Source organism: Pedobacter rhizosphaerae (assembly GCF_900111155.1).
GTDB lineage: Bacteria > Bacteroidota > Bacteroidia > Sphingobacteriales > Sphingobacteriaceae > Pedobacter > Pedobacter rhizosphaerae.
Genome location: NZ_FOGG01000005.1, coordinates 1 through 230,686, shown reverse-complemented (window position 1 = coordinate 230,686; position 230,686 = coordinate 1). Strand labels below are relative to the sequence as shown.

Below are 230,686 nucleotides of genomic sequence, written 5' to 3'. Positions count from 1 at the left end.
TTATCTTCCTTAGGTTGAACTACACCATTCAAGAAAAACCTATCCATTTTAACATGGCTAATTCTTAATGCGGTTCCATAGTTAATGGGAAAATTAGTCCCGAATAATTTAAGGTTATTTTTCTTCTTGGAACTGTAATTTACCTGAATAAATGCTTTTCTGTAATCTACTTCCTGTACTTCATTACTAATCAGGATATCATCTTTATAATCGCGAAAAGTAATATCACTCCAACCCTTTCCAACACCACCATAAATCTCAATAATCCGGTTATTGTCTGGGCCAAATGTATCAAAGTAACCACCACCAATCTCAATAAGTTTGTGACCAAAATCCTTTGATTTCCTTTCACTATTCATAGTAGAACCGCTAAAGAGGAATCCCACATGGTCAGAAACAGCGTAAGCACCATTAATACTGGCATTTCCCTTAAGCGAGATGTGTCCTCCACCACTAAATTCACCCTGCTTACTTAACATGGGAGTATTGGGAACATTGGGCATATATACAGATGAACAACTGCTGGCAAAAAGCGCTAAAACTGGAAAGGCTAAACGTAAGTATTTATTCATAGATGTTTTATAAACAGATTTTCTGGTCAAAAATTGTGCTAGAGTTTTATTTAACATGGTAATTGATCGCAAATCAACCGAAGGTCAATCCCTTAATATTTCATTGACATCAATTCCATTACTCTTTTAAACTCGTCGTGCAAGCCTGCTTTAAGATGTAATTTCTCGGTGGTAACCGGGTGTGTGAAGCTTAGTTGTGAAGCATGCAATAACATGGTGGTCATATTCCATTTCTCTAAGAACAACTTATTTTGCTTGTTACAACCATGAGTACGATCGCCGATGATTGGATGCAAGATATGGCTAAAGTGCTTTCTTAGCTGATGCATGCGACCTGTTTTGGGGGTAGCTTCTACCAAAGAATACCTGGAGGTGGGATGCTTACCAAAAGGAACTTCAATCTCTGCTCTTTGCAATGTTCTAAATGAAGTAAAGGCATCTTGAATGGTTCCGTTTTCTTTAGCCAAAGGGTAATCAATATCCATCTCATCTGGTGCAAACCCTCGTAAAATAGCTAAGTACTTTTTATCTGTTTCACCATTCATAAATTGCTGATGCATAGCAATTTCAGAAGGCTTATCAAAAGCAAATAATAAGATCCCACTGGTTTTGCGATCTAAACGATGAACAGGACTTACATGCTTCCCAACCTGATCTCTAAGCATTTGTAAAGCAAACTCCGTAGCATCCCTGGCAATGGATGATTGATGCACCAATAAGCCATGCGGTTTATTAATTGCAATTAAATATTCGTCCTGATAAATGATCTCCAACATCGCTGCGAAGATAAGCTTTCTGTCGGATTAGCTAAACAAATCAAAGGCTAATCGATAAGTATTACAATGTGCATCTACAATATCTTTAATATCAGTAGAATAACCGCCACCCATGCTAACCTGAACTGGCAGATTTCTTTCTTTACAAGCCGATAAAACCATTCGATCGCGTTCCTTACATGCCAATTTACTTAAAGAAAGCTTACCCAATTTGTCTGTAGCCAGTACATCCACACCAGATAAATAGAAAACAAAATCGGGTTGAGCATTTTCAAAGGCTATCTTTAGGTTAGTAGATAAGATATCCAGGTAGGCATCGTCGGCGAGGCCATCATGTAGCGGAACATCCAGATCTGAAATCTCTTTTCTAAAGGGAAAGTTCTTATCGCCATGCATAGAAAAAGTGAATACACGTGGTTCCTGAGTAAAAATTTCTGCTGTCCCATTCCCCTGGTGCACATCTAAATCAATGATTAATATAGATTTAGCTATCTTACTATTAATTAAATAATTAGCAGCAACAGCCTGATCGTTCAGCAAGCAAAAACCTTCACCCCAATTACTCCCTGAATGATGTGTACCTCCAGCTACATTGAAGGCTATTCCGTTCTGGATAGCGAATTTAGCACCGTCAATAGTGCCTTGTGTTATCCTCAATTCACGTTCCACCAGCTGTTGTGTTAAGGGAAATCCTATCCTCCGCTGTTCCCGGGCGGGAAGAGTTAAATCTCTCAATTGCAACCAATACTCTTTTTGATGAGTAAGCAAAATAATTTCTTCCTCAACCATTTCTGGTTCAAATAAATTATGCTGTTCAATAGTACCTTCATGTAGGAGTTGTTCAGGAATCAACTCATACTTCAACATAGGAAACCGATGTCCTTCCGGTAGCGGATGTGCAAATAGCGGATGCCAGGCAATCTTAATCATCAACTTAAAATCTCCTCTACGTGCTTTTCAATATTATTACAAATCTGATCAACCGGTAAGTCATTTGCATCTTCTCCAAAAGGATTCTCTATCTCTTCAGCAATCAGCTCTAAACTGGCCAACACATAGAGAATAAAAGGTACGATCAGCACCAGGTAATAACCTAAACTAAACACCCATCCAATAGGGATGGTTAATACGTAGACGAAGACAAATTTCTTGATAAAGGCACTATATGAAAAAGGAATGGGTGTATTCTTAATTCGTTCACAGCCACCACAAATGTCTGTAAACTGGTTCACATCATTGGTTAAAACGATAAGCTGTTCTTGCGAAATCAATCCCTGCTTCAGCAAGTCGTATAAACGCGAAATCATACTACTGGCAATTTGATTCGGGATATGCTTACCTGCCTCCACTTCTATTAAAAAACTGTTCTTGCCAAAATATTGCCTTTCACGCAGGTGCTCTTTCATCGCAAAAGCATACTTGGGAATCCCGTATTCAAAGAAACGAACATCGCTTTCAGGTAATCTTAACGCCTTAATCTTCATGGCAAAATTACGGCTCACGTTAGTTAACGAGCCTAGAAGCTTCCTGCCATCCCACCAACGATCGTATGAGGTGTTTGTTCTGAAAACCAACAGCATAGATATAACGAACCCTAAAAGGCTGTGCATCATCCCTATATTACTAACGTAATCGCTCTTAGAAAGCTTAAATACATTCAATTCCAAATAGGCCACCAAGGCAGAAAATACCGCCACGCACAGCATTAAAGGCCACAACTTTCTAAAGGTATCTGCTTTATGGATATGGAAAATAAAATTAAACCAATCTTTAGGATTATAATTTATCATAATTGAAATGATTTTTAAAGTAAAAAACCGCTTAAACAAGCGTATTGGCATTTTAACTCATTTAATATAACCGCCAGATAGCCTTCTTAATTCAGTATCCAATTATACAAAAAAAGCAGGCATTGTTTCCAATCCTGCTTTCAAAGAAATTCTTTAAACTAAAACTTCATTGTATCGTGCTTCCCAAGGTCAGGTGTGTCGCCTGTAACCAAAGCCTTCAAGGTACTAAACAATACCACAATTTTTGAGGCAGAAGCATCCCAATATTCAGCCGATTCTGGAACTACTTTAATTAAAATCAACCGGGGATCATCTATCCCATCGGGGAACCAGGCTTTAATGAAAGGAGAAAAATAAGCCTCCTTCCTAACTCGGTCATCCACTAACTCAGCAACACCTTTAACAGTTAAATAGGTATTGTTACCAGGATCGCTATACGCTAACAACACATTATTCTCTTTTGAGACTTCTTTAGACTTTAAAGAATACTCATTGGTAAAAAACCACAAACTCCCGTCTTCTTCAATTTTTGCCGTTCCCATCGGCCTGCTACCGAACTCGTCATCTTTGGAAAAGGTGGTAAACATACATATGCGTACGCTCTCTGCCATTTCCTTTAAAATTGATATATTTTTTTCGTTTTTCATAATCAAGGTATTTTGTATGAAAAACAGTAGCTAAAACAGAATGTTTTAAGTTATCTAGCACCCACAGGTTTAAACGTGATTTGGCTTGCTTACATATTTGTTTCCCTTTACAAAAAACCGCCAGGGCAAAAGTGCATGTTCTTTGGCATAAGCAATACCTACACGTGGACTGGCTATAATTTCATCATCAGCATATTTAAGACCCTGATCCTCAATCCAGATCTCATCACCAGTTAAATTTTTGGCATTAAAAGAACGGTCAATACCCAAAGCCTTAGCTGCAGAGCCTGGCCCTGATGAAATAGCGGCTTTAGTAACCACCATATTTCTTCTCTGCTCCATAATCTCCTTACCTACTAACGGTTCTATTGCCCTGATTAAAACTGCATGAGGTTCATCTTTTACCGAACTGACAACATTAAAGAGGTGGTGCATGCCATAACATAAATACACATAAGCAATACCGCCCTCGCTATACATCGTTTCTGTCCTGGCAGTGCGGCGGCCGCCATAAGCATGCGAAGCCTTGTCATTAACGCCAAAATATGCCTCAGTCTCTACAATTATGCCCGCAGTAACTTCTCCGGCTATCTGGGTAAACAGCACCTTGCCTAACAGATCCTGAGCTAAAAAGATCACATCTTCATTAAGGTAATAGGCCGGCTGTAATTTCAAAATATCCTAAATAATTACTTTAATAAAATATCAATAACTTTCTGTAAATTAATTTGATCTGTAACATCAAAATGATTTAAGAACTCGCTATCCACATCAAGTACTCCAACTACAGCTCCATTTTTTACCAATGGCAAAACAATCTCTGATCTGGAAGCCGAGGCGCAGGCAATATGCCCTGGAAACTGATCTACATCAGGCACGATTAGCACTTCATTTTGTAGCCAGGATGCGCCACAAACGCCTTTTCCCTTTTTAATCCTGGTACAGGCTACAGGCCCCTGGAAAGGCCCCAACACCAATTCTTCTCCCTTAACTAAATAAAAACCTACCCAAAACCAATTAAACTGCTCCTTTAAGGCCGCAGCGACATTCGCCATATTGGCAACAAAATCATCCTCTCCTGTTAAAAGGGCTTCAATTTGAGGAATTAATGATACATATTGCTCCTCTTTATTTATATTTCTATTGATAATCAGATCTTCAGCCATGGCTATAATTATTAAGTGATCACAACAAAGTTAGTTAGGTTTTGTGTAATTTGATGCCTGGGCTAATTTAATGACCAAATTCTTGCTAACAATGGCAATAGCTTTCCACAACAAACAATCGAACTATTAAAAATGATTAGTTTTGCGGGGAAAACACATTATGATTGTTGCTTTAACCATTACCAAATACCGGGGACTTACCATTCCATTTGCCTTTTTGGGGATGGCAATATTAAGATTACCCTTAATATTAAATCGAAAATGTAAATTTTGGAAATTAATGGGCAGCGGAAAGAATGCTCAGGTAGATCTTGCTCCTGATTTTAAACACTGGGCCATACTCACTACCTGGGAAAACAAAACTGATGCAGACACTTTTTACAAAAAATCTTTTGTTGTAAAATGGTTTCGGTTTTTCGGAAAAGAAGAATTCACCATCTTACTTAATCCTTTATCTAGTCATGGCTTATGGTCAGGTAAAGAGCCATTTAAAACCAGCACCGGTTCTACTAACCCACAACACCAGGTGGCCGTTATTACCAGGGCCGCCATCCGCCTGAGCAGATTAACTGAATTTAGAAGAAACATTAAGAGAGCAGCAGAATCCATGCGCAAAGCGGAGGGTTTCATCCTATCTGCCGGCATCGGCGAAAATCCACTATTTGATCAGGCCACGTTTTCGGTCTGGGAAAATTTGGAGAGCATGAAAAACTATGCCTACCGAAACTTTGATCATTCTGACGTAATTAAGCTCACCAGAGCACGCAAATGGTATTCTGAAGAGTTATTTGCACGCTTTGAAATACTAGAGAGCTGGGGGAGCTTAAATGGCCTTTCTCTTTCCAGCAATAATCATTCAAATCATCATAATTAAAAATAACATGAGAGTTATAGCAGAACTTCCACATCCGGAATGTAAGATCACGATTTTTTCAATGAACCAAAAGTACATCGTAAAATTTGAACAGGGTACTTTCGAGCAAAGCTACAAATTGGCGGAACTGGATTTAAGTGGAGGCGGGGTTAATGATGTATTCGAAATCCTGGATGAAGAATTTATTGGCACCGTAATCGAACGCTTTAAGCAGATGAGGACCGATTTCACCGCAGCCTATAAAAGACATCAATTTTAACATATTAAGACACTGATATACAGTAATATAAATACTAAATCAGAATTTTATTTGGCAAAATACTTACCTATATCCGCTGTTTTATCAACCTTAAGAGAGTAAATACTTTATAAAAACAAAACCAAACACCTGATTTACTGATGTTTATAATTAATCACCAAACAATATTTTGGCCTCCATTTTTGCCAAATAAATGGTAAATACTGCTTTTTAGCTAAGCGAGATTATTTTTATTTAATTACAAAGGGCACAAAGTTTTTCACAAAGAACACAAAGCTAAGTTTACACCTTTCTTGAATGGCTTATATAGCGCAAGGCGCACAAAGTAGGGAAATCACTTGTTATGGTTTAACGGATTAGGCGCTCGGCCCCCGTAACCACCTGTAACACCTATAAACCACCTAAGGCATCTAAGCTTTGTTGAGCTAATTTTCATTTCTCACTCCCTATTCCGTGCCCTCTGTGTTTCCGTGGCAAAGATTATGTATTATGCTGTACAACTATAACATCTTAACCACAAAGGGCACAAAGCTAAGCTTACACTTTTCTTCAATGGCTTATATGGTTCATAATAAGTACCTGGTTCTGCCTCTTTCTTGTTTTCATAACTCAATGGTTGTTTTTATTTAACCACAAAGGGCACAAAATGAAAGCGCATAGCGCACAAAGTAAAGAATTCACTGTAATGTTTGAACGGATTAAGCACTCAGACCCGTAACCCACAACACGCAACCTGTAACACCTATAAACCACCTAAGGCATCTAAGCTTTGTTCAGCTTATTTTCATTTTCCACCCCCTATTCCGTGTCATCTGTGTTTCCGTGGCAAAGATTATGTATTATGCTGTACAACTATAATACCTTAACCACAAAGGGCACAAAGCTTTTCACAAAGAACACAAAGCTAAGTTTACACCTTTCTTGAATGTCTTATATAGCGCAAGGCGAACCAAGTAGGGAAATCACTTGTTATGGTTGAACGCATTAGGCGCTCGGCTCCCGTAACCCACAACACGCAACCTGTAACACCTCTAAACCACCTTAAGCATCTAAGCTTTGTTGAGCTAATTTTCATTTCCCACTCCCTATTCCGTGCCCTCTGTGTTTCCATGGCAAAGATTATGTATTATGCCGTACAGCCATAACATTTTAACCACAAAGGGCACAAAGCTTTTCACCAAGAACACAAAGCTAAGCTTACACGTTTCTTCAATGGCTTATATGGTTCAGAATAAAGCAACTGGTTCTGCCTCTTCTTTTGTGTTTTCATGACTCAATGGTTGTTTCTATTTAACCACGAAGGTCACTAAGTGAAGGCTCAAAGCGCACAAAGTAAAAAAATCACTTGTTATGGTTTAACGGATTAAGCACTCTGCCCCGTAACCCACAACACGCAACTCATAACCTATTTAACCACAAAGGGCACAAAGTGAAGGCGCAGAGCGCACAAAGTAAGAAAATCACTGTAATGGTTGAACGGATTATGTACTCTGCCCCGTAACCCACAACACGCAACCCATAACAAATATTATCCAAGTACCGTATCATGTACCACTACCCTATACCAATTACCAGAAAACTTCTCTACAGCATCCAGATGCGTCTTATCTTCCTGGTAAGCGTTATGGTCTTCAATAGTGGCAAAAGTAATGGTTAAGGAATACGTAAACGAGTTATCCGTTACCGGACGAACAGGCGTGTTAGCAGCTAAACCATAACTTAATGTCTTAATATACTTAATAGGCTTTAAACTTTCGAAAAAGCCGGCAAAATCTGCTATTTCAGCTTTGCTGAGTTGGGGTTTTAACCAGAACATTACAAAATGCTGTATTTGCCCCTTTAAAGGTTGATTTTCTTCGGTCATAGGTGATTATTTTGCTAAATATAAAAATCATTTCAGCAGCCACAAAAAAAGCGGCTATGTTTCCATACCCGCTCTTCAAATATTTGAGAACCTATAACTAGTTCTTAGGCTGCACTCGACCAGATTTTCTGTCTTCACCTCTACCGATTAAATAACCGCCACCAGCTCCAACTAATCCGCCAATAATAGCACCTCTTCCTTTTTTCTTATCAATTAACGCACCACCAACAGCACCTGCTGCACCACCAATAACGGCACCTTTAGCAGCATCACTCCATCCTTTTTTCTTAGCTGTAGGTTGAGTTCCTCCGTATGAACTAGATGAACCACCCGAACCGGAATATGCCGCCGAACGTTGTCCTGCTCTTCTAGCCGCTGCCAATTCTGCTTCATGCTTAGCCTGCACTTCAGCTTCCTTTTTAGCTACTTCGGCTCTTTTGAAACTATCTAAACGTAAACTATCTTTAACAGCTTTAATCGCCAACTGCTTTTGTGCTTCTTGCTGTCTTAATGCTTCTTCTTGTTTTGCTTTATTGTTACAAGCAAACATAACTGAACTTAATGCGATTACTACCAATATCTTTTTCATAACATCTTTTTTATTAAACGCTTGCTTAAGCTTCCTAACCAGCTAAGCAGGTTTTATTTGTACGTGTTTTAGTTAATTACAGATACTAAAGAAAAAATGATGCCAAAATGTTTTAGCGGATAAAAATTAATCCAGTAAATCCATATACCAAAAGCCTAAATCGCTTGTTACTGAACATACTCCATCAGTTGATGAATCGGTACTTTTAGGTGCTGCGTAAGTTCTATACACCTTTTCACCCAGCACAAAATGAACATTTTTTCGAAAAACCGGGCCTTCATAAGCAAAAGTATGGAATTCGCCATTTTCACCACAGGGATCTATGCCTGGAGGTAGCTGATCAATAAGCGCAGTGGTAATCACCTTACCGCAAAAATCTGCTAAATTCTTTTGAGCACATACAATTATAGTTTGATAGCCCAGTGCTAAAAACTCATCAATTAGGGCTTTAGTGTCCTTTTTCCAAATCGGAAATAATGCTTTTAGTCCAACTTCGGCTAGCTTATTTTCCCGGTAGTCTCTTAAATCTTGCAGGTAAATATCTCCAAAAATAGAATGAGTAATTCCCTCGGCCTTAAACTGAGTAAGATGAATTCGCATTGTATCATCATAAGTTTGCATATCAGGCATTTCCGGCAATCTGATTTCGTACAATGGAATGCCAATGCTTTCTGCCTGCTTAAGCAATAAAGTATCTCTAACCCCATGCATAGATACCCTACTATACTTTTCACTTATGGTGGTTACCAGATAACAAATTTCTAAAGCTGGGTCCTGAAGCGCATAATGCAAGGCCAAAGTACTGTCCTTCCCTCCGCTCCAGTTAAAAATACACTTCTTCTTAAGCATTGTTAAGCAGAATATCTTTTAACTTTTGCATCCCCACACCAGCTTTTTCAGCAATAGCAGTTACATTTTTATACCTTCCCACTTCAGGGATATTCGGATCCACCACGTACTTAGTAACCACATGAGGAACATAGCTGATTAAGCCAGCAGCAGGATAAACGGCCAGCGAAGTACCAACCAGTAAAAAAACATCAGCTTGTTTACAAATTCTTGCGGCTACTTCAATCATGGGCACCGATTCTCCAAACCAAACCACATGTGGACGTAGTTGAGTACCCAATTCGCATAATTCGCCCATCCGGATTTCATCTCCTACAATGGGATAAGTTAATGATGCCCGCCTATCGGATTGAGATCGGGTAATAATACCATGGAGGTGAATTACCTTGGAAGATCCCGCTCTCTCATGCAAATCGTCGATGTTCTGAGTGATGATCTCCACATCGTAATGTTCCTCCAAATCTGCTAAAATCTGATGTGCAGCATTAGGCTGAGCCGCTAACACCTGTTTACGTCGCTCGTTATAAAAATCCTGGACCAGTACAGGATTTCGTTCCCAGGCTTCTGGTGTAGCTACATCATAAACATTATATCCTTCCCATAGCCCATCACTATCTCGAAAGGTTTTTAACCCACTTTCGGCACTGATCCCTGCACCGGTTAAAACCACTAGTTTCTTCATATCTTAGTTAAAAGTTTTGATTCCTGCAGATTGAAACAAAGATTTAATCAAATCATATTTTCCAAGGCAAGTATCGCCAAAGCTGGCCTCGTATTTCTTACTTACACCGTTTGCACGCCAAACGTTGAATGCAGTTCCTTTAAAATCAATGTTTAATGCCGTAAATACGCTGCCATCCTGATCTAAAAACACCACAGCGTTAGCTGGATGCTGACAATCAAACACCAGCTTTTTTAAAGGATAGCCCGCGAAGCGATTGGCGTAAAGGGTAAACATTAAAGAATCAATTTGGCCACTGTTCAGTTCCTTTTGCGCTATAATCTCTTTTGAATTGAGTCTTCCCCCACTTAAAAAGGAAAACGTATTTTGATTATTTCTATCGATAAAGGAAATGTATAAGATTTTTTTAGCCTTTCTAAACTCAGGATGATGGTATCTGATTGTGTTAATGGTTCTGAGCCAATAGGCGTTATCATGGCCATTACCCTGCAACCTAACCACACATTTACAGGCATCAATATATGCGCTAACTGCTGAATCGGTATATTTCTTTTCTTGCCCCTTAACAAATGATGCAGCAAAAACCAGAAATACAATAAAGCTTAGCCTCGCATTCATTAATCAGCAACTATCAGATGATTAAAATTTACAAATTTCCTGGCAATCACTTCATCTGCCTTAAATATCTCGGGATGAAACATGCAGGACAATGCTTCGATGCCCTCTACCAATGTTCCTATGCTGGGTTGCGTAAACATATCAAAATCTGCAATATAAACCTGGTTTGATTTTACGGCGGCTAATTCATCCCAGCCCGGCTTAGCCATTAAGATCGACATTTCTTCGGTACTCCGCTTTACATCAAAACCACAAGGCGCAATCACCAACACCTCTGGATTGTACTTCAGTATTTTTTCCCAGGGGGTAACAATAGAATCGCCGGCAGGATTAGAAAGCATATCTACACCACCTGCCGCAGCAACCTGAAATGGAATCCAGTGACCGCAATTGTAAACAGGTTCTATCCATTCCATGATCATCACCCGCTTTAAAGGTGCTCTGTTTGCCCTAAGTGTATCTAAAATATCATCCGTTTTACGTTGTAGCTTAGCCAGATAATGTAGCGCTACCTCTTCTTTTCCCATAGCCCTCGCAATGGTTAATGCACATTCAAAAACATCTTGCAGATTATTTGGCGACAATGGAACAAGCCGGGGTTGCTTGCTTAACTTCATCACCGCTGTTTCTGTGCATACGGTATCGATGTTACAAACCTCACAAACGTCTTGCGTGAACACAATATCCGGAGATATACTTTCCAAAAGTGCATCATCTACCCAGTACAAACTCTTCCCTTGTGCTTTGGAAGCAGAAAAAATCCGATCGATTTCTATACTGGAGTAGTTTTTACCTTCTAAAATACACCTGACTATTTTAGGTAAATCAGCGGCCTCTTTTGGACATTCGAAGGTTACACCATAAAGGTATTCTTGCAAACCCATGTCATAGATCATTTTGGTTGCAGCAGGAAGAAAAGAAACAACTTTCATCGAAAATAATTTAAACGCGTAAGGAATTTACATCTCTGCAAACCCTTTTAACGCGAAATACTAAGATAAAAAAAATCCTCTTTTGAATAGCTCAAAAGAGGATTTAATTAAAAAACCTTAAAAATTATAGGGTTTGTGTCTTTAATTTAAGCACTGGGTATTTTACTTTTAACAATTCAAAACCTCCAAAAAGGATGGCTCCATAAATCAAGGTTCCTTCTAAAAATCTGATTTCAAATGGAATTGCCTTTACCAAACAGTTCCAATAACCTGCTAAATCTTGCGTAAACAGTGGGTTTTTATACCATGATCCAAAATCGCTAACGATCCAGTGGATAAATACGATAGCAAGTGTAGAAAGTAATAGGTTTGCAACAGTTACTTTTTTCAATAACAATCTGCCCACCAACACCATTAATACGATGGCTAAATAAGTGTAAGTCTCCTGAATCAATAAGATATCTACATATTGCTTATAAATGGTAGTATACAATACCACATCACTAATAAGTAAACTTAGAATTGGGAAAGCGAAAGCTTTTAAATTGTCTTTAAAATAGGCTCCTCCAAATAATGCTACTGCTCCAAGTGATGAAAAATTAGCAAACTGAAGCGCTTCAGAATTGAATGTAACCACTAAACGAAATACTGTAATGACCAAAATCATTAATAGTAAGGTTAGGTTACGCGGATTGAATCTTAAATTAGACATTTTATCGTTGATTTAATGTAATGCAAAGTTAAGTTTTTTATCTGATATTAAAACTTAGCCCTGCGTTAAAATTGAATCCCATGGTGCTGTAACCAATAAATTCATTGTATTTCTCGTTCAGGATATTCTTTGCATCAAAGAAAACTTTAACTCTTTTATTGAAAAGCGCATACTCTGCATAAGCACTCAACAATTTATAAGACGGTAGTTCTTCGACAGCATATGTGCTGAAATTTGTATCGAAACGCTTTCCGAAATAACGATAATTCGCACTTACATATAGGTTTTCTGTAGCCTGAACGCCTGCATTTAGGCCAAAGGTATGCTTAGGTCTGCGGATTAGATAGTTAATGGTTCCATTTGTTCCTTCTACATAAGCATAATAACCATTAAAATTAAAAATGTTTAATTTAACAGATGGCTCAATTTCGAAACCCTTATCTTTTTGACTGGCCACGTTATCATATCCTGTTGCACCATAAAGTATTGCGTCCTTCAGGTCGCGTTTAAATGCTACTAACCTTAAATTAAACTTCTCGTCAGCAAAGCTAAAGCTTGCACCTGCTTCATAATTTTGAGACTTTTCTGGTTTAAGATTCAAGTTAGCACCAAACTGGCCAAATAACATGCTCAATGTTGGCACCTTAAATGCCGTTGAAACCGTTCCGAAAAGCTTAACCTCTTTAATGATGTTGATACTTGGAGTAACGGTATAAGTATAGTTTTCGCCATATTGATCGTGTTTGTTGTATCTTCCGCCTACTTCTAAATTGAAGATGCTTAAATCGTGTAAAAACAATGAGCCATAAGCTGCGAAGATGTTAGTTTTTGGTGAATTTGTTCCACTAATGAGTTTTAGATCTCTGTTATCTAATCCCAATAATAAATCGAGCTTATTGTTAATTTTCTGATTATAGAATAAATCTACGATGTTAATGCTTCCCTCGCTGGAGTAATTAGAAGGAAACCCCATAAAGCTTGACTGGCTATCGTTAGATGTTTTCTCATAGCTGTAGTTTAGCGTTATTTTGCCGGTATTGAACTTATAAATGGAATTAAAACCTCCGCTAAATTGTTTCAAAATTGAATGATTATCCAGAGAACCGTCTACAAATGCATCTTCATCAATTTTATAATTACCATAGAAGTAGCGTAAAAATGGATTAACCGAAAAGTTCTTATCCAGCTGGATGCCAAAATTAGCATTTACACCATCGGCCTTAAAGCCATCCTTATCCATGGCAGCTGTACTTCCAGCTGGTGCTGCAGCTTCAGAAATACCATCAGTTTTAGTATGGGTATAGTTTACATTGTAAGAAAAGCCCTCTACAGCGCCATTTAAACCAATGGTTCCTTTGTAGCTTTCGTAACTTCCTGCAGATGCTACGCCATAAATGGTATTGCCTCTTGGTCCGCCTTTTTTAGTAATGATATTAATTACTCCTGCAACTGCATCAGAGCCATAAATGGTAGACTGGCCACCTCTTAAAATCTCGATATGATCAATCTGATCTATTGAAAACTGACGTAAATCGAAAGCCCCGCCATTGCCTGAGGGATCATTCTGTACAATACCGTCAATCAATACCACCGTATAACCACTGGCTGCACCTCTAAAAAATACGGATTTGTTTTGTCCGGGGTTACCTGTAGCACCCGACACTACAATTCCTGCCTGCTCATTTAATAATTCTGGCAAAGATTTACCATGGCTACGGTCTAAAATTTCTTTACCAATAATGGTAACTACCTTGCCTGTTTGCGATTGCTTCTGATCGTTCTTGGTAGCAGAAATCACCACGTCTTTAAGTTGTAGACTGTCTTGTGCACTAGCCGATTGACTAATGATTAATTGCGTAAGTCCCAGACTTGCCGCAACTAAAATACTTTTTTTGTTCATTTGATTGTGAGTTTTGCCCACAGCCAACAGATTAGAAAAGGAAATGAAAATACGAAAATGGTAGTATCTCAATCCTAGCTTCAATCCCCGAAAGCTATGAAATTATACGCTATTGGCAGGTATTCTGACTTGTTTCCGATTTTTTCAACCTTCCCATCTCCCTTAGGATACAGTGGCCCTTAGAATAAAAAAATCGTTATAGAAACTTACAGCTGCGGGACAGTTACAGATTTTCACTGTATTCCCTTTTAATTCCGGTTATAAAGCCGAAAACCAAAAGCGCTGCAAAGGTAATAAAAAAAGGCTTGCTTGTATATAAAGCAAAACCGCCTTGTTCATCATTGCATATGCGAGAGGGATAAATTTACTGGTCCGTGGGCCACGGAATCTCCAACTCCCCTCCTTTTTTCAAGGAGGGGGTGTGAAGCCATGTGTAATGGAGGGGTGGTTGAAATACAAAAAACCTCCTTGTTCATCATTGCATTTGCGAGAGGGATAAATTTACTGGTCCGTGGGCCACGGACCAGGGGGGCAATTAAAACCTTATTGATGAAACACCGTTATTGCAGGAAAATGATAACCTTCATAAGGAACTGTATTTTTCAATGCTCCAGCGGTATCATAGAAATATAAATTATTGATGGCATAATTAGCGCCATATCCCGATTGTACGGTTTGAATAACCACCTGATTTAATTTGGGATCATAACCAATACCTTTTCCATAAAAAATCTGTTTATCTGGATTAGTGGCAAAAGGTGCATTTAGAGAGACTGCTGTTCCGTCATATTTATACACTTCGCTTCCACCACCGAAACTTCCTGTTTTTAATAAATAAACAATGTTGTCTTTGGTTGAGGCTGTAATTGATCCAGCATGCCAGGCTCCCCAGGAAGCGTACGTGGTAAAACTTAAACTCACGCTATCTTTAGCTAAAGTTTGTGGGTCTGTTTGATAAAGGTATTTTGCACCTGCATACCAAACTTTACCATTTGGTGTTTTGGCGAAACCTACCGTCATTCCTTTAATTTTTCTATTTAGCGTATAATCTGATGCGTTGTAAATTAACAGTCCATCAGTTGCACTATGCATGAAAATATAATTACCAGATTTAATCATATCTCCAACCTGCCCATCTGCACCAACTAATTTCGCATAAGCGGTCATGTTTTTTAGGTTAACCAAATAAACACCACTCGAACTACTTAATAGGCCTGTGTTTTCGTCAATTCCTAAAAATGCTCTCCAATCGTTACCGCCTTTAGCTGCAATTCGGGCTTTTTCTTTTAGGGTATAAGCATCTACAACTACTACTGGCCCGCCTACTTTGCTTACCAGGTATAAATTATCCTTAAAAATAGTACCGTACTGAAGCGTAGAACTTTCAGGTTTTAAGTCTTTACCAGCATTCTCTCTTTTGAAAATACTATCGGTTAACTTTCCTGTGCTATAATTAAAAAAGCTTACTTCGCCCGTTCCACGTCCAAACCAACCTTCGTTGACAATAAAAAAACCATTCTCAAATTTTCCTTTTGCTACAGGTTCAACTTCGGGCTCTACCAGGGCATCTTTTTTACAAGAAGCTGCAAAAAGGGCAATAAAAAGGGCTATTAAAAGGTGTTTTGTGTTTACTGATCTCATTTTTTATTATTTCTGTATTTATTTAATTCCTAAATCTTGTGCGCCTTTAATTTCCGTAGAGATTTCGCCCATGATCAAATTTCCTTTCTCTCTTTGTCCGGTATATACCTTCACGAAATCGATGGTTTTCAATTCGACTTTTTTACCTGTTTTATCTACTGCCCAGGAAATATCGAAGCTGTTATATTTCTTTGTTGCGTAATCATCTCCTATAGACCAGCTATCGGTATAACCCCAATCAAATGCCGTATTAACGAAAATGCTTCCTACTTTTCCGAAGGTAGAAGGCAACAAAGTTCCCTTAAGGGTAAGTTTTTCCTGATCTGGAGCAAATTCAGGATAGAAATTGTGTTTGTGGTAAATATTGATGTCATAGGTACCGCTACCGCCCTGGTTATCTGTCCAGGCTACATTGGCATAGCCCTTAGGGTTAACATAAGTAATTTCGTAGTTTTTAACTGTTAAGGGATTGCTGTACTCACTGCCAGCTAACTCATACCATTCATCATCGGGCTTACCGTTTCCGTTAACATCCTGACTTACCATTACAATGCCTGGCTCTGCCCATTGTGTGTTTCCACCGATGGGATTGCCATAAATAGCTAAATCATTACCCGTATTATTCACTACAGAGTGGTCGAACCCAAAAACAACATATCCGCCAAAACCACCCAGGGTTAGCAAACTGGTTTTACTTACATCACCAATAATCTTCTGTGCTCCCGCAGGCGAACCTATGCCTTCATTAATGAACTGTCCAGGTGCCGGGAGATATTCGAATATCGTAGTGATGTACTTGCTACTGTTCGGAGATGTTTCAATTACAGGAACAGGGACCGTAACGGTATATTTATGTGTAAAACTGCCTGCGGTATTAGAAGCGGTATATTCTATAATGTATGTGCCCGACTTTAAGGGTGTAAATTCATAGTTATAGGCTTCGCTTACTACAGTTCCATCAAGTTTCCATAAGTGTTTGAAGGGTAATCCGTTATTGGTACCTGCGCTAAATGTAGTTTTTACATTTACTTTCGCCTCAACAGCATCGGCTTTAATGGCCAAATTTACATCAGGAGCAATCTCCTTTTCATCCTTTTTACAACTGTATAGCAGGGTAAAAATGCTTAATACTATCAATAGGTAGCTTTTCTTCATGTGTTTTATTATTTATATGTTGATTATTTATTTAAGAATACAAGGTGCGCAGGGATATCGCCGGTAGTGACCGAGAACTTCTTTTTTCCTGCTTTATCGAAACAATAAAGTGTTCCGGGACTTACATAGTCTTTCGCGTCGGTAACATAAACATCACTGTTTACAGGATTTACCGCTATTCCATATGGGATTACAATTGACTGATCTGTACCATCAGTAATAAAGCTCTTGCTGATAATGGTTTCGTCCTTTACATTAATTTTTGCGTAGCTGATGGCATTAGAACCTGTGTTATTGTTCCATTCTACACTGTAGAGATAGGCTTCGTCTTTATCGATGGCAATATTACTTGCAGCCAGGTTAAAGGTCTTTTTAACCTGATCGGTCTTCGTATCAATCACAAAGAGATTAGATGGAATATTGTAATAATCCCCTCTTGAAGTAACATACAAATCGCCATATTGATCTGCCTTCAGGCGATGTAAATTGATGGCCACATCTATCCTCTTCGTTTCGGAAAGCGTGTTTAAATCAATTACTGAAACAGTACGTTCATAGTTTGGATAATTATAGCCTCCAGAGTTAGCTACATACAACTTTGTACCTACTATAGCCATTTCCTCGGGTTGTTTACCAACAGCAATCTGCTTTTCCTCTTTTAAGGATGCGGTATCCACTACCGATACGTAACCATCGTAAGCGGTTATGTAGGCTTTGCTTTTGTAAAAAGTAATGTAACGGCAATTGGGAATATTAATCTGCCCGATACGTTTGGCGGTTTTAGCTGCTAATACTTCCACCTTATCAGACATATTTACCACAACATACAGTCTCGAACCATAAATTTTAATGTCGTTTCCTACATCGCCCAGACCCAGGGTTGCATTCGGGTTAGCCTGACTGTAAATATTCTTGCGATAATTACCCGAATTGAAGTCGTAATAATCCAATGATGACTTATTAGAGCCCATATTGGCCTCATTTAAAAGGTAAAAACCTGCTAATTCCACGCTTGGTTCTGCGGGTAACTGTTCCTGGTCTTCAGGAATGAAGCTGTCGTCTTTCCTGCAAGAAGCCATGCTTAATACGACACAACTTAGGCATAAGATAAATTTGGTATTTTTCATATCTGGTAGTTAAATTTTTGTGCTAATGGTAAACCTGAAATTTCGTCCAGGCATGGGATAGTTAAGTACCACATCGTAGTACTGATTAAAAAGATTATTGATTTCTGCGGTGACTTTATAATTTTTGAGCTTGCCGAAATTTGCATTGATCGAAACATCATGCGTGTAATAAGGCTTAACGTAGTTTACTGGAATATTCGCTTTTTGACTGTAGCGCTCGCCAGTATAAATAAAGCTGTAGTTTAAGCTATAATGTGTATAAGCAAGGCTACTGGTAAAAGAACCACTGTGAACAGGAATGTATGGAATTTGATTGCGGTACGTGAAACCGGTTTTGGTCACGTCAAGCGCCTTTTCAAAAGTGTAGTTTAAGTTCGTAATGAGCTCGAACCTATCTATTAACCACAATGCTTTGATATTGGTTTCCAAGCCTTTTATGGATACCGCATCCAGATTAAGCATCGTCCACCGGAACAAATTCAGCGTAGGTACAGCTACAATCTTATCTTTTACCTGGTTGTAATAAACATCGGTTTGAATGGAGAAATTCTTGAGCGTTCCGGCTAATACATGCGTATTATAATTAAAGCCCAGATCATATTGCTTGGTGTACTCTGGTCTTAAGTTCGTATTTCCGATAAAGGTGTAGTACAAATCATTAAAAGTGGGCATTCTAAATATCGATTTATAAAATCCCTTTAGCCTAAAATTAGGTGTTTGAAAAGGTTGCCAGGAAAACATCGTAGTTGGCGTATATTCTACCCTATTGCCCGCCGCTGAAAATGTTTTAACCTTTTCTGTTATTAACGTAGCCAGGACATTGGCTTGAAATTCGAATCTTTTTTGAACATATTTACCGGCTAGCACAAACAAACCTGTATTTCGGCTGGGATAAGCAAAATATTCAAGGTTGGCATCTAAGGTTTGAAAGCTATAATCAGAAGAAAAAGAAAAATATAGCGGATCCGCAACACGATAAACATTTGCAAAAGAAAAATACATTTCCTGCTGTTTATAGATGTTATTTAAGGCTCCTTTGTCAGATTTTATTGTTGGATCATTGTAACGGGTATAATCATTGGCATATTTGGCATAGAGCGAGAGGCTGTATCGGTTGCTTAATTTGTGTTCATAGTGTGTTTGTACAAAAATATTGTCATCCCATTGACGCTGACTGAAATCAAATTTATTCGAAACAATGGCCCCTGGAATACCTCTTTCTGATTGATACTGGTAAACCTTAACGTACCATTGCCCCTCTTGCCCGGCCCTTCCGTGTACCCCCCCTTCTAAGCGATAAGAATAAATATCGGCATTGGTTCTCACTACTGTAGTATCGTAATATCCGTTTGTATAACGGTACTTATACTTACCATTGGCATTAAGGAAAGCGGCATTAACGAATAAGGCTAAGTTTTTTCTTAATTTTTGTTCATAAAGAGCTGATACATTCGCCAGTCCAAACGAGCCACCCTTTACGTCAGCACTAAAGTTTTGGAGCTTATTATTAAACGAAGGCACTTTTGTTTTAATAAATAATGAGCTTGCCGAAGCGAAAGCCTTTGCCGGTTGCAGGAGCTCTGCCCTTTGCCCGCTGGTTAGAGAGAGTTCGTCAATATTATCTAAGGTATATTTCCCTAAATCCACCTGTCCGTTTTGAGCATTTCCCAACTGCACACCATCGTAAAAAACAGCGGTATGATTACTGCCCATACTCCGCACGTTAATGGTTTTTAAACCTGCAATACCACCATAATCTTTAACCTGCACGCCAGAAAAATATCGCACCGCATCGGCTATGGATAAAGAATTTAAACGCTGCAGTTCCAGGCCGGATAAAACCTGTAATGGCGTTGGAGAAAGGTGTTGTTTGCTTAACCGCAATTGATTGATTTGAACATCCTTAAGCTGATTAATCTTTGTGGTATCGGTTTGCGCCCAGGAAAAATTAGGCAAAAGTGTAGCTGTCCAAAATATGGATGTACCAATAAAAAAGTGCATAATGCCGCATTTGGCAAGATGTTTAATAATCATTTTTGTTGCGAGTTAATTACCCACAGCAAACAGATTTGAAGGAAATGAAAATACGAAAACCTTTAGTACCTCAATCCTAGCTCCAATCCCCGAAAGCTATGAAATTATATGCTAAAGGCAGGTCTTCTGACTTACTCCCGATTTTTTTGCCTTCCCGTTTCAGGTATTAAAACAGTGGCGAATAGATTAAAAAATCGTTACAGAGCTTACAGCTGCGGGACAGTTACAGAATTACACTGTATTCCCTTTTAATTCCGAGTGTAAAGCCGGAAACCAAAAGCGCCGCAAAAGTAATAAAATAAAGCCAAATGTAAAATGGATGTTAGCCGATAGCTTTCTTCAGCCAAAAGATTAACTTTAAAAATCAATCCTGAACCATGAAAAAAACAGTTTTCCTCTTTCTTTCATTAATAAGTCTATCTGCCATGGCACAAAAAACAGATACCACCATGCTCGAACAACTAATGAAATCAAAGCCTGAATTGTTTGGTGGCATATTGAATCATCCGGAGCACAATCAGGTTCAGATATTATATACACAGATTGACCGGGATGCACAAAACAACCCACACTTTAAAAGTTTTAGTTACAACCTTAATCCGAATCACTACTTCTACCCTGCCAGCACGGTAAAACTTGCAGCTGTAATTTTTGCGCTAGAGAAAGTAAATACACTCAATAAGACCGGACTCACTGCAAGAAGCACCATGATTACCGATAGCGCCTTTAAGGGACAAACCAAGGTAATCAAAGATGAAACCGCAGAAAATAAGCTTCCGTCTATAGCACATTACATCAAAAAGATATTGCTTACCAGCGATAATGATGCATTTAACAGGTTATTTGAATTTATAGGGCGGGCAGAAATTAATGATAAGTTAAAGAGAAACGGACTTCACCATAGTCGCATATTAAACAGGCTTGCAATTGGCGATGCCGGCGAATCGGCCAAACACACCAACCCCATTAAATTTTACAATGGCGATAAACTGGTTTATAGTCAGCAACCACAATATGACCCGAAGGAGTATAAATTAAAGCTTAGCAACCTAATTATGGGTAAGGGCTATTTGGATAGTGCAGACCAACTGGTGAATAAACCCTTTAGCTTGGCCAACAAAAATGCTTTTGCCATCTCAGATCAGCAAAAGTTAATGCAGAAGCTCTTATTCCCTCAATCATTTCCAATTAATGAACGTTTTAACTTAACTCCTGAAGATTATAAGCTGATTTATACCTTTATGAGCATGTACCCAACAGAGGCTAAATATCCGAAGTACGATGAAAAGGAGTTTTGGCCAACTTATGCCAAAATGCTCTATTATGGCAGAGAAAAAGGCATTGCATTAGATAAAAACATCAGAATTTTCAATAAATATGGCGATAGTTATGGTTTTATCATCGATAACTCTTACTTCGTCGATTTTAAAAATGGAGTTGAATACCTGTTAACTGCAGTAGTCCAGAGCAATGAAGATGGCATCTATAACGACAATAAATACGAATATGAAACCGTATGTTTTCCATTTATGAAAAATCTTGGGCAAGTCATTTATCAGTTAGAACTTCAACGAATCAAGAAATTTAAACCTAATTTAAGTAGTTTTGCACTCGATTATTAATAGCACCTCGATATTGAGCTATTAAAGATTAGAATGGACTACCAATGATTAAAAAAAGAATAAAGAGGAGTTTAAGGGTTTCAAAATACATTTTATACAAAGAAACCCTTGTGGATAGCAGAGAACATTTTTGGTCGTTTATGGGTGCCTTTATCGGCATTGGCCTGATAGCACTCTTTCAAAGTAACATCCTTTCCAATACAGAAAATATCTTCCTGATCGGATCCTTTGGAGCTTCCAGTGTGCTCATTTATGGAAATATACAGAGTCCGCTGGCACAGCCCAGAAACCTGATTGGGGGGCATGTAATTTCAGCAATTATTGGTGTTACTGTGTTTAAGCTCTTGCCCGATGTGATCTGGCTTACTGCGCCCACCGCCGTAGGTCTATCTATAGTATGTATGCAATTCACCAAAACCATACACCCTCCAGGTGGTGCTACTGCGCTTATTGCCGTAAGTGGCGCACCAAAAATTGTGGGTTTAGGCTATTTTTACGTGTTATCGCCTGTTTTAACGGGGTGTACTATCTTGTTATTAGTTGCATTAATATTTAATAATATCACCCCTCGAAGAAGATACCCTACCAATCCAAGGTTTACACGTTTCGTAAAAAGAACATTTTTCCGCACCAAAGTTATCCGGTAGTTTGGGTTGTGGGTTGCCTGTTCCGTGTTACGGGGCATGATGCCTAATCCCCCAAAATACTAAGAGATTTCCTAACATTGTGTCCTCTGCGCCTACTCTCTGTGAACTTTGTGGTTAAATGAGTTGTGGGTTCCTTGTTTGCGGTCATCATACCTATGTAGTTAGGCCGTAGCGAGACGCTACAACCAGAGATTGTTAATTAGGTTGCGGGTTGCCTGTTCCGTGTTACGGGTCATGATGCCTAATCCCCCAAAATACCAAGCGATTTCCTACTTTGTGTCCTCTGCGCCTTCTCTCTGTGGCCTTTGTGGTTAAATGGGTTGTGGGTTGCCTGTTCCGTGTTACGGGGCATGATGCCTAATACGCCCAAATACTAAGCAATGTCCTAACTTTGTGTCCTCTGCGCCTTCTCTTTGTGGACTTTGCGGTTAAATGGCTTGTAGGTTACATGTTGCCGGTCATCATACCTATGTGGCTAGGCCGTAGCGAGACGCTACAACCAGTGATTGTTAATTAGGTTGTGGGTTGCATGTTCCGTGTTACGGGGCATGATGCCTAATTCGCCCAAATACTAAGCAATTTCCTAACTTTGTGTCCTCTGCGCCTGCTCTCTGTGGGCTTTGTGGTTAAATATTTTGGGTTCTTATTTCTTGTAACCAAACAGGTTTATTATTTTGATTATATCCCTTAATGTTTGCCTTGGTATTATACTTTCATTTGTATAAAGTGATCTTTTTACCCATTTCCAAATCAACCAAATAACTGGGCAGATCAAGCACACCTGTTGACCAAATAAATATGAGAAAAAAATCTTATCTGTTACTGTTTTTTACAGTAATGTCTCTTTCCCCTCTTTTCGCACAAAAGAGCATTGGAAATGAAAGCCCTGAAGCTAAAGTAAAGCGAATGCAATGGTGGACTAATGACTGCTTTGGTATGTTTATTCACTGGGGGCTATACGCCATGCCTGCGCGTCATGAATGGGTTAAGAGCAGAGAAAGAATCACCACTGAAGATTATCAAAAATATTTTGATCACTTCAATCCTGACCTTTTTGAACCTAAAATTTGGGCTAAAAAAGCCAAAGCTGCAGGCATGAAATATGCCGTATTAACTACTAAACATCATGAAGGCTTCACCTTGTTCGATAGCAAGCTGACGGACTATAAAGCAACTAATACGCCTGCAAAAAGAGATTTAGTTAAAGAATTCGTGGATGCTTTCAGAGCTGAAGGAATCAAAGTGGGTTTTTATTATTCATTAATCGATTGGCACCACCCGCAGTATACCGTAGACAGAATTCACCCACAGCGTCCGATAAAAGAAAGTGATTCTGCTTATGCGAGTTTAAATAAGAGTCGCGATATGGCCACGTACAGAAAATACCTGTATGACCAAGTAACAGAAATTCTGACCAAATATGGCAAAATTGATTTACTATGGCTAGACTACTCATTTACAGGAAAATATGGAAAAGGAAAAGATGATTGGGGCTCCATTGAATTGCTCAAGCAGATCAGAAAACTTCAGCCCAACATCATTGTCAATAACCGATTGGATTTAAAAGAATATGCAGATGGAGCTGATTTTGAGACACCTGAACAAGTTAAACCCGCAGAACTAGAAAAGTTCAAAGGCAAAGTCTGGGAAACCTGCCAAACCTTTTCAGGCTCATGGGGCTATCACCGTGACGAAAATACCTGGAAAAGCAACAGAACACTTTTAGATTTACTCATCACTTCAGTTGGCAATGGAGGGAATCTACTATTAAATGTTGGGCCAACCGCACGTGGAGAGTTTGATATCAGGGCCAATACAGCATTAGACTCTTTAGGCATTTGGATGCATGCCAACAGCAAATCTATTTATAACTGCACTTACGCGCCACAGGAATACCCGAGAGTTGATGGCGCTAAAACCACCTATAACAAAGCGGCAAAAAAACTATATGTTCATTTATTTGAATATCCTAAAGATGGAAGCTTAAGTCTTAAAGGGTACAACAAATTAGTTAAATACGCTCAGTTCCTGCATGATGGTTCGGAACTTCAAACAGACAAAGAAAAATCAAATGCCGATGATCTTGTGCTGAAGCTACCAGCCAGAAAACCAAACTTTGAAATTCCTGTAGTAGAACTTTCCTTGAAATAACCTTTTCTAAAAATAGCACTTGCCCTCACTTAAGCGCAAGTGCTATTGGAATAAATTAATCCTCCCCTAAAAGAGTTAGCTTACTTTCATTCAGTTTGCCCTGCTCTTCATCATCCAGCACAGGAAATTTCAGGTTGAGGCTTTTCATCTTATCTGCAATAATTTCGCTTATCGCCAACCGGGCAAACCATTTCTTATCTGCCGGAATAATATGCCATGGTGCATGTTTGGTACTGGTTTCATTAATCGCATCCTCATAAGCCTGCATGTAATCATCCCACAGTGCCCGTTCCTTAATATCACCCGAAGAGAACTTCCAGTTTTTTGTTGGGTCATCAATGCGCTCTATAAAGCGTTTCTTTTGTTCATCCCTGCTTACGTTCAGGAAGAACTTTAAAATTACAGTTCCATTAGCGGTTAAATGTTCTTCGAAATTGCGAATGCTCTCATAGCGTTGCTTCCAAAACTGTTTATTTATGTTTTTAACATCTTCATATCCAGGCAAATTCTCACTGAGTATATACTCAGGGTGCACTTTACAAACCAATACATTTTCATAGTGAGAGCGATTATGTATCCCAATCCGACCCCTCTCTGGTAAAGCCTTTGTATGGCGCCATAGAAAATCATGATCATACTCTTCAGATGTAGGTACTTTAAAACTAAAAACCTGGCAACCCTGGGGATTTAACCCACTCATTACATGCGCAATGGCACTGTCTTTTCCGGCCGCATCCATGGCTTGAAAAAGAATGAGTACCGAATATTTGTTCGCGGCATAAAGCTTTTCCTGCAAGTGACTAATTTCTATTTTGGCATTTACCAGGGCATCCTTAGCCTTTTCCTTATTATACCCACCTGTAAAATCAGTTTTGGTATTTTTAATAGAGAATTTTTTATCTCCTTGTACAATTAAGCCTTTAAATTCGTTTTTCATACTTGCAAAGCATTTAGATATTCGTTCAACAACAGTATTTAAAGATATAACTAAAAAATAAGTAAATTAAATACTGTAATTTGCATACAGAGTTTTTTATATTTAGCGCCACAGCTTTTTACCCCTCATTAGCACATACAATATGTTTAAAGAAATAAAAAACAAGTACTTACGCTATTCTGCAATTGTTGTTTTTTTTATCATTATTTTCTTTTCCGCTCTCCAATTAAACTTTTTATGGTTATTTGGTTACTCTCCTAGTTACCGCGACATTAAAATTCCAACCTTAAGAGTAGGCTCAGAACTATATACTTCCGACGGAAAACTAATAGGCAGATACTTTAAAGAAAACCGAACACCCGTTAATTATGGAGACATTGCACCGAGTGTAATTCATGCTTTGGTAGCCACAGAAGATGTTCGTTTCTACAAGCATTGGGGAATAGACGTTCAGGCGCTTGGTCGTGCTGTAATTGGCTTAGGTAAAGATGGTGGTGCGAGTACCATCACCCAGCAGTTGGCTAAAAACTTATACCGTACACGTTATAATAAATCATCTGGCTTATTATCCAAGATTCCTCTAGTCAGAAAAATCATCCCAAAATTAAAGGAATGGATGACCGCAGTAAAATTAGAATCTAATTATACTAAGAATGATATCCTCACCATGTACCTCAATACGGTATCATTTGGTCAGAATGCTTATGGCATCAAAACAGCCAGTCGGGTTTACTTTGATAAAGAAGTAAAGAATTTATCGACTGCTGATGCGGCTTTATTAGTGGGCATGTTAAAAGGAACAACACTATATAATCCTGTTAAAAATCCTAAAAATGCACTCGATCGCAGGAATGTGGTACTTACCCAGATGAATAAGTATAAATATCTAAGTAAGGATAGTTTAACCGAACTGACTAAAGAACCCATTAAACTTAAAGAAGGAAAATCTGAAGACGGTAGTGACGACGATTCCTATCTCAGATCTGCAGTTGCCAAATACTTAGAGAAATGGTGCACTGAAAATGGCTTTGATCTCTACGAAGACGGACTGAAGATTTACACCACAATCGATTCTAAGCTGCAAAAATATGCGGAAGAAGCTGTACAGGAGCAAATGAAAACGCTTCAGCGCAGGTTCTACAGTGTTTGGGGTAATGAAGATCCATGGTATGATTCTGAAAAGCAAAAAGTAGATTATCCGGATCGTGCAATGAAAAACCTATCCATCTATACGCTTTTACAAAAGAAATTCCCTAATAACCCCGATTCTGTTACTGCTTATTTTAACAAAAAGAAACGCATGCAGATCTTCACTTATAAAGGTGATAGAGATACTTTATTTTCTACCCTCGATTCTATCCGTTATTATGGAAAAATACTAAATACCGGCATGATGACTATGGAGCCGGTTACTGGTAAAATTAAAGTGTGGGTTGGCGGAATCGACCATAAATTCTTTAAATATGATCACGTTAACCAGTCTAAAAGACAAGCAGGATCTACATTTAAACCCTTCGCTTACCTTACGGCACTTGAACAAGGTGCAAATCCTTGCGATAAATATACCGATAAGCCTGTAAAAATTGAGTATCAGGATAAAGGCGAAACCAAGTACTGGGAACCTAAAAATGCCGATTACAGCATAAGCTACAGAGAGATGAGCTTACGTTGGGCCATGGCTAAATCAGTGAATACCATTACTGCCCAGGTAACCGAAAAAGTGGGCTGGGATAACGTAGTTAAATATGCTCATGAGTGTGGTATAGATAGTCATCTGGAGTCCGTTCCGTCGGTGAGTTTAGGCTCTAACGATGTTACTGTTTATGAAATGGTTAAAGCATACAGCACTTTCTTAAATAAAGGGGTAAAAACTGATCCGATTTTAGTAGAAAAGATCACCGATCAGGATAATAATGTGATTGAAGATTTTAAACCTAAAACCAAACGGGTACTGTCGGAAGAGATTGCCTGGTTAATGCTCTATATGTTTAGAGGCGGTATGGAAGAACCGGGAGGGACTTCACAAGCACTGTGGGAATGGGATTTATGGAAAAAGAATAACCAGATTGGTGGTAAAACAGGTACTTCATCAGATTATGTTGATGCCTGGTACATGGGCATTACCAAAGATTTAGTAACTGGCGTTTGGGTAGGTTGTGATGAGCGTACTGCTCATTTCAAAAATGGCGAGCAGGGAGAAGGTTCGCGCACTGCCCTGCCTATCTTTGCCAAGTTTATGGAAAAAGTTTATCACGATCCTTCTTCAGGATATACTTATGGCCCTTTCCCTAAAGCTACCGTTCCTATTACCAGAACCATAAACTGCCCAAGTCCACGGATTGTGGAAGACACGACATCTACCGATAGTGTGGTGGTGGATTCTACCGACTTCAATACCCCGGAGCCGACAGAGCCTGTTCCTGCGGTTACTGTAGAGCCTGAAGTAAAAAAGGAAGAAAAGAAAACAGAACCCGTTCAAAATCAACCTGCCACAACTGTTCCACTAACCAAAAAAGAAGAACGTGAGTTGAGAAGAAAGCAACGCCAGGAAGAGCGGGAGAAGAAAAAAAATGAGAAGAACAATAATGAAAATTAAAATATAAGGTAAAATCGCCCTGAATTAAACTTCACGGCGATTTTTTCTTTGTAAAAAGTGTTAAATTTTGAATAGTATTTTAAACAATTACTATTTTTAGCCTTAAATCTTTATCGGTTTAATTTCCGTAAATTACTTACTATTATTTAAAAGCACCTATATGAAAATAAGCTCTACTTTAACTAGGCGTTGTATAACCATTCTAATCTTCATGATAACAGCCTTATCTGTTCAGGCACAATATTTCGGACAGAACAAGGTGCGCTATAAGAAATTGGATTTCAAGGTTTTACAAACTCCTCACTTTGAGATATATTACTATATCAAAAATGAGAACCTGTTAAAGAAGTTTTCTCAGGATGCCGAAACCTGGTATAAAATGCATCAGGAAGTTTTTAGAGATACTTTCTTTAAGAAAAACCCAATTATCCTTTACAACAACCATCCCGACTTTCAACAAACTACAGCACTTCAGGGTGAAATAGGTATCGGTACAGGTGGTGTTACTGAGGCGCTAAAAAACCGGGTAATTATGCCTGTAATGGAGCTTAACAGTCAAACCAGACACGTATTGGGCCACGAGCTTGTGCATGCTTTTCAATACCACATCTTGTTAGAAAAAGACTCTATCAGTTTAGAAAACGTTGGGCAAACACCGTTATGGATGGTAGAGGGTATGGCAGAATACCTTTCGATAGGAAAAAAAGATGCTTTTACATCCATGTGGATGAGAGACGCGATGCTTAACCGTGACATCCCTTCATTGAAGGATTTAACGAACTCCAATAAATACTTCCCGTATCGTTATGGCCAGGCTTTCTGGACCTATATTGGTTCTCAATATGGAGATACGACTATTGTTCCATTATTTAAAAATACTGCTAAGTACGGGTACGAAAATGCCATCCGATATACTTTTGGTTATGACGATAAAACCCTTTCTGGTTTATGGAAAAATGCCATCGATGCCCATTATAAGCCGATGCTGAAAGCAGATAGCTCACAGATTAAAATTACCGGAACTAAGATTATAGACAATAAAAATGCAGGTAACATGAACGTTGCTCCTGCGCTTAGTCCGGATGGAAAATATGTAGCTTTTATGTCTGAAAAGGATTTATTCGGGATAGATCTTTTCTTAGCTGATGCAAAAACCGGCAGAATCATCAGAAAATTAACCAGCCAGATTTCTAATGGTCATATAGATGATTTTAACTTTATAGAATCTGCTGGTGCATGGTCTCCGCATAGCAAGCAATTTGCCTTTAGTATTTTTAGTCATGGTAAAAACCAGATGATGATTATCAATGTAGACGATGGTACCACGGTGTCGCAAACAGCAATGGATCATGTTCAACAATTTGGCAACTTAACCTGGTCGCCAAATGGGAAAGATATTGCCTTTTCGGGAATGGTAGAAGGCCAAAGCGATATATTTTCTTACAACCTGGACACCAAAAAGATAAGTCAAATCACCAACGATATCTTTTCCGATTATGCGCCAAGTTACTCTCCTGATGGCAAGAAACTAGTTTTTTCATCAGATAGGGCTGCGATACAAGGCAATAACACCAATGCAGTTAACCCAATTAACTTAGCGGTTTATGATATTGAAGCCAAAACAGTCACTAATCTGGATGTTTTTCCGGGAGCCAATAATTTAAATGCTCAATTTTCGTCCAATAGTCAGAGCATCTATTTCTTATCTAACCGAGATGGCTTCAGAAATCTTTACAAGTACAATTTTGCCGATAATTCTGTCGACCAGTTAACTGATTATTTTACGGGAATCAGCGGTATCACAGAGTTCTCTCCTGCTATTTCTGTATCCAATACCGATGATATCGTTTATAGCTATTATCGCTATCAACGCTATACTTTGTACAATGCCAAATTAAGCAGTTTCAAGGCTAAGCGAATTGGTAACCAGGAGGAGAATTTCGATGCAGCTATCCTCCCTCCTATGGAAAATATTGGCGTAAATATTATCAATTCAAACCTGAACAATTTCGAACGCTTTGAGAAAATCGTAGCTGATTCGATGAAAACAGTACCCTATCGTCCAAAATTCAAATTAGATTATTTAGCGAACAGTGGCGTAGGTGTATCAACAAGTCGTTTTGGAACCGGAGTTGCCGGAGGAATTGTTGGGATGTTTAGCGACATCCTGGGTACGAATCAGATTATTGCAAACCTTTCGGTTAACGGAGAAATTTATGATTTCGGGGGATTAGTGGGCTATATTAATCAAAAAAGCAGAATCAATTGGGGGGCAGCTGTATCCCATATCCCTTACGTTTCCGGATTAAGTTCTTATGGCGTTGAAAATGTTCCATTGAATGATGGAACCACTACCCAGTTAATTAATTATAGAACTGACATCATCCGTACATTTGAAGATCAGTTCCAATTGTTTGCAGCCTACCCGTTTAGTAAAATCCACCGTTTTGAATTGGGAGGAGCATTTTCGCACTACAGTTACCGAATTGATCGTTATAGCAACTATTATACGCCTGAAGGTTTTTATCAGGGTTCTGATAGAAACAGAATATCAAATGACCAGGCCAGTACAGAGCTGGGCATACCTTTTAACTCCTTTACACTATACCAATTAAATGCAGGTTTCGTAGGAGATAATTCGATATTTGGCTTAACAGCTCCTCTGGACGGTTTTAGATATAGGGTTAGTGGAGAGAAATATTTCGGAACGTATAATTTCGCAGGTGTAACAGCAGATTTAAGAAAATACTGGAGATTAAAACCAATCACTTTGGCCGCCAGATCTTACAATACTTTAAGGATTGGTAATGATGCCGATCGCTTATATCCAATGTACCTGGGTTATCCTTATTTGATTAGAGGTTATGAGGCTAATTCTATTTATGGTACAAATTCAAGCACCACCAATAATTCTTTCAATATTGATCAGTTAACAGGTAGCAAAATCGCTGTATTTAATTTTGAAGTTCGTTTGCCTTTCACAGGCCCTAAAAAGCTGACAGCGATACCTTCTAAATTTTTATTTACCGATTTAAACTTATTTTTTGATGCAGGTGTAGCCTGGACAAATGATACTAAGGTCAAATTCAAATCACAACCAACCTATACCTCAGCACAAGCTACAGATGCAAATGGAAATCCTGCTTTTGATAGTGATGGAAACCCAATAACCTACCAAACCACAAACGAGCGGGTTCCTTCGCTAAGTGTAGGTATTTCTTTGCGTGTTAATGTATTTGGTTATTTTGTACTGGAGCCTTACTATGCAATCCCTTTTCAACGTAAAGATGTAAAAGGTGGTGTGTTTGGGTTAACCTTTGCACCGGGGTGGTAAGAAATGATTGAATGAGTGAAGGATAGAATGAATGAATTACCAGGCGAGTTCCAAAACCATTCAATCATTCTCTCATTCAAAACTCAATAATTAATGATCGAATGAGTGTATGAAGGAATGACTGAATGACCAGGCGAGTTCCCAAACTATTCTCTAATTCAAAACTCAATAATTAAGTAATGATAGAATGAGTGTATGAAGGAATGAGTGAATTACCGCGCGAGTTCCAAAACCATTCAATCATTCTCTCATTCAAAACTCAATAATTATCTACGAAAGGCTGGTGAAGGCCAATTTAACCTGATTGGTAATATTACTACGGTGTAATAGTATATTTTCGAAATCCAGTCCTATCGTTAAATCAATCCAATCAGGATTGCAGGATCTTACTAATCTTTCCTTTTGCATCCTGGTAAAACGGCTGATCTGCTTAAAGCGAACCAAAGCCTGAGCCTCTGTTTTAAACTCTTCAAAGTAAACCAAACGCGTAAGTTGTTGTCCATTATCAAAAAACAAGTTTGGCATCTGCTTATAAAAATCCAATGTTTTAATCAAATCAGAACTCATGCCCACATGCATGCTTGTGCGATTTCTGTCGGTAACGATATAAACAAACTTCTTCATAATAATGGATTAAATATTTAAACTAAACTAATTAGTATATCTTCTTGCAATTCAAAATAATATTACTAACTTTATTGGCATAAAATTACTAACTATTTTAGTATTTCCAAATTTATTTTAAAATTTATTTTTATGTCAAATATTTCGAACAACTTAAAATACCTCAGAAAGAAAAAAGGCCATACACAACAGCAATTTGCTGATATCATGGAAATTAAGCGATCTCTTATCGGCGCTTATGAGGAAGACCGTGCAGAACCGAAATACGATTTACTAAAAAAAATAGCAGAGTACTTTGATTTAACTATTGATGAGTTTATCAATGAAAAAATATCAGACTCCTGGAAACCTAAACCGAAAAGCCAGGGTTCTAACCTACGCGTACTGAGTATTTCTGTAGATCAGAATGACAGAGAGAATATTGAATTGGTACCCGTAAAGGCCAGTGCAGGCTATCTTAACGGCTTCTCAGATCCGCAATACATTAGCGACCTGCCTAAATTCCAACTTCCACTAGCAGCACTTCGTCAGGGAACGTTCAGGGCCTTCGAAATCATGGGCGACAGCATGCTTCCTGTACAGCCTGGAAGTGTAATCATTGGAGAATACCTGGATAACTGGAATGAAGTAAAAACCGGCGAGACTTATATCATCATTAGCAAAAATGAAGGTGTAGTGTATAAAAGAGCTGGTAACCGTTTTAGAGAAAACAAAGACTTAAAACTGATCTCAGATAATAAAGTATATGATGCATACACTATCGCCGCAGAGGATATCCTTGAAATTTGGAGAGCTAAGGCATACATCTCCACTTCTTTACCTGAACCTGCACCAGATCCTACCATGGAAACCTTAACGCAGATGATGGCCCAAATGCAGAAGTCGATTTCACAACTCAACAAAAATTAACATCTTTTAACAGCTCTTAGATTAAACCGTTCATGTTTTTCTCTATCTATTAGAAAACAAGACACATAAAAACAAAAACATGAAAAGAGCAATTTTAACAATAGCAATTGTAGCGATGGGCTTAACCGCTGCTTTTGCTCAAGACACAACCAGACGGGCAAGAATGAACAGGCCTAAATTAACTGCAGAACAAAGAGCTGAAAAATCTACTGCAGTGATGGAAAAGAAATTGGCTTTAACCGCCGATCAAAAAACAAAGGTTTATGCCATTGAATTAGATAGAGCCAAAAAAGCTGAGGCTATGTGGGCTACAGAAGCCAAAGACAGAAAAGCCAAAAGAGAGGAGTTGAAAGCTGCAATGGAAAAATCAAAAGCTGATTTGGAAGGTGTTTTAACTGCAGATCAAAAAACAAAGCTTGAAGCCTTCCGTGCAGAAGGCAGAGAAAAAGCAGGGAAAATGAGAGAAGGATTTCGGAAGGGAAAAGGAGATAAAAAACCTGTCGTTTCTAATCCACCATCACAGAGTTAGTATTAAGATTATAAATAAATTAGAGAAAGCGTCCGTTTTAACGAGGCGCTTTCTTTATTTTTGACCATGCGTAAAATCGAGCAATTTCTACAAGAGAAGCTTCGAAAGAGAATAGACGATCTTTCGATTAGAAATCTTAGCGCTATGCCTCCCCCTATCGATTTTTGCTCCAATGATTATCTCGGCTTTGCCCGATCTGAATCATTAGCCAGTTTAAGCACCCAAAACCTCAAAAGCTTAACCAATATCAAAAATGGCTCTGGAGGGTCAAGATTATTAAGTGGCAATACCGCCTATACCGAGCAAACAGAACAATTTATTGCCCACTTTCATAGCTTTGATGCGGGACTAATTTTCAATTCGGGTTATGACGCTAACCTGGGATTGCTCTCGGCAGTTCCGCAGCGTGGCGATACCATTATAACAGATGAACTTATTCATGCCAGTATAATAGATGGTTGCCGCTTAAGCCATGCTACCAGATATAAGTTTGCGCACAACAATCTTAATGACTTAGCCGCGAAATTAAAACTCAGCAACGGAAATATTTTTGTTGTAGTAGAAAGCGTTTATTCTATGGATGGAGACTTTGCACCTCTAACAGAAATATCAGCTTTATGCGAACAATATGCAGCCAATTTAATTGTAGACGAAGCACATGCTATAGGAATTTTCGGCACACAAGGAAAGGGACTTGTTCATCAAGGTAACCTCCAAACTAAAGTTTTTGCAACAGTAGTTACCTTTGGTAAGGCACTTGGCGGGCACGGCGCCATAGTTTTGGGAAGCAAAGATTTGCGTCATTACCTGATCAACTTTTCCAGACCTTTCATTTATACCACAGCAACCCCTATCCACAATATTACTGCGATTAAAGCGGCATATCAGCTACTGGCTGAGGTAGATATCAATATAATTCAGGAAAAAATAGCGTTATTTAGAAAATTGGCCAGGGATCAAAACCTTAACATTTTGGAGAGCAGTAGTGCCATTCAAGGAATTATATACCCATCAAATGTGAGGGCTAAAAACGCTGCTCAAATTTTACAAAACAAAGGATTCGACGTGCGGGCCATATTAAGTCCGACAGTGCCCAGCGGAAAGGAAAGGTTAAGAATTTGCATTCATACTTATAATACTACTGAGGAAATAGTATCCTTGGTTAAGGAAATAAAAGAAATTAATGGCTAAGTATTTTATAACAGGAATTGGGACAGGTATTGGCAAAACTTTGATAAGTGCCATTTTAACAGAAAAACTTCATGCCGATTATTGGAAACCCATCCAATCAGGAGATTTGGATCAAAGCGACAGCAAAACAATTTCAGGACTAATCAGCAACCATAAAACCTTCATTCACCCAGAAACCTACCGTTTAAGTCAACCCCTTTCGCCTCATTTATCTGCTCAAATAGATGGGATAGAGATAGACATTACCCAAATCAATCCCCCACATACTGAAAATAACCTGATTATCGAAGGTGCCGGTGGTTTAATGGTGCCCTTAAATGACAGCACCTTAATTGTTGATTTGATTAAACAACTGGATGTAGAAGTGATTCTGATTTCTCAGCATTACTTAGGCAGTATTAACCATACCTTGCTATCGATCAATTTATTGAATCAATACCAAATTAAACTAAAGGGTATCATTTTCAATGGAGATGAGAACATGGAAACAGAAAGATATATCCTTCAATACAGCAAAGCAAAAAAGCTAGGACACATTCCTAGCTTAATGCAGATTGATCAAAATTTGATTAGTGAATTAGGTGACCGGATATTACTTTAAATAACCCGCTTCCTGAAGAAATTTTGCCCAAACCTCATACCCTGCCGGAATCAGGTGAAGGCCATCTTTAGTCAAATTGGCTTTTAAATGTTTATTTTCATCTGTAAAGATGGGATACAGATCAACAATGGTTACATTTTTAGCGGCCAATTGCCTGATTTCATCATTTAACCATAGAATGTGCTCATCTTTACCGTAATGGTTCTTAAACTTATCGAAAGCACTATTTACGGGTAATAGGGTATTGAAGTAAATCTGTGTTTTCTTAGATCCCTTTCTAATTCTCGAAATAATGGTTTTATAGTTCCTTAGGATTACACTATCCGGGATATTCCTTGAGATGTCATTGATCCCGATAAGAATGAAAATTTTAGCAGGTTTTCCATCAATCACGTCTTGCAAACGCTCTAACACGCCAAAAGAAATATCGCCTGAGATCCCCCTGTTCCTTGCCTGGGGAAGGTTTAACAATTTAGCCCAATCGGTTCCTGCGGTAATGCTATTGCCTAAAAACACAATGTCTTTTTTTGATTTTGGCTCTTCTTTAAATTTAGCTACCAGTTCCTTATACTTACCTGGTCGATGGGTACTATCCCACTTAACAATTTGCGCGAAGGTTGAAGAAGTATACCCTGTTAGGATAAAAGCAACTACAAGCATTGCCTTATGAAAAATCTTTTGCATAGAGATTATTGATTAGAATGATTATTATAAACCTAAGTTAAGCTTTTCTCGCTTCCAAGTAAAGGCTGTAAAAAATATTGCCAGTAAACAGGCGGTTGCAATGGTGATAAAACACGCATCCCAACCATAGTGGTCTACCAAGCTACCTACCGCTGCATTGGCGAGCAGATCGCCGATAAAGTAACCAAATAATCCTGTTAAGCCAGCTGCAGTACCTGCAGCCTTTTTAGGCACTAAATCTAAAGCCTGGACCCCAATGAGCATAACAGGTCCATAAATGAGGAAACCAATTGACCACAAGGATAGATTTTGAAGCCACATATTTCCTACAGGATTTTTCCAGTATAGGAGAACAAATATCATGGTTAAAGCCATATAAATTATAGTTACAGGTGCCCTTCGACCTTTAAAAATATAATCACTTAACCAACCACATAATAAGGTACCCGGTATAGCAGCAAGTTCATAAAATGAAGAAGACCAGGCGGCCTGGCTTGCGCTGTAGCCTTTGGCTTCACCCAGGAAGGTTGGTGCCCAGTTCACAATTCCATTTCGCACTAAGTAAACGAATGCATTGGCGATAGCGATGTACCAGAGCAAGCGGTTATTGAATACGTATTTGAAAAATATCTCCTTTGCAGTAAACTCCTTTTCTTGCGATTGATCGTAGGTTTTGGCATAATCGTTATTGTAAACTTCTATTGGAGGTAAACCACATGACTGAGGCGTATCTCTGATTAATAAGTAAGCGATTAATGCAAAAACAATAGCTACCATGCCCGGGAAGTAGAGCTTACTCTCCCAGCCGGCAAAGATTTCAATGGCCCAAATGGTTAGTGGCCCAACTAGAAAACCACCTACATTATGCGCCAGATTCCAGATAGACATGGCCCTGCCACGCTCTTTAATGGAATACCAATGCACCACAACCCTCCCGCAAGGCGGCCAACCCATCCCCTGAAACCAGCCATTAATAAATAATAAAACAAACATGATTGTTACCGATGAGGTTGCAAAAGGAAAAATCCCCATCAATACCATGGTTAATGCTGATAAGGTCAAACCTACAGGCAAAAAGATTCTTGCGTTGCTTCGGTCTGAAACATTTCCCATTAAAAACTTACTAAAGCCATAAGCTATGGATAAGGCCGAAAGTGCCACCCCAAGTTGGGCTTTGGTAAATCCTTGTTTAATCAAATCCGGAATTGCGAAAGAGAAGTTTTTCCTTACAAAATAGTAGGCTGTATAACCTAAAAAAATACCTGCAAATACTTGTAAGCGAAGCTTCCAGTAACTGGAGTTTACGCGATCTTCGGGCAATAGCGGTTTGTGCGCTGCTGGAGCGGGGAATAAAGTTAATTTCATATTTGGTTAGTGGTAAAAGTAATTAAGGCTGTATCATTAATTAATTTCCTGAATGCGATCACGTTGAGTATTCCGATGAAAAATCGGTTCAGGTAATCGAAACGTCCAAAATGCAGTTTCCATCAATCCTTCCGCAACTTGCTCCAATTTTACATCGGGAAGCTCAGGACCTCAGAACAACCATAATTGATGATACAGCCTTGTTAAGGTTATTTCGCCTGTGATAAGATGTCAGGATAATCAGAGATAATACCATCCACCTTTAGCGCTTTGAGTTTTTGAATATCAGTTAGCGTATTCGCTGTCCAGGGAATAATTTTTACACCATCGGCATGTGCTTTAGCAATCAGCTCTTCATTAACCATTTGCCAAACCGGGCTTAAAATGAATGGTTTATAACCGAGATCAGCAATGTTTTCATCATACGTTTTCTTATTGGCTACCAGAAAAGATGTTTTAACATCAGGATATTTCTTATTGATGATTTGAATGGTTCGTTTATCAAAAGATTGAATCACAACATAGGGCGTGATTTTCTTTTTAATAATGACATCCATCAGGAGTTTAACAAAGATTTCTGGTTCCGGATTGGTAACCCCATCTCCCTTAACATCGCATTTGGTTTCAATATTATAAAAAAACTGTTTGTTTCCTGTTTTCTTAATATCCTTCTGTACGGCATCTATCAAATCGGCCAAAAGCGGGATATGCGTTTTGATTTTCTTTTGTTGAGGAAACAACTCGAAATATTTACTCCCTAAATCAAACGACTTAACTTCTTTGTAGGTCATTCCGAAAATAGGATACTTTTTAGCATCCGTTTTAGGTATTTCCTTGCCATCTGGCGTAAGCATAAATGCCGGGCTTAAATAATCATCGTGTGTAACCACTACCTTATTATCGCTGGTAATGTGTGTATCCATCTCTAAGGTTGTGATCCCTTTGATGGTCATGGCATGTAACATGGCCTCAATGGTATTTTCAGGCATTAAACCTCTTCCTCCCCGGTGGGCTTCTGCACTAAATGCGGGGAATTTAACCTGGGCATTGGCATGAAAACTTATCATCGAACAAAATAAAATCGGTGCCGCTATTAAATATTTTTTCATCTTGAATAACTATCTGTATATGATTTGATTACACTGCTTTTAAGAATTAATTTTAGCTTCATACTTTTTTCCAAAACGATCTGTAGCCACTACCCTTACATCCTTAACCTCAGGACCAAAATGTGCCATAAATAAGTGATCAGTAGAACGTGGTTCAACAAAAGCTCTCGGTTGGGGCAGCTTATCTCCCTTATAAAGTTTCACAGCCAAAGGATCAAATCCTTCTTGCTGAGCGAGTGTACCCATCGCTTTACCGTCTAAAAAGTATTCTACCTTCCAGTCCGGATCATAGTTCCAAACATTCGCAATTAACCGCTTTTGATTGGTCAAGGTATCCACATATATATCCAGCTGCTCATTTTTGTCTCTTCCTGTAGATTTATAATACCATTTTAAATTCGTACCATCTACCTCGTAAACCCCATAACCTCTTGGTGTTCCATCTTCACAAATGGGGCCGGTCCACCAACCACCGCATACCGTACCGTGGTTATGCTCAAAAATGCCATGTTGGATCACATTTTTATTGTAGTGTGTATGGCCAGACATAATGTGAACGTTTTTAAAATCTTTCAATACCGCATAAAAATCTTCTCTATTCTTTACCTGATTGTGAACCGGAATATGCAAACTGATAATCAATAAGGCATCCTTTGGTACATACTGAAGATCTTTAGCCAGCCATTCTAATTGTGTTGGGGTGATATAACCATCATAAGTACGCTCTACACCCAGGTACCTTACATCATCTAAAACTACATAATGTGCTTTACCCCGGTTAAATGAATAGTAGGTAGGTCCGTAATGCGCCTGAAAAGTACGATCGGAAGTTTCATCTCCCCCTTGCCTGTAATCCTGATCATGGTTACCCAATGCCTGAAAAAATGGAATACCGATTTTAGCTATCGCTTCATCATAAGCTGGAAAAAGATCAAAGTTATCCCAAACCAGGTCGCCAACACCGATTCCATGCACCGGAGTATTGCCCATGCTTTGTACCACCCTGCGGGTATCAGGAACAGAAGTCTCCATCATCTGCTGCACATCCTTTTTATTCTTTACCTGTGGATCTGCCCAAATGATAAAATTGTGTTTATTGTCGTTTTGTTTTAAGGGCTTAATGTCGAAGTTTAACTGACCATTGGTGTCAGGCTTATAATAGTGACGGGCAATACTGCTTTCTGTTTTAAATTCATAACCGGCAGGCGTACTAATCCAAACGAAACGGGCCAATTCATGCAATTGAATTTGATAGCTACCATTTTTATCCGTTTGTACTACACTATATCCATCAGATATGACCACATTCGCAATACCTTTTCCTTTACTGGTTACCCTCCCGCTTACTAATCCGTCTACAGCTATTAGAGAAGAAAAGGATTTCAGGCTTACAAATAAGGTAGTGGTTAACAGACTTGTTTTTTGGATAAAGGATCTTCTATTCATATGATATTTGTTTTACAGGGAACAAAAAAACCTAATTTGAATTACTTAATTATTAATATAAGATTACAATAAAGGTCAATTCTGCAATTGACCTTTAAATATTTAGTTATCACTTAGGGTGGTTCCGCCTTCAATTTGAGAAATGGTTGAAGTAGCTGTTAGTGAAATATTTAGCATGGCTCTTTTGGTTAACCATCTGCCTTTCATATTATAAACACCTCCCAACTGAACAAAACTGATTGCATTTGGGAAAGCTAAACGGGTTGTATTTTTTCCTGCACCCATAAATTCCTGCCTTATTTTACCATTAGATGCAGGATCTATGGTATTATAAAAATCGGTGTTCGTGATTCTAAACCCTACAGCTGGCGGACCTGCGCTGTAGAAATTACCTCCTAAGCCACCATAGAAAATCACATCCATTGGAACTGAATTTAAGTCAATTGCAGTACCTTCAAAGATGGCAATACCTGCAATGTTACCACTATTGGCCAGGAGATTTCCCGTTGGAGTACCCACACCATCGGCACCGGCCACTGTTGTATAATCTACACTAGCCATCCATTTAGAGGAGCTTATATCAGTACTACCACTTCCATTTATGCGCTTTGGAGAACCACCAACATAGAAATACTCGCCCTTGGATACTTTTCCTGTATTGAGTTTAAATTTATAGGTTCTCGCTCCACCTGTTACCCAGCCTTGAAGCGGGAAAGTGGATGCTCCGGCATTATTATTGGTGATGACTGAATACGGTGTTTTAGAAAAATCTATATCTGCTGTTGCGAGAAACTGGATATACTCATAATTTCCGTCTGTACTATTCGGATCTACCAAATATCCGCTAATAATAGCTGGAGAGAACTTAGGTAAAATGGCAAAGCTGAAATCATGGATAGAACGCATCCAAATTTGCATTCTGTTGGTGCCGCTGAGCTGAAGAAATGGAATCCCGCTAAAGTTACCACTAATCAGCAATTGCTCGCCAGCAAATGCTGCACCCGTTTCGGTATGCACAACTGCTTTTCCTGTTGCATCGTCTATTATTTTGTCCCCTACAAAGGTTTCGTTTGCCTTTGGTTCCGGTTCTACCACTGCACTTCCAATAGTAACCAATGTGCTTTCATAACGCTGTGGTGAAGCCAGAAATGCGCCAATCGTAATCAGTTGTGTATTAACTGTTCGTCCACTGGCAACCTTATTTACCGCTCCGTTTGGCAAGTTCGTAATTTGTAAAATCCCGTTGGTTCTTTTCAATACTGCACCATCTACTTTAATGTGCACTGAATCTCCTGTAACATATTTGGAGGCATCAGAACCGATATTAAAGGCCATTCCCCTTAAAGAATCTATCCCACTCCCGGTAATTCTGCTATTCTGTAAAATCAATAATCCCGCTGGTGAATTTCCCGATCTAAAATCAGAAATAACAACCCCCTTAATGAAGGTTGCCCCCGACAGTAAATCCGCGTTTAACGTTAAGTCAGTTTCTTTATAGATCTTTTTTAAATCAAAATTTGATATAAAGGCACTGGCACTCACTTTAATGTAATCACTATCACGTTTACATCCAGTCCAAATGCCAGCAACTGCTGCTAGTAAAAGGATATATTTTAAAGTTATTTTCATAATCAAAAATTAATTAAGGTTTTTGCCACCACACAAGGGTGTTAATATCATCAGCACCCTGCGATGCAACAGCATTTTTGTAGCTTGTTGGGTTTGTAGACTGGGTTACCAATGGGTAGTTCAATCTGGAAGGCATTTTACCGCCATTAGCCAAACCAGTACCTTTTGGTAAAATTGGATGCTGAGTTCTGCGGTATTCCAACCATTGCTGAAAGTCGACCAAAAACAGTGCATAATATTTTTGAAGGTGGATCATTTCCATCTTACTCTGTGAGCCTGGTGCTACATTGTCGACTGGTAAATTATTATTCCAATCGATATCAGCCGCAATTACATAGCTAAGCAAGGCGGGATCAGTTACGCTTTTAAATCTATCTGGCAACCAATAGTTAACCGCATCGGCAATTCCTTTTAAATAATAAGCCTCACCAGTTCCAGAAATCCAACCTTTTGCAGCTGCTTCTGCAAGGATAAAATCAACCTCAGCCACATTCATGATGATGCCCGTGTAAGGATCTGTTTGTAAAGTAGTGGGATTATTAGTTGTGGCATCCGAATAAAAGTAAGATTGCTTTACATAAGAAGTTCCTGCGTCGTAACCGCTTGGAACCCCTACAAATCCATTCGGGCCAGAGGCTATCCCCCATCTGTTGATCCCATTTTTCCCATAATCCTTATTCAGTCTTGGATCATTCCAGGTAGTTAAATTATTCATAAAAAACTCTGTGATAGCAGGGGTTCTAAAATCAACGGCCCTAACACTAATCATAAAGGGAGAGGAAAACACAGCTGTACTGCTATTGGTGCCATTCCAGAGAATTTTTGCGGTGTGCGTATTGTTTTCCATAATTGGATAGTTAGCCTTATTGGTTTCGGCAATCTCCTTGATTTTAGCAATAACCTGGGCACTTACCTCAGCCTTGCCTGATAAACGTAACAACAACCTTAGATACAAAGAATTACCAAGCCTGCGCCATTTAGACACATCTCCTTGATATACAGGATCGCCAGTGGCTACAATCGCTTTATTTTCAGTTAAAAGTTTATTGGCTTCTTCTAACTTGGTAAACAGATCCAGGTAAATATCCTTTTGTTTATCAAATGCCGGCTCGAATACGCCATCTTTACCTTTGTTGGCATCGAAATAAGGAACATCGCCATACACATCTGTTAGCAATTGAAAAACCCAGGCCTGCGTAATTAATGATATTGCTTTGTAAGAGGCATTTAATGTTTCTGGCCTGTTCGCTATCGTATACATATCACGAAAGTTGGTGAGTTCCGGATAGCAGGAATTCCAGGTGTAATCTGCCCAGGTACGTCTAACATCGTACCTGAATACCTTGCCTTCTGCATCACTGATGTCAACCGTAACCTGCATCAGTTCATTATTGAAATTACGGTTACGCACCATGTTTGATGACAATACATTTACCAGTGCCGGTGAAAGTAATTGATTGGCAGAAACCGAAGATTTACCTATTGGATCGGTATTTACTTCATTGAAATCTTTCTTGCAAGAAAAAATCAATGTACTTACCGCTGTTATTAATATATAGCTCGTTATTTTATTCACTGTTCTCATAATTCTAATTTTATAAACCCACAACTAAACGGAAACCATAACTACGGGTGGATGGAAGCTGACCGGTTTCAAACCCCTGAACAATATCAGTACCCGATAATGTTCCGAATTCAGGATCAAATGCTGGCCAAGGTGACCAAATAAATAAGTTACGGCCATATACGCCAAGGGTAAGCTTGTTAAAACCTATGCGTTTTAAAAACGGTGTACTAAAGGCATAAGTTAAGTTAGCCTCTCTGAATTTCAAATAATCTGTTCTGAAAATACTGCCCTCTGCCTGATCAGAACCGTATAGCGAAGTATAAAAGCTTTCTAAATTTGTGGCCACTACATCGTTCTGGCGGAATGAACCATCGGCATTCTGAACTACTCCATCACCCACTACACCATTATATCTGCCCGGTAAAGTCAAATTCAGCTTACCTAGCGCTGCCATTCTCGAAAAGGTTAGCGAATGTGCCACAGCACCCAATTGTGCATCGAATAAACCGCTCAGGCTAAAGCGATCATAAGTAATGGTTGTACCGAAGCTAAATCTGAATTTTGGCATGGTATTACCCAGAAACACCAAATCATTTCCGGTTTTAGCATTTCCAGTAGCCGCATCGTAAATGATCTGTCCGCTTGGAGACCGCAAATATCCTCTACCCCATAAATCGCCCATACTACCACCAACATTGGCTACAATTTGTCCACCACCAAGGGCACCAGTTCTTAGTACAACTGAGCTATCAGCCAATTCTTTAATCAGATTTCTGTTTGCAGTAAATGTTCCGTTTAACTGCCATTTAAATTTTTTAGTCTGTAATACCGTTCCGTTTACCGCTAATTCTATCCCCTTATTCTCAACATTCCCCACGTTAAAAACAGCCACACTATAACCTGTTGCACGGTCTACAATTCGATTTAAAATTTGATTTTTGGTGTTGCCATAATACGCTGCAAAATCAAAACTCAAGCGGTTTTTGAACATGCGCAACTCTGTTCCTACCTCTATTGTGGTTGTTTTTAAGGGTTTCAAATTGGGGTTGGGTAACACCGAAGGATTGGTCATCGCACTATCCGGGTAGATACCGTTAGATGCTAAATTGTAATTATATGCCGTACGGTAAGGGGTTGTGCCCCCACTACCTACTTGCGACACCGATGCTCTTAATTTAAGAAAGTTAATGGCTGCAGGCATTTTCCAAAGATCTGACGGTACAAAAGAAGCACTTGCCGAAGGATAGAAAAACCCTACATTATCTGTTCTAAACGGAGTTGCTAAAGTACTGCTCCAATCTTGTCTGCCAGTTAAATCTAAAAACAGATAATTTTTAAAACTAAACGAAACAGCGGCATATAAACTGTTGATTCTATATCTGGCTGTATCCGGAACCGATATCAAAGGACTGGCATTATTATCCAGTTTATATACTCCCGGAATAACCAAACCATCAGCACGAAGCTCTGATTTCTTGTATTCATTTCTCATCTGACTCCCCCCTATATTGGCATTCATCTTTAAAGAATTGCTGATCTTTTTATCATACTTTAAGAGGAAATCAGCATTTGCTTCATAAGAATCTATGTCTTGAACACGGTAAGAACCTTGGGCAAATTTGTTTCCGGCGGCATCCCATGGACGTTGCGTTTCGCGGATATCATGGTTATAATCTATTGATCCGCGCACCATTAAACTTAATTCATCAGTGAATTTATAATTTAACTGCAAATTGCTTAAAACACCATTTCTACGCTGCTTATTCAGATACTGCTCTGATATGGCATAAGGGCTCTCGGGGTTGGTAGTGGTAATATTCACAAACTGAACATTTTCCTTACCCGGTGCCCAATAATCTCTATACCAATCTGTATTAACATTGGGTTGTGCAAACATAAACCAGTACATTAACGACTGGTTTCCATAACCAGTTGCAGGCAAATTATCGCTATGGCGGTTGTTGTAAGCTACTTTAACATTGAGGTTGAGCTTTTTAGTCAAGTTTGTTGTAGCGTTAAAAGTTGCAGTGGTTCTTTCGAGACCGGTATTTGGGACTATCCAGGAATTATTTCCATGACTGGCAGAAAAACGCATACCCACCTTTTTATAGGTTCCATCTAAGCTTACTGAATTGGAAGATTCGAAGCCTGTTTTGAAAAATGCATCTACAGGATTCTCATAAGCCACCCAGGGTGTCCTGGTTAATCCCCTTGTTTTGGTAGCCGGATCATATTGAAAAAAGCTCGATCCTGTACCAAACGGTGCACCCCAGCTGGCACTTGTGGCATTGGTGCTTGGCCCATCAACAGATGCCCCATAAGAAAAATATGGAACACCAAACTGTCCCTGACCGAATTGATTTTGAACATCAGGTTTGGTGTTAACCTGCTCCCATGTGCTATTAGAGGTAAAAGTGATATTCAGTTTTTTATTGGTTTTAGCCGATTTCGTGGTAATAATAATGGCACCATTCGCGCCGCGCTGACCATATAATGCAGATGCACCGGGGCCTTTTAAAACGGTAACACTTTCAATATCATCCGGATTCAAGTCATTTAATGCTGATCCGAAATCGGGAGGCATGATATCTCCCGAAGTGCCATATACGCCACCCGAAGATGCAGCAGTACGCCTGGTAGAGCTACTAGCCACAACACCGTCTATTACAATAAGCGCTTCATTGTCTCCCGTTAAATTGTTTTCACCCCTTAAAATAATCTTATTGGATGCTGCCGGGCCGCTATTGCGAACTAAATTTAAGCCCGCCACCTTTCCAGATAACGCATCGGTCCAGTTACTGGCCACCGCATTGGTAAATTCAGTGCTATCTACTTTAGTGATGGCATAACCTAAAGCCTTTTCTTCCCTTTTTATACCTAAAGCGGTAACTACTACTTCATTTAACTGGCTTGTAGAGGAAGTCATTTTGATAACTATGCCTGTTTGCGAGACATTAAAGTTCCTTTTTATCACCGTGTAACCCACCATATTAAAAGAAACATCATCTGCAGCAACCAAGGAGATACTGAAATCTCCGTTTTCATTGGTTGTACCTAATACTTTTCTGGCAGAGCTTGATATGGTAATCCCCACCAAAGGCTGGTTATCTGCGGCATCAATTACCCTTCCTTTAATGATAATTGGTTTATTTTGTTGGGCCTGAACGGTCAGCACTGAGCCAAACATCAGTATACCGATTGTTAGGTTGAAAACAAACGACATGAAGTGAAAGGCTTTGGTGTTTCTTCGCTCAACGTCTTCAATATCGATAGGAATCGAATTCGATCCACAGCGTGGCCAAGAAATTTTCTGGGTAAAAATTTTTATCATAATGAGTATATCCGGTTAGTTACTTACAATTTCGTTTTTGAGTTTTATATTTCTCCGGAATGCCGGCAAAATAACCCTGTCTATGTTAATTCAATATTAACCACAAGTTAAAATATCAAAAAGCGAAGCGAAAAACTTGCGATTTGTTTAATTTCAACTTGCTTTATATTTCGTTAAATAGAAATAAAAAACAACTCGAAACTAATTATTATTATGATAACACCCAACTAATGTTAGAAAATTTAACAAAAATCGATCACAACAAGTAAAATATCGGGATAGCCTTCGGTAAGAAAAAACCGGTAAAATGGTATATTATGGCTCCACTAAAAGGTAAAACCAGCCAAAAATCGCTAGAAAAAATAAAGAAGACAGGGATTGTAATAATTTTGTTACAATAGCATAATGACACTTATTAATACAAAAACAAAACGAAACCAATAATTCGTAACATTTTAGCAACAATCAGAAAAATGAAAGCTAAAGAAATAATCTATCGCCTGCTGGCGTAACTGTAAACGTACTGAAGATACTTTCTTTTTAGTGAGAATATTCTCTCTAATAAGATTAAACCCAGTACCGCAAACACAAGCAATCCGAAGATATTAAGTACATAAAAGACATATCCAAACACACAGATCAACCTGAAGCATTCGAGGTAATAAATCCATTTCCTTTGTTCTAATAATGCCCCGATATTAACGAGTGTAATTAATACAAAAACAAGCAGCGACCATCGATCTAACACACTCAGGTAACTGAGAAACATGGTCATCCCGGTAAGCAGAACGACCACAAAAATAAGCTGAATATTGAGGTAAAATTTAAACTTAGGTTTGGCTCTGGGTTGTTCTTTATCCTGGAAATAACGCGCTTCAAGCGCCGGACGTATTTCCTGATCCATTAAGGCAGGACTTCCCATTACCGCGTTCCATTTGGCTTTGAAGCCATTAGCCCGCTTATAAGCCTCAACAATTTCCAGATAATAGTGAAAATGCTGCCATAAAAAGCTGTAACTTTTAATCGGGTGCGTTAAGCCATATTTTGGTGCCTCCTCCTCCGCCTGAAAGGTGCCGAAAATTTTATCCCAGAAAACAAATACATCACCATAATTTTTGTCCAGATACTTCTCATCGGAAGCGTGATGAACGCCATGAAGTGAGGGGGTGATGAAGATATTTTCGAGCCAGCCCAATTTACCAACCAATTGGGTATGGGTGAAGAATGAATATGCACCATGTACTAATAATATGGTGATGATCATATTCGGATGAAACCCTATTAATGGAAGCGTACACCAGAATACATTCCTGAAAATAGCCTGAATGGTCGTAATTCTTGCAGCAGCAGATAAATTAAACTCCTCACTTTGATGATGAACAATATGCGCCGCCCATAAAATATTAATCTCATGCCCCAACCTATGATACCAGTACCAAACGAAATCTGTGGCAAGCAATAGCACAACCCACATGTACCAACGGGTAGAGATGTGCATGAATGCATAATGGTCGTAAATCCAGCAATACAGTTGATAGAAACTACCCGCAATAAAAAGATTCAACAAACGCTCTGCAATACCCACACTAAAATTGGCAACAGAGCTTTCATACTTAAAAACCTTTAATCTCTTTTGTCGCTGTGCAATCTTAAATTCGATAAATACAAATAAGAAAAAAGCAGGAATAGCAAATGCAAGGTAGTTGATGGTCATTTCTTGTAATTTGATAGAGTTTTTATTGCTTAACGCTACAAACTTAAAAATATTCTACTAAATACATAGAAATACTAGTTTATTTATTTACAATGATATTACCTCCTATTTGATTTATTGTTTGTTGTTTTAATTTATTTACAGAACTTCGGAATTAGAAAAGCACAATTTATGGCAACTAAAAAAAAGGTTGAAAACAACAATATCCTGTCGATCGATATCGGCGGTACAAGTATTAAAACTGTTCTTTTAGACGAGGATGGAAATATGTTATCTGAGTATCTTAAAAGCAAAACTCCTGATGGTGCAACACCAAAGGATATTGTAACCGGTATTGAAGAATTAATTAAACCTATCCCGGAAACCTACAACAGGGTTTCAATTGGCTTTCCTGGCTATGTTAAAAATGGTATTGTAAAAACAGCCCCTAATCTTGCCAAAAACAAATGGGCAGATATTGATTTAGCTCAGCGAGTTGCGAACGCATTAAAAAAACCGGTTAGAATTGTAAATGATGCAGACCAACAAGGCCTTGGGGTAGTTGAAGGTAAGGGTTTTGAAATTGTTTTTACGGTTGGCACAGGCTTCGGTACAGCGCTGCTTTTTGATGGAGAATTATTACCCCATTTAGAACTGGCGCACTTTCCCATCAGTAAAGAGGAAGATTATGACGATTATGTTGGCAATAAAGCTTTTGAAAAGATTGGTACCGAACGTTGGAACAAACGCTTAAAAAAGGTAATCGAAATCTACAAGACTGTTTTTAATTATGACAAGCTTTATATTGGTGGAGGTAACGCTAAACATATAGACTTTAAGCTGGAAGACAACATTAAATTAGTAACCAACAGAGACGGCATAAAAGGTGGTGCTAAACTTTGGAAACTGGCCGATAAATACAACATTTTTACGGTCAATCCGGCATAAAGCCTATAATTAAACGGCAGTATATTGCTAAGCGCAGAATATTACAAACAATTAACAACACATACTAAAATATTAATTTGTAAACCCTAATTTTGGGATCAACCAAAAAAATTAAAAATGGCAAATAACGATTCAAAACAATATAAATTGGGAATGATCGGTTTAGGCACGATGGGCCGTAACCTATTATTAAACATGGCAGATAAAGGCTTTTCAGTTACTGGTTACGATAAGGATCAGAAAATGATTGCCAAGCTAGAAGAAGAAGGAAAAAAACATCAGTTAGAGGGCTTTGATAATATTGAAAATTTCATCAATAGCTTACAAACGCCACGTACCTTAATCTTATTAGTACCTGCAGGACCAATTGTTGATAGCGTTATTGCTGAATTAAAGCCACTTTTAAGCAAAGGTGATATTATTATTGATAGTGGTAACTCTCACTTTACAGATACCAACCGCAGAGTTGACGAATTGGAAAAGGAAGGTTTGCATTTCTTTGGAATGGGAATTTCTGGTGGTGAAGAGGGAGCCCGTTTCGGTCCTAGTATGATGCCTGGAGGCGACAAACAAGCCTACAACGTAGTTAAAGACGTTTTTGATGCCATCGCTGCTAAAGTAAATAACGATCCATGCGTTACCTATATTGGTCCTGGTGCATCAGGTCACTTTGTGAAAATGGTACATAACGGTATAGAATATGCCATTATGGAACTTATTGCCGAGGTATATGGCGTACTCAAAAATGGCTTAGGATACTCAAACGACGAAATTTATAAAGTATTCAAAAAATGGAACGAAGGTCGTTTACAGTCTTTCCTTTTAGAAATTACTGCTGAAATATTTGTTTACAAAGATACCGAAACCCAAAAAGATTTGCTTGATCAGATTAAAGATGAAGCACGTTCTAAAGGCACTGGTAAATGGACTTCGGAGGTTTCTATGGAATTGCAATTACCGGTTCCAACGATTAATGAAGCTGTTTCAAACCGAGATCTATCCAAATTCAAAGCCTTAAGAGTTTCATTAGAGGAAGCTTTTGGTAAAAAGGATGGAAAAATCGATGTAACTGTTGAAGAGTTGGAAGATGCGTTTTATTTTTCGATGATCAGCGCTTACGCTCAAGGTATGCACCTGTTGGTACAAGCTTCTAAAGAATATCAATACAACCTGCAATTGCAGGAAATTGCAAAAATCTGGCGTGGTGGATGTATCATCAGAGCTAAATTCTTGGAAGACATTTACCAGGCTTACGATAAAAATAATGCACTGGAACATTTGTTTGGTGATGCAGGAATTCAAAACATCATTAAAAATGTATTACCAGGAACACGTAAAACAGTTGCTGCCTGTATTAACGCAGGAGTAGGTATACCAGCCTTCGCTTCTACACTTACTTATTTCGATACGATTACCACAGCCAGAATGCCATCTAACTTAATCCAGGCACAAAGAGATTTCTTTGGTGCTCACACTTTTGAACGCATTGACAAGGATGGAGTTTTCCACGCAGACTGGAATAAATTATCATAACCAAGTACACTTACGAACAAAGACAAAAAATGAAAACCAAAACCGCATTAAACCCGACCATATTTGTAATATTTGGCGGAACAGGTGATTTAAACAAAAGAAAACTAGCACCTGCCCTATACAATTTATTTATGGAGGGTTACATGCCAGAGAAGTTTGCCATTATTGGTACTGGTAGAACCGAATTTACGGATGAAAGCTACAAAACAGCCTTAGAAGAGGCTGTTAATGAGTTTTCACGAAGCGGAAAAGTTAAAAAAGATAAATGGGACGATTTTGGAAATACCATCCACTACTGCCCTACCGATTTTGCTCAACCTAAAACTTTCGAAAACCTTAAAGCTGCCGTAGAAAAATATCAAAAAGAATATGGTGCCGGCACACAGGTAATTTTCTACCTGGCAGTTGCCCCTAACTTTTTCCCGATTATTGCCGAGTGTTTACAGAAATATAAACTTACGCAGGATGAGGATAATAGCCGTATCGTTATTGAAAAGCCTTTTGGTCACGATTTAGAATCTGCAAAAGAACTGAATACATTATTAAGCACCATTTTTACCGAAAAACAGATTTATCGTATCGATCATTATCTGGGTAAAGAAACGGTACAAAACATGATGGCTTTCCGTTTTGCCAATTCATTGTTCGAGCCCTTATGGAACAGGTCTTACATCGATCACGTTCAAATTTCAGTAACCGAACAGTTAGGCGTAGGCGATCGTGGAGGTTACTATGAAGGCTCTGGTGCTTTGAGAGATATGATTCAAAATCACCTTCTGCAATTATTGTGTTTGGTGGGTATGGAAGCACCGATTAATTTCGATGCAGACGAAATCAGAAACCGTAAAGTAGAAGTTTTAAAGGCTATGCGTCCATTCTCTTCTGAAGATATTCGCTTCAGTACAGTTCGTGGTCAATACAGTAAAGGATGGGTTGAAGGTAAAGAAGTACCTGGTTATCGTCAGGAAAAAGGTGTTGATGCACATTCAAATACCGAAACTTTTGCGGCTGTGAAATTCCATATAGACAACTGGAGATGGCAAGGAATTCCTTTTTACTTACGTACAGGAAAACGCTTAAACCAAACCTCATCTTTAATTACTATTCAATTTAGAGATGTGCCTCACCAGATCTTTTCTGCAGGTGTTACTGAAAACTGGCAACAAAACCGTTTGGTAATTAGTATCCAGCCAGAAATGAGTATTCGTATGCAGGTACAGGCCAAACGCCCTGGATTAGATATGGTATTAAATCCGGTGGATATGGTTTTTGATTATAAAGGCACTTACGAAGGCGATACCCCTGAAGCTTACGAAACCTTACTTCTTGATGCCATGATGGGTGATCAAACCTTGTTTATGCGCGGAGATCAGGTTGAAGCTGCCTGGGAATTGGTGATGCCAATTTTAAATACCTGGGAAAGTAAAAAATCAATCAACTTCCCTAACTACCCTGCAGATAGCTGGGGACCAGAAGAAGCAGAGGCATTAATTGCCAGAGATGGCTTCCATTGGTTTAATTTACCATTGAAGAATAAAGACTAATCATTATTATCGGGCAGAATTGATCGCTTTACTCAATCAGTTTTGCCCGACGATTAAAAAAATAAAAAATGAATTTACTGATATATAAAACGCTTGAGGAGTTAAACGAGGATTTAGCGGATTACGTGATCAAAATTGCAGAAATGTCTATTGAAGAAAATGACAGATTCAATTTTGTATTAACGGGTGGTAATTCTCCTAAAGCGCTTTATCAATTCTTAGCTAAAGAATGTAAAGACCGCATCGATTGGGAAAAGGTTTATTTCTTTTTTGGCGATGAACGCAATGTGCCTGCCACTGACGAAAATTACAATGGCTTAATGGCAAAGAGAAATCTTTTTGATGAATTAGGAACAGCGGAAGATCATATCTTCTATGTTGACACGACTTTGGCTCCTGAAAAAGCAGCAATCGAGTACAAAAAAGCATTAGATAAGCATTTTAACGGCAATGATATTGTTTTTGACCTGATTCTGCTGGGTATGGGAGATGACGCGCATACGGCCTCTATTTTCCCACATACCACTTTGGTTAAAGATGAGGAAGCTACTGTAGCTGCTGTTTTTGTAGAGAAATTAAACACTTATCGCATCAGCTTAACCGCACCTCTGATAAATAAGGCAGATAATGTTGCCTTTCTGGTTTTTGGCGAAAACAAGGCAGAAGCATTGAAACACGTCATTAACGATACTGAAAAAAATGTAGACACCTACCCTTCTCAATTGATCAATCCTTACGATGGAAAATTGACCTGGTTTGTAGATGAAGCAGCAACAAAGTTACTGGATTAAAACATCAACGAAGTCTTACCCTGGCCCCTGCCACGGGAGAGCTCCGGGATATGGCTGAAAATAATCTTTCATTAGTAATGAAAGATTATTTTCATTACTAATGAATAATATCTTATATTCGTGACAAAATCACGACATCATGCTATTAGAGAGTCAATTAGTAAAAATACTTGAGTCACAGAAAGAAAATTTCACCAAGAAAACTACTGGCCTTCAAAGAATCAAGCTTGATTCTTTGAAAATCACTAATCATTTCGCTTTAATCATAACAGGTATCAGAAGATGCGGAAAGAGTACTTTATTATATCAATTAGGGCAACAACAATCTGAAGAAATACTGTTTCTCAACTTCGAGGATACCCGATTGGCTGGATTCGAAACAGATGACTTTACAAGGCTAATAGCAGTAATTGAACAAAAGAACATAAATATTTTATTTTTCGATGAAATACAATTCCTGCCCCAGTGGGAATTATTTGTGAGGCAAATGCTTGATCTCGATTATCAAGTAGTGATCACTGGCTCTAATGCAACACTACTAAGCACCGAATTAGGCACGAAACTTACAGGAAGACATTTATCAACCGAGTTATTTCCTTTTTCATACGCAGAATTTTTAGCCTTTAAAGACCTTAAAAATACTGCAGAATCCTTATTTCAATATTTGAGTAAAGGAGGATTTCCCGAATATTTAAAAACCGATAATGGGAATGTACTCAATCAGCTTCTGGAAGATATTTTAAATCGAGATATTGCAGTAAGGTACGCCGTTCGGGACGTAAATACTTTGAAAAAGCTAGCAGTTTATTTGATTTCCAATATTGGTAAGGCGGTATCAGGCAATAATTTAAAAGAACTATTCAATATTAAATCGGCAACAACAATTTTAGAATTTTTCTCCTATCTTGAAAGTGCATACGTTGTCCAATTCCTTTCGAAGTTTAGTTATTCGTTAAAAACACAAATTCGAAATCCAAAAAAGGTATATGCCATAGATTTAGGTTTATTTTCCGAAAACTCGATCGTTTTTACGGAAGAAAATGGAAGAAGGCTGGAAAATGCAGTATACCTTTATCTGAGACAGAATTATAAAGAAATATATTATTTCAGTGAAAAAAAGGAATGTGATTTTGTTATTATGGAGAAAGGAAAAGCAAAGTTTTTGCTTCAGGTATGCTATGAACTTAATGATGAGAACCTAAACAGAGAAATAAACGGCCTGATAGAAGCAATTGATTTTTTTGGACTTGATGAAGGAAAAATCATCAGTTTCAACCAATCTGAAGTCTTTCATAGGGAGGGAAAAAGAATAACTGTGATTCCTGCAAATGTTTTCATGGCAGGATAGCTCCACGAAGTCTAACCTTGGATAAATCCACGAAGTTTAACCGGCCGGTGCCACGGCAAGACTTCGTGGATTTAAGTTAGCCTTTAGGCTAACTTCTCCTCGATCAGCATTTTAATTATGCCATCAGCCATACCTACTTTAGGCACAAAAATCTGTTTAATTCCTGTCCATTTCATTAAAGTGAGGTAAATCTCTGCCGCAGGGATAATAACGTCTGCACGGTCGGGATTCAGGCCAAGAACATTAATCCGCTCTTTTAAAGAGTAGCTATTAAGCTTATTATACATGGAATTCAATTTCTGCACTGACAAGGGTGCATTTTCCTTTTCATCAGACATCCGGAAAAGCTTATTGATATTTCCTCCGGTACCAATTCCGGCGATATGCTTATAATTTTTAGTATTTTCCTTTACCCATTCCTTCATTTCCTCCCAGGTTTCTTCCTTATCCTGGTTATCCAGCATTCTAATTGTACCGATATTAAATGACCTGGAAGCTTCAGGCGTACCTTTTACAAAAACAGAAAGTTCTGTACTACCACCACCTACATCGATATAAAGATAGGTTTTGTTCTCGTCCAGTTCCTCCTCAATGTGATTGGCATAAATGATGTTGGCTTCACGCTGTCCTTCAATAATCTCCAGGTCTACATCTGCCTCTGCCTTAATTAATTTCACAATATCCAAACCATTAGAGGCTTCACGCATGGCTGATGTAGCACAAGCAAGGTATTCTGAAACATGATAAACATCCATCAGGTTTTTAAAAGCGACCATGGTTTTAACCAGGTCGGAACATTTTCTGGCAGATATCTTCTGATCCAGGAAAGCATCATCACCTAAGCGTAACGGCACCCGAATCAAAGTATTTTTCTTGTATTTATATTTCCCTTCCTGCTTACTAATATCTGCAATAAGTAGTCTTACTGCGTTCGAACCGATGTCTATGGCTGCGTATCTTAACATGATTTATTGGTGCTTCGTCTTTAGATAATTGTATATATCAACCTGCGCTCTTATCTTTTTGCTTAATCTATTTTTGTGATATTTATTGTTGTTCGCCGCGTTAATCTGACGGGCTTTAGTATTGTCTTGCAATTGGAGATCGATAATATCCTGAATTTCCTGCTTCACATCTGGATCCAATACCGGAAAACCTACTTCTACCCTATGTTCGAAATTTCTGCTCATTAAATCGGCAGAAGACAGATACATGTCGTTTTTACCATTATTGCTGAAGATATAAACCCTGGCATGCTCCAAAAATTTGTCGATGATACTGATTGCGGTAATATTTTCACTAAATCCCTTAACTCCGGGAACTAAACAGCATATCCCCCTGATAATCAATTGAATTTTAACGCCAGCGTTACTGGCTTCGTAAAGTTTCGAGATAATCCCTTCGTCTGCCAGGCTATTTACCTTCAATAAAATGTAGGCTATTTTACCTTGCTTTGCGTTGCGAATTTCTCTATTAATGAAATTAACCAGCTTAGAGCGGCTTTCTAATGGAGAAACGATTAAATGCTTAAAGCCTTTGGTTACCGTGCGTTTATTTAAGGCATCAAAAAGCTTGGCTAAATCGTTGGTAATTTCCTTTCTTGCCGTGAAAATACTGTGGTCGCAATATAGGCCCGCAGTTTTTTCGTTAAAATTACCTGTAGCCAGATTCGCATAATAAACCGGTTTATCTTTCTCTATACGCTTTACCAAACAAATTTTCGAGTGTACTTTATAATCGGTTAAGCCGTAATTAACCTTTACCCCCTCTTCCATTAATCGGGTGGTCCAATAGATATTAGCCTGTTCATCAAACCTGGCTTTTAACTCTAGCAATACCGATACAGCCTTTCCGTTTTTAGCCGCATTAATCAAAGCGTTTATTACCTTGGAGTTTTCTGCCAATCGGTACAGTGTGATCTGAATCTCTGTAACTTTCGGATCAATAGCTGCTTCCCTCAGAAAGAGGATAATATAATCGTATGATTGATAAGGCAAATTCACTAAATAATCGCGGTGTGCAACCTTTGCAAAAACGCTTTCGGTTCTATGGAGGGCATGTACCTTTAAAGGCACGTTAGGCGTATATTCCAGCTCTTTCTTCCCCACGTTTGGAAAAGCAATAAAATCTCCAAATTTATGATACCGGTTTCCCGGGATTAAACTCTCGGCTTCGAGCTTCAATTTATTAACCAATACCGTCAACATATTTAAAGGCATAGCCGAATCATACAACAAGCGCATGGGTTTACCCTTTTTACGCTTTTCGAGACTACTTTTCAGGTCATCAATAAACTTATCAGAAATATTTTTGTCTATGTCTAACTCTGCATCCCGTGTAAGCTGAATGGAGTAAGCCTCCAGCTGATGGTAACTGAAAATATAAAAAATATCGTTTAGGCAGTAGCGTATAATATCTTCTGCGAGAATAATAAACTTTAAGTCGTTGGTTTCTGGAAGCACTAAAAACCTTGGTAAACTGGGTGGCATCTCTATTAAGGCATACTTTTCTTTGAGTTTGCTATCCTTTTTAGAGAGCTTTACAAAAAAATACAAAAACCTGTCCTTCAGTTCGGGAAATGGCTTATCCATATCCAACATTACCGGAACGAGATTAGATAAGATCTTATCTCTAAAATGATTTTTTACAAAACTGCCCCTGCTTACGTTTAATTGAGTATCGTTTAAGATGAATATACGGTTCTGTGCCAGCTCATTAATTAGCGTGGCCTGGAATAACTGATCGAACTTCCGCTCTTGCTTAACAACAATATTCTTGATTTCATTCAGTATTTTTTTGGGGTTAAAACCAAGTAACGCTTTAGCCTTTTCGTTTAAATTGGTAAGCCTGGTCATTGTGGCTACCCTAACCCGGTAAAATTCTTCAAGATTTGATGAATAAATGGATAAGAATTTGATTCGCTCAATCAAAGGCACTGTTTCGTCTGCAGCTTCCTGCAATACGCGTTCATTAAAATATAACCAGCTTATTTCGCGATTTAAAAATGGAATTTTCTTTTTACTCATCTAAAAAAATAAAAATCCCTGCCAAAACAGGGATGTCCAAAACTGCACATTAATTTGTTAAATCGATGTTAATTCATCTGTGTATTAATGTTAACAAATCTATTTCTTTGTTAAGGGTTTGGTTACTTTTTTCGCTGCTGGTGCAGGGGATTTACTCTTAACCGGGGCCGCTTTGGCTGCAGCTACCTTAGTGGTAGTAACCTTTTTAACGGGAGTAGCTACTTTTTTAACTTCCTGCGTGGCAGCATCCAATTTAGGGGCAACTTTTGCCACGGTCTTTTTTACTTCTTCCACCGGCTTTGTCAAAACTTTTTCTGCCTTTTCTTCGGTTGCTATGGCAGCAACTTTAACACTCTGTACAACAGGCTTCGCTTTAGAAACCGCCTTTTTCACCACTTTTTGAGCATTTTTCTCAGCCTTGCTTACGGTTTTAGTTACCGCTTTCTTCGCCTCCTTTTCCTTGGTCTTTGAAGAAGAAACCAAATCATCTATTTTGTGCCCCACATCGGCTTTAATTATAGTAAACTTTTTGGTCAGCTTTTTAGCTACCCGTTTACTGGCCTTGGCAATCTCGGTGCTGATTTCTGATACATCATGACCTAAACTTTTTACCACATCTAAAAACTGACTGGCTAGCGATTGCTCTAATTGTTTCTTTACATCTTTTTTTGTGATCTTTTTTTGAGACTTGCCTTTAGTGGTTTTCATATTATTTTTCGTTTTTTTGTGAGGTTGATAATTTTCAATTAAATCTACTTATTTTTTTACTTTAAAGCTATAACCATGCCCTCTTTTGATATTGTAAGTAAAGTTGACGCTCAAACGCTTGACAACGCCATTAATAACGCCAAAAAAGAAATTTTAAATCGTTATGATTTTAATGGTTCTAAAAGCACCGTCGATCTGGATAAGAAAACAAACGTAATTAAGATCGTAACCGAAGATGATATGCGCTTAAAGGCCATTACAGACTCTATTATTTCTAGGATGATGAAACAAAGTCTCGACCCAAAAAGTTTGGATTTCGGCAAAGAATTTCAGTCGTCTGGTAATATGATTACTAAAGAAATCACTGTTAAAGAGGGCTTAGATAAAGAAGCTGCTAAAAAAGTGGTCGCCAAAATCAAAGCCAGTGGCTTAAAGGTTCAACCTTCCATCATGGATGATCAGGTGAGGGTAACGGCAAAAAAGATTGACGATTTACAGGCCGTGATTAGCTTGTGCAGAGGGGAAGATTTTGGGCAACCTTTGCAGTTTATTAATATGAGGAATTAAGGGGCTTGGTGAAGTGGGGAGAATTGTTTAATTGTTTAATTGCTTAACTGTAGACTGGTGAGGTGCTGAGGTGTTGATTTGTTGAGAAGTTGAATTGTTTAACTGTTGAATTGCTTAATTGCCAACTGCAAACTGTAAACTGGTGAGGTGATGAGTTGGTGAGTTGGTGAGAAGTTGAATTGCTTAATTGTTGAATTGCCAACTGAAAACTACAAACTCTAAACTGGTGAGGTGCTGAGGTGGTGAGTTGGTGAGACGTTGAATTGTTTAACTGGTACAACTGAAAAAGGTTTAATTGTTTAACTGTTTAATTGCTTAATTGCCAACTGGAAACTACAAACTCTAAACTGGTGAGGTGCTGAGGTGGTGAGTTGGTGAGACGTTGAATTGTTTAACTGGTACAACTGAAAAAGGTTTAATTGTTTAACTGTTGAATTGCTTAATTGCGAACTGCAAACTGCAAACTGGTAAGGTGCTGAGGCGTTGAGTTGGTGAGAAGTTGAATTGTTTAACTGTTGAATTGCTTAATTGCCAACTACAAACTGCCAACTGCAAACTGGTGAGGTGCTGAGGCGTTGAGTTGGTGAGAAGTTGAATTGCCAACTGAAAACTGCAAACTGAGAACTATCAACTGAAAACTTTCACCTACGCTCATGTCTTACTACTTTATACTTGCTACTTTATACTTGATACTTGCTACTAAATACTTGCTACTAAATACTAAATACTAAAATGCAAATAAGCGAAAATGGCTTCATCTTTTCTGATCAAAAGGAACTGCTTCAGGTTAATTCTATTCACCGTTATTTGAGTGAAGAGTCGTATTGGGCGAAAAACATTCCTTTGGAGGTTGTACAAAAATCGATAGAACATTCACTTTGCTTTGGTATTTACAAGGATCAGGAGCAGGTTGGCTTTTCTCGTTGGGTTACTGATAGCGCTACTTTTGCTTATTTGTGTGATGTGTATGTGGAGGAGCGATTTAGAGGGTTGGGCCTATCTAAAAAATTAATGTCTTTTATGATTTTTCATCCCGATTTACAGGGCTTACGCCGTTATCAATTGGCTACCTTGGATGCTCATGGTTTGTACAGTCAGTTTGGATTTAAGCCCCTAGAAAACCCAGACCGACAAATGGCTATTGTGATTGAAAATGCGTATTTGCAACAGGAGTAACAATTCTATTATTCACTCATCCACTCATTCACTCATTCATTAATTATTTCAGTCAGTCATTCCATCATTCACTCATCCACTCATTCACTCATTCAATAATTCACATCCACTCATTCAATAATTCAAATCATCAACTACCAAACCATTTGCATCTCTCTGTGTTTTCAATAAACATCAAAACATTGAAAACATGAACAGTAATAAAACATTCTTTATCGGGGCAGCACTGGCTTTAGCAGTGAGTATCCAGGCTTGCCAAACTGCAGATAAGAAATCATCAACTACAAAAGACAGTGTGGCCGGAGATACCAATATGGTTAATGGCAATCATGCAACAGGTGCTGAAAGTACAGAAAGCGGATTGGATGAGGCTGGAGCAACTTTTTTAAGAAAGGCAGCCGTTGGTGGTTTAATGGAAGTGGAAGCCGCCAAAATTGCAGAAAAAAATGCGGGTAGTGCTAAAGTTAAAGACTTTGCCGCCCAAATGCTTACCGACCATACCAAGGCCAATACCGAATTGAAAGCTTTGGCCCAGGAGAAGAAGGTTATTACGCCTGATGCCTTACCTGCCGAAGATCAAATTCACATTGATGCGATGAAAAAGATGACTGGAGCCGCCTTTGATAAACATTATATGGAGATGATGGTTACAGATCACGAAAAAACAATCGCATTATTTAAACAAGGTTCAGAAAATCGTGATGCATCGTTAAAAAACTGGGCAACAAAGACTTTAACAGTTATAGAAGCCCACGATGCCTTGGCCAGAAAAATAAGTTCTGAAATGAAATAGAATTCTTCTTTTGAATATAAAATCCCAGAATCGAAAAATTTTGGTTTTTTTTTTGCCTAGTTGATAAGCGAAAATCATCATTTTTAAGACAAATTACGAATATGATAAAAATTAAAATTATATTTCGGCGTTAAAATGAAAATTACATAAATGGATAAGAGCAGAATTTTTAAATCGCTATTTGGTGTAGCATTATTAAGCTCAGTTTCTTTTTTAGCCTCAGCGCAAAAACCAAACTGGCAAAACCTTGACCTAAAAACAGATACCACTTTCGGCATCAGTACAGAAAAAGCGTATAAAGAACTTTTAAAAGGCAAAAAGCCAACTAAAGTTATTGTTGCCGTGAATGATGGTGGTGTGGAAGCTACACATGAGGACTTAAAAAGCATCATGTGGGTAAATAAAAAAGAAGTAGCCGGAAACGGTAAGGATGATGACAAGAACGGTTATATTGACGACATTAACGGTTGGAATTTCATTGGTGGACCAAAAGAATCGATCAATTATGAAACTTTGGAGTTAACCCGTTTGGTTCGTCGTGATCAGGATCGCTTTGCCAATACTACTGATGCAAATGTTGCCGAAAAAGACAAAGCTGATTTTGAAGCATTCAAAAAAGCGAGAACAGATTTAGAAAAACAATTGGGTGAAGCAAAAGCTAATTTAGCGGGATACGCAGGCTTTAAAAATGCCCTGGATGGCGTTGTAAAAAAAATCGGTAAGGATAACCCAACTTTAGAGGATTTTCAAAATTTTAAACCCGCTACTGATGTTGAAGGCAGAATCCAAAATGCTTTAAGTGGTGCATTAAAGGAGATGAGCTTTAAAGATTTCTATAACGATGAAATTATGGAAGGCTATGACCACTTTAAACAACAGGTAGATTACAACCTAAATGTTGATTATAATCCTCGTTCTATTGTTGGTGATGATCCAAATAACAGTAAAGAGAAATTTTATGGTAATAATGATGTAGCTGGTCCGGATGCGATGCACGGAACGCACGTTGCTGGTATTATTGCGGCCGACAGAACCAATAAATTAGGTATTTCCGGAGTAGCCAACAGTGTGGTTATTATGGGCGTTCGTTGCACACCTAATGGAGATGAGCGCGATAAGGACGTTGCAAATGGTATTCGCTATGCCGTTGATAATGGGGCAAAAGTAATTAATATGAGCTTCGGAAAAGCTTACAGCTGGGATAAGGCTGTGGTAAACGAAGCCATGAAATATGCTGCTGCCAAGGATGTATTGATTGTACAGGCTGCAGGAAACGAAAATAAAGATATCGATGTAGAAACCAATTATCCAAATCACAAAGATTTAGATGAGAAAACAATCGCTTCATGGATCACGGTAGGTGCTTCTGGCCCTAAAGATGATGAAAGCTTAAAAGCAAGTTTCTCTAACTTTGGTAAAACACAGGTAGATGTTTTTGCACCTGGTGTTCGCATCTACTCTACTGTTCCTGGCTCTAAGTACAAAAATTTAGATGGAACAAGTATGGCTTCTCCGGTTGTTGCTGGTTTAGCTGGCTTAATCCGCTCTTACTATCCGAAATTGAGCGCTGCGCAGGTTAAGGAAATTATCGTAAAATCGGTAACCAAGGTTAACCACAATGTAACTTATGCCAAAGGTGAAGGTCCTGCTGCCGAGAAAGTATCGGTACCTTTCTCAGATTTGTGTATCAGTGGTGGTATTGTTAATGCTTACGAAGCATTAAAACTTGCCGCAACTTATAAATAAGCATAAAACAACTATAAAAAAGGCGAATCCAATTTGGATTCGCCTTTTTTATAGTATCTAATTTAGCTTTCTTACAAAGTAGCCATATCAATTACAAAGCGATATTTCACATCACTTGCCAATACGCGCTCGTAAGCTTCATTTACATAATCGATATTAATTACCTCAACTTCCGAAACAATATGATGTTCGGCACAGAAATCAAGCATTTCCTGCGTTTCAGGAATACCACCGATACTTGAAGCAGTTAAAGCCCTGTTTCCATGCATTAAAGCGGATCCTGGGAACTTAAGCGGCTCTGGTGGCAAACCAACACAGATGTGAACACCATTGATATTCAGCAGTTTGAAATACATTTCGTAGTTATGTGGCGCTGAAACCGAGTCGATAATGAAATCGAAGTGCTTTGCGTATTTTTTTAACTCTTCAGGGTCTTTGGTAATCACAAAATGATGGGCACCCAGTTTCTTTGCGTCTTCCTCTTTTGAAGGGGAAGTACTTAAAACAGTAACATCAGCGCCAAACGCTACAGCAAATTTGACCGCCATATGTCCTAAGCCCCCTAAACCTAAAACTGCAACTTTATGTCCCTTACCTATTCCCCATCTTTTGATAGGCGAATAAGTCGTAATTCCGGCACATAATAACGGAGCCACTCCGCTTAGTGGTAGCTTATCTGAAACTTTTACCACAAACTCTTCCGTACAAACAATTTTATTGGAATACCCGCCATATGTAGGCGTTACTTTATCACGTTCTAAGCTATTGTAAGTCCAAACGGTTTCGCCTTTCTCGCAAAACTGTTCTTGTCCGCCCTGACAAGTAGGACATTCCTTGCAGCTATCTACCATGCAGCCAATACCCGCCAAATCACCAACTTTAAATTTGGTTACCGAACTACCAACCTCGGTAATCCTTCCCACAATTTCATGTCCGGGAACCATTGGATATTTTGCTGGCCCCCACTCGCTTCTCACCTGATGAATATCAGAGTGACAAATTCCACTAAATAAAATTTCAATTAAAACGTCTTTAGGCCCTACATTTCTTCTTTCGAAGTTCCATGGAGCCAATCTATCGGTTTGGCTGTGAACAGCGTATCCTTTTGCAGCTATCATATTATTAAATTTTAGGCAAAACTAGGACATTACATTATACGTTTGGTCATATCGAATTCATTTCAAAACAATACACTAGGCCAAAACCTTATCAGGTGTAATTGGAAGCGTCCTGATGCGCTTACCTGTAGCATTAAAAACCGCATTGGCCACTGCTGCCGAGAAGCCTATCAAGGCAATCTCTCCCATCCCCTTCGCGCCCATCGGATTAATAACAGGATCGGGTTTATTGATAAAATGAACTTCAATCTCAGGAACATCTGCATTTACAGGAACATGGTAATCAGCAAAATTATTATTGATGTATCGCCCATATCGATGATCTATAATGGATTCTTCTGTTAAAGCCATCCCAATTCCACCTACCGCACCACCTACCATCTGGCTTCTGGCCGTTTTCGGACTTACAATGGTTCCTGAATCTCCCACAGAAACAATTTTGCTCACCTTAACTACACCCGTAAGCTCATGAACTTTTACCTGCACAAAGTGAATAGAAAAAGAATAAAGCGAATAATTATCTCTTTCCTTTCCCCCCTGGCTTTCTTTGTTAACTTCTATGGAGGGCAGGTTGTTTTTCTTTAAAACGGAGATAAAATCTGAGGTTGCCGACATATTTGAATTGGCTGCCAGCTCTGCAATAGTCGATTTTAAGGATACGCAAACATCATTTACTGCCGATCCAACGGTAGAAAGGGTTGCCGAACCACCCTGGCTTGGCGCAGTAGGTAATGAGGAATCGCCTAATTCAAATGTGATTTTCTCTACAGGGATACCCAAAAGCTTATGTGCGATAAGGGTCATTCCCGTTCCAGTACCTGGACCAATATCGCTGGTAGCACTTTGCAACAGCAAGCTACCGTCTGCTTTCAAAACACCTTTCACGCTAGCTTTTCCCCTGTTGGCATTAAAAACCCCTATACTTACTCCGTAACCGGTTTGCCACGGGCCTTCCTTAATACTTCCTGGCTTATTTTTCCGCTGCGACCAGCCAATTTTCTCCGCTCCAATCTTATAAGCTTCTTTAATATTTTTACTGGAGAAGGGTTTATTTCTTTGCTGATCCATTTCGGGATCGTTTTTGATTCGAAACTCCAATGGATCCATATCTAATGCATGGGCTATTTCATCAATCGCACTTTCTAAAGCAAACGCACCTGTAGCCTCTCCTGGTCCGCGCATCCAGATGGGAACGCCTAAATCAACCGGAACAATAGTATAAGCCGTATTCACATTGTCGCATTGGTACATGAATTTTGCCATATTCACCACACCTTCGGTAAAGTTTTCGTAAGTTGAACTTTCCCCAAAAGCAGTATGTGTAATGCCGGTTAACTTACCGTCTTTTGTAGCGCCTAACCCTACCTTCTGAGTAGCTGCAGGGCGATTTCCAACCATGGTAAACATCTGCATCCGGGTAATAACCAATTTAACGGGTTTACCAATGTGTTTAGATGCCATTACAGTTGCGATTTCCAGCGGCCAGGTTCTTAAGCCCATCCCAAATCCTCCGCCCACAAATTCAGAATTAACCTGAACATTGGTTAAAGGAATTTTGAAAACATTGGCAATGGTATTCTGAGTAGCTTTTACCCCTTGTGTTTTAGCATAAACGGTAACTTGATTGTTAGGCTTCCAATCGGCAATAATACCATGAAGCTCCATTGGATTGTGCGTTTCTATAGGCAGATTGTACTCCTGCTCTATTTTAACTTCTGCCGTTTGATAAGCGTTTTCAATTCCACGCTTATAGTTCGGCTGCCCTTGTAATTTCTTAGCCGCAGCGTCCTTAAGTGCCTTATGCAAATCGGTATTAAAAGCTTCCTTCTCATAAGTTGCTTTAACCAAAGATGCAGCGTAAGTAGCCCTTTCGAAGGTATTTGCAATTACAATGGCGATGGGCTGCCCGTTAAAAAAAATCTTATCTGTGTAGAAGATTTTCATTGGCGACCCACCTTCTTGCTCATATAACGGAGCCGATGGTTTATTTAAATGCGATAACACAGCGATCACACCAGGTGCCCTTTCTGCAGATTTGGTGTCCAATCCTGTAATTTTACCCTTCGTAATTGTACTGGTTACGAGCACGCCATAAGTAAGTCCGGGTAATTCGAATTCTGCAAAATATTTGGCTTGTCCGGTTACCTTGAGCACGCCATCAACGCGATCATTTTCATCTTTAACCATTAGATTTTTCATGATTTATGCTTTGGATTTTGCAAGGTTTAACGCTTCAATAATTGTATTTGGAGTTAGCTTCAACTTAAAATCATTCTCGCCATATCCTTTGGCATCCGCCATTGCCAGCTGGGCTGCCTGCTGGAAATTTTCTAAGGTTGCTTCTTTACCTTTCAGAAATGCTTCAGATGAGGTTAATCTCCATGGCTTATGTGCCACTCCCCCCAAAGCCAACCGAACGTCTTTAATTTGGTTGCCCTGAAGTTCAATAGCAACTGCTGCCGACACCAGTGCAAAGGCATAAGAAGTCCTGTCTCTAACCTTCAGATAATGTATATTTTTGCTGAAGGGGTGGATCGGAATTTCTAATCTTACAATCAGTTCATCGTTTTTTAAGTTATTGTCTAACTGAGGAGTATCACCCGGCAAACGATGAAAATCTTTAAATAAAATCCTGCGCTCTCCCTTTGCATTTGCCAGTATCACCTCTGCATCAAGTGCTACCAACGCTACACACATATCACTCGGGTGAACAGCTATGCAGTTTTCGGAAGTACCAAAAATGGCATGCATTCGATTAAAACCACCAATAGCACCGCATCCGGAGCCAGGTTTGCGTTTATTACAAGGCATTTCGGTATCGTAAAAATAGCCACACCTGGTGCGTTGCATCATATTGCCGCCTACAGTAGCTACATTTCTGAGCTGTGCAGAAGCGCCTGCTTCGAGTGCCTGGGCAAGTAAAGGTAATTTTTCCTTAATCAGCGCACTTTCGGCTACAGCTGTATTAGAAGCCAGTGCTCCAATGTGTATTTTATTGCCTACCTGTTCAATCTGTTTTAAGGGAACATGATTGATATCTATTAACTTATCCGGAGAGCTAACCCCTCGTTTCATCAAATCAATAAGGTTCGTTCCACCGGCTAAAAACTTAGCGTTTTTATCTTTTGATAACAAAGCTATAGCCGATTTAGCACTGGTAGTGCGGAGGTATTGGAAATTGATCATATCGCTGCTCCTCCTTTTTTAACCTCAACAATTGCATCAACTATATTAGGATAAGCACCACATCTACAAATATTTCCACTCATAAACTCACTTATCTCCGCCCTCGAATTGGCATGACCTTCACGGATACATGCTACCGCCGACATGATTTGTCCGGGGGTACAGTAACCACATTGAAAACCATCATGTTTGATAAAGGCCTGCTGCATCGGATGAAGTTCATCCCCGCTTGATAAACCTTCAATCGTGGTTATCTTTTTTCCTTCGTTCATTACCGCCAGGCTAAGGCACGAATTAACACGTGCACCATCTATATGTACTGTGCAAGCGCCACACTGGCCATGATCGCAACCTTTCTTTGTACCCGTAAGGTGTAATTCTTCTCTCAGATAATCTAAAAGTGTTACCCGAGGCTCAATTTTGGTTGAATGGGCCTTATTATTCACAGTTAAGTTAAGGGGAATCTTTTCAAATAGCTCAGCAAAACTTTCATCTACCTGATTTTCTGCTGCTTTAACGGCTACAGACGGCGTTAAGGCTATTGCGGTCATCAAAGAGCTCTTCTTCAGAAAGTCTCTCCGTGTATCGCCGCCAGAGGTATTTTTCTTGTCGGATGATTCCATAGGATTGTGGGATGGGTTGTTTATCTAAGTTCGGGATTATCTGATTAAAAAAGTATGGTTACAGAAATTTAGAACAATTCTAATCGGGTTTTGTGTGGAAAGGGAAAGTTGTAAGTAGTAGGTTTTAAGTTGTAAGTCTGGATGCACTAAGCCAATTTGGTGTGCGCCGTGCCTTAAGTTGGCGAACCTTTCGGTTAAAATTAGCCACGGAAACACAAAATACACGGAGAAGAAATTTGAAATAGGCGCTATTCAAAAGCTTAGATGCCTTAGGTGGTTGAAACTTATGGGCTGCAATGTATCTCCTCTCATACGGGCTATAGCGCTTTCCTAACTTGGTGTCCTTTGTGCCTTGTCTTGGTGTTCTTCGTGGTTAAAACCCAGGAGAATGGAAAAGCATTTCACAAAAATTATTTCTTAAATGTGCGATCTATTTATATTTTTAGCAGATGGAAACCACAAAATCTTTACCCAACCTGAGCGCTGAAGAACAACGTATACTTGGGGCGCTGATAGAAAAAAGCAGAACCACCCCCGATTATTACCCAATGACGCTGAATAGCTTAACTGCAGCCTGCAACCAAAAAAGCGCAAGAAACCCTGTGGTTAACTACGATGAAGAAACGGTTACGCTAACCCTCAATCAACTTAAGATTAAAGGGTTAATTTCTACAGCTACAGGCGGTTCGAGCCGGGCAACTAAATACAAACATAACTTAGCCATTGTTTACCCGATTATTCCATCCGAATTGGCTATTATTTCCTTACTGCTTTTGCGGGGGCCATTAACTCCAGGTGAAATCAATAGCAACTCTGGAAGGCTATATGAATTTGAAAGTATTGAGGAGGTACTGGAACAACTTCAAAAGCTAGCCACCGATGAACCAGCATTTGTGAAACAATTGCCTAAAAAGCCCGGACAAAAAGAAGCCCGCTTTATACATTTACTAGGCGATTACGTAGAGCATACCGAAGAAATTCCAGCTTTAGTGGCAACTCCACAGCATGATTTAGAGGAGCGCATAGTGAAGCTGGAGCAAGAGGTAGAAGAGCTGAAAGAACTCGTTAATCTTTTAATGGATAAATAAAATATGAGGCCTAGGCCTCATATTTTTTAAAGATGGTACTAGCGGTGTGTCCGCCAAAGCCAAATGTATTATTCAATACATATTTAATTTCCTTTTTAACAGGCGTACCTAAAACAATATTAAGTCCTGCAGGAATTTTTTCATCGATATTTTTGGTGTTGATAGTAGGTGGAACGATGTTATCGTTAAGGGCAAGAATACTAATAATACTTTCTACTGCACCCGCCGCTCCTAAGAGATGTCCTGTCATTGATTTGGTTGCACCTATCAATACATCACTATTACCGAAAACTGCCTTTACCGCTGTTAATTCACTAATATCTCCCAATCCGGTTGAGGTAGCATGCGCATTAATATAATCAATTTGATCAGCAGTGATATTCGCATCGTTTAATGCTTTCTTCATCCCTAAAGTTGCACCAATACCATCTGGAGGTGTTCCGGTTAAGTGATAAGCATCTGCAGCCATACCGCCACCTACAATTTCGGCATAAATTTTAGCTCCTCGTTTTAGCGCATGATCTAAATCTTCTAAAATAAGTGCTCCGGCACCTTCGCCCATCACAAAACCATCTCGCTCAATATCAAAAGGTCTGGACGCTGTTTCTGGCTCCTCATTTCTTTTAGACAACGCTTGCGCTGCACTGAAACCACCCACCGATGCTTCGGTGATAGCCGCTTCTGAACCACCAGCGACCATAATTGTTGCTTTTCCTAATCGAATGGTATCGAAAGCACTGATGATAGCTGTATTTGACGATGCACAGGCAGAAACGGTACAATAGTTGGGTCCACGTAATTTATGACGGATAGAAATAACACCAGCGGCAATATCAACGATCATTTTCGGAATGAAAAACGGACTAAAGCGTGGTGTTCCATCTCCTCCATTAAATTCTTTCAATTGTTGCTCAAAAGTGCTGATCCCGCCGTTTCCAGTGGCCCAGATTACCCCTACTTCAGCAAGTTCATCATCAGTCATGGCTTTAAAATCCAATCCCGCATCTACAATCGCCTGATCACTTGAGGCTACTGCATACTGCGTAAACACATCGAACTTACGTTGCTCCTTTTTATCAAATAATTCATCTGCATTAAAATCCTTTACTTCAGCTGCAAAATGTGTTTTAAACTTACTGGTATCGAACTTCGTAATGGGGCCGATACCACTTTTACCTGCTAAGATATTCTTCCAAAATTCGCTTACTGTATTCCCCAGAGGCGTTACCGCCCCTAAGCCTGTTACTACTACTCGTTTCATTTCTAATTAGATTTGAGATCGGAGACATGAGATTGGAGAAATCGATCGTTTACTGATCAGTTTCTACTCATGGCTCAAATCAATTTGGCGGCGCAATAATACGGCTTTATCCGCATTACATTGACATAACCTTTATTTTTTACAGTCCTGAGATATTGAACAACATACCGCAAAGTGCGCTAAGACAGGCGCTAAGCCCGCAAAGCCAGGTTGTTGCATTGCTGAATAGGCTCTTCGCCCCATAACACACAACACATAACCCACAACACATTCAACCGCAACACATTCAACCGCTAAGCATGCAAAGCTTTAATTGCTTCGCCTGATTGGCTCCTTGCCCCATAACACGCAACACATAACCCACAACACATTCAACTGCTAAGCATGCAAAGCTTTAATTGCTTCGCCTGATTGGCTCCTTGCCTCATAACCCGCAACACGTAACCCACAACACATTCAACTGCTAAGCATGCAAAGCTTTAATTGCTTCGCCTGATTGGCTTCTAGCCCCATAACACGCAACACATACCCCACAACACATTCAACCGCTAAGCATGCAAAGCTCTAATTGCTTCGCCTGATTGGCTCTTCGCCCCATAACACGCAACACATAACCCACAACACATTCAACCACAACACATTCAACCGCTAAGCACACAAAGCTCTCATTGCATTGCTGAATAGGCTCCTTGCCTCATAACCCGCAACACGTAACCCACAACACATTTTACTCAGCAATCTCTGCTCTTTGGCTGTTCATTACTTTTAATGCTTCTTCCGGTGATTTCAGAAACAACTCATAAATGGCTGCCGTATCTCCCACTCTGATTTCAAATTCATTTGCAGCCAGTGCTTTGATAAATTCTTCAGCAACTACATCAGGTTTAATACCTCTGTGGCCACCAATTTCTTTTGAAAATTCTGTATCTACCAAAGGCGGCATCAATTCAAACACCTTAACGTTGCTATTTGCCAATGTTAACCTTAAGGAAGTGGTGTAAGAGTGCAAAGCAGCTTTACTCGCAGCATAAGTTGGCAATAATACACCAGGGGCATAAACTACTATTGATGAGACATTTACAATCGCTGATTCAGACTGATTTTTCAAAACAGGCAACAGCTTTTGATTCAAACGGATAATAGACAAATAGTTGGTTAACATTTCATCTTCTGCAATAGCAGCAGCATCTACAGTTTCGTCGGTTAGGCTATACACTACTGCCCTGCCTGCATTGTTAATCACCATATTTACATCGGGAAAATCTGTTTTTATTTTAGCCACCAGCTGATCAATTTCTTCAGGCTTAGTCACATCAAATGGAATGGTAACCACATTATCCAATCCTTTGGCGGCCTGATTTAATCTTTCCTGATTTCTGCCTGTGATGATTACCTTGTTGCCCAATGCAGATAATTGTGAAGCGATAGACAAACCTATTCCGGCAGTTCCGCCAATGATTAATACGGTGTTTTGTGAGGTTTTCATGATTATGTTTTTTATTTTAAAACGTATTTAATATTTAAAATACCAATCGGTATATTTTAGGATAAAAAAAATTAGCTAAGCTGTTTGATGTTTTTTTTTAAGGAATCCATAATTAAATCCCAGTGAGATTCATTTTCTGTTAACCGCGATACCATAATTGCCCCTTCTATCATTGCAATCATCGTGAGAGCTACCTGTTCGGGGTTAACTTTTTGGTTAAACTCTGCCGATTCAACCCCCTTGATAACTAAAGCCGAGAGGTGTTTTTTCCAATTTAATATAGCGCCCAAAACTCTTTTGCGTAATTCGGGATGGGTATCATCAGCTTCTGTTGCGGTATTGAGCAGCGGGCATCCACCTTGATGTAAAGTGTTGGTAAGCAGAGCACGATATAGATCTGCATAAACTAACAATTTACCAGCCATTGTAGCTTGCTCAGCCATTGCCTTGTTTATTGCTGTGGCCATCTTTTCTGCATTATAATCGAAAGCCGCCAAAGCAACCTCGTCTTTATTGGCAAAATTACCGTACACACTCCCTTTCGTTAATCCAGTTGCTTCGGTAATATCATTTAAAGATGTACCAGCATAACCCTTTGTATTGAATATTGGAGCTGTTTGTTCTACAATGAATTGACGTGTTTTTTCTGCCTTAGTCATAACCAAATGATTTAACAATACAAATATATACCGATCGGTATAATTATTTATCATTTCAATCTAATCTTACAATATAAGTTTGAATTTTGTAACTTTGATTCATGAGCACCGTAGAATCCCTATCCGACTTTTATCAGAATAAATTTAGTTTCTTACCCGACAACTTGCAGAAAGATGTTGGACACTTTAACGTTTTCAAGTTAGAAGATTGCATTGGCGACAATAAAACACCCATAGCATACAGCAGGCGTGATTTCTATAAAATTGCTTTAAATCGCGGACATAATATCTATCATTACGCTGATAAAAGTATTGAGGTTAATGGTACGGCACTGATGTTTTTTAATCCACAGGTGCCCTACACCTGGGAATGTGCCAGCGGCAATGTATCAGACATAACAGGCTTCTTTTGCATTTTTACTGAGGCATTCTTTTCTGAAAAGATTAGAGGAAGTATCAGTGAATTACCCTTATTTTCTGTTGGCGGAAAGCCCGCTTACATCCTTGACCAAAAGCAGGATATGCAGGTAGAATCTATCTTTCTTAAAATGCTGGAAGAAATCAATACAGATTATATCTATAAATACGATTTATTGAGAAACTATGTCAACGAAATTATCCATTTTGCCTTAAAAACAGAACCTGCGGAAACGCTTTACCGCCACCCAGATGCCAACTCCCGCATTACTTCAGTTTTTGTGGAGCTTTTGGAAAGACAATTTCCAATTGAAAGCCCGGCACAAAGATTTTCTTTGCGATCGGCTAAAGATTTTGCCAATCAACTCTCCGTTCATGTGAACCACTTAAACAGAGCAATAAAAGATACTACCGGAAAAACCACTACCCATCACATCGCCGACCGACTATTAGCGGAAGCCAAGGCTTTATTAAGGCATACCGACTGGAATATTTCAGAAATTGGGTATTGCCTGGGCTTTGAAGAACCCACGCATTTCAATAACTTTTTTAAGAAACAAACCAAATTAAGTCCTACCGCCTTCAGAATTGTTTGAATTTCGTAACCATTAGTTTGATTAGCGTAATCGCCAGCCTTAAACTCTGTACTAACTTTGTCTTAACAAAAAAGATAAAATTATGGACAAGAAAAAGGTTTGGTTTATTACAGGGGCTTCCAAAGGCTTGGGATTATCTTTAGTTAACCAACTATTAAATGCTGGTCAATTTGTTGCGGCTACATCCAGAGATGCGGCGACACTTGCCAGAATTGTAAATGCATCCAATGAAAAGTTTTTGCCCTTAACAGTAGATCTGGCAAGTGATGTAAGCGTTGAGGAAGCTGTTAAAGCCACAATAACCAAATTCGGAAAGATTGATGTAATCATCAATAACGCCGGTTATGGTATAGGAGGAAGCATAGAAGAGCTTACAGACCAGGAAACCAGATCGGCTTTTAACGTCAATGTATTTGGCACACTAAACGTTATCCGCCATGCGATGCCTTATTTAAGGGCACAACGTTCAGGAAACATTATCAATATTGCTTCTATTGCAGGAATTGCAGGCGCTACGGGCTGGAGTGTATATGCAGCAGCAAAATCGGCAGTAATAGCATTATCTGAAGTTTTGGCCGAAGATGTTAAGGATTTTGGCATCAAAGTTACCGTTGTAGCGCCTGGTGCTTTTAGAACCAGCTTCCTAAAAGAAGAATCGTTGGAATTAGCGAAAAACCCAATACAGGATTATGAAGCTGTTAGAAATACGCACAACAGGTATTTAAAAATGGACGGTACACAAGCAGGAGATCCAGAAAAAGCTGCAGCTGCGATGATTGCACTGGTTGCGATGCCTGAACCTCCCCTCCATTTATTGTTGGGTCAGGATGCTTTAGATCGTGCAACCACTAAAATCCAATCTTTAGAAAAAGAATTTCAAAAATGGAAAGCGATGACGATCTCAACAGGTTTCGATCTTTAAATAAGGTTACGGGTTACCTGTTATGAGTTACGGGTACACAAACAACAATTAACTGAAAAGCGCGCCATGAAAAGCATGAAGCATACAAAGACAGGTTTTTCATTAGCTGGATAGGCACCTTGCCCCATAACACGTAACACGCAACCCGCAACACAATTAACCGCAAAGCGCGTCAAATTAGCTAGCGCATCCAGAACTTACAACTTAAAACCTACAACTTACAACTCTTTTAACCGCAAAGTGCGCCAAGAATAGCACGAAGCCCACAAAGATAGGTGTTTCATTAGCTGGATAGGCACCTTGCCCCATAACACGTAACACGCAACCCACAACACAATCAACATGGAAAATCAAAAAGTATGGTTCGTAACCGGCGCCTCGAAAGGCCTGGGTTTAACCTTAGTGAAAAAATTATTAAGCATTGGAAACGGGGTGGCCGCTAGCTCAAGAAGTTTAACAGACTTACAAAAAGCGGTTGGAGATCATCCCAACTTTTTACCTTTATCAGTTAACCTTACTGATGAAAACAGTGTAGAAACAGCCGTTCGGGAGACTATTAGTAGATTTGGACAAATAGATGTAGTGGTAAATAATGCTGGCTACGGAATGCTTGGCGCGCTGGAAGAACTTAGCGACAAGGAAGCCAGGGAAAATTTTGATGTGAACGTATTCGGTTCTTTAAATATCATCAGAAAAGTTCTTCCGCAGTTGCGCAAACAACAATCAGGGCATATCTTCAATATTTCCTCCATTGGTGGATTTTCGGGTAACTTCCCAGGATTCGGTATTTATTGCGCAACTAAGTTTGCTGTTAGTGGCTTTACTGAATCGCTGGCAGCAGAGGTTAAATCATTCGGCATTAAGGCTACAGTAGTGGAGCCCGGATATTTCAGAACAGATTTCCTTTCTTCCGGCTCTTTGGCTGTTCCGCATTCGGTTATTGAAGAGTACAAGGAGGTACGGGAATCTCAGGATGCACACCAAAATCACATTAATAACGAACAGCCCGGAGATCCCGAAAAAGCTGTTGATGTGATCATTGCAGCCGCTGCTTCGGAGAATCCTCCATTACACTTATTGTTAGGTGCTGATGCATACCAACTGGCAAAGGATAAGATAGCAGCTATACAGCAAGACCTTGCTGACTGGGAAGCTTTGGCCACCAATACGCATTTTGTTTAGGCCTTGCCTAACCTAAATTTCGGAGATTTAAAAATCTCCGAAATTTAGGAAGTCTTTTTCCACTTAATTGAGCAGCCAACAGCTTTGGTTGACACTACAGCAGGTTTCTTACCTGCAGATAAGTCGTTGATTGCATTTTTCACATAAGTGATTTGGCTGCTACTTTCGCCTTCAGGATCATTATCAATAGCACCAATATATTCTACTACATTTCCTTTAGGAGTTTTTTGTAATATGAATACATGAGGCGTTCTGGTGGCACCAAATTGTTTGGTTACTACATGATCGGGATCTAACAAATATGGGAAAGTAAAATTCTTTTGTTTGGCCAGAGTCTGCATTTTTTCAAAACTTTCATTCGGCACAACACCAGCATCATTTGGGTTGATGGCTATAACCGGATAACCCTTCGCTGTATAAGTCTGGTTTAATTCTGCTATGCGATCTTGGTAAGCCTGAGCTACAGGGCAAGTATTACAGGTAAAAATGACTACAAAGCCCTTGGCATTTCTGTAATTAGCCAATGAAACTGTTTTATGATCAACATTTTTAAGTGCAAAATCCTTAACCATATCCCCTACCTGATAACCCGCTGTTTGGGCAAACGAATAACCCGAAATCAGCAATAAACCAATTACAATTAATGTTTTCATGTTATTATTTATTAAAGTTTAACCATGCAGCATTTAACTCACCGGCAGTAAATTCCCGCTCAAAAAACTGTCTTTTATCTTTCTTAATAAATAAAGTAGCAGGTATTGCTCCCGACCATTTCGGATCTATTCTTTCAATATAAGCTTGCTGATCTTTCTCGTTCAACAAAAAAACTTCTGCCTTTAATTTCTTCTCCACCACAAATGGTATAACTGCTTTCTGTAGTTTAGATTTAAAATCCAGGCTCACCAAAAGTACTTTCACTGGCTTTTTCAAGTTAGCCCGGTGCAGTTCTTCAAAATGGGGTAATTCTGCCACACAGGGAGAACACCAGGTAGCCCAGAAATTAATTACATAAGTGGTATCCCTTCCATTGGTCAGCCGCTTATCTAATTCATCCAAGCTAAGCAGTTTCACTTGCGCGTTAGCCGAATAAGTAATTAAAGATAAGCATATTATAAAAAACAAACGCATACTAACACAACGAAATTAAGTCCCAATTAGTTTCAACCTTTTTATCAAACAGCGTGTTAATTTACCGAGCCAGATTTAACCAATACCCGTTGATAAGCAGGAAGATTGATATCATCAACAATAACTCCTCTATTGGTACTCGCGTGCACGAAAAAGCCATTATTGAGGTAAACCCCAACATGATCTACATCATTCCCGCCGAAGGAGAAAAAAACCAGGTCGCCTTCCTTTAAACTTCCAAAACTCTTCGCCCTGGCAAAACGGGCCTGATCTCTCGAAATTCTTGGCAGGGTAACGCCATATATTTCCTTCTCTAATAAATAAGCAAAGCCCGAACAATCTATCCCGCTCTTATCTAAACCGCCAAAGCGATACCTAACGCCTGTCCAGTCGTTAATAAAGCGATATAAGGGTTTGCTCTTTAAATTGGCCAATGCATCTGCGGCCTTTGCAGCCTTGGTATCTGTTCTGACCGTGTATTTCCTTGACCCGCAAGAAGAGAGAAACAGCACGAGCGCAATTAAGTAAAAGCCATAAGGCTTAATGCTTAAGGTTCTATTCATATTAAACTATATTTATGCAAATGGCCCAAAGCTTGAAGCCCTGAGCCATTCGATTAATTTTTAATTAACCTTTGGATTTCGTCTAATTTTAATAAGGCTTCCACCGGTGTGAGGGCATTTACATCCAGATTATTCAAGGTGTCTCTAACTTTCACCAAAACAGGGTCTTCAACCGAAAACATTTGCAATTGATAGGCCTGATTTTGCACCTTTTTTATACTATCCTTAATACTTTGTCCTTCTGTACGGTCTATTTCCAGTTTTTTCAGAATTTCATTAGCCCTATGGATCAATTTTGGCGGCATACCAGCCATTTTAGCCACATGAATACCAAAACTATGCTCACTTCCACCGGGAATTAACTTTCTTAAGAAAATCACCTTGTTGGTCATTTCCTTCACCGATACGTTGAAATTCTTAACCCTACCCATGGTATTGGCCAGTTCGTTAAGTTCATGGTAGTGTGTAGCAAATAACGTTTTCGGACGGGCGGTTGGGTGCTGATGCAAAAATTCTGCAATGGCCCAGGCAATGGAAATCCCATCATAGGTACTCGTTCCACGGCCAATCTCATCCAGCAGGATTAAACTGTCTTCTGAAATGTTATTCAAGATACTCGCGGTCTCGTTCATTTCAACCATGAACGTACTTTCTCCAGATGATAAGTTATCTGAGGCACCAACACGCGTAAATATTTTATCTACCAAACCTACATCAGCAGATTTCGCAGGTACAAAAGAGCCCATTTGAGCCATTAGCACAATTAAACCTGTTTGTCTTAATATAGCAGACTTACCCGCCATGTTGGGTCCGGTGATAATGATAATCTGCTGTGAATCTGTATCCAGATAAACGTCATTGGTAATATACTCTTGCCCTACCGGAAGTTGTTTCTCAATTACCGGATGGCGACCACCCTTAATATCCAACACCTTTTCCTTGCTCACATTGGGTTTAGTGTAGTGGTTTTTAGCCGCCAACTGCGCAAAACACAGTAAACAATCAAGCTGGGCAATTAAGAAAGAATTTAACTGAATAGGCTTGATGTAACTTGCCGTTTCATACATCAGTTCATTATATAAACGAACTTCAATATGTTGAATTTTCTCTTCGGCACCTAAAATCTGATCTTCATATTCTTTCAGCTCAGGCGTGATGTATCGCTCTGCATTAACCAAGGTCTGTTTTCTAATCCAGCCTTCAGGAACTTTATCCTTATGGGTATGAGTAACTTCTAAATAGTATCCAAAAACATTATTGAAGGCAATTTTTAAGGACGGAATTCCCGTGCTTTCTGCTTCTCTCTTTTGAATCTGAACGAGATAATCCTTGCCACCGAAAGCGATTTTACGCAGGCGATCTAATTCCTCATCTATTCCATCAGCAATAACATTTCCCTTAATTAATAAGGCTGGTGGCTCTGGTTGTAATTCTCTTTCTATTCTTTCGCGTATTGCTAAACAAGGGTTTAACTGATCTGCAATTTTAATCAGGAATGGATTTTTACTGTTTGCGGCCAGTGTTTTTACGGCTTCAATATGGGTAAGCGCCCTTTTGAGCTGCACCAATTCCCGAGGACCAACGCGTTGCAAGCCGACTTTAGAAATCAACCGCTCTAAATCACCAATTTGTTTAATATGCGATAAAAACTCCTGCTGAAGCTCTTCATGTTGCACGAAGAACTCTACCATACCTAAACGCTCCTGAATGGGCTTAAGCTCCTTTAATGGCATAATGATCCATTTTTGAAGTAAACGCGCACCCATTGGCGTACAAGTGTGATCCAATATATCAAATAACGTAACGGCATTATCATTATTGGAATGCACCAGTTCTAAATTCCGAATGGTAAAGCGATCCAGCCACATATAACGGTCTTCCTCAATCCTGCTGATGGAACTGATATGCTGTAAATTGCGGTGCTCCGTTTCTCCTAAATAATGAAGGATAACACCGGCAGCTACAATACCACTTTGTAAGCGCTCAACTCCAAAACCTTTTAAAGAAGTTACTTCAAAGTGCTTGGTAAGCGTTTCATTGGCGTAATCTGTAGTGTATGGCCATTCATCTAATCCGAAAGTATAGAAACGGTCGCCAAATTGCTCCATAAAAGCCTGACGTTTAGACTTCTGAAAGATAACTTCCGAAGGTTTAAAGCCCTGTAAAAGCTTATCTATGTAATCGGCATTACCTTGTGCAATCAAAAATTCACCGGTTGAAATATCCAGAAATGATACACCAATCTGCGTTTTATCAAAAAATACAGAAGCTAAATAATTGTTAGATTTTTGGTTAACGATATTATCCCCATAAGCCACACCGGGCGTAACTAACTCGGTTACACCACGTTTCACAATGGTCTTAGTAGCCTTAGGATCTTCCAACTGGTCGCAAATGGCAACCCTTTGTCCGGCCCTAACCAATTTAGAAAGATAATTATCTAATGAATGGTGGGGAAATCCAGCCAACTCCAGTGCACCCCCATTAGGCCCCGTACCTCTACGGGTAAGCACTATCCCTAAAATCTGTGCGGTTTTTACGGCATCTTCGCCAAAGGTTTCATAAAAGTCTCCTACTCTAAACAATAACAATGCACCTGGATACTTCGCTTTAATTGCGTTGTACTGTTGCATTAATGGGGTTTCTTTGTTCGTATCTTTAGCCAAAACTGAAATTAATTTTCAAAAGCTATAAAGATAGCATGATTATGGATTGTACAGCGTTTTTGTTGAAAAGTTGAAAGATTGTTTATATTGTTCATTGGTCAGTCGTTCATTAGTCATTGGGAGAGCAGCGTACCCACCGTTCATTCAATCCTTCAATCATTCAAAATTCAATCCTTCTCTCATTCCCTTTCCTTATAATCATTCTAAATTTCTCTATGTAAATTGAATTAACACAACCTTAAATTACAGGCAACATACACAGAGTAGGTTTGCAGGCAACGGAAAACAAAACTATGAACACTTTATCATTTAAAAAGAAAACGCTTGCGTTGTCACTAGCTGCTTTTGTAGCTTCGGCGGTTGTAATTACGGCCTGTAAGAAAAATAACAACGAAGAGGAACCACCAACCACTACACCTATTGCCTTAAAAGATTATTCGGTTAATCCATCGCTGATCAAATCTATGCCGGGTTTTGAAGCCCTGAACATCACCACACTAATCAGTTCGGACGATGTGTTGGCAGAATCACCTAACTTTATTTTTGGCGCTCAACCTGATGGGGCTGGCATTATCAAAAATCCTGCTGGCGAAGGTTTCATTATGATTAACAACCATGAAATCTTACAATCCGTATCGAGGGTTTACCTGGACAAAAACTTCAAACCAGTTAAAGGTGAATACATTGTTGATTCGGACGGCGGTATGACGCGTTTATGTTCAGCAACTATGGCCACTCCAGAAGAGCATGGCTTTGCTAAACCCATCTTTTTAACTGCCGGAGAAAGCGGTGCAGAATCTATGATTCACGCCATTGATCCATTGGCAGCAGCCGATAAGAAAAATAACCAACGTACACTCAGCGCTTTAGGTAGATGGAGTGCTGAAAATGCAGTGCCACTTCCTAAAGGATCTTTTGAAGGCAAAACGGTTATCTTAATTGGTGAAGATGAATCTGATGGGCAATTAGCGATGTATGTTTCTAATACCCAGGGAGATCTTCAGAACGGTAAACTTTATGTGATGAAGCGTAGCAACAATGACCCTATTGAAACCAACATGAGCAAAGGTCAGGCTTACGATGTAGAATTTGTAGAACTGGATAACGTTAAAACCAGTACAGGTGCACAACTTCAGCAACAAACTATTGATAAAAAAGCCTTAATGTTAGCCCGTGTAGAGGATATCGACTACAGAAAAGGAAATGCAGCAAACGGCAGAGAAGTTTATTTCACCGCTACGGGCGTTAGTCAGGGAGATAAAATTACTCCGGTTAGCGGCAAAACCATGTGGGGCCGTGTATACAAATTGGTTTTAGATGCTACCAATCCATTAAAAGGAAAGCTTGAAGTTGCAGTTGATGGCAATGATAACCCAGGTAAAAGCATTGTAAACCCAGATAACTTATGCGTAACCGAAAACTACGTTTACATTCAGGAAGATGGAGATTCATTTTATAAAAACAATGACCATGATGGTACCATCTGGCAATTTGCTCTGGCTTCAAAAACATTGAAACCTATGCTACAAATGAATCACAGAAGAACTGATGCTACTTTTAACGCGAAGTACAATCCCTCTAACAATGTACAACTTAGTACCTGGGAGTATGGCGCAATGTACGATATATCGGCATTAACGGGCATTCCTGAAACATTTGCGGTAAATATTCACCCGCATACCTGGACCAGCGACAAGTATAAAAATGCAGATGGTGGTACCACACGTTTAGTTAATAACAGCGAAGGCGGACAAGTGGTAATTGTTCGTGGAGTAGCTAAATAATATTACTTTTCTCCTATGAAATCCTTCCTGACATCTGTTGGGAGGGATTTCCCATTTTATTTACTTTGATGAAAAACTCGTTTTTAGTACGTAAGCAGAATTTCTTTATAATACTTACTTTGGCCATCCCCATGTTATTGGGCATTTTCTGTAAAATGGATCAGCCAACGAAAGCAGAACAGGCCAAAGCTCATTTTAAAGATAAAGTTTTGTCGCTCCAGCAGCACATAGATAAAAATCTGAATGCAGCTATCCTCAAAAACGATGCTGTTGCTACCCAAAAAGCTTTTATTCAAGTTCGGAGCGACTACAAATACGTAGAGTATTATATGGAGTACTTCTTCCCTTCCACCGCGGTAATGCTGAATGGGGCACCTATAGACGAAATTGAATTGGGCGAAAATCTGATAGAAAATCCTACCGGCCTGCAGGTGATGGAAGAACTCATTTACAGTGATGCTTTTGCTCAAAACAAACCTGAATTACTGAATGAGGTAAAAAAGATGCGCTTGAATCTGGAGAGAGTATTGCGTTTTAATGAACAATATATGCTTACCGATGCCCAGCTTTTCGATGCGGCAAGGCTGGAAATTTTTCGCATTACCAGTTTAGGTATTTCAGGTTTTGACACTCCTGCTGCACTGCAGTCAATACCGGAAGCAGGATCAGCACTGCAAGGAATTAAAAAATTAATGGCTTTATATGGTGATGACCAAACGAACCAGAAAATTGAACTTGCCATTGGCTACCTCGATAAATACCCTGATTTTAATGCTTTTGATCGTTTAGCTTTTATTACCGATTTCTTACAACCAATAAGTAAATCGATGAGCCTCTTACGTAAAAAATTGGGCATAAGCACTGCTGTTAGTGGCTCGGCACTAAACGATGAGGCAGTAGATTTGTTTGAAGCCAGGGCCTTTAATGTTAATCGTTTTGTAGGTAATGCTACAGCTTATATAAGCAATGATAAAATTCTTTTAGGCAGAAAGCTTTTCAACGACCCCATCCTATCTAATCGCGGTACAAGGAGTTGTGCCAGTTGCCACCATGAAGCCCAGGCATTCACCGATGGGCTGCCCAAAGCCGCTGCCATGGATAAGGGGAAATATTTGCTCCGAAATACCACTACCTTATCTTATGCAGGTTTGCAACGTGGCTTCTTTTACGATTTGAAGGCAGGTACTTTAGAAGATCAGGCATTAGATGTGGTTCACCATAAGCAGGAAATGGATGGTTCTCTGCATGAAGCCACTAAAAGAATTAACCAATCAAACACTTACCGGGAAGAGATAAAGAATGCTTATAAAGATAAAAATGGTGATGCTGATCCCTGGAAAATTCAGCATGCATTGGCGAGTTATATACGCTCCCTCTCTCCTTTTTCTTCAAAATTTGATGCCTATGTGAGGGGAGATAAAACCCAGATGAACACCTCAGAAAAGAAAGGTTTTAATTTATTTATGGGTAAAGCCAAGTGCGGAAGTTGCCATTTTGCGCCTATATTTAATGGAACACAAGCACCATTGTTTGCTAAAAGTGAAGCAGAAGTATTGGGTGTTCCAAATCGACCAGATACGGTAAATGCGAAGGTTGATGCAGATTTAGGAAGGTATGCGCTATATAACTATCCTCAGTACAAATATGCCTTTAAAACACCTACACTAAGAAATATTGCCAAAACTGCGCCATATATGCATAATGGTGTTTACCAAACTTTGGATCAGGTATTGGATTTTTATAACCGTGGTGGTGGTAACGGAATGGGTATGCATTTAGAAAATCAAACGCTTTCAGCTGATCCATTAAAATTAACTAAAGAGGAGATCAGGGATATTATATCCTTTCTGCATACATTGGATGACAGAGACTAGTTCATTGGGCGTTTAATGTTTGACCATGTAAGCCACCTAAGAAAAATAAGTCGTAGTGGCGATGCCTTTAATTAAGCTTTAATGTGCTTACATTTCTTAAATGGTTAAAAAGGGCGTTCAATATTAAACCATGTAAGCCATATAAGAAAAAAATAAGTAATAGTGCCAATGCCTTTAATTAAGGTTTATGAGCTTACATTTCTTAAATGGTAAAACAAGGTGCTTAATATTCAACCATGTAAGCCATATAAGAAAAAAATAAACGCTAACGAGTATTAAGCTCCATATCAAGCTTTAATGTGCTTACATTTCTTAAATGGTAAAAAGGCGTTTAATATTCAACCATGTAAGCCATATAAGAAAAAAATAAGTATAGTGGCGATGCCTTTAATTAAGTTTTATGAGCTTACATTTCTTAAATGGTAAAAACATGATGTTTAATATTCAACCAGTGGAGCACCCTGCCCCGTAACTCACATACCCTAAACCCAATTAAAGCTGTTCGATGTACCCTAAAAAAAGCTCCATGGCCTTTTTGCGATCAGGAGTTACCTCAAACTGTAGTTTATGGTAAAGATAATCTTCCAGGTCGAAATTGGGCGTTACAGGCAATGAAGCCAATACTTCTTTTCTATGATCTAAACCATATTTCAACGCCGCATTCAATTCATCTTTAAAAGACTGGTCGATTTCTTTATTGGCCACCCAGGCAGCGTACATAAATGGAAGTCCGGTGAGGTTTTTCCATTCTTCCCCCATATCATAAGCATAGGCATAATCATCTTTTTTGCCAAAAGTTCGATCGCCAATCAGCACTATTGCATCGGTTTCTGCCGACTGATCAGTAGTAAACTCAACTTCCTGTTTCCAATAAAACTTCAGTAATACCTTCGCCAGGTTATTAGAAGTGCGAGAATGGGCATCTAACTTTAAGGTTTTTATCTCCTCTGCCGGAACACTACTAAAAATAAATACAGAATTCACTCCGCCATCGCTGCCAATACAATAATCGGCTACAATATTCGCATTCGGCACCAAGGGAATTGCAGCTACCGGCATCAAGCCAATATCCACTTGTCCATTAATCACTTTAGCCGCGCAATCTGAAGGGATATCTAAACTTAAATCTATTTTATTGATAATTGGAGCGTGTTCTAAGCCGTATATAAAAGCTTTGGTATTGGTATAGGCAACAGCCGATATTTTAATCTTATTCAAGGTGTTATACTAGTGATTAATTTAATGAGTGATTGAGTGAGTGAGTGAGTGATTGAATGATTGAATTTTTGATTGATTGAATGGATGAATGAATTAGTAATGATGGAATAATGCAATGCGGGAATCGCTATTCACATTCTCTCATACAAAATTCTAAAATCAATCATTGTTAATCACCAGACCTTCCAGATGACTCGCATTATTGAACTCCAGCATACTAAATTTGCCATTTTCAAAGCCCACCTTATAGAGCACGGTATTCTGGTGAGGAAATTCAGTCATTTCGCTCAAAGGTTTATTCAATAACAGGCAAAGAAAAACACGCATTGCCCTTCCGTGCATACACAACAAGATTGTTTCTTCTTCTGGCCTGCTCATTAAAATCTGCATGGGTTCTTTTAAACGGTCATACACATCCTGCACACTCTCACCTCCATCAAAATGAGCAGTATAATCGCCCTGTTGCCAGGTTTCCAGCATCAAACGGAAAGCATCGCGAGAATCTTCAGTATTGGCTTTACCTTCCCAAACACCCCAGGCCAACTCATCCAATCCGGTAAGTTGTTCCCATGGCAGTTTCGAATCGATAAATTTCTGCACCGTTTGCCAGGTACGTTTTAAAGATGAGGTATAAATCTTATCAAAAGGAATATCTTTATATTTTTGATAAAATGCCTCCGCTTGTGCTCTTCCAGTATCATTAAGATCGGAATTGATCCCTCTTCCTTGTACTATCCCTTGCCTGTTTAATTCTGTTTCTCCGTGACGAATGATGTATATCTGCTTCATATATTAATGAGTGAATGATAGAATGAGTGAATTACTGTGTGATTAATTCACCACCGGTAACTTATAATACTGTGGCTTCTTTTCCTCTTCAAACACTACATTTTCAAAGTCGGTTACTACATTATATAAGGTATCTCTCTCTATTGCTTTTCTACCAACTTGCTTAATCAGGTTTACCAATTCGCGCGTACTCATCGCTGGGGTTTGCTCTTCAGCTCCAGCCATAGAATAGATTTTTGTAGTATCATCTAGTGTACCATCAATATCATCCACACCATAGTTCAACGAAAGTTGGGCTGTTTCTCTGCTGATCATCGCCCAATAAGCTTTAATGTGATCAAAGTTATCCATGTAAATACGAGCAATGGCATAGTTTCTTAAATCTTCAATTACTGAAGATTCAGCCACGTTCGACATTTGATTATGCTGATTCCTGAATTTCAGAGGAATAAAAGTCTGAAAACCACCAGTTCTATCCTGCAGCTCACGTAATTTATCCATGTGATCTACACGATGTCTGAATTCTTCAATATGACCGTAAAGCATTGTTGCATTACTTCTCATTCCCAGTTTGTGCCACTCTTCGTGAATAGCCAGCCACTGTTCGCCTGTACATTTATCTTTAGCAATCTGCTCTCTAATCTCCGGATGAAAAATTTCTGCACCGCCACCTGGCATCGACTCCAAGCCAGCTTCCTTCATCATGCGCATTCCTGTTGCGTAATCTACTTTGGCTTTTTTAAAGATATAATGATATTCTACAGGCGTTAAAGCCTTAACATGTAATTCTGAACGATGATTTTTGATGGCCGTAAAGAGTTTCATATAGAAATCCATATCGTACTGCGGTAAAACACCACCCACTATATGCACCTCGGTTACAGGCTCGCCATCGTACTTTTTCACAATATCCAACATCTGATCCATTGTAAGCGCCCAGCCCTCTTCCTTTTGCTTAATTAAGCGGGAGTAAGAACAGAATTTACAATCGTAAACACAAAGGTTAGTAGGTTCTAAATGGAAGTTGCGGTTAAAATAGGTTTTATCACCGTGTTTTTGCTCTCTGATAAAATTGGCTAATATCCCCAAATAGCCGAGTTCGGCATTTTCATAAAGGTAAACACCTTCATCAAAAGTAATCCGTTCTTGTTTAAGAACTTTTTGCGCTATGTTTTGTAATTCAGTTGATAATGAAGTATCAGCTAATATTTTTTCAACCTGCTCAGTTGTATTCATTCCTGATTATTTTGAACAAAAATACAATAATGAGGGGATTTGAAAATCATTTTCTTGTAACAAACCGCTATTTATAGGCTTTCTATAGAATATCGATAGGGCGAAGCTGAAGTAAAATGGAAAAATGTAAGGTGAATAATCTTGAAGAAATTCGAGATTGTAGCATCGACTAAAAAATTCCGGCTTTGACCATGAATTAAACCCATGATGTTTCACTAATAATTGAGCATATAAACAAAAAAGCACCTCTTTTCAGAGATGCTCGCTGTTTTTCATAGGTAGGAATACTAGTTAGATGCAGGAGAAAAAGTCAAAACGATGTTTGCCGTTTTGCCACCAAATTCAATTGGCGATTTCATCACCATGCTTCCTTTTGAAAGTTGTGTTAAAACCAAGCGATAACCTTCGGTTACATTCTTTGCTTTATCGCCTTCAAATATTTTTTTAAACTGGAAAGTTTCTTCCGATGGTGTAGCCGACCAGAAAATAGTTTGCATGGCCGAACCACATGCGCTTGATGCAGGTAAAGTATAAGATCCGTTACCGCTATTGGTTAATTTCCAGGTACTGCCCTGAAAACATTTGTAAGACTTTTCGCCAAATAAACCTTGTACAGCCTGATCTGGCAAGCCCTCTAAAGTAACACTGTTGAGCACCCAGGTACCTACAACAGTACCTCTACCGCCATTAATACCAGTAGTTGCATTTTTGGTTGATGAACAGCTTTGTAACATCACCAATGTAGTACATGCTATCGCAATAGCTATAAAAAATCTTTTCATTTTAGTTTATTTTATAATTCGGCAAATTGATTACATAAATCTTGCCAAAACATTTTTACAAAGAAACTTTGCTTGAAATTGTTAAATTGCCCGCTCAAAATTTCTCTTTAAATACAAATCATCATGAAACCCGAAACCCTTGCTATTCACGCCTCTAATCTTGTAAAAAGTGCTACTGGTGACGTTACTCCCCCAATCAGCTTGTCGACAACATTTTTTCGGGATGAAGAAGGTGGCTACCCGGGTGGTCATATGTATAGTAGGGTTAGCAATCCAAACCGGTCTGCTTTAGAAAACACTTTAGCTCAATTAGAATACGGTGAAGACGCTGCCGCATTTTCTTCTGGAAATACAGCAGGAATGTCCTTATTTCAGGCCCTAAAAGCCGGAAGCCACATTATTGCACCAGATGACATGTACTGGGGATTTAAAAAGCAATTATTAACCATTTTTGAAGGGATCTTAACATTTGATTTCATCGATCAGACTGATCTGAACCTTGTTAAAGCCTCTATAAAACCGAACACCAGGTTAATCTGGACTGAAACACCATCTAATCCGCTACTAAAGGTAACCGATATTGAAGCTATTGCTACAATTGCCAAAGCGAATCAAATTACTATGGCCTGCGACAGTACTTTTGCTTCTCCGATTCTACAGAACCCAATCCGCCTGGGTGCCGACTTAGTGATGCATAGCAGCACCAAATACCTGGGTGGCCACAGTGATATTTTAGGCGGCATCTTGGTTACTGCTAAAAAGGATGAACTTTGGGAGCGGATCAAAAACGTACAGCAAACGGGCGGTGCAGTACCATCGCCCTTTGATTGTTATCTATTAACGAGGAGCATCAAAACTTTGGCCTATCGCATGAAAGGTCATTGCGAGAACGGGAAAAAAGTTGCCGAATACCTCAATGAACATCCACAGGTAGAGGCCGTATTTTATCCAGGTTTGGAAAGTCACCCACAACATGAAATTGCTAAAAAGCAAATGAAGGATTTTGGCGGAATGATGTCATTTTTAGTAAAAGGTGATGTAGAATCCGCCAGAAAGGCTGTAAACAAGGTTAAACTTTTTGCACAGGCGACTAGTTTGGGCGGTGTAGAAAGTTTAATCGAGCATCGTTTCTCTGTTGAGGGACCAGACAGTAAAACGCCTAAAAATTTACTCCGCATTTCCGTTGGCTTGGAACACGTGGATGATATCATTGCTGATTTAGCACAAGCGCTTGCATTTTCATAATGGTTCGTATACTGCAGAACATGAATTGATCGATCTCCCTGGTCCGTGACACACGGACCAGTAAATCTTCCACCGCCATCGGTATGTGACACACGGACCAGCAATATTTAATAATGAATAATGGCCTGAGGGGATATGATGATGGTCCGTGTGTCACGGACCATGGGTTTATTTAGGATTACAAGCCGTCACTAATTTAATACTATAATCAGGATTTAATGGCTCATTGGTTTGTGCTAAACGTTGAGATCCTGTATTTGCAGGGCAAGCAATATCACCAGCAGCATCATAAATAACTGTGTTTCCACCAGCTACCAGCTCTTTAGGAACGTAAACCTGCACTTTCGTTACTGAATACCCGGAAGGAAAATAACGTACAAAATAACCATCAGGGTGTTTGGTCCAGATTCCACTTGGTACATCCGCACGTGGCGGGGCCATGCCGGCAATGATGGCATATTTTTCCATATCAGCATAAGTGTAATTACCTGAGGATACCAACTGACGGATGTTATTTTCAGCCTCAAAAACCGCCCTGACACCTTCAGGGAGCTGATCTTTGGCTTTTTGCATGACATCAAAAGGCAATATACCCAATGCCCCACCCTCTAATTGGGTTAATTGTTTAGGGCTAAGTAATTTAACTGCTGTTAATTTCACTTGCCCAGCATAATCGGCAAATTTTGTTCTGGCAATAATCGTCCAGAGTAATACCTGGATATCATGCTGTTCTACGTCCTGATGCTTTTCTGCACTTTTCAAAACAGCCACTACAATATCTTCTTTAGGGCCTAAAACTGGTGCAAACATGTATCCATCCCCTTTTGATGGGGCAAATGTACCCGCCTTTAAACAATAACTCTTGTTGGTGATTTCGTAGTAACCCTCGCACAATACATATCCCCCTTCAGGCGCTTTTGGAAGCAAGTAAAGCGGTTGAAACTTCTCTTTGGATTTGAAATCAGGCATCATCTCGCCCTCCCGGTTAACATCTTCAAAACTTGTGGTGATGGCTGCAGGTTGCTTCAAAAAGCGATCAACCCCCAAGGCCTTCGCGCCTTGCGCTGTTCCTACTTTTAAGAGTTTATCTTTTAACCCACCAAATTGGGCTTGAGCGGTAAATACGGAGATAGAAAGTGATAATGCAATTAATATAGATTTTGTTTTCATGGATATAGAGTGATTAGATAAGGACAAACATAAAATTTTGAGATTAATTTACAGTTATATTAATCTGAACGTTTTATCTATCAAAATTACGAATTTGATTTTCAGCTATTTAATTATTTTTCAAAATTTAATTTGGCAAATAAAAATATAATTCAGACATTTGAAATATTATTTGGCAGAGAAGCTAAATAAAAGTCAATCTAGACAGGTTGATTTATAAAGAAGTGGCGAGAGACTGGCTCTAAGACCCACTGGCAACCCTCAGAAAGAGAAGGTGCCAATTCCTGACCGAGTAACATGGAGTTATTTGGAGATATAAATTTAAACTGATGAAAATAATAAATCTTCAATCGCTAAGCGAACCCAATCTAAACTTTAAAAAGGTAGAAAATTCTTCTGTTTCTTTTATTTGTTATGATATGCAAGCGATTACTTGTATGTGCTGTTGCATACAGTAATCTAAAAATCTTCCTTTTTTGTTTCTCATTCAAACTGGAAGGCCCTCTAAACGGAGGGTACACCCAATTATGATTTGCCAGATTCCAACTGCAATTCAGCATGCACTAATTATCAAACAATTAAAATTTAATCATTAGAAATTATGTCTACTACATATAAATTTGAAACCTTACAATTACACGCTGGTCAGGAAATAGATCCAACAACAGGTTCAAGAGCAGTTCCTATTTACCAAACTACTTCTTATGGCTTCCAAAGTGCCGAGCATGGTGCCAATTTATTTGCCCTGAAGGAATTTGGTAACATCTACACGCGTATCATGAATCCGACAACAGATGTATTTGAAAAGCGGATTGCAGCCTTAGAAGGTGGTGTAGCGGCCTTAGCGGTGGCTTCTGGTCAGGCAGCTCAATTCATTGCCCTACATAATATACTAGAAGCCGGAGATCAAATTGTGTCTTCATCACATGTATATGGTGGTACTTATAACCAATTTAAAGTAGCTTTTAAACGTTTAGGTATTCAGGTAGATTTTGCCAATGGCGATGATCCTGAAGATTTTGAGCGTAAAATTACAGATAAAACCAAAGCCATTTTCTTAGAAACGATTGGTAATCCATCGTTCAGCGTTCCTGATTTTGAGAAAATTGCTGCAATAGCTAAAAAATACGATATCCCATTTATAGTAGACAATACCTTTGGCGCTGCAGGATATTTATTTAAACCATTGGCACACGGTGCAAACATAGTAGTAGAATCGGCAACGAAATGGATCGGCGGACATGGAACCAGCATAGGCGGGGTGATTGTTGATGGCGGAAATTATAACTGGGGTAATGGTAAATTCCCGCAGTTCAGCGAGCCATCCGAGGGCTACCATGGTTTGGTTTTCAGTGATGTTTTTGGCATCGGAGGTCCTTTTGGCAATATCCAGTATATTATTCGTGCCCGTGTAGAAGGATTAAGAGATCTTGGCCCTGCCCTCTCTCCTTTCAACTCCTTCCTATTGTTGCAAGGTTTAGAAACCTTATCACTTCGTGTACAACGCCATGTAGATAATGCACTTGCGCTTGCCACCTGGTTAGAAAATCATCCACTGGTAAAACAGGTAGATTATCCTGGCTTAGCAAGTAGTCCATACAACAACCTGGCTAAGAAATACTTAAGTAACGGTTTCGGAGCGGTATTATCTTTCGAACTACACGGCAGCAAGGAAAATGCAACACAGGTAATAGACAACTTAAAACTGGTTTCTCACCTGGCTAATGTTGGAGATGCCAAGACATTAATTATCCAGCCTTCGGCTACCACGCATCAGCAATTAAGTGAAGAAGAACAACTGGCAGCTGGTGTTAAGCCTAATGCTTTAAGGGTATCGGTAGGTATTGAGCATATTGATGATATTAAGGCAGATTTTGAGCAGGCATTTGCCAGCATCAACGCCACTGCAGCTGCTGATAGTTTACAAGCTTAACGTCCAGAATTCTTTTACAACAACACGACAAATTTTAACATGAGTACATCTTCAATATATAATCACCCTAAACAGTTTAAGTTAGAAAACGGAAAGAAGTTAAGAAATTTACAGATCGCCTATCAAACTTATGGAAAGCTAAATGCTAAAAAAGATAACGTAATTTGGGTTTGCCACGCTTTAACAGCTAACGCAGATGTTTTTGAGTGGTGGGAAGGTTTATTCGGGCAAAATGCCTTATTTAACCCCAATGAGCATTTTATTGTTTGTGCGAATGTTTTAGGTTCTCACTATGGCACTACTAACCCTTTAAGCACTAATCCTGTTAATGGATTACCGTATTATTTAGCTTTTCCTCAGTTTAGCATCCGTGATTTTGTTGCCGCACATCAATTACTGTCCCAACACTTAGGTATTGAGCAGATTAAAGTTTTAATTGGTGGTTCATTAGGCGGACAACAGTCTGTTGAATGGAGTATTATTGAGCCCAATAGAATTGAAAATTTAGTGCTTATTGCAACCAATGCTGTGCATTCGCCATGGGGAATCGCCTTTAACGAGAGTCAGCGTTTAGCCATCACTACAGACCGTACTTTCTTTGCTAACCAGCCCAATGGCGGAAGCAAGGGCTTGAAAACCGCCCGTAGCATTGCATTACTGAGTTACAGAACATATAGTGCATACGGCAATACCCAGGTAGAAAGCGTAAATGAAAAGACTGATAACTTTAGGGCCTCTTCTTATCAAAACTATCAGGGAGAAAAATTAATTAATCGTTTTAATGCTTATAGTTACTACTATTTAACTAAAGCAATGGATAGTCATAATGTTGGACGAAATAGAAAAAGCATTGCTGATGCTTTAAAATTAATCAAAGCAAATACCTTGGTTATTGGTATTGAAAACGATTTTCTTTTTCCTGTTTCAGAGCAAAAATATCTTGCAGACCAGATTCAGGGTGCTGAACTTGCCGTAATTAACTCTGATTATGGCCATGATGGATTTCTGATTGAAACCAATGCATTAACCAATATCATCGGCACTTTTTTGAGAGAAAGCAGTAACAAAAAGATCATCAAACTTCAACATACTGCCTAATATTATCATCACAACTTATTCAATAACAACAGACAAAGATTGAGTCTGTACAATCATAAAAATAAAATGAGTAAAAATTTAAAGATTGGACTTTTTGGTTTCGGAGTAGTTGGACAAGGCCTTTTGGATATTATTCAAAGTCAAAACCTCAACTTAGAAATCATTAAAATTGCGATAAAAGATCCTAGAAAAAAACGTACACTGGATAAAGACTTATTTACGACAGATCGCGATGAGATCCTAAACAATACAGAAATCAATACCATTGTGGAGCTGATTAACGATGCTGAAGCAGCCTACGAAATTGTAACCACTGCCTTAAAAAATGGCAAAAATGTAGTTTCTGCCAATAAGAAAATGATTGCGACCCACTTGGCTGAGTTAGTGGCGCTACAACAAGAGCACGGCACCTCTTTATTGTATGAAGGGGCTGTATGTGGTAGTATTCCGATTATTCGTAACCTGGAAGAATATTATGACAATGAGCTTTTCCACGCATTAAGCGGAATTTTTAATGGATCTTCTAACTATATCCTATCTAAAATATTTAACGAAGACCAAAGTTATAACTCGGCTTTAAAAGAGGCGCAGGATTTAGGTTTTGCAGAAACAGACCCTATTTTGGATGTGGGTGGTTACGATCCTAAATATAAGCTGGCTATTGCTACGGCACATGCTTACGGTCTTTTTGTTAATCCTGATGCCATCTTGAACATTGGTATCCAAAACTTATCTCAGCACGACATTAAGTATGCCAAGGAAAAGAATTTGAAGATTAAACTGGTACCAACTGCACGCAAAGTAAATACCAAGCAAATCGTAACTTATGTACTGCCAAAATTGGTTGGAAAAGACGACTTCTTATATAATGTAGAGAATGAATACAATGCGGTAACTGTTCAGGCTGCTTTTGCTGATAAGCAATTCTTCTTTGGTAAAGGTGCGGGTGGTCACCCAACTGGTGCAGCTGTACTTTCGGATATTGCAGCCCTACGCTATGATTACCGTTACGAATACAAAAAATACCATCAGGAAATTGGTGTTCAGCACACGGAAAATATTTTGTTAGAAATTTACCTGCGCTATGCGGATGAGGATCTGATTAGCTTACTGGAATTTGATCACATTAGCGAGCGTTACGCAGCCAGTGAATTTAAGTATGTTATCGGTACTGTTAAATTAGAAAACCTGATCAAAAACCGTGATTTATTATTAAATAAAGATGTTTTCGTGGCTTATACCGGAAGACAGATATATAAGGAAGAAAAAGCTTTAAGTGGCACTTTCGCCGCAGAAGAAGCACTTCTCTAAGATTTTTTTAAGGTTAATTTTTATTTGTTTTGTTGTTGCAAAGGTCGGAGCGATTCCGACCTTTAGCCTTTTATCTTTTTGTAAACAACTGTATTCATTGCTCCTGGATTCTTGTTCCTTTGCAATTCTTTATTATCAAACATTAAGAAGTTAAGGAAAGTTAAGCTGAGACAATAATCAGTATTCCTGGCTCTTTGTTCCTTACTCTTTTATCCTTTTAATTCTTTACTATCAAACATCAAGAAGTTAAGGAAAGTTAAGTTTTTTAGCTATGGAAGGGACTCTGCTTTCCTTTGTGTCCTCTTATCAATAGCGAAGCTATCTCTGTGTGCTTCGTGTGTTCCTCATTTTCTCTGTGGTTAAATCTTTGCGTTAAACTTTGCGCGCTTTGCGGTTAGTGGGATCAAAACTTATTTTTCTTATTTGGCTTATATGGTGCAAAAAAACATTAAGAAGTTAAGGAAAGTTAAGTTTTTTAGCCACGGAAACACAGAAGGCCTTTCAATCTAACTACTAAGAGACAAAAAATAACCACCCCCGCCACTTCACAATCATCCGCACCCCCTCCTTGAAAAAAGTAGGGGAGCTTGGGATCTAGATTTGTTTTATAAGTGGTTTATGGTTTTAGCCACGGAAGCACGGAAGGGACTCTGCTTTTCTTTGTGTCCTCTTATCAATAGCGAAGCTATCTCTGTGTACTCCGTGTAATTCCTCTTTCTCTCTGTGGTTAGTGCTTTGCGTTAAACTTTGCGCGCTTTGCGGTTAGTGGGATCAAAACTTATTTTTCTTATTTGGCTTATATGGTGAAAAAAAAACATTAAGAAGTTAAGGAAAGTTAAGTTTTTTAGCCACGGAAACACGGTAGGCACTCTGCTTTTCTTTGTGTCCTCTTATCAATAGCGAAGCTATCTCTGTGTACTCCGCGTAATTCCTCTTTCTCTCTGTGGTTAGTGCTCTGCATTAAACTTTGCGCGCTTTGCGGTTAGTGGGATCAAAACTTATTTTTCTTATTTGGCTTATATGGTTCGATACTTTTTTACCATTTAAGGCATGTAAGTTCATTGTAATAACCACCCCCGCCACTTCACAATCATCCGCACCCCCTCCTTGAAAAAAGTAGGGGAGCTTGGGATCTCGATTTGTTTTCTAAGTGGCTTATGGTTTTAGCCACGCAAGCACGGAAGGGACTCTCCTTTCTTTGTGTGCTCTTATCAATAGCGAAGCTATCTCTGTATACTCCGTGTAATTCCTCCTTTTCTCTGTGGTTTTTGCTTTGCGTTAAACTTTGCGACCTTTGCGGTTAGTGGAATCAAAACTTATTTTTCTTATTTGGCTTATATGGTGCAAAAAACATTAAGAAGTTAAGGAAAGTTAAGTTTTTTAGCCACGGAAGCACGAAAGGGACTCTGCTTTTCTTTGTGTCCTCTTATCAATAGCGCAGCGATCTCGGTGTACTCCGTGTAATTCCTCTTTCTCTCTGTGGTATTGCTTTGCGTTAAACTTTGCGCGCTTTGCGGTTAGTGGGATCAAAACTTATTTTTCTTATCTGGCTTATATAGTAAAAAAACATTAAGAAGTTAAGAAAAGTTAAGCTGAGATAATAATCAGTATTTCTTAATCTTTGTTCCTTGTTCTTTGCTCTTTGTTCCATGTCTCCCTCAAGACTCAGGACTTCAGACTAAAGACTCCAGACTAAAAACTACCCTCTCGATGCCATTTTAATCAGCTTACTAGCCAGATCCTTGCCCAAATAACCATCAATTACACCATGTACCAGATAAAGAATTGGAGTCATTAGTATGGCCACTATGAATTTGTAGGTATAATTTACCAGGCCTATAGCGGCTACCATTTGCCAGCTGTAATGATATTGCGGGTTTAGATAAAAGGCAATAAAAATGACTACGAAGCTATCAATAAACTGAGAAACCAAGGTAGAACCTGTAGCCCTGAGCCAAAGTGCCTTTTCTCCGGTTATCTTCTTGATACGGTGAAAAATGATTACATCTGCCAGCTGGCCGATAATAAAGGCCGTAATTGATCCTACAATAATCCACATGCCCTGACCGAAAATACCTGCAAAAGCGTTATTCATATTTAAGTCTTCCCCATTGATATTTTGGTGAACCCAAAAATCGGCTGCGCTGAGATGCATAGATCCCCAAACTACAATAAAGGCAAAAGCAATTAAAATGGAGGTCATGATGGAGAGAAACCTGACTTGCTGTACGCCAAAATATTCATTGATGATATCTGTCATGATAAAGATAATTGGCCAGGTAAGCACGCCTGCCGACATCACAAAAGACAGGTTGGGCACGCCAAACAGATTGATATCGAATTTCTTAAATCCCAGGGTTTCTTCAACACTGAATAATTTTACACCGATGAACTCAGATAAAATAGCATTGGCGACAAAAAAGCTACCCAGCACCAGTAGCAAACGGCTTTCTTTGGTTTTAAAAGTCATAGTCCATAAATCTAGAAATAAATCATCAATTAATCTCCATTAACAAAAGTTTTAAATCCCGGTTGGCTATTCTGATTTGATTTTGACATCCAATAGACCTTAAAAATAGGTAATGACATTAAATCTCACAATCTTTGCGCCTCCGAAAAACAAAAATCCAATGGCCCCAAAAAAACACTTCTACCTAATCTTAATTTTAGGTTCATTAGCAGCTTTAGGTCCTTTTTCAATTGACATGTATCTTCCTGGATTTGTGGATATTGCGCAAGACTTAAAAACTACAGAATCAACGGTAGCACTTTCACTTTCATCATTCTTTATTGGTATTTCTGCTGGTCAGTTACTGTATGGCCCCTTGCTGGATAAATATGGCCGTAAAAAGCCATTGTATTTTGGTCTTGTTCTTTATATCCTTTCGTCCTTTTTATGTTTAGCCGTTGATGATGTGAACCAACTCATTGTTTTACGCTTCGTACAGGCCATCGGAAGTTGTGCTACTGCAGTAGCTTCGGTAGCTATGGTTAGAGATTTGTTTTCGGTTGAGGAAAGCCCTAAAGTTTTTGCTTCCCTTATGTTAGTTATCGCAGTTTCGCCCATGCTAGCCCCCACTGCCGGAGGCTACTTAATTGCCGCATTGGGCTGGAAATATGTATTTGTATTTTTAGGGTTAATGGCCGTCTTAATACTTTTAGCTTCTATTTTTAAACTTCCCGAAAGCTACAAGCCTGATCCAAATTATTCGCTTAAACCGAAACCAATTCTGACCAGTTTTTTTGGAGTTTTAAAAAACCCACAGTTTTATACCTACGCCTTAATTGGCTCCGTTACCTTTGCGGGTTTGTTCGCTTATGTAGCTTCATCACCAACTGTTTTTATGAAAATTTACGCAGTAAGTAAAACCGGTTACGGCTGGATATTCGCCATACTCTCCGTCTTTTTTATCGGTTCGAGCCAGGTAAATAGTTTGCTTTTAAAATGGTTTAGCAGCAAGAAAATTATCAACTGGGCACTTTTAGCACAATGTGCAGTGAGTGCGGTCTTCCTCGTTTTTGCCTGCAATGATTGGTTAGGCTTATACTCCACCATTATATTTATAGCCTTGTTTCTGTGTTGTTTAGGCCTGATAAACCCTAATGCAGCAGCGTTATCGTTGGCACCTTTTAGCAAAAACGCAGGCAGTGCATCAGCTTTAATGGGCGCATTACAAATGGGATTAGGGGCTTTTGCTTCGGTAATGGTGAGTTTATTTAGTGAACATTCCGTTATTCCAATGCCATTGGTAATGACTATTGCTGCCTTCATTGCACTTTTTGCGCTTTGGATGGGTAAACGATTTATCAAAACCGAGGTAGAAGCATCAGCTGATTCGACTGTGATGGCGCATTAAGGGTTATGGGTTACGAGTTGTGGGTTGCGAGTCTATGTGCCTATCCCCCTTTTCGCTTTAGGTTTGTATACCTTTGTCGGGATCAATGATTTATCTATTGCTGGTTACAAGTCAATGCGTCTATCTTACTTTTCGCTATTAGTTTTGTATTCCTTGTCGGGATCAATGATTTACCTGATGTGTGTTACGAGTCAATGCGTATATCCTACTTTTGGCTATTAGTCTTGTGGGTTTTGTCTTGATACCTGATACTAGCATCTTGATACTATTTACACCAATCATTCTCCCCAAAAGTTTAATAAAAGCTAATATTTTCCTATTTTCGCTATGAGATGCTGAATATACAATCGAAACTTCCTGGGGTGAGTACCACTATTTTTACAGTGATGTCTAAACTCGCCGCAGAACATCAAGCCATTAACCTATCGCAAGGCTTTCCCGACTACTCGTGTGACCCCAAATTAATGGAATTGGTAGATAAAGCCATGAAAGATGGTTATAATCAATATGCCCCTATGCCAGGTGCTATGGCGTTGAAAGAGGCTATTGCGGGAAAAGTTGAGTCGCTTTATAAAACTAAGTACAACCCTGATACCGAGATTACAGTAACCGCTGGCGGAACACAGGCTATTTTTACAGCGATAGCGGCCATTATTAATCCAGGCGATGAGGTAATTATATTTGAACCCGCCTACGACAGCTATGCGCCTACTGTAAAACTTTTTGGTGGACTTGTTAAAACATATGAACTCGCCCCTCCCAATTATGAGATAGACTGGGACATGGTAAAAAAATTGTTTACGGCAAACACGCGAATGATTATCTTGAATTCGCCTCAAAATCCAACCGGAAGCATCCTGTCGCCTGCAGATCTTCAGGCTTTGATCAAGTTGACTAAAGGTACTGATATACTGATCCTTAGCGACGAGGTTTATGAGCACTTGGTTTACGATGAGCAAAAGCACCAAAGTGTAATGCTATATCCGGAATTAAGGGAGCGAAGCTTCATTATCGCCTCTTTTGGCAAGCTCTTACACGCTACCGGATGGAAGTTAGGCTATTGCCTTGCTCCCGAAAAACTAACCAGGGAATTTAGGAAGGTACACCAATTCAATGTTTTTAGCGTTAATAGTCCAATGCAACAAGCCATTGCCAATTACATTAGTGAACCTAGCAATTATAATGGAATTACCAATTTTTTCCAGCAGAAGAGAGATTACTTCAGATCGCTTTTAGCCGACAGTAAGTTTGAACTTTTACCCTGCAAAGGATCTTATTTCCAATGTGCCAGTTACGGCCACATTAGTGATGAAAAAGATACCGATTTCAGTATCCGTTTATTAAAAGAATTTGGAGTGGCCACTATACCGGTGTCTGCATTCTACCAAAAAGCTACCGATCACAAAATTATTCGCTTTTGCTTCGCTAAAGAAGATTCTACCCTTGCTTTAGCTGCAGAGAAATTAATTAAAGTATAAATTCCCTAAAACAATAAATACATGGAAGCTCCTGTTTACACTCAAATAGAAAACCTGAAAGTAACTGTTTTCCAGGCTTATCTTTTTTGGGAAAACATTGAAAAAAACTTGATCAATCTGGCCTTAAGATTATCTATGGGAGTACGCGAAAAAACAGATCTAATCGTACTACCAGAAATGTTTAACAGCGGTTTTAGCATGAATGCAGCAGCACTTGCTGAAGAAATGGATGGCCCAACCATGCAGTGGATGCATAAAATGGCCGACCTATACAATTGTGTCATTACCGGAAGTTTAATTATAAAAGAAGAAGGCAAATACTATAACCGCCTGATTTGGATGGAACCCAACGGCCAGCACCAGCATTATGATAAGCATCACTTATTTGGTTTAGGGGAAGAGGATGAAAACTTTACCTCTGGAGAAAAACAGCTTATTGTAACCCTTAAAGGATGGAAAATACGCCTGGCCATTTGTTACGATCTTCGATTCCCGGTATGGCTGCGCAATAAAAATGAAGAATATGACGTGCTTTTAATCATCGCCAGTTGGCCAGATAAGCGCTCTTCTCATTGGAGAGCCTTAATCCCCGCCAGGGCTATTGAAAACCTAAGCTATGTAATCGGTGTTAACCGTGTTGGACATGACGGTAATCAAATTTACCATAGTGGCCACTCCATGTGCATAGATCCTTACGGTAGTACCGTTTATTATAAACCCGAAGATGAAGATCTTTATACCTTCAGTATCAACTACGAAGAATTAGTTAAAATAAGAAGGCAGTTTCCCTTTTTAAAGGATGCCGACAAATTTGTTATTCAATAGCGCTTAAACAATAAATCATTCCAAACTTACAAACCATTTATTCTAAAGATGTTCAACCGTCGTAAATTTATCAAAGCCTCAGCCCTCTCCGCAAGTTTAATCGCACTCGACAAAAAAAGTATTGCCGAAGTTCTTCCAACAACAAGTACATCAGCAAAAAACTTCCCTATAGTAATATCTACCTGGGATTTTGGTATAGCAGCCAATGCTGATGCCTGGAAGGTTTTATCTGCTGGTGGTGCGGCACTGGATGCGGTAGAGCAAGGCGTATGGGTACCAGAAGCCGATGAAAAAAATCAATCTGTTGGTTATGGCGGATTACCTGATAGAGATGGTAAAGTTACCCTGGATGCCTGCATTATGGATGAAAAGGGCAACTGTGGTGCGGTATTGGCATTAGAGCATATAAAACATCCTATTTCTGTGGCCCGTAAGGTAATGGAAAAAACGCCTCACGTGATGTTGGCTGGAGATGGTGCATTACAATTTGCCCTCGAACAAGGATTTAAAAAAGAAAACCTGCTTACTCCGGCAAGTGAGAAAGCCTGGAAAGAATGGTTGAAAACAGCGAAATATGAGCCGGTAATGAATATCGAGAATAAGCTCTATGAAAAAGCCGCTCCACAAAAGCTTCCTGGTAATCAGTACAATCACGATACCATCGGAATGTTAGCCATTGATGAAAAGGGGAATATTTCGGGTGCCTGTACAACCAGTGGCATGGCATACAAACTCCATGGCCGCATTGGCGATAGCCCAATTATTGGTGCTGGTTTATATGTAGACAACGAAGTGGGTGGCGCTACCTCAACGGGTGTTGGAGAAGAAGTTGTACGAAATGTGGGTTCATTCCTTGTGGTAGAGTTAATGCGCCAGGGCTACACACCAGAAGCGGCTTGTAAGGAAGCGGTTATGCGTATTATTAAGAAGAAACCAGAAACAGCAAAGAATATTCAGGTAGGATTCTTGGCCATTAATAAAAAAGGCGAATATGGTGCTTACGCTATTCAACAAGGATTCAGCTATGCAGTATGCAATGCAGAAAAGCAAGACCTGCTCATTAAAGGAAAAAGCTATTATTAAGAAATAAAATCCTGGAAAACAAAATCGCTCAACCATGGGATTACTGTCAAAAATATTCGGAAAAAAGAACGTAGAAGAACGCAAAGGCGAACCTGACATGGTTTATGTAGCCAATGAAGATAGCCGCATGAACTGGGCGATAGAAAAGGCTAATTTAACCTTATGGTATTTTGAAGAAAGCCTGGAAAATCCCAAAAATTCACAGGTTTATTTTTCTGTAAAGGTTAAAATTATGGATGGCGATGTAGGCGAACACATTTGGCTAACTGATCCGCATTTTGATGATGAAGGTCATTTATATGGAACAGTAGGCAATGAACCCGTTGATGTAAATAGCGTAAAACTGGATCAAAAAATAGGCATTGATCGCAATTTAATTTCAGATTGGATGATTGTGGAAGGTGGTAGACTTGTTGGCGGATACACCATAAGGGCCATTAGAGACGGGATTCCGGAACAAGACAGAGCAGAATTTGACAAAAGCATTGGTTTATATATTGATGAGGGTGTAGATCACTTCAAAGCCAATTTAGAAACCCCGGAAGGTGCTATACTTTCTTTAGAAAAAGCTTATAACTACAAAGATATTCAGGCTGCTATGGATTGTAAAGATTTTTACGAAGAAGCAAAATCCTTACTTTCCAATATGCAAATGGACTTCGATAAAGAAACCATTAATGAAACAGCAGAGGTATTAAAGCTTTCTTTTCTTAAGAATATTGAAGAACATGGATTTCCAGATTTTTCTACTATACAAAATGCTTTTCCCAAACGAGAAAAAATTGACGAAACACACTGGATCATTACGGAGGTATGCTGGTTTCCTGACGGTGGAAAATCTGTGCAGGAACTAAATGTATACAAATCTGCAAAGGGCTGGGTAGTTTTAGGTCCGGTGGCGAAAGAAGAATAACATTTAAATATAAAAGACCTTAATTGGGGTCAATAAACATGAGTCTAAGCAACATTAAAACCTGCGCATTGGAAGTTTGCGCAAATTCCTATGCATCTGCTCAAGCTGCCCAAGATGGTGGTGCAAAGCGGGTAGAATTATGCGATAACCTGGCAGAGGGAGGAACTACACCGAGCTATGCACATATAGCCTTATCTAAAAGAAATCTCAACATAGAAATCTGGCCAATTATTCGCCCCAGAGGCGGAGATTTTTTATATTCAGACCTCGAGTTCGAGTTAATGAAGGAAGACATAAAAAACTGTAAATCATTAAATTGTGATGGAATAGTAACAGGAATTCTTAATGCTGATGGAAGCATTGACAAGGCAAGATGTAAGGTATTAATAGATTTGGCACATCCCCTGCCGGTGTCCTTCCACAGGGCTTTCGACATGAGTAATGATATGGAAAAAGCTCTGGAAGATCTAATTGAATTGGGCGTAATTAGGGTACTTACTTCAGGTGGCGCATCATCGGCAATCAACGGTGCAGAAAAATTAGCCCAACTGGTTAAACAGGCCAATGGCCGAATTGATATTATGCCTGGTGCAGGTATCAATGAGCAGAATATTAACTTGTTAATGGAACAAACTGGTGCAACTGATTTCCACGCATCGGCCAAACAATTTGTAGCCAGCAAAATGGAGTATAGAAATGATGATACCAAGATGGGCAGTATAGCTGATGAATATCAATACGAATTAACCTCTGCCGAAAAGGTAGCAGGGCTGGTTAAAAGTATCCATCAATATTTCGAAAATGACTAGATATTCATTTTAAAACCGTCATGCATCACCCAGCAAAGTTTACAATCTAGTTCACAACACTGGAAAATTCAAATGTAAAAAAATATAATTTTTAGCGATTCAACCATAAAAAACAGCCTTTTATAATCATCCGATGGATTTCGATCTCATCGGATTTTTTTTGTTTACAAAATATACATAATGATTTATCAGACAAATAATTAGCTATATTTAAGTATACCTAAAACTATTATTGACATTATGAAAAAGATCTCCATCGCAATTGCGGGCATACTACTGTTTGCCGCTTGCCAACCTAAAGAGACATCATCTACCAGCAATGAAGTAACAGATACCACCCAGTATGCTTACACATTGAAAAAAGATCACCACTGGGAAATGAATTCAGATCATAAAAACCTTCAAACAGCTTTAAAGGCTATAAAAGCGTTTGCCTCGCTAGATACCTCTGCGCTAAAACCCTTAATTGGAGACAGTATTGAACTTACGGTAGATTATTATCAATTTAAGGGTACAGGAAGTCAGTTTATGAAAGAAGCTCAAAGTCATATCGATAAGTTCAAAAGCATTGAAATCAATATGACCGATTGGGAATCTGTTATCAGTAAAGATAAAACTGAAGAGTGGGTGAGCTTGTGGTACAACCAGGTTTCTAACATGAAAGATGGAAAAACAGATACGATTAGCTACTTTAACGACTTTAAGCTTAAAAACGGTAAAATAGTGGCCTGGTCTGAATATGCACAGCATCCAATGAAAAAATAATCGGTAAATCTTTTTTTGTTTTTGATTTATTGTCTTTCTATATTTACAATAGATCAAACAAACGCTCATGACAGAAAACCAAACTAACAGCTTGTGTAATTGCTGTGCCAGACCTTTTAACTTTAATGATATTTTTTGCAACAGTTGCGGCTATCCGCTTAATGGAACCGAACAAGAACAAAAAAATCACATCTCTAACCGTGCAATTAAAGAAATAGACTTAGTTGAATTCAAACAATCCATAGAAAAAGCCCGGACTTCTTTATATTGGATTGCGGCTATAATAGGTTTATCGGCTATTTTTGAAGCAGTTACAGCAGAATCCGAAGAAATACTTTTCGCTTCATTGGTTGTTAATGTAATACTAATTGGTGCTTTCCTGGCCTTTGCAGTGATTGGCAAAACCAAACCCACTACCGCTTTAATTGCCGGATTATCAGTATACGTGATTATAATCTTGTTAAATGCGATTTTGGAGCCTTCAACTCTTGTTAGAGGGATCATCTTTAAAGTTATCATTATTGGCTACCTGGTGAAGGGCTTAAAGGCAGTGTTAGAGGCCGACAAGCTAAAGAAAGAGCTTAATATCAATTAACTTGGAAGAACAATTAACAACTGGGATCAGCTGTAAAAAATGCAGTAATGAGATCCAGGAAGGATATAATTTCTGTAATCGTTGCGGGCAGGCGATCAATCACGAAGAAATAGCCCTTTACGCTAAAAAATGGCCCAATATGTTAGAGGTGGGGCTTTTCTTCATCATTGAGATCTTTTGTTGCGCCACGGCATTAATCATAGATGAACCGTCGTTAAAAAACCTTTTTGTAATTGATGTGATTATGGCCATAGCCACTATCCTATTTTTCGGCTATCGTTGGAAGGAAAATAAAACCATATTAAAGTGGCCAGCCTTTTCATTGATCAAACTACTGACATTTATCGGCATCACCATAATAGCCTCTATTGGTGTGTCTTATTCCGTAGACTTTTTAAACCGCGTGGTATTTGAAAAACAGATGGGATTTTATTCCATTTTCGCCTTTCATCAGTACGGAACATATTTGATGTTTTTATCTGTAGCCTTGTATCCTGCTATTTTTGAGGAGCTGGCCTACCGCGGCTATTTAATGCAAACACTGTTAAAGGTTGTGGATGAAAAGGAAGCGATCTACATCTCCTCTATCCTATTTTTCATTATTCACTTTAGCCTGGTATCCGTTTTCTGGCTACTTCCCTTTGCCTTATTTCTAGGTTGGTTACGCATCAAGACTAAAACCATCTGGTATGGGGTGTTCATCCATTTTTTCTTTAACCTCACGGCTTGTGTACTGGATATTGCTCCCCTTTCAGATATTATAAAATTGCTTTTTTAATGGTCTCCGCTACCAGGAACATAATGTAAACCTGGTGTGAGATAATGTAACAATACTACCCTGGAATAACGGTAATTGATTGGAGAAAGCAAGAATACACCAAACAGGATAAGACCAACATAGTACCACAGGTTTTCATAAATTAAGGGTAACCCTAAAACATATGAAGCTACCCCAATGGTAATAATCTCGGCCACATTCATCGCATAACTAACAAACATAGCTACATAGAAAAAACCTGGTTCACGCTCAAATTTAAGGTTGCAGTGTGGGCAATTAACATTCGTTTTCTGCAATTTAAAAGCGTAAGCATTTCCCGTGAAAATATCGCCTTTGCGACATCTTGGGCATTTACATTGTATGAAAGCCTGAAATTTAGATAACTCTGCCATAGTGATTGATTTCATGATACAAATTTAGTCTTTGCGCATTGATTAAATTATGACCTGCATCATGTTTACAAACTAAATTTAGATTCCTTTTTTTTTATAATCTTTCCTCTTTTGAGCAGAATAAGCTCTTTAGCTGCCAATTGTTTTATGCCCCTAATCACCGTTTCTACCCTCAACCCGGTCATATCGGCCAGCTCCTGCCTGGTAACCTTCAATGCATCGCCTTCATTTAAATCTTCTGTTAAGTACTTCACAATGGTTAACAAACGATGTTCTGCCTTTTCGTTGGCCAGTTCTTCGAGCATCATCGATTTATAAAAAAGACGTTTACTTAAAACCTGAATCAATTGCATACTAAAATCTGCGTCGGTTTTCAGGAGCTCAAAAAAGTCTGACTTTCCAACTGGAATAATCTCCGAAGGCTTATTAGCAATGGTATAAGCCAGATAAGGCTTACCAATTAACAGCGCAGGTTCACCGAAGTACTCCCCGCTCTTAAATATGCCCTGAATAAATTCCTTACCATCCTCACTTACGGTTACCATCCTAATTTCACCACTTTTAATAAAATACACATGATGCGGCCAGGTACCCGGCTCATATATGATTCCATCCCTGGCATACTTTTTCACAGAAAAACCCTTATCAATCAACTGCTTAACATCCATATAGTAATCGGATTTACAGCACTATCCTAAGGTTTCTTTCATTAAACGGGTATAGAAAGTTTTAAGCGACAAGCCCATTGCTGCTACCTGTTGAGGAATAAAACTAGTGGCGGTTTGACCCGGGATGGTGTTTATTTCTATAAAGTAAAATTTACCTGTTTCGTGCTCCAAAAAGTAGTCAATACGCACCACTCCCCTGCAATTCAACTTTTTATACACATCAGTTACTACCTGTTGTACCCTTACCAATTCTTCATCACTCATGCGGCCGGGAGTAATTTCTTCGGTAGCACCAGGAGTATATTTAGCTTCAAAATCAAAAAATTCATTTGCCGGGATAACCTCTGTAGTTGGCAAAACATTGATCTTACCTTCCGCACCAAAAACACCTATAGAGAATTCTCTTCCACTCACAAACTCTTCAATTAAAATCTGTGTGTCTTCTTTAAAGGCTTTTGCTAAGGCTTCTTCCAAATCATCAGTATGTTTAACTTTGCTCATGCCAATGCTACTTCCGCCGCTGTTTGGCTTTACGAAATAAGGAAGTTTTAAATCCTGTTTAATCTGGCTTACGCTGTAATTTCCATCTTTAAAAATCTGAACAGACTTGGCCACATGTAAGTTATCGATACCATCAACTATTGCTTTGGTATAGCCTTTATTCATGGTAATAGAAGAGGTTAACGCATCACAGGTGGTGTAAGGAATCCCAATCATATCGAAATATCCCTGCAACTTACCGTCCTCTCCTGGTGAACCGTGGATGGCGATAAATACGCCATCGAATTTAATCTTCCTACCTTCGATGGTTAAGGAAAAATCGTTTTTATCTATTTCAATCTTCACAGAATCTGCAGGTTCATAAAACCAGCCTTTATCATTCAGCATAATTTTATAAACATCATACAAATCGGAATCAATGTTCTGAGCAATGGTTGCGGCACTTTTTACTGAAACAACCCATTCACCTGTGGTTCCGCCTGTTAATAAAGCAATAGTTTTTTTCATTTCGAAAATCCTTAATTATAGAATTGAAGTTTAAATATATCCTCAAAAATATAAATATCTTTGCGCAATAATTAATTTTAATTCATACAAATCTGAAATGAGACGGCGTTTGATTATTGAACGATAAACGGATTCAACAATCAATAATTAAAATAGCTACATTTGATTTTACACCTATAAACCCAGAATTTAAGATTCATGTCTAAATTTATAGATTATTTAAAGACCAAATCCTTCAGGAACAACATTTTAGCAGCAGTAATTACCGTAATTGGCTTGTTACTAATTGCTTTTTTCAGTTTAAGATATTACACCAAGCATGGCCAGGGTTTAAATGTGCCGCAAGTTAAAGGCCTTTCTTTTGAGCAAGCTGTTCAAAAACTCGAAGATGCAGGTTTAAAATATGAAGTCGATTCTGTGTTCATTTTAGATCAGCCAGCAGGCATTGTAATTGATCAGGATCCCGATCCAAACACTTTTGTAAAAGATAACCGAACCATTTACTTAACTATTAATGCAGGCAAAACGCCTAACACTAAATTCCCGGATATTGCCTTCAAAACTTTAAGAGAAGCGCAGGCCATTATCGAAAGTTCGAGGCTCAAGCTGGGCGATACCACTTACAAGCCTGATGTAAGCCGTGATGTAGTGTTAGAAGCTTCTTTCGGAGGTCAGCCAATTAAAGCCGGAGATATCATCCCGGTAGGTTCAAGAATTAACTTAATTTTGGGCGATGGCAGAGGTAACGAGGAAGTTGATGTTCCGCAATTAGTTGGCCTGACTATTGATGAAGCCAGATTTAGTTTAAAAGGTTCTATGCTATCATTAGGAAACATCATGTATGAGGGACAGGTAACTGACTCTGCAAATGCCATTATTACCAAACAAGACCCGATGCCAACTGACTCTCTTTCTAAGGTAAGTATCGGCACTAAAATCAATATAACCCTTTCAAACAAACAATAAAAAACACTTCCCCTTTATAAAAATGACTGAAATAGAAAAAAAGAATATGAGCACTGGAAAAAAAGCCACAATCGCAATCGTTGTTGTGCTGATTTTAGTTGGTGGTTATTTTGCCCTAAATCTTTATAAAACTTACTTCTCGCCTAACATTACGGATAGTCAGAAATACTTATTCATTAAAACTGGAAGTGATTATGACACGCTGGTTAAAGAGCTGGAACAAAAAGATATCGTAAAAAGCATCTCCTCTTTTGAGACAGCCGCAGCGAAAATGAATTTAAAAACCAATTTAAAACCTGGTCGTTACAGATTGCTTAAAGGCATGACTAACCGTACATTAATCAATTTAATTAAAGCCGGAAACCAGGATCCGGTAAAATTGAAATTTCAAAACATCCGTAAAAAGGAAAATTTTGCAGCTTATTTAGCCAATAACCTGGAAGCGGATTCCTTACAGTTTATTAGCCTTTTAGATTCTACTACCTTAATTGGAAAATATGGCTTTAATCAGGATAATATCTATGCAATGTTCGTTCCAAATACCTATGAAATGTACTGGAACATTAAACCGATTGATTTCTTTGAAAGAATGCATGGGGAGTACGATAAGTTCTGGAATGCTGAACGCAAGCAAAAAGCAGCCAGCTTAAACCTAACCCCCGTTCAGGTTTCTATTTTGGCTTCTATTGTAGATGCAGAGGCACTTTACGATAAAGAAATGCCCATTATTGCTGGTTTATACCTGAACAGGTTAAACAAAGGTATTTTATTGCAGGCAGATCCCACTGTAATTTTTGCCAACAATGACTTTACTGTTAAAAGAGTAACAGGCAGGCTTTTACAAGTACAATCCCCTTACAACACCTATAAGTATGCTGGTTTGCCCCCTGGCCCAATCATGATGCCGAGTATCAATGCAATTGATGCTGTGTTGAATAAAGACAATAACAATTACATTTACATGTGTGCAAAGGAAGATTTTTCAGGCTACCATAATTTTGCTGCAACGAAAGCAGAGCATGAAATTAATGCGAGAAAATATCGTGAGGCACTCAACAAAAGAAACATCTTTAAATAATGTTTATACAAGAAACAAAGGTTAAGGTGCGTTATGCCGAAACCGACCAAATGGGGGTAGTATACCATGGCAATTATGCCGAATACTACGAAATTGCAAGAACCGAATGTTTTGAAGCTTGTTCTGGAATTACTTATGCATCGATGGAAGAAGACGGTGTAATGTTACCTATATTAGAACTGCAATCAAAATATTTAAAACCAGCCTTTTACAACCAGGTTTTGACCATCAAATCCATTGTAAAACAACTACCTTCAGTTAGGTTGCATGTAGAGTATGAAATTTATAATGAAGCGGAAGAATTGATTAATATTGGAAAAACTACTTTGGTTTTTGTAGATAAACAAACAAGGAAACCATGTCATCCGCCTAAAAACTTTATGGATGGCGTGAGTAAATATTTTGTATAACTTTCATGGAATGGTTACACAGGCAGTTATTAAATTTTAAGTTCTATTCTAAATTTATTGAATGGACTAAGCTATGCGTATTGCCTGGATTTAGCCCATTGCCACTATATACTGTAGCCACTTTTTTTTTCAGGGAGATTGGGAAGGATGCGCTGGTTAACAAAGCCTCTTCCCTGGCCTACAGCTTTATGCTGGCCATTTTCCCGGGAATTATCTTTTTATTTACACTTATTCCCTTTATCCCGATAAAGGGTTTCCAGGATCAATTGCTGAACCTTATTCAGTTGGTACTGCCGCACAATGCGTTTGATGCATTTGAAACAACGTTAAAAGACATAGTCAAGAACCAAAACAGGGGACTTCTATCTTTCGGGTTTTTATCTGCATTGTTCTTTGCAACCAATGGGGTCAAAAACCTCATGAAAGCCTTTAATAAGTCATCGCTTATTATAGAAACCCGGAGCTGGCTAAAACAACGGCTAATTGCCCTGATTTTAACAATGGTGATTTGCTTCTCTATTATTATCTGCATCTGTGCTATGGCTTTGGGAGAAGTATTGTTAAGCAATTTAAGGGATTTGGTTTACATTAAAGATAGCTGGGCTGTTTACGCAATTCAATTAACACGTTGGTCGTTATTGGCCATCCTATACTTTATCACCATATCTGTTTTATATAGATATGGTCCTTCACACACCAAAAAGTGGAAGCTTTTTAGTGCTGGATCCTGGCTAGCTACCATTTTAGCTTTTATTACCATCTGGGGGTTTTCCTATTACATCAATCACTTTGCCGGATACAATAAAGTGTATGGCTCTATTGGAACCTTAATTGTGGTGATGATCTGGCTTTACCTCAATTCACTGATCCTTTTGATCGGTTTTGAGCTCAATGCAAGTGTAGACGTGAGTAAAAGAAGCGTTAAAATCATTCGCCCAACCTTCAATTTATTCAAAAAGTCGGCTCCATTTGAGGAAAACATCAAGAAGAAATAATTTTTTCTCCCTCATTGTTAACGCATTATCAATTTTATATAAAAAAATACACTTCATAGTTTGCAGATTAACGCGGAGTTTGTACTTTTGCCTCCGGAAAGTTGGCAGAGTGGTCGAATGCGGCAGTCTTGAAAACTGTTGACTGTAACAGGTCCGGGGGTTCGAATCCCTCACTTTCCGCTCAAAAAAACGAAGCCTGAAATAGAAATATTTCGGGCTTTTTTGTTTGATTAACCTATCGGCCGATGCTCCTATTAAATGAAATTGAGGGTCTATAAAAAAAGTAGACTGGTTGGCAGGGACACCAATGCTATTAAGTTGAGCTAAATGCTGTAAAACTAAAATGGATTACCCTTCGACAGGCTCAGGATTGACAATCTATTTTAGTTTTCTCCTTAGGTTAATAGCATTGACAGGGACACCAACCAGTAGCGAAGGTCTTTTATTTTAAAATTGCCGTTTTCTATTTCAAACCTCTTTCCTTTAAAAGAGCATCTAATTCTGTAGTATTATACTTTGGCTTATTGAACAGTTTGTATGCAAAAACAATAGGAATGAGTGTTAAAAATCCGAAGCTTTTTTTCACCACGGTGTAAACTATAACTCCGGCCAGGAAGCCAATCAAAGCAGCAGTAATAATCTTATCAGATTTCACTCTTTTGGCTTCTTTTAATAACTCTTCGTCTGTTAATTGCGCTAATTCTTTTTGTATCATTTAAATTGGTTTTGAAACATACCAGGTTTGCTGGCAGGTTGGTCCTCATACTGGTTAATGTTCAAATATATGCAATAGCACTGTTTGTTAAAAAACTTAAATCCTATTTAATTGATTTAGGCGATTGGTTGGTGATGTAGCCAGCAAAAAAGCGTAAGCTTATAATGATGCCAAAACTGAATGTAGAAAAAACTTCACTGTGTTATCTCATACTTGTAACTAAGCCTAAAACAAGAAAAGGCCACCCTTATTCAGAGCAGCCTTCCCGCATTTTTTTATACATGAACTACTTTGCGTAGCTATTTCACAAAGCTACAAAAGAACCAAGGCCATACGACTGAATCATACCCTTATGACATGAGATAATAAATTATCCCTACAGCTGAATTTCATTCAATACCGGCACTAGTTCTGTTGTAGCCTTATACAGGTTGCGGCATACTGCTACAACCTTTAATAAATTAGTTAACTTTTTATAGATATTTTAAATGCAGTTAAATTAAATAGAACACCAAAATATACCTTCATTTGAAGTCTTCCGAGGCTAAAACAATTAATAAAGATGCTGAAATAAGTTCAGCAAGACCCGATTTCGGGAGATACCAATCTGCAAAAACCCATGCAACAAAAAAGCTTATTCTACCGTAACCGATTTTGCCAGATTTCTTGGCTGATCCACATTACAACCCCTCATTACTGCAATGTGGTAAGAAAGTAGCTGCAAGGGAATTGTAGCGAGGAGTGGCAAGAATGCCTCGTCGGTATCTGGAATTTCAATGGAATAATCTACCATATTTTTAACCTTCTTATCTCCTTCCGTTACAATGGCAATCACAATTCCCTTTCTGGCCTTTACCTCCTGAATATTACTGATTACTTTTTCGTAGGATGAATTATTGGTAGCAATAAACACTACAGGCATTTGTTCATCTATCAGCGCAATAGGTCCGTGCTTCATTTCTGCAGCAGGGTAACCTTCTGCATGGATATAAGAAATCTCTTTAAGTTTTAATGCCCCTTCCAAAGCTACAGGGAAACCACTTCCCCTTCCCAGAAACAAACAATTACTGGCATCCTTAATTTCTCCTGCAATGTATTTTACCAGTTCGTTAGAAGCCAATGCCGATTGTACCTTGTCTGGAACAGTTTCTAATTCGGTAAGCAATTCGCGCATTTTAACATCGCTGATGGTTCCGCGTTGTTGCGCCATGTAAAATGCCATTAAAGTTAAAACTGTTACCTGTGCAGTAAATGCTTTGGTAGAAGCCACTCCTATTTCCGGGCCGGCATGCGTGTATACACCTGCATGTGTAAGCCTTGGAATGGAAGCTCCGGCCACATTACAAATCCCAAAAATCGTAGCGCCTTTTTCTTTAGCCATTTCAATGGCCGCCATAGTATCGGCGGTTTCGCCCGATTGCGATATGGCAATCACTACATCCTTCTCGGTTATAATCGGGTTTCTGTACCTGAACTCTGAAGCATATTCTACCTCTACCGGAATGCGGGCATACTCTTCTATCAGATACTCTCCAACTAAACCGGCATGCCAGGAGGTTCCACAGGCTACAATGATAATCCGATCAATATTCTTTAGCTTATCTGCAAAGGCTTTAATCCCTCCAAGCTGTACTTGTCCTAGCTCCGGATAGATACGCCCTCTCATACAGTCTAAAATCGATCGTGGCTGCTCAAATATCTCCTTCAGCATAAAATGATCGAAACCGCCCTTCTCCAGCATTTCCAGTTTCATATTCAGTTCCTGGATTTGTGGGGTTTGCACAACATTATCCAGTCTCTTAATAAAAAGTTCTTCTTTAGTGAGTACAGCTATTTCATTGTCGTTCAGATAAATTACATTTTTAGTATACTCAATAATAGGCGTAGCATCCGAAGCAACAAAATATTCTCCGCTTCCTACCCCTATTACCAAAGGACTACCCTTTCTGGCTACAATTAGCCGATCAGGACTAGCCTTATCCATAATTACTATGGCATAAGCACCAGCCACCTCGTTTAAAGCCAATCGAACAGATTCCAGTAAATCAGTTCCTTCCATCAATTGAATTTCTTCAATCAGGTGAATGAGTACCTCTGTATCCGTGTCGCTGCTAAAAACATGGCCCCGTTGTACCAGCTCCTCTTTAAGCGTAGCGTAGTTCTCGATAATGCCATTATGGATAATGGATAGTTGGCCGTTATTAGAAGTATGTGGATGGGAATTGCGATCTGATGGCTGCCCGTGAGTAGCCCAACGCGTGTGTCCCATTCCAATGTTTCCGGAACAATCGAAAGCTTTGGCGTAATCTTCCAATACCGACACCTTTCCGGCCTTCTTGTATATATTTTGTTTTTCGCCATTCATTACAGCGATACCTGCACTATCATAACCACGATACTCCAATCGTTTTAATCCCTTTAAAACAATTGGCCAAGCTTCTCTAAAGCCTATATAGCCGACAATTCCACACATAATTTGATTTAGTTAAGATGAATTCTATAAGTGATGGCGAGAATGGCCATCAGCATTTGTTTTCAGGGTGATAAAGCACATCGCTGGCAACCAAGCTGAAAAATAGTTTACTATTTTTTCCCAATCATATCCATAAAAATGGCCTTGATCCCCTCTAAGAGTTCCTTACGTTTACTGGCCAAAACCAGTGGAAACCATTCATCGGTGTGTAACTCAACAATATGCTCATGAACAAGGTAATGTCTACCTGCACGCACACGACGTTTATTTCCTGGAATTGCGGCACCTGAAAGCATTTTGATGATTATTTTCGTAATCATCCGAATATACTTTGGCGATTCCTCGTACTTACAATCAATGAATAGGATCCAAAGTCCATTCATAGCATTATACTGTATACTTGCTTTCATTTAGGATACTTTGGGTGAGTATTAATGAATAATTTCGATCTAAAGCGTAAAGCCCCAGGCTATTCTAAAGCCAATGAAGTTGTTGTTGTGATCGCATTTGTAAAATTTACTATTGCTTTCAAACCGTACACCTGCATCGATGTAATCTTTCTCATGCAGATAGAAAATCATTCCAACCTGCGGGGCATATACAAATGCAGCATTTTTACCCTCTACGCATTTCGCCTTATTAAGCAAAAAGGAGAAACCAATCTCCGATTGTAAATAAAGATTACTTCTGTAGAAGTACTTCAGGCCAGCTTTAAATGGTACCAGGTGCAAATCATCTACCAGATGAGCATAGGTGGCCGTGGTAAAAATGTTGTTAAAACCAGCATTTAAGGTAGAATAGAGATCACCTTCTACAATAGGAAACTCGGCCTGCGCAGAGACACCCAGGGTACCCTCGTATTTGGTGGCCAGATAGCCTGTGGCCAAGCCTGTTTCAATTCCGGCACTGTACCTTACTCCAGTACCTTTAAAAATTTGTGATTGTGATCTTGCGGTTTGATGAATGCATAAGGTAACTACTAATAGGATTAGGAGGTTAATGGTTTTCATAATATTAAAAATTTAGTTGGGGAGCAAAACAATCCTGGGGCATGGGAAATCCGCATACCGAAGGTTTTTAATATTTTAAAAGGAAGAGGCTATAAAAGAGGCTGTTTCACTCTTTAGCGTCTGTATTCAGAATATTTTTGTTAATAAAGGTTAATGAATAGATAAAAAGGATTTAAGATTTCTCGAAAGTTCCAGAGAATTCCTTCTTAGTATTTTTAGGCACAGTGTGGTGCGCTAATGGGGCAGCATGTAGTTCTTCGGTAGTATGGCTCAATATTTCATTATACTTTTCGAGCAGCCTGATGTACTTGTTCATCCAAAAATAAACGGTATTGGCATCGCTTTTTACTACATCTTCATAGTGAGACTCAAATGTTTCTCGCTTGCCGGGCTCGTTTCTTAGAAAGGTATCGGGCAGCTCGACTGAAAAATCGTGACCAATAACGGTGCCTACTTTCCAAATAATTTCGGGGTTTAAGCTTTTCTGGTCAAACCAATTATAGATTGTTCTTCTACTTACATTGAGTTTCCGGGATAATTCGCTGATTCCCATACGGTCTCTGCGCACTACGCGCTCAAGAACCTGTCCTACATTTAAGCTCATGGTGGGTTAATTTAAATTCTGTAAAACAATTTAAATCTGATAAACAACCTGGGGACGATTAGCTTATCAGCAATTTACTAAAAAAATATAATTTCATGAAATTTTTAAGATACAAAACACTGAAAGCTAGTTCGCTACCAACAAATCAAGATCTTCGTACTGTGAATTATTACTGATATAATCCGGAATAATTTCCTTCATCTTTTTCACTACGTTATAGTCATTACCTTCCTGATTAAGCTCAATCAAATCTTTAATGATCTGATTGACATAGATGAAGTTATAGGTAACTTTTTGGGATATTTTAATTTTAGGATGATGCGTTTCCATCATCGCCTCTTCCGATAGTAAAAGTTCTTCATATAATTTTTCTCCAGGTCTTAACCCTGTAAATACCAAATCAATATCTTCATAAGGCACTAAGCCTGCCAGCTTAATCATGTTGATAGCCAAATCGACTATTTTAACGGGCTTACCCATATCAAACAAGAAGATTTCGCCTCCCTGCCCCATTGCTCCTGCTTCCATAACCAATTGCACGGCTTCCGGAATGGTCATAAAATACCGGGTAATATCGGGATGGGTAACGGTTATAGGCCCTCTTTTTTCGATTTGACTTTTAAAACGAGGTATAACCGAACCATTGGAGCCCAAAACATTACCAAAACGGGTAGTTACGAAGCGGGTGCGTAAATGATGGCCTTCAGAAATAGAATCGGTGGTGGTTAATTCAGGGCTATTAAGCGACTGGATATAGATTTCGGCCAATCTTTTAGAAGCTCCCATTACATTGGTGGGTTTAACAGCTTTATCTGTGGAAATCATCACAAATTTTTCTACGCCATATTCTAATGAGATATCAGCCATATTTTTGGTACCTAAAACATTGGTTAATATGGCTTCTGCCGGATTATTCTCCATCATTGGAACATGTTTGTAGGCTGCCGCATGAAATACAATTTCAGGTTTATACCATTCGAAAAGTGTTCTAATCCGGTTGGCATTTTGAACGTTAGCCATAAATATTTTAACATTTTTGGCCTGCAAGCTGTCTTCCAGTTCTAATTTCAAATCGTGCAGAGGTGTTTCTGCCTGATCGCAGAGGATAACCGATTTAGGATTATACTGCAATACCTGCCGAACAATTTCGGAGCCTATGGAACCCGCTGCGCCAGTAACCAAAATACACTTACCATTGAGCTCTTTTAAAATATTCTTTTCATTGAGCTTAATTGCTTCCCGTTCTAAAAGATCCTCTATTTTTAAATCTCTTAACTGGTGCTGATCAAACTTGCCATACAACCACTTGTTTGATGGAGGAACCATAATCACTTTAATTCCTTCATTGATGCAGGTATCTACAATTTTCTTTTTATTCAATGTGTTTAGTGCATCTTCGGCAAAAAGAATTTTCTTTATCCCATGTTTATTCTTCAAAAATGAAATAGCCGAAGAATGAAAAACTTTCTTTTGCTCTAAATATTTATCTATACGGTCTTGATTATCATCTACAAAGCCAACAATACATAAATTAGACTCTTCATTTTGCTCTATTGCCTTTTTAATGAGGATGGCTTTTTTTTCAGAGCCGTAGATTAAAATGTGTTCTTTATCCTCTGACTTAAGTTCTTTGAAAAAGTAAAAAATTCCTTTAACAGAAATCCTCAGCATGATGAGCAACGATGAGGAAATGAAAAAATTCAAAATCAGGGCTTTATCCATCTGGCTCCAAAGTAATTCAAAGCGCTGAGCCAGAATTTTGTTCAACCCGACAAAGAGTAAGCTAGACACAAAAACAGCCAGAAATACCCTTAAAATATCTTCTGTATTGGAATACCGGATAATGCCTGTATGGATTCTTAACGAAATAAATACCGCAGCAGCAATTATAGCATACAATCCAACATACAGATAGTTTTCCAGCTTGAAGATATCAGCATAATTGGCCGTATGGGTGAGTACTATTGATATAAATAATGTCCATACCACAATAAACTGATCGATAAGCAATATCAACCACCTCGAATGTGCTTTGTCTGGGAATATTAGCTTTTTCATAATAGGGAATATTAAATGATAATATGGTATTAATTGGGGTATGATGGATTTGGGGTTGGGATGCCCCCTCCTTTCTCTGCGTAACCGTTCAACGAGATTAACTCGGGCAGAAAACGAAACAGATAACGGTTTTAAGTAAGTTGATGACAGCAGCAATAGCCTTTCGTGATTTCTGCAAATAACAACGGCTAACTAACGGAAGGAGACATTCTATACAGTGGAAAGAAATCCACCTCTTCAACCCATTCATTTCCAGACTCTTTCACTAAATGATCATAAACCTCTTGATTTGCAATGTATCTCCATGTTTTATAATCCAATATGAAATCAGAGAAACCGAGCTTCCATTCGAAAAGGGAGTTTTCTTTAAAACCCAAACCACCACCTAAATGATAGTAATCTATTCCTTTGCTCCGTCCTATTAAACTAATTTCATCCAATAAAAACTTGGCTGGAGAATATTTCAAATATTCGGTTTGGGTTGAAATTAAATAACCCTCCATAATTTTATTGGCGTACATAATTATGCTTCCGCAAATAACCTCTCCATTGGAGATAACCAGCATAAGCTCACAATTTTTTTCGTTGGTTAGCAACTCCAGGAAATAATCTTCATTAAAGAGATAAAATTCAGATGCATTAATTCTTCCCATATTTTGCTCATAAAGCCTGGAGAATGCTAAAATATCTTCTTTAGTTTCAGCTTTTTTCACTTGATAACCGAATCTCCTGCATCTGTTGATATCACCTTTCGTGGTTTTGCGGTATTTTCTTCGCTGTTCATCCAAACTTTGCGTTAAATCAATGGCAATGGTCTTGCCATTATCGTGCAGGCCGCCAAACTTAATCATTAACCTGCTATGCCCAAAAAATGGATGTAGTTTAGAGAAAACAGATACATAATTCCCTTCTTTTAAAAAGGTTAAAAATGCATCCTTAAAATTCTGCATAAAGTGTTCTTCCAACTCTTCAAAATAACGGTTTGAAATTGGACCGGTATAACCATATACACAATGCAAATCGAAATATGGGGTGCCTGGTATTGGCCTTTGGAGTAGTGGAAAAGCGATGTAATTATCCCCTTCAGTGTAAACAAACAAAACGGGCTCACCGCTATTGGCAAGTTTATGATATTTCCAAGTATGAAAGAAATCATACTCAGTGGCATTTTCGACGTACTTATTCCAGTCGTCTTTCTGATCGAGCGTATATCTATAAGCGCAACCAATAGTACTTTTATCGATTAGCATATCATTTAATAATTATATATAAAAATATTTATGTGATTATTAAGCCATTACGGGATTGCGGTATAGTGGAAAAAAATCGATGTTAGCGGTGTTGTCTATAGCTTTTTCTTCTAAAAGGGAATTATACAAATCATTATTGGCAATGTATCTCCAGCTGTTAAATTCGAAACAGAGTTTTGAAAAGCCCATCTTCCAGCCAAATAGGTTATCTTCTTTAAAATTAACACCTCCCCCTAAATTGAAATACTTGTAGCCAAGTTGTCTGCCAATTACGGTAATTTCATCTGTTAAGAGTTTTGCAGGAGATTCGTTAAGGTATTTGGTTTTCGTGGCCAGCAAATGAACCTGCATAATTTCGTCGGTACAAACTACAACAGCGCCAGAAATAGGCTCTCCATCTTTATAAACTAAAAAAAGTTTTGAATCAAACTCATCGGAGGCTAAAAGATTAACAAAATAGCTTTCACTAAAAAAGTAATATTCTTTAGCGCCAACGCGCTGCATATTTTCGATATAAATATCTGCAAAAATACGGGCATCGCTAATATCATTAGAAACTTTAACCAGGTAATCACGCTTTCGCAATCGTCTTATTTTTTCTTTTACGCTTTTGCGGTAAACGGAACGTTGTTCTTCTATGGTGGTGGTCAAATCAATGGCCACTGTTTTGCCATTTGCATGAACTCCGGAAAACTTCCCCATCAATCTTTCCTGATCGAAAAATGGATGCAGGCGGGAAAATACAGTTACATTTTGGCCTGTTTGCAAATATTCTATAAAGGAAGCTTTGAAGCCTTCCATAAAATCATCTTCGAGTACTTTAAAATCCAGGTTTGAGATTGGCCCCGTGTATCCATAAACAGATGTAAAATCAAAAAAATCAGAGCCAGGTATATTTCGTTTTAAAAGTGGAAAAGCTATAAAGTTTTGATTTTCTTCATATACAAATAAAATTGGAAAACCTGTTTTATCCAGAGAATGATAATACCAGGTATGGTAAAAATCGTAGTGCAACGCACGCTTTATATAGTTAGTCCACTGTAGTTTATCTTCAATTGTTATAATCTTTTTCATGGGGAGCTTTATGGTTTTTATAGATGCGATTAGATAAATTAAGATAGTTCTTGCAGCATGGAGGGATTGATAACCATTTTCAAAAATTCTGATTCTTTGGATATGGTTTCAAAACCGACTTTTCTGTAAATAGAATAAGCTGCAGCATTATCTGCATGCACCTCAAGGAAAATAGATTTCAAATGAAGGTTATAGAAAGCATATTTCAATACCATTACAGAAGCCTGATAGCCAATTCCCTTTCCCCAATAGGCTTTATCGCCGATAAACAAATGAAATTCGGCACTTTCCTCATCAATGTTAATCAATTGAATATTACCGATGTAAGTGTTTGAGTCTTTTAAGCATATGGCAAATCTTTTTTCATTAGCCAGATTAATTTTATTTGAAAGCCATTGTCTTTCTACATCTGGTGTGATTTGATTTTTAAGTACGAACTTAGTATATGTCCAAACGTCTGGATCGTTTCTCCATTTGTAAGAAACATCTGCATCTTTTAATTCAAGAGGCCGTAAATAAATCTGGTTCATAACAAAGAGTTTAAAGCTTTAACCATGGTCATCATATCGTCGGCATTGTAGCGATGATCTATAGGCAAAGCGATTAGATTATTAGTAAGAAAGTATTCGAAACTATCGGTTTCAACCCAATCAAAAACATTTGGCCAGTACGTGGCTACAAATATTTTTTTTGCTATTAATTGCTGTTTTACTCCTGCAATGTCTAAAAGCAATGGATATACCATAGGCACTTCTTCGGGCGCTCTGTTTAGCTGGAGTAAATTCTTCGATGATAAATGTTCATGCAGAAAATCATAATTTCTTTGTCTGATTAGGGCACATTGTTCGTAATTGATACCGGCCAGTATTCGAGTAGAAAGTGCCGACATCTTCATAATCTCCCTGTTACATAAATCTTTATTATTTTCGATGTAATCTGTATATCCTTCTTCAATATTTAAATCAATACTTTTAAGCAGGTGCGAACATCTTTCCACAGAACGATCTTGCTTTAAGCTAATTCCCAGATTTTTGGAAATGTATAAATAAGCTCCATCAGGTACGCCAAAAAACTTTCGGCAAGAGTAAAAAGTATCGGTATGCTGAATAGGCTTGGTAAAAAATGCCTGTGCATTATCTACAATCAGATTTTTGGTAGTTTTAGCCAATCGTCTAACGGTTTCTGTTTTTAATCCGTAATAGTTGGTGTAGAGTAAGCAACTTTTTTCCGTTATTTCAAAATCTATAATCGGATCTAAATCTTCGTCGACCTTATAAAAATGATAGGTTATATTCAGTTTATGTAAAGGTTCTAATAAAACATCGCAGGTATAATAAGGCAAATAGATTGTGTTGTACTGCCTAACGCGAAGAATGTATTCTAATGCATTTCTGCCTGTATTTAAAGGAAGAAGTTCTGGATGGAAAATTCTTCCTGGATTTAACTGGAGTTCAATATATCCTCCAATAGTTTTTGCGGGGAGCGTTTGAGTTTCCATAATAATTACTTTAACCTTGATCTGATTTGTACATTCTTTGCTCCCGGGGTTGGTAATACTCTTGTAAACTTGCCGGAACTCTTGCGTTATACCCGATAATTTGTCTGAGATCGCTATCTAAAGTTTCCCCGTATTCGTATCCTAAAAAACGGGGATAGTCAAACTGCTGCTTAATGTAGGGCTTAGTGAAGCCAAGGGTTAAAGCTCTGCGCTGCTTTCGGGTAAAATTAATTCCTCCAGCGTGCCAAAGGTTAGAATCAAAGAGGATTATACTCCCCTTCTTGGCCACAGCCTGCTTTGAAAAGGCCTTAAAATGCTTTTCATCTGGCCGGATATCCAATTTATGAGACCCAGACAGAAAGTGTGTGGCACCATTAAAAATGGTAAAATCGTCTAAAACGATTATCATTTGGATCATGTACTTGTTTTCGCCTGAGAAGGTTCTTACATCACGGTGTACGTTTTGAATGTAAGATTTGCTCTTCTTAGAATTGATCACTCCATTAATACCATTTAAGATGTAATTACCACCTAAAAAATCGCGGATTTCCCGGTGGCAGCAAAGCTTACCTAAAAGCTCTATGGCAAAGTTGTCCTTCTCTAAAAGATGATGAAGGGTGCCCTCCATGTTTTCTTCAATGCCATTCAGTTTCTGAATTTCGCGCCGAAGCAGATAAGAAGATTCAAAGCCTGCAATTATATCTGAGATTAATTTCTGGTTGATCGCTTTCTCGTATACAACCCATCCATATTCATCAATAGCATGACGAAAGTCGGCTAATGTGGCTTGTTTGTAGATAAATGTATTGTTCACAACAGTTAGGTTAAATTATTTGGTTATTAGTTTGGTTCGTTTAATTGGTCAGGATTCCAATTTCATAATTTTGAAAAGTGCCGAGTTAACCAGGTTAACATCAAATTTTTCTTTGGCAAATATCCGCCCACGATTTCCGTAATTAACAATATCCTCGCTGTTTTCGATAAAATAGGTCATTTTACTCGCCAATGCCGATGCATTTTTAATTGGAATTAGAAAGCCATTTGCATTTTCGGGTTCAGGATTTATCGTTTCTCTACATCCTACCGAGTCGCTGGTAATTACTGGCCTTCCCATCGCCATACCTTCTAAAACACATCTGGGAACGCCCTCACCATAATAGGAAGGCAATACCATAACGGATGACTGTTCGATGTCTGGCCGCACATCATCTACCTGTCCAATATATTTTATGGTGTCGCCAGAAGCAATGGCCTGATAAAGTTGTGGGCTTATGGTATCGATATTATCATCATAAGGACCAATAAGCTTGAAAACCGTTTGTGGAAAGCGTTCCTTAATCAACTTAGCGGCATCATAATATTCTTTAATTCCCTTGGCGTTGATCAGCCTTGATACCATTAAAAAGGTTATCGGTGAAATACTTGGTTTAGAATACTCATAGTGACTTAAATCAACACCAGAACCGTTTACCACATACACCTGATGTTTTTTATTTAAGATCTTGAGGTCAAGGAGGCGTTGTGAATCATCTTTATTTTGAAAAATAATGTTCAGCCGGGGATTAGGTTGCAAGCTGAATTTGAGTAGAAAGCGGGTTATTTTTACCACCCATTTGTTACTGTTTGGATTATCGGTAAAATTATAACCTAAGCCGGTAAGCATTGGTGCTATTAAATTTACTTTGCAAAGCTTAGCCAGGAATGAGCCGTATATTACAGGCTTAAAGGTGTAAGGGAAAAATATATCGGGTTTTATTTTTCTAATCAGTTTATACAGCGCGTATATAAACTGCAGGTCAGACATAATGGAAACATTACTGCCATTCAGATTGCTCTCATAGGTAATTACGTTTAATTCTTTTAACCTATTGCGTACGGATTCCTGATCTATCCTGGGTGTAAAAACGTACACCTGATTATCAATCTGCATTTTTTCTATAAGCTTTCCCCTAAAATCAAGTAGTGATCTGGAGGAATCGCAAACGATAAAAATCTTTTTGCCTGTAATGTTCATCATGTCAATTTTTTTAATTCAAATTACAAAGCCACCCATCCGGGTGGCTTTTGTAAAAAAAATATGAAGATTTTGGTTTATCTATTTTGGACCAGCTCCGTTCGCTACAATTGAAGGAACGCTGGCTGCATCATTTAAATAAGCTTTGTAATCGTATTCTGGCACCCATGTAGACACTGCTGTTGTCATGGTATTTGCACCACATTTGTCGTAAATATTGGTTGAAATCCCGCTAAAGTATCCTTCAGGGTCCGTTGCAACTTTAGTTGATAATGGTTTTACACAGTTTGAAAAGTATTCGTTATCTGTTCTTACAATACCACCAGCTCTTGCACCGATTGAATAACCAGAGTTGTTTAAGTGATAGTTGTTAAACATGTGTACCCGTCCCCAGTTCATTGATGGCTCTCTTTCGGTAACATTATACCAGAAATTGTGGTGCATGGTGATGTGCAGTTTGCCTGCATCAGATTCGTGACCGGCAATACCACCACTAATCAGTACTGATAAGTTGGTATCGTGGAACTTACTCCAGGAAACCGTTACATAGTCAGACTCTCTGTTAATGGTAATGTCTTTACCCCAATATTCCCACCCGCGTGATCGGTCTGTAGAGAAATCGCAATGGTCAATCCAGATGTGGTGCGCAGCTTCTTTGATTTGAATTGCAGCATAATTTACATAGTTTTTGAAAGTAATGTTTTGTACGATGATATTGCTTACAGTATACATGAACAAGTTAACACCTTCAATTACCGCACCTGATTTACCAATAATAGATTTGTTAGACTTAACATATATTGGATCTTCACCAGCACCTTTAATGGTACCACTAATATAAATGATACGTTTAACGTTATCGTTTAAAGCCGATTTTAAGGCTGCTAAGGTAGTAACAGTTGTTTCTGTACCACCTTGTCCACCAGTTGTTGTACCGTTAACCATGGCGTATCCCATGATACCATTGGTTATTTCGGTATTACCATTTGATGGTGTTTCTGTAGCTGGCGGTGGTGTTATGGCAGAAGTGCCACCAATTACATAGGTATAGGTTCTACCGTTTGTTCTAGGGTCACTATTATCTGATGTTGAAAAAATCAACGAAGTACCCCAGTGGCTATACCTTCCCTTACCTACTGTTCTAATCTCGTCATGTACAGCATGTGCCGGACCTAACTCTACACCGTTTTCAAATAACCTTAAAATTGATTGCGTTTGCGCGCCTGATGCGTCGCCACCTGCTATGCTTGCTGAAATCTTAAATGCATAACCACTTTCTAATCTGAATCCACTTGCACTTAGTTTACCTGTACTTCCACTGGTTGCGGCTAATACTTGACCTGAATCACTCGAAAAATACTGGGTACTATCTATCAAAGATGTGTCTTCACCATTCACACTTTTTTTACAATTACTGAAAAAGAAAATGGTTGTAAATAATAACCCAATTAAACTCACTTTTTTAAACAATTTTGTTTTTCTCTGCATTTTTGATTTTTTTTAAATTTACAACTTAACGCTATATGCGATAAATGAGTATATCTAAAAAAATGCAGCTAAAACACTGATTATTAATTAATATCGATACGAAACACTATTAGCCTTACTGTAAACCAATAGCTTACAGAAAGAAAAAATACTGACTCAGAATACTTTAATGTAAAATTATTTATACACCACCTTTACATTCATATGACAAACTAATTGACGGTTACCGGTGTTGTAGTAACTATTTGTGCATGAGGTGTATAAAATTCTGTAAACCACTTCACAAAATTCTTCACACCTGTGTGAACCGACACTGAAGGTTGATAATTTAATAAATTTTTCAAATCATCAATATCTGCAGCGGTTTCAGCCACATCACCATCCTGCATCGGCAAGAAGATCTTTTGAGCGGAAATACCTGTTTCTTTTTCTATTTCTTCTACAAAATCCAGCAATCTTACTGGTTCTCCCCTGCCAATATTAAACACGGCATATGGGGCATTTGAAGTAGCAGGATCTGGATTTAAACTGTTCCATTCAGGATTTTTCTGAGCTGGTTGATCAAATACCCTCACTATTCCTTCTACAATATCATCTATATAGGTAAAATCGCGTCTCATTTCTCCATTGTTAAATACTTCGATAGGTTTACCCTCTAAAATGGCTTTGGTAAATAAGAAAAGGGCCATATCCGGGCGACCCCAAGGGCCATAAACAGTAAAAAACCTCAATGCTGTAGTGGGTAAATTAAACAAATGACTGTATGAATGTGCCATAAGTTCATTACTTTTTTTAGATGCAGCATAAAGTGAAACCGGATGATCTACATTATTATGGGTAGAAAATGGCATGTTTTTATTTAAACCATAAACACTTGATGAACTGGCATAAAGTAAATGTCCGATTTTAAAGTGTCTGCTACATTCTAAAACATTTAAAAACCCTTTGATATTGGCTTCGATATAAGCATCTGGGTTGGTTAGACTGTATCTCACACCTGCCTGTGCGGCCAGGTTACAAACGGCATCAAACTGATTGTCTTTGAAACATTTCTCCAGCGAGGGTTTATCGCAGATATCCAGCTTGATAAAAGTATAATTATCATACACTTTACTTTGAACTGGCACGCCATAAGCTATTTCTGATTGAGGAATGCCTGTGTGAGCCAATCGCGCGTATTTCAAATTTACATCGTAATAATCATTGATGTTATCAATGCCTACAACCGTATCACCTCTCTGCAATAAACGTTGTGCTAAATGGAAGCCAATAAAACCAGCTGTACCAGTAATTAAAATTTTCATAAAATTTGGGTTTTGAGAAACAGTTAAATAATAGCCTGGAATTAGGCAATTGATTTTCAGGGCCATGTGTTCCAAGGCCAAATGGTTTATTATTATTTTTACTCTTATTAGTTAAGGTTGTTGAGTGCATTCAGAATGGAATGCGCAAATATTTCGGGTTTGCGTTGGGCGAGGTAATTATGCATTACTTTTACATCTGTTGCTTTTGTTGCGGCAAGCGTTTGTTTAATCGCATTGCTCAGTGCAGCTACATTATTCACCTCAATTTTATGAATGCCAGGTATTTCTTCAATTCCTCCTGCACAAAGTGTTGAAACAACCGACTGATTTACAGCCATCATTTCTAAGAGTACATTGGGAAAACCTTCTTTAATGGATGAAACCACACATACTTTCGCATGTTTGAAATAGGGTGCCGGATTATCTACCTGACCTTTCAAAATCACCTCCCCGGTAAGTCCGTTCGCTTCAATGAGCGTTGTTAAACTTATTCTTTCTTTACCTTCTCCCAACAGCAGAAGTTTAAGATGCGGATATTCGCTTTTAATACTCTTAAAGGCCTCAATCAAAATAGGGAAACCCTTTTCGGGAATCAACCTTCCCGCAGAACAGATAAATTCAAGCCGGGCATCTCCATTGATTAATGGTTTCTCTGCACCAGCCATGATTTTAATAAAATCTATTGGGTTAGGTTGTACCAGTACTTTTTTATCCGGAATAAAGCGATTGTGATCTAAAAGTTGCTTTTTCATCAATTCCGTTTGGCATACCAACAAATCAATTGAAGGATAGCCCAGGCGATAAATTAACCGATATACTTTCTTTTTTAATCCGGTAAAACGGGTAAAAACAGAGGTACATTCTCTTGCAATCAGCTTCGTATGTAAATAACCCAGCCTTTTCAAAAATCCTAAAAATGCATTTAGGTATGGATGGGTACTCATTATCAGATCCGGAGAAAAGGACCTTAGCTTAGGGATCATCCGGGCAAAACCGCTGGCAATGCTTACTTCAGATAAATAACAGGCAGTAAGGTGATCAGGAATTTTTAAGTTAGCACCCTGATTTCTTTTCAAAAACCAGATCTCGTTACCAACCTCCTTAGCCATAGTGAGTAAAACATTCTCCGCTCCATTAGGCGCATCGGTTAAAGAAATAAACAGTATCTTTTTATCCGGTGCCATAATTTTCTGTTTAAGTATTTTGTTTAATTTTTCGAATCAGTTTTTTGATGGGCATTAAAGGGCTGATTACCCTTCTTTTACCATCTAAAACGATCACATTCTCTGTGAAACTGATATTGTGGAGCCCTTCGCTATATTTCTTATCTGGTAATATTTCAAATATTGCCCTGGCAGAGAAACTGGAAGCATTAAGTAATTCTATCTTATTGATGATGATAGAACCACCATATTTTTGTGTTGGGTTCTGCGTGGCCCGATAAAGTTCATTCTGGATGAGAAAAAGTTTTCCTGCAGCCCTGCAATGTTCTTTCTTCACTCTTATTGGATTGAGCTGATGTGCTTTATATTCGCCATCTAAAGTATCTGCGTAATAGGCATACAAGTGAGTATTTTCTCCTGGTACACTGGTAAATAACCAGTACTTATCCTGAAAGAAAATAATGGAACTATCTACAAAAGCTTTTCCTTTTAGCAGTACCTTTTCTTTGCTAAGCTTTTGAGGATTTTGCTCATCCACCTTGTAAAGCGCTACCTCGAAAGCCTCTGATGTTTCGGGGATACAATATAAACCCTGTGCTGTACGTATCATGTAGGGATAGGAAAGATGAATGGCCTCGGGTGTTACCCCGGTTACTTTCTTCTTGTTTCCAAAAGAAAAATCATCTACGACCATCAGCTCCCCCCGACCTTTCCAAAAGTTGAGTTCTTCATAGTAAACCCGGGTCTTGCCTTCTACGTCGACCACAAAAGGGTCGGCAGCATAATCTACGTTGTCTTCTTTAAACCATTTGATATCAGCATTGAAATGCTTTTTCTCTATCAAACTCTCCATAGATTGATGAACGTACCCAATGTTCCATTTATCCGCAGTAAATAACTTATTAAATACTTTCGATATAAAGTGTTGCATGACAATTGTTTTTAAGCAACCAGTGAAACTTTTTGTTCAGATTTTTTATTCTTGATCAACCATTGAGACAATACCAGGAGCTTCCAAATTTGAGGGTACCTGTTCCACTTGCCAGTCATGTGTTCCTGAATAATCTCTTGCGTACGTTTCACATGTATACCTGGGATATTTTTAAGATTTTGCTCAGATAAATTATCCATCACATACTCTTTTAATTCAGCCCGGAACCAATTTTGAAAAGGCATGGTAAAACCTGCTTTTGGCCGGTCGAAAATTTGAGCCGGAACCCGGTCGAAAAGAATATCTTTTAAAATCCGCTTTTGGTTACCACTGTTATACTTGTAACTGGTAGGTAAGCTTCTGGAGAATTCTATTACCCTATAATCCATTAAAGGCGACCTGGATTCTAATGAAAAGGCCATTGATGCCCGATCTACCTTGGTATTGATATCGCCGTTTAAGTAAGTTTTGATATCAAAATCTGAAATTCTTTCTAACAAGGGTTTGGAGGGATTGGTTAACACATGCATCAGCGAGTTATATTTGGCCAGATCTGGCTGTTTTACCCAGGAGTTTTCCATGTTGCCAAACATTTTCACATAGAGGTTTTCTACGTCTTCCATGGCTATCCCCATGGCTATAAGTTTATGTTTGTACTTTGGCGATTGGTTAATAATACCTCCTATTGCCTTTCTGATCGTGTGGGGTGCGTAGAACAGGTTGTTTACCTGTTTGATCCATTTGTAACGATGGTAGCCTAAAAAGGCTTCATCGCCTGCATCACCACTCAGTGCTACGGTAACATGCTTACGGGTATGTTTAGCTAAAAGCATGGTCGGAATTGCACTCGAATCAGCAAAAGGTTCATCATAATATTGGTTAAAATTTTCGATCAGCTCAATGCCATCGTTGTAGTTACATTCAATAGTATGATGATCTGTTCCCAAATGCTGTGCTACCTGTTTGGCATAAGCACTTTCATCAAAACCCTTTTCATTAAATTTTATGGAAAAAGTTTTTACATGATCTATTTCTTTAGTGGCCATTGCCGCAATAAGCGAGGAATCAATTCCTCCGCTAAGAAAAACACCCAGAGGAACATCTGCATTCATCCTAATCTTAACCGCATCTGCCAAAATAACTTCTAGCGCCTCTTTAGCTTCATCATAACTACCGGCAAACTTGTTCTTCCAACCGTAATCAAGGGTCCAATACTCGGTTGTTTTGAGCTTGCTGCTTGCTAACTGATAAGTAAAATAATGGGCAGCTGGCAACTGTTTAACTTCAGCAAAGATAGACTGTGGCTCGGGTACATAACCCCATATCAAATATTGATTGATTGCCTTTTCATCTACATTCAGATCTCTGTGAATGCTGATTTGCGAAGGTTGGCTTGCAAATTCAAAATCTCCATGATCATGAGCATAATAGAAAGGTTTTTTACCAAACCTATCCCTTGCGCCAAACAGCTCATTTTTCAAGGTATCGTAAATTACAAAGGCAAACATGCCATTAAAACGAGTAAGGCAATCGGCACCATATGCTAAATAAGCTGCACAAATAACTTCTGTATCTGAACTGGTTCTGAATTGATAATTCTGGCGTTCTAAATCTTTCCGGATGTCCTTATAGTTATAAATTTCTCCGTTAAAAACAATATGAAGATGAAGATAAGTAAAAGGCTGATTAGACCTTGTATCTAAGTCGATTATGGCCAATCTATTGTGGGCAAAAACAACTTTATCGTAGCGTTTTATGCCTGTATAATCTGGTCCCCTAAAACTAATCCTTCCCATTTTTTCACGAACGGTTTCGTCATTATAAGATATTGTTGATCCATATATGCCACACATAACTTTATTTTTTAAGATTGTTAATTAATTAATGATTCGTATTGTACACTGATTTTCTCCAGAGAACATTTCTGATAAACATTTTGCCTGATATCCATTGCGTTCCAGGTATTTTGGGTACAGGCCTGAATCACTTTATCTTTAAAGTCGGTCAAATCGCCTTGCTGTATAACGTAGCCATTAAAGCCATCCACAATTAAACCCGGTATACCGCTTACTTTGAAGGTTACTACTGGCAAACCAACAGTTAATGCTTCTAAAACCACATTCGGAAAACCTTCTGTATGTGAGCTTAGCACCATTAAATCATGCTGAACCATCACTTCATGGATATTTCTGATCTCCCCCAGAAACTGAACCCTCGAATCGAGGTTCATTTCTGTTACCAGTTGTTTAATCTTATCTTTCAATACCCCTGTACCAACAAAACTCAAATGGTAATTATCGGGTAACATAGTCATGATTTTCACCAGTCGATCTAAGCCTTTTTCCAAAGCAAACCGCGCAACCACCAGCAGCTTGTGTTTCTTTGAAGGGCGTTCCGGAATTCTAAGATTTGCGGTTCTCAGTACGGGATTAGCTATTACCGTAATCAGATTAGGATTTACACCGTAGGTATTAACCAGCGACTGCTTCATCTCCTCCGACTGGCAAACAATGAGCTTATAACCTTTATAACTTGCCCGCGTAAAAAGTTCGTAGAATTTAGATTTAAAACCTTCATACAAGCGTTGTTCATGCGGAACATTAGAAGCGCGGGCAATGAGGCACGGAACTTTGAGGAACCTTCCTACTAACGAAACCAAAATATTGATGTGATCGGTAGTAGAGAATACAGCGTAAGGTTCTTCTTTTTTCAGCACAGTATACAATGCGAAAAATGATTTTGAAGCTTTTTTAGTCCCCAGGTCAATAAACCTTACACCTTCCAAATCCATTGAAAAACAATTCACTGAAGAATCCAGAATAACAATGGTAATATCGAAAAGCGTTTTATTGAATCCCTGAGCCAAGTTCCAGAATACCCGTTCCGAACCTCCGGAGGTTAAAGAACTCAAAATAAAAAATACCTTTTTCTTTTGAACCTCCTCCTGGTAAAGATTTTGTTTTAGCGCGTACATAATTAGTTGATCACTATTCTATTGATGGTTAACCAGATAATCTTGAAATCTGTTAAGATATCATTGTGTTTGATATACCTTAAATTCTGCTGAATTTTTGCGGGGATAATCCTTTCTATATAATACGATTCAGGATCTTCGGCATGTTTTAAAAGTTCATTTTCATTACAGAATTCTACTGATGCCCAGTCGGTTATACCCGGTTTAACGGAGAGTACATAGCGCTGTTCATCATTGTAAAGGTTTACATATTTTCTTACCTCCGGGCGAGGTCCTACTAAACTCATATGCCCTTTTAAAACGTTGAGTAACTGCGGTAATTCATCTAATTTGTATTTCCTTAACCAGTAACCTATACGTGTTATCCTGTTGTCGCGATTACCAATGGTAAGCAAACTGCCCTCCTGCTGCTGAACAAACATGGTGCGAAATTTAACCAGATGGAAATCTTTCATATTTCGCCCCACCCTAATCTGCTTAAAGAATACTGGGCCTTTAGAATCTAACTTGATTAAGATGGCCACTAATATTAATAAGGGACTAAAAAGGATGAGTGCTATGCCTGCCAGGAGAACATCAAACACTCTTTTCGATTTTCTTTTCATGATGCAACTGCCATTTGTTTTATTGGTTCTACGTATTGATCATCAGTTAATTTAATCACGCTGTTTAACTGAATCTGAATCACACTTATTACCGAGGTAATGATAAATTCTACTTCTACGGCACTAAGCTGTGGATAGATAGGAAGAGAAATTTCACTGGCATAATTTTGATACGCCATAGGGAAGTTTTCAATGTTATAGCCAAGCGATTTGAAGTAAGTAAGCATCGGCATCGGAATAAAATGCACATTTGCTGCAACACCTAAAGCGGCCAAATCATCTATAATCGTATCTCTTTGCTCTTCTGTTAAGCCTTTTACCCTTAAGGGGAATAAATGATAGCATGATTCTCTTTGGATACTCGCCAGTGGTGGTGGAATAAACCAGCTTTGATTTTCAAATCCCTCGCAATATTTAAGTGCGATTTCCTTTCTGCTTGGAAGCAGGCTGTTGTTATATTGCCTAATCTGTGCTAAACCTATTGCAGCACAAATATCCGGCATATTGATTTTCAATCCCTGAAAAAGGATATCATATCGCCATCCGCCGCCCTTTGACTTCGCTAATGCATCTTTGTTCTGGCCGTTCAAAGTATACATTTTCAAATAACTGTATTCGTCTGCCGGATTAAACTGCAGTGGAAGATTTAAGCAAATTGCACCGCCCTCGGCAGTGGTTATATTTTTTACCGCATGGAATGAAAATATAGTCACATCGCATTTTTTAGCAGCCGGCTCTCCATTGTAAAGGCTTCCTATACTATGAGCTGCATCTGAAATCAAAAGAATACGGTTTAAAAGCGTCTGTTTATCCGATTCGGCCTTAAATTGTTTGCGAATTTCTTTATCGTTAATCACAGCAAACAAGGCGTTGTAATCACATGGCCAGCCGGCAATATCTACCGCTATAATGGCTTTTGTTTTGGGTGTAATAGCCTTTCTTACCTCCTCAGGATCGATGTTAAAATCGTCAAGCACATCAACCATTACAGGTATTGCCCCACAATGCAAAACACTTAGTGCAGTGGCACAATAGGTATAAGCGGGTACAATTACTTCATCGCCAGGCTTCACTCCAAACCATTTCAGCATCAAAATAGCACCCGAAGTCCAGGAATTTACACATATAACCGCATCGGTATCTGTTAAACTCTGTATTTCCTGTTCTAGAGCCTTTACCTTTGGCCCCGTAGTGATCCACTTGTTATTTAGTGTTTCCATAACCTGATCAACAACCGATTGATCAATGAATGGCGGTGAGAATGGTATATTCATAATGGTTTGATTTATTAAGTTTGGTGTTGAATATTGATAGATACTTAAAAAAGATCTAGTCGTTAATGACTACAAGCGCTTCGTTCATCCTGATTTTTGAAAGTTGAAGGATAGCGAAGTAGAGAAACAGAGTTGGTCCGCTTGTAGCAAGGAGCCATTCGTTATGAAAAAATGAGTTCACAGATATTGCTATAAATGAACAGCATAAGCAAATTAAAAGCGCGTTCTTCTTCTCTTTTACATTAAGAAAAGCGTCAAAAATAATCTTCCCGACTTTCTGGTACAGTAAAATCAAAAAGATAAAGGATAACAGCGGCCCTAAGTAGGTTATAAACATGAGGTAGGCATTGTGCGAGCTAATGACGATAGGACCTTTTTTGTAGACAAAATTGTGTTGAACAACATCATTCCAGGTTTTGCCGTAAAAAACTAAACCAAAGGGATAGTCGGCTATTATGGCGAGGTTCTCCGTCATCAAATCTCCTCTTTCTTCCTTGCCTCTTGCATTCTCTACATTTTTATTGAGGATGTTCTGTTGTTTTTTACCTTCTGAGAATTGCTCTATTGAACTTTGAGCGATAAAAAATGTACCGCAGATTAAGCCGAATATTAAAATTGATTTTGCCTTATAGAAAGACAGAAAAAATAAGCCAATTACCAATCCGAAGGCCAGCAACACTGAACGTTGCATACCCAGGAAAATCAAGGCAATGGCGAATCCAAATATGAGTAAACTGAAAAACCAGTTCTTTCTAAATAAAATAGTGCTAACCACAAGGAATGGTGTTAATGCCGCCATTTGGTAACCAAAAGTAAAAATGGTTGTAGATATTCCTGATGGTGCCTGGAGAACCTGCTCTCCTACCAATAACGATCTTAACCCGGCAACATTTACCTTATGATCTACAAACATGATAATGCCTGAAATAACCAGTACTCCGAAAAAGAATCCAATGATGATTTTCATCCTTTTTAGATCGTAGCCCACTATATAATTAAACAGCAGGGCAAAACAGGCGGCAACAATCATCAAAGCGAAAAACCCTGGTATATCTCCCTGACCTATAATATAAAAGAATAGCCCTGCAAGAAAAAATACAACCATTTCTTTGCCGTATGTAAAAACCTTTTCCTCCGTTCTGAAGAAGTAAAGCAAGGGAGCAAGAAAAACTACTGGTGCGGGAATTCTAAATATACCCGTCATAAAAATATTGAAAGTTGTTACGTAAACGAACAGAAACAACAATACAAGGAGCATAACATTTTTCATGATAGGATTAGGTTTTCCCAATTCATGGATATATTTTCCATTGAATTGGTTTTGCTGATTAATTTTCCATTTGTAGCGAAGGTAGAACGAAGGGTTTCATTACTGAGAAGCTCCGTCATGGATTGCGTAAGCGCCTCTACATCTTCACATTTGATTAAGAAACCATTCACCCCGTTATTAATGATCTCTGAAGGCCCGAATTCACAATCCATGGCTATGGCCGCACATCCTAAACTCATCGCTTCTACCAATACATTAGGATAACCTTCTACTCTAGATGCCATCACAAATAATTTTGCCTGGCTGTAATAATCTTGCAGATTGGATTTAAACCCGATTAGTTTAACCCGATCGCTGAGTTTTAAATCGGAAATCTGTTTTTCTAATGCGGCCCTGCAATCCCCTTCTCCGGAGATCAGCAAGTCGATATCCTGATTCGGTATTTTACTGTAAGCTTCTATCACCAGATCAAAGCACTTATCAGGATCTAACCGACCTACACTTAAAATAAATGGCCTGCTGTTAACTTGCTTTTTAGAGGGCTGGTTAAAAACATTTACCGGATTGTAGATCGTTTTAAAGTTGCTTAGGGTTCTAAACCTTTTGTTACGCTTAAAACCGGCTTCCATTCCTTTTGCAGGTAGAACAACTGCTTTTGATTTACTGTAAATCTGATAAGAAATCCACTGTAACCATTTACTGTAGGTATTTAAAGTATAGTCTGGCGAGGTACGTTCAGAAAGTATATACTTAATATTCAACAACATACAAGCAATCCCCGTCCAGATATTTACCGAAGTCATAAAAGAGATACAGCATGCAGGCTTTTCTTTTTTAAGTGTTGCGATAAGGTTGAAAAAGGTAACCGCCGCAAACTTTAAGCGGGAGAATATATCTGTTTTACCCTTTCTATCTACCAGAACCTTAAGTTTAATTTTGGGCGAAAGCACGTATTTACTTGGGGCTTGGTTTAAACAAATCACCGTCACATCGAAATCCTTACCGCTAAAATGGTTGGCCAGATTGCTAAGCACACGTTCTGCACCCCCACCCTCCAAACTGCTGATTACGAAGCATAATTTAGTTGCCATTTCAATTAATTTACAATGGTTTTAATGGTGTTTAGGGCATTACCTATATTATTGTGTTTCACCTCAAATATGAAGTACTTTTTAAAGTAGAAGTAAAGCAGTTTTACCTTTTGAAAAGTAGTGTAGGTGAAAATTTTAGTGATGATATAAAAATCGCTGAGTTGCATTTTTTTCAATGGAACGTAAGCAATCGGGCTCCATATTCCTCCGGCGTGTCTCCTGTAACAACTCATCACTTCCGGTAAAACATAAATCTTTTTACCAGTAGCCCAGGTTGAATATAGTTTTAGAAATTTATCGCAGGCATTACATTTTAAGAACCATTCATTTTTATACAAACTCCTAATCTCTTCTACGTTTCGGTAAAGGATAGTAGCGGTGCAGGTTTCTACCTGTTTGTTAATGAGTAAGTCACTAAAGCTATATTCCAGAGGTACAGGCGTAAAATCCATGTAAATCAGCTCGGTATCATCGTAATTAATCTCTTTGGTGTAATGACAACACATTACATATTCTGGGTTGGCTTCGAGAAAATCGACCTGTTTTTGTAATTTATAAGGATCAGTCCAAAAATCATCTCCGTCGCAGGTAGCTACATACTTACCTCTGGCTTCAAGTGCTACACGAATCACATTCTGCGTTGCGCCTATATTTTTTGGGGCTTTGAGCCTGTTTATCCTACCCGGATATCGGGCTGCATATTCATCAATGATCTCAGTAGTTCCATCTGTAGAGCAATCATCACCAATAATAATCTCGGTATTGAAATTGCATTTCTGCATCAGGAATCCATCGAGTGCTTTACCAATGAACTTGCTATGGTTATAGGTTATGCAAAAAATGCTAACCATAATATTGTCGTTAATTTGTTCCATTTTTAAGCAGGAAATTTAGTGGCCGTTTGCAACCAATCCGAGGTTACTTCCGTTAACCAACGTACCGTAGTCGGCAAGTTTTACTACTTGTTTTTTGCGGTAGTTTTGGGTTCTTAATATGATTCTTACTACCAGGTCCTGATCTGCTGCAGTGAGCGTATGATACAGTGGCAAGCAAATAATCCGCTTGGCTATGCCATCGCAGATGGGCATACTTATTTTATCTATATAAGGTAGTGCCGATAAAGATGGATAGAAGTACCTTCTGCAATACACCTGAACCAATTCTAATTGCTTCATCACATCGAGCATAATCTCTTCAGATTTAAAGATGATCGGGAAGTAAGCGTAATTGAAGTCGGTATCGTTTTCAATGACTTGAAATTGCGCATCAGCCTTCCCCAGTCGTTCCATATAATGTAGCGACAGCTCCTTCCTTTTACTGAGGATCTGATCAATGTAGTTCAAGTTACAAAGCCCCATGGCGGCATGGAATTCAGAGTTTTTAGCATTTGTACCCAACTCCGAGAAAGTATCTACACCACTATAGCCAAAGTTGCGCATAAAGGCCATTTTCTTCAGTACATCTGGGTTTTGTGTAAAAACTGCCCCTCCTTCTATGGTATGGAATAATTTGGTGGCATGAAAACTTGTGGTACTCACATCGCCATAGGCGAAAATAGATTTCCCTTTGTATTTCGTACCGAAGCAATGTGCGGCATCATATATTACTTTGAGATCGTGTTTTTTAGCTATCTTATCGATGGCCTCAATGTCGCATGGATTTCCAAAAACATGTGTGGCCATAATCGCCGATGTGTTGGGGGTAATTGCAGCTTCTATTTTCTCAGGATCTATATTTAAAGTTTCCTGATCAATATCTACAAAAACAGGCTTACAACTTTGCCAAACAATACTGCTGGTGGTAGCCACAAAAGAAAAGGGAGTAGTAATTACCTCGCCTTTAATCTCAAGTGCCTGCATAGCCAGCTGCAGGGCTATCGTACCGTTGGTAACAAACAATAAATGAGGAAGATCCAGATACTGCTGCAACTTCAACTCCAGTTCGTTCACTAAGGGACCGTTATTGGTTAGCCATTGTCTGGCCCAAATGCTACTTACATAGCTTTTGAATTCTGCCTGTTTAGGCAAGAAAGGTTTGGTTACAGGAATCATTGCTTGAGAATTAATTGTTTAAAATCGATTATTGCAGTAAGGCGAATCAAACTGCTTATGCCGAGGTAAAATCCTCCGTAGATCATTCCAATGGTAAACAGTTGGAATAGATTACTCATATTATAATGCAACAGATACCAATTGCTGAGATAAAAACAACCTAAACCTACTGTTCCTGAAAGGATTAGAATAGGCAAGATATCTGTTAATTGTTCTTTTAATGGATAGTTAATGAGTTTACCACTATAAGTTGAATTGATGTAGTAAGCAAATACAGTTAAAACCAGTTGAGAATATAAAAGCCCCATAATACCGAAGGGAATTACTGCGATAATGCCAATTACACTCACTACCTTTTTAATAATCTCCAGCTTTAAAAACTGACCACTTTGTCCCTTTACCTTCAATATGTTCAGATTGTAGGCATGCAATGGATAAAGAATTCCTGCTATACATAAAATCTGAAAATAAGGAACCGCTGGTAGCCATTTCTCGGTTAAGAGCATGAGTAAAAGCGGCTTGGCAATAACTGCCAGATAAATAAGGATCGGTGCATTCCAAAATAAAACCTGCTGCATCAGCTTACGGTAAACCATTTTAAGCTTCACATCATCGTTAGAGATGTTGGAAAACATGGGATAGGTTACCTTATTTATTGCTGTAGATATAATCCCTATCGGTAACTGGCTCAGGCTTTCGGCTCTTGAATAAAACCCCAAATGGGCAGCAGCATAAAAGCGACCGATGATGATGGTGTAAATATTCTGGTAAAAGGTATCTAACAAACCAGAAAGCGTCATTTTATAGCCAAAATGAAAATGCTTTTTAAAACTTTTTCTGCTAAAAATAAATTTGGGCCGCCAATCTGAATAATACCAATGTAAAATGGTAGAAATGGCAGAGTTGAGTAAGTACATCCAAACCAAACTCCAGGCCCCGTAACCATTTTTAGCCAGGTAAATTCCCAGGCAGCCACCAAGTATAACTGAGGGAATTTGTATAACCGTTTGCAGTTTAAACTGCATTTCTTTGGTTAATAAGGTATTCTGAATACTAAAGAAAGCGTTAAGAAGAAATACTAATCCATAAACCTTTACAATATCATTTAATTGGGGTTGTTTATAAAACAGGGCGATCAAAGGAGCGGAAAAGAATAAAATCGCATAAACAACAACACTTCCGATTAGGTTAAAAAAAAAAATCGTTGAGTAATCTTTTTGTCCTGCTAAACGGGAACGTATTAAAGATGAAGTTAAACCACTATCTACCAAAGAATTGCCCACTGCAATGAATACTGAAAGCATGGCTATTAACCCGAATTCTGCTGGAGATAATATCCTGGCTAGAATAATAGTGATGAAAAGGCTGATGAATTTTGAACTAAACTGTTGCCCGATTGACCATATTATGCCAGAACGGGCTTTGTGTTGCAAACTCATGGCGTTTTTTATAAACGAACGGCTTCAAGTGATTGTGGTAAAAACGATTTGATATCGTAAATGATAGATTCAGGCTTGCAGAGATTATCAATATCTAAGTCTTTAAACTCATTGTGCGCTACTGCCAATACTATTCCGTCGTACTTTCTTGTTTTTGACGAGCCATTTTCACAAATCACACCGTAATTGTGTTCTGCCTGATCTGAGTTAGCCCAGGGATCGTGAATAGTGACCTTAACTTTGTATTCCTGCAATCGTCTTACAATGTCTATCACCTTTGTATTTCTAACATCCGGACAGTTTTCTTTAAAAGTAAAGCCTAAAACCAACACCTCTGCTCCTACAATGTGAATATTTTTGGCGATCATTTTTTTAATCACCTGGTCGGCAACATATTTACCCATGCCATCATTTACTCTTCTTCCGGCTAATATTATTTCCGGGTGATAGCCAGCTTCTTGTGCCTTTTGAGCTAAATAATAAGGATCTACGCCAATACAATGCCCCCCAACTAAACCTGGTCTGAAATTTAGAAAATTCCATTTCGTTCCTGCAGCGGCTAAAACTTCTGAAGTATCAATTCCCAACTGATTGAAAATCATAGCCAATTCATTAACAAAAGCGATATTGATATCGCGCTGAGCATTTTCGATTACTTTTGCCGCTTCGGCAACCTTTATTGACGAAGCCTTGTAAGTACCAGCCGTAATTACCGAGCGATAAAGGGCATCTATTTTCTCTGCAGCTTCTGGGGTTGAACCCGAAGTAATTTTTAAAATATTGGCTACTGTATGTTGCTTGTCTCCAGGATTAATCCGCTCAGGCGAATAACCCGCAAAGAAATCTTTGTTAAAAACCAAACCAGATCCCTTTTCTAAAATGGGTACACATTCATCTTCAGTAACCCCAGGGTATACTGTCGACTCATAAACCACCACATCGCCTTTTTTAAGTACTTTGGCTATGGTTGCACTTGCTTTGATCAAAGGAGTCAAATCTGGGCGATTGTTCTTATCTACCGGTGTTGGAACAGTAATAATGTATACTGAACAAGAGCGAAGTTTTTCTAACTCATTGGTGCAATACAAACCCTTTAATGTGGTACAATCAAAGGTTAGTACGTTTTTTAAATCTTCTTCTGCTATCTCTAAAGTACTGTCATAGCCTGCCTTAAGCTGGTCTATTCGCGCCTGCTGAATATCAAATCCAAAAACTTTATGTTTCTTGGCGAATTCTACTGCAAGTGGGAGGCCTACATAACCTAAGCCAATTACAGCCATTTTCAAATTTTCATCGTTACTAAACATATTGTTGTTGCTGATTAACTGTTAACATCAAATTATTTACTGATACCCGGGTAACTACGGCACAATCGAGATTATCGAACGACATGAGCACATGTTTGCCTTGAATTTGAATAATTCTACCCTCCTGATCGTGGAATAAGCCACTTTTGATCCGAACCTTATCGCCTTTAGATAGTTCGTCTAAACTAACCACCTCAGCATCATGATAAGAATCGGCAATGTATTTAAGCTTCTCTATTTCATTGTCTCTAACTACGGCAGGTCTGCCCAAATAATAAATAAAATTGAGTACGCCCATTGTAGCCCTTACCCTGTATTCTTCCCGCTCATTAATTTTAACAAATACATAACCGGCAAAAAGCGGGAAGCTTACCATTTTCTTTCTATCTGCCCATTGGCTTTCTACATTACGAACCGGGCAAAAAGATTCTATTCCTTGTTCTTGTAAAAGTTTATCAACTTTTTTTTCCCAGCGTGGGCGAACGTAGATAACCAACCATTTTTTGGCAAATGATGGTCTGAAGTTAATTTTAGATTCCATGTTTAGTTTATAGAGTTTTTAGATTTCATTACTTGGTACAGCTTCGCTATATCACTTACAGGTAGTAAGCAATAATGGGTTTGTTTATATTTTTAACTTGGTGTTATGCACGGGATACAGCTTCGCTATATCACTTACATGACGATTTTTCGGGTATTAATACATTTGCTGAAAGAGCAAATTGCTTTTTTAAAGATTTGCCTATTAAATGGCTCCAATAGCACTTGATACTTAGTTAGGGTATCGCTATTTCACTATTAATAAACTGAATTAAACGGTTGGGACGTTTGTTGGGTAACAGGTATTCGGTACTGGGTATTCGTTTGGATCTATTATATTACTGCTTTATTGGTAGAATTAGGTAGCCATGGCATAACCATATCCTCCGTAGCTGTATTTCTGGTTCTTTTCTCTCTTGGCATCGTTAAAAACCACCATCGGATTCTTTAACTTATTGTTATCATAAATATCCTTTAAAATAGACAACTGATATTTATTGGTATAATTATATCTCACCAGGTAAATACTCACATCGGCATATTCTGCCAAGCTAAATGCATCTGCCACCTGTCCTACTGGTGAGGTATCGATAATAATATAATCAAAGCGTTCTTTTAGTTCTTCAAAGAGTACATCCATTTTTGGATTCATCATCAATTCTGAGGGATTCTCTGGCGATTTGCCACAACCGATCACAGAGATCTGTTTAGAGATTTTAGTTGGCCTGATAATATCTTCAAGAAAAACTTGATCATCATTCAGATATTCTGTAATTCCGATGGTTTGCTTCAAACCTACTTTGTTCAGCAAATCAGGTTTTCTTAAATCAAATTCAAGTACAACCACTTTCTTATCCAGCATAGCTAAAGTTGTGGCCAGGTTAACACTGAAGAAGGTTTTTCCTTCTCCCTTCATACTGGAGGTTACCAGCATAACCTTGTTTTCTCCGTGGCTAGACATTAAGCCCAGGTTCATCCTGATGTATCTGAACAATTCAGAGATGGTTGAGCGATTATCTTTTTGGAACACAACAGTGCCTTTATCAGTGTTATGAGAAAGTTCTCCCAGCATTTTCACACCAGTAAGCTCAATCATATTCGCATCCTTCACTTTATTATTAAACAAACCTTTAACATAAATAACTCCTGCCGGTACAAGGCAACCAAAAATGAGGCCACACAGGTACAACAATGGTTGTTTTGGGCTATCTGGAATGGTATTATAGGCTGGTTTATCTATAATTTGAGAAGTAGGTACTGTTGCAGAAAGCGACAATGCAGTTTCCTCTCTTTTTTGTAGCAAATATTTGTACAAACCCGATTTAACGCCCTGCTCACGACTTCTTTCCAGCAAACCTCTTTCAATTGTTGGTACAGATTTTATTTTGCTGTCGTATTGCGAATAATTTGCTCTCAAATTTCTTCTTTCGATAACAAAGCCTTGTTTTATACTGCTTAAATTCTCTAAAATATTATCCTTGAGGTTAGCTATCTGCTCATTAATATTAATGACCAAAGGATTTTCTGCATTCGCTGTCCTCAGCATCCTATTTCTTTCAATTTGAAGATCATTGAACTTAGAAATTAATGAATTTAAGATCGGATCTTTCAATCCCATTGCACTAGGAGCCAAATCACTTTGATTTTGTTTGCCCCTGAAGTAATTTTCTACCGTGCGAATAAGTCCCATCTGAACAGCTGAAGCTTCTAACTGCTGGTTGTACTCGCTGGAACGGGCAGCATTCATCTGGGCATCCATATTAATGTCGGTTACCCTGTTTTGTTGCTTGTAAGCCTCTACATCCTCTTCGCCCCCAGTTAAATCTGTAACCAGATATTTTAATCTGTTATCAATAAATTTAATGGTATTTCTGGCAATCGCATTCTTATTGTTAACATTATTGATGTTGTACGTATCGATCAGATCAGTTAAGATATCAATTCCCCTCTGAGGTATGTTATCATTCATGCTGATGGTAATGGTATTGGCATCCTTAACTACAGGAACTATTTTCAGTTTAGCTAAACTAAAAGATTCTGTCATGTTGTACAGGTTTTTAAATTGTACTCTTACCTTTCCAAACTCTTGTTTAAATGCCTCTCCCTTATTTACCTGGATTTGGTAATTCTTATTATTAATAACCTGACCATATTTATAAATATTGGTATTGGTGCTATCCTGAAAAATGAAGGAAATCTCATCCAGATAAGAGATGTTAATCTCTCTGCTGTAAGCGCCTTTGGTTAAGTTAACGGTATGAATTTTAAGAGGGCTGGTTGCGCCATAAAGCTCTTTTTCTCTTAGCCCCTGCTTTTTAAAATAAGCAGTTTCGAGGTTAAGCTTCTTGAGTACTTTATAAATCAGATCTCTGGATCTTAAAATCTCTATTTCATTATCTACAGTTTTAACGGTTTGAAACATATTCAGATCACTAAAAGCCGTGCTATTTGACATTGCAGAGCCATTTTTATCATCTTGAATCAATAACGTACTGCTAATTTTATACTTTGAGGGGGTAATATAAAGGAAGGCATAAACCGATCCTAAACATATTACAATACTCAATAGGAAATAGGGCCATTTTCTGGCAAAGCTTGTTAGTGTTTCCACGAAATCATTAGACCCACTATTTGTGCTTGAAGTTGACATAGCTATATATTTAAGAAACGTTATCTATTTAAAACTGCTGTAATTAATACAGCTACTGCAGAAATGGATGCCACAACTATTGGCATTACCCTGGTGCTGGTACTATATTCTATGGCTTTTGATTTATCTGGCTCTACATAAACAATATCATTCTGTTTAAGATAGAAGAATGGCGAACTCATCACGTCCTGCTCGTTTAGGTTGAGGCGTTTCATCACCCTTCGCCCATCTTGCTGGCGAATAATCAATACATTATCACGCTTACCGTAAACCGTCATATCTCCTGCCATACCCAAGGCTTCTAATAGATTAATATTATCTCCCTGAACAACAAAGTTGGAGGGACGATTAACCTCGCCTATTACGGTAACCTTAAAATTGACCAGTTGAACATCAACTACCGGCTTTTTTACATATTTATCTAATTCTTTAGAAATTACCCCCTGAGCCTGTTCAATGCTTAAACCCTCTACCCTGATATTACCTGCTACAGGCAAATTGATTGTGCCATCCTTAGCTACACGGTATCCATCTACTTTGAAAGAATTTTCAGCGCTAGACATTCTGCTATTTACTGCGAACAATACATTTGATTCTTGATTCAAACTATTTACCGAGATGCTTAATAGGTCGTTCTGTTGAATTTTAACTTCTTGGCTTTGTATTTTTTCTCCAGAGGTTTGTTGTGCCAGATTGCTAAAGTAAACTAGATCTCTTCTAGGGGCACATGCACTAAATACACATGTATATATAACAAGGAATAACGTTAATTTCTTCATGACTTTTAATATTTAGTTTTTGGTTTGATTTATTGAGAACTAAGCTAGGGATTAAAGAGTGAAGGTGTTAGAGCTGGAAGGGTGTTGTATTTAAATTGTATAATAATGAAACAACATTTACAGCATTTCGAATATTTACCTAATAAATTATACAGGATTTGTGAATTATTAAACTCAGGTATTGTGAAAATAAGTTCATGGTTTTTACCAGATAGAGCCATCACTTTGAGGGAAAAAACTAAAAAAAACATACAGTTTCTTCCTAAAACGCTTTTAACATTTAAAAAAGCTACATAATACTACAGAATTTGGGGCTTTTTTTATTGATAGGACAAAAATTTCATTAAAACGTTTTTCCGATATAAAATTTATTATCCATCCCCTATTTACAATCGACAAATACGCAAAACCATTTTAATTAATCGAATTTTATGCGTTTAAACACATTTAAACAAGCATATATTGTCTACTACAGCTTTCCAAACTCCAGGCAAGCAAACCTGGTTAAACTTATATTCATGATTTTTTAACCTTGACTTTACAATCTATTTAAATATTTTTCATTCAAATAGCTGATAATTCTTGGGTATCATTTTCCCGTTAATTATTTGTGAAGCACATATTCACAGTTTTGAAACATTATCAAAATGAAAATCAGCGCCCAATCAGACTATATTATAACTTAAACATAGATGTAATTCAGGTAAAACACTTGTATTAAGCAACATAAACCCATCTCTACAACAAGGAGAATTCCATGTAAAACAAAATATACAACTGCACCACAAAACCGTACAGACTAACAACAATGAATTAAATGGCCATATAGATTGTATATTTTTAGCCAAACTAATTGTTTAATTATGAAAGTAATAATTTATGGAACAGGAAAAATGGCAGAATTTATCTGCTATTCTTTTACTAATGATAGCCCCTACACGGTAGCTGCCTTTTGTGTTGATGATAATTTTATACCCCCACCTGGCACAACACTTTTAGGCATACCTATACTTGGCCTTGATCAGATCAGAGTAGATTTTCCGCCGGAAGACCATAAAATGCACATTGCAATTGGTAGAAATAGCGCCAGGGAAAGTATTTACAATAAGGTAAGCGATTTAGGGTATGGATTTGCCAACTACATTTCATCAAGAGCTCATATCTGGCCAGATTTAGTTGTTGGAAATAATGTTTTTATAGATCAATGCTGTGATATCCACCCATTCGTATCTATTGGCGACAATTGTATGCTTATTGGTGCCCGAATTGGTCACCATTGTACTATAGAGGACAATGTACTGTTATCAGGAAACGTTCTTGCGGGAAATGTAACTGTAAAACACAACTCTTTCTTAGGTATTAATTCGTCCGTTAAAGAAGATATTACCATCGGAACCTACAATATTATTGGTGCTAATGTATTCATCAATAAAAATACAGAAGACCACGCCATTATATCAACACCACCAGCAGCCCAGAGAATTAGTAGCTCGAAGAGATTTGTAATGTTTAATAAAAGCTAATGAAATGCAGAAAATTCACATGATAACACAAAAGGGAACCAATCTGGCTCCCTTTTTTTGTTAGGCTTTTGATGTTCTTTTATCGGCACTCCGGGCCAATTGATCATTAATTCGTTTCAGAATATCATTAATATCGAAAGGCTTACTGATGTAGTCGTCTGCAAAAGCATCTATCGCTTTTTGCTCGCTGTTGTTTTGAGCCGACATTACAATAATCGGTATATGTTTAGTAAAAATATCTGTTTTTAGATCTTCACAAATCTCTGCTCCATTACCATCTGGAAGCATTACATCCAGTAAAAAAAGATCAGGCATGGCATCCTGAATGTTTTTCTTTAAGTCTGCGAATGAAGAAGAAAGCTGTAGTTCATATCCTTCTTCTTTCAAAAGAATTTCAATCACATTTCTAATCTCTTGATCATCCTCTAAAATGTGTATTCGTTTTTTTTCCATATTACAAATAATCGTTTTGGTTCTACCTATAGTTCATTTAAACTATACGATAGTAACAGTAACACCTAAACTCTCTAAATGTTTTACAATTTGTTCAGAAATTCCTTTATCAGTTATGATATGATCTATTTCTTCCAATCCGCAGATTTTCCCGAAGCCTCTTTTACCAAATTTAGTAGAATCTGCCAAAACAATTGTTCGCTGTGATGCATTGATCATTTTTCGGTTTAAATGCGCCTCCATAGCATTGGTGGTGGTTAAACCGAAATCCAAATCAATTCCATCTACCCCTAAAAACAACTTATTAAAATAAAAATCCTGCAAAACATGCTCTGCATAAGATCCCATTACAGAAGATGAACTTTTTCTAAGTAAGCCCCCAAGCTGGATAACTTCTATACTCGGCTCTCTCATCAATTCCAAAGCGACGTTTAGTGCTGAAGTAACCACCGTTAAGTTGGCACCTGAAGTAATGTTTTTGGCAAAGTATAACACCGTAGTTCCACTGGCAATAACGATAGAATCATTGTCGTTTAATAGCGCAGCTGCCGCTGCACCAATTTTATTCTTTTCTGTAGACTGGATTTTCTCTTTTTCGTTAACCGGACGATCAACAGTATATGGGTTATTCATGGTGGCCCCACCATGCGTTCTAAATAAAAGGTTTTTATCTTCAAGGAGTTTTAAATCCTTTCTTATGGTTACAGAAGACACTTTCAATTCCTTGCACAAATCAACTACATTGATATATTGATCTCTTTGTAAGCGCGTAAGGATAAACTGGTGCCTCTCAGCTAAATTCATCATGGTTTCTAAAAAATTATCGGTAACGCAAAATAGCAAATAAACTAATTAAGAAAATCCATTTGCAGAAATATTTAATATTTTTTTAACGTTGATGTTATATTATTTCGATAATGATTTCTTATAATTGCGTATTGTTTCGTTTTATTACACTTGCATTTAAATGAAAAGATTAAATAACCAGGATATTATTTCTAACACCCAATGGGATATGATCATTATTGGTGGTGGAGCAACTGGTCTGGGTACAGCACTGGATGCCGCCAGTAGAGGATTAAAAACCCTGCTTGTAGAGCAATCCGATTTTGCAAAGGGAACTTCCAGCAGGAGTACCAAGCTCGTACATGGCGGTGTACGTTATCTTGCACAGGGCGATATTGCACTCGTTAGGCATGCGCTTAAAGAAAGGGGCCTGTTAGAACAAAATGCCAAACACCTGGTTAAAAAAGAAGAATTCCTCATCCCCTGCTATAGCTGGTTTTCCATTTCGAAATACCTTATCGGATTAACCTTATACGATTGGCTATCTGGCAAGTACAGCTTTGGAAAGTCGAAATTTTTCAATAAAAAGGATACCTTAATTAAAATGCCTGGCATTAAGGCTAAAGGCTTGAGAGGAAGCATCCGCTATTATGATGGAAAATTTGACGATGCACGATTGGCCATCAACATTGCTCAAACCGCTGTAGAACAAGGAGCAACACTCATAAATTACACCAAGGTTATCGGACTTAAAAAATCAGAAGGTGGCGAAATCATCGGAATAAAATCTGAAGATGTACTCACTGGAAAGGTTCACGAGTTTAATGGCCGCGTAGTGATCAATGCAACTGGTGTATTTGTAGATGATATCCTGCACATGAGCGACCCCCTTTCCAAAAAAATGGTTCGCCCGAGCCAGGGTGTTCACATCGTACTGGATAAGAGCTTTTTAAACAGCGAATCGGCCTTAATGATTCCTAAAACTTCTGATGGCAGAGTATTGTTTGCCGTTCCCTGGCACAAACACTTATTGGTAGGAACAACAGATACCCCCTTAAACGAACACAGCTTAGAGCCCAGGGCCTTAACCGAAGAAATTGATTTCATTCTGCAAACTGCCGGAATGTACCTCAACAAAAAACCTGACTATCAGGATATCCTGAGTGTTTTCTCAGGCTTACGACCGCTAGCAGCCCCTACTTCAGGAGATGGCAATAGCACCAAAGAAATTAGCCGCGATCATAAATTAGTTGTTTCAGCAAAAGGCCTGATTACCATTACTGGCGGAAAGTGGACTACCTATCGCCGGATGGCAGAAGAAACAGTGGATTTAGCCATTTCACATGCCGCATTAAATTCGAAAGCATGCGTAACCCACAACCTCCCTATACATGGTTGTGTAGCGAAGCAAGGAGATGAATATTTGGATGTTTATGGCAGCGACAGGACCTTAATTGAACAACTCATGACTGAAAATCCAGAACTGAGTGAAAAAATTATACCGAACTTCCCTTACACAGCAGCCGAAATAGTGTGGGCGGCAAGAAATGAAATGGCCGAAACTGTTGAAGATGTATTAAGCAGAAGACTTAGAATCTTATTTATCGATGCACAGGCTGCTAAAGACATGGCACCCCGGGTAGCTTCCCTCCTAGCAAAAGAGTTACAAGCCGATAAGGACTGGGAAAATAATCAACTGGAAAAATTTAATAAATTAGCCGATGGCTATATATACCATAATGACAGCAAAATTCAAAAAGCTGTTTTATCTTACTAAAACCTAACCAAATTAGTCTACTATATGAGTAAATATATGATGTCTTTCGATCAGGGAACCACAAGTTCGAGGGCAATTATTTTCAATCACGACGGCGAAATTTTAGCCATTGCACAACGAGAGTTTACACAAATATACCCGAACGCAGGTTGGGTAGAGCACGATCCACTGGAAATTTGGTCTACCCAAATTGCAGTTGCTGCAGAAGTAATCGTTAAAGCAGGTTTAAAAGCATCAGACATTAATGCTATTGGCATTACCAACCAAAGAGAAACTACTGTAGTTTGGGATAAAGAAACGGGACAACCTATTTATAATGCCATCGTATGGCAAGATAGACGTACAGCTGCCTATTGCGATGAGATTAAACAGAAAGGATTGGCACCTCGAATTCAAGAGAAAACTGGCTTGATCATAGATTCTTATTTTTCCGCTACGAAAGCCAGGTGGATCCTAGAAAATGTACCTGGCGCAAAAGAAAAAGCAGAAGCAGGTCTACTCGCTTTCGGTACCATAGACAGCTGGTTAATATGGAAACTAACGGCGGGTAAAATTCATGTAACCGATGTAACCAATGCCTCAAGGACAATGCTTTACAACATCAATACTTTATCCTGGGATGAAGAATTGTTAGATCTTTTTGGTATTCCCGCACAAATGCTTCCTGAAGTAAAATCTTCGAGCGAGGTTTACGGTGAAACAGCAGGCAATATCTTAGCTGCAAAAATACCAATTGCGGGCATTGCAGGAGATCAACAGTCGGCTTTATTCGGTCAAATGTGTACCGAAACAGGGATGGTTAAAAACACCTATGGCACAGGTTGTTTTATGTTAATGAATATCGGAGACCAACCAAAAATATCTGCCAATAACCTACTTACAACCATTGCCTGGAAAATCAAAGACGAAGTAAACTATGCTTTAGAAGGAAGCATCTTTATCGGTGGAGCAGTAGTTCAATGGCTTAGAGATGAAATGGGGCTTATTTCAAAATCAGCTGATGTGGAGACGCTCGCACTACAGGTTAAAGATACTGATGGTGTATACGTAGTACCCGCATTTGCCGGATTAGGTGCTCCACATTGGGATCAACATGCCCGCGGCACCATTACCGGTTTAACCCGTGGAACGAATAAATGTCATATCGCAAGAGCAGCTTTAGAGAGTATTGCCTACCAAACCATGGATGTACTAAAGGCTATGGAAGCAGATGCAGGGGTCAACATCGCAGAATTACGTGTAGATGGAGGAGCAACAGCAAATAATTTATTGATGCAGTTCCAGGCAGATTTATTGGCCTGCAAGGTTATTCGTCCGGAGGTGACAGAAGTAACGGCCATTGGTGCTGCCTATTTAGCGGGTTTAGCTACCGGTTTCTGGGAGAGTGTTGATCAAATCCGCTCTCAATGGAAGATTAATAAGACTTTTATTGCCTCACCTGGTATTGACAATAAGGAGAGAATTAAAGGCTGGAACCGTGCGGTGAAGGCTGCAAGGGTAAATGCTGAAGACTAAAACGCTAACGAAAAATTATTATGACAGAATTTGTTGCAGAACTTATTGGCACAGCCCTATTAATCCTATTGGGGAATGGTGTGGTGGCCAATGTCGTTTTAAAAGAAACCAAAGGGAATAGCAGTGGCTGGATAGTGATCACAACCGCTTGGGCGCTAGCCGTTTTTGTAGGCGTTGTAGTTGCGGCTCCATATAGTGGTGCCCATTTAAACCCGGTTGTAACTTTGGCTTTAGCCATTGCCCAGAAATTCGACTGGATAAAAGTACCTTATTACATTTTAGCTCAACTGTGTGGAGCCATAATTGGTTCATTTTTGGTATGGGTAATGTACAAAGACCATTTTGATGCCACAGAGGACCAGGGTTTAAAGGCTGCGCCTTTTGCTACCTCCCCCGCCATAAGAAACTTAAAATCAAACCTTTTCTCCGAAATTATTGGCACGTTCGTATTGATATTCGTCATTTTTTACTTTACCAATGCGGAAATGGGTACAGATAAAACCCCCATTGGCTTGGGCTCACTTGGCGCTATTCCAGTAGCTTTTTTGGTGTGGGTAATCGGCTTAGCTCTTGGAGGTACTACGGGTTATGCCATCAACCCAGCTCGTGATCTAGGGCCAAGGATAGTTCACGCACTAATTCCAATGAAAGGAAAAGGCAGCAGCGACTGGGGATATGCCTGGGTACCCATTATCGGACCCATTATAGGCGCAACGCTAGCAGCCCTGTTCTATTTGGCTTTGAATATCTAAAAAGAATGGCTGCATGAAAAGGTTCTTTGTGCGCTTTTCGGTCAATAACATTAAGGGAATTTAAGGTGCTCCCGCTGGATCTAAGAAGATTGACGCAGAATATGAGTCAAAAATCAACTCGATCTGCGGGAGACCATGTAAATTGAGCACGTCCTAGCGAGACGCTACCAATGCTATTAAGTTAAGCAAAATGGTGTCAGTCTGAGCTCGTCGAAGACCTTCTTAATAAGTCGAAAACTAAAATGAATTGCCCTTCGACAGGCTCAGGATGACAATCCATTTTAGTTTTCTCCTTAAGTTAATAGCATTGGAGACGCTACAAGCAGGATAAGATGCTGAAATAAATTCAGCAGGACGAAATTGGGAAAATCAACTTGATATGCGGGAGACCATGTAAATTAAGTACATCGTAGCGAGACACCACAACCAGGATATACATGCGAAGAAAAATAAACCTTAGGGATTAAAGTCAAAAATATTTACATTTGAAAAGGGCACTTGAAAGCGCCATGTAATTTTCTAACTAAATATTTCTGTCCTTGCAAGAATTTTTCCTAGTTATCGACACCGAAACTTCTGGTTTACCCAAAAACTGGCAAGCACCCTATTCAGCAGAAAATAACTGGCCTTACATTATTCAAATTGCCTGGATTGTTTACGATCAACACCATCAGGAAGTAAAAAGGGAAAACCACTTCATTTACGATCCAAGTATTGCGATTGCCCCTTCAGCAACAAATATTCACCACATTACAAAAGATTTTCTTGCCGCAAATGGGGAAGATAAATCAGCTGTACTAAAATTGCTGCTAAAAGATCTGAAAGCCTTTAAGCCTTTAATCATCGGGCATTTCATTGAGTTCGACCTGCAAATGCTTCATGTAGAACTATATAGAACTGATCAATTTAATCCATTAAATTCATTATCCTATTTCTGTACCATGAAGGCAAGCGAACCGTTTGTGCGTAACCCTAAAATGGAGCAGTTAAAACTGAATGAATTTTACATTGAGCTATTTAACGAAGTTCCCAAGCAGATACACAATGCACTTTCTGATGCTATCCATACGGCAAAAATATTTTTTCATTTAATGAAAATTAACCTGGTAGAACAGGGTGAAAAATCAGATTCTGAAATCTTGAAAACAAACACTTCAAAACCATCTGTTAAATCCTTATCTTCGAGAAGCACCCTATTACGCCTGCTTTCAATATTTTTCTATGGATGAAAAAATAGCATTCCTTCAATCAACACCCCCATTTAATCTTTTATCCAAAGATGATCTTCTTAAGCTAACTGAACAGATAGAAGTATTGTCATATCAACCGAATGAAGTTATTCATCAGCAAAACCATCAAAAATTAAAAGGTATAGAAGTCGTTGTTAGTGGAAGTTTCGAAACCTTTTTTCTGGACAATAAAAATCAACAGCGAAGAATTGAATTTTATCACCCTAGAGAAGTAATTGGCGGCATATCTATATTATTCAACAAAAGAAAACCACTAAAAACGGTTATTTCCAAAGAAGGTAGTACCACCTATTTTATTCCCCGCAAAGAATTTAAGAAGCTTTGTACAGACAACGAAGAGTTTTTCGAGTACTTCGCCAATGATTTTGGAAAAAGAATGCTCGATGAAGAATATGCACACTTTTACAAAAGCAATATTTCATCACAAGATAATTTCCTGCTTGTAGACCAACTCTATTCTACCAAAATCGGAGATATCTCTTATAAAAAAGTGGTAAGTTGCGCGCCGTCCACTCCTATTTTCGAAGCTGCCCTAAAAATGGCAGAGCACAAAACAAGCTGTTTGTTTATTGAGGATCAACCCCAGCAATATATCGGCTTCGTTACAGATATCACGCTTAGAGATAAAGTGATTGGCCAAAGGTTAAGTGCAGATCACCCTATTTCCGAGGTGATGGATGAACACATCATCTCAATTAGTACCGATGCTTATGTATATGAAGCCGTACTCATGATGTTCAGCAGTAAATCACGCTATTTACTGGTCAAAAACGAAGATCAGGTGGTAGGTTTTTTAAGCAGAAACAGATTATTAAGTGAACAGGCCCAATCGCCATTAGTTTTTATTCAATCCGTAAAATCTGCTGTTAATAGCGATGATTTGAGACGGAAATGGCAAAAAGTTCCGGGTATTGTTTCTCAATTACTCAGCAGGGGTGTTCATGCAGAAATTGTAAACGAAGTAGTAACCACTATTGCCGATACTATCTCAACTAAAATTATTGAAGAGGTGATCCAAAAACTGGGTCCCCCTCCTGCTAAGTTTGTTTTTATGGTTTTAGGTAGTGAAGGGAGAAAGGAATTAAGCCTAAAAACCGACCAGGATAATGCGCTGATTTATGAAGACACATCAGCAGAGAGGCGTGCGGCAGTAAGAACTTATTTTCTGGATTTTGCCGGACAAGTATCTGATAAACTGAATGCTGTTGGATTTGTATATTGTAAAGGCGATTATATGGCCTCCAACCCCAATTGGACGCACTCTTTGGCGCATTGGAAGTATAATTACCAAAGCTGGATTGAAGAGGCACTTCCTGAAGCAGCCGTAAAATTTGCAGCTTTCTTTGATTGCAGAGCCATTTACGGAGACTTAGCATTAATGGAGGAATTACGAGCCTTTGTAGATCAGGAACTCCAAAAGCCAATAGAAAAATTCTATGTTTATCTGGCTAAAAATGCACTCCAGTATGAACCGCCACTTACGTATTTCAGAAATATTAAAACACAAAAAGTAGCACAGAAAGAAGTTTTTGATATTAAAACGGCGATGACCCCTATTGTAGATCTCGTTCGGGTATATGCACTCCAAAACCGGATATTTCAAAAGGAAAACACCGGCGAAAGACTTAAAGCGCTGAAAAACTTAAATGTATTTAGCGAAAAGCAGTTTAATGAACTGATGCAATCTTATTATTACCTTATGGGATTGAGGCTGAAACACCAGGCAGATCAAATCAATAATCAAACAGAGCCAGATAATTTCATTGAAATTAATCAGCTCACTAAAATTGAAAAGGTAACGCTGATCGAAATATTCAAAACCATACAAAATTTCCAGAGTGGCATCAAGATGCGCTTCACCAATAGTTTAGGTTAAATTATTCTTAAATCGTTTATACTTATTGTGAATATCTAAAGACTTTAATAACTTTAAGTATCACTCCTATTTATACTATTAATAATTCACCTATATTAAAACTCAAAAAAATGGGAAAATTTGTAATTACGAAACGAAGCAACGGAGAATTTCAGTTTAACCTGAAGGCAGGAAACGGTCAAACAATCCTGGCAAGCGAAGGCTATTCTGCGAAATCAAGTTGCGAAAGTGGAATTGAATCGGTAAGGAAAAATGCTCAGGATGAGAGCAAATTCGAGAAGAAAACTTCTTCTAACGGAAAGTTTCATTTCAATTTGAAGGCCACCAACGGGCAAATTATCGGAACCAGCGAAATGTACGAAAGTACTTCTACCAGAGACAATGGCATTGAATCTGTTCAGAAGAATGCGCCAGATGCAACAGTAGAGGATCAATCTTAAAGCCATAAAAAAAGGGAACCGAATGGGTTCCCTTTTTCAATATGATTATCGCCTGGGCGAAAATTTCTATTTTACTGCATCAATTACAGCTTTGAAAGCTTCTGGGTGATTCATTGCTAAATCAGCCAATACTTTACGGTTTAAACCGATTTCTTTAGAAGCTAATTTTCCAATTAATTGAGAGTAAGAAATACCGTGCTGACGAGCACCTGCATTAATACGTTGGATCCATAATCCGCGGAATTCTCTTTTCTTAACTTTACGGTCACGGTAAGCATATTGCAAACCTTTTTCTACTGTGTTTTTAGCAACAGTATAAACCTTACTTCTTGCACCCCAATAGCCTTTAGCTAAATTAAGGATTTTCTTTCTTCTTCTTCTCGAAGCTACTGCGTTTACCGAACGTGGCATGTTGTTGTTGTTTTTTGGTAAGCGGCGCCCTTGTTAATAAGGAACTTTAATGCCTGATACCTGGTGAATTAATAAATTACTTTCCGATACAAAGCATACGTTTAACGTTACCTGAATCTGCATCAGTTACGATGCTAGCATGACCTAGGGCACGTTTACGTTTTGTACTCATCTTAGTTAAGATGTGACTTTTGTATGCATTGTTTCTTTTGATTTTACCTGTTCCAGTAAGCGAAAAACGCTTTTTAGCACTGGAATTGGTTTTCATTTTTGGCATAACCTGTTTTTTAATTTATAAACCTATTTTTATTTTTTTGCAACTTTAGGTGCAACTGTTAAGAACATACGTTTACCCTCTAACTTAGGCAACAACTCTACTTTCCCAACTTCTTCTAACGCCTGAGCGAATTTTAACAATAAAATCTCTCCCTGCTCTTTATAAACAATTGCTCTACCTTTAAAATGCACATAAGCTCTAACCTTCTCACCGTTCTCCAGAAAGCTAATGGCATGTTTTAATTTAAATTGAAAATCGTGGTCGTTGGTATTAGGACCGAAACGAATTTCTTTAATAACAGTTTGCTTAGCATTTGCTTTAATCTCTTTTTGCTTTTTCTTCTGCTCGTAAACAAACTTGCTATAATCAATAATCCTACAAACAGGAGGAACTGCATTGGGAGAAATCTCCACTAAATCCAACTCCAATTCATCAGCAAGTGACAAAGCTTTGGCCAAAGGATAAATTCCTGGCTCAACATTATCGCCAGCTAAACGCACTTCAGGCGATTTGATAAACTGATTAATGTTATGCTCTGCTTCTTTTTTCTTAAAAGGCGGACGTGGCCCCCTGTTAAATCCTGGTCTTCCTAATGCCAATTTGTATTATTTAATTTTTAAACTGTTATTTCTTTTATTAATAAATTGTTGAACTCCTCCAACGTCATTTCGCCTAAATCGCCCTCGCCGTGTTTTCTTACTGAAACTTTACCTTCAGCCATCTCCTTATCGCCTATAATAAGCATGTAAGGGATTTTTTTAACTTCTGCATCGCGAATTTTACGACCAATTTTCTCATCTCGGAAGTCAATCAGCCCGCGAATATCGGAATTATTTAGTTCATCTAAAACTTTTTTTGCATATTCTTCATATTTTTCTGAAATAGGAAGAATGATAAATTGTTCCGGACTTAACCACAGCGGGAAGTTTCCAGCGCAATGCTCAATCAATACGGCAATAAAGCGTTCTAAAGAACCAAATGGCGCTCTGTGAATCATCACAGGTCTGTGTTTCTGATTATCGCTACCAGTATATTCCAGTTCAAAGCGTTCTGGCAAATTGTAATCTACCTGAATAGTTCCCAACTGCCATTTTCTACCCAAAGCATCCTTAACCATAAAATCCAGTTTCGGACCGTAGAAGGCTGCCTCGCCATATTCGACAACAGTATTTAAACCTTTTTCTGCTGCTGCTTCAATAATCGCATTTTCAGAAAGCTTCCAGTTTTCATCAGAACCGATGTACTTGCCTTTATTTTCCGGATCGCGAAGTGAAACCTGTGCAGTATAGTTATCAAAACCTAGTGATTTGAATACGTAAAGCACCAAATCAATTACTTTTTTAAATTCTTCCTTTACCTGCTCTGGCATACAGAATAAGTGGGCATCATCCTGAGTAAATCCACGTACACGGGTTAAACCATGTAATTCGCCACTTTGCTCATAACGGTATACAGTACCAAACTCTGCAAAACGAACCGGAAGGTCTTTGTAAGAACGTGGTTTGGTTTTATAAATCTCGCAGTGGTGCGGACAGTTCATTGGCTTTAAGAAAAACTCCTCTCCTTCTTGTGGCGTTTTAATCGGCTGAAATGAATCTTTACCATATTTCTCCCAGTGACCTGAAGTTACATAGAGATTTTTGTGACCAATATGCGGCGTTACCACTTGCTCATATCCGGCTTTAGCTTGTGCTTTTGTTAAGAAATTCACTAAACGCTCGCGCAAAGCAGTACCTTTTGGCAACCACAATGGCAATCCCATACCTACTTTTTCAGAGAAAGCAAATAGTTCTAATTCCTTACCTAATTTACGGTGATCGCGCTTTTTAGCTTCCTCAATCATTTGAAGATACTCTGTAAGCTCACTTGCCTTAGGGAAGGTTACGCCGTAAATACGGGTTAACTGCTTTTTAGTTTCATCTCCACGCCAATAAGCACCTGCAACATTCATCAATTTTACAGCTTTTACAAAACCTGTATTTGGAATATGCGGCCCACGGCATAAATCTGTAAACTGACCTTGAGTATAAAAAGTAATCTTTCCATCTTCTAAGCCATCAATCAAATCAAGCTTGTACTCATCGCCTTTTTCCGTAAAATACTTAATCGCATCAGCTTTGCTTACACTTTCTCTGGTGAAAGTTTCCTTTTGCTTAGCCAATTCAATCATTTTGGTTTCAATGGCCTTGAAATCATCTGAAGAAAACTCTCTGTCTCCAAAATCTACATCGTAATAAAAACCAGTTTCAATTGCAGGACCAATGCCAAACTTAGTGCCTGGATATAGTGCCTCAAGTGCTTCTGCCATTAAGTGAGCTGAAGAATGCCAGAAAGTGGCTTTTCCTGCGGTATCATTCCAGGTCAATAATTTTACTGAAGAATCAGACTCGATTGGTCTTGTTGAATCCCAAACTTCTCCATTAACTTCTGCAGCTAATACGTTACGGGCTAAACCCTCAGAAATGGATAATGCAATTTGATGGGCTGAAGTGCCCTTTTCGTACTGACGAACTGAGCCGTCAGGTAAAGTAATGTTAATCATCTACAACTATGATTTTGTCCTCTATTTTGAAATTTTCGGACGGTTATAAAAAAAAGTTAGTTCTAAATCACATACCAAGTGATCTGTAATTGTTGCGAAGATAAGGAATTTATCGGAAAGGGAGAAGTGTCTCTGGTAAATGGTTGGGGTAAAAAAAATGGTCTGTATCACACAGGCCATAGGTTCAAATCGGGGTTCGTCACCCTGAATTTATTCCAGGGGACTCACAAAAATAAAATGGTATAAGTGGTCTGTGTGCCACAGACCTTGGCTATTTAAAATGGCTTTATTGCCCCATAATCATTACTCTTCCGCCACCATTACCCCCGGGTCTGTTTCCTCTGAAACGTTTCATCATACTCTCCATTTTAGTTTTATATTCCTCTGCTGTAATTGGTTTTGCTTTTTTAGGAGCCGTTACATCCTTACTGCTTACCCCTCTGTAATCAATGCTGGTTGCCACTGTACGATTTCCCCTGCCCTCTATGGCTAAAACGGCACCTTCAGTCCACATATTGGGATTTGGCGAAAAGTTAAACCCTAAATCATTGGTATACCAGATGCGGGTTTCTTCAGTTACATCTCTTTCAATATCTAAAAGCTTAATTGAACGAGTGGATTTAACAATTACCTGGTGACAGGTAAATCCGATAATTTGTTTAGTCGAATCCGTTTTAACAATTTCAATTTTAGGAGGTGCTACAGGCTTCGGTCTTGTGGTATCTCCAGGAGCTCCACCGCCCATTCTAAACGAGTTTACAGGACCAGTAGTAGACAACGTTAGTTTACCTGGCATAAAGTAAGTCGTATCATTCAAATCGAAAACCTCAGTAAGGCTTTTGTCTGCAAAAACATAATAGTATTCGCGGTTGCCGCCTGCGCCACCAAAACGCATCATCATTCTGCCCATACCGCCGCCACCGCCTCCGGCACCATTGCTATCTTCAATATCTTCTACAGGCATATAACTGGCGTTGGTTGCTGTAAATAGTAATTCAAAATTAGTTTTACTTGAAGAAGGCATCCGGGCTTTCATTTGATCGGTTAGCTGAATACCACTTGATGCAGCCATTGCCGCAGGATCTACCGTTGCTTCGAACTGTATGGCTCCAGAACTTTTTTTCTGTGCATTGGCTACAGAAACAATGGAACATACGCTTAATAAAGCGAATAATATTTTTTTCATTTTTTATTGATTTTGTCTTGTTATGCAAAGTACCATCATGGCGCTATATCCATGACCTGATTAACTTAGATGCATAACCACTAAAATGGTTTAAACAAAGTTATTATTGTTGCAACACAAAGCGAGTTAAAAAGTGTTAAATAACTGCTGTTCAGACGTAAAAAAACAGCTAATATTCGGTACTCTCCAACCAACCATTGGTTAAAACATCAGCTATATGCATGGTTTTTATAGCGATATTATTTTTATCGATATAGCCTTGAAGATGCAACAAACAAGATAAATCGGTAGAGATGATATAATCTGCATTTTGTGCAAGGGCATGATTAATTTTTTGTTCGGCCATGGCAGATGAAATGGCATCGAACTTTACGGCAAAAGTACCCCCAAAACCGCAGCACATATCGGTATCCTGCATTTCGATCATCTCCAATCCATGGACTTTAGAAAGCAGTTGACGGGGCTCATCCTTAATTTTACATTCACGAAGCGCACTGCAAGAGTCATGATATACAGCCTTCCCTTCTAACTCTGCCCCGAAATAATCCTTTTTGGCGATATTCACTAAGAAATCAGACAGTTCCCAGATATTGGCTTGTAAACTGCGGCATTTGTTATGCACAATGGTATTGGTGAACAGATCATTATAGCCCCCCTTAATCATCCCCACACAAGAGGCCGAAGGTGCTACAACATAAGTATTTTCGGTAAAATCGTTTAAAAATTTTGTACCCACCTGCTTGGCTTCATCCCAGTAACCAGCATTGTAGGCTGGCTGACCGCAGCAGGTTTGTTTAGAATTGTAGGTTACATCGCAACCCGATTTCTCTAATAGCCTGAGCGTATTAAAGGCGGTTTCGGGATATAACTGATCTACAAAACATGGGACAAACAATTCTACTTTCATCTATTATTTTTGACGTTTTTATAGGAATGATGAGGATAAGCCTTCACCAATAAACATTTCTTAAGCCTGCAAACTTACAATTTTACCAATTCTTTACCCTCGATTTTCTTCAAGAATAACAAAAAGATTAATCCAATGATAAAAAATGATGCCAGGGCGATAATTGAGTAACGGATATTTCCGGTTAAATCTTCTATATAAGCAAAACTAAATAAACCAATTACAATGGCCAGTTTTTCGGTAACATCATAAAAACTAAAGAATGAGGTACTATCCGGGGTGTTTTGAGGCAAATATTTAGAATAGGTTGAGCGGGACAATGATTGAATTCCCCCCATAATTAATCCTACAATGGCGGCCAAAGCATAAAATTGATATTCGGTTGCAATATTATAGCCATAAATGCAACAGCCTATCCAAATGAGCACAACCATAATAAGGACATTTATATTACCTATTTTCTTCGCTAAAAAGGACATTAACAGTGCTCCCGGTATAGCTACCAATTGGATAATCAGGATTACGGCAATCAACTTAGCTGTTCCTAATTTTAATGTTTTCTCGGCAAAACCAGCAGCGGCCAGCATAATGGTTTGAACACCCATAGAATAAAAAAAGAAAGACAATAAAAATCCTTTCAGTTTCTTAATCTGTTTCAACTGCCCCCATACTTTGGTTAGCTCTCCAAATCCATCCTTAATGATATTTGTTTTCACTTTATCTAATTGCGGCTTTCCATTGGGAAGAACTGAAAACGGAATCTGCGAAAATGCAATCCACCAAACACCCACCAGTAGGAATGATAATCGAGGAGGAAAAGATTCATCCACTATACCAAACCACTCTGGTTTTAATACAAATAAGAAACAGATGATTTGCAGGAGTACGGAACCGATATAACCATATGAAAATCCTTGCGCACTCACCCTATCCTGGTGCTCTTCGGTTGCAATTTCGGGAAGGTAGGAATTACTAAATAGTACCCCGCCAATATAGCCCATAGCCGCTAAAACAAAGAAAACTATGCTCATTTGCAAGGTATCTAACTTAAAAAAATACAAGCCAATACAAGCCATCCCTCCCATATAGGTAAAGAATTTCATGAATGATTTTTTGTTTCCTCTCCTATCTGCAATGGATGATAAAATGGGCAAAAGCAGCGCCATAACCAAATAAGCAAAAGACAGCGCATAATTGGAGAGAGAGGTGTTAACAAAGGTTCTTCCAAAGAAAACCACTTTATCTCCATGTTCCTTGGTGGTGGTGATGATGGTATAGTAAGCAGGAAAAATTGTTGAGGTAATAACTAAATTATAGGCGGAGTTTGCCCAATCAAAGAATGCCCATGAACGGATGGTTTTCTTGTTGTTTTTTTGTATCATTTTTTTTGGGAATGACGGTGTGGTTTAGTTTGTTTGTTAAACTGTTGAATTGCTGAACGGTCTGATTGGTTAACTGCTTAAAGCGAACTGAAAACTGTTAATTCAAAACTGCCAACTGAAAACAGGCCTAAAGATAATACTTCTTCCCATCAGTTTTTATTTTGCCGGCATCTAATAATTCGCGAATGGCATCAAGCCTTTCATTCTCAGTGCCATTTTTAATATTGGGAACAAGTTCATCTAAGCTTAAAGGATTTTGCTGCAACATTGAAACGATTTCATAATCTATTTCATCTTGCTTCTGCCCCTCCATTCCGGCTTTTTTCTCTGCAAGACAAACATCGCACACGCCACATTTATCTCCGTTGGGTTCATCAAAATAAGTTAGCAGCTGAATGCTCCGGCAAGTATGGGCACTGGTGTAATTCACTACAGCTTCAATTTGCTTGAGTAAAATCTCTTTTCTGAGCAGTAAATATTTCACATCCAAATCAAAATGGTCCATATCTACTCTTGCCCTCACATACTGGAGTTGTGGCTGATCAGTTTGCTGAATGTAATTCAACAAATCTATCGATTGTAGCTGAGTTAAAACCACTATTACATCCTTGTAGGAAACGCCTATTTTCTTGGCGATATCAGCCTCATTTATTTTAACAAAACCATCAAAGGCACCGCCATGCGAGCGTAAAATGGTTTTAATGATTGGATCGAAAGCCCTGTTCTCAATCTGAAAGCGGTACACATCTTCATGACTGGCAGTGAACATCAACCTTGAAGGGAGAAATACACTTTCAGACAGCGTAAGATAACCGTCATGTTCCAGAAACTTCAATCCAGACAATACTTTTAAAACACTAATATTAAACCGCTTACAGAAATCAGCTACATCAAAAGTAAATGTTAAACCTTCACCAGCGCCAAAAGCCAGTTGAAAGTAATTCCCCAGATAATGATATATTTTTCTAATCTCATCAGGACTTGGGAAACGCTCTACATACCTACTTTCCAATCCTGCAACATCTGCCTGATTAGCCAGTAAAACTGCATAACTTCTTTTCTCATCTCGCCCAGCTCTTCCAGCCTCTTGATAGTAGGCTTCTAAGCTTTCGGGTAGATCTAAATGAATAACAAACCTAACGTCGGCCTTGTCTATCCCCATCCCAAAGGCGTTGGTAGCCACCATTACCCTGGTTTTATTTAGCTTCCAATCTTCCTGTTTTTTAAAACGACTGTCTCTTTCTAGTCCTGCATGGTAAAAATCTGCCTTAATTTGGTTGCGGTTCAAGAAGTTAGATACCTCTGCGGTTTCTCTTCTGTTGCGTACATATACTAATCCGGTTCCTTTTACATTATTGCAAATTTCAATAAGTTTTTTATACTTATCTTCCTTATTAAAAACCACATAACTAAGGTTATCTCTAGCAAAGCTTTTAATAAAAACCTGCGGATCTTTCATCTCCAGCTTCTCCACAATATCTTTCCTTACAAAAGAAGTGGCTGTGGCTGTAAGCGCTAAAACGGGTACATAGGGCAATATTTCACGAAGCTTAGCGATTTGCTGATAAGGAGGGCGAAAATCATAACCCCACTGAGAAATACAATGTGCCTCATCTACCGCAATCAGGTTCACATTCATATAAGATATCCTTGTGCGAACCAAATCAGACAATAAACGTTCTGGCGAGAGATAGAGAAACTTTATTTTACCATATATACAGTTGTCAAGCAAGATATCAATCTCTCTCTTGCCCATACCGGCATAAATGGCAATGGCTTCAATCCCTTTGGCTTTAAGGTTTTCTACCTGATCTTTCATCAGGGCAATTAACGGGGAAACTACAATACAGATTCCTTCTTTTACCAAGGCCGGAACCTGAAAGCAAATAGATTTCCCTCCTCCGGTAGGTAAAAGCGCCAAACTATCTTTACCATCTAACGCAGCGGCAATAATCTCCTGTTGCAAAGGCCTGAAGGCGGGATATCCCCAATACTTTTGTAAAATCTCTATTGCTGTCATAAATCGGCGGTATCAAAACTATAAAAAACCTACCGATATTGCTAAATTGCGGCAGATTTAATCATCATTTAATGAAATCACGCTACATCCTGCCCGCACTCTCCTTATTATTTTTAACTACCTCAGCTCAAGAAAAAAAGTGGGATATTGAAAAATATCAGGGCACTACGAAGAACTTTACCTTAAACACCAACGAGGGCACCTGGATGAATCTGGATGTAAGTCCGGATGGACAGGAAATTGTCTTTGATCTTCTTGGTGATATTTACACTATGCCCATTACGGGTGGAGGAGCTAAACTCATTAGCGGAGGTATTGCCTGGGACGTTCAACCTCGTTTTAGTCCGAACGGTAAGTACATTTCTTATACCAGCGATAAGAGTGGCGGCGATAATATCTGGATAATGAACCGTGACGGATCTGAAAAGAAACAAATTACTAAGGAAAGTTTCAGGTTATTGAACAATGCCACCTGGATGCCTAATAGCGAATATATAGTGGCAAGAAAGCATTTTACGGCTTCGCGCTCTTTAGGAGCAGGAGAAATGTGGATGTACAGCATTAACGGTGGCGACGGAGTGCAACTCACCAAGCGCAAGAATGATCAGCAGGATGCCGGAGAGCCTAATGTTTCGCCAGATGGCAAATACCTTTATTTTAGTGAAGACGTTACCCCAGGGCCTAATTTCGAATATAGTAAGGATCCTAATGGCACCATTTACGCCATCCGCCAGCTTGATTTGAATACAGGGAAACTGAGTACCCTGATCAACGAACAGGGAGGTGCCTGCCGACCACAGGTTTCGCCAGATGGAAATTATATTGCTTTTGTAAAACGGGTAAGATTGAAATCGACCTTATATGTACAAAACATTAAAACGGGTGAGGAATGGCCGGTAAATGACGACCTTTCTCATGACCAGCAGGAAACCTGGGCCATTTTTGGCGTTTATCCCAACTTTGCCTGGACACCCGACAGTAAAAGCCTGGTGTTCTATGCCAAAGGAAAAATCAGGAAAACAGAAGTTGCAAGCTTAATTAATTCAGAAATTCCTTTTCAGGCAAACACGATACAAACCGTTCAGAAGGCCTTACACTTTGAACAACAAGTTTTCAGTAATGAGTTTAATGCCAAAATGTTGCGTCAGCTGGTTACTTCTCCAGATGGAAAAACAATTGTTTTCAATGCCGCTGGTTTCCTTTACAAACAAGAGCTTCCAAATGGTACACCTGAACGATTAACCAATGGCTTGGATTTTGAATTCGAACCCAGCTTTAGTCCAGATGGCAAATATGTTGTTTTTACCACCTGGAACGATGAACTACGGGGAGCAATTAAACGCGCAGATCTTAAATCAGGTAAATTAATTACCTTAAGTGATGAAAAAGGGTTCTATTATTCGCCACAATACTCCAGCAAAGGTGATAAGATAGTTTTTAGAAAAGGGACTGGAAACGATGTTTTAGGTTATAATTATGGCCGTGGAACCGGAATTTTTATCATGCCTGCCAATGGCGGATCTAAAACATTGGTTTCGGAGAATGGTATTCGTCCGCAATTTAATAACACCGATACCAGAATCTATTTCCAAAGCAATGCAGATGGTAAAAAAGCATTAAAAAGTATCGATTTAAACGGTGCAAACGAGCGTACACACTTTACTTCTCAATATGCCAATCAGTTTGTGATAAGTCCAGACAACAAGTGGCTGGCCTTTAACGAGCTCTTTAACGTTTACATCACCCCAATGATCAATATTGGAGGGGCTCAGGATGCATCTGCAGGGAACAAAGCTATTCCTGTAACAAAGGTAACTACCGATGGTGGCACTTATATTCAGTGGAGTGCGGATAGTAAAAATCTGCATTGGACATTGGGACCAAAGTATTTTACAATTGGCGTTGAGGAAGCGTTTAATTTTGATGGTAAGACACCTAAAGCTCAAGCCAGTTCAACTGACATCAACCTGGTATTCAAATCAGACCTGCCAACAGGCTTAATCGCCTTAAAGGGTGCCAGAATAATTTCCATGAAAGGTGATGAAGTAATCGAAAATGGAACTATCCTTACCGATGGAAATAAAATTACCGCGCTTGGAAAAGCTGATGCAGTTACGATCCCCGCCAATGCAAAAGTGATCGATGTTCAGGGTAAAACCATTATGCCAGGTATTATTGATGTGCATGCGCATTTACGTACAAGTCCTGATGGAATTACGCCACAAAGTGACTGGAGCTATATGGCTAACCTGGCCTTTGGTGTAACCACATCCCATGATCCATCTAGCAACACAGAAATGGTTTTCAGCCAGAGCGAAATGCTTAAAGCCGGAAGATTGATTGGGCCAAGAGTTTATTCTACAGGATCAATTTTATATGGTGCAGATGGCGATTTCAAGGTGGTGATTAATAGCCTTGAAGATGCTTTAACGAACTTAAGAAGACTAAAAGCTGTAGGTGCCTTCTCTGTAAAATCTTACAATCAACCTAGAAGAGAGCAACGTCAACAGATTTTGGAAGCTGCGCGCCAGTTAAAAATGGAGGTTGTACCTGAGGGTGGATCGACATTTTTCCATAACATGAACATGATTGCGGATGGACACACCGGGATTGAGCACAGTATCCCTGTTTTACCCATATATAAAGATGTAACCACGCTTTGGAACAATACCGAAGTAGGCTATACTCCTACTTTAATTGTAGCCTATGGCGGCCAATGGGGCGAAAATTATTGGTATGACAGGACCAATGTTTGGGAAAATGAAAAGTTAATGAGTTTTACCCCACGGTCTATCATTGATTCGAGGGCAAGACGAAGAACCACATCTGAGTACAGCGATTACAACCATATTGATATTGCCAAAGCGACTAAACAGATTGCCGATGGTGGAACGAAAGTAAACTTAGGTGCCCACGGACAAATTCAGGGCTTAGGTGCGCACTGGGAGCTGTGGATGATGGTTCAAGGAGGCTTCTCCCCGCTTCAGGCGATTAGAAATGCAACTTTAAATGGCGCGAGCTATTTGGGTATGAATAAAGAAATTGGCTCATTAGAGGTGGGTAAGCTAGCCGACCTGGTAATTATGGATGCCAATCCTTTGGATGATATCCGTAATTCGGAAAAAATTAAATATGTTATGATTAACGGCCGTCTTTACGACAGTGCAACCATGAATGAAGTGGGCACAAGAGAAAAACTTCGGGGTAAATTATGGTTCGAAAATGCCAGAGGTAACGGATATATTATTCCGAATGGGGAGTCTGAAACCTGGACGTATACGGTACCGCATTGCGATTAAGGGGAATGATTGAATGACTGAGTTTTGAATGAGTGAATGTTAATAGCGAATCCCTCATTCTATCATTCTCTCATTCACTAATTTTAAATGACTGAGTTTTGAATGAGTGAATGTTAATAGCGAATCCCTCATTCAATCATTCTATCAATCACTAATTTTAAATGACTGAATTTTGAATGAGTGAATGTTAATAGCGAATCCCTCATTCAATCATTCTCTCATTCACTAATTTTAAATGAGTGAGTTTTGAATGAGTGAGTGTTAATAGCGAATCCCCCATTCAATCATCCACTCATTCTATCATTCACTAATTCTCTAATTTCTCTTCTATTACAACACCAAAAGACCATAATCTCTTAAGGTATTGATGGGTTTGGAGTACCAGAAGAGTTCAAAGTTTTCCATTTCAGCTTCGAAATCAGCTTTTACTTCCTGGAAAGTGTATACTTTATCGCTTGCAATCCTGATCTTATCCAACAAAGCCATTAACCAAACTCCTTCTTTCTGATTGGTTTGAATGGTAAATGTTTCCTTCTTGTCGTGAAAAGTTAAAGAGGCCATCTCCCAGGAGTTGCCTTTTTTGGTTTTAGTGAAATAATCTACAGCAGGTTTTCTTCCCATCCAAACCACTTTTGCAGTAGGTTTGATGTTAAAGAGATCGTGATCAACCAATGCCTTTTCAATAAAATCAGCGCTTATCTTAGTTCTTGGTATTTTAAAATCAAACCAATCTTGTAATTCATAATCGAAGCAGATGCCATGCATGAAATTAAACAGTGATTTCTTTAGGCCGTAACTAAATTTATTATGGTCTATGCCTGTTTTATCGATGTAATTGATGTCGTTATTCGCAAAAGTACCTACACAATTGGTTTCTTTTACCACCCCAAATTTTTCCGGGTACATGCCCACGGGACTGTGAGCGGTCATGGCAAACTGGTGCCAAAAGCCCGATTGTAGCACACCAGCTTCAAACAGCTGCCTCACCATTTCCAGGCTATCTACAGTTTCCTGTACGGTTTGCGTAGGGTAACCATACATGAGGTAAGCATGAACCATAACCCCTGCTTCGGTAAAATTCCGGGTAACTTTAGCCACTTGCTCAACGGTAACACCTTTATCAATCAGCTTCAACAAACGATCCGAAGCCACTTCTAATCCCCCGGAAACAGCAATACAACCAGATGCTTTTAGCAATAAGCACAAATCTCTGGTAAAGCTCTTTTCGAAACGAATGTTTGTCCACCAGGTTACTGCAAGGCCTCTTCTTAAAATCTCCAGGGCTACTTCTCTCATTAAAGCCGGAGGTGCTGCCTCATCCACAAAGTGGAAACCATTTTGTCCGGTTTGTGCTACTAATTGCTCTATCCGATCTACAATCTCTCTGGCTGCCACAGGCTCATAAACCCTGATATAATCTAAAGAAATATCGCAGAAGGTACATTTTCCCCAATAACAACCGTGAGCCATAGTGAGTTTATTCCAGCGCCCGTCGCTCCACATCCTATGCATTGGATTTACGATTTCGATGACAGAAATGTACTGATCCAGCAATAAATCGCTATAATCTGGTGTACCTACGTCCGATTGTTTATAATCATTTCTAAAGGAGTCATTGCGGTAAACGACTTGATTATTTTCTAAGAGAAAGGTTCGTTTATAGGTTTTGGCTGCTTCAGGGATATCCTGACTAATATTATGATAGAGTAACTCAATTGGCAATTCGCCATCATCAAGGGTAATAAAATCAAAAAACTCAAAAACCCGTTCATCTTTTAGCGAGCGTAATTCTGTATTGGGAAATCCACCGCCCATAGAAACTTTAATTTCGGAGTGATTGGCTTTGATCCATTGTGCACAGCGGAAAGCACTATACAAGTTGCCCGGAAAGGGCACGGAAATGAGAAATAATTGGGGTTGGATGAGGGCTATTTTCTCTTTTAGTACGGTAATAAGCACTTCATCAATATAACTTAATGGCGCGTTTAAAATCTCGTATAATTCGTCGAAAGAGTTCGCACTTCTCCCCAATCGCTCTGCGTAGCGGCTAAAGCCAAAATTTTCATCAATACATTCTACAATAAAATCAGAAATATCTTCCAGATAAAGCGTTGCCAGATGTTTAGCCTTATCCTGGGTACCCATGGCACCGAAAGCCCAATCTAATTCCTCTAATTGAGCAAATCGGGATGCTTCAGGTAAAAAATCGCCACTACAGATTTGTAATGCCAAAGTTGGATTCTTCCCCTGAAGAAAGGAAATTACGGCATCAATGGTTTTAATATATTCTTCCTGAAGGGCTATTATGCGTTTAGAATTGTCACTTACCTTATCGGTTAATGCCGAATGGTTAAACAACCTGGTAATTCCTTTTTTAGAAAACAATTCCAAAATTACTTCAATACCTAAATCGGCTTGTGTTGAAGTGATACCTTTTGTATTCAGGAAACCTTTTATATACGCCGTGGCTGGATAAGGAGTATTCAGTTGGGTAAAGGGTGGCGTTATGGCAAAGATCTCAGTTTTCAAAAGGATTTATTTTTATACTGCAAAAGTAAGGGATTTTTAAGGATTACAAGACTTCCAGAAATATATCAACGGAATTTTATGGCTCAAAAATGATTTAGGTGCCCTTTCTATTAAACTAAAGTGCCTGTTCTTGCGTTTTATGATTACCATGAAAGTTTTTCTCTTTTACTTGCTGATACTTATTGCTCAGGTTAGTGTGGCTCAAAAGGCTTTTCAGTTTCCAAAACTTAAACCTCAGGCTGTTTCTACGGCACAATTAAAACCTGGTAACTGGAATATCATCAGTACAGCAGAAGGCGACCTTAACGGTGATGGAACAGCAGACTTGGCTTTGGTACTGGAATATTTTAAAGCCATTGATGAAATCAGGGTTTACGGTGATAATACAACCGGCATTATCAAGGAAACTCAGAAACCCCGGATATTAGCCATTTACTTTAAAAAGGATGAGGTTTATACCTTGTCGACGCAGAATAACGACTTTATTTTACGCTCCGAAGAAGGTGGCAAACTCGGAGATCCCTTACAGCAAATAGCCATCAAAGATCAACAATTATATTTGCGTTTTCAGGGTGGAAATGAATGGCGCTGGGAATTGGGCTATACCTTTAAATTCGAAAATAAAGACTGGTTTTTAACGAATGCCATCAATCTTTATTACAATAATTCTCACGGGGATATGACCGAACGGATTTATAATTTTAAAGACCGGGAGTTATACACTACCCACGGTAATCTGTACAGACGGGATATCGGCAACTACAAAACAAGCGAAGTACTGTTTTTTTCTCAGCTGCGCACTTTCAAAACCTTTAAGAAACCCTGGGCCTGGGAGATTATGCCTAATGTGTATCTCTGAGGAGTACTTAGTATCGAGTGTTGAGTATCAAGTATTTAGTATTTAGTATAAAGTATTTAGTATTGAGATTGGGCGCAAAGGTTAAACTTCCAGACTAAGGACTAACGACTACGGACTAGGTACTGAATAGAAGTATCAAGACAGGGTGCAGTCTGACCAAAGGCAACAAAATCGTAGAAAGACATTGAATTGGTGAGGTGGTTCGTGTTGAGTTGCTTAGTTGAATGTTTATTTTAAATTAGTATAAAGTATTTAGTATCAAGATTGGGCACCAAGGTTATACTTCCAGACTAAGGACTAACGACTACGGACTAGGTACTGAATAGAAGTATCAACTACCCAGACGGGGTGCAGACCTTCAAAGGCAACAAAATCGTAGAAAGACATTGAATTGGTGAGGTGGTTCGTGTTGTGTTGCTTAGTTGAATGTTTATTTTAAATTAGTATCAAGTATTGAGTATCGAGATTGGGTGCAAAGGTTATACTTCCAGACTAAGGACTAACGACTAAGGACTAGGTACTGAATAGAAGTATCAAGACTGGGTGCAGACCTGCCTAAAGGTAACAAATCTAACTAAATCATTTTTGACTATGGACTTTGGACTCTAGACTTCGGACTATATTAAAGTTGTTGTGCAATTACGAAGCCACTAGCCCAGGCCCATTGAAAATTATAGCCACCCAGCCAGCCGGTAACGTCTACACACTCTCCACCAAAAAATAAATTTGGAATTTTCTTGCACTCCAAAGTTTTGGAAGAAAGCTCATTTGTATCTATTCCCCCGCGCATTACCTCTGCCTTATCGTAGCCCTTATCTCCTGCTGGCTTCACTTTGAAATGATGTATGGTTTGATCAATTAAATCAATATCTGCTTTAGTTAATGAAGCTACGGGTTTCTCCAAAGGCAAAAATTTCCCCAAGGCATCCGTGAACTTCTTCGTATAATATCTATTCAATAAGGTAGAAAGCATCGTTTTACCATTCGATTTCCTTTCCTCATCCAAAAGCACCTGAATATTTTCATTTGGCAGTAAATTGATATTGATAGGTTGTCCCCTTCTCCAGAACGAGGAAATCTGTAAAATGGCAGGGCCACTTAATCCCCAGTGGGTAAAAAGAATATTCTCTTCAAAAGCTATTTCATCATTGCTTACTTCAGAAAAAACGGCATTACCTGAAAGCTGTGCAAACCACTCTTCATCTTTACCGGTAATGGTTAGTGGAACCAGTGCAGGTGCTGTTTCTATGATGTTTAGTCCTTGTTTTCGGGCAAAACGTAAAGCAAAATCGGTAGCTCCCATTTTGGGAATAGGCAAACCACCCGCAGCTACAACCAGTTTTTCAGTATTTATAGTAACGAGTTTTCCATTTTTCTCATAGCTAACTTCAAAACCATCGGGAAGTATAACAATATCCTTTACCTCGGCATTACACCTGATTTCCTGTCCAAAATCTTCGCATATTGAGGTAAAAACCTGAACAACATCTCTGGCATTTTTTTCATCCGGAAATAATTGTCCCAATGTTTTTTCTTTACCTGTAATGCCATACGTTTCAAAAAAGCTCACCGTATCATCGACAGTCCATTGCGTAAATGCCGATTTCACGAAATGCGGATTTGCAGAGATAAACTGCTCAGCAGAAGCGAATTGATTGGTGTAATTGCATCGCCCGCCACCAGAAATTAAAATTTTGGCACCCGGTTTATCGTTTTTTTCTAAAACAATAACCCTTTTCCCCAGGTAGCCTGCTTGCACTGCGCACATCAATCCGCAAGCCCCGGCACCAATTATTATCGCATCTGCATCCATCAATAATCTAAATATTGTTACTTTTGTGCAAAATTAGCATACTTTTTCACACCTCATGGCAAAACAGATCAGCGAATTAAAATTAGGTATTTTAGGAGGCGGACAATTAGGGCGCATGCTCATCCAACAGGCAATCAATTACAATGTAACTTCATTAGTTCTCGATCCGGATCCGGATGCACCTTGCAAGCACATTTGTAATTATTTTGAAAATGGTTCCATTACCGATTTCGATACCGTTTACAACTTTGGCAAGAAAGCCGATATCATCACGATTGAAATTGAAAAAGTAAACATCGATGCCCTGGAGCAATTGGAGAAAGAAGGTAAACAGGTTTTTCCTCAATCGAGGGTAATCCGTTTAATTCAGGACAAAGGCGTTCAGAAACAATTTTTCAAGGAAAATGATATCCCTACCTCTCCTTTCCAAATTGTGAACACCAGGGAAGATATGCAGAACAGTCATTTTCAGTTTCCTTATATCCTTAAGCTTCGCAAAGATGGTTATGATGGAAAAGGCGTAATGCGGATTAATGGTGCAGAGGATTTAAAAGACGCTTTCAACGCACCATGTATTATTGAGAAACTGGTAGATTTTGAAAAGGAAATTGCGGTTATCGTAGCCAGAAATTCAAATGGCGATGTTAAAACCTTTCCAATGGTAGAAATGGAATTTAATCCTGAAGCCAATTTGGTAGAGTTTTTAATTTCTCCATCTACATATGCGGAAAGTTTACAGCAAAAGGCTGAAATGATCGCTAAACAAATCGCTTCTGCGATGAATATTACAGGTATTTTGGCTGTAGAAATGTTCGTAACCAAAGATGGCGAAATTCTGGTGAATGAGGTTGCCCCTCGTCCACACAACAGTGGGCACCAAACCATAGAAGGCAACTATGTTTCTCAATTTGAGCAACATCTCCGTTCCATCTATAATCTGCCTTTGGGCGATACCAGCAGCATTACCAATGCCATTATGATTAACCTTTTAGGTGAAAAAGGCTTTGAAGGTGTAGCGAAGTATGAGCACCTGGAAAAAGTAATGGCTATTGATGGGGTATATGTTCACCTTTATGGAAAAAAATATACCAAACCTTTCCGCAAAATGGGTCACGTAACCATTGTGGATATTGATCGCGAAAAAGCCATAGAAAAAGCAAGATACGTTCAGAAAACACTGAAAGTAATTGCCTAATTAATTAGAACAAGGATAAACCAATATAAAATGACTGAATTTAAAGTAGGTATCATCATGGGTAGCAAATCAGACCTACCTGTTATGCAAGATGCTGCAGATGTATTAAAAGACTTTGGGATCAACTATGAAATGACAGTTGTTTCTGCACACCGTACACCTGAAAGAATGTTTGAGTATGCAAAAGATGCAGCTAGCAGGGGTTTGAAAGTGATTATTGCTGGTGCTGGTGGCGCTGCGCATTTACCGGGCATGGTGGCCTCTATTACAACATTACCTGTTATCGGTGTTCCGATAAAATCATCTAATTCTATTGATGGTTGGGATAGTATTCTATCGATCCTTCAAATGCCTAACGGAATCCCCGTGGCTACTGTTGCTTTAAATGCTGCAAAGAATGCCGGACTACTGGCTGCTCAGATTTTAGCTACTGCTGATGAATCGCTAAGAGATAAAATGCAGGCTTACAAAGATGATTTGAGAAAGAAAGTAGAAGAAAGCGCTGCTACGATGTAGTCTAAATGTAATGAATTGATAGTCTGAGGCTTGCTAAGTACTTTAGACTATCAACCATTAATCAATATCAATAATATCTCCGGGTTTACAGTCTAAAACTCTACAAATCGCCTCCAAGGTATCAAACCGAACGCCCTTTGCTTTTCCCGTTTTGAGGATTGATAAGTTTACAATGGTTAGCCCTACCTTTTCCGACAACTCCGTTAAAGACATTTTTCGCCTGGCAAGCATAATATCTAAATTAATTACAATTGGCATAAGCTGTGTTTTTTAAACAAATGCTTCATTCTCCTGCTTAATTTGAACGCCCACTTTAAAAGCAAGTCCTAGAGCAATTACAACTAATCCTACTAGTGTAGTCGAATCAAAAAATTTTCGTCCATTGCTAAGTAAATATCCAGAATCATTCAGGTTTAGGGTAGCAATACAGTTTAAAAATAGTTCTTGTGCCAGCCAGCCTAATAATGGCAATAACATTAACAAGAAGCCCATTGAAATTATAATACGACCATTTTTGGCTGTAAAAACATTATCCCTTCTTAATGAAGCAAAAAAATATTTTGTCCCCAATGCCAACAAGCCAATACAGATCCAATGCAGGTATTGAGCGATTTGGAAAATGATTGCCGGAAATGAAAAAAGTTGCGAATAAGTTTTAAACCTTACTTCTACCGTTCCAATGTTTGTTTTTCTTACCACAACTTTGTTCCTGAACCAATCTTCAAGTGAAGCCTTAGGATCTGATTTATCAGAGACTCGTACCTGAACACCATACATGTCATAACCTTTAACGCTTTTGCTCAATGCAGGTGCCGAGGTAGAAAAAACCTTTACTAGAATAAAAATCACATAGAAGATGAGTGCAGCAGTTGCAAATCTGTCTAAATTTCTGATTAAACGACTTTCTGAGAGTTTCATAAGGCAATAATTTATGAAACAATAATACATACTATTTTAAAACAAAACAATAATTATTTATCGTTTTATTTTAAATAAAGATCTAGTTCAAACTCGGATCTACGGGAAAATTACTGATATGAGCGTATTTAGGACCAAGATTAACAATTACATCCCTCCACAACTGCTCATCATCATTACCAAAAATCAAATTGGTATCTGAGATATTACTGACCATCCAGGCGTTTTGCTCTATTTCCCTCTCCAGCTGTCCTGTATCCCATCCAGAATAGCCCATAAAAAATTTCACTTCATTCGCTTTAATCGCATTTGTATTCAACAGGATTTTAAGGGTTTCGAAATTTCCTCCCCAATAAATACCATTTCCAATCTCCTCGCCACTTTGCAGCTTATCGTAACACCTGTGAATAAAATGAAGGGTGTCTGCAGCTACTGGTCCGCCAAAATAAATGTGATTATCCGCTTCCCAGAGATCCTGGATAACATCATTTAGAATGAGATTCCCCACCTGATTCAGAATATAACCAACCGTTCCTTCATCACCATGTTCGGTTAATAAAACGACTGATCTTTTAAAATTAGGATCTGCCATGAAAGGCTCTGAAACGAGTAATCTTCCGGTTTGAGGTTTAATATTGTTTAGCATGACGAGAATCATTTGTGGCACCATAAAAGATGCGTATTTTTGTTTATGCAAGTTACAAATGAATTTCTACAAAACCTGCGCCAAGATTATAAAAGCGCAACGTTAGATGAGTCTGACGTAGATAATAACCCTATAGTACAGTTTAAAACATGGTTTGAAAATGCTGTTTCAGCGCAAGTTTATGAACCGAATGTAATGACATTGGCTACAGTAGATAAATCTGGCCGCCCCGATGCACGAATTGTACTGCTTAAAGGCGTTGATGAAGATGGCTTTCGCTTTTTCACCAATTATTTGAGTGCTAAAGGAAAAGAGCTTAAGAGAAATCCATATGCCTGCTTAGTTTTCTTTTGGCCTGACTTGGAAAGACAAGTTAGAATTGAGGGATCAGTAGAGAAACTAGATAAGGAAACCTCAGAAAACTATTTCAATACCCGGCCCGTATCAAGCCAGATTGGTGCTATTGCCTCTCCACAAAGTCAGGTTATTCCCAACCGTCAGTTTTTAGAAGAAAAATTTGAAGCCTTAAAATTGAGTAGTGCAGAAAAAAGTATTGCTAAGCCTGCACATTGGGGTGGATACATTGTTAAACCCACCCGCATAGAGTTCTGGCAAGGCAGAAGAAGCCGCCTGCACGACCGCATTAATTTTGAACTGATCAAAGGAGAATGGGTTAAAACGCGTTTGGCACCATAAAAAAGTCATTAAAAATAAATAGAGATCGGCTATACAGGAACATCTCTATTTATTTAAATAATCATTTTTACCATAAATTATCAGGCCGTCATTTTTCATTTTTTAATTAGTGTACTTTTACATAAAACTGAAGAGTAAATATTCATTTTTCGCAGATTAAACCAGAAACCATAAAAGAGAGGCTTTATATTTGAAGGATCAGTCACTGCATTGCCAAGAGCCGGGGTTCAGGTTGTGCAGACTCAAAAAAATGGTTAGTTTTAAATTTTCATTTGTATTGGAACAATGGAGCGCTATCCGCACATGAACAGTTCAATAATATATAGAAAAGCGAATAAGTTCATAAAGAGAATATCAATTTATTCAATTAAAAAAAATCTATCAAAAAAACCCCTCTATGATTAAAAATATTTCTGTAATTGGATCAGGTACTATGGGAAATGGAATTGCACATACCTTTGCGCAGTTCGGTTTTCAGGTTAATTTAGTTGATATTAACTCAAATGCTTTAGATCAGGCGATTAAAACCATAACTAAGAATCTCGACAGACAAGTTTCGAAAGGAACTTTAACAGTATCTGAAAAAGAAGCTACTTTAAAAAACATTACCACCTACACCACATTTGAGGAGGGAGTAAGCAATGCAGACTTAGTGCTTGAAGCTGCAACAGAAAATATAGATCTGAAGCTTAATATTTTTAAGGATTTAGATACTTTCGCACCCGAATCTGCTATTTTAGCTTCTAATACCTCCTCCATTTCCATTACCCAAATTGCCGCCGCAACACGCAGGGGCGATAAGGTAATAGGCATGCATTTCATGAATCCGGTGCCGGTAATGAAACTGGTAGAAGTGATTAGAGGCTATGCCACAACCGATGAAACTACCCAACTCATCATGTGCCTTTCGGAAAAGCTGAATAAAACGCCTGTAGAGGTGAATGATTATCCTGGTTTTGTGGCCAATCGAATCTTAATGCCTATGATTAATGAGGCGATATACACGTTGTATGAAGGCGTTGCAGGTGTTCGGGAAATTGACACGGTAATGAAACTGGGAATGGCTCATCCAATGGGGCCACTTCAACTGGCAGATTTTATAGGGTTAGACGTTTGCCTGGCGATACTTAAGGTACTTCATGATGGTTTTGGAAATCCTAAATATGCACCTTGCCCACTATTAGTAAATATGGTTGCCGCTGGCAGAAAGGGCGTAAAAACCGGAGAAGGATTTTACCAATACCTAGCAGGTTCGAAAGATTTGATCGTATCAGATAAATTTAAAAAATCCTAATTTTTTTAGCATTTAATTTTATATTTGCTTTATGAATGAGCATCTGGATCCAAATGCAAGCCATTTAACCCCTACCGATCGTGATATTGAACGGGTGTTAAGACCGCAAGCCTTTGAAGATTTTACGGGACAAGAGAAAGTGATGGAGAACCTGAAGATTTTCGTTCAGGCCGCAAAACTTCGAGGTGAAGCATTAGACCATGTGCTTTTACACGGTCCTCCAGGATTAGGCAAAACAACCTTATCGCATATTATTGCCAACGAAATGGCTACCGGAATCAAAGTTACCTCCGGACCTGTTTTGGATAAACCTGGCGATTTAGCAGGCTTACTAACCGGACTAGACACGGGAGATATCCTTTTTATCGATGAGATTCACCGACTGTCGCCACTGGTAGAAGAATACCTCTATTCGGCCATGGAGGATTTTAAAATTGATATTATGCTCGAAACAGGCCCTAATGCCCGTTCCGTTCAAATTTCCTTAAATCCTTTCACCCTGGTTGGTGCAACCACACGATCAGGACTGCTTACAGCCCCTTTGCGGGCGCGTTTCGGAATCAATGCCCGCTTAGCGTACTACGATGCGAAATTACTTACTACCATAGTGTTGCGCTCCTCTGAAATACTGAAAACTCCGATTAGTGATGAAGGTGCTTATGAAATTGCCCGCCGTAGCCGTGGTACACCTCGTATAGCCAATGCACTGCTGCGCAGAACCAGAGATTTTGCACAAATTAAAGGCAATGGAACCATTGATACAGAAATAGCCCGTTATGCACTCAATGCGTTAAATGTTGATGAGCATGGCCTGGATGAAATGGATAACAAGATTCTTTCTACCATCATCGATAAATTTAAAGGCGGTCCGGTGGGTTTAAAAACCATTGCCACGGCAGTTGGGGAAGATGAAGGAACCATTGAAGAAGTTTATGAACCTTTTTTAATCCAGGAAGGATATATTATGCGTACCTCCAGAGGCCGTGAAGTTACCGAAGCGGCATATAAACACCTAAAAAAGAACTACCCAGGACAAACGGGAAAGCTGTTTTAATTTGGGAACGAGTGAATGAAAGAAGGAGTGAATTTTGAATGGCTGAAGGAGTAAGTGTGCAAGATCCACTAAGCGACTGGCCAACTATTGGAATGGGTTTTCATTCAATCATTCAAAACCCAAACATGCAAAATCCGATCATTCAAAATTAACTTTCCACGAACATTTAAGTCGCTTGTCTGTTCATAATGTACAAATCAAACATTATGAATATTGAAATACGCAAATTAACGCTCGAAGACTATGCTGACCTCAAAGAATCTATGCTTCAGGCTTACGATAGCATGGGTGGGCAGATTTGGCCTAAATCGAGTATAGCAAAACTCTTAAAGATATTTCCAGAAGGTCAGCTCTGCATCGCTGTTGATGATAAGGTAGTGGCATGTTCCCTGTCTATCATTGTAGAATATGATGAATATGGCGACCGTCATACTTACAAACTCATTACCGGTGATTATAGCTTCTCTACGCACGATCCAAATGGAGATACCTTGTACGGCATCGAAATTTTTGTACACCCTGAATACCGTGGTTTACGCTTGGGCAGAAGGCTTTACGAAGCCAGAAAGGAGCTTTGCGAGAGTCTAAATCTTAAAAGTATTATTGCCGGAGGAAGAATACCTGGCTACCATGCTTACGCAGAAACCTTGTCACCACGACAATACATTGATAAAGTAAAAGCTAAAGAAATTTACGACCCCACACTTACCTTTCAAATATCTAATGATTTTCACGTCCGAAAGGTTTTGAAAAATTACTTACCGGGAGATCATGAATCGAAGGAATACGCTACTTTAATTGAATGGAATAACATTTATTACCAGGGAATCGACGCTTCCGCACGTTCCGCCATGACTATCCGCCTCGGACTGGTACAATGGCAAATGCGCCTGTTCCCGGATATGGAATCCTTTTACGAACAGGTAGAATTTTTCGTCGATGCGGTAAGCGGGTATAAATCGGATTTTGTGATGTTCCCGGAGTTATTTAACACCCCTTTGCTACAGCCCTATAATCATCTTCCAGAGATTGAAGCGATGCGAAAGCTGGCAGAAAAGACGGAAGAGATTGTGCAAAAAATGCATGAATACGCCTTGAGCTATAATGTAAATATCATTACAGGGAGCATGCCGATATTAGATGATGGCAAACTTTATAATGCGACCTATCTATGTCACAGAACAGGTAAAATTGATGAGTACAGAAAAATCCATATCACCCCTAACGAGCAAAAATACTATGGTATGGTAGGCGGAGATAAAGTGCAGGTATTTGATACCGATTGCGGAAAAGTGGGTATCCTTATCTGCTACGATGTAGAATTCCCGGAGTTAAGCCGCATTTATGCCGATCAGGGAATGCAAATATTATTTGTTCCATTTCTTACCGACACTCAAAACGGTTATACACGGGTTAGGCATTGCGCACAAGCCAGGGCCATTGAAAATGAATGTTATGTGGCCATTGCAGGGTGTGTGGGTAATCTGCCTAAGGTAAATAACATGGACATTCAATTTGCACAATCGGCTGTTTTTACTCCTTCAGATTTTGCTTTCCCCACTAATGCGGTTAAAGCGGAAGCCACTCCCAATACCGAAATGGTACTGGTGGTAGATGTTGATCTGCACCTGCTGGATGAATTGCATCATTATGGAACTGTTAAAATCTTAAAGGATAGAAGAAGGGATTTATATCAGGTAAAATTATTAAAGTAAGCTTTAACAAACACATATTAACTAACAGTTTTTTAAACAAAAATCCGATTGAAATGCTCAATCGGATTTACAATTTATTTCCTCATCATAAACCAGATAATCAAACCAATAATGATGGCTATCGGGATTACCCATTTCAATGCCTGCCCTGCTCCATTTTCATCTTTCTCCGTAACTGCTGGTTTTGCGGGCCCGGGATCTGCTTTGTGACTTTCGTAATCTTTTTCAATCGGTTTTGGAGCTCCTCCATGTTCCGTATGCTGTGGATCTATATTTTCCATGTCTGTGTTAGTTGCGTAAGCGCCTACTCAAATGACTAAGCCTACAATTAATTAATTTAGTTTTCTGTATTTAGAACAAGTAAGCAGTTAAAAGGTTTGAAACTTAAGCCTTATCTTTGCCAATCCGTGTATAACAATTCTGCAAAATATAGCCACATGATAAAAGAGGAAGCCCTGCGCCTGGGATTCATCGCTTGTGGTATTTCTAAAGCAACATTTTTAGAGGAAGAAGCTCCAAGATTGGAAAACTGGCTATTGCAAAACCACCATGGCGAAATGAAATACATGGAAAATTACTTCGACAAAAGGCTAGATCCCAGGCTTTTGGTTGATGATGCCAAATCGGTAATATCATTATCTTTAAATTATTATACTCCAGATAAGCAAACTGATCCAAATGCGCCTAAAATATCGAAGTATGCATATGGCCAAGATTACCACACGGTAATCAAAGAGAAACTAAAAGAATTGCTGTTTTTTATAGAAGAAAATATAGGAGCAGTTTCGGGAAGGGCTTTTGTGGATTCGGCTCCGGTATTGGACCGCGCATGGGCCAAGCGCTCTGGGATTGGCTGGATTGGCAAAAATTCTAATCTCATTAGCAAAACTGACGGATCATTTTTCTTTCTTGCAGAATTGATCATCGATTTAGAACTGGATTACGACCATCCCTTCCAAACCGACCATTGTGGCACCTGTACCCGTTGCCTGGATGCCTGCCCAACCGATGCTATTATTGCCCCTCAGATAGTAGACGGCAGCAAGTGCATCTCCTACCTAACCATAGAGCTTAAAGAAGAAATCCCTAATGAGTTTAAAGATAAAATGAGTAACTGGATGTTCGGATGTGATATATGCCAGGATGTATGCCCATGGAACCGATTCTCCAAGGCGCACAATGAACAAGCGTTTATGCCCGAAAATGGCTTATTGGATCTGAGCGCGAAAGAACTGACAGAAATCACTGACGAAGTATTCAAGAAGGTATTCAAGGGCTCGGCCGTAAAACGGACTAAATTTTCGGGCTTGAAGCGGAATATTGACTTTTTGAAGGAATAGTCATTTCATCAATCCCATGGTCTGTGACACACAGACCATATTCGAGTTTATTGTTTGCGATCCTGATGCCACAAATAAGACCATATTCGAGTTCATAGTTTGCGATCCTGATGCCACAAATAAGACCATATTTGAGTTTATTGTTTGCGATCCTGATGCCACAAATAAGACCATATTCGAGTTTATTGTTTGCGATCCTGATGCCACAAATAAGACCATATTTGAGTTTAAAGCTTGCGATCCTGATGCCACGAATTAGACCATATTTAAGTTTAAAGTTTGCGATCCTGATGCCACAAATAAGACCATATTCGAGTCTACAGTTTCCGGCTCTATACTATAAATAAGACCCTATACTAGTTCACCGAAAAACTATTATCGCTCTTCACTTTATCCGGTGTATGTGGATTACCCATTACTACCTTTACTAATCTCTTCGTGGTTTTCACATCGACATTAACCTGTTTGTCACCCTTTTCCCAAACACCAATACTGGCATGTCGCTTTTCCTTACTACCATCGGCGTAAGTGAGTTCTAAATCAATAGGCAATGCTTTTGTGCCTTTATTTTCAATCATTACCTGATAGCCCTCAGCAGTTTTATTAACAGCTTTTATGGCTAAATCTAAAACTCCCCCCTCAAAAAACCAACTTTTCCAAAACCAGTTCAGGTTCTTACCGCTACCTTCATTCATACTAAAGAAGAAATCATACGGCATTGGGTGCTTCCCATTCCAGGTATTAATGTAATGATGCAAAGCTTTGGTAAATAACTCATCACCAAGGTAATCTTTTACAAAAAGATAGGCCAAGCCTGGTTTGGGGTAAGAATTGGTAAAAGAGCCTGAACCTTTTAAATCAGGAGTAAGTGTCATAATAGGTGTATCATCGTTACTGCCCGAAGAGGAAGCTGTAGGTTGAACTCCATACTCATCTACAATGCTCGAATCAATCATTGGAGATATCAGCCACTCGCCTATTGTTGCCCAGCCTTCATCCATCCAACCATATTTGGTTTCATTAATCCCCATGTAAAATGGAAACATGGTGTGAAAAATCTCGTGATCAGTTAGTGTAATGGCATCTTCCCTATTGTCTACCGGGTTATCATTCACCATCATTGGATATTCCATTTGATCTAAACCATCAAAAATAGTTTCGTGACTATAAGGAAATGGCCATTTTGGAAATTGATAGCTCATCGCATCCACTGTTTTGCGGGCAAAATCAATTACTTCATAATAATCTTTATGTTTTGGATTAAAAACAGCATCTACACGTGTTCTTCTTTTCGTTTTAGGATCAACGACTAAGCTCGTAGATTTCCATAAATAATGATCGCTTAATGCAAAAGCGAAATCTGTTACATTTTTAGCTTCAAATTTAAATGTATTAAAAGCCTTAGGAAGCGTTACTGTTTTGTTTGTCAAATCCTGATCGGTAATGACATCAACCACAGCATCGTTTTTTTCTGCCGCAGCCATTCGGGAAACAACATCCTTCTGAAAAACTTCTGATGCATTTTTCAAATCGCCCGTCGCCCAAACACCATAACCACCTGGAACAGTGATTTCAGCATTAAATTGGTCAAAATCGTTATAAAACTCCTCTGCACCGGTGTATGGATATTTATTCCAGCCATCTACATCATCATAAACTGCTATCCTTGGAAAAAAATAGGCAATAAAGTGTGAGCCATCATCAACTTGTCCGGTACGAATGTGTGAGCCCTTATTGAGTGTATAATGGTAATCGATTAAAAAACTAATTGTTTTCCCAGGTAAAACTGCAGGCACAGCAACCGTCATGTTTGTTCCATCAATATGGAAGCTGTTATTCGCCTTGCCATTGGCCAGCAACTTGTTTATTGCTACACCTTCTCCCTGATCAGACTCGGCGATTTTTGATTTTCGTGAAACCCCTTTTTTATAAAGATTGGGATAAAGTTTAAACCAGATCTCCTGTAAGGTATCGGGGCTGTTATTGGTATAAACAACCTCTACAGTTCCCTTTAATAGCCGACTTGCGGGATTAAAATCAACCTTAAGATTATACTTAGCGGCATTTTGCCAGTAATTTTTACCAGGTTTTCCATTGGCACTTCTGGTTTCCTTTTTATACGTATTCTGGAACACCGGAGCAATAGGCAACTCGGTTTGTGCAGAAACACATACCGAGGCCATCAACAAAAAGCTAAGTATCTTGATTGATTTCATTAAGGCTGTAATTGAATAAAATAGCGTTTTTTAACGAAGAACCCAAATTCTACTTTCCAAATTTCATTTTCAACTGTTCCAACATATCATTATTAATAGGTTGAGCAGGCTTATCTACTTTTGGCTTATTGTACTGGGGCTTGTTACCTTGATTTTGGGGCTGTTGAGGCCTTGCTGGCCTATTTTCGTTTTTCTTTGCATTAAACTTTGCCCACTCTTCGTCTAACTTTTTCTTGGTATATAAAGGAAAATCACCCTGTTTCATCCAGGCATAATAACTTGGTTCTATTGCAAATACTTCTGCAGTTGTCTTGCCTTTGTGTTTACCAAAATTAAAACAAACTTCATTCTTATCATTGTAAACCATACGACCAGCAAAATCAACAGGTTTATGCAGGTTTGTAAAAGTATGAAGTGCTTCCACATCATTCACTACAGGAACACTTCTTACCCCTTGTTTATCTTCAAACTCGGTTTCCTTATACATTTCCAGCTGACCCAGCAAAACTTTATAGGTTGCGATCACATCAGCCTCTGCAGCATGCGCATTAACTAAATTTTCGCCACAATAAAATTTATAAGCAGCCTTCAACGTACGTTGTTCCATTTGGTGGAAAATATTCTGCACATCTACAAACTTGCGTTCGTTCATATCAAAATCAACATCTGCCCTTAAAAATTCCTCTAAAAGCATTGGAATATCGAATTTATTAGAATTGTAGCCAGCTAAGTCTGCTTCAGCGATAAATTCCGCAATTTCAGCAGCCAATTGCTTAAAAGTAGGCGCATCTTTTATATCTTCATCATAAATACCATGAATTAATGATGTTTGAAGCGGAATAGGCATCTCCGGATTTACCCGCCATGTTTTTACTTCTTCAGTTCCATCTGGCAATGCTTTTAAAATAGCAATTTCCACTATCCTATCCGACCCTACATTTATTCCTGTGGCCTCTAAATCAAAAAAAGCTAAAGGGCGTTTTAAATTTAATTTCATTATCTAAATCTGAGATTTCAGATATGGGCATCAATTCCCACACCTCCATTATGTTTCTTAATTCAAAAGTGCTAAAAAAGGTTTGCTTAGTTGCACAAAACGCATAAATATTAAAAAATATAATTTAAAAAATATTTCTAAAAGTAAAAGGCTAACGTTAAATTGCCTGTATATTTAAAACGCTCAAATGAAGAAATTAGGCACTTTCCTATCTCTATTTTTTATCCTTACCACTGCTTATGCTCAAAACTTTAACTACGGTGCAATCACCTACGACGATTATGAGTTTGATCGAAAAAAGATAGACAGCAATGCCAACGCAATAGTTTTGAGAGAATTTGGCACTGCCTCCATCCAGGTTGATGATGCCTCGGGCAGGCCAGAATTAATTTTCGAACACCACGTCAAAATCAAAATTTATAACAAAGAGGGTTTTAAAGAGGCCAATATTGTTATTCCTATGTATAAGGATGATACCCGTGAAGAAACAATCAGTGAATTAAAAGCCTCAACCTTTAATTATATAGACGGGAATTTTGTAGAGAGTGTAATGGATAGAAAAGCTGTTTTTACTGAAAACAGATCAAAATACACCCGGTTAACCAAATTCACCCTACCCAATTTAAAAGAGGGATCTGTAATTGAATACAGTTACCGATTAAAATCGCCTAATCTATTTAATTTTAAGAGCTGGGAGTTTCAAAGTGAAATCCCTAAAGTACATAGTGAATACCTGGTTTTCATCCCCGGTATCTATAATTACAACGTATCCCTTCGCGGATTTCAAAAGCTGACCGATCAAAAGGTAGAATTATCAAAAGAATGCTTACGAATTTCTGGTGTATCAATAGATTGCTCGAAAATCACCTATCTCATGAAAAACGTACCCGCATTTATTGAGGAGGATAACATGACTGCACCGAGCAACTTCAAATCGGCCATTTATTTTGAACTTTCAGATGTACAAAACCTCAATGGAAGCAAAACTTCTTATACCAAAAGCTGGAAGGACATTGATTATGAGTTAGGCTCTGATAAAAGTTTGGGTTCTCAGATGAAGCGAAAGGATGTGTTTAAAGAGCTGATCCCCACCTTAACAAAAGATGCTCCAGACGATTTAAGCAAAGCAAAAAGTATCTATAACTACATCAAAAAACAGATTAAATGGAATAACTATTACGGAAAGTATTCTGAAGAGGGTATAAAAAAATCACTGGATACAAGATCAGGAAATGTTGCTGATATAAACCTGGCTTTGGTTGCTGCACTATCTGCTGCCAATTTAGATGCAGAAGCTGTGATTCTATCAACACGTGACAACGGAACAGTAAATAAGCTCTTTCCTGTGATGAGCGATTTCAACTACGTTGTGGCCAAGGTGAATATCGGAGAAACCAGTTACCTTCTGGATGCCACAGAACCACTTCTCCCCTTTGGATTATTGCCATTGAGATGTGTAAACGATCAAGGGAGGGTAATTAATTTGAAGAAACCATCTTACTGGATTGACCTGAAGGCTAGCCAGAAAAACACGACCAGCTACATACTCAGTGGCAGACTTACTGCTGAAGGTAAAATTGTGGGCACCTTAACCACCTACACCCAGGGCTATGCGGCCTATAACAAGCGCAAAGAGATCCTCCGTCATACTTCCGCAGATGAATTCGTTGAAAAACTAGACGAACGTTTGCCGCGTGTAAAAATCATGGAGCATCAAATTAGCGGTTTAGATAGTGTAGAAAATTCGTTGGTTGAAAAGTACGAAGTAGAATTTACCGTTACAGATGGTTCAAATCAGGAACAGTTTTATTTCAGTCCCTTCTTCATCAATGCGATATCCAAGAATCCTTTTAATTTAAGTGAACGCAATTACCCTGTAGATTTAGGTGCCGCGTCAGATGAAAGAATCATTATTAACCTCAGTTTAGCAGATAAGTTCGAACTCCTGGAAAAACCTAAAGATATGGCCATTGGCTTGCCCAATGCTGGCGGGAAGTACCTGTTAAAAACCAGCATGGAAAACGAGAACATCACGATCAATCAGATTTTGCAATTCAATAACGCCATTTACCAGCCCGAAGAATATCTATCTTTAAAAGAATTTTATAGCAAGATTATTCAAAATCAGAAATCGGAGTTTCTACTTAAAAAATCAAAATAGATGAAGTATTTCTTCACTTTACTCCTGTTTTCTACTTATTTATCAGGCATCTGCCAGGATAATTATGATATTGACCTGATCCCTTCAACGCTGCGAAACAGGGCAAACGCCTGTATTCGCAATGAAGAGCGAACTGTAGATATGAGATCGCCAGACAACGTATTAATAACCGTCAAAAAGGCGATTACCGTTTTTAACGAAAATGGTGAGGATGAAGCAAGACTGGTGTTACATTACGATAAAAACACCTCCATTAAAACTATAAAAGGTGAGGTATATAACAGTGTAGGAAAGGTAATTAATAAATTTTCACAAAGCGATTTCGCTGACCAAAGTACGGCTGATGGCTTTTCTCTGTTTGTAGATAGCCGTGTTAAACACTACTTGCCAGCAGTAAACCAGTATCCTTACACCATCGTTTACCATTATGAAATCAGAAATAAGCAGAACCTCATTATACCCGATTGGGAGCCGCAGCCAGCTAATGATGTTTCCGTAGAAAAAAGCAGCTACACCTTTGTTTGCAAGCCTAATGATGAAATCAGGATAAAAACCCAGGGTTATAAAGAAAAGCCAGTCGAGGTTACAGACGAAAAACAGAAAAAAATAACCTGGACTTCCAGCAACATCTTTGCCGTTAGAACAGAGCCTTACAGTCCTGATCCGGCCTCTTACCAAACCAGCATTAAAATTGCCCCACAGCAATTTACTTACTATAACTATAAAGGCGCTTACACCAACTGGAATGAATTAGGAAAATGGGTTTATGATGATCTACTAAAAAATAGAGGTACTTTGCCCCCCTCAACCATCCAAACGATACGCGATTTAGTTAAGGACGAATCCACAGAAAAGGAAAAGGTTAAAAAGGTTTATCAATATCTTCAGGAAAAGACACGTTACATCAGTGTTCAGATTGGTATTGGGGGCTTTCAGCCAATTGCCGCAGCAGAAGTTGACCGCTTAGGCTATGGCGACTGTAAAGCGCTGGTAAACTATATGCAAAGCCTACTAAAAGCAGTAGATATTGAATCGCTTTACTGCGTGGTAGAAGCCGGATCTGAAAAGAAAAGCATGGATCCTTCTTATGCCAGTATGGTTCAAGGCAATCACATCATTCTTTGCGTTCCTTTAAAAGGCGATACCACCTGGTTGGAGTGTACCAGTCAGAAGATTCCATTTGGCTTTTTAAGTGATTTTACAGACGATCGGACCGTTTTGGCTTGTACTGCTAGCGGAGGGCAACTCCTACATACTCCGAAGTTATCAGCCGCACAGAATATCCAAATCCGTAATGCCAATCTAAATATTCTGCCCGATGGAAACATTATGGGCAAAATGCATACTTTATTTTCTGGTGCACAGTATGATAATCACGAGGAAATCATGGGCAAGCCTGCTACAGAGCAGCAAAAACTGTTAAAACAATCGTACAATATCGACAATATAGATTTCAACAGCATTCATTATGCACAGCAGAAGGACATAAATCCCAAGCTGATTGAGGATATAGAAGTCAACATCAGAAACTATGCTCCGATTAATGGTAGCAAGATGTTTTTACAGCTGAATGTTTTCAACACCCGAAGATCTATTCCTGAAATTAAAAACAGAACATTACCCGTTTATATTAACCGCGGTTATACAGACGAGGATATTTTAACCTATACGCTACCCGATAACGTGATTGCAGATCTGATACAGGAACAGCACAAAAACTTAAAATCCGATTTCGGCGAGTATACCTGTACCGCTAAAGTGGAGGGAAAGAAACTGATTTATTACCGAAAGTTCGTTTTAAACGATGGTACTTTTCCCGCTGAAAAATATGATGATTTTGCCAAATTCATGAATGAAGTAGCCGCTTACGACTACCTGAAACTGGCCCTTAGCTTAAAAAAATAATACCTAAGGTTATTCCAACAATCATAATGAGGTACATCAGAATTTCTGTAGTGGCAAATCTTTTGTACCTGGTCCAAAATGAGTAATCTTTATCCTGATGGGGCATAAATAATAAATATGCCGCAAAAATAGCAAAAGGTTTTTATTTAACGGGGCGGTATGCCGTAATCTGTTTAGCCATGCCATTAAATAAGACCAAATGAAAGGGCCACATGGCATACCAATACATCCTACCCCATAAGCCTTTAGGCCTGAATGTAGCAATCTGCGATAAATAAGCCTTGCCATGAAAATCAATTAATTTTAATTCCAGCCAAGCCTCACCTGGAATTTTCATCTCTGCATACAATAATAAGCGCTTATTTTTACGATCAGCGAGTAAAACGCGCCAAAAGTCTAAAACATCACCTGCCTGTAAATCTATGTTGCTGGTACGGCCTCTCCGCGTTCCTACGCCTCCAAAAATTTTATCTAAGAATCCACGTAACTGCCAAAGCCAATCCATGTAGTACCAGCCCCGATCGCCACCAATGCTCCAGATATTTTCAAATACTTCTTCTGCTTTACGCTCAAAGGGCCTTTTCACCTTATACTCCAGGGTACCATTTTGAGGAACCTTAATCTGGTCCATAAAATCTGTTTTAAGATATCCTCGGTTGAGTGCATCTTTCCAGCTGGAAACAATAGAATTTTGGTCTATTTTCTCAAAAGCCAAATTTAAGGCTTCCGCATAACTGAGGCACTTTCGGGGCACAACTTCCTGAATATGATTGTTTTTACAAACCACCTCATTCTTCATGCTATCTACTAAACTACGCGCTAAGGTATAGGGAACGGTGGTGATCAAATTTAGCCACAAGGAGGATAATCGAGGGGTGAGTACCGGAACCGTTATAATCCAGCGCTTCAAACCCCGCTCTTTAGCATAGCCCAAAAGCATTTTCTTGTAAGACAATACATCAGGCCCGCCGATATCAAATGTGTTATTGAAAGCCTTCGGATGATGAAGCACACCAGTTAAATAACCCAATACATCTCTAATCGCGATGGGTTGGCATAAAGTACTCACCCATTTTGGAGCGACCATAACCGGTAACTTCTCTGTTAAATCTCTGATAATTTCAAATGAGGCACTACCAGAGCCGATAATGATTGCCGCTCGAAGGATGGTACAGGCAATACCCGAAGACTTTAATTTATCCTCTACAGCCAAACGGGAGCCCAAATGTTTAGATAAATGTTCATCATTAGCAATGCCGGTTAAATAAATAATCTGCTTGCAGTTAGTTTTAGCAATCGCATTGGCAAAGTTCAAAGAAGATTGTTCTTCCATCTCTGTAAAACCCTGCTGACTGGAAGACATTGAATGAACTAAATAATACGCAGCATCAATATCTTTTGGAATTTCGGCTAAATTTTCTCCTTTGAGTAAATCGCCGCTAATAATGGCTACCTTTTCGCTCCAGTCAGATTGTGCTGCAAACCTGCGCTTGTCCCTAACCAGGCAAACCACTTCATGATGCTCGGCCAATAAAATAGGCAATAGCCTCGTGCCGATATAACCATTAGCGCCTGTGAGTAGTATTTTCATATACCATTTACGCATAAACAAATAAGACCGCAAATTTGTTGTGGCGTTATCCCCTCATTATCAATATTAAACATTCCTATTTGCTATAAAAGCACCACTTATGTCATAGCGCTGTAAAAGCACAGTCCATTTTGGAACCGGTGATAAAGGTTAGGGCAACAAATGGGTAGCTACGTCGTATAAGTAGTTCAATATCAAATCCCTGAATGAAGAAATACATTTTAGGCAGTGCTATGATTTTGTTAGTGAGTATCAGCATTGTCGCCATCAGCTGGAAAGCCGCGGAGCTTCCACGCCCTCAACAGCAAACAGTTAAAAATATAGCTGCCGATAGTTTGTATAACAGCTACATTTTAAATCTTTATCATGCCGTCCACCTGGATTCTGCAGGTTTAAATGAAGAGGTCTTCGAAAAAGCTTTAACGGGCTTTTACAACATGAAATATTCTGGTTTGCTACACAATAAATCGATTCTCAGCATTGCGGATTTTGATCAGGAAAGCCGCAAAAAAAGACTTTATATTATCGATTTAGACCAAAAGAAACTTTTATTAAATACCTGGGTTGCCCACGGCCAGAATAGTGGCGGTGATAAGCCTTCTAACTTTTCCAACCGAATCAGTTCTAACCAAAGCAGCATTGGCTTCTACCTCACAGGCGAAATTTACTATGGGAAGCATGGCCGTTCACTGAAGCTGGATGGTATGGATCAAGGCTTTAATAACAATGCGAGAGAACGGGCTATTGTAGTGCATGGTGCCGATTATGTTTGTCAGGAAACCATCAACCAATTAGGTCGCTTAGGCAGAAGCCAGGGATGCCCTGCCGTTTCGGCCAAATTGGCAAATCAGGTTATTAATACTATTGCAGATAAAACAGTTTTATTCATCAATAATTCTGATGCACCATACAGTTCATCGTTTTTAAATGAAACTCTTGCAGCTAGCATGGCAATGAATGAGCAGGAAGTAATGGCCGCTCAGGTTGATTAAATTATTTTAGCTTTCGCTTATTCAGATCCTGAGGTATAATGGCAATGAAAATCCGGTTAAAGCGCGCTAGAAAGTCCCATATCCAACGGTTACTATCTACTTGACGCTCGCCACAATCTACAATTTCTGCTCTTTTTAACAGCTTAATAACCAATTGCTGTAACCAGCTTATTTGAACAATACGATTAAAAAGTAAACCTATATAATCGCAGTAAACGTGCACCAATATTTCTACGACCAGGGAGTCATCGCTTATTTCAAGTTTTTTTTCGAACTGTGTAAAGTATTCCTCCTTAATGGTGTAAATCAAAAGCTTCATTCGAGATTTAATATCTCCTTTCAGAAATTGCCAAAGCGCCCTGTCGCTGTAAACCCTAATTAACTGAGGTTCAAACCCAACCTTTATCTCACTTCCTACTAACTTAAAAATTTTATTCATTCAAGAACCTTTATCATTAGATACTACGCCGATCATATTGTTAATGATCAGACGCAAAAAATATCTTTTTGTTTGTCCATATTAATCGTTTAAGGCTCATTCCTTTAGCCATATGTGAATAAATATTTCGGTTAAAGAACAGGAATTTTAGCCATATTTGGGGTTGAATTAATCTTAATTGATGAAAATTGTAATCGCAGAAAAGCCCTCAGTTGGACGTGAACTTGCAAAAGTTTTTGGTGCAACAACCCGTAAAGATGGATATATCGAAGGAAAAGGATATTCATTTACATGGGCCTTCGGGCATTTATTACAATTGGCACCCCCGCAAGATTATGGCTTCATAGGCTGGCGCAAGGAGCATTTACCTATGCTTCCTCAAAAATTTAAGCTCGCTGTCAGAAAAATCAAAACTAAAGATGGTTTTGTTGAAGATCCTGCGGTAAGAAAACAGCTCGACACCATTAAGAAACTGTTTGATGAGGCGACAGAAATCATTGTGGCAACCGATGCCGGGCGAGAGGGAGAACTTATCTTCAGGTATATTTATTATTACCTAAAATGCAAAAAGCCCTTTAAGAGGCTATGGATTTCATCGCAAACTGATGAAGCGATTAAGGATGGTTTCAGGAATTTAAAACCGGGTACTGAATATGATACCCTCTTCAATTCAGCGCATTGCAGATCTGAATCTGATTGGCTGGTAGGTATGAATGCCACTCAGGCCTTAAGTATTTCGGCTGGTAACAGAAGTGTATTGTCTTTGGGTAGGGTGCAAACGCCTACATTGGCCATGATTTGTGCCCGTTTTTTAGAGATCAAGAATTTTGTGCCGCAAACCTATTATCAAATCAGCATACAACTGATAAAAGATGAGCAGGTTTTCAAAGCCATATCTACGTCTAATTATAAAGATAAAGCAGAAGCTGAAAGTGCTTTTGCATTAGTTAGGGATGTTCCTTCTGGTCACCCTGCAGGAGGTAACATTACTGCAGTCGAAGCGAAACCCCGTAAGGAACCGCCTCCACTATTGCATGATTTAAGTAGCTTACAACAGGAAGCGAATAAGAAAAAGGGATATACTGCAGATCAAACCTTAAGTATACTCCAAAATTTATATGAAAGTAAGCTGGTTTCTTATCCACGTACAGGAAGCAGGTACATAGGTGATGATATTTTTGCCGGCGTTCCTGCCCTTTTGGAGAAATTTACGGATCATCCGGAGTTTGGCAAGCAAGCACAGTTCTTGCAAACCACCACACTAAATAAGCGAAGCGTAAATGCTAAAAAAGTAACCGATCACCATGCTATTTTACCTACTGGTGAAAACGCCTATGGTTTAAGTCCTGACAGGCAGGCCGTATATGACATGGTTGTTGGCCGGATGGTAGAAGCATTTCATCAGGAATGTTTAAAGGAGATTACCAAAATCACTATAGAATCGGGTATTTCCTTTCTGGCAAACGGTACGGTTATCCGTTCAGCGGGATGGAGATCTGTATTTAATGAGGTAGAGGATGATAAAAAGGATGAGGACAATGCTGCACTTCCAAAGGTTGCTGTAGGTGAACAACTCCCTATTGTAGAGAAGAACTTTTTAGAAAAACAAACCAAGCCCAAATCAATGTACAACGAAGCATCTCTACTTAAAGCCCTGGAAACCTGCGGTAAAGAAATTGAGGATGAAGAGCTGCGTTACGCCATGAAAGACAGTGGATTAGGAACACCTGCAACAAGGGCATCTATCATTGAAACATTAATTACCCGGGAATACATCAAACGTGAAAAACGTAATCTTTTACCAACCAACAAAGGTTTGGCAGTTTACGAGGTAGTTAAAGATAAACAAATTGCGCAGGCAGAGTTAACAGGGCAATGGGAAAAAAGACTGGAAGAGATCCGTTCAGGGGCTTCAGTAAAAGATTTTAAATCAGAAATAACAGATTATACCAAAACGATCACGCAAGAACTGTTAGTAGCAGGAGCCTCTATCACAGCTAAATTAGTAGAACCGAAACTGGAAAAGGCCTAGCCAAAAACCATTTTTACTATTTCTGCTGCCGAACTTCCCATGGTATTGTCTTTTTGGATAAATCCTATGGCTCCGGCATCCAAAAAGCTCTGGGCTAAAATCGATTTGTCATTGCCAGAGAACATACAAACCTTCATTTGAGGTTGCATCTCCTTAATTTGCGCTACTGTTTCCGGACTGCTATCGCCCTGTGGCATATTGATATCTAGAAGAAGCAGATCAAAACTATCCTGTCCCAATAGGGTAAATGCATCAGTCAAATTAGAAGCCTGTTTCAGATCTGAGGAACCAATGAGCTTTTTAAGAATATTACTCATTAAAGTTCGCATAAGATCGTTATCATCAACGATTAAAATTCTGGGATGTTGTTTCATTAACTTAGATATTATACGTTCGATAACAGGCTATAAGCGATCAATTAATTTTAAACAATTAAGTTAACCTTACCTTACATCTTAAAATTTAAACTTTTAGGCTGACTCCTCTCAAAAATAATAATTTAATCGATTTATAGCGCATGAAACTAAACAATTACGTATAAATGAGTATGAAAGAACTTCAAGTATGGAGTATCAGGTATCAAGATTTGACCCCGATTGAGTATTGAGTATCAAGTATCAAGAGGTTGATCTATTACTTTTCAACAACCTAAGATAGTTTGGCACCTCAATATCTACTTTCAACTTTTTACTTTCAACTTTTAACTGTTTACTTTCAACTTTTAACTTTCCACTTTAAACTACTTATCTTTCTTAAATATCCGAAAACTCCCATGCACTATGATAAGCCTCTAAAGACTCCGCATAGGCAATAAAATCAGTATAGAATTTCGATTTTGAAAGTGTAGAACTGTCGCCAACAACCACTAACTTTTTCTTTGCACGGGTCATGGCCACATTCATTCTTCTGGTGTCAGCTAGAAAGCCAATCGCCGCTGAATCATTACTTCTCACCAAACTGATATAAACCATATCTCTCTCCTGCCCCTGAAAACTATCGATCGTATTAACTGAAATTTTATCCTGATAAGAGAGGAGCTCCTCGTTTTCTTCAATCCCTATTCTGAGCAGTTCTACCTGTTGTTTGTAAGGAGATACTACTGCAATTGAAGGAAAGTTATCTATCTCATATTTAGCCTGTATAAGCTGCACCTGATTAACTAAATGTTTAATTAAAAAGGCCGCTTCCTCGGGGTTGGTTGTACTGGTGCCATCTAACTTCTCCTCAAAGCTGCACCCTGCCGTATCAATAAAAAGAAGTGGTTTGTCGTCTTCAAAAATAAGGTGCCTGGAAACACTGTCATGTGCCCTCAGGCGATTTTGATAAAATACCTTAGAGGAATAAGCCATAATATCCTGATGCATACGATATTGCTCTTCCAACAGCACAACAGCTTCCGGGTGCAATTGGGCTAACTTTTCTAACAGGGTGTTATTCAGGCCCTTCTCTGCAGCTATTACAGACTTAATAGTTGGTGGTAGCTGGAAATGATCACCGGCTAAAATCACGCTACGGGCTTTAAGTATGGGAATCCAGCAGGCAGGTTCCAGGGCTTGTCCGGCCTCATCAATAACCATTGTATCGTATTTTAAATTCCGAACCGTATAGTGATTTGCCCCTACCAAAGTTGCTGTAACCACCTGGGCACCATTTAATAAGTTTTCAATAATATATTGTTCAGATTTCTCTATTTCACGGCCTATTTTATGCGCTTCATCAAATAGTGCCTTTCGCTGATCTCGTTCTGCCTTGCCAAAATTTCTTTTGTACTTGTGAGCCATATTTTTGTACTCACTGGCCTGCTTCTTCAGCGACTTAATATTTTTCATCTCTGGATGATCAGTCATTTTATAATCCAGTGTAGATTCCATTAAGCGAACAGAAACCCGCGCAGGATTACCAACCCGAATCACATTTAAGCCCGCCAAAGATAGTTTCTCCGTCAATAAATCAACTGCGGTATTGCTTGGCGCAACCACTAATATTTTTTGATTATTCTGTTTAACCAACGCTTTTACAGCCTCAACAAGCGTAGTTGTTTTACCCGTTCCTGGCGGACCATGAACGATAGCCAAATGATCTGCCGCTAAAATCTTGTCAACAGCAAGTTGCTGAGATGCATTGAGTTGATTCGGAATACTAAAGGGGTTTGCTTTTGTAAAAGATGGCTTCTCTCCTTTTGTTAAAATACGAATCAACTTATTATCAGACTCACTTTCTGCCAGCTGAGTAGCTTGCTTTAAAGCTGTATACATTTCGTTGTAACTGTTGCTATCGAAAAGTAAATCCACGCCCAGCTTACCATCTCTGGCCCAATCAGGCAGCTCGTCTACGCGCAAGCTGATCTTCATCCTGTTTCCGCTTTGATGAGTAATAGTCGCCTCTATTCGATCTATTTTAGGATCGTGATTAGAAAACAAGACAACAGAAGCTCCAAACCTAAACTGGTGCTGAAGTTCCTGGTGGGTGGTCCGCTCCAGCTCAACAGACAGATAGTCTCCTCTTCCTACTTCTGTATTTCTAATGGCTATTGGATACCAGGCCAGGCCTAAGCCCCTCCTATCTGCCGCAGAAGTATTTTCTGTAAGCTTAATATAAGACTGTAAATCTTCATTCTGCTCAATATCAAGCAGGTCCTGAAGTTTTTTAAAATATTCTTTCGGCAAGTTATTAATCTATTAGGGTAAACATTTATCGCACCATTTGCTCATACAGTTTTTCAAGTGTTTCTTGCGCATCTATGCAAAAACCCGGATGCACTTTAGAACACTGTACCACTGTACTTCTGGTTGCGGTAAGCCATCTGAAACGAGATGCCTGATCATATTGACCAATAGGCCCTGAGCCTTTTGCTGCACATGCAATTCGTTCAAATGCCTGCAAGTTGGCTTCAACATCCTCAAGATCAACTCCAGCAAATAAAGCTGTAATTTTCGAACGATCTAAAGTATAAATGCTTTTTAAAAACCGTTGTTTGGCACAATATAAAATAATGCCGACATTAATAAATTCCTCGCGTTCTACCCTTGGCATAACCCGAATCACAGCATACTCAAATAAGAATTTCTCTTGCATGCTGTGCTTCTTTTAAAAATATATCAGAATGAGCCAGCCTGATCTCTAAAAACCTGGCGTATGCTTTTCTATGTTCTTCCTTACTATGGAAATTGCTGTTTTCTTCCAGCCATTCATCAGGAATCAGATCAATTACTGCGGCTATTTTCTCTGGGTTTAGAATAGCCCTAAACTCCTCATGAACCTGATCTAACGCTGTAGCCCAAGCTAATAAAACATGGTCTTTAACAAGTACAAAGGGTTTCCTGGCTTGTTCTTCCCATTTATCCCATGAATGATGAAAATATAGTGCTGCCCCATGATCAATAAGCCATAGCTCCTTGTGCCACAACAACATATTGGTATTGCGGCAAGTTCTGTCCATATTGGTCAAAAAACAATCTAACCAAACAATTTGGGAGGCTAGCTTTGCATCAACCTGAGTAACTGTGGGATCAAAAGTAATTGCACCAGATAAATAATGTAAGGCAAGATTCAAGCCAACGCTGGCTTTTAACAAATCTTGTATTTCTTCATCCGGTTCAGTTCTTCCAAACGCCTCATCCAGGTTGGCAAATACCAATTCTGGCACCCTTAAACCTAAAATTCGGGCAATCTCACCACCAATTAGTTCGGCAATAAGTGCTCGTGGACCTTGCCCCGCTCCCCTAAATTTTAACGCGTAAAGGAAGCCATCATCAGCTTCGGCAATGGCAGGCATAGAACCACCTTCCCGTAATGGAGTTACATATCGGGTAACCTGAACAGTTCTAAGCGCTATCTGGAAATCATTCATAAAGCATGTTTTTGATGTACTAGAACATCAAAAACGCTGCAAATTTAGTAGAAATATGGGTTATTCGTTTATGAATAGTTAATCATGACCCAAATACGCGTTTCCCGCCGGTGTCATTGCCGCCGACCACTGTACCGATTCACGATCAATCTTGATCAATCCCATACATTCCAACGCCTCATAATCTTCTTCCATACCACCTAAAATAGAAGAACTAACTTGCTGATTGATTACCTCTAGTAGAGATATAATTTCTGCTCTATCCATAATCGAAATTGCTTTGTTTGATAAAAAACACCTGAGAGTTAAAAAAGTTTAAGCAAGAAAGTTAATGACAGAATGATTGAGTAAATTACTGATTAACGAAAATCTGGTTTTTAGTTGGGAGTAGCGGGTTTGGAGTTTGATAGTATGAAGGAATGATTGGATGACTGAATGATGTAACAAGCGCTATTAACCATTCTATCATTCAAAACTCACTCATTCTATCATTCAAGACTCACTCATTCAATAATTCACATTACCTTATTATAATCTAAAAGTAAAAGAAATGTTAAAGATTTAGGATATATGAAAACTAACCCTATATTTGTCCTCGAGAGCGTTAATTTAGATACGGGTATATGGCTTAGGCTGTATGCCCGTTTTTTATTTTAGTGCTTCTTCCAGGTTACCGATTACCCCATCAAGGCATATTTTTAACCAGGCAGTATATTGGTCAGAATGCTGTTCAATATCCTTTTTCAAATCAAACAGGCTTATATATCGATATTCTTCAACCTCTGTTGGATTAATAACAGGCAGATCGTCAGATACTCCATAAAAAACATGATCCAGTTCATGCTCGGTTAATCCATCCTCAAATTTAACCTTATAGGTAAAATTAAATAAGTAATTAAGATCACAGCTCATTCCCATTTCCTCCATCAACCGACGGTTAGCAGCTGCCAGGTTCTCTTCTCCTACCCGTGGGTGACTACAGCAGGTATTGGTCCACAAACCACCTGAGTGATATTTACCAATGGCCCGTCTTTGAAGTAAAAGTTCCTTTTTAGAATTGAATATGAATACCGAAAAAGCCCGGTGAAGCATTCCTTTTTCGTGTGCTTCCAACTTATCCATCTGGCCTTGAGGCAAATCATGCTCATCAACCAAAATTACTTGCTCGGTCATTATATTACATTTAACTTATGCCTAATCATGGAATCAAACATTAAGCCGATTTTATGGTGATTGGGTATCCTAATTCTTTCACTCATAATTTTATCAGCAGAAAGCCCTTTAATTTTACAGAATAACTTTTTATAATAGATGTAAGACAGATAAACACCGTTTCTGGAGCTAGCAGGCAACATTTTTATTCCAATTAACGCCTCTTCAAATTCCTGCTCTATTTCTTGTTCTATAGACTTTTTTTGAAGATCACAAAATGCAGTAAGATCTATATCAGGAAAGTAATTCCGTTTTAAACCTTCGTGATCCGCCCTGATATCTCTCAAAAAATTAACCTTTTGGAAGGCTGAGCCTAACTTCATCGCATAAGGTTTTAGTTGTTGGTAATGATTATCATTCCCCTGTGTAAAAACACGCAGACACATTAAACCAACCACTTCTGCGGAGCCCAAAATATATTCCTTGTAGAGGTCTTCCGTATAATATTTTTTCTCCAAATCCATCTCCATGCTATGGAGAAAAAGCTTCACCAACTCATGGTCAATGTGATATTTATTAACTACATCCTGAAAACAATTTAACACCGGATTTAAGCTAATGCCCTGCTCAATGGCTTCAAAAGTATCTTGTTTAAATTTATTTAATAAATATGGCTTATTATAATCATGAAAGGTATCAACAATTTCATCAGCCAGGCGCACGAAACCATATATTGAATATACAGGATCGCGATGTTCTTTACCTAAAAAGTAAATACCAAGAGAAAAACTGGTGCTATACTTTTTGGTAATAAGCTTACTGCAGGCAACAGATAGTTGATCAAATATTTCTTTCATAAGATAGTGGGGATTTTCATCATTTCTTCAAATTCTACAAGTGTTTTGCACCAATTGATATGCTCAATATGGTTCAGTTTACCAATCATTTGTCCATTGCCTGAAAGGTGAATGTTAACATTCCGGCAAATATGAGATAATTGATTAACATAATTTTGGACATCTTTAATCATACTCCCCTTCATCATAAAAAGAAGTACATGATTAACCTTGGTGGTATTTAACACTTCCTTAATGGAAGCCAATGGGACCCTACTCCCCAAAAATATCACATTTTTACCGTTTAACCTTAATATGTAGGAGGCAAGTAATAAACCAATATCATGATCTTCATCCTCAGGAAGAAAGAGTAACCAACTCTCGCTGGAAGAGGTTGTACCTGGAAGCGCGTTAATTGCAGCAAATAATTTTTGGCGGATAATGTTCGAAATAAAGTGTTCATGCGCAGGGCAGATATCGTCTTTGCTCCACATTAACCCTAACTTAACCAACAGAGGATAAAGTATTTCCTGATAGGTGCCAACCGGACCTATATCACTGAAGGAACGATCTAAAAGCCTGGAGAACGAATTTCCATCAAAGGAAAGCCCATAGTTAATTAACTGGCTTACAATAGATTCGTAATGCTTATCGACAGTAAAACTTGCCAGTTGCTGATCCAATAAAATATTAAAATCATGCTTAGACAGGTTACATATCTTGGATATTTTTAAACCAGATTGATTTAAACTCACAATGTTGAGCAACCTTTTAAGCTGCTCATCGTTGTACAGGCGCGTATTTCCATCAGATCTATCTGGCTTTAATGCCTGGTAACGCTGCTCCCATATCCTAATCGTATGAGATTGAACACCCGAAAGCTGCTCCAGATCTGAAATAGAGTAAACCATTATTTTGTTTAAATATACAACTCAAAAATCTAAACAAAAACAATAGCGGAATGTTTTAATCCAAAAAAAATATTTAGGAGTATCAGACTAACTTAGCGCCACTTCAGAAAGTAAAACGCCCTTCTCACCGTTTCCTGTTTCTATCGTATGTACATTTTTATAAGAATGGCTTAAAAAATCATAACCATTTTCCAAGCGCTTAATGGTTACTGCATTCAAAGGATAATTGAAATTGGTTTGCATACACAGCAAGTTCCCGTTGGCCAGTAAGAGAAAATCACAATCGTAACCCATTTCTTGCAGTTCAATTACTTTTTTAGTGAGCGAAACATTTAGGCGGTTAGTTCTGCGGGATTTATTTTTCATGGATATTAGGTTTAGGATGAATAGGTAGATGACAGGACTTCATTTGGGCTACAACCCTAAGAAATACAAAACTAATATACTGTATTACAAACAATTAAAAAAATTTGTTTTAAAATTCTTACTAACGCTAACAAGGAAGCATATTCGTCATTTCTGCTGTTTAAAGCATTTAAACAACCACTTACAAAGATTTTTGGAGTTTGAGCATCATCGATAATGGATAAGATGAATGATGCTGAATTTGAATGCAAGAAACGTGACATTGAGCATTGCTAGTCAATTACCTTCGCATAGCCATGCCTGTTTATCACTTATTCTCCGTAGTGGTAATCGTACTTAAAAATTATTATTTACGGTTAAATCCATGTAATTAATACAAAAATTGATAATTTAGTATCCAAACTTGTTTTAAATAGAATAATTTCTCCCAAAATCAGTTTAATATATATTTAACTTACATCTCATCTCCTAAACCAACTGAAATGCCCATTACCTGTATTGCCATTGATGACGATCCTACTTCTTTAGAGAGTTTAATAGAATATATTGAAAACTCACCTGATTTAGAACTTATCAAAACCTTTGCGGAGCCTCTGCAAGCATTGTCTGAAATTTCGGCTTCCAATCCGGTTGATATTATATTTATGGATATCGAGATGCCCGCTATATCAGGAATTGAGCTGGCCAGTTTATTGAGACAAAAAACCAAACATTTAATATTTACAACTGCACATACCAGGTATGCCATTGATGCCTTCAAAGTAGAAGCAGATGCCTATCTTTTAAAACCCTATTCCGTTTTAAATTTTATCAAAACCATTGGCAATCTATATCCGAACGGCAAAAAAGATGTTAATCCCTTAACTGTTTTTGAAGATCATTATTTCTACATCCCCGTGCAGGATGAAAGCGGAAGTCTGATTAAAATTGATCTCGACGAATTGATTTCAATAGAGAACTCACACCAGGAAATTCAGTTCAAAACGCTGAACAAAAATTATGTGAGCGCAAAATTAGATCTTATTAAAATGATGAAAATGCTAAAAAAACACCCTGCATTTTTACAGATTAGTGAAAACATCATCATTGCTAAACAACACATTAAAAGCGTTTTAGGCAACCAGGTTCTGCTTTCCGGAGAAACCTCCTATCCTATTGCCGCAAGTCATCAGGAGCTTTTCTCCACTTTCCTTAAAAGTAATTTATTAAAACCTACCAACTTACCCGATTGAGTTCATCCCCCCAGTTGATTACCACGGCAAAATTCGGTTGGAGCAGGCATCCAACCCAATGAACAAATGTCTAATGAACTAGTTACATCTACCACCAAGATACAAAAGGCACCAATAGGTAAAGGTCAACCAAACAACCAATCCAACAATTAAGCAGTTCAACAAATGAACAATTGAACAATTAAGCAAGTTAGCAATTGAACAAGTGAGCAAATGAATAATTGAACAATCCCCCTCCGGGTATTTTATCCGTTCTAAAACATTCCTGTCAATTATTTGTCTTTACAGTAACTTATTAATTATTTAAAGACACCTATTACATTGAAAAAGATTTTAGTTGTTGATGACGATCCAGATATACTGGATGTTTTTCAGCTTACTTTACAAGAAGAAAATTACCAAGTTTATCCCTTGCTTTCACCCCGATACATCTTTAAAACCATAAAGGATTTTCGTCCGGATTTAATTATATTGGATATTATGTTGAATGGTATGGACGGGCGGGCAGTATTTAAAGAATTGAGGTTAAATCCACAAACCGAGCATATTCCAGTTATAATGGCTTCTGCCCGATTTGACGAAAAATATATTTCTACCCAAAGTTATGAACCAGATTTTTACCTGGAAAAACCTTTCAATATTAACGAGTTATTAAAAAAAGTAAAACAGCTCACCTCTAAGAATTAAGCGTATGAAATCAGCAGCCACAGGTATATTTTTACTGTCTCTTATTTTCTTTTCAAAAAACGGTTATGCACAAAGTAACCGTGCAGACAAGCTCTATTCTATGAGTGGGATTGGATTTGCAATGCCTGTAGGAGAAAGTGCTGATTTTTTTAAACCTAAATTCTCTACAACTTTGGGATTAAATCTCGCCCTGGGAAATGGAGGGTTATTTTTGTACCCACAATTTAGTCTTCATGCCTATAAATTCAATCAAATAGATGCCGACACGGGATATCCATATACGCTTCAGGAAGGAAGAGCATCAACTTACTTGCTTAATGTTGCACTTGGTTATAGAAAATTTGTAAATAAATGGGCTTTCTATGGTTATGGGGGCGCTGGAGGTGGTTTTATCCTCACTCCTCAAGCTGGTGTGGATACAAATAACCAAAAGGTTACCTTGAATAACAAAACCAATGGAACAGGCATTATAGAAGCGGGTATTGGTACCGAATACAGCCTGGGTGGAGTAAGCCTATTCTTAGAAACCAGCTACATGCAAGGGTTAAGTAAAATTCAGAACAGAACCTTTAGTACTGTTCCCATAACATTTGGCATTAAACCAAATTTGAGTAAGCTTATACGTAAACGTTAGGATTTGTCAGGCAGAGATCTTATTTGAAGCAAATGTGATAAAAATTCAAAAACGTTTTCCATACTAAATATTTTAGCATAAATTTGTATTTCATTTTTTATACAGAATATGTTATACGCCATTGTAGATATTGAAACCACTGGAGGCCACGCTTCGGCGAATGCCATTACAGAAGTTGCAATTAATATACATGATGGTAATGAAGTGGTAGAACGGTATACAACACTGATTAACCCCAAACGAGAAATACCAGTTTACATTACTGCACTTACCGGTATTGATAATGCCATGCTTGCTGATGCACCAGCATTTGAAGAGGTAGCGTTTCAAATACACCAACTCCTTCATGATAAGGTATTTGTAGCCCATAATGTCAATTTTGATTATTCTTTCCTCAGGCATCACTTATCTCTTTACGGATACGAATTAAACTGTAGAAAACTATGCACTGTAAGGCTTAGCCGCAAACTTTTACCTGGTAAAAGTTCATATGGCTTAGGAAAACTTTGCAGCGCTTTGCAAATCCCCATCCATAACCGTCACCGGGCGGCCGGCGATGCTGATGCTACCAGCATTTTGTTTAATATGCTTTTAGAAACAGATCAGGAAGGCCTGATTGCTGAAATGCTAAAAAAAACATCAAAAGAGCAAGTCTTGCCTCCTCACCTGGATAAAAAAGTTATTTTAAACTTGCCTCAGCAACCTGGTGTTTATTATTTTAAAGACCGAAAAGGTAAGATTATCTACGTAGGAAAGGCCAAGGATTTGAGAAAGCGGGTTTTCAGCCATTTCACAGGTAACAAGCCTAATAAGCAGCGCCAGGATTTCTTACGCACCATTCACCATGTAGATTATGTAACCTGTGGTACAGAACTGATGGCTTTAATACTAGAGGCACATGAGATAAAGCGGCTTTGGCCAGAAAATAACCGGGCTATGAAACGCTATGAGCATAAATATGACCTATGCATTTTTGAAGATCAAAATGGTTATTTACGTCTCGCAATAGACAAACACCACACCAATAACAGATCGCTTCAAAGCTTTAACAGCTTGCTGGAAGGTTATAATTTCCTCAATCAGATGGTAGAAAAATACCAGCTTTGTGCAAAGTTATGCTACCTTCAAAAAAAATTCAGCAAATGCGTTGCCCATGAAAACGGACAGTGCTTTGGCGCTTGTAGCAGTATTCAAACCGTAGCGGTATACAATAAAAAATTAAACGCAGCGCTGCAGGATATTCAGCGTGCTCAACCGAGCTTTGCTTTAGTAGATGAAGGTAGAGAAGAAGAAGAATTGAGTTGCCTCGTGGTAGAAAATGGCAAGTTCTTCGGAATGGGATATTTTAGAGACAAAAATTATCTTTCCGACGGTCTGGAACCAGTTAAAGATAGTCTTTCCGTATATCCATCCAATAATTATATTCTGAATCTGATTTTAAGTCACGCAGAACAAAATCCACAGAAGCTATTTAAGCTATAATTGTGGAATTGCAGGTAAGATATTTTTTTAAACTTCATTACTAATTCAATATATATGACCGCTTCAACATTTAAAAACCTGGCTTTAGCATTTGAAGAAGTAACTGAGCAACCGCACTTTGAAAAAACCTCCTTCAGGGTAAAGAAAAAAATTATAGCAACCCTTGATGAGAAAACCCTGAAAGCATCCTTTAAGTTAACAGAAATTGACCAGTCTGTATTTTGTACATTCAAGCCCAAACAAATATATCCTGCAACTGGTGCCTGGGGAAGGCAAGGCTGGACTATCTTTGAACTGGCAGACCTACCCACTGAAATCATTCAAGATGCCTTAACCCTATCCTACCGTAATGTAGCGCCTAAGAATTTAGCCAGTAAATACGAAATCTGAATTTTCCAATAATTGTCCTAAATCCCCCTTTCTTTTTTCGCCTTTGGTCATCTAAAAGAAGATTAGACTCTTGTAACTTTACATCAATCAAATCTCAAAATCATGACTAAATCAATTTGGCTGAACTTACCCGTTAAAGACATCAGTAAATCAAAAACTTTCTTTTCTAAATTAGGGTTCAAACTCAATCTGGAATATGGAAGCAGGCCCGATTCCGCATCTTTCTTTATCGGTGATAATAATTTCGTGCTGATGCTTTTCGAACAGCAGCTTTACGAATCTTTTGTTGGTGCGAAACTTTCCAATGAACGTTCAGGAACAGAAGTGCTTTTTTCTATCGATGCAGAAAGTGTAGAGGAGGTTGATGAAATGGCTCAAAAAGTATTGGAAGCAGGCGGAACGCTATATGCAGAACCTGGCTTTAAAGATGGCTGGATGTATGGATGTGGCTTTACGGACCTAGACGGACAAAGATGGAGCTTGCTCTACATGGATTGGAGTAAAATGCCCCTGGGATAAAAAAAGATCCTCATTATTTTGCGTAAGCAATTACTTACACTTATATTCGTAAGTAATTGCTTACGCTTTTATTTTAAACGAGATGAGACGAGATGTATTTCAAGCCATTGCAGATCCAACCAGAAGAGAAATAATCCAGTTAATTGCGCATAAAAAGCTGAATCTAAATGCGATTGCCAATCAATTTGATATCAGCAGACCGGCCATTTCGCAGCATATCAAATTACTCGAAGAATGCGGCCTAATTACCATCACGCAAGAAGGGAGAGATCGATACTGCCAAATGGAATTCAAGAAACTTCAGGAAGTTGCTAAATGGATTGAACAGTACAGCATATTCTGGAATAAGAAATTAGACGCACTCGAACAGCACTTAAATCAAAAGGATAAATAATTCAATAATCTGATTCATTAAAATCATAAATTATGAAAAACGACCCTGTTATTGTAGAACGTGTTTACAATGCGCCAATTGAAAAGGTTTGGACTGCATTAACTCAAAATGAAGCATTAAAGTCCTGGTATTTTAAACTGGAAGAATTTAAACCTGAAGTAGGCTTTAAATTTGAATTTTCTGGCGGCCCGGAAGATGGCCCTCAATACCTGCACTTATGCGAAGTGGTAGAAGTTATTGAAGGAAAAAAAATCGCTTATACCTGGCGCTACGATGGTTATCCAGGAAACTCAACCGTAAGTTGGGAACTCTTTGACCATGGAGAAAAAACATTGCTTAAACTTACTCATGAAGGATTAGAAACATTTGCTGAAAATGGTCCTGATTTCGCTAAAACCAGTTTTGTTGGTGGATGGACTTACTTTGTAAATGATGCCCTTAAAAAATACCTGGAAAACGAATAACATTAATTACGGATGAAGAATCTTTGGCGATTCTTCATCTATTTTAAATTTCTTCCAAGGCGGCTTTTATGGTGTCGTAAATGTAATCCAGGTCCGTATCCTTGATAACATAGGGAGCCAGGATATAAATGATATTTCCTAAGGGCCTCAAAATTATACCTCTCTCTAAAAAATAGGCATACAGCTGATTGCGGTGATTACTTAAATAAGAAGTTCCCTGCTCAGTGTTCCATTCTATGGCAATAATAGTTCCCGTTTGCCGAACAGACTTTACTTTTTTGTGTCCTTCTATTTGCTTTAAAAAAAGTGCGTGCCGGGCTGAGATCCTTTGAATGTTTTCTAAAGTGGTGTTTTCCAACAAGAGGTCTAAACTGGCCAATGCGGCCACACATGCAATCGGATTCGCCGTAAAAGAATGCCCATGGTATAAGGTTTTCAACTTATCGTCACTCAAAAAGGCATTAAAAATATCAACAGTACAAGTTGTAACACCCAAAGGCATAGTTCCTCCGGTTAAACCCTTGCTCAAACAAAATATATCGGGTTTGTGATGAAGTTGCTCGCAAGCGAAATAAGTTCCTGTTCTACCAAAACCAGTCATTACCTCATCAGCTATAGTTAAAATATCGTTCTTCTGGCAAGCTAAGATCAACTGATCCAGGTATTTTGCTTCATACATCAACATCCCCCCCGACCCTAAAATTAGAGGTTCAAAAATGAAACAGCTAGTATTCTGGAGGCTGGAAATATATTTAACAAGATCACTAATATTCTCTTCATTTGGGAGTTCGATAAACTCCACATCAAATAGCAGGCTGTTAAATGCATCGGTAAAAATACTTCTTCCACTTACCGACATGGCGCCAAAGGTATCGCCGTGGTAAGCATTTTTAAAGGCCAGTATCTTTGTTTTTGGGTTACCTAAATTATCCCAATACTGTAAGCACATCTTTAAGGCCACTTCTACTGCCGTAGAGCCGTTATCAGTATAAAAAACCCTTTCCTGTTTCCCGGGAAGTAAGGGTAAAAGTCGCTCTGCAAGCAAAACCGCTGGTTCATGAGTAAAACCCGCAAAAATAACATGCTCCAAAGTTGTCAATTGTTCAGTTACCTTTTTTGCAATATAAGGATGCGAATGACCATGAATATTTACCCACCAGGAAGAAACTGCATCAATATACCGTTTGCCATTTTCATCAAAAACATATACGCCTTCTCCTTTCACAATGGGGATGTGAGGCAATGCATCCTTCATTTGTGTGTAAGGGTGCCAGATTACCTTTTTATCGCGTTCAGCTAAACTAAGATTAGAAATTGACGACATGATGTACTGATTTAAAACAGGATATGATTAATACTGAACCGCAAATTTATTCTTTAATAGCTGGGCAACGGTTTTATCTGTCCTAAAAGTAATTTCATCAAGAGAAAGTGTTGCAATGTTAACCCAGCGAAAAGCCTGAAGAACCTCTCCTTCCGCATCGAAATCGTAAATCTTATCCTTAAAAGCCAATTGCAAAGGAGCTTTTTCCTTCACCAAATAATAAACACTGATTACCTGACTATCATTAAAGGAAGATTTTTCATAAAAATCAGTAGTATAAAAATGAGAAAGTACTTCTATTTCTGCCTGACATTCCTCTATAAACTCACGCTTAAGGCCATCAATTAATCCTTCTCCCAATTCTAAACCGCCACCAGGAAATTTACTAAAACGAAAGCCATACTCCTCTTCATCACTAACTAAAACTTCATTCTTTGCATTGATTAAAAGGCCGTATACCCTTACATTAAAGTAGCTCATTTTCGAAATGTTTTTTATTCTTGATTACAATTTCCGGAGTCCAGACAATTTCAGCTTTAAAAGGCTCCGATCTCACCGGACAATCACTCATATGGCAATAATGACAACATGCGGGCAGGCAAGGATCGGCATGGATAAACAATTCGGCCTTTCTTACACCACTTTTATTAATCAGCTCATCAATCTGGGAAATTTCTTTATGTACCTTATTTAAATCAAAATAATAAGGCAAGGTAACATGGCAATCAATATGGAATTCAGGCCCATATTGCTGGGTGCGCAGGTTATGCACATCAATCCAGGGCCTATGCCGGTTTTTTTGTAAAACCTCCACTACTTCTTCTACCAGCGTGAAATCACTTTCATCCATCAATCCGCCAACAGAGCCTCTGGTGAGCTTATAGCCAGAATAAACGATGTAGAATCCCACCAGGATAGAAAGTAAACTATCTAACCAAATAATATTTGTTAGCTGAATCAACACCAGGCCCACAACAATAGCAATACTGGTATAGGTGTCGGTTAATAAATGCCTTCCATCTGCCTTTAGCGTAATGGAGTGCTCATCATTACCTACTTTAATCAGATAAAGCCCTACAATCATATTAACAATACCGGTTACCCCAATAATTACTGTTCCCTGTAATAATTGTCCTAAAGCATGCGGGTAAATCAGGTTGTAGGAAGATTTAAAAATAATGACTACACCTGCGATCAAAATCAGGATTCCCTCCACAAAAGCAGAGAAAAACTCCACCTTTCCATGCCCGTAAGGGTGATTTTCATCCCGTGGCTGGGTGCTCAGGTAAATACTGTAGAAAGCAAAGCTTCCGGCAATAACGTTAACTATACTTTCTGCTGCATCAGTTAAGATAGCATTAGATCCGGTGATAAAATAGGCGGCAAATTTAGCTAACATCAACAGCACACTCACCAGCAAGGAAATTAATATAGCTCTCTTTTTTACCGACACAAGAATATTTTTTTGTCAAAAATACGCTTATCGCCTAAAATAAATGATAAAAACTATGGCTTTTTTAGTGCAGAATAATATTTGGTTTATATATTTGCGCTCAAAGCAATTAACCATGAGCACCTTATCACAAAGAATCAACAATCTTTCAGAATCTGCAACGCTTAAAATGACTAAACTTGGCCGCGAATTAGCTGCTAAAGGAATTAATGTTATTAGCTTAAGCGTTGGCGAACCCGATTTTAATACGCCAGAGCATGTTAAAAATGCAGCAAAAAAAGCGTTAGACGAGAACTACACGCGTTATTCTCCAGTACCAGGATACCCTGATTTGCGCCAAGCTATTGTAAACAAGCTTAAAACGGAAAACAATCTGGACTACGACATTTCTCAAATTGTAGTTTCTACAGGTGCCAAGCAATCGCTTTCGAATGTGATCTTAACCTTAATCGATCCGGAAGACGAAGTGATTATTCCTACACCATACTGGGTATCTTACTCTGAAATGGTAACGCTTGCCGAAGGAAAATCTGTTTTTATTAATACAGATATTGAAAGTAACTTCAAAATCACTCCGGAGCAATTAGAAGCTGCCATTACGCCAAAATCAAAATTGTTTATGTTCTCCTCACCTTGTAACCCTACAGGTTCGGTATATAACAAGGAAGAACTGGCAGCATTGGTTAAAGTTTTTGAAAAACATCCAAACATCTATATCCTTTCTGATGAAATTTATGAACACATCAACTTTGTTGATCAACATGAATCCATTGCACAATTTGAAAGCATTAAAGACCGCGTAATTATTGTAAACGGTTTCTCTAAAGCCTTTGCAATGACCGGCTGGAGATTAGGCTACATTGCAGCAAATAAAGAGATTGCAGCAGCTAATGATAAACTACAGGGGCAAACTACCTCTGGAACTTGTTCTATTGCGCAAAGAGCTGGTATTGTGGCTTACGAGCAAGGACTTGAAAGCGTATTGGAAATGAAAAAAGCATTTACCCGTCGCAGAGAGCTAGTTTACAACTTGTTAAACGATATCCCAGGCGTAAAAACCAACCTTCCGGAAGGTGCATTTTATTTCTTCCCTGAAATCAGTTCATTTTTCGGAAAAAAGGATGCAGATGGAAACGTAATTAAAAATTCTGCTGATTTGGCCCTCTACTTACTAAACGTTGGCCATGTGGCTACTGTAGGCGGCGATTCTTTCGGAAACGACAATTATATTCGCTTATCTTATGCAGCATCAGATGAAAGCTTAACTGAAGCCTTAAGAAGAATCAGAGAGGCATTAGGCAAACTGGCATAACAGGAAACCTTTTAAATATAAGATCCCCGTTGAAATTACTTTTAACGGGGATTTTTTTTGATACTAAAAGGGTTTAAAGTTTAAAGTTTAAAGTTGAACGTAAAAAGTTGAAAGTTTAAAGTTGATATTGAGCTAGCGAACCACCATAAGTTCCTAACTCGCCTTAAGTACTTAACGAGTAGGCACCCGGTCTTTATACTTGATACTCGATACTTGATACTTGATACTAGATACTAGACACTAAAAAACCTAACTCCTGATCGCTTCAACCGGATCTAACCTGGAAGCTGAATAAGCGGGCCAGAAACCTGATATTGTGCCGATAATCACCGAAATCCAAACGCCAAGGTTTATATTGGCCAATCCAAGTACCACTTGTACATCAGCTACCTGATCTAGGATAACAGTACCCAGGTACACCAGAATCAACCCCAGTGCACCACCCATTAAGCATAGTGTAATGGATTCGAAAATAAATTGAAGCAGAATAAAATAATTCTTGGCACCTAAAGACTTCTGAATACCAATGATGTTGGTTCGCTCCTTTACAGAAACGAACATGATATTAGCAATACTGAAACCACCCACTAAAATTGAAAACCCACCTATAATCCATCCGGCAATATTGACCATTTTGAACATGGAATCCAGCTGATTGGAGATAATTGTTGTTTTATTTAAAGCAAAGTCATCTTCTTCTCCTGGTTTAAGCCGATGGATAGAACGCATTAAGCCTCTTAACTCGCTCTCCACTTCCTCTAAAGATACTTTATCTGTGCCCCTTACCGTAATTTGTGGTCCGTAACGATCACTTTGAACATCCAGAACCCCTTTGGCAAAATTGATAGGTATATTTACATTTTTATCCAGAGAAGTACCCAACATATCTTCACCTTCCTTCTTGAATATCCCCACAACCGTGAGTCTTCTACCTAAAATCTGGACTTGTTTACCCACAGGGGCTTCACCGTTAAAAAGTCCATCTGCTATATCAGCGCCCAATATACATACCGGAGAACCATTATTACTTTCATTTTCAGTAAAATAGCGACCATCCTGCAATTCAAAATTCCAGGTTTTATTAAAATCCTGCGAAGCAGCCCAGATGGATATCCCTTCAACAGAACTACTTCTGTATTTGATGGTTCTATCGCTGGTTGAAATCTCAAAAGTGATACCCTGTGCATTTTCCATCCGCTCTCTGAGCGCCACAAAATCACGTTGAGAAGGCTGAGGGCGGTTCATGTATTTCCACCAGGGATAATTATCGCTAAAACTCCAAGGCCATTTTTGAACATAAATTGTGTTTGAACCCAATTTATCTACACTCGCCTGCAACTTGTTTCTAAAGGTATCTACTGCCGAAAAAACAGCAATAATAGTAAAGATACCAATGGTAATTGCCAGTAAAGACAACATTGTACGTAACTTGTTCTGGCGCAGTGCATCAAATGCAAAACGGAAACTCTCGCCTATTAGCCTAAAAATTATCATAATTGTGGTTTAGACACCTTCCATGTAAAAAGGTTACAGTTTATGCTCAAAACTAATTAATTTTATGGCAGTATGTTATTACTATGCCATAATTTTGACCTGTACACCTCCAAAACATTATTTAGTCTAAAAGCGTTTGATAAAATACTAAAAAGAAAAATTAAATTCGTATTTTTGCACCTCAAAAAATTCATCAGGAATGAAATTATCACAATTCAAATTCAACTTACCCGAGTCACTTGTAGCGCACAACCCATCAGAAGAACGCGATGAAGCACGTTTGATGGTTTTACACAAAGACAGCGGAAAAATTGAACATAAAATTTTCAAAGACGTTTTAGGTTATTTTGATGACCAGGATGTTATGATATTAAACAACACCAAAGTTTTCCCTGCCCGTTTATATGGCAATAAAGAAAAAACTGGTGCAACCATCGAAGTTTTCTTGTTACGTGAGTTAAACAAAGAATTACGTCTTTGGGATGTTCTTGTGGATCCTGCTCGTAAAATCCGTGTGGGTAATAAATTATATTTTGGTGATGACGATCTATTAGTTGCTGAAGTTGTTGACAACACAACTTCACGCGGACGTACGATTCGTTTCTTGTTTGAAGGTACCGACGAAGAGTTTAGAAGAAATGTAGAGATCTTAGGTGAAACTCCACTTCCTAAATACATTAAACGTAAAGCTACTGCTGAAGATAAAGAACGTTACCAAACCATCTTTGCTAAGCATGAAGGTGCAGTTGCAGCTCCTACTGCCGGATTGCACTTTAGCCGTGAATTAATGAAACGCCTAGAACTTAAAGGAATCAACTTTGCAGAAGTTACCCTTCACGTAGGATTGGGAACTTTCAGAACGGTAGAGGTTGAAGATTTAACCAAACACAAAATGGATTCTGAGCAATTTATCATCGAACAGAAAGATGCGGATATTGTAAATAAAGGTATTGCAGATAAGAGAAAAGTTTGTGCCGTTGGTACAACTTCAATGAGAGCTATCGAATCTGCGGTTTCGGCTAACAGAACGTTAAAAGCTGCAAACGACTGGACAAGTAAGTTTATCTTCCCTCCATATGATTTCAGTATTGCTAATTCAATGATTACCAACTTCCACACCCCAGAATCAACACTGTTAATGATGATCAGTGCTTTTGGTGGCTATGAGAATGTAATGAATGCATACGAAGTAGCGGTTAAGGAAAAATATAAATTCTATAGCTACGGCGATGCCATGCTAATTATATAATTGGATTCAAGTAGTGAGTATCAAGTATCAAGCACAAATCTTGCTACTTGATACTTGTATCTTGATACTACAATATGAAAAACTACGCTATAATTGTAGCTGGAGGTTCAGGAAACCGAATGCAGACTGAAACCCCAAAACAATTCCTGTTGCTTAACAACCTCCCTGTGTTAATGCATACCATCAAAGCTTTTGCACAAAGCGAATCTCAGCCTAAAATATTTTTAGTATTAAATACAGATCAACATCAGAACTGGCTTAATCTATGTAAAGAATTTAATTTCCAAATTCCGCATGAGGTAATTGATGGAGGAAAGGAAAGGTTCTATTCGGTTAAAAGCGCTTTAGACCAAATTGATGGTGAAGGCCTGGTAGCGATACACGATGCCGTAAGGCCGCTTGTTTCTAAAGCACTCATTGATTCTTGCTATTACGCCACTGCCGAAAAAGGGAATGCTGTAGCGGCGGTTAAGCCCACCGATAGCATTAGAAAAATAAAGGGGGCTTATACGGAAGCGGTTAACCGGGAAGACTTTTACCTCATTCAAACCCCGCAAACCTTTAATCTGCAACAAATAAAAAAAGCATATTTACAGCCTTTTACTCCCCTGTTTACTGACGATGCCAGTGTGGCTGAACAAGATGGTGTATTGATAAATTTAGTAGAAGGAGATAAAAACAACATTAAGATCACTTACCCAACAGATCTCGATTTGGCAGAAATATTGATCAACAAAAAAGCCCTTTAAATTTTAAAGGGCTTTTTTATTTTTAAGCCGCCCTGCCGATTACTTTAAGCAGAATGGCAATTACTGCGATTACTAATAAAACATGGATTATACCGCCTACATCGCCGAAGCCGTGGAATATAAATCCGATCACCCATAGTATAACCAATACTACTGCGACTAAATACAATAAATTTCCCATAGTGTTAATTCTTTAAGTAAATATTGAACTATTAACACCCATCCTTCAAATTTTGTTTAGAAAATGTAAAGAAATCAAACGAATATAAAAAAGAGGAAAAATACGGGATAATAAAAAAGCCTTCTGACTTTATCAGAAGGCTCTCTTTGAATTATGTTCTCTTAATATTCATCCTCATTAAAGAAGAAATCTTCTTTAGTTGGATAATCCGGCCAAATTTCCTCAATGGTTTCATAAGGTTCGCCATCATCTTCTAATGCCTGTAAGTTCTCAATAACTTCAACTGGTGCACCAGAGCGGATTCCATAATCGATTAATTCGTCTTTAGTTGCAGGCCATGGAGCGTCTTCCAAGTGCGATGCTAATTCTAATGTCCAATACATATTATCAATTCAATTAAATTCTCTTTCTTAATATTGCGCAAAGTATATTAAAATTTCTGAGCAAAACAAACTTATTTTTCAACTATTACACACGTGGAATCCAAATGTTTTCTTCCACCTCTGAATCAAGCGTCAGTTTTCGTGCCAAAACAAACAAATAATCGCTTAAACGGTTTAAATATATTGTTACACGCTCATCTACAAAGCTATTTTCTGCTAATTCTACGGTCAATCGCTCAGCTCTTCTACATACACAACGGGCAATATGGCAGTAAGATACTACAGTATTTCCACCAGGCAATACAAAGTGCTTTAATGCGGGCAATACTTCATTCATGGCATCCATCTCGTTTTCTAAAATCGTAACATCTTCCTCATGCAGGTCAGGGATTTTCATTTTAGATTTTTCCGGATCAGCAGCAAGAGAAGCGCCAACTGTAAACAGCCGGTCCTGAATCTCTTTTAGCATTTTTTGATGGTGTGGATCAATTGCCTGACACATAATTAATCCAATGTAAGAATTCAGCTCGTCAACCGTCCCGTAGCTCTCAATACGCAAATGATACTTGGGCACTCGGGTACCTCCAATTAAAGAAGTTTGCCCCTTATCTCCTGTTTTAGTATAGATTTTCATCAGTTATTTTTAGGTAAGAACACGAATATAGTATACCAAAGTCTTAAACCCGTAATCCTACACCCTAAAACCTATTTTTGATTTATTTTTTCCCAGTCGCTTCCACTTTCGTTTAAAGCCTGAAGCCTTGGAGAGACTGATTTTACGTCGGTATTGGCATAATCATTTTCAATTAATCCATCACGCATACGTACAATCCGATGGGCATGTTGTGCAATGTCTTCCTCGTGAGTAACCAAGATGATGGTATTTCCTCTGCTGTGAATTTCTTCCAATAACCCCATAATTTCAATAGAAGTTTTGGTATCAAGGTTACCGGTTGGCTCATCCGCAAGGATAATGGAAGGATCATTAATTAATGCCCTGGCTACAGCAACACGCTGTCTCTGCCCACCCGAAAGCTCATTGGGCTTATGGTCCATCCGGTTGCCCAAATTAACGCTCTCCAGCGCAGCTTTTGCTTTCTGCTCTCTTACTTTGCGGCTATATCCGGCATAAATTAGTGGTAGCGCCACGTTATCCAGAGAGGTAGAACGCGGTAATAAGTTAAACGTTTGAAACACAAAACCAATCTCTTTATTACGAACTTCAGCTAAAGCATCCTGGCTCATGTGGCTTACATCAGTACCGTTAAGTACATATGAACCACTTGTTGGCGTATCTAAACATCCCAGAATATTCATCAATGTAGATTTACCCGAGCCTGAGGGCCCCATTAAAGCTACGAACTCCCCCTTACGGATATCTAAAGAAACGGATTTAAGCGCATGAATGACCTCGGTGCCGATAACGTATTTACGACCAATTTCTTTGATTGTGATGATTGGTTTCTGCATGTTTTTTCTTTTTTAGACAATCACAAGGTTAAGGATGTTACAGTGATAGTATAAAATTACCGAATTACTTTTCGATAATTTTAGGAACCATAAAGAATTGATCGGTGTGTTTTGCCGAGTTTTTAAGTCCATCAGCTGTTGAAATCTCCTGTTTAACAACGTCTTCACGCCAAATATTCACAGATTCATTCATGTAAACCAAAGGCTTAACCGATGTGGTATCCAATTCGTTTAACTTCTCCATAAATGACAATATTTTATTCATTTCTGGAATCAACGTATCCACCTCCTGCTCATCAATATGAATTCTGGCCAAATCGGCTATCTTGTGAATGGTTTGTGCATCTAAATTCATACTTATACTAATTTACTGTCAATTAATTTAAAAACTTTATCTTTTAGTTCATCGGCATCATCTGCTGATAAACCTGTTGTATCTATCGGTTTGTGGATGTAAATATCGCAAATCCCTGGCTTACTTCCATACTTTCCGCCGTCGTCCCAGCTGATTTGCCAAATATTAGCGATTGTTACCGGAACCAATGGAATATTTTTATCAATGGCCAAACGAAATGGACCATTTTTAAACTCTCCAAGCTTTGGCGGATAATGGACATCAATCTTTCCTTCTGGAAAAATAACCAAAGTCATTCCGAGTTCCAGGTTATCGCCAGCTTTTTTAAATGCCCTAAAGGCCGAAATTTTACTTTCCCGGTTTACCGCAATATCAATCGTACTAAAAAATATCTTTAGAATAGGGTTCCTTAATAATTCATCCTTCCCCATAAAATGATACTTACCATGGGCCATGATGCAAAAAACCATAATATCCAAATTTGACGAATGATTGGCACAGTAAATATAAGTTTGCTTCCGGTCTAGTTTTTCCTCGAAATGATAGCTATAAAAAACGCCCGACAGCAAACTTGGAAAAAAACTATTGAGCTTCCTGAAGTAATTTAAAATACCATAATAACGCTGCTTCCTTGAGGTAAAGTAGTAAACGGGATAGAAGAGCATGAAAAAAAACAAGATCCAGAACAAAAACCAAGCCCGATGGATGCGTTTAAAAAATAAAGTCATAGATTATAGATAACCAAAAATAGAAAATATTTTCAGTTATCAGATTTCAGTTCGCAGTTAACCGTATGAAACTGAAATCTGCCATTTAAAAACTACAGATATTCTCACAATTAAATTAACTGTATAATCTAATTTATTTTTAATTTCGTGCCATTATGAAAGAAACAGTGGTGAGCGGCATAAGGCCGACAGGAAAGCTACATTTAGGAAATTATTTTGGTGCGGTGACCAATTTTGTAAAGATGCAGTATGATTATAACTGCTATTTTTTTATTGCCGATCTTCATTCGTTAACAACTCACCCCACTCCTGGCGATTTGCATGGCTATGTACGCCACGTTTTGGTAGAATATTTAGCTTGTGGAATTGATCCAGAAGAAACCACTATATATGTGCAATCTGATGTTCCAGAGGTTTCGGAACTTTATTTATACCTGAATATGAATGCATATTTGGGTGAATTGGAAAGAAGTGCTTCATTCAAAGAGAAAATCAGATCAAATCCTGACAATGTCAATGCCGGATTACTTACCTATCCAACACTGATGGCAGCAGATATTTTAATTCACCGTGCTACCAAAGTACCTGTAGGAAAGGATCAGGAACAGCATTTGGAGATGACCCGTAATTTCGGAAACCGTTTTAACAGAATGTACAATGCAGATTTCTTCCCAGAATCTTTTGCATTTAACTATGCAGAAAATTTAGTTAAGGTACCTGGCCTGGAAGGAAAAGGAAAAATGAGCAAATCTGATGGTGATGGAAACTGCATCTATCTGTCTGATAGTCCTGAAGTAATACGTAAAAAGGTTGCTAGAGCAGTGAGTGATAGCGGTCCGACCGAAGAAAACCAAGCAAAGCCAGAAGCTATTCAAAATCTATTCGATTTAATGAAAATTGTTTCTACGCCAGATACTATTGAACATTTTGATGGGTTATATAACAAAATGCAAATCCGTTATGGTGATATGAAAAAGCAATTGGCAGAGGATATGATTGTTTTCAATTCACCAATCAGAGAGCGAATTGAGGAACTTTCTAAAGATGAAACCTACTTAAGACAAGTGGCTAAGCATGGTGCCCTAAAAGCGCGTGAAAGTGCACAAAAAACGATTAGAGAAGTACGAAGTTTAATCGGATTTAAAAGTTTTTAATGAAGATTTGAGACATTAGATAGGAGATTTGAGGCGTTTAATCATTTACAAAAGAGCGTTAACCGTCAGCTTGAATCCATTTATAAGATCTCAATCCTCAAATCATATATCTCAAACACTAATCCCAGAAAGATGCACATAGCCATTGTAGGAAATATTGGTGCTGGTAAAACAACCCTAACCGGTTTATTAGCTAAAAATTATGGTTGGGAAGCTTTGTATGAAGCAGTAGACAATAATCCTTATTTAGAGGATTTTTATAGCGACATGAAGCGTTGGAGCTTTAATTTACAGATTTACTTCTTAAACAGCCGCTTCCAACAGATCAACGATATCGAAAAGAATAGCCGTAATGTTATTCAAGACAGGACCATTTATGAGGATGCACATATTTTTGCAGAAAACCTGCACGATATGGCCCTGATGACTACCCGGGATCATGACAATTACAGGGCAATATTTGATAACATCACCTCTTTTATCAAACCACCAGATTTACTGGTATACCTGAGGGCCTCGGTCCCTACCCTGGTTAATAACATTCAACGCAGAGGAAGAGAGTACGAAGCAGGTATCCGCATCGACTACCTTTCTAAACTAAATGAAAAATATGAAGCCTGGATAAAAGGGTATGACCTAGGCAAATTATTGATTTTAGACAAAGACAAACTGGATTTCACCAACAATCCTGAAGATCTGGGAACCGTAATCCAAGCCATTGAGGCAGAGATTAACGGATTATTTTAACTTTTTAAGGATGAGTATTTTTTGCTCATCCTACCCTAATATTTTGCGAAATTGAACGCGATTATTATTTTGCATGACTTCTAACCTCAAAATATGCCAAAAATTATCGGAATAATACCCGCTCGCTACGCCTCTACCCGCTTCCCGGGAAAACCTCTGGTTGACATCGCCGGAAAAAGCATGATTCAGCGGGTTTATGAGCAAGCCAAAAAAGCAACAAGTCTTTCCAAAGTGGTTATTGCTACTGATGATGAAAGAATTGCCGATGAAGTGAAAAGATTTGGGGGAGATTTCGTATTTACAGATTCAAATCACCAGAGCGGTACCGATCGTTGTGCAGAGGTTGCAGAAAAACTTCCGGAGTTTGACATTGTAATTAATATACAAGGCGATGAACCTTTTATTGAACCGGCACAGATTGATTTGTTGGCAAGCTGTTTTACTGAAGAAAAGGTACAATTAGCCACCTTAATTAAGCCAATCAAGAGTCAGGAAAGTGTTTACAACCCCAACAGTCCTAAGGTGGTTATTGATGTGAATGGCCGGGCAATTTACTTTAGCCGGAGCCCCATTCCCTTTATAAGAAATGGAGAACCTGGAGTTTGGGCTGAAAAGCATCGATTCTATAAGCATATTGGTATTTATGGATATAGAACCGAATCGTTAAAGGCCATTACCAAATTACCTCCCTCCGCTTTGGAAGTTGCAGAAAGCTTAGAACAATTGCGCTGGATTGAGAATGGCTTTTATATCCAGACCAAGATTACGGAATTGGAAACTGTTGCTATTGATACTCCTGAAGATTTGCTTAAGCTAAATAAGTTACTGGAGGCTTTAAAATTAGAATAGCCGAAAGGGCTATTTCGATTTTAAATCTCAAAAAATTAAATTGATTATAGGGATTGCCTCAGCTTACAGCACCCAGTCCGAAGTAACGATGCTAGTTTTGGCACCATCGAGGCAATCGTAAATCTAAAATCAAAATTCGCAAATCCCCCCCTTACGCTAGCTTTAATTCCATCTGTATATTACATCTGGTGTAGGGCGTTGGCTTCCCAACAACTTTCTCAAAGCCCAGTTTATGGTATAAATTGATAGCAGGTTTTAATACGGTATTACTTTCCAGGTAAATCTTCTTAGCCCCCATACTTTTAACCTTTTCAATCGCTGCAGAAGCCAGTAAAAAGCCAATATTTTTGCCTTGCGCTTTTGGTGAAACAGCCATTTTAGCCAATTCAAAATCATATTCGCTATCGGTCATTTTAATCATGGCACACACCCCCAGCGGTTCTCCCTCATATAAAGCAACCAAAATAAACCCTCCTCTACCCAGGATATATTCCTGAGGATGATCTAATGCCTTATAATCCGATTCCTCCATTTCAAAATGGATGGAGATCCATTCTTCATTTAGGGCTTTAAAAACTTCCTGATATTGAGGTTCAAATTCGACAATATTCACCAACTCGCTATTTCTTTCTTTCTTTTTTTCCATTACTCTTTTTAATAAACTTTTATGTTCCAACAAAAACTCCCACTCTTCTATGGCCTGCCAAAGATCATTGGTGGCCTGTGCCGACAATTCTTCAACAGCTGCATTTACGTCTATCAGTTGGTCTTCTATTTTTGCTGCAATTATTTTTCCCTTTTTAGATAAAGTTACCAGGGTCCTTCTTCCATCGGTCTGATCTTTTTTCTCTTCTACATAACCCTTGTCTATCATTTCGCTAATAATTTTACTTACCGAAGGATGAGAATGACCAATTGCCCTAGCTATAGCGGTAATGGTTTGATCCTCGCCCTGTGATAGTGAGTAAAAAACAGGAAACCATTTAGGTTGCATATCAATGTCATACAGCTTATAAATCTCAGCGCCATCTTCCGTTACTTTATCTGTAAGCATCCGAAGCCTGCTTCCTATGGCAACCTTACCCGTTTTTCTGAAAAAATCCATAACAACATTAATTACGTAACTGATTACGCAAATATAAAAATTAAGATGTTCAAAACAAATTGAAAGGAGATAAAATCTTTAGCATAAAATTTTATTACTTTGGGCATCATTTCAATTGCCTATGAAACACTTATCTGTACTGAGCTTATTTATTGTATCTATACTTTTCGCCTGCAACCCCTCAAATAAGGAAAAAGATAACGCGATTGAATTCAAAAACGTAAATCAGTCTATTGTAAAATCTTTTTCTGGTCTGAAAACATTAGACACTTTTAAAATTGAATTGACAGGCAGGAAGCCAGAAGAAATGATCCTGAATTTCAGTATTAAAAATAGCTCTGGTCAAGAAATATATAACGCAAAGATTAAGGGAACGGAGCTATTGGGCAGTACAGATCCAAATATTGATTTAACCAAGGAAAAAGACCAGATTATCTTCTTAAAAACTATAGCTGACGACTTTTTTAGCGAGGAAAACTTCCTGGAACCTGCTGTTATGCCTGATGACAAAGCAGATAACTACACCCCTGACAAAGCATTATACGAGGAACTAAAGAAATCTGGTTTGAATGGATTCAAATATCGCTTGGGTAAAGAAAATAACATCTACATTGCCTGGAGCGAAAAAGAACATAAGGTGAAGGTTTATTATAATTGTTGTTAGGTTGGTTAATTGTTTAACTGTTGAATTGTTTAATTGCTTAATTGTTGGGCTTAACTGCTGACTGCAAACGGCTCACTGCCAACTGACAAGAGGCTTTGTTGTTAGGTTGGTTAATTGTTTAACTGTTGAATTGCTTAATCGTTGGGTTTAACTGTTAACTGAAAACGGCTCACTGCCAACTGATAATAGGCTTTGTTGTTAATTGATCAATTTGTTTAACTGTTGAATTGCTTAATTGTTGAATTGTTGGGTTTAACTGCTAACTGAGAACGGCTCACTGCCAACTGACAATAGGCTTTGTTGTTAGGTTGGTTAATTGTTTAACTGTTGAATTGCTTAATCGTTGGGTTTAACTGTTAACTGAGAACGGCTCACTGCCAACTCGAAATAAGCTTTATTGTTAAATGTTAAATTGCTTAATTGTTGAATTGTTGGGTTTAACTGCTAACTGAAAACGGCTCACTGCCAACTGAAAACGGCTCACTCTCAACCGAAAATAGGCTTTTTTACCAATCAATTAAAGTGTACAAGTTGGGGCACTGGATGTATTTAACTGAAAAACACAGGATTATCACATTTAAAATATCTCAACTTTATCGCTTCAAAAAGTGAGGAATTTTCTTACCTTTGTATCCCGTACAAAAAGCATCAAAATACATTTGTTGCACAAAAAATAATCCATGACTAAGTATATTTTTGTTACGGGCGGTGTTACTTCCTCTTTAGGTAAGGGCATCATCTCCGCTTCTTTAGCTAAACTTTTACAAGCACGGGGCTACCGTGTAACCATCCAGAAATTCGATCCTTATATTAATATCGATCCGGGAACTTTAAATCCTTATGAACATGGCGAATGTTTTGTTACTGAAGATGGTGCAGAAACGGATTTAGATCTTGGCCACTACGAACGTTTCTTAAATGTTCCCACTTCTCAGGCTAATAATATCACTACTGGTCGTATTTACCAGAACGTAATCAGCAAGGAGCGTAAAGGCGAATATTTAGGAAAAACTGTACAGGTAGTACCACACATCACCGACGAAATTAAACGCAACATGCGCATTTTGGGTGAAAGTGGTGAGTACGATATTGTAATCACTGAATTAGGCGGTACCGTTGGAGATATCGAATCGTTACCATTTATTGAAGCTGTACGTCAGTTTAAATGGGAAGAAGGAAATAGCAATGCTATTGTAATTCACTTAACTTTAATTCCTTTCTTAGCTGCTGCCGGTGAGTTAAAAACCAAACCAACGCAACACTCTGTTAAGGCTTTATTAGAATATGGTATCCAGCCAGATATTTTGGTTTGCCGTACCGAACACCACATTAATCCGGATATCAGAAAAAAAATCGCATTATTCTGTAACGTTAACATCAATGCAGTAATCGAATCAATGGATGCATCTACTATTTATGATGTTCCATTGTTGATGTTAAAAGAGCAATTAGATAAAACCGTTTTATCAAAATTAAAATTACCAACGAAAAACGATCCGGACATGGAAAGCTGGAAAGATTTCCTTGGTCGTTTGAAAAACCCTACTGCCGAAGTAAAAATTGGTTTGATAGGTAAATATGTAGAACTTCCTGATGCTTACAAATCAATTATTGAATCATTTGTACATGCAGGTTCTAAAAATGAGTGTAAAGTACGTGTAGAATACATCCATTCTGAAGGTATTTTCCCTGACAATGTTAAAGAGAAGTTAGGTCATCTTCACGGTGTGCTCGTTGCTCCAGGCTTTGGAAGCCGTGGCATTGAAGGAAAAATTGACACCATTAAATATGTGCGTGAAAACAATATCCCTTTCTTTGGAATCTGTTTAGGAATGCAATGCGCAGTAGTAGAATTCGGAAGAAACGTATTGGGCTTAAAAGATGCACATACTACTGAAATTGAACCTGAAACTTCAAATCCTGTGATCAACATGATGGAAGAGCAGAAAAACATTGTAAACATGGGTGGTACAATGCGTTTAGGGTCTTATCCTTGTGATATTAAAAAAGGTACCAAGGCGTTTTCAATTTATGGAAAACAACATATCAATGAGCGTCACCGCCATCGTTATGAGTTTAACAACGATTATTTGAAACAATACGAAGAGGCTGGCATGATTGCTTCGGGTATTAACCCACAAACGAATCTAGTAGAAATTGTAGAGCTTAAAAACCATCCATTCTTTGTAGGCGGACAGTTTCACCCAGAATTAAAATCAACAGTTGCAAATCCTCACCCACTTTTTGTTAAATTTGTGGCCGCTGCGATGGACTTTGCAAAAAAGAAAACAAATTAAACGCAGTTTAGATACTTATAATGGATAGAAATACCTTTACAGGATTGTTCCTGATTATGATCATTTTGGCAGGATCATTCTACTTTTTTAAGCCAAGCGAGGCCGAAATGAAAAAGGCCCAAGAAAAAGATAGTATAGAAAATGCTAAAAAAGCTGGTGTTGCACCGGCAGTAAAAACGACTACAGCTAATGCTGCAACCATCAGTCCGGCGTTAGATTCTGCTGCGTTAAAAGGTCCGTTTGGAACTGCTTTAACCGGAACAGAATCGAAAACAGTTTTAGAGAACGAAAATTTATTAATTACTTTCAGCAATAAAGGTGGTAAAATTTCATCTGTTGAAGTGAAAGGTCAAAAAACCTTTGCAGGTAAACCATTAATTCTTTTTGATGGCAGCCAAAATAAATTTGGCCTAAGCTTAAATGCGGCTGGTAAAGTAATTAACACCAACGATTTATTCTTCAGCCCTACTAAAACGGGTAATACTGTAAATATGCGTGCCACTTACGGACCAAACGCCTATGTTGAGTATGTGTACAATTTGAAAGGTTTAAGTAACAAAGTCGATTTTAAAGTAAATTTAGTTGGGTTACAACAGGTTATTGCAGGCAATAACGTTGGTTTAAACTGGCAAACTACTTTGCTGCAACAAGAAAAATCTCTTGAAAGTGAGCACCGTTATTCTGCACCATATTACAAATATGTTGATGGCGATGTAGATCATTTAAGCGTTTCCAAAGATGAAAAGGAAGATTTAACTAAAGGTAAAATCCAATGGTTCTCTTTCAAACAACACTTTTTCTCGGCTTCTTTAATTGCTAAACAAGGTTTTGAAAAAGGAAGCTTAGAAGTTAAAATTCCAACGGCTCCAGGTCAGGTTAAATTTTATGATGCGAATATGCAATTGCCATATGCGCATACTGCTAATCAAAGCTATGATATGGAATTTTATTTCGGAACCAACAAGTTCTCTGTATTAAAAGATCAGGGCTTCGAATTAGAGAAACAGGTAGATTTAGGTTACTGGCCTTTAAAATATATCAATCGTTTTATCGTATTGCCGGTATTTAATTTCTTAAACAATTTCAATTGGAACTTTGGTTTAATCATTTTAGTATTAACCATCTTATTGAAAGTTGCCCTATCACCGCTTACTTATAAATCTTATCTATCAATGGCTAAAATGAGAGTTTTAAAGCCTGAAATGGATGAAATTAAAGCAAAAGTAGGTGAAGACAACCCAACATTGGTGCAACAGGAATACTTAAAGCTGTACAAAAAAGCAGGGGTTAACCCATTGGGCGGATGTTTACCGATGGTTCTTCAGTTGCCTTTGGTAATGGCCTTTTTCTTCTTCTTCCCTAACCTTTTCGAATTAAGGGGAGAAAGTTTCTTGTGGATGAAAGACTTATCTACGTATGATGAGTTTATTAAATTCGGAGTAAAACTTCCTTTTATTGGCGATCACTTGAGTTTAATGTGTGTTTTGATGACGATTTCTACGTTAATCATGACTTACTTCAATAACCAAACTTCTGGTGCTACAGGTCAAATGAAATATATCGGTTATATTATGCCGATTATCTTCTTAGGGGTATTAAATAGCTATCCTTCAGGATTAAACTATTACTACTTCCTGGCTAACTTAATGACCTTTGGTCAGCAGTTTATTATTAGAAAAATGGTAGACGATAATAAAATCCACGCCATGATTCAAGAAAATAAGGCTAAGCCAGAAGAGAAAAAGAAAAAATCTAAGTTTCAGCAGCGATTAGACGATTATATGCGTCAACAACAACAAGCACAGCAGCAAGCGAAAAAATAATTAAAACGCCCCGATTGTTTAAAACAGTCGGGGCGTTTTAAGTTATAGAGGAATTTATGAGTTGATCTATAAATGGTCATCCATTAATTGTAAGCTCACAATAGCCCCCCTCAGTATAAATCCATTCCAGCTTTTCAAGAGAATTTACTTAACAGCCCTTGAGGCATAGGTATACAGGTTTATCAAGCTATACGCCACTTATCCTGATTGATCCAGGTTCCTCACTATTCTAGCTGGTTCCTAACGCCTCTTTCTATTGTAATATTTGACATACAAGTTTCCAAATAAGCCGAAAATTTCCAATTTTAGAAGATTAATACCTCAACCAACAAATTAATCATCCATAGAAAATGCAAAAGAGACTAACTATCATTCTATTTTTCATCGTTAGCTTTGCCTACGCACAAAAGAAACCTTTGGATCATACTGTATATGATACCTGGGAATCTGTAGGAACCAAACAATTATCAAATAACGGGCAGTGGGCTATGTACGGCGTTTTACAGCAAGAAGGTGATGCGCAATTATACCTGTCGAATTTAAAAACCAATACAAAAATAACTGTTCCAAGGGGTATAAACCCTCAGTTTAGTAACGACTCTAAATTTGCAGCTTTCAATATCCGTCCTTTCAACAAGGACATCCGTCAGGCAAAAATCAAAAAGAAAAAGGCAGATGAAATGCCTAAGGACTCGTTGGGCATAGCCAACTTAACAACGGCTACCGTAACCAAAGTAGCCAGGGTAAAATCTTACAAATTTCCTGAAGAAGGTTTCGGTGTAATGGCTTATTTACTTGATAAATTAGACACGGCCAAAAACGCAGCTAAGCCTGTGGATAAGAAAGACGGCAATGAAGATTTTGCTGATGAACCGGCTGGAAAGGCAAAAACCGAAGAAGGAACTGATTTAATCGTAAAAAATTTAACTACTGGTGTAGATAAGACCTATAAATATGTTACCGATTATGCCTTTAGTAAAGATGGAAAGCAATTGGTTTTTGCCTGCAGTGGTTCTAAAAAAGATAAAACTGCTGCCCAGGGAGTTTTCTTATTGAATACCGAAAAAGGTACCCTGAAAACATTAATTAAAGGAAAAGGAAGTTTTAAAGGCTTTACTTTTGACGAAGAAAATGAGCACTTAGCGTTTGTTGGCGAACAAAGCCCTGAAAAGCAAGAAATCAAAGACTGGAATGTTTATTACACCTCGCCTACCATTGATACAGCTCAAATTATTGTTGATTTTGATATGCCTGGTTTGCCTGCCAAATGGTCGGTAAGTGGCGATGGTAAGGTTACTTTTAGCAAAGATGGCAAGAAACTTTTCTTTGGCATAGCACCGGTTAAAAAGGCAAAAGACACTACGATCGTGGATTTTGAAGTGGCTAAAGTGGATATCTGGAATTATAAAGATGATTACTTACAACCCATGCAGCTGAGAAATGTTGAACGTGATAGCAAAAAAAGCTATTTATCGGTTATTGATGTTTACAGCAGCGATCCGAAAGTAATTCCTTTAACGGATGTAAAATTACCTGATGCAAGCATTATCGCTGAAGGCGATGCTAATTTTGTACTGGCTTCTACAGATTTTGGCCGTAGGGTTGAAGCACAATGGAGTGGATCAACTGCTAAAGACTATTACTTAGTAGATACTAAAAATGGTCAACGTAAAAAAATTATTGAGAACTTAAACGGTTTTGCATCTGCCTCTCCAGCTGGAAATTATGTGCTTTATTTCGACAGAAAAACGGCTAACTGGTATACCTACGCTATTTCAACAGGTAAAGTAACCAACTTAAAAGAAGGATCGAAAGTTAAATTTGTTGAGGAAGACAATGATGTTCCAGACTTTGCTTCGCCATATGGAGTAGCCACCTGGACAGAAGATGATAAAGCTGTATTGATTTACGACAGATATGATATCTGGTCATTTTCACCAGATGGAAAATCGGCAGCTAAAAATATTACCAATGGCTTCGGAAGAGAAAACAAAATTACCTTCCGCTATGAAAGGGTAATTCCTGAAACGCGTTTAGAACGTAACGTGGATACGAAGTTTGTTAAGGCAAATGAATTGGTTTGGTTGGATGGTTTCAATAATGACACTAAAGAGAGTGGCTTCTACCGCAAGAATGTGGGTAGTGTTAAAGCGCCGGACCTGGTAGTGATGGCTAAGGTTAAATATTCAGATCTGCTAAAAGCGAAAGATGCCGATGTTTATATTTACGATAAAGCCAGTTATGTTGCCTCTCCAAATGTTTATGTTACTACTGATTTCAAAACTGAAACCAAACTAACCAATACCAACCCGCAGCAACAAAACTACAACTGGGGAACGGCTGAGCTAGTTAAATGGACTACACCTAAAGGATACTCTTCTGAAGGTATCTTGTATAAACCAGAGAACTTCGACCCAAATAAAAAGTACCCCATGATTGTTTATTTCTATGAAAAACTTTCTGATGGCCTTTATACTTACCATGCGCCTGCCCCTACTCCATCCCGCTTAAATATTTCCTTCTTTGTGAGTAATGGATATTTGGTTTTTGCACCGGATATTAGTTATGAAAATGGACATCCAGGTCAGTCTGCGGTAGAATACATTAACTCTGGTGTAGAAAGCTTAAAGAAAAATAACTGGGTTGATGGCAGCAAAATTGGTATCCAGGGACAAAGTTGGGGCGGTTACCAGGTGGCTTACCTCATTACCGAGAACAATATGTATGCAGCTGCATGGGCAGGTGCTCCTGTAGTTAACATGACTTCTGCTTATGGTGGTATTCGCTGGGAAAGTGGTATGAACCGCCAGTTTCAATATGAAAAAACACAAAGCCGTATCGGAGCTACCCTTTGGGAGAAACCAGAATTATATATCGAAAACTCTCCGTTATTTAAGTTCCCTAAAGTAAATACCCCTGTAGTTGTGATGGCGAACGATGCTGATGGAGCAGTTCCATGGTACCAGGGAATTGAAATGTTTACGGGCTTACGCCGCTTAGGTAAACCAGTGTGGATGTTAAACTATAATGGTGAAGCCCATAACCTGGTTCAACGCCAAAACCGAAAAGATATCCAGATTCGGGAACAACAGTTCTTCGATTACTATTTAAAGGGGGCTAAAGCTCCTGCATGGATGACATCGGGCGTTCCCGCTACTGAAAAGGGTAAGAGTTGGGGTTTTGAGTTAACAGACGATAAACCTTAATTCTAGTCTACAGTTCAAAGTATTGAGTCTTTTAGTCTGATTTTTAGACTTAAAACTCCAGATAAATTTATAAAAAGTCCATAGTGAATAGTTTTAAAGCTATCTGCTATGGACTTTCGAGTAAAAAGGGTAATTTACACCGTCAAAATTTCAAACTAAACAAACCTAATGGCATTAAGCAGAATTTGGTCGGCATTTATAATTGTAGCCATAGTAGTGGCAAGTATAAAATGCTTTTTCTTTGGGCAGAGCGATATATTTAGCTGGATGGTTATCGGTAAAGCCGATGATGCAGCAAATCCCTTGAAATTGGATGGGATTATCCAAACTTGTTGGGTTTCTGTAGAGCTTTGCCTAAAACTGATTGGAATTTTGGCTTTGTTTATGGGATTAATGAGTATTGCTGAAAAAGCTGGAGGTATTCGCTTACTATCCAGAATTGTTGGTCCATTCTTTTCTAAACTTTTCCCTGATATTCCTAAGGGTCATCCATCAATGGGCCATATGATCATGAATTTTTCTGCTAATTTATTAGGCTTAGATAACGCTGCAACTCCTTTTGGGTTAAAAGCAATGGAAAGCCTGCAAGAGCTAAATCCAAATAAGGATACGGCTTCTAATGCTCAGATTATGTTTTTGTGTTTACATGCTGCCGGTTTAAGCTTAATTCCTGTAAGCGTAATTGCCATACGTGCTTCTCAAAATGCCTCTAACCCAACTGATATTTTCATTCCTTGTTTAATCGTAACCTTTGTTGGAACCATGGCGGCAATGCTCATTGTTTCCTTTAAACAAAAGATTAATCTCTTACAACCTGTTGTTATCGGATGGATTTTCGGGCTCTCGGTAATCATCGCCACCCTGGTGCTTTACATCAGATCTTTAGATGCTACAGGCATTCAGTCTTTTTCAGGAATCCTTAGCAACGGCTTGATTTTATTTATCTTCCTTGTAATTGTATTGGGTGCATTATATAAAAAAATTGATGTTTTTGATGCCTTCATTGATGGGGCGAAGAATGGATTTAATACGGCCATCAATATTATTCCTTACCTGGTGGGGATGTTGGTTGCCATTAGCTTGCTTCGAACAAGTGGTACCTTCGATGTTGTAATCAATGGCATTAAAAGTGTATTTGTTTATTTAGGAACCGATACCAGATTTGTGGAGGGCTTACCTACGGCATTAATAAGACCGCTAAGCGGTGGTGCAGCCCGGGGAATGATGGTGAGTACCATGGAAACCTACGGAGCCGATTCTTTTGCCAGCAGGCTGTCTGGTGTATTTCAGGGCGCTTCTGATACTACCTTTTATGTTGTTGCAGTTTACTTCGGATCTGTACAAATTAAAAATACCAGATATGCAATAGGTTCTATGCTACTGGCTGATTTAGTAGGTGTTTGTACTGCAATTGGAATATGCTATTTGTTTTTCGGATAGTCTTTATTTAGTCTGAAGTCTAGAGTCTGAAGTCCAAAGTCTGTAGTCTTGAGTCTCATGGCATAAAGCAGAAGATTTAGTCTGAAGTCCAAAGTCGGTAGTCTTGAGTCTCCTGGCATAAAGCAGAAGATTTAGTCGGAAGTCCAAAGTCTGTAGTCTTGATTCTCCACGCATAAAGCAGAAGATTTAGTCTTAAGCCCAGAGTCGGTAGTCTTGAGTCTGTTTGCGAAAAAACTAAAGATGAGTCATTCCAGGCTGTCATTTTCCGACGCCAAGTCTTAATACTTAATACTTAATACTTGATACTAATGCGAATTAAGGGTCGGATTTAATTATAAAAATAGGCATAAAATAGCCTGTTTTATTTTTATAATAGCCTGATAATCAGTATATTTATAGTGTATTCGACGCACTGTAAAACCACATGATTAATCAGGCTAAGGCACTAAAATTAATAAAATTATACCAATATGTATGCGATAGGTATGAAATTGAACTGCAGTACCACTGCCAGCGGTTCACCAATAATAGTAGACCTGATTTTACCGATCAGGAAGTCATGACCATTTATCTATTTGGTATCTATGAGGAACAACGTTTCAAAATAAAACAGATCCATAAATTTGCCTCGGA

General features: G+C 38.6%; 206 protein-coding genes, 1 tRNA gene and 3 riboswitches (1 of these 210 cut by a window edge). Of the genes, 86 read left to right on the top strand and 121 right to left on the bottom strand.

Features of this window, described 5'->3' with window-relative positions; translation table 11 throughout:
* From BMX11_RS06190 to BMX11_RS06160, 7 genes are all read right to left on the bottom strand, one after another.
* Positions 1-572: the 5' portion of a hypothetical protein gene (locus BMX11_RS06190; RefSeq protein WP_090882585.1), read on the bottom strand. The gene continues 163 nt to the left of window position 1, outside the view; only the first 572 of its 735 coding nucleotides appear in the window; its start codon is at positions 570-572; the stop codon falls past the left edge of the window.
* A gap of 92 nt (positions 573-664) precedes the next feature.
* Complete coding sequence (locus BMX11_RS06185) at positions 665-1,348, bottom strand: pseudouridine synthase (protein WP_090882520.1); 684 nt, start codon at positions 1,346-1,348, stop codon at positions 665-667.
* A gap of 27 nt (positions 1,349-1,375) precedes the next feature.
* On the bottom strand, positions 1,376-2,278 hold the full coding sequence (locus tag BMX11_RS06180; protein ID WP_090882518.1) for a histone deacetylase family protein: 903 nt from the start codon (positions 2,276-2,278) through the stop codon (positions 1,376-1,378).
* Positions 2,278-3,138: a bestrophin family protein gene (locus BMX11_RS06175; protein ID WP_090882516.1), complete on the bottom strand. Its 861-nt coding sequence runs from the start codon at positions 3,136-3,138 to the stop codon at positions 2,278-2,280. The genes BMX11_RS06180 and BMX11_RS06175 overlap by 1 nt, the downstream gene beginning before the upstream one ends.
* 158 nt (positions 3,139-3,296) lie before the next feature.
* Entirely contained in the window at positions 3,297-3,785 is a 489-nt protein-coding gene (locus BMX11_RS06170) for a pyridoxamine 5'-phosphate oxidase family protein (protein ID WP_090882514.1), read from the bottom strand.
* 69 nt (positions 3,786-3,854) lie between these two features.
* Entirely contained in the window at positions 3,855-4,460 is a 606-nt protein-coding gene (locus tag BMX11_RS06165) for a DNA-3-methyladenine glycosylase (protein WP_090882512.1), read from the bottom strand.
* A 14-nt stretch (positions 4,461-4,474) separates the two neighbouring features.
* On the bottom strand, positions 4,475-4,951 hold the full coding sequence (locus tag BMX11_RS06160) for a GAF domain-containing protein (protein WP_090882510.1): 477 nt from the start codon (positions 4,949-4,951) through the stop codon (positions 4,475-4,477).
* A gap of 142 nt (positions 4,952-5,093) precedes the next feature.
* Between BMX11_RS06160 and BMX11_RS06155 the strand changes: the two genes are divergently transcribed.
* On the top strand, positions 5,094-5,825 hold the full coding sequence (locus BMX11_RS06155) for a DUF3291 domain-containing protein (RefSeq protein ID WP_245738590.1): 732 nt from the start codon (positions 5,094-5,096) through the stop codon (positions 5,823-5,825).
* 7 nt (positions 5,826-5,832) lie between these two features.
* A complete protein-coding gene (locus BMX11_RS06150) occupies positions 5,833-6,084 on the top strand; it encodes a hypothetical protein (RefSeq protein WP_090882583.1) in 252 nt (83 codons plus the stop codon).
* Between the two features lie 1,528 nt (positions 6,085-7,612).
* Here the strand turns inward: BMX11_RS06150 and BMX11_RS06145 are convergent.
* The 12 genes from BMX11_RS06145 to BMX11_RS06090 form a co-directional block, all read right to left on the bottom strand.
* Positions 7,613-7,948 (bottom strand): Dabb family protein, encoded by a 336-nt coding sequence (locus tag BMX11_RS06145; RefSeq protein WP_090882506.1) that lies wholly within the window; start codon positions 7,946-7,948, stop codon positions 7,613-7,615.
* A 97-nt stretch (positions 7,949-8,045) separates the two neighbouring features.
* On the bottom strand, positions 8,046-8,537 hold the full coding sequence (locus tag BMX11_RS06140; RefSeq protein ID WP_090882504.1) for a YMGG-like glycine zipper-containing protein: 492 nt from the start codon (positions 8,535-8,537) through the stop codon (positions 8,046-8,048).
* Positions 8,538-8,663: 126 nt separating this feature from the next.
* Positions 8,664-9,386 (bottom strand): Dph6-related ATP pyrophosphatase, encoded by a 723-nt coding sequence (locus BMX11_RS06135; protein ID WP_090882502.1) that lies wholly within the window; start codon positions 9,384-9,386, stop codon positions 8,664-8,666.
* Positions 9,379-10,068, bottom strand: a complete 690-nt coding sequence (locus tag BMX11_RS06130; RefSeq protein ID WP_090882500.1) for an SIR2 family NAD-dependent protein deacylase — start codon at positions 10,066-10,068, stop codon at positions 9,379-9,381. The genes BMX11_RS06135 and BMX11_RS06130 overlap by 8 nt, the downstream gene beginning before the upstream one ends.
* Positions 10,069-10,071: 3 nt before the next feature.
* Positions 10,072-10,686: a hypothetical protein gene (locus BMX11_RS06125; protein WP_090882499.1), complete on the bottom strand. Its 615-nt coding sequence runs from the start codon at positions 10,684-10,686 to the stop codon at positions 10,072-10,074.
* Positions 10,686-11,618 carry an ABC transporter substrate-binding protein gene (locus BMX11_RS06120; RefSeq protein ID WP_090882497.1) on the bottom strand — a complete coding sequence of 311 codons (933 nt, stop codon included), beginning with the start codon at positions 11,616-11,618 and terminating at the stop codon, positions 10,686-10,688. The genes BMX11_RS06125 and BMX11_RS06120 overlap by 1 nt, the downstream gene beginning before the upstream one ends.
* A 124-nt stretch (positions 11,619-11,742) precedes the next feature.
* Positions 11,743-12,330 (bottom strand): DUF6580 family putative transport protein, encoded by a 588-nt coding sequence (locus BMX11_RS06115; RefSeq protein WP_090882495.1) that lies wholly within the window; start codon positions 12,328-12,330, stop codon positions 11,743-11,745.
* A 37-nt stretch (positions 12,331-12,367) separates the two neighbouring features.
* Positions 12,368-14,230, bottom strand: coding sequence for a TonB-dependent receptor plug domain-containing protein (locus BMX11_RS06110; RefSeq protein ID WP_090882493.1), 1,863 nt, complete (start codon positions 14,228-14,230; stop codon positions 12,368-12,370).
* A 97-nt stretch (positions 14,231-14,327) separates the two neighbouring features.
* Positions 14,328-14,523: riboswitch (cobalamin riboswitch) on the bottom strand.
* 250 nt (positions 14,524-14,773) lie between these two features.
* Entirely contained in the window at positions 14,774-15,871 is a 1,098-nt protein-coding gene (locus BMX11_RS06105; RefSeq protein ID WP_090882491.1) for a DUF5074 domain-containing protein, read from the bottom strand.
* Positions 15,872-15,889: 18 nt separating this feature from the next.
* The gene (locus BMX11_RS06100) at positions 15,890-17,026 is read right to left on the bottom strand and encodes a PKD domain-containing protein (protein ID WP_090882489.1); all 1,137 of its coding nucleotides are present in this window, start codon (positions 17,024-17,026) and stop codon (positions 15,890-15,892) included.
* Positions 17,027-17,049: 23 nt separating this feature from the next.
* The gene (locus tag BMX11_RS06095; protein WP_090882487.1) at positions 17,050-18,153 is read right to left on the bottom strand and encodes a YncE family protein; all 1,104 of its coding nucleotides are present in this window, start codon (positions 18,151-18,153) and stop codon (positions 17,050-17,052) included.
* Positions 18,154-18,162: 9 nt separating this feature from the next.
* Positions 18,163-20,154 carry a TonB-dependent receptor gene (locus BMX11_RS06090; protein ID WP_245738589.1) on the bottom strand — a complete coding sequence of 664 codons (1,992 nt, stop codon included), beginning with the start codon at positions 20,152-20,154 and terminating at the stop codon, positions 18,163-18,165.
* A 132-nt stretch (positions 20,155-20,286) separates the two neighbouring features.
* Positions 20,287-20,480: riboswitch (cobalamin riboswitch) on the bottom strand.
* A gap of 84 nt (positions 20,481-20,564) precedes the next feature.
* On the opposite strand from BMX11_RS06090, the gene BMX11_RS06085 reads away from it, so the two are divergent.
* The 3 genes from BMX11_RS06085 to BMX11_RS06075 all read left to right on the top strand — a co-directional run bounded on the left by BMX11_RS06085 (position 20,565) and on the right by BMX11_RS06075 (position 24,607).
* Complete coding sequence (locus BMX11_RS06085) at positions 20,565-21,809, top strand: serine hydrolase (RefSeq protein ID WP_090882484.1); 1,245 nt, start codon at positions 20,565-20,567, stop codon at positions 21,807-21,809.
* A 44-nt stretch (positions 21,810-21,853) separates the two neighbouring features.
* The gene (locus BMX11_RS06080) at positions 21,854-22,456 is read left to right on the top strand and encodes an HPP family protein (RefSeq protein WP_090882482.1); all 603 of its coding nucleotides are present in this window, start codon (positions 21,854-21,856) and stop codon (positions 22,454-22,456) included.
* Positions 22,457-23,254: 798 nt separating this feature from the next.
* A complete protein-coding gene (locus BMX11_RS06075) occupies positions 23,255-24,607 on the top strand; it encodes an alpha-L-fucosidase (RefSeq protein WP_090882480.1) in 1,353 nt (450 codons plus the stop codon).
* Positions 24,608-24,662: 55 nt separating this feature from the next.
* On the opposite strand, the gene BMX11_RS06070 is transcribed toward BMX11_RS06075, so the two are convergent.
* Positions 24,663-25,544 carry a polyphosphate kinase 2 family protein gene (locus BMX11_RS06070; protein ID WP_090882478.1) on the bottom strand — a complete coding sequence of 294 codons (882 nt, stop codon included), beginning with the start codon at positions 25,542-25,544 and terminating at the stop codon, positions 24,663-24,665.
* A 142-nt stretch (positions 25,545-25,686) separates the two neighbouring features.
* On the opposite strand from BMX11_RS06070, the gene BMX11_RS06065 reads away from it, so the two are divergent.
* Together BMX11_RS06065 and BMX11_RS06060 are read left to right on the top strand one after the other, a co-directional pair.
* Positions 25,687-28,140 (top strand): transglycosylase domain-containing protein, encoded by a 2,454-nt coding sequence (locus tag BMX11_RS06065; RefSeq protein ID WP_090882476.1) that lies wholly within the window; start codon positions 25,687-25,689, stop codon positions 28,138-28,140.
* Between the two features lie 211 nt (positions 28,141-28,351).
* Complete coding sequence (locus BMX11_RS06060; protein ID WP_175474482.1) at positions 28,352-31,474, top strand: peptidase MA family metallohydrolase; 3,123 nt, start codon at positions 28,352-28,354, stop codon at positions 31,472-31,474.
* A gap of 270 nt (positions 31,475-31,744) precedes the next feature.
* Here the strand turns inward: BMX11_RS06060 and BMX11_RS06055 are convergent, their stop codons facing one another.
* A complete protein-coding gene (locus tag BMX11_RS06055; RefSeq protein ID WP_090882471.1) occupies positions 31,745-32,098 on the bottom strand; it encodes a GIY-YIG nuclease family protein in 354 nt (117 codons plus the stop codon).
* 132 nt (positions 32,099-32,230) lie between these two features.
* Here BMX11_RS06055 and BMX11_RS06050 point away from each other — a divergent pair, with 132 nt between their 5' ends.
* The 4 genes from BMX11_RS06050 (at position 32,231) to bioD (ending at position 35,328) form a co-directional block, all read left to right on the top strand.
* Positions 32,231-33,007 (top strand): XRE family transcriptional regulator, encoded by a 777-nt coding sequence (locus tag BMX11_RS06050; RefSeq protein ID WP_090882469.1) that lies wholly within the window; start codon positions 32,231-32,233, stop codon positions 33,005-33,007.
* Positions 33,008-33,086: 79 nt separating this feature from the next.
* The gene (locus BMX11_RS06045) at positions 33,087-33,536 is read left to right on the top strand and encodes a hypothetical protein (RefSeq protein WP_090882468.1); all 450 of its coding nucleotides are present in this window, start codon (positions 33,087-33,089) and stop codon (positions 33,534-33,536) included.
* 66 nt (positions 33,537-33,602) lie between these two features.
* Entirely contained in the window at positions 33,603-34,727 is a 1,125-nt protein-coding gene (locus BMX11_RS06040) for an aminotransferase class I/II-fold pyridoxal phosphate-dependent enzyme (protein ID WP_090882467.1), read from the top strand.
* Positions 34,720-35,328, top strand: a complete 609-nt coding sequence (gene bioD / locus BMX11_RS06035; protein ID WP_090882465.1) for a dethiobiotin synthase — start codon at positions 34,720-34,722, stop codon at positions 35,326-35,328. The genes BMX11_RS06040 and bioD overlap by 8 nt, the downstream gene beginning before the upstream one ends.
* On the opposite strand, the gene BMX11_RS06030 is transcribed toward bioD, so the two are convergent.
* The 8 genes from BMX11_RS06030 to BMX11_RS05995 all read right to left on the bottom strand — a co-directional run bounded on the left by BMX11_RS06030 (position 35,320) and on the right by BMX11_RS05995 (position 48,173).
* Positions 35,320-36,012 (bottom strand): GDSL-type esterase/lipase family protein, encoded by a 693-nt coding sequence (locus BMX11_RS06030; protein WP_090882464.1) that lies wholly within the window; start codon positions 36,010-36,012, stop codon positions 35,320-35,322. The genes bioD and BMX11_RS06030 overlap by 9 nt on opposite strands.
* 24 nt (positions 36,013-36,036) lie before the next feature.
* Positions 36,037-37,377 carry a glycerol-3-phosphate transporter gene (gene glpT / locus BMX11_RS06025; protein WP_090882463.1) on the bottom strand — a complete coding sequence of 447 codons (1,341 nt, stop codon included), beginning with the start codon at positions 37,375-37,377 and terminating at the stop codon, positions 36,037-36,039.
* Between the two features lie 209 nt (positions 37,378-37,586).
* Positions 37,587-38,486: a glycerophosphodiester phosphodiesterase family protein gene (locus BMX11_RS06020; protein ID WP_090882461.1), complete on the bottom strand. Its 900-nt coding sequence runs from the start codon at positions 38,484-38,486 to the stop codon at positions 37,587-37,589.
* A gap of 39 nt (positions 38,487-38,525) precedes the next feature.
* Complete coding sequence (locus BMX11_RS06015) at positions 38,526-39,932, bottom strand: calcineurin-like phosphoesterase C-terminal domain-containing protein (protein WP_090882459.1); 1,407 nt, start codon at positions 39,930-39,932, stop codon at positions 38,526-38,528.
* A 102-nt stretch (positions 39,933-40,034) separates the two neighbouring features.
* The gene (locus tag BMX11_RS06010; RefSeq protein ID WP_090882457.1) at positions 40,035-41,561 is read right to left on the bottom strand and encodes a DUF5689 domain-containing protein; all 1,527 of its coding nucleotides are present in this window, start codon (positions 41,559-41,561) and stop codon (positions 40,035-40,037) included.
* A 13-nt stretch (positions 41,562-41,574) separates the two neighbouring features.
* Entirely contained in the window at positions 41,575-43,146 is a 1,572-nt protein-coding gene (locus BMX11_RS06005) for a SusD/RagB family nutrient-binding outer membrane lipoprotein (protein WP_090882455.1), read from the bottom strand.
* A gap of 10 nt (positions 43,147-43,156) precedes the next feature.
* A complete protein-coding gene (locus BMX11_RS06000; RefSeq protein WP_245738588.1) occupies positions 43,157-46,459 on the bottom strand; it encodes a SusC/RagA family TonB-linked outer membrane protein in 3,303 nt (1,100 codons plus the stop codon).
* Between the two features lie 493 nt (positions 46,460-46,952).
* Entirely contained in the window at positions 46,953-48,173 is a 1,221-nt protein-coding gene (locus BMX11_RS05995; RefSeq protein WP_090882453.1) for a sterol desaturase family protein, read from the bottom strand.
* A gap of 171 nt (positions 48,174-48,344) precedes the next feature.
* Here BMX11_RS05995 and BMX11_RS05990 point away from each other — a divergent pair, with 171 nt between their 5' ends.
* From BMX11_RS05990 to BMX11_RS05970, 5 genes are all read left to right on the top strand, one after another.
* Positions 48,345-49,100, top strand: coding sequence for an ROK family protein (locus tag BMX11_RS05990; RefSeq protein ID WP_090882579.1), 756 nt, complete (start codon positions 48,345-48,347; stop codon positions 49,098-49,100).
* A 117-nt stretch (positions 49,101-49,217) separates the two neighbouring features.
* On the top strand, positions 49,218-50,633 hold the full coding sequence (gene gndA, locus BMX11_RS05985; RefSeq protein ID WP_090882451.1) for an NADP-dependent phosphogluconate dehydrogenase: 1,416 nt from the start codon (positions 49,218-49,220) through the stop codon (positions 50,631-50,633).
* A gap of 29 nt (positions 50,634-50,662) precedes the next feature.
* Positions 50,663-52,177, top strand: coding sequence for a glucose-6-phosphate dehydrogenase (zwf, locus tag BMX11_RS05980; protein ID WP_090882449.1), 1,515 nt, complete (start codon positions 50,663-50,665; stop codon positions 52,175-52,177).
* 68 nt (positions 52,178-52,245) lie between these two features.
* Positions 52,246-52,968 (top strand): 6-phosphogluconolactonase, encoded by a 723-nt coding sequence (gene pgl / locus BMX11_RS05975; RefSeq protein ID WP_090882447.1) that lies wholly within the window; start codon positions 52,246-52,248, stop codon positions 52,966-52,968.
* A gap of 139 nt (positions 52,969-53,107) precedes the next feature.
* Positions 53,108-54,316: an ATP-binding protein gene (locus BMX11_RS05970; protein WP_090882445.1), complete on the top strand. Its 1,209-nt coding sequence runs from the start codon at positions 53,108-53,110 to the stop codon at positions 54,314-54,316.
* A gap of 83 nt (positions 54,317-54,399) precedes the next feature.
* Here BMX11_RS05970 and BMX11_RS05965 read toward each other — a convergent pair whose 3' ends face one another.
* The 3 genes from BMX11_RS05965 to BMX11_RS05955 form a co-directional block, all read right to left on the bottom strand.
* On the bottom strand, positions 54,400-55,281 hold the full coding sequence (locus BMX11_RS05965) for a Ppx/GppA phosphatase family protein (protein WP_090882443.1): 882 nt from the start codon (positions 55,279-55,281) through the stop codon (positions 54,400-54,402).
* Positions 55,282-55,284: 3 nt separating this feature from the next.
* Positions 55,285-57,342 carry a polyphosphate kinase 1 gene (gene ppk1 / locus BMX11_RS05960; RefSeq protein WP_090882441.1) on the bottom strand — a complete coding sequence of 686 codons (2,058 nt, stop codon included), beginning with the start codon at positions 57,340-57,342 and terminating at the stop codon, positions 55,285-55,287.
* 99 nt (positions 57,343-57,441) lie between these two features.
* Entirely contained in the window at positions 57,442-58,050 is a 609-nt protein-coding gene (locus BMX11_RS05955; protein WP_090882439.1) for a hypothetical protein, read from the bottom strand.
* 75 nt (positions 58,051-58,125) lie between these two features.
* On the opposite strand from BMX11_RS05955, the gene BMX11_RS05950 reads away from it, so the two are divergent.
* The 4 genes from BMX11_RS05950 to BMX11_RS05935 all read left to right on the top strand — a co-directional run bounded on the left by BMX11_RS05950 (position 58,126) and on the right by BMX11_RS05935 (position 62,332).
* On the top strand, positions 58,126-58,617 hold the full coding sequence (locus BMX11_RS05950) for a YajQ family cyclic di-GMP-binding protein (RefSeq protein ID WP_090882437.1): 492 nt from the start codon (positions 58,126-58,128) through the stop codon (positions 58,615-58,617).
* Positions 58,618-59,349: 732 nt separating this feature from the next.
* Positions 59,350-59,793, top strand: coding sequence for a GNAT family N-acetyltransferase (locus BMX11_RS05945; RefSeq protein WP_090882436.1), 444 nt, complete (start codon positions 59,350-59,352; stop codon positions 59,791-59,793).
* 190 nt (positions 59,794-59,983) lie between these two features.
* Positions 59,984-60,586, top strand: a complete 603-nt coding sequence (locus BMX11_RS05940; RefSeq protein ID WP_090882434.1) for a DUF4142 domain-containing protein — start codon at positions 59,984-59,986, stop codon at positions 60,584-60,586.
* A 150-nt stretch (positions 60,587-60,736) separates the two neighbouring features.
* Positions 60,737-62,332, top strand: coding sequence for a S8 family peptidase (locus tag BMX11_RS05935; protein WP_090882432.1), 1,596 nt, complete (start codon positions 60,737-60,739; stop codon positions 62,330-62,332).
* Between the two features lie 71 nt (positions 62,333-62,403).
* Here the strand turns inward: BMX11_RS05935 and BMX11_RS05930 are convergent, their stop codons facing one another.
* The 4 genes from BMX11_RS05930 to BMX11_RS05915 form a co-directional block, all read right to left on the bottom strand.
* Positions 62,404-63,450, bottom strand: coding sequence for an NAD(P)-dependent alcohol dehydrogenase (locus BMX11_RS05930; protein WP_090882430.1), 1,047 nt, complete (start codon positions 63,448-63,450; stop codon positions 62,404-62,406).
* A 75-nt stretch (positions 63,451-63,525) separates the two neighbouring features.
* On the bottom strand, positions 63,526-65,649 hold the full coding sequence (locus BMX11_RS05925; protein ID WP_090882428.1) for a xanthine dehydrogenase family protein molybdopterin-binding subunit: 2,124 nt from the start codon (positions 65,647-65,649) through the stop codon (positions 63,526-63,528).
* Positions 65,650-65,652: 3 nt separating this feature from the next.
* Positions 65,653-66,636: an FAD binding domain-containing protein gene (locus tag BMX11_RS05920; RefSeq protein ID WP_090882426.1), complete on the bottom strand. Its 984-nt coding sequence runs from the start codon at positions 66,634-66,636 to the stop codon at positions 65,653-65,655.
* A complete protein-coding gene (locus BMX11_RS05915; RefSeq protein ID WP_090882424.1) occupies positions 66,633-67,259 on the bottom strand; it encodes a (2Fe-2S)-binding protein in 627 nt (208 codons plus the stop codon). Before BMX11_RS05915 ends, BMX11_RS05920 begins: the two co-directional genes overlap by 4 nt.
* A 449-nt stretch (positions 67,260-67,708) precedes the next feature.
* Between BMX11_RS05915 and BMX11_RS05910 the strand changes: the two genes are divergently transcribed.
* Complete coding sequence (locus BMX11_RS05910; protein WP_090882422.1) at positions 67,709-68,347, top strand: YceH family protein; 639 nt, start codon at positions 67,709-67,711, stop codon at positions 68,345-68,347.
* Positions 68,348-68,357: 10 nt separating this feature from the next.
* Here the strand turns inward: BMX11_RS05910 and fabF are convergent, their stop codons facing one another.
* From fabF to BMX11_RS05895, 3 genes are all read right to left on the bottom strand, one after another.
* A complete protein-coding gene (gene fabF, locus BMX11_RS05905) occupies positions 68,358-69,608 on the bottom strand; it encodes a beta-ketoacyl-ACP synthase II (RefSeq protein ID WP_090882419.1) in 1,251 nt (416 codons plus the stop codon).
* Between the two features lie 727 nt (positions 69,609-70,335).
* Complete coding sequence (locus tag BMX11_RS05900) at positions 70,336-71,094, bottom strand: SDR family oxidoreductase (protein ID WP_090882417.1); 759 nt, start codon at positions 71,092-71,094, stop codon at positions 70,336-70,338.
* Between the two features lie 71 nt (positions 71,095-71,165).
* On the bottom strand, positions 71,166-71,753 hold the full coding sequence (locus tag BMX11_RS05895) for a TetR/AcrR family transcriptional regulator (protein ID WP_090882415.1): 588 nt from the start codon (positions 71,751-71,753) through the stop codon (positions 71,166-71,168).
* 101 nt (positions 71,754-71,854) lie between these two features.
* Here BMX11_RS05895 and BMX11_RS05890 point away from each other — a divergent pair, with 101 nt between their 5' ends.
* The 3 genes from BMX11_RS05890 (at position 71,855) to BMX11_RS05880 (ending at position 74,870) form a co-directional block, all read left to right on the top strand.
* The gene (locus BMX11_RS05890; RefSeq protein WP_090882413.1) at positions 71,855-72,766 is read left to right on the top strand and encodes a helix-turn-helix domain-containing protein; all 912 of its coding nucleotides are present in this window, start codon (positions 71,855-71,857) and stop codon (positions 72,764-72,766) included.
* Between the two features lie 82 nt (positions 72,767-72,848).
* A complete protein-coding gene (locus BMX11_RS05885; protein WP_090882410.1) occupies positions 72,849-73,688 on the top strand; it encodes an SDR family NAD(P)-dependent oxidoreductase in 840 nt (279 codons plus the stop codon).
* A 342-nt stretch (positions 73,689-74,030) separates the two neighbouring features.
* A complete protein-coding gene (locus BMX11_RS05880) occupies positions 74,031-74,870 on the top strand; it encodes an oxidoreductase (RefSeq protein ID WP_090882408.1) in 840 nt (279 codons plus the stop codon).
* 44 nt (positions 74,871-74,914) lie between these two features.
* On the opposite strand, the gene BMX11_RS05875 is transcribed toward BMX11_RS05880, so the two are convergent.
* From BMX11_RS05875 to mutS, 4 genes are read right to left on the bottom strand one after another with little or no spacing between them, the layout of a single operon-like run.
* Positions 74,915-75,523: a thioredoxin family protein gene (locus BMX11_RS05875; protein ID WP_090882406.1), complete on the bottom strand. Its 609-nt coding sequence runs from the start codon at positions 75,521-75,523 to the stop codon at positions 74,915-74,917.
* A gap of 4 nt (positions 75,524-75,527) precedes the next feature.
* Positions 75,528-75,998 (bottom strand): TlpA disulfide reductase family protein, encoded by a 471-nt coding sequence (locus BMX11_RS05870; protein WP_090882404.1) that lies wholly within the window; start codon positions 75,996-75,998, stop codon positions 75,528-75,530.
* A 56-nt stretch (positions 75,999-76,054) separates the two neighbouring features.
* Positions 76,055-76,561 carry a C40 family peptidase gene (locus BMX11_RS05865; protein WP_090882402.1) on the bottom strand — a complete coding sequence of 169 codons (507 nt, stop codon included), beginning with the start codon at positions 76,559-76,561 and terminating at the stop codon, positions 76,055-76,057.
* 53 nt (positions 76,562-76,614) lie between these two features.
* Entirely contained in the window at positions 76,615-79,227 is a 2,613-nt protein-coding gene (mutS, locus tag BMX11_RS05860) for a DNA mismatch repair protein MutS (RefSeq protein ID WP_090882399.1), read from the bottom strand.
* Between the two features lie 293 nt (positions 79,228-79,520).
* Here mutS and BMX11_RS05855 point away from each other — a divergent pair, with 293 nt between their 5' ends.
* Both BMX11_RS05855 and BMX11_RS05850 read left to right on the top strand, forming a co-directional pair.
* Positions 79,521-81,011, top strand: a complete 1,491-nt coding sequence (locus BMX11_RS05855; RefSeq protein WP_175474481.1) for a PhoX family protein — start codon at positions 79,521-79,523, stop codon at positions 81,009-81,011.
* Positions 81,012-81,079: 68 nt separating this feature from the next.
* Positions 81,080-82,885, top strand: coding sequence for a cytochrome-c peroxidase (locus BMX11_RS05850; protein WP_090882397.1), 1,806 nt, complete (start codon positions 81,080-81,082; stop codon positions 82,883-82,885).
* 492 nt (positions 82,886-83,377) lie between these two features.
* Here BMX11_RS05850 and BMX11_RS05845 read toward each other — a convergent pair whose 3' ends face one another.
* The 4 genes from BMX11_RS05845 to BMX11_RS05830 form a co-directional block, all read right to left on the bottom strand.
* Entirely contained in the window at positions 83,378-84,103 is a 726-nt protein-coding gene (locus tag BMX11_RS05845; RefSeq protein ID WP_090882395.1) for a menaquinone biosynthetic enzyme MqnA/MqnD family protein, read from the bottom strand.
* A 159-nt stretch (positions 84,104-84,262) separates the two neighbouring features.
* Entirely contained in the window at positions 84,263-84,892 is a 630-nt protein-coding gene (locus tag BMX11_RS05840; protein WP_090882393.1) for a histidine phosphatase family protein, read from the bottom strand.
* Between the two features lie 42 nt (positions 84,893-84,934).
* Positions 84,935-86,128: an aminofutalosine synthase MqnE gene (mqnE, locus tag BMX11_RS05835; RefSeq protein ID WP_090882392.1), complete on the bottom strand. Its 1,194-nt coding sequence runs from the start codon at positions 86,126-86,128 to the stop codon at positions 84,935-84,937.
* A 287-nt stretch (positions 86,129-86,415) separates the two neighbouring features.
* Positions 86,416-86,910 (bottom strand): lipocalin family protein, encoded by a 495-nt coding sequence (locus BMX11_RS05830; protein WP_245738587.1) that lies wholly within the window; start codon positions 86,908-86,910, stop codon positions 86,416-86,418.
* Between the two features lie 123 nt (positions 86,911-87,033).
* Here BMX11_RS05830 and BMX11_RS05825 point away from each other — a divergent pair, with 123 nt between their 5' ends.
* On the top strand, positions 87,034-88,155 hold the full coding sequence (locus BMX11_RS05825) for a trans-sulfuration enzyme family protein (RefSeq protein WP_090882390.1): 1,122 nt from the start codon (positions 87,034-87,036) through the stop codon (positions 88,153-88,155).
* Positions 88,156-88,323: 168 nt separating this feature from the next.
* On the opposite strand, the gene BMX11_RS05820 is transcribed toward BMX11_RS05825, so the two are convergent.
* Positions 88,324-89,325: a hypothetical protein gene (locus BMX11_RS05820; protein WP_090882388.1), complete on the bottom strand. Its 1,002-nt coding sequence runs from the start codon at positions 89,323-89,325 to the stop codon at positions 88,324-88,326.
* A 211-nt stretch (positions 89,326-89,536) separates the two neighbouring features.
* Positions 89,537-89,647, top strand: a riboswitch (SAM riboswitch).
* A 279-nt stretch (positions 89,648-89,926) separates the two neighbouring features.
* Here BMX11_RS05820 and BMX11_RS05815 point away from each other — a divergent pair.
* From BMX11_RS05815 to BMX11_RS05805, 3 genes are all read left to right on the top strand, one after another.
* A complete protein-coding gene (locus BMX11_RS05815; RefSeq protein ID WP_090882386.1) occupies positions 89,927-91,258 on the top strand; it encodes an O-acetylhomoserine aminocarboxypropyltransferase/cysteine synthase family protein in 1,332 nt (443 codons plus the stop codon).
* A 39-nt stretch (positions 91,259-91,297) separates the two neighbouring features.
* The gene (locus BMX11_RS05810; RefSeq protein ID WP_090882384.1) at positions 91,298-92,356 is read left to right on the top strand and encodes a homoserine O-acetyltransferase family protein; all 1,059 of its coding nucleotides are present in this window, start codon (positions 91,298-91,300) and stop codon (positions 92,354-92,356) included.
* A gap of 66 nt (positions 92,357-92,422) precedes the next feature.
* On the top strand, positions 92,423-93,667 hold the full coding sequence (locus BMX11_RS05805) for a homoserine dehydrogenase (protein ID WP_090882382.1): 1,245 nt from the start codon (positions 92,423-92,425) through the stop codon (positions 93,665-93,667).
* Positions 93,668-95,366: 1,699 nt separating this feature from the next.
* Here the strand turns inward: BMX11_RS05805 and BMX11_RS05800 are convergent.
* The gene (locus BMX11_RS05800) at positions 95,367-96,137 is read right to left on the bottom strand and encodes a queuosine precursor transporter (RefSeq protein ID WP_090882380.1); all 771 of its coding nucleotides are present in this window, start codon (positions 96,135-96,137) and stop codon (positions 95,367-95,369) included.
* Between the two features lie 160 nt (positions 96,138-96,297).
* On the opposite strand from BMX11_RS05800, the gene BMX11_RS05795 reads away from it, so the two are divergent.
* From BMX11_RS05795 to BMX11_RS05755, 9 genes are all read left to right on the top strand, one after another.
* On the top strand, positions 96,298-97,524 hold the full coding sequence (locus BMX11_RS05795; RefSeq protein ID WP_090882574.1) for a multidrug effflux MFS transporter: 1,227 nt from the start codon (positions 96,298-96,300) through the stop codon (positions 97,522-97,524).
* A gap of 332 nt (positions 97,525-97,856) precedes the next feature.
* Positions 97,857-99,002: a methionine aminotransferase gene (locus BMX11_RS05790; protein WP_090882378.1), complete on the top strand. Its 1,146-nt coding sequence runs from the start codon at positions 97,857-97,859 to the stop codon at positions 99,000-99,002.
* Between the two features lie 21 nt (positions 99,003-99,023).
* A complete protein-coding gene (locus BMX11_RS05785; protein ID WP_175474480.1) occupies positions 99,024-99,827 on the top strand; it encodes a nitrilase family protein in 804 nt (267 codons plus the stop codon).
* Between the two features lie 48 nt (positions 99,828-99,875).
* Positions 99,876-100,910 (top strand): glycosylasparaginase, encoded by a 1,035-nt coding sequence (locus BMX11_RS05780; protein ID WP_090882377.1) that lies wholly within the window; start codon positions 99,876-99,878, stop codon positions 100,908-100,910.
* A 34-nt stretch (positions 100,911-100,944) separates the two neighbouring features.
* Positions 100,945-101,823, top strand: coding sequence for a YegJ family protein (locus tag BMX11_RS05775; RefSeq protein WP_090882375.1), 879 nt, complete (start codon positions 100,945-100,947; stop codon positions 101,821-101,823).
* A gap of 38 nt (positions 101,824-101,861) precedes the next feature.
* On the top strand, positions 101,862-102,632 hold the full coding sequence (locus tag BMX11_RS05770) for a copper homeostasis protein CutC (RefSeq protein WP_090882374.1): 771 nt from the start codon (positions 101,862-101,864) through the stop codon (positions 102,630-102,632).
* Positions 102,633-102,872: 240 nt separating this feature from the next.
* Complete coding sequence (locus BMX11_RS05765) at positions 102,873-103,397, top strand: hypothetical protein (RefSeq protein ID WP_090882373.1); 525 nt, start codon at positions 102,873-102,875, stop codon at positions 103,395-103,397.
* A 67-nt stretch (positions 103,398-103,464) separates the two neighbouring features.
* Positions 103,465-103,992: a hypothetical protein gene (locus BMX11_RS05760; RefSeq protein ID WP_090882371.1), complete on the top strand. Its 528-nt coding sequence runs from the start codon at positions 103,465-103,467 to the stop codon at positions 103,990-103,992.
* A 1-nt stretch (position 103,993) separates the two neighbouring features.
* Positions 103,994-104,770 carry a CPBP family intramembrane glutamic endopeptidase gene (locus BMX11_RS05755; RefSeq protein WP_090882369.1) on the top strand — a complete coding sequence of 259 codons (777 nt, stop codon included), beginning with the start codon at positions 103,994-103,996 and terminating at the stop codon, positions 104,768-104,770.
* On the opposite strand, the gene BMX11_RS05750 is transcribed toward BMX11_RS05755, so the two are convergent.
* From BMX11_RS05750 to BMX11_RS05740, 3 genes are all read right to left on the bottom strand, one after another.
* Positions 104,767-105,162 (bottom strand): DUF983 domain-containing protein, encoded by a 396-nt coding sequence (locus BMX11_RS05750; protein ID WP_090882367.1) that lies wholly within the window; start codon positions 105,160-105,162, stop codon positions 104,767-104,769. The genes BMX11_RS05755 and BMX11_RS05750 overlap by 4 nt on opposite strands.
* A 65-nt stretch (positions 105,163-105,227) precedes the next feature.
* A complete protein-coding gene (locus BMX11_RS05745) occupies positions 105,228-105,830 on the bottom strand; it encodes a Crp/Fnr family transcriptional regulator (RefSeq protein ID WP_090882365.1) in 603 nt (200 codons plus the stop codon).
* Between the two features lie 21 nt (positions 105,831-105,851).
* Complete coding sequence (locus BMX11_RS05740; RefSeq protein WP_090882363.1) at positions 105,852-106,838, bottom strand: D-alanine--D-alanine ligase; 987 nt, start codon at positions 106,836-106,838, stop codon at positions 105,852-105,854.
* A 198-nt stretch (positions 106,839-107,036) separates the two neighbouring features.
* Here BMX11_RS05740 and BMX11_RS05735 point away from each other — a divergent pair, with 198 nt between their 5' ends.
* The 5 genes from BMX11_RS05735 to BMX11_RS05715 all read left to right on the top strand — a co-directional run bounded on the left by BMX11_RS05735 (position 107,037) and on the right by BMX11_RS05715 (position 110,467).
* Complete coding sequence (locus BMX11_RS05735) at positions 107,037-107,804, top strand: PASTA domain-containing protein (RefSeq protein WP_090882361.1); 768 nt, start codon at positions 107,037-107,039, stop codon at positions 107,802-107,804.
* A gap of 22 nt (positions 107,805-107,826) precedes the next feature.
* Positions 107,827-108,882: an endolytic transglycosylase MltG gene (gene mltG, locus BMX11_RS05730; RefSeq protein ID WP_090882359.1), complete on the top strand. Its 1,056-nt coding sequence runs from the start codon at positions 107,827-107,829 to the stop codon at positions 108,880-108,882.
* The gene (locus tag BMX11_RS05725; RefSeq protein ID WP_090882357.1) at positions 108,882-109,292 is read left to right on the top strand and encodes an acyl-CoA thioesterase; all 411 of its coding nucleotides are present in this window, start codon (positions 108,882-108,884) and stop codon (positions 109,290-109,292) included. The genes mltG and BMX11_RS05725 overlap by 1 nt, the downstream gene beginning before the upstream one ends.
* A gap of 5 nt (positions 109,293-109,297) precedes the next feature.
* Complete coding sequence (locus BMX11_RS05720; protein WP_090882355.1) at positions 109,298-110,287, top strand: YihY/virulence factor BrkB family protein; 990 nt, start codon at positions 109,298-109,300, stop codon at positions 110,285-110,287.
* 95 nt (positions 110,288-110,382) lie between these two features.
* A tRNA-Ser gene (locus tag BMX11_RS05715) sits at positions 110,383-110,467 on the top strand.
* Between the two features lie 283 nt (positions 110,468-110,750).
* On the opposite strand, the gene BMX11_RS05710 is transcribed toward BMX11_RS05715, so the two are convergent.
* The 29 genes from BMX11_RS05710 to BMX11_RS05570 form a co-directional block, all read right to left on the bottom strand.
* Complete coding sequence (locus BMX11_RS05710) at positions 110,751-111,002, bottom strand: FUSC family protein (RefSeq protein ID WP_090882353.1); 252 nt, start codon at positions 111,000-111,002, stop codon at positions 110,751-110,753.
* Between the two features lie 634 nt (positions 111,003-111,636).
* On the bottom strand, positions 111,637-113,475 hold the full coding sequence (glmS, locus tag BMX11_RS05705) for a glutamine--fructose-6-phosphate transaminase (isomerizing) (protein WP_090882351.1): 1,839 nt from the start codon (positions 113,473-113,475) through the stop codon (positions 111,637-111,639).
* Between the two features lie 110 nt (positions 113,476-113,585).
* Positions 113,586-113,885: a hypothetical protein gene (locus BMX11_RS05700; RefSeq protein WP_090882349.1), complete on the bottom strand. Its 300-nt coding sequence runs from the start codon at positions 113,883-113,885 to the stop codon at positions 113,586-113,588.
* 39 nt (positions 113,886-113,924) lie between these two features.
* Entirely contained in the window at positions 113,925-114,485 is a 561-nt protein-coding gene (locus BMX11_RS05695; protein ID WP_090882347.1) for a hypothetical protein, read from the bottom strand.
* Positions 114,486-114,657: 172 nt separating this feature from the next.
* Positions 114,658-115,089, bottom strand: a complete 432-nt coding sequence (locus tag BMX11_RS05690; protein WP_090882344.1) for a helix-turn-helix domain-containing protein — start codon at positions 115,087-115,089, stop codon at positions 114,658-114,660.
* A 126-nt stretch (positions 115,090-115,215) separates the two neighbouring features.
* The gene (locus tag BMX11_RS05685) at positions 115,216-117,147 is read right to left on the bottom strand and encodes a polysaccharide biosynthesis protein (protein ID WP_090882342.1); all 1,932 of its coding nucleotides are present in this window, start codon (positions 117,145-117,147) and stop codon (positions 115,216-115,218) included.
* Positions 117,148-117,335: 188 nt separating this feature from the next.
* Complete coding sequence (locus BMX11_RS05680; RefSeq protein WP_090882340.1) at positions 117,336-118,397, bottom strand: GNAT family N-acetyltransferase; 1,062 nt, start codon at positions 118,395-118,397, stop codon at positions 117,336-117,338.
* A 39-nt stretch (positions 118,398-118,436) separates the two neighbouring features.
* Positions 118,437-119,471: a GNAT family N-acetyltransferase gene (locus BMX11_RS05675; RefSeq protein WP_090882338.1), complete on the bottom strand. Its 1,035-nt coding sequence runs from the start codon at positions 119,469-119,471 to the stop codon at positions 118,437-118,439.
* Between the two features lie 38 nt (positions 119,472-119,509).
* Positions 119,510-120,001: a GNAT family N-acetyltransferase gene (locus BMX11_RS05670; protein ID WP_090882336.1), complete on the bottom strand. Its 492-nt coding sequence runs from the start codon at positions 119,999-120,001 to the stop codon at positions 119,510-119,512.
* Positions 119,998-120,969, bottom strand: a complete 972-nt coding sequence (locus BMX11_RS05665) for a hypothetical protein (protein WP_090882334.1) — start codon at positions 120,967-120,969, stop codon at positions 119,998-120,000. The genes BMX11_RS05670 and BMX11_RS05665 overlap by 4 nt, the downstream gene beginning before the upstream one ends.
* Before the next feature lie 10 nt (positions 120,970-120,979).
* Positions 120,980-121,783, bottom strand: a complete 804-nt coding sequence (locus BMX11_RS05660; RefSeq protein WP_090882332.1) for a phytanoyl-CoA dioxygenase family protein — start codon at positions 121,781-121,783, stop codon at positions 120,980-120,982.
* Between the two features lie 48 nt (positions 121,784-121,831).
* Positions 121,832-122,986, bottom strand: coding sequence for a glycosyltransferase family 4 protein (locus tag BMX11_RS05655; protein ID WP_245738586.1), 1,155 nt, complete (start codon positions 122,984-122,986; stop codon positions 121,832-121,834).
* 78 nt (positions 122,987-123,064) lie between these two features.
* Positions 123,065-124,471: a pectate lyase family protein gene (locus tag BMX11_RS05650; protein ID WP_090882328.1), complete on the bottom strand. Its 1,407-nt coding sequence runs from the start codon at positions 124,469-124,471 to the stop codon at positions 123,065-123,067.
* Positions 124,472-124,683: 212 nt separating this feature from the next.
* Positions 124,684-125,775, bottom strand: coding sequence for an NAD-dependent epimerase (locus tag BMX11_RS05645; RefSeq protein ID WP_090882570.1), 1,092 nt, complete (start codon positions 125,773-125,775; stop codon positions 124,684-124,686).
* Between the two features lie 107 nt (positions 125,776-125,882).
* Positions 125,883-126,959, bottom strand: a complete 1,077-nt coding sequence (locus BMX11_RS05640) for a glycosyltransferase (protein WP_090882325.1) — start codon at positions 126,957-126,959, stop codon at positions 125,883-125,885.
* 10 nt (positions 126,960-126,969) lie between these two features.
* Positions 126,970-127,869: a glucosamine inositolphosphorylceramide transferase family protein gene (locus BMX11_RS05635; RefSeq protein WP_090882322.1), complete on the bottom strand. Its 900-nt coding sequence runs from the start codon at positions 127,867-127,869 to the stop codon at positions 126,970-126,972.
* Between the two features lie 11 nt (positions 127,870-127,880).
* Positions 127,881-129,722, bottom strand: a complete 1,842-nt coding sequence (gene asnB / locus BMX11_RS05630) for an asparagine synthase (glutamine-hydrolyzing) (RefSeq protein WP_090882321.1) — start codon at positions 129,720-129,722, stop codon at positions 127,881-127,883.
* 20 nt (positions 129,723-129,742) lie between these two features.
* Complete coding sequence (locus BMX11_RS05625; RefSeq protein WP_090882319.1) at positions 129,743-130,843, bottom strand: glycosyltransferase; 1,101 nt, start codon at positions 130,841-130,843, stop codon at positions 129,743-129,745.
* A gap of 2 nt (positions 130,844-130,845) precedes the next feature.
* Positions 130,846-131,448, bottom strand: coding sequence for a sugar transferase (locus BMX11_RS05620; RefSeq protein WP_090882317.1), 603 nt, complete (start codon positions 131,446-131,448; stop codon positions 130,846-130,848).
* The gene (locus tag BMX11_RS05615; RefSeq protein ID WP_090882315.1) at positions 131,445-132,722 is read right to left on the bottom strand and encodes a DegT/DnrJ/EryC1/StrS family aminotransferase; all 1,278 of its coding nucleotides are present in this window, start codon (positions 132,720-132,722) and stop codon (positions 131,445-131,447) included. The genes BMX11_RS05620 and BMX11_RS05615 overlap by 4 nt, the downstream gene beginning before the upstream one ends.
* Before the next feature lie 55 nt (positions 132,723-132,777).
* The gene (locus tag BMX11_RS05610) at positions 132,778-133,992 is read right to left on the bottom strand and encodes an O-antigen ligase family protein (RefSeq protein ID WP_090882313.1); all 1,215 of its coding nucleotides are present in this window, start codon (positions 133,990-133,992) and stop codon (positions 132,778-132,780) included.
* Positions 133,989-135,083 carry a glycosyltransferase family 4 protein gene (locus tag BMX11_RS05605; protein ID WP_090882311.1) on the bottom strand — a complete coding sequence of 365 codons (1,095 nt, stop codon included), beginning with the start codon at positions 135,081-135,083 and terminating at the stop codon, positions 133,989-133,991. Before BMX11_RS05605 ends, BMX11_RS05610 begins: the two co-directional genes overlap by 4 nt.
* Positions 135,084-135,088: 5 nt before the next feature.
* Complete coding sequence (locus BMX11_RS05600; RefSeq protein WP_090882309.1) at positions 135,089-135,958, bottom strand: glycosyltransferase family 2 protein; 870 nt, start codon at positions 135,956-135,958, stop codon at positions 135,089-135,091.
* Positions 135,959-135,973: 15 nt separating this feature from the next.
* Complete coding sequence (locus BMX11_RS05595) at positions 135,974-137,134, bottom strand: DegT/DnrJ/EryC1/StrS family aminotransferase (RefSeq protein WP_090882307.1); 1,161 nt, start codon at positions 137,132-137,134, stop codon at positions 135,974-135,976.
* Positions 137,131-138,573 carry a lipopolysaccharide biosynthesis protein gene (locus BMX11_RS05590; protein WP_090882305.1) on the bottom strand — a complete coding sequence of 481 codons (1,443 nt, stop codon included), beginning with the start codon at positions 138,571-138,573 and terminating at the stop codon, positions 137,131-137,133. The genes BMX11_RS05595 and BMX11_RS05590 overlap by 4 nt, the downstream gene beginning before the upstream one ends.
* An 8-nt stretch (positions 138,574-138,581) precedes the next feature.
* Positions 138,582-139,880, bottom strand: coding sequence for a nucleotide sugar dehydrogenase (locus BMX11_RS05585; protein ID WP_090882303.1), 1,299 nt, complete (start codon positions 139,878-139,880; stop codon positions 138,582-138,584).
* The gene (locus tag BMX11_RS05580; protein WP_090882301.1) at positions 139,873-140,421 is read right to left on the bottom strand and encodes a UpxY family transcription antiterminator; all 549 of its coding nucleotides are present in this window, start codon (positions 140,419-140,421) and stop codon (positions 139,873-139,875) included. The genes BMX11_RS05585 and BMX11_RS05580 overlap by 8 nt, the downstream gene beginning before the upstream one ends.
* A gap of 357 nt (positions 140,422-140,778) precedes the next feature.
* Entirely contained in the window at positions 140,779-143,070 is a 2,292-nt protein-coding gene (locus tag BMX11_RS05575; RefSeq protein ID WP_090882299.1) for a GumC family protein, read from the bottom strand.
* Positions 143,071-143,090: 20 nt separating this feature from the next.
* Positions 143,091-143,849: a polysaccharide biosynthesis/export family protein gene (locus BMX11_RS05570; protein WP_090882297.1), complete on the bottom strand. Its 759-nt coding sequence runs from the start codon at positions 143,847-143,849 to the stop codon at positions 143,091-143,093.
* Positions 143,850-143,954: 105 nt separating this feature from the next.
* On the opposite strand from BMX11_RS05570, the gene BMX11_RS24235 reads away from it, so the two are divergent.
* Both BMX11_RS24235 and BMX11_RS05560 read left to right on the top strand, forming a co-directional pair.
* Complete coding sequence (locus BMX11_RS24235) at positions 143,955-144,146, top strand: hypothetical protein (protein WP_090882295.1); 192 nt, start codon at positions 143,955-143,957, stop codon at positions 144,144-144,146.
* A 566-nt stretch (positions 144,147-144,712) separates the two neighbouring features.
* Positions 144,713-145,372, top strand: a complete 660-nt coding sequence (locus BMX11_RS05560; protein ID WP_090882293.1) for a PglD-related sugar-binding protein — start codon at positions 144,713-144,715, stop codon at positions 145,370-145,372.
* A gap of 60 nt (positions 145,373-145,432) precedes the next feature.
* Here the strand turns inward: BMX11_RS05560 and BMX11_RS05555 are convergent, their stop codons facing one another.
* Both BMX11_RS05555 and BMX11_RS05550 read right to left on the bottom strand, forming a co-directional pair.
* A complete protein-coding gene (locus BMX11_RS05555) occupies positions 145,433-145,825 on the bottom strand; it encodes a response regulator transcription factor (RefSeq protein WP_090882291.1) in 393 nt (130 codons plus the stop codon).
* Positions 145,826-145,867: 42 nt separating this feature from the next.
* The gene (locus BMX11_RS05550) at positions 145,868-146,632 is read right to left on the bottom strand and encodes a DeoR/GlpR family DNA-binding transcription regulator (protein WP_090882289.1); all 765 of its coding nucleotides are present in this window, start codon (positions 146,630-146,632) and stop codon (positions 145,868-145,870) included.
* Positions 146,633-146,792: 160 nt separating this feature from the next.
* Here BMX11_RS05550 and BMX11_RS05545 point away from each other — a divergent pair, with 160 nt between their 5' ends.
* The 6 genes from BMX11_RS05545 (at position 146,793) to BMX11_RS05520 (ending at position 154,221) form a co-directional block, all read left to right on the top strand.
* Positions 146,793-148,388, top strand: a complete 1,596-nt coding sequence (locus BMX11_RS05545; protein WP_090882287.1) for a glycerol-3-phosphate dehydrogenase/oxidase — start codon at positions 146,793-146,795, stop codon at positions 148,386-148,388.
* A 24-nt stretch (positions 148,389-148,412) separates the two neighbouring features.
* Positions 148,413-149,903, top strand: coding sequence for a glycerol kinase GlpK (gene glpK / locus BMX11_RS05540; RefSeq protein WP_090882285.1), 1,491 nt, complete (start codon positions 148,413-148,415; stop codon positions 149,901-149,903).
* 20 nt (positions 149,904-149,923) lie between these two features.
* Positions 149,924-150,655 (top strand): MIP/aquaporin family protein, encoded by a 732-nt coding sequence (locus BMX11_RS05535; protein ID WP_090882283.1) that lies wholly within the window; start codon positions 149,924-149,926, stop codon positions 150,653-150,655.
* Between the two features lie 539 nt (positions 150,656-151,194).
* A complete protein-coding gene (locus tag BMX11_RS05530; RefSeq protein ID WP_175474479.1) occupies positions 151,195-151,884 on the top strand; it encodes a 3'-5' exonuclease in 690 nt (229 codons plus the stop codon).
* Positions 151,877-153,781, top strand: coding sequence for a DUF294 nucleotidyltransferase-like domain-containing protein (locus BMX11_RS05525; protein ID WP_090882279.1), 1,905 nt, complete (start codon positions 151,877-151,879; stop codon positions 153,779-153,781). The genes BMX11_RS05530 and BMX11_RS05525 overlap by 8 nt, the downstream gene beginning before the upstream one ends.
* A 110-nt stretch (positions 153,782-153,891) precedes the next feature.
* Positions 153,892-154,221, top strand: coding sequence for a YegP family protein (locus BMX11_RS05520; protein WP_090882276.1), 330 nt, complete (start codon positions 153,892-153,894; stop codon positions 154,219-154,221).
* A gap of 66 nt (positions 154,222-154,287) precedes the next feature.
* On the opposite strand, the gene rplT is transcribed toward BMX11_RS05520, so the two are convergent.
* The 8 genes from rplT to BMX11_RS05480 all read right to left on the bottom strand — a co-directional run bounded on the left by rplT (position 154,288) and on the right by BMX11_RS05480 (position 162,946).
* Complete coding sequence (gene rplT / locus BMX11_RS05515; protein ID WP_025144714.1) at positions 154,288-154,632, bottom strand: 50S ribosomal protein L20; 345 nt, start codon at positions 154,630-154,632, stop codon at positions 154,288-154,290.
* Positions 154,633-154,708: 76 nt separating this feature from the next.
* Positions 154,709-154,909: a 50S ribosomal protein L35 gene (gene rpmI, locus BMX11_RS05510; protein WP_090882274.1), complete on the bottom strand. Its 201-nt coding sequence runs from the start codon at positions 154,907-154,909 to the stop codon at positions 154,709-154,711.
* Positions 154,910-154,938: 29 nt separating this feature from the next.
* Positions 154,939-155,508: a translation initiation factor IF-3 gene (gene infC / locus BMX11_RS05505; protein WP_090882272.1), complete on the bottom strand. Its 570-nt coding sequence runs from the start codon at positions 155,506-155,508 to the stop codon at positions 154,939-154,941.
* A gap of 17 nt (positions 155,509-155,525) precedes the next feature.
* Positions 155,526-157,451 carry a threonine--tRNA ligase gene (gene thrS, locus BMX11_RS05500; protein WP_090882268.1) on the bottom strand — a complete coding sequence of 642 codons (1,926 nt, stop codon included), beginning with the start codon at positions 157,449-157,451 and terminating at the stop codon, positions 155,526-155,528.
* Positions 157,452-157,737: 286 nt separating this feature from the next.
* Complete coding sequence (locus BMX11_RS05495) at positions 157,738-158,637, bottom strand: hypothetical protein (RefSeq protein ID WP_090882266.1); 900 nt, start codon at positions 158,635-158,637, stop codon at positions 157,738-157,740.
* A 169-nt stretch (positions 158,638-158,806) separates the two neighbouring features.
* Positions 158,807-159,544 carry a (Fe-S)-binding protein gene (locus tag BMX11_RS05490; RefSeq protein WP_090882264.1) on the bottom strand — a complete coding sequence of 246 codons (738 nt, stop codon included), beginning with the start codon at positions 159,542-159,544 and terminating at the stop codon, positions 158,807-158,809.
* 74 nt (positions 159,545-159,618) lie between these two features.
* Complete coding sequence (locus tag BMX11_RS05485; protein ID WP_090882262.1) at positions 159,619-160,926, bottom strand: MFS transporter; 1,308 nt, start codon at positions 160,924-160,926, stop codon at positions 159,619-159,621.
* A gap of 127 nt (positions 160,927-161,053) precedes the next feature.
* Complete coding sequence (locus BMX11_RS05480; RefSeq protein ID WP_090882260.1) at positions 161,054-162,946, bottom strand: RecQ family ATP-dependent DNA helicase; 1,893 nt, start codon at positions 162,944-162,946, stop codon at positions 161,054-161,056.
* Positions 162,947-163,017: 71 nt separating this feature from the next.
* Between BMX11_RS05480 and BMX11_RS05475 the strand changes: the two genes are divergently transcribed.
* Entirely contained in the window at positions 163,018-166,245 is a 3,228-nt protein-coding gene (locus tag BMX11_RS05475; protein WP_245738585.1) for an amidohydrolase family protein, read from the top strand.
* A 330-nt stretch (positions 166,246-166,575) separates the two neighbouring features.
* Here the strand turns inward: BMX11_RS05475 and BMX11_RS05470 are convergent, their stop codons facing one another.
* A complete protein-coding gene (locus tag BMX11_RS05470; RefSeq protein WP_090882258.1) occupies positions 166,576-168,774 on the bottom strand; it encodes a B12-binding domain-containing radical SAM protein in 2,199 nt (732 codons plus the stop codon).
* 148 nt (positions 168,775-168,922) lie between these two features.
* Here BMX11_RS05470 and BMX11_RS05465 point away from each other — a divergent pair, with 148 nt between their 5' ends.
* Complete coding sequence (locus BMX11_RS05465; protein ID WP_139180131.1) at positions 168,923-169,633, top strand: hypothetical protein; 711 nt, start codon at positions 168,923-168,925, stop codon at positions 169,631-169,633.
* 622 nt (positions 169,634-170,255) lie between these two features.
* Here the strand turns inward: BMX11_RS05465 and BMX11_RS05460 are convergent.
* Positions 170,256-171,446 (bottom strand): BaiN/RdsA family NAD(P)/FAD-dependent oxidoreductase, encoded by a 1,191-nt coding sequence (locus BMX11_RS05460; protein WP_090882254.1) that lies wholly within the window; start codon positions 171,444-171,446, stop codon positions 170,256-170,258.
* Between the two features lie 55 nt (positions 171,447-171,501).
* On the opposite strand from BMX11_RS05460, the gene BMX11_RS05455 reads away from it, so the two are divergent.
* Both BMX11_RS05455 and purE read left to right on the top strand, forming a co-directional pair.
* Complete coding sequence (locus BMX11_RS05455) at positions 171,502-172,641, top strand: 5-(carboxyamino)imidazole ribonucleotide synthase (RefSeq protein ID WP_090882252.1); 1,140 nt, start codon at positions 171,502-171,504, stop codon at positions 172,639-172,641.
* A gap of 30 nt (positions 172,642-172,671) precedes the next feature.
* Positions 172,672-173,157: a 5-(carboxyamino)imidazole ribonucleotide mutase gene (gene purE / locus BMX11_RS05450; RefSeq protein ID WP_090882250.1), complete on the top strand. Its 486-nt coding sequence runs from the start codon at positions 172,672-172,674 to the stop codon at positions 173,155-173,157.
* Between the two features lie 57 nt (positions 173,158-173,214).
* Here the strand turns inward: purE and BMX11_RS05445 are convergent, their stop codons facing one another.
* From BMX11_RS05445 to BMX11_RS05435, 3 genes are all read right to left on the bottom strand, one after another.
* Positions 173,215-173,415 carry a helix-turn-helix domain-containing protein gene (locus BMX11_RS05445; RefSeq protein ID WP_090882248.1) on the bottom strand — a complete coding sequence of 67 codons (201 nt, stop codon included), beginning with the start codon at positions 173,413-173,415 and terminating at the stop codon, positions 173,215-173,217.
* Positions 173,416-173,427: 12 nt separating this feature from the next.
* On the bottom strand, positions 173,428-174,075 hold the full coding sequence (locus BMX11_RS05440; protein WP_175474478.1) for a DUF2975 domain-containing protein: 648 nt from the start codon (positions 174,073-174,075) through the stop codon (positions 173,428-173,430).
* 82 nt (positions 174,076-174,157) lie between these two features.
* Positions 174,158-174,721, bottom strand: coding sequence for a YqgE/AlgH family protein (locus tag BMX11_RS05435; RefSeq protein WP_090882244.1), 564 nt, complete (start codon positions 174,719-174,721; stop codon positions 174,158-174,160).
* 45 nt (positions 174,722-174,766) lie between these two features.
* On the opposite strand from BMX11_RS05435, the gene pdxH reads away from it, so the two are divergent.
* The 4 genes from pdxH (at position 174,767) to BMX11_RS05415 (ending at position 179,480) form a co-directional block, all read left to right on the top strand.
* Entirely contained in the window at positions 174,767-175,417 is a 651-nt protein-coding gene (pdxH, locus tag BMX11_RS05430) for a pyridoxamine 5'-phosphate oxidase (RefSeq protein WP_090882243.1), read from the top strand.
* A 397-nt stretch (positions 175,418-175,814) separates the two neighbouring features.
* On the top strand, positions 175,815-176,711 hold the full coding sequence (locus tag BMX11_RS05425; protein WP_217643809.1) for a 3-hydroxyacyl-CoA dehydrogenase family protein: 897 nt from the start codon (positions 175,815-175,817) through the stop codon (positions 176,709-176,711).
* 31 nt (positions 176,712-176,742) lie between these two features.
* Positions 176,743-177,765, top strand: coding sequence for a Holliday junction branch migration DNA helicase RuvB (gene ruvB / locus BMX11_RS05420; RefSeq protein WP_090882242.1), 1,023 nt, complete (start codon positions 176,743-176,745; stop codon positions 177,763-177,765).
* 206 nt (positions 177,766-177,971) lie between these two features.
* Positions 177,972-179,480 carry a bifunctional GNAT family N-acetyltransferase/carbon-nitrogen hydrolase family protein gene (locus BMX11_RS05415; RefSeq protein ID WP_090882564.1) on the top strand — a complete coding sequence of 503 codons (1,509 nt, stop codon included), beginning with the start codon at positions 177,972-177,974 and terminating at the stop codon, positions 179,478-179,480.
* Positions 179,481-179,554: 74 nt separating this feature from the next.
* Here BMX11_RS05415 and BMX11_RS05410 read toward each other — a convergent pair whose 3' ends face one another.
* Positions 179,555-179,761, bottom strand: a complete 207-nt coding sequence (locus BMX11_RS05410) for a hypothetical protein (RefSeq protein WP_090882240.1) — start codon at positions 179,759-179,761, stop codon at positions 179,555-179,557.
* Between the two features lie 156 nt (positions 179,762-179,917).
* Here BMX11_RS05410 and queG point away from each other — a divergent pair, with 156 nt between their 5' ends.
* Positions 179,918-180,820 carry a tRNA epoxyqueuosine(34) reductase QueG gene (gene queG, locus BMX11_RS05405; RefSeq protein WP_394332670.1) on the top strand — a complete coding sequence of 301 codons (903 nt, stop codon included), beginning with the start codon at positions 179,918-179,920 and terminating at the stop codon, positions 180,818-180,820.
* Positions 180,821-180,836: 16 nt separating this feature from the next.
* Positions 180,837-181,079: a hypothetical protein gene (locus tag BMX11_RS05400; protein WP_090882236.1), complete on the top strand. Its 243-nt coding sequence runs from the start codon at positions 180,837-180,839 to the stop codon at positions 181,077-181,079.
* Between the two features lie 97 nt (positions 181,080-181,176).
* On the opposite strand, the gene BMX11_RS05395 is transcribed toward BMX11_RS05400, so the two are convergent.
* Complete coding sequence (locus tag BMX11_RS05395; RefSeq protein ID WP_090882235.1) at positions 181,177-183,036, bottom strand: M1 family metallopeptidase; 1,860 nt, start codon at positions 183,034-183,036, stop codon at positions 181,177-181,179.
* Between the two features lie 49 nt (positions 183,037-183,085).
* Complete coding sequence (locus BMX11_RS05390) at positions 183,086-184,033, bottom strand: 3'-5' exonuclease (protein ID WP_090882234.1); 948 nt, start codon at positions 184,031-184,033, stop codon at positions 183,086-183,088.
* Between the two features lie 187 nt (positions 184,034-184,220).
* Here BMX11_RS05390 and BMX11_RS05385 point away from each other — a divergent pair, with 187 nt between their 5' ends.
* Positions 184,221-186,194, top strand: a complete 1,974-nt coding sequence (locus tag BMX11_RS05385) for a transglutaminase domain-containing protein (RefSeq protein ID WP_090882231.1) — start codon at positions 184,221-184,223, stop codon at positions 186,192-186,194.
* Complete coding sequence (locus BMX11_RS05380) at positions 186,195-188,099, top strand: DUF3857 domain-containing protein (protein WP_090882229.1); 1,905 nt, start codon at positions 186,195-186,197, stop codon at positions 188,097-188,099.
* Between the two features lie 142 nt (positions 188,100-188,241).
* Here the strand turns inward: BMX11_RS05380 and BMX11_RS05375 are convergent, their stop codons facing one another.
* The gene (locus tag BMX11_RS05375) at positions 188,242-189,690 is read right to left on the bottom strand and encodes an SDR family oxidoreductase (protein ID WP_090882227.1); all 1,449 of its coding nucleotides are present in this window, start codon (positions 189,688-189,690) and stop codon (positions 188,242-188,244) included.
* A 206-nt stretch (positions 189,691-189,896) separates the two neighbouring features.
* Between BMX11_RS05375 and BMX11_RS05370 the strand changes: the two genes are divergently transcribed.
* Positions 189,897-190,682, top strand: a complete 786-nt coding sequence (locus BMX11_RS05370) for a murein L,D-transpeptidase catalytic domain family protein (RefSeq protein ID WP_090882225.1) — start codon at positions 189,897-189,899, stop codon at positions 190,680-190,682.
* 1 nt (position 190,683) lies between these two features.
* Here the strand turns inward: BMX11_RS05370 and BMX11_RS05365 are convergent, their stop codons facing one another.
* Entirely contained in the window at positions 190,684-191,121 is a 438-nt protein-coding gene (locus BMX11_RS05365; protein WP_090882223.1) for a hypothetical protein, read from the bottom strand.
* Positions 191,122-191,302: 181 nt separating this feature from the next.
* Between BMX11_RS05365 and BMX11_RS05360 the strand changes: the two genes are divergently transcribed.
* Positions 191,303-193,153, top strand: a complete 1,851-nt coding sequence (locus BMX11_RS05360) for a DNA topoisomerase 3 (RefSeq protein WP_090882221.1) — start codon at positions 191,303-191,305, stop codon at positions 193,151-193,153.
* On the opposite strand, the gene BMX11_RS05355 is transcribed toward BMX11_RS05360, so the two are convergent.
* The 9 genes from BMX11_RS05355 to BMX11_RS05315 form a co-directional block, all read right to left on the bottom strand.
* Positions 193,150-193,527 carry a response regulator gene (locus BMX11_RS05355; protein ID WP_090882219.1) on the bottom strand — a complete coding sequence of 126 codons (378 nt, stop codon included), beginning with the start codon at positions 193,525-193,527 and terminating at the stop codon, positions 193,150-193,152. The genes BMX11_RS05360 and BMX11_RS05355 overlap by 4 nt on opposite strands.
* Positions 193,528-193,905: 378 nt before the next feature.
* Entirely contained in the window at positions 193,906-195,819 is a 1,914-nt protein-coding gene (locus tag BMX11_RS05350) for an AAA domain-containing protein (RefSeq protein ID WP_090882218.1), read from the bottom strand.
* A gap of 25 nt (positions 195,820-195,844) precedes the next feature.
* Positions 195,845-196,228 carry a DUF3037 domain-containing protein gene (locus BMX11_RS05345; protein WP_090882217.1) on the bottom strand — a complete coding sequence of 128 codons (384 nt, stop codon included), beginning with the start codon at positions 196,226-196,228 and terminating at the stop codon, positions 195,845-195,847.
* Entirely contained in the window at positions 196,206-197,003 is a 798-nt protein-coding gene (locus BMX11_RS05340; RefSeq protein WP_090882214.1) for a HipA family kinase, read from the bottom strand. The genes BMX11_RS05345 and BMX11_RS05340 overlap by 23 nt, the downstream gene beginning before the upstream one ends.
* Positions 197,004-197,081: 78 nt before the next feature.
* Entirely contained in the window at positions 197,082-197,270 is a 189-nt protein-coding gene (locus BMX11_RS05335) for a hypothetical protein (protein WP_090882212.1), read from the bottom strand.
* A 381-nt stretch (positions 197,271-197,651) separates the two neighbouring features.
* Positions 197,652-198,176, bottom strand: coding sequence for an isopentenyl-diphosphate Delta-isomerase (gene idi / locus BMX11_RS05330; protein ID WP_090882210.1), 525 nt, complete (start codon positions 198,174-198,176; stop codon positions 197,652-197,654).
* On the bottom strand, positions 198,176-199,012 hold the full coding sequence (locus BMX11_RS05325; RefSeq protein ID WP_090882208.1) for a phytoene/squalene synthase family protein: 837 nt from the start codon (positions 199,010-199,012) through the stop codon (positions 198,176-198,178). Before BMX11_RS05325 ends, idi begins: the two co-directional genes overlap by 1 nt.
* Complete coding sequence (locus BMX11_RS05320; RefSeq protein WP_090882206.1) at positions 199,009-199,902, bottom strand: MerR family transcriptional regulator; 894 nt, start codon at positions 199,900-199,902, stop codon at positions 199,009-199,011. The genes BMX11_RS05325 and BMX11_RS05320 overlap by 4 nt, the downstream gene beginning before the upstream one ends.
* Before the next feature lie 87 nt (positions 199,903-199,989).
* Positions 199,990-200,268 (bottom strand): hypothetical protein, encoded by a 279-nt coding sequence (locus BMX11_RS05315; protein ID WP_090882204.1) that lies wholly within the window; start codon positions 200,266-200,268, stop codon positions 199,990-199,992.
* A gap of 482 nt (positions 200,269-200,750) precedes the next feature.
* On the opposite strand from BMX11_RS05315, the gene BMX11_RS05305 reads away from it, so the two are divergent.
* The 8 genes from BMX11_RS05305 to BMX11_RS05270 all read left to right on the top strand — a co-directional run bounded on the left by BMX11_RS05305 (position 200,751) and on the right by BMX11_RS05270 (position 206,070).
* Positions 200,751-201,500, top strand: a complete 750-nt coding sequence (locus BMX11_RS05305; protein ID WP_090882200.1) for a LytR/AlgR family response regulator transcription factor — start codon at positions 200,751-200,753, stop codon at positions 201,498-201,500.
* Positions 201,501-201,821: 321 nt separating this feature from the next.
* Complete coding sequence (locus BMX11_RS05300) at positions 201,822-202,187, top strand: response regulator transcription factor (protein ID WP_175474477.1); 366 nt, start codon at positions 201,822-201,824, stop codon at positions 202,185-202,187.
* A 4-nt stretch (positions 202,188-202,191) separates the two neighbouring features.
* Entirely contained in the window at positions 202,192-202,821 is a 630-nt protein-coding gene (locus BMX11_RS05295; protein WP_090882198.1) for a hypothetical protein, read from the top strand.
* A gap of 108 nt (positions 202,822-202,929) precedes the next feature.
* Complete coding sequence (locus BMX11_RS05290) at positions 202,930-204,303, top strand: exonuclease domain-containing protein (RefSeq protein WP_090882196.1); 1,374 nt, start codon at positions 202,930-202,932, stop codon at positions 204,301-204,303.
* A gap of 54 nt (positions 204,304-204,357) precedes the next feature.
* Positions 204,358-204,693, top strand: coding sequence for an MmcQ/YjbR family DNA-binding protein (locus BMX11_RS05285; RefSeq protein ID WP_090882194.1), 336 nt, complete (start codon positions 204,358-204,360; stop codon positions 204,691-204,693).
* 102 nt (positions 204,694-204,795) lie between these two features.
* Entirely contained in the window at positions 204,796-205,212 is a 417-nt protein-coding gene (locus BMX11_RS05280; protein WP_090882192.1) for a VOC family protein, read from the top strand.
* A gap of 82 nt (positions 205,213-205,294) precedes the next feature.
* The gene (locus tag BMX11_RS05275; RefSeq protein WP_090882190.1) at positions 205,295-205,606 is read left to right on the top strand and encodes an ArsR/SmtB family transcription factor; all 312 of its coding nucleotides are present in this window, start codon (positions 205,295-205,297) and stop codon (positions 205,604-205,606) included.
* A 32-nt stretch (positions 205,607-205,638) separates the two neighbouring features.
* Positions 205,639-206,070, top strand: coding sequence for an SRPBCC family protein (locus BMX11_RS05270; RefSeq protein WP_090882188.1), 432 nt, complete (start codon positions 205,639-205,641; stop codon positions 206,068-206,070).
* 43 nt (positions 206,071-206,113) lie between these two features.
* On the opposite strand, the gene bioA is transcribed toward BMX11_RS05270, so the two are convergent.
* Genes bioA through BMX11_RS05255 form a run of 3 tightly spaced genes read right to left on the bottom strand, consistent with a single transcriptional unit; the run spans position 206,114 to position 208,847 of the window.
* Positions 206,114-207,394: an adenosylmethionine--8-amino-7-oxononanoate transaminase gene (gene bioA / locus BMX11_RS05265; RefSeq protein ID WP_090882186.1), complete on the bottom strand. Its 1,281-nt coding sequence runs from the start codon at positions 207,392-207,394 to the stop codon at positions 206,114-206,116.
* Between the two features lie 27 nt (positions 207,395-207,421).
* On the bottom strand, positions 207,422-207,874 hold the full coding sequence (locus BMX11_RS05260; protein ID WP_090882185.1) for an NUDIX domain-containing protein: 453 nt from the start codon (positions 207,872-207,874) through the stop codon (positions 207,422-207,424).
* Complete coding sequence (locus BMX11_RS05255; RefSeq protein ID WP_090882182.1) at positions 207,861-208,847, bottom strand: cation diffusion facilitator family transporter; 987 nt, start codon at positions 208,845-208,847, stop codon at positions 207,861-207,863. Before BMX11_RS05255 ends, BMX11_RS05260 begins: the two co-directional genes overlap by 14 nt.
* A 115-nt stretch (positions 208,848-208,962) precedes the next feature.
* On the opposite strand from BMX11_RS05255, the gene BMX11_RS05250 reads away from it, so the two are divergent.
* Positions 208,963-210,159, top strand: a complete 1,197-nt coding sequence (locus BMX11_RS05250; RefSeq protein ID WP_175474476.1) for a pyridoxal phosphate-dependent aminotransferase — start codon at positions 208,963-208,965, stop codon at positions 210,157-210,159.
* A gap of 249 nt (positions 210,160-210,408) precedes the next feature.
* On the opposite strand, the gene BMX11_RS05245 is transcribed toward BMX11_RS05250, so the two are convergent.
* The gene (locus BMX11_RS05245) at positions 210,409-211,653 is read right to left on the bottom strand and encodes an ABC transporter permease (RefSeq protein ID WP_090882180.1); all 1,245 of its coding nucleotides are present in this window, start codon (positions 211,651-211,653) and stop codon (positions 210,409-210,411) included.
* Positions 211,654-211,852: 199 nt separating this feature from the next.
* Here BMX11_RS05245 and queA point away from each other — a divergent pair, with 199 nt between their 5' ends.
* Both queA and BMX11_RS05235 read left to right on the top strand, forming a co-directional pair.
* Complete coding sequence (queA, locus tag BMX11_RS05240; protein WP_090882177.1) at positions 211,853-212,902, top strand: tRNA preQ1(34) S-adenosylmethionine ribosyltransferase-isomerase QueA; 1,050 nt, start codon at positions 211,853-211,855, stop codon at positions 212,900-212,902.
* A gap of 74 nt (positions 212,903-212,976) precedes the next feature.
* A complete protein-coding gene (locus BMX11_RS05235) occupies positions 212,977-213,651 on the top strand; it encodes a 2-C-methyl-D-erythritol 4-phosphate cytidylyltransferase (RefSeq protein ID WP_090882175.1) in 675 nt (224 codons plus the stop codon).
* Between the two features lie 22 nt (positions 213,652-213,673).
* On the opposite strand, the gene BMX11_RS24090 is transcribed toward BMX11_RS05235, so the two are convergent.
* From BMX11_RS24090 to BMX11_RS05210, 6 genes are all read right to left on the bottom strand, one after another.
* Entirely contained in the window at positions 213,674-213,832 is a 159-nt protein-coding gene (locus tag BMX11_RS24090) for a lmo0937 family membrane protein (RefSeq protein ID WP_139180130.1), read from the bottom strand.
* Positions 213,833-213,993: 161 nt separating this feature from the next.
* Positions 213,994-214,215: a DUF2795 domain-containing protein gene (locus BMX11_RS05230; RefSeq protein WP_010603503.1), complete on the bottom strand. Its 222-nt coding sequence runs from the start codon at positions 214,213-214,215 to the stop codon at positions 213,994-213,996.
* A gap of 85 nt (positions 214,216-214,300) precedes the next feature.
* The gene (locus tag BMX11_RS05225; protein WP_090882173.1) at positions 214,301-214,849 is read right to left on the bottom strand and encodes a cob(I)yrinic acid a,c-diamide adenosyltransferase; all 549 of its coding nucleotides are present in this window, start codon (positions 214,847-214,849) and stop codon (positions 214,301-214,303) included.
* A 71-nt stretch (positions 214,850-214,920) separates the two neighbouring features.
* A complete protein-coding gene (locus tag BMX11_RS05220) occupies positions 214,921-215,685 on the bottom strand; it encodes an ABC transporter ATP-binding protein (RefSeq protein WP_090882171.1) in 765 nt (254 codons plus the stop codon).
* A gap of 64 nt (positions 215,686-215,749) precedes the next feature.
* Positions 215,750-216,040, bottom strand: coding sequence for an Asp-tRNA(Asn)/Glu-tRNA(Gln) amidotransferase subunit GatC (gene gatC, locus BMX11_RS05215; protein WP_090882169.1), 291 nt, complete (start codon positions 216,038-216,040; stop codon positions 215,750-215,752).
* Between the two features lie 2 nt (positions 216,041-216,042).
* A complete protein-coding gene (locus tag BMX11_RS05210) occupies positions 216,043-216,768 on the bottom strand; it encodes a lysophospholipid acyltransferase family protein (RefSeq protein ID WP_090882167.1) in 726 nt (241 codons plus the stop codon).
* A 155-nt stretch (positions 216,769-216,923) separates the two neighbouring features.
* On the opposite strand from BMX11_RS05210, the gene trpS reads away from it, so the two are divergent.
* The 3 genes from trpS (at position 216,924) to kdsB (ending at position 219,518) form a co-directional block, all read left to right on the top strand.
* Positions 216,924-217,922 (top strand): tryptophan--tRNA ligase, encoded by a 999-nt coding sequence (trpS, locus tag BMX11_RS05205; protein ID WP_090882165.1) that lies wholly within the window; start codon positions 216,924-216,926, stop codon positions 217,920-217,922.
* A gap of 132 nt (positions 217,923-218,054) precedes the next feature.
* Complete coding sequence (locus BMX11_RS05200; RefSeq protein WP_090882163.1) at positions 218,055-218,669, top strand: deoxynucleoside kinase; 615 nt, start codon at positions 218,055-218,057, stop codon at positions 218,667-218,669.
* Between the two features lie 93 nt (positions 218,670-218,762).
* Positions 218,763-219,518, top strand: a complete 756-nt coding sequence (gene kdsB / locus BMX11_RS05195; RefSeq protein WP_090882161.1) for a 3-deoxy-manno-octulosonate cytidylyltransferase — start codon at positions 218,763-218,765, stop codon at positions 219,516-219,518.
* 151 nt (positions 219,519-219,669) lie between these two features.
* Here the strand turns inward: kdsB and BMX11_RS05190 are convergent, their stop codons facing one another.
* The gene (locus BMX11_RS05190; protein WP_090882159.1) at positions 219,670-220,623 is read right to left on the bottom strand and encodes a bifunctional helix-turn-helix transcriptional regulator/GNAT family N-acetyltransferase; all 954 of its coding nucleotides are present in this window, start codon (positions 220,621-220,623) and stop codon (positions 219,670-219,672) included.
* 121 nt (positions 220,624-220,744) lie between these two features.
* Here BMX11_RS05190 and BMX11_RS05185 point away from each other — a divergent pair, with 121 nt between their 5' ends.
* The 6 genes from BMX11_RS05185 to BMX11_RS24510 all read left to right on the top strand — a co-directional run.
* Complete coding sequence (locus BMX11_RS05185; protein ID WP_090882158.1) at positions 220,745-221,287, top strand: hypothetical protein; 543 nt, start codon at positions 220,745-220,747, stop codon at positions 221,285-221,287.
* Between the two features lie 680 nt (positions 221,288-221,967).
* A complete protein-coding gene (locus tag BMX11_RS05180; RefSeq protein WP_090882156.1) occupies positions 221,968-223,584 on the top strand; it encodes a CTP synthase in 1,617 nt (538 codons plus the stop codon).
* A 20-nt stretch (positions 223,585-223,604) separates the two neighbouring features.
* Positions 223,605-225,407: a membrane protein insertase YidC gene (gene yidC / locus BMX11_RS05175; RefSeq protein WP_090882154.1), complete on the top strand. Its 1,803-nt coding sequence runs from the start codon at positions 223,605-223,607 to the stop codon at positions 225,405-225,407.
* Positions 225,408-225,757: 350 nt separating this feature from the next.
* Positions 225,758-228,613: a S9 family peptidase gene (locus tag BMX11_RS05170; RefSeq protein ID WP_090882152.1), complete on the top strand. Its 2,856-nt coding sequence runs from the start codon at positions 225,758-225,760 to the stop codon at positions 228,611-228,613.
* 168 nt (positions 228,614-228,781) lie between these two features.
* Complete coding sequence (locus BMX11_RS05165; protein ID WP_090882150.1) at positions 228,782-230,053, top strand: nucleoside recognition domain-containing protein; 1,272 nt, start codon at positions 228,782-228,784, stop codon at positions 230,051-230,053.
* Positions 230,054-230,477: 424 nt separating this feature from the next.
* Positions 230,478-230,686 (top strand): hypothetical protein (locus BMX11_RS24510; RefSeq protein ID WP_217643808.1); only part of this gene is annotated, 209 nt, incomplete at its 3' end.

Excerpts from the sequence above, each read along its gene's own strand:
- BMX11_RS06185 (WP_090882520.1), bottom strand. The coding sequence starts at position 1,348 with ATGTTGGAGATCATTTATCAGGACGAATATTTAATTGCAATTAATAAA.
- BMX11_RS06180 (WP_090882518.1), bottom strand. The coding sequence starts at position 2,278 with ATGATTAAGATTGCCTGGCATCCGCTATTTGCACATCCGCTACCGGAA.
- BMX11_RS06175 (WP_090882516.1), bottom strand. The coding sequence starts at position 3,138 with ATGATAAATTATAATCCTAAAGATTGGTTTAATTTTATTTTCCATATC.
- BMX11_RS06170 (WP_090882514.1), bottom strand. The coding sequence starts at position 3,785 with ATGAAAAACGAAAAAAATATATCAATTTTAAAGGAAATGGCAGAGAGC.
- BMX11_RS06160 (WP_090882510.1), bottom strand. The coding sequence starts at position 4,951 with ATGGCTGAAGATCTGATTATCAATAGAAATATAAATAAAGAGGAGCAA.
- BMX11_RS06150 (WP_090882583.1), top strand. The coding sequence starts at position 5,833 with ATGAGAGTTATAGCAGAACTTCCACATCCGGAATGTAAGATCACGATT.
- BMX11_RS06145 (WP_090882506.1), bottom strand. The coding sequence starts at position 7,948 with ATGACCGAAGAAAATCAACCTTTAAAGGGGCAAATACAGCATTTTGTA.
- BMX11_RS06140 (WP_090882504.1), bottom strand. The coding sequence starts at position 8,537 with ATGAAAAAGATATTGGTAGTAATCGCATTAAGTTCAGTTATGTTTGCT.
- BMX11_RS06135 (WP_090882502.1), bottom strand. The coding sequence starts at position 9,386 with ATGCTTAAGAAGAAGTGTATTTTTAACTGGAGCGGAGGGAAGGACAGT.
- BMX11_RS06130 (WP_090882500.1), bottom strand. The coding sequence starts at position 10,068 with ATGAAGAAACTAGTGGTTTTAACCGGTGCAGGGATCAGTGCCGAAAGT.
- BMX11_RS06125 (WP_090882499.1), bottom strand. The coding sequence starts at position 10,686 with ATGAATGCGAGGCTAAGCTTTATTGTATTTCTGGTTTTTGCTGCATCA.
- BMX11_RS06120 (WP_090882497.1), bottom strand. The coding sequence starts at position 11,618 with ATGAAAGTTGTTTCTTTTCTTCCTGCTGCAACCAAAATGATCTATGAC.
- BMX11_RS06115 (WP_090882495.1), bottom strand. The coding sequence starts at position 12,330 with ATGTCTAATTTAAGATTCAATCCGCGTAACCTAACCTTACTATTAATG.
- BMX11_RS06110 (WP_090882493.1), bottom strand. The coding sequence starts at position 14,230 with ATGAACAAAAAAAGTATTTTAGTTGCGGCAAGTCTGGGACTTACGCAA.
- BMX11_RS06105 (WP_090882491.1), bottom strand. The coding sequence starts at position 15,871 with ATGAGATCAGTAAACACAAAACACCTTTTAATAGCCCTTTTTATTGCC.
- BMX11_RS06100 (WP_090882489.1), bottom strand. The coding sequence starts at position 17,026 with ATGAAGAAAAGCTACCTATTGATAGTATTAAGCATTTTTACCCTGCTA.
- BMX11_RS06095 (WP_090882487.1), bottom strand. The coding sequence starts at position 18,153 with ATGAAAAATACCAAATTTATCTTATGCCTAAGTTGTGTCGTATTAAGC.
- BMX11_RS06090 (WP_245738589.1), bottom strand. The coding sequence starts at position 20,154 with ATGCACTTTTTTATTGGTACATCCATATTTTGGACAGCTACACTTTTG.
- BMX11_RS06085 (WP_090882484.1), top strand. The coding sequence starts at position 20,565 with ATGAAAAAAACAGTTTTCCTCTTTCTTTCATTAATAAGTCTATCTGCC.
- BMX11_RS06080 (WP_090882482.1), top strand. The coding sequence starts at position 21,854 with ATGATTAAAAAAAGAATAAAGAGGAGTTTAAGGGTTTCAAAATACATT.
- BMX11_RS06075 (WP_090882480.1), top strand. The coding sequence starts at position 23,255 with ATGAGAAAAAAATCTTATCTGTTACTGTTTTTTACAGTAATGTCTCTT.
- BMX11_RS06070 (WP_090882478.1), bottom strand. The coding sequence starts at position 25,544 with ATGAAAAACGAATTTAAAGGCTTAATTGTACAAGGAGATAAAAAATTC.
- BMX11_RS06065 (WP_090882476.1), top strand. The coding sequence starts at position 25,687 with ATGTTTAAAGAAATAAAAAACAAGTACTTACGCTATTCTGCAATTGTT.
- BMX11_RS06060 (WP_175474482.1), top strand. The coding sequence starts at position 28,352 with ATGATAACAGCCTTATCTGTTCAGGCACAATATTTCGGACAGAACAAG.
- BMX11_RS06055 (WP_090882471.1), bottom strand. The coding sequence starts at position 32,098 with ATGAAGAAGTTTGTTTATATCGTTACCGACAGAAATCGCACAAGCATG.
- BMX11_RS06050 (WP_090882469.1), top strand. The coding sequence starts at position 32,231 with ATGTCAAATATTTCGAACAACTTAAAATACCTCAGAAAGAAAAAAGGC.
- BMX11_RS06045 (WP_090882468.1), top strand. The coding sequence starts at position 33,087 with ATGAAAAGAGCAATTTTAACAATAGCAATTGTAGCGATGGGCTTAACC.
- BMX11_RS06040 (WP_090882467.1), top strand. The coding sequence starts at position 33,603 with ATGCGTAAAATCGAGCAATTTCTACAAGAGAAGCTTCGAAAGAGAATA.
- bioD (WP_090882465.1), top strand. The coding sequence starts at position 34,720 with ATGGCTAAGTATTTTATAACAGGAATTGGGACAGGTATTGGCAAAACT.
- BMX11_RS06030 (WP_090882464.1), bottom strand. The coding sequence starts at position 36,012 with ATGCAAAAGATTTTTCATAAGGCAATGCTTGTAGTTGCTTTTATCCTA.
- glpT (WP_090882463.1), bottom strand. The coding sequence starts at position 37,377 with ATGAAATTAACTTTATTCCCCGCTCCAGCAGCGCACAAACCGCTATTG.
- BMX11_RS06020 (WP_090882461.1), bottom strand. The coding sequence starts at position 38,486 with ATGAAAAAATATTTAATAGCGGCACCGATTTTATTTTGTTCGATGATA.
- BMX11_RS06015 (WP_090882459.1), bottom strand. The coding sequence starts at position 39,932 with ATGAATAGAAGATCCTTTATCCAAAAAACAAGTCTGTTAACCACTACC.
- BMX11_RS06010 (WP_090882457.1), bottom strand. The coding sequence starts at position 41,561 with ATGAAAATAACTTTAAAATATATCCTTTTACTAGCAGCAGTTGCTGGC.
- BMX11_RS06005 (WP_090882455.1), bottom strand. The coding sequence starts at position 43,146 with ATGAGAACAGTGAATAAAATAACGAGCTATATATTAATAACAGCGGTA.
- BMX11_RS06000 (WP_245738588.1), bottom strand. The coding sequence starts at position 46,459 with ATGATAAAAATTTTTACCCAGAAAATTTCTTGGCCACGCTGTGGATCG.
- BMX11_RS05995 (WP_090882453.1), bottom strand. The coding sequence starts at position 48,173 with ATGACCATCAACTACCTTGCATTTGCTATTCCTGCTTTTTTCTTATTT.
- BMX11_RS05990 (WP_090882579.1), top strand. The coding sequence starts at position 48,345 with ATGGCAACTAAAAAAAAGGTTGAAAACAACAATATCCTGTCGATCGAT.
- gndA (WP_090882451.1), top strand. The coding sequence starts at position 49,218 with ATGGCAAATAACGATTCAAAACAATATAAATTGGGAATGATCGGTTTA.
- zwf (WP_090882449.1), top strand. The coding sequence starts at position 50,663 with ATGAAAACCAAAACCGCATTAAACCCGACCATATTTGTAATATTTGGC.
- pgl (WP_090882447.1), top strand. The coding sequence starts at position 52,246 with ATGAATTTACTGATATATAAAACGCTTGAGGAGTTAAACGAGGATTTA.
- BMX11_RS05970 (WP_090882445.1), top strand. The coding sequence starts at position 53,108 with ATGCTATTAGAGAGTCAATTAGTAAAAATACTTGAGTCACAGAAAGAA.
- BMX11_RS05965 (WP_090882443.1), bottom strand. The coding sequence starts at position 55,281 with ATGTTAAGATACGCAGCCATAGACATCGGTTCGAACGCAGTAAGACTA.
- ppk1 (WP_090882441.1), bottom strand. The coding sequence starts at position 57,342 with ATGAGTAAAAAGAAAATTCCATTTTTAAATCGCGAAATAAGCTGGTTA.
- BMX11_RS05955 (WP_090882439.1), bottom strand. The coding sequence starts at position 58,050 with ATGAAAACCACTAAAGGCAAGTCTCAAAAAAAGATCACAAAAAAAGAT.
- BMX11_RS05950 (WP_090882437.1), top strand. The coding sequence starts at position 58,126 with ATGCCCTCTTTTGATATTGTAAGTAAAGTTGACGCTCAAACGCTTGAC.
- BMX11_RS05945 (WP_090882436.1), top strand. The coding sequence starts at position 59,350 with ATGCAAATAAGCGAAAATGGCTTCATCTTTTCTGATCAAAAGGAACTG.
- BMX11_RS05940 (WP_090882434.1), top strand. The coding sequence starts at position 59,984 with ATGAACAGTAATAAAACATTCTTTATCGGGGCAGCACTGGCTTTAGCA.
- BMX11_RS05935 (WP_090882432.1), top strand. The coding sequence starts at position 60,737 with ATGGATAAGAGCAGAATTTTTAAATCGCTATTTGGTGTAGCATTATTA.
- BMX11_RS05930 (WP_090882430.1), bottom strand. The coding sequence starts at position 63,450 with ATGATAGCTGCAAAAGGATACGCTGTTCACAGCCAAACCGATAGATTG.
- BMX11_RS05925 (WP_090882428.1), bottom strand. The coding sequence starts at position 65,649 with ATGAAAAATCTAATGGTTAAAGATGAAAATGATCGCGTTGATGGCGTG.
- BMX11_RS05920 (WP_090882426.1), bottom strand. The coding sequence starts at position 66,636 with ATGATCAATTTCCAATACCTCCGCACTACCAGTGCTAAATCGGCTATA.
- BMX11_RS05915 (WP_090882424.1), bottom strand. The coding sequence starts at position 67,259 with ATGGAATCATCCGACAAGAAAAATACCTCTGGCGGCGATACACGGAGA.
- BMX11_RS05910 (WP_090882422.1), top strand. The coding sequence starts at position 67,709 with ATGGAAACCACAAAATCTTTACCCAACCTGAGCGCTGAAGAACAACGT.
- fabF (WP_090882419.1), bottom strand. The coding sequence starts at position 69,608 with ATGAAACGAGTAGTAGTAACAGGCTTAGGGGCGGTAACGCCTCTGGGG.
- BMX11_RS05900 (WP_090882417.1), bottom strand. The coding sequence starts at position 71,094 with ATGAAAACCTCACAAAACACCGTATTAATCATTGGCGGAACTGCCGGA.
- BMX11_RS05895 (WP_090882415.1), bottom strand. The coding sequence starts at position 71,753 with ATGACTAAGGCAGAAAAAACACGTCAATTCATTGTAGAACAAACAGCT.
- BMX11_RS05890 (WP_090882413.1), top strand. The coding sequence starts at position 71,855 with ATGAGCACCGTAGAATCCCTATCCGACTTTTATCAGAATAAATTTAGT.
- BMX11_RS05885 (WP_090882410.1), top strand. The coding sequence starts at position 72,849 with ATGGACAAGAAAAAGGTTTGGTTTATTACAGGGGCTTCCAAAGGCTTG.
- BMX11_RS05880 (WP_090882408.1), top strand. The coding sequence starts at position 74,031 with ATGGAAAATCAAAAAGTATGGTTCGTAACCGGCGCCTCGAAAGGCCTG.
- BMX11_RS05875 (WP_090882406.1), bottom strand. The coding sequence starts at position 75,523 with ATGAAAACATTAATTGTAATTGGTTTATTGCTGATTTCGGGTTATTCG.
- BMX11_RS05870 (WP_090882404.1), bottom strand. The coding sequence starts at position 75,998 with ATGCGTTTGTTTTTTATAATATGCTTATCTTTAATTACTTATTCGGCT.
- BMX11_RS05865 (WP_090882402.1), bottom strand. The coding sequence starts at position 76,561 with ATGAATAGAACCTTAAGCATTAAGCCTTATGGCTTTTACTTAATTGCG.
- BMX11_RS05855 (WP_175474481.1), top strand. The coding sequence starts at position 79,521 with ATGAACACTTTATCATTTAAAAAGAAAACGCTTGCGTTGTCACTAGCT.
- BMX11_RS05850 (WP_090882397.1), top strand. The coding sequence starts at position 81,080 with ATGAAAAACTCGTTTTTAGTACGTAAGCAGAATTTCTTTATAATACTT.
- BMX11_RS05840 (WP_090882393.1), bottom strand. The coding sequence starts at position 84,892 with ATGAAGCAGATATACATCATTCGTCACGGAGAAACAGAATTAAACAGG.
- mqnE (WP_090882392.1), bottom strand. The coding sequence starts at position 86,128 with ATGAATACAACTGAGCAGGTTGAAAAAATATTAGCTGATACTTCATTA.
- BMX11_RS05830 (WP_245738587.1), bottom strand. The coding sequence starts at position 86,910 with ATGAAAAGATTTTTTATAGCTATTGCGATAGCATGTACTACATTGGTG.
- BMX11_RS05825 (WP_090882390.1), top strand. The coding sequence starts at position 87,034 with ATGAAACCCGAAACCCTTGCTATTCACGCCTCTAATCTTGTAAAAAGT.
- BMX11_RS05820 (WP_090882388.1), bottom strand. The coding sequence starts at position 89,325 with ATGAAAACAAAATCTATATTAATTGCATTATCACTTTCTATCTCCGTA.
- BMX11_RS05815 (WP_090882386.1), top strand. The coding sequence starts at position 89,927 with ATGTCTACTACATATAAATTTGAAACCTTACAATTACACGCTGGTCAG.
- BMX11_RS05810 (WP_090882384.1), top strand. The coding sequence starts at position 91,298 with ATGAGTACATCTTCAATATATAATCACCCTAAACAGTTTAAGTTAGAA.
- BMX11_RS05805 (WP_090882382.1), top strand. The coding sequence starts at position 92,423 with ATGAGTAAAAATTTAAAGATTGGACTTTTTGGTTTCGGAGTAGTTGGA.
- BMX11_RS05800 (WP_090882380.1), bottom strand. The coding sequence starts at position 96,137 with ATGACTTTTAAAACCAAAGAAAGCCGTTTGCTACTGGTGCTGGGTAGC.
- BMX11_RS05795 (WP_090882574.1), top strand. The coding sequence starts at position 96,298 with ATGGCCCCAAAAAAACACTTCTACCTAATCTTAATTTTAGGTTCATTA.
- BMX11_RS05790 (WP_090882378.1), top strand. The coding sequence starts at position 97,857 with ATGCTGAATATACAATCGAAACTTCCTGGGGTGAGTACCACTATTTTT.
- BMX11_RS05785 (WP_175474480.1), top strand. The coding sequence starts at position 99,024 with ATGGAAGCTCCTGTTTACACTCAAATAGAAAACCTGAAAGTAACTGTT.
- BMX11_RS05780 (WP_090882377.1), top strand. The coding sequence starts at position 99,876 with ATGTTCAACCGTCGTAAATTTATCAAAGCCTCAGCCCTCTCCGCAAGT.
- BMX11_RS05775 (WP_090882375.1), top strand. The coding sequence starts at position 100,945 with ATGGGATTACTGTCAAAAATATTCGGAAAAAAGAACGTAGAAGAACGC.
- BMX11_RS05770 (WP_090882374.1), top strand. The coding sequence starts at position 101,862 with ATGAGTCTAAGCAACATTAAAACCTGCGCATTGGAAGTTTGCGCAAAT.
- BMX11_RS05765 (WP_090882373.1), top strand. The coding sequence starts at position 102,873 with ATGAAAAAGATCTCCATCGCAATTGCGGGCATACTACTGTTTGCCGCT.
- BMX11_RS05760 (WP_090882371.1), top strand. The coding sequence starts at position 103,465 with ATGACAGAAAACCAAACTAACAGCTTGTGTAATTGCTGTGCCAGACCT.
- BMX11_RS05750 (WP_090882367.1), bottom strand. The coding sequence starts at position 105,162 with ATGGCAGAGTTATCTAAATTTCAGGCTTTCATACAATGTAAATGCCCA.
- BMX11_RS05745 (WP_090882365.1), bottom strand. The coding sequence starts at position 105,830 with ATGGATGTTAAGCAGTTGATTGATAAGGGTTTTTCTGTGAAAAAGTAT.
- BMX11_RS05740 (WP_090882363.1), bottom strand. The coding sequence starts at position 106,838 with ATGAAAAAAACTATTGCTTTATTAACAGGCGGAACCACAGGTGAATGG.
- BMX11_RS05735 (WP_090882361.1), top strand. The coding sequence starts at position 107,037 with ATGTCTAAATTTATAGATTATTTAAAGACCAAATCCTTCAGGAACAAC.
- mltG (WP_090882359.1), top strand. The coding sequence starts at position 107,827 with ATGACTGAAATAGAAAAAAAGAATATGAGCACTGGAAAAAAAGCCACA.
- BMX11_RS05725 (WP_090882357.1), top strand. The coding sequence starts at position 108,882 with ATGTTTATACAAGAAACAAAGGTTAAGGTGCGTTATGCCGAAACCGAC.
- BMX11_RS05720 (WP_090882355.1), top strand. The coding sequence starts at position 109,298 with ATGGAATGGTTACACAGGCAGTTATTAAATTTTAAGTTCTATTCTAAA.
- BMX11_RS05710 (WP_090882353.1), bottom strand. The coding sequence starts at position 111,002 with ATGATACAAAAAGAATTAGCGCAATTAACAGACGAAGAGTTATTAAAA.
- glmS (WP_090882351.1), bottom strand. The coding sequence starts at position 113,475 with ATGTGTGGAATTGTCGGCTATATAGGCTTTAGAGAAGCTTGGCCAATT.
- BMX11_RS05700 (WP_090882349.1), bottom strand. The coding sequence starts at position 113,885 with ATGAAAGCAAGTATACAGTATAATGCTATGAATGGACTTTGGATCCTA.
- BMX11_RS05695 (WP_090882347.1), bottom strand. The coding sequence starts at position 114,485 with ATGAAAACCATTAACCTCCTAATCCTATTAGTAGTTACCTTATGCATT.
- BMX11_RS05690 (WP_090882344.1), bottom strand. The coding sequence starts at position 115,089 with ATGAGCTTAAATGTAGGACAGGTTCTTGAGCGCGTAGTGCGCAGAGAC.
- BMX11_RS05685 (WP_090882342.1), bottom strand. The coding sequence starts at position 117,147 with ATGAAAAAGCTAATATTCCCAGACAAAGCACATTCGAGGTGGTTGATA.
- BMX11_RS05680 (WP_090882340.1), bottom strand. The coding sequence starts at position 118,397 with ATGCTAATCGATAAAAGTACTATTGGTTGCGCTTATAGATATACGCTC.
- BMX11_RS05675 (WP_090882338.1), bottom strand. The coding sequence starts at position 119,471 with ATGAAAAAGATTATAACAATTGAAGATAAACTACAGTGGACTAACTAT.
- BMX11_RS05670 (WP_090882336.1), bottom strand. The coding sequence starts at position 120,001 with ATGAACCAGATTTATTTACGGCCTCTTGAATTAAAAGATGCAGATGTT.
- BMX11_RS05665 (WP_090882334.1), bottom strand. The coding sequence starts at position 120,969 with ATGGAAACTCAAACGCTCCCCGCAAAAACTATTGGAGGATATATTGAA.
- BMX11_RS05655 (WP_245738586.1), bottom strand. The coding sequence starts at position 122,986 with ATGATGAACATTACAGGCAAAAAGATTTTTATCGTTTGCGATTCCTCC.
- BMX11_RS05650 (WP_090882328.1), bottom strand. The coding sequence starts at position 124,471 with ATGCAGAGAAAAACAAAATTGTTTAAAAAAGTGAGTTTAATTGGGTTA.
- BMX11_RS05645 (WP_090882570.1), bottom strand. The coding sequence starts at position 125,775 with ATGAAAATTTTAATTACTGGTACAGCTGGTTTTATTGGCTTCCATTTA.
- BMX11_RS05640 (WP_090882325.1), bottom strand. The coding sequence starts at position 126,959 with ATGGCACCGGATAAAAAGATACTGTTTATTTCTTTAACCGATGCGCCT.
- BMX11_RS05635 (WP_090882322.1), bottom strand. The coding sequence starts at position 127,869 with ATGCAACACTTTATATCGAAAGTATTTAATAAGTTATTTACTGCGGAT.
- asnB (WP_090882321.1), bottom strand. The coding sequence starts at position 129,722 with ATGTGTGGCATATATGGATCAACAATATCTTATAATGACGAAACCGTT.
- BMX11_RS05625 (WP_090882319.1), bottom strand. The coding sequence starts at position 130,843 with ATGTACGCGCTAAAACAAAATCTTTACCAGGAGGAGGTTCAAAAGAAA.
- BMX11_RS05620 (WP_090882317.1), bottom strand. The coding sequence starts at position 131,448 with ATGAAAAGAAAATCGAAAAGAGTGTTTGATGTTCTCCTGGCAGGCATA.
- BMX11_RS05615 (WP_090882315.1), bottom strand. The coding sequence starts at position 132,722 with ATGAATATACCATTCTCACCGCCATTCATTGATCAATCGGTTGTTGAT.
- BMX11_RS05610 (WP_090882313.1), bottom strand. The coding sequence starts at position 133,992 with ATGAAAAATGTTATGCTCCTTGTATTGTTGTTTCTGTTCGTTTACGTA.
- BMX11_RS05605 (WP_090882311.1), bottom strand. The coding sequence starts at position 135,083 with ATGGCAACTAAATTATGCTTCGTAATCAGCAGTTTGGAGGGTGGGGGT.
- BMX11_RS05600 (WP_090882309.1), bottom strand. The coding sequence starts at position 135,958 with ATGGAACAAATTAACGACAATATTATGGTTAGCATTTTTTGCATAACC.
- BMX11_RS05595 (WP_090882307.1), bottom strand. The coding sequence starts at position 137,134 with ATGATTCCTGTAACCAAACCTTTCTTGCCTAAACAGGCAGAATTCAAA.
- BMX11_RS05590 (WP_090882305.1), bottom strand. The coding sequence starts at position 138,573 with ATGAGTTTGCAACACAAAGCCCGTTCTGGCATAATATGGTCAATCGGG.
- BMX11_RS05585 (WP_090882303.1), bottom strand. The coding sequence starts at position 139,880 with ATGTTTAGTAACGATGAAAATTTGAAAATGGCTGTAATTGGCTTAGGT.
- BMX11_RS05580 (WP_090882301.1), bottom strand. The coding sequence starts at position 140,421 with ATGGAATCTAAAATTAACTTCAGACCATCATTTGCCAAAAAATGGTTG.
- BMX11_RS05575 (WP_090882299.1), bottom strand. The coding sequence starts at position 143,070 with ATGTCAACTTCAAGCACAAATAGTGGGTCTAATGATTTCGTGGAAACA.
- BMX11_RS05570 (WP_090882297.1), bottom strand. The coding sequence starts at position 143,849 with ATGAAGAAATTAACGTTATTCCTTGTTATATATACATGTGTATTTAGT.
- BMX11_RS24235 (WP_090882295.1), top strand. The coding sequence starts at position 143,955 with ATGAAACAACATTTACAGCATTTCGAATATTTACCTAATAAATTATAC.
- BMX11_RS05560 (WP_090882293.1), top strand. The coding sequence starts at position 144,713 with ATGAAAGTAATAATTTATGGAACAGGAAAAATGGCAGAATTTATCTGC.
- BMX11_RS05555 (WP_090882291.1), bottom strand. The coding sequence starts at position 145,825 with ATGGAAAAAAAACGAATACACATTTTAGAGGATGATCAAGAGATTAGA.
- BMX11_RS05550 (WP_090882289.1), bottom strand. The coding sequence starts at position 146,632 with ATGATGAATTTAGCTGAGAGGCACCAGTTTATCCTTACGCGCTTACAA.
- BMX11_RS05545 (WP_090882287.1), top strand. The coding sequence starts at position 146,793 with ATGAAAAGATTAAATAACCAGGATATTATTTCTAACACCCAATGGGAT.
- glpK (WP_090882285.1), top strand. The coding sequence starts at position 148,413 with ATGAGTAAATATATGATGTCTTTCGATCAGGGAACCACAAGTTCGAGG.
- BMX11_RS05535 (WP_090882283.1), top strand. The coding sequence starts at position 149,924 with ATGACAGAATTTGTTGCAGAACTTATTGGCACAGCCCTATTAATCCTA.
- BMX11_RS05525 (WP_090882279.1), top strand. The coding sequence starts at position 151,877 with ATGGATGAAAAAATAGCATTCCTTCAATCAACACCCCCATTTAATCTT.
- BMX11_RS05520 (WP_090882276.1), top strand. The coding sequence starts at position 153,892 with ATGGGAAAATTTGTAATTACGAAACGAAGCAACGGAGAATTTCAGTTT.
- rplT (WP_025144714.1), bottom strand. The coding sequence starts at position 154,632 with ATGCCACGTTCGGTAAACGCAGTAGCTTCGAGAAGAAGAAGAAAGAAA.
- rpmI (WP_090882274.1), bottom strand. The coding sequence starts at position 154,909 with ATGCCAAAAATGAAAACCAATTCCAGTGCTAAAAAGCGTTTTTCGCTT.
- thrS (WP_090882268.1), bottom strand. The coding sequence starts at position 157,451 with ATGATTAACATTACTTTACCTGACGGCTCAGTTCGTCAGTACGAAAAG.
- BMX11_RS05495 (WP_090882266.1), bottom strand. The coding sequence starts at position 158,637 with ATGAAAAAAATATTATTCGCTTTATTAAGCGTATGTTCCATTGTTTCT.
- BMX11_RS05490 (WP_090882264.1), bottom strand. The coding sequence starts at position 159,544 with ATGAAAGTAGAATTGTTTGTCCCATGTTTTGTAGATCAGTTATATCCC.
- BMX11_RS05485 (WP_090882262.1), bottom strand. The coding sequence starts at position 160,926 with ATGATACAAAAAAACAACAAGAAAACCATCCGTTCATGGGCATTCTTT.
- BMX11_RS05480 (WP_090882260.1), bottom strand. The coding sequence starts at position 162,946 with ATGACAGCAATAGAGATTTTACAAAAGTATTGGGGATATCCCGCCTTC.
- BMX11_RS05475 (WP_245738585.1), top strand. The coding sequence starts at position 163,018 with ATGAAATCACGCTACATCCTGCCCGCACTCTCCTTATTATTTTTAACT.
- BMX11_RS05465 (WP_139180131.1), top strand. The coding sequence starts at position 168,923 with ATGAAAGTTTTTCTCTTTTACTTGCTGATACTTATTGCTCAGGTTAGT.
- BMX11_RS05460 (WP_090882254.1), bottom strand. The coding sequence starts at position 171,446 with ATGGATGCAGATGCGATAATAATTGGTGCCGGGGCTTGCGGATTGATG.
- BMX11_RS05455 (WP_090882252.1), top strand. The coding sequence starts at position 171,502 with ATGGCAAAACAGATCAGCGAATTAAAATTAGGTATTTTAGGAGGCGGA.
- purE (WP_090882250.1), top strand. The coding sequence starts at position 172,672 with ATGACTGAATTTAAAGTAGGTATCATCATGGGTAGCAAATCAGACCTA.
- BMX11_RS05445 (WP_090882248.1), bottom strand. The coding sequence starts at position 173,415 with ATGCCAATTGTAATTAATTTAGATATTATGCTTGCCAGGCGAAAAATG.
- BMX11_RS05440 (WP_175474478.1), bottom strand. The coding sequence starts at position 174,075 with ATGAAACTCTCAGAAAGTCGTTTAATCAGAAATTTAGACAGATTTGCA.
- BMX11_RS05435 (WP_090882244.1), bottom strand. The coding sequence starts at position 174,721 with ATGCTAAACAATATTAAACCTCAAACCGGAAGATTACTCGTTTCAGAG.
- pdxH (WP_090882243.1), top strand. The coding sequence starts at position 174,767 with ATGCAAGTTACAAATGAATTTCTACAAAACCTGCGCCAAGATTATAAA.
- BMX11_RS05425 (WP_217643809.1), top strand. The coding sequence starts at position 175,815 with ATGATTAAAAATATTTCTGTAATTGGATCAGGTACTATGGGAAATGGA.
- ruvB (WP_090882242.1), top strand. The coding sequence starts at position 176,743 with ATGAATGAGCATCTGGATCCAAATGCAAGCCATTTAACCCCTACCGAT.
- BMX11_RS05415 (WP_090882564.1), top strand. The coding sequence starts at position 177,972 with ATGAATATTGAAATACGCAAATTAACGCTCGAAGACTATGCTGACCTC.
- BMX11_RS05410 (WP_090882240.1), bottom strand. The coding sequence starts at position 179,761 with ATGGAAAATATAGATCCACAGCATACGGAACATGGAGGAGCTCCAAAA.
- queG (WP_394332670.1), top strand. The coding sequence starts at position 179,918 with ATGATAAAAGAGGAAGCCCTGCGCCTGGGATTCATCGCTTGTGGTATT.
- BMX11_RS05400 (WP_090882236.1), top strand. The coding sequence starts at position 180,837 with ATGGTCTGTGACACACAGACCATATTCGAGTTTATTGTTTGCGATCCT.
- BMX11_RS05395 (WP_090882235.1), bottom strand. The coding sequence starts at position 183,036 with ATGAAATCAATCAAGATACTTAGCTTTTTGTTGATGGCCTCGGTATGT.
- BMX11_RS05390 (WP_090882234.1), bottom strand. The coding sequence starts at position 184,033 with ATGAAATTAAATTTAAAACGCCCTTTAGCTTTTTTTGATTTAGAGGCC.
- BMX11_RS05385 (WP_090882231.1), top strand. The coding sequence starts at position 184,221 with ATGAAGAAATTAGGCACTTTCCTATCTCTATTTTTTATCCTTACCACT.
- BMX11_RS05380 (WP_090882229.1), top strand. The coding sequence starts at position 186,195 with ATGAAGTATTTCTTCACTTTACTCCTGTTTTCTACTTATTTATCAGGC.
- BMX11_RS05375 (WP_090882227.1), bottom strand. The coding sequence starts at position 189,690 with ATGAAAATACTACTCACAGGCGCTAATGGTTATATCGGCACGAGGCTA.
- BMX11_RS05370 (WP_090882225.1), top strand. The coding sequence starts at position 189,897 with ATGAAGAAATACATTTTAGGCAGTGCTATGATTTTGTTAGTGAGTATC.
- BMX11_RS05365 (WP_090882223.1), bottom strand. The coding sequence starts at position 191,121 with ATGAATAAAATTTTTAAGTTAGTAGGAAGTGAGATAAAGGTTGGGTTT.
- BMX11_RS05360 (WP_090882221.1), top strand. The coding sequence starts at position 191,303 with ATGAAAATTGTAATCGCAGAAAAGCCCTCAGTTGGACGTGAACTTGCA.
- BMX11_RS05355 (WP_090882219.1), bottom strand. The coding sequence starts at position 193,527 with ATGAAACAACATCCCAGAATTTTAATCGTTGATGATAACGATCTTATG.
- BMX11_RS05345 (WP_090882217.1), bottom strand. The coding sequence starts at position 196,228 with ATGCAAGAGAAATTCTTATTTGAGTATGCTGTGATTCGGGTTATGCCA.
- BMX11_RS05340 (WP_090882214.1), bottom strand. The coding sequence starts at position 197,003 with ATGAATGATTTCCAGATAGCGCTTAGAACTGTTCAGGTTACCCGATAT.
- BMX11_RS05335 (WP_090882212.1), bottom strand. The coding sequence starts at position 197,270 with ATGGATAGAGCAGAAATTATATCTCTACTAGAGGTAATCAATCAGCAA.
- idi (WP_090882210.1), bottom strand. The coding sequence starts at position 198,176 with ATGACCGAGCAAGTAATTTTGGTTGATGAGCATGATTTGCCTCAAGGC.
- BMX11_RS05325 (WP_090882208.1), bottom strand. The coding sequence starts at position 199,012 with ATGAAAGAAATATTTGATCAACTATCTGTTGCCTGCAGTAAGCTTATT.
- BMX11_RS05320 (WP_090882206.1), bottom strand. The coding sequence starts at position 199,902 with ATGGTTTACTCTATTTCAGATCTGGAGCAGCTTTCGGGTGTTCAATCT.
- BMX11_RS05315 (WP_090882204.1), bottom strand. The coding sequence starts at position 200,268 with ATGAAAAATAAATCCCGCAGAACTAACCGCCTAAATGTTTCGCTCACT.
- BMX11_RS05305 (WP_090882200.1), top strand. The coding sequence starts at position 200,751 with ATGCCCATTACCTGTATTGCCATTGATGACGATCCTACTTCTTTAGAG.
- BMX11_RS05295 (WP_090882198.1), top strand. The coding sequence starts at position 202,192 with ATGAAATCAGCAGCCACAGGTATATTTTTACTGTCTCTTATTTTCTTT.
- BMX11_RS05290 (WP_090882196.1), top strand. The coding sequence starts at position 202,930 with ATGTTATACGCCATTGTAGATATTGAAACCACTGGAGGCCACGCTTCG.
- BMX11_RS05285 (WP_090882194.1), top strand. The coding sequence starts at position 204,358 with ATGACCGCTTCAACATTTAAAAACCTGGCTTTAGCATTTGAAGAAGTA.
- BMX11_RS05280 (WP_090882192.1), top strand. The coding sequence starts at position 204,796 with ATGACTAAATCAATTTGGCTGAACTTACCCGTTAAAGACATCAGTAAA.
- BMX11_RS05275 (WP_090882190.1), top strand. The coding sequence starts at position 205,295 with ATGAGACGAGATGTATTTCAAGCCATTGCAGATCCAACCAGAAGAGAA.
- BMX11_RS05270 (WP_090882188.1), top strand. The coding sequence starts at position 205,639 with ATGAAAAACGACCCTGTTATTGTAGAACGTGTTTACAATGCGCCAATT.
- bioA (WP_090882186.1), bottom strand. The coding sequence starts at position 207,394 with ATGTCGTCAATTTCTAATCTTAGTTTAGCTGAACGCGATAAAAAGGTA.
- BMX11_RS05260 (WP_090882185.1), bottom strand. The coding sequence starts at position 207,874 with ATGAGCTACTTTAATGTAAGGGTATACGGCCTTTTAATCAATGCAAAG.
- BMX11_RS05250 (WP_175474476.1), top strand. The coding sequence starts at position 208,963 with ATGAGCACCTTATCACAAAGAATCAACAATCTTTCAGAATCTGCAACG.
- BMX11_RS05245 (WP_090882180.1), bottom strand. The coding sequence starts at position 211,653 with ATGATAATTTTTAGGCTAATAGGCGAGAGTTTCCGTTTTGCATTTGAT.
- queA (WP_090882177.1), top strand. The coding sequence starts at position 211,853 with ATGAAATTATCACAATTCAAATTCAACTTACCCGAGTCACTTGTAGCG.
- BMX11_RS05235 (WP_090882175.1), top strand. The coding sequence starts at position 212,977 with ATGAAAAACTACGCTATAATTGTAGCTGGAGGTTCAGGAAACCGAATG.
- BMX11_RS24090 (WP_139180130.1), bottom strand. The coding sequence starts at position 213,832 with ATGGGAAATTTATTGTATTTAGTCGCAGTAGTATTGGTTATACTATGG.
- BMX11_RS05230 (WP_010603503.1), bottom strand. The coding sequence starts at position 214,215 with ATGTATTGGACATTAGAATTAGCATCGCACTTGGAAGACGCTCCATGG.
- BMX11_RS05225 (WP_090882173.1), bottom strand. The coding sequence starts at position 214,849 with ATGAAAATCTATACTAAAACAGGAGATAAGGGGCAAACTTCTTTAATT.
- BMX11_RS05220 (WP_090882171.1), bottom strand. The coding sequence starts at position 215,685 with ATGCAGAAACCAATCATCACAATCAAAGAAATTGGTCGTAAATACGTT.
- gatC (WP_090882169.1), bottom strand. The coding sequence starts at position 216,040 with ATGAATTTAGATGCACAAACCATTCACAAGATAGCCGATTTGGCCAGA.
- BMX11_RS05210 (WP_090882167.1), bottom strand. The coding sequence starts at position 216,768 with ATGACTTTATTTTTTAAACGCATCCATCGGGCTTGGTTTTTGTTCTGG.
- trpS (WP_090882165.1), top strand. The coding sequence starts at position 216,924 with ATGAAAGAAACAGTGGTGAGCGGCATAAGGCCGACAGGAAAGCTACAT.
- BMX11_RS05200 (WP_090882163.1), top strand. The coding sequence starts at position 218,055 with ATGCACATAGCCATTGTAGGAAATATTGGTGCTGGTAAAACAACCCTA.
- kdsB (WP_090882161.1), top strand. The coding sequence starts at position 218,763 with ATGCCAAAAATTATCGGAATAATACCCGCTCGCTACGCCTCTACCCGC.
- BMX11_RS05190 (WP_090882159.1), bottom strand. The coding sequence starts at position 220,623 with ATGGATTTTTTCAGAAAAACGGGTAAGGTTGCCATAGGAAGCAGGCTT.
- BMX11_RS05185 (WP_090882158.1), top strand. The coding sequence starts at position 220,745 with ATGAAACACTTATCTGTACTGAGCTTATTTATTGTATCTATACTTTTC.
- BMX11_RS05180 (WP_090882156.1), top strand. The coding sequence starts at position 221,968 with ATGACTAAGTATATTTTTGTTACGGGCGGTGTTACTTCCTCTTTAGGT.
- yidC (WP_090882154.1), top strand. The coding sequence starts at position 223,605 with ATGGATAGAAATACCTTTACAGGATTGTTCCTGATTATGATCATTTTG.
- BMX11_RS05170 (WP_090882152.1), top strand. The coding sequence starts at position 225,758 with ATGCAAAAGAGACTAACTATCATTCTATTTTTCATCGTTAGCTTTGCC.
- BMX11_RS05165 (WP_090882150.1), top strand. The coding sequence starts at position 228,782 with ATGGCATTAAGCAGAATTTGGTCGGCATTTATAATTGTAGCCATAGTA.